Source organism: Bradyrhizobium sp. 521_C7_N1_3 (genome assembly GCF_052075975.1).
In the GTDB taxonomy this organism is placed as follows: Bacteria; Pseudomonadota; Alphaproteobacteria; order Rhizobiales; family Xanthobacteraceae; genus Bradyrhizobium; species Bradyrhizobium japonicum.
The window spans coordinates 5,244,809-5,466,404 of record NZ_CP197232.1 but is presented as its reverse complement, the minus strand read 5'-3'; the positions used below and the strand labels follow the sequence as shown (position 1 = coordinate 5,466,404).

Sequence of the window (221,596 nt, the reverse complement as noted above, 5' to 3'; positions counted from 1 at the left end):
TTTGGGAACGCGCCGTCGCCCTCCCCGTTAGTCATTCCGGAGCGAGGGACCGTGACCAGGAAATTCTACGCCGTCGAAGTGGTTCGTCAGATCGAGGAGACCGTGGAGATCATGGTCGAGGCCCCCGACGAGACCACGGCGCACGATGCGGCGCTTGCGCACCTCAAGGCGCGCGGCTCCGAATATCAGTGGCTCAATCCCAAATGCGAATTCATCGTCTGGCGCGAGCGCCAGATCGATCCGCCGGCGATCATCGATGTGTCGGTGCCGCCGAAGTAGCGGCCGGAACGAATGTCCCCGCCCCGCGTTGTCGGGCCGAATTCAGTGGTGCTGGTGGCTGTGCGACGCGGCTGTCCAGCTTTGAGAAGCCCCGGCCCCCAACGCCGGGTTTTTTCTTTGCGGCGCCGTCGGACAACACGGCAGCGAACAACAAAGCAGCCACACGGGCGTTACACCGGGTGGCTGCTTTGACGACTGTCAGCTTCGCGCAAGATTCCGTCGCCGTCATCTCAACCGCCGGACGCCGGACAAGTTTCCGGCGCGCGGCAAATTTCCGTACGGCCTTTGTTGACCGTCAGACCGGCAGATTGTCGTTCAGCCCCGGCGGGACTTCGCCTTGCGCGGCCCGCTCGGCGAGGAGCATCCTCTCGGCCTCATACCAGAAAGTGTCCATCCTCCCCGCGGGCTCGCCGGCTTCCCGCCAGAGATGATAGGCACGTTCCCGGATCTGTTCCTCGCTCAGACTGGCCATGTGACGTCTCCCTTTGGGAAGCAAAGCCTGATGACGCCCGAGAGTTCCTTGTCCGTGTCCTGCACACTAGCCGGCGATCGTTGCGGCGGGAAGCCGCCGCGACGACGTCGCGAGCCCCTTAGACGGAGTCCTTGGCCACCTTCAGCGGCGAGGCCTTCACCGACTTGCTCGCCGGCTTCGCCGCGAACTGCATCGGCTCCTTGGTGAAGGGATTGACGCCCATGCGGGCTTCGGTCGCCGGCTTGTTCACGACCGACATCTTGACGAAGCCGGGAATGACGAACTCGCCGGACTCGTTGAGCTCCTTGTAGCCGACCGTCGCCATGTACTCGATGACCGACTTCACGTCGTTCTTCGACAGCTGCGTGCCCTCGGCAATTGCATCAATCAATTGGGTTTTCGTCATCTTCGCCATGTCTGAATTTCCTTTTGTGCGGGTGAGCAGATCCTGCTCAGGACGCGGCTGAACCACGCGAGTGTGATGCTGATTCACGCCGGAGGTCATGAAGTCACGGGGCTTAGAACCCATTGAGGCCCAAAACACAAGCATGCCTTGTGCGGGGGTTCCACCCCTTACCGTGAAAGTGTCGCGGCATGCTGCCGCGTTGGCTTTGAACCATTCTGCCGCTGGCGCGTCTAACTAATTGAAGTCCCCAAGCTTCACCCCCATCAGCGAGCCCCGCTTCCCCCAGGCGGGGCTTTCGCTTTTGGTTTCCTGGTGAAGCGCGCCGGCTGGTATATGGTCGGATGTTTCTCGTGAGGGGCTGATGAAGATTGCCATTGTTATCGCCGGCCTGATCGTCGTTGCGGTCGCCGCCCTGGTCGCCATCCAGCCGGAGTTTCTGAAGCCTGCGTCTCTGGCACAGGTCAAGAAGTCCGACATCTTCGGCTTTTCGCCCGGGATGACATTCGAGGAGGCCAACAAGCTCGTCACGCAACGTCACTACCGCTGCCGACAGGGTCGAGGTTCGTACATCCTCGAATGCGAAATCAACGGCGCCAAGGTCACGGTCTATAATGACGACGTCGACGCCGGCCACCCCATCCGGCGCGTCGATGCCGAGTTGAACAATCCGGGGCCGCAGGACGCGGCCGTCAAATCGATCTCCGACCAGTTCAACGCCCAGCCGACCAGGGACGCCCGCGAGGGATGGACGTGGATCGTCGGCCGCGGGCTCAAGCTGAGCTACGACGGCAGCGCCTTGAAGCTCGTGGACGAGGCCTGGGATAACAGGCTTCGCAACGACGAAGCCAAGCGCTAGGCGCGCTGCGCCGAAATGAGCGGACCGTCACCGCAACCCGGTTATCCCCAGCCATCGCGTCACCTCGTCGTGAAAGCTGCGGCCCGGCACACCTTGTTGAGACTTCGGTAACCTAACCCATCCACTCTCCCCGCCAGTATCGTTGCGTTGGAGTAAACCCACAGTGCTGAATTTTGACGAGCTGCGTGAACTCGCGGCTGATGTTCGCGTGTTTGTTGACATCGCCGAGGACAAAGCCGAAGCGCTCAAGGCCGTCATCGCGGCTTACGACGTGGTGCTGGCGATCTTCCCCTCGCAGGAGGGCATGGGCCTCCACGTCATCAAGGGCAAAGAGATCCTGGACAGAATCGCCAATTCGCGGACCCATGCGATCTACAGCCACACGGCGATCGCGGTTCCCGACCTCGAACATGCGCAGATGCTCAAATATCTGACGGCGCCTGTCGAACGACGGATCGCTGCCTAGCTGCAGGCGAGCGTCCAGCAGCGTTTTCTTCATACGCGATAGCTCTCGGCAATACCGGGGCGGTTCAGCTCGTGCGATCCGGTGACAGGGCACTAAAATCGTTCGCCCGGTAGATCCGGCCTGCCAAAGCCCGCTATTGCGGCATAGAGAAGGGCTGCCAAAAGGCATCGGGAGAAAGCGATGGCTCAGTTCCAGCCTATCGAGCCATACGAGACTGGCTTGCTGGATGTGGGGGACGGCCACCAGATTTATTGGGAATGTTGCGGCAATCCCACGGGCAAGCCGGCGCTTTTCCTGCATGGCGGCCCGGGCACGGGCTGCTCTGTTGGTCAAAGACGATTTTTCGATCCGAACGTCTATAGGGCTGTGCTGTTCGATCAGCGTGGCTCTGGTCGCAGCCTTCCACTCGCAAGTCAGTTGAGTTCGAACCTGGCAAGCAATACCACCTCTCACCTTGTCGCAGACATCGAGAGGCTGCGCGAACTGCTCGGTGTCGAAAGCTGGATCATCCTGGGCTTGTCCTGGGGAACCACGCTTGGCCTGGCCTACGCACAAGCTCATCCGGGACGCGTGAAAGCGATGGCGCTCGGATTCGTGACGACGACATCGCGTACCGAGGTGCAATGGATCACCAGGGATGTCGGGCGCATCTTTCCAAGGGAATGGGAGCACCTTTCCGAGACTGTCCCCCGGCATCTCCGCGGCATGCCGCTCGTCGATGCCTACGCAATCATGCTTGCCGATGCCGACGAGACCGTTCGTGACAGAGCCGCCCGGGCATGGTGCGAGTGGGAGGATGCGCACGTCTCGCTCACCCCGGGACATCGGCCAAATCCCCGATTTAACGACGCGGAGTTTCGACTACGATTTGCGCGTCTGGTCACTCACTATTGGCGCCACGCCGCATTTCTCGAGGAGGATCAATTGATCCGCGACGCATCGAGATTGAACGGCATTCCCGGCGCCCTGATCCATGGCCGTTTCGACGTCAGCGGTCCGTTGTCCACGGCGTGGCAACTGCACAAGCGATGGACGACTTCCAGGCTGCATATTCTCGAAGACGCCGGCCACGGCGGCGGCAATGAGTTCATGCCTTTGGTCATCAGAACTCTGGATGAGTTCGGGAAGCTGTAGAAATTACGGTGACAGTCTACTCAATTAGCCGACCTCATTCGTCTGGCGCAGATGGCTTGTGGCGCAGATGTCTTGGGCCCGCGCTTGGCTGGTTTGAGGATGCGCTCGGTCTGGCGTTCGATACGGGCCAGAAAGCGGTCGTCGCCGAGCGGGCGGCCGATGCTTTCCGCAAAGCGGAGCGCCGTAGGCGCGAATGCAAAGCGAGAACTGGCCACTCGCGGGCAGCCAGTTGCTCTCTTGTGTGCGCTCGGTGATTTTGGCACCAGCGCACAGCGTCAACGAACCGTCCCGACATTGAACATTCGCTTCGCAGGGAACGTTGGCGGCATCTTGCCGCTCCCTTCGAGCAAGTCGGTGTAGAGGTCGAAGAAGGCGGCGCCGGACAGGCAGGACGTTGCGCCCACCCATACGCGCTTTTTGTGTTACCTGGCCCCTCAGCGCCAGGTTGCCGGTTCGCAGGGAGGCTTATTGAACGGACCTCCGGCATAACTGCCAACGTCTGGAGCCCGGACACAGTGAACGACGTTGGAGGCAGGGACGACTGCACCGGTTTTGTCGTGCCACGCCGCCCTACGCCAGGTTGCCGGTTCGCAGGGAGGCTTATTGAACGGAGCTCCGGCAAAACTGCCAACGTCTGGAGCCCGGATGCAGTGAACGACGTTGGAGGCACGGACGGCTGCACCGTTTTGGTCATACCACGCGGCCATGGCCGGATTAGCGAACATGGCCGCGGCGATCAGTCCTACCGAAGCAAGCTTCCTCATTTGCGCGTCTCCTTATGTGTCCATGATTGAACGACTGACTATCCTTTTGCGGCTCATTCCTACCGAAGAGACTGCAAGCAACATTTTCCGGTATCGACTATGCACATCATCAAGGTTGATCTATTTCAACTTCGCCCGATTACTGGCGCTCAATGCGTGCTAGAAAGTGGTCGTCGCCGAGCGGGCGGCCGACGCTTTCCGCAGAGTGGAGCGCCGAACAGAACGGCCTCCCGGGTGGCGTCAATTTGGTGCACTGTCACCGTAATTGATCTACAGCCACACGGCGATTGCGGTTCCCAACCTCGAGCATGCGCAGATGCTCAAATATCTGACGGCGCCTGTCGAACGACGGATTGCTGCGTAGTTGCCGACGGCAAGCGCATTCTCACAATGACCGGCGGATAGGAACGGTCGGCTCTCCCGCACATTGACCCATCTCCAGATGAGGAGATTCCAATGAGCGTTGAAGGTAAAGCCAAGGAAGCCGCCGGTTACATCAAGGAAGAGCTGAACGAGCACGGCAAGTCGCCCGAGAGCCAAAAGAAGGCTCAGGAGGGTCGTGACCTCCGCAACGAAGGCCGCGTCGAAGACGGCAAGCCGCCGAAGACGACGAAGCCCGGCACTGGTCACTAAGACCGGCTTTCAGAAAACCGCCCCTGGCCATGTCAGGGGCGGCTTTTCATGTGCGCTCCTGCCCCGGACGCAGCGCCCCCGGCGATGCGAAGCATCGTCCAGCAGCGACGGACACGCTGCGGCTACGTCCCATCTCGCATGTCCCTGGTCGCGAAGTGACATCCGAACGCCACCAGGACCAGAGCAAACGGCGAGCCGAGCAGAATTCGCAGAGTCGCCCCCATCTCTTGGCTCACATACCGGACATCGTGCCGGTGCGCGTAGCGTTCAGGATGCGCGGCATCGGGCACCTGGGGAGAACTCGTCAGAAGCACAAGCCACACGACGGTCCCGCAAAGCGCCGCAACCCTCGCAATCTTTCCGATGCTTTGGAGCCAGCGCTTCATGAAGCCCTCATGGCGTGGATCTCCACCGCGCCTTTGCTGGGCTTGGCTTTCGTGAGCTCCAAAGGGTAGCCGCGCTTTTCAAGTCTTTGGCCCGGCCAGCAGCCTGAGAGCGCTGAGAACACAGAGAATGGCGAAAGCACAAAGACCGTAGGTGAGTGCATTCACGAGCCAGGATATGGCAATCCCTGCGAAGCTGGAGCCTCCGACCGCGCCCCAGAAAAAATACGCAGCGGTGATGCCGGGCCACTCCAGCGAAAGATAAGCGAAGTCGGTCAGCGGCTCGATGGCGAGGAGCACCGCCGAGATGAGCGCCCCGAGGGCCAGCGCGATGATGAGGTTCGCCTTCAGGGAGAGCATCAAAAACCCAGCAGACCGGCGACGACAGGAACGAGGAAGTAGGCGGCGAGCCCGAGAAGGCCGCCCACGACAAGGCGTGCAGCGCGGCCGTGAATCTTCGTATCGAGCCACGCACAAACCGCCACCGCAGCCTGCCTCAGCCAGTTGCCAACGAGGCTTCCGATGAGATCAAACAGGAGTTCTGCAACGAATGCGGCCATGGCGTTTAGTCGCCCCACCTCTGGCGGGGTTCAACTGCCGAGGGTTTGACCGTTGAGGTCGGCGAGCTTCAACATACGCGCAACAGCGGGAGTTTGGCGACCCGGCTGCCGGACGGCTTCCGAAGGCGAAGTGAGCGGCGCCACGTCCACACGCCGGTGACGGGGTGGCATGCCCATAGGTCGAAAGTCCCGCAGGCCACTTCGCCGCTTGCGACCAGAAGATGTGGTCGTTAAGCTATTCGTGTTCCGTAGGGCGCGGCGTTGGGCTGGGGTGGAGATGGTGTTCCGTACAGGAGCCCGGATCGATGGCGACCCCCAAGGACGATTCTCAGGTTGCGCCTGAGAAAACGCCGGTCCGGAATCGGCAACTGCTCGACACGCTCGAGCAAATCTCGCGCATATCGGTCCCGCTCCTGATCCCGATCGTGGTGGCGCTCATCGGATATTTCGGCAACGAGATCCTCAATAGTCGGCAGGGCGAGATCGAGAAAAAGAAGATCGACCTGGAGTATGTCAAGATCGCGAAGGACGTCGCGTCCAATGTAACACCGGATGCCAACACTCTTATTACAAACTGGGCCTACCGGGTGCTGTTCAAGCTCTCGCCGGTCTCCGTTCCCGACGAAGATGTCGAAATTCTCTCCAAGCAGCGTGTGCCGCTGCCATCGTCCGTTTCACCGGCTATACTCGGGGGAACCGGCACGTCCGTTGCGGAATGGCCTTGGCTGGTGTCCGTCTTTGAGGACGGCACTTTCATTTGCAACGGGACCGTGATTGCTCCGAAGGCGGTGCTGTCGGCGGCCAACTGCATGTCCGGTGAACGGCGCGGCAAGTTCGAGGTGGCCACCGCGACCGACAATGGACCAAACGTCAGAATTGGCCGGCGGATTCCGGTCACCAAGTTCGTCGTTCATCCCACGTATTCGGAGGACACCGCGCGGGATGACATCGCCATTCTTGAAATCGGCACGGCATTGCCGCCGCCCTTCATCACGATCGCAACCCAGAAATCGGCTGATCCGAGAATTGGCGAACTGACGCTGGTCGCAGGGTTCGACTTCAAATCGCAACCGGCAAGCCTTTTGCAGAGTCCGGTCCCGATCGCCAACGCCGCAATGTGTGCCGCAATGTATCCAGGCAAGGTCATGCCCGAGGGAACCTTTTGCGCTGGCTTCGAACACGGTGGCGCCGTTGCATGTGCGCACCGGGGTGCCGGAGGACCGGCAGTGCTGCTGAACAGCGCGGGCCGGAAATATCAGGTCGGGATCGTCAGTCTGGGCGAGGATTGCAACAGCCCCAAGGCGGGCCTCGGTGTCTACACCCGCGTGTCGTCCTATGCAGACTGGATCCGAAAAGGCGTGCCTAACCTGCCGGGCGAACAGGTGACCGGAGACAAGCGATAGGCGGAATTACGGTGACAGTGCATCAAATTCATTCGCCATCGCCACCCTGTTGGTTGCGGCTTCGGACCGCGCTTGGCGGACACGCGTCTTGGTAGGGACGAGTAGTACATGTCCGACGTTGTTGACGCCAAAGGCGGTTCAGTCGGTAATCCCTACGACCAAGCGAACATTGACTTCAACCAGGGGCTGTTTTTTACTGCGCCGGTCAAAGTGAGAACGTCCCTATGACGATTTTTGCATTTGAAAGAGCAAGGTCGGTTGGACGGCTTTTGCCGGTCTGCATTGCCCTCCTGACTATGACCGCAACAGGCCACGCGACTGATTGCAGTTGCCGAGATGCCATTCCGGCAGATTCATCGGCAAGCGGCACTTGTACCAAGACGCAGAACGACAGCCAGTCGTGCAAGATGGATTGGAACGCGGGCGGCGGCGGGAATCGCGATCAGAACGCTCGACTTTTGAACGAGCTGCAGCGGCAAGGGGTTATCTTGCCTGATGTCGGGGGACCCGGAGACGACCCATTTGATCGCGCCGCGTTTGCACTACTTAGTCCCGCGCGGCAAGATACTGTTCCGGCAATGGCAACGTTGATTGCCGGCGCTCTCGGACGCAATGCTCCGGATAGGCTTCCGCTATACCGTGCCTTCCTTTCACAATACTCAGATGCACGCCGTTCGCTGTTCGGGCCAGAATCGGAAGGAAGGGTTTCGACAGATCATCTTTCTGTGGAAGGCAGAAATTACAACGTAACCATCACCTTCGGCTGTGTGCAGTTTCGCGACGGTCAGTTTCTGCTCATGCTGAAAACTCAGTTCGCCCGGACGCGGAGGGACTGCGATGAGAGATAAGCGGCTTAACTTCTTGATGTTGGGTGTGGTCTGCCTGCTGGCGAGTTCATTTTGTCTAACCTTGACCGCGGCCGCCCAACAGCCGGATGTATTTGTTAAGAGAAGGGGTGCGGATAAGATAATTGTTTTTGCCCACGGAATACTCGGAGATGCGCGAGGAACGTTCACAAATGACACGACACACGCCTATTGGCCGCAGCTTCTTGCCGAAGATACCGATATGGACTCGTTTGATATTCTCGCGATCAACTACGACGCGGGTGTCACATCAAGGATGAGTATTGAGCAAATTGCCACAGTAGTGCGAACAACGCTGGCGGATCACAGGGTCTTCGACGATTACAACGAAATCTATTTTGTTTGCCACAGCATGGGCGGCTTGGTTGTGAAGCGAATAATGATTGATCTTTGGCAAGCACGAAGCCCCACCGTCGGACAACAAATAAGCGGGATTATTTTTATTTCCACTCCTGCAAAAGGGGCAAACGCCGCTAATTACCTCGAAATACTGGCTCGTATGGGCGGCGGAGCACGCCCGCTCGTGGATTTGCGAACGTATGATGTAAATACCTTTCTTCAGACTGTTGAAAATCAATGGAAGGACTACTTTGATCAGGGGCGCAGAGATCAAGTCCCACGAGTATTCGTCGCGTATGAAATGCAAGCCACGTATGGCTACTTGGTGGTCCCTGAACTTTATGCGGAAACGCCACATGATGGTCGCGCTTATCCTGTCACGGCCGATCATTTCTCGATCGTAAAACCCGCGGATCGAATTTCGCTAATGTACGATTGGGTCAAACACCGTATTCAAGAGGCTTCGGAGGCGCACGCTAGTGTACCGTACAAGGAGTGGGGTACGGGACAAGCCGATTGGACGAAGCTCGACAATATCATCCGTCAATTCTCGCTTCCCACTGCCAAACGGGACGGATTCAACCTGAGAATCTCGGGTGATGCTTCCGCTATTAGGGAGGTCGGCCAACTATCGGTGCAGGGCACCTACAGGGCAGCGACCTGGGCAGACTTATTCGATCGTATCGCGGCTAGTAATCCGTGCATACATTTTAACGTAAGCCGTAGTCGGCGCGAGCTAACGTTTTCATCTCCGGATACACCTAAGCAGTGCCCCACGGGACGAGCAATTTGTTCCGGTATCGCGTGCTAGTACCGGAATGAGGGTATCCCGCCGCAAAGTGCGACCTCATCCTGTCTCGAAGGATGGATCGCAGGCGAGCTTCCCACCCCGCTTTTCGGGGATGGCCACACGGGCAAGCCATGCTGCAGCATAACTGGAATTACGGTGACAGTGCACTTAATTGGCTGACCTCATTCGTCGTCTGGCGCGGATGGCTTGGGACCGCGCTTGGCTGGCTTGTTGAGGATGCACCCGGTCTGGCGTTCGATACAGGCCAGAAAGCGGTCGTCGCCGAGTGGGCGGCCGATGCTTTCCGCCGAGCGGAGCTCGCCGAATAGATCGGCCTCCGGCTCGATTGCCAGTAGATCAGCGAACTCGGGCAAACGGTCGCGGATCGGCGCCAGCGCGGTCAGGCCGTTATCCCGCCCGCGCAGATGGGCACGCGTGCTTGCCCACCGCCAATCCTGCGCCCGCTGTGCCAGCCGCGCCCGCACGGGGTTGAGCGACACGTAACGCAGCGCCGCCACAAGATGACGCTCGTCCATGGCGACGGCGCCGAACCGACCTTGCCCGAAGTGACTTGTACGCTTGCGTCGCGTCTGGATGGTGCCGGCGTAGCTTCGATGCACACGGGCCAGCGCGCGGCGCAGCCCGTCAGGATCGGACGGCACCAGGATGAGATGTACGTGGTTTGGCATCAGGCACCAGGCCCACACCTCAACTCCGGCGTCGCCGCAATTTGCGGCGAGCAGGTCACGATAGAGCGCGTAATCGCCATCGTCGAAGAACGTGCGCGACCGGCCATTGCCGAGCTGGGTGACATGGTGCGGATGACCGGGAATGACGACACGGGCAAGACGGGCCATACCGCATCTTGATCGCGAAATCGGGTGGCATCTATTTAGTGCACTGTCACCGTAATTCCGTTCCGGCCGCAGAAGGGTAAATAAAACCGCCCCGGAGGGCGCCTTCACTAACTCTTGGACTTTGGATATCGCCAGTAGTTCACTTTATTCTCGTCTTAGTTGTGTACTATCACCTCAGTCCCGCCTTCGGGCGCCCACTCCCTCTGTCCCTCAATAAGCGATCAGGCAATCAACGCAAAACGGTGGCTTGAATGAAAACTGCGCTTCTCTTCGGCGCGACCGGCTTCATCGGCTCGCATTTGCTGCGCGACCTGTTGAACGGTCCCGACTATTCGCAGGTCATCGCCGTGGCCCGCAAGCCGCTGGCGATCAGCCATCCGAAGCTCACGGTGCTGATCGGCGATCTCGCTTCGCTCCCTGCGCTGAAGCCGCAATTGGTCGCGGACGAGGTCTTCATCGCGCTGGGAACGGCGCGCAAGCACACGCCCGACGAGGCTGAGTATTACAAGATCGATCACGATTATCCGCTGCTGGCGGCCGAGATCGGCAAGGCGAACGGCGCGCGGTCCGTGTTCCTGGTCACGGCTGTCGGCGCCAACGCCGGCTCCGGCATGTTCTATGTCCGGACCAAGGGTGAGGTGGAGCGGGACATTCTCGCGCTCGATTTCGACCACACGCATATTTTCCGCCCGTCGATGATCCTGGGCGAGCGCGACGAGGACCGCCCGCGTGAACGTCTTATTATCTCGATTTGGCGCGTGCTCAATCCGCTACTGGTTGGCTCAGCCAACCGGTATCGCGGGCTTACCGGCAACGAGATCGCGCACGCCATCGCCAAGGCCGCACGGCATCAAACGGAGAAGGTCCGAATCTATCATTGGAAAGAGATGGCCGCACTGCTTCAGACGTGACGCAGTGAGCCGAACGGACAGTCCTCACGCACATTTGCCCCCGCCCCCTGCCCCTTATCCCCTTTTCCTGCTATCTCCTGTCTCCGCCATCCCGGCCCAAAGCAAAACCCCATCCGTTCAAGGGAGCAACAACCATGCGTTATCTCCACACCATGCTGCGCGTGCGCAATCTCGATGTCGCGCTGAAGTTCTACCAGGATGCTCTGGGCTTGAAGGAGGTGCGGCGGATCGAGAATGACAAGGGGCGCTTCACGCTCGTCTTCCTGTGCTCGGCGGACGATCTCGAGGCGCTGAAGAAGCAGCCGCAGACGCGCGGCGCGCCGCTGGTCGAGCTCACCTACAATTGGGACGAGGAGAAATACGGCGAGGACCGCTTCTTCGGCCATCTCGCCTATGAGGTCGACGACATCTACGCCACCTGCGCGCAGCTGATGAAGGCCGGCGTCACCATCAACCGGCCGCCGCGCGACGGCAACATGGCCTTCGTCCGCTCGCCGGATCTGCACTCGATCGAGCTGCTGCAGAAGGGCGAGCCGAAGGCGCCGGCCGAGCCCTGGTCGTCGATGCCGAATACCGGCCATTGGTAGGCTCGCGCCGCAGGAACCAGCCCTCGCGACCCGTGTTGTCCCTCCGACATAACGATTGGAGGAGGACGCAATGGGACGAGGACTGTTGCTGTGGATGCTTGGCGTGCCGATCCCGGTGATCATTCTGTTGTGGCTGTTCTTCGGCCACTGATCATCGGGCTCGATCTGCCAGGTTCGATTCGTTAAGTTCGATTTGCCATGCTCAACTAGCCAAGTTCAACTTGCCGAGTTGACTTGCAATGAAAGCTCCGCCGACGGCGGAGCTTTTTGCATGAGGGGCGCGCCGCAATCGCCGTCGCTCCGCCTGAGGAATTCCGCTATCACGCGCGCCAAAGCGAAACGCGGGAGGACTTCATGCCGGATACCAAGCGGACGATCTGGGGCCGCGCCAACTCGGTCAACGTGCAGAAGGTGCTGTGGTGCCTCGCCGAGCTCGACCTGCCCTATGAGCGCATCGATGCCGGCATGGCGTTTGGCAAGACCCGCGAGGCCGACTATCTCGCGATGAATCCCAATGCGCGGATCCCGACGCTGGTCGAGGGCGACTTCGTGCTGTGGGAATCGAACTCCATCATGCGCTATCTCTGCCTCGCGCATGGCCGCGGCACGCCGATCTATCCGGAGGCCATCAAGCACCGCACCTCGGTCGACCGCTGGCTCGACTGGACGCTGTCGATGGTGCAGCCGGTCGACCGCCCGGTGTTCTGGGGCATCGTGCGCACGCCGCCCGCCGAGCGCGACATGATCAAGGTGCAGCAGGACGCCGATGCCGCCGCCGAGGTCTGGGCCATCGCCGACCGCCTGCTCTCGTCGCGCCGCTTCATCGATGGCGACCAGTTCACGCTGGCCGACATCGCGATCGGCGCCTATGCGCGGCGCTGGCTTGGGGTCGAGGGCATCACCCGTCCGGCGCAGCCGCATCTGACCCGCTGGCTCGCCGAGCTCGGCGAACGGGGCGGATTTGCCCAGTTCGTCGCACCGCCGATGTCGTGAGCCGGCGGCGCGGCCCAAGCTGCGCTGAGCGCGCGATGAATCGTCGTCATGGCGCACGCATCAAGCGTCGCGCCGGGACTTGACGGCTACTGTGCATGGGGTTGTTTTCGCAGTTTTTGTTTGGGGTGGTGCCTAGCGCCAGCCGCGCTCGACCAGCAGCACGCAGATGATCAGCACCAGCGTCACGGCGGCGGTGGCGAGCTTGGCCGTCCAGCTCAGGCCGCGGCCGACCCACAACAAGAGCGCGCAATACATCACGAAGGGGACGATGATGTCGGGCCGCATGAGATCCGGCGGCATCGGCTTCAGCGCCTGACCGTGGTCTCGACGCTGATCGAGCCGCCGATCTTCACACAGGTCCCGGTGCCCTCGACCATGACGAAGCGCGGGCCGTAGGAGGCGCAGGAGCCGGCCTTCGCCGTGCCGCCTGTCCCCTTCAACGGCAGAGCCTTGCCGGCCTGCGGCCGCTCGGCGGGCGGAAGGCGCAGGGCCTCGGCCGCGGCCGCGGAGGTGGCCAGCAAGGAGATGAGGATGAGGAGCGGCGCGCGCATGCAGCCGTTCTAGCCCGGACCGGCGCCGCGCGCCATCCGGGTCGCCTCGTCCGGGATCAGATGAACTTGACGCCGGCCGAGTTGCCGCGGCGCCAGACCACCTGGCAGCTCCGCCCGGTGCGGGCATCGCGCGCGAACGCCATCCGGATCACGCCCGGGAGCTGGCTCGCGTCCTCGTCCAGCGTGATCTTCGCGCCGGTATCGGAGATGTCCTGGACCAGGCAATGCCGCGCCGCGAATCCGCCGTCGAGCGTGATCCAGGCGTGCCGCGACAGCGATTTGCGGGCCGCGCGCTTCTTGGGCTGGGGCATGGACAAAATTTCTCCGGTTCCAGCGCTAGCTCAGGGCCCCTAAGAAACCGTTGAAATCACCCGCGAATGTAACGGGGACCGACGCTATCCACCGGTGCCAAAAGACCGGTCCCGAACGGCTTGCCCACGGCGCCAAAGGCCACTATACGTTCGCCCGCCGCAGCCGCCGGGCACGACTCGAGTGGCCGGCGGCCGTGTCGCGAAAAGCGGCGCGGCCTTGTGTTTGCTCCCTTCGTCTATCGGTTAGGACGCCACCCTTTCACGGTGGAGAGAGCGGTTCGATTCCGCTAGGGAGCGCCAACGCGCCAAGCGCGCAAAAATCCATCTACAAAATCAGACTCTTACGGAACGGTCTAAATGGCTGTTACACACCCTATTGCACAGTTCTCGACAATATTTGTTCTTTCTACGTTCGCGTGCATAGTCCTACCATGACCGCCCTCACCCGCCGCCGCGCCGACAATCCTCACGAGGAGGCTTGGCACATTTATTTCGACGACATCCGCATCGGCGCGATCGGCACCCGCGGCGTGCCCGTGCACGCCGATCAATGTGGATGGTCTGTCGGCTTCTATCCCGGCATGGGCCAGGCACCGGGCGAAGGGGCATAGCCGCCATCTTCGAAGCCGCGCGCGAGGCTTTCGAGACCGCATGGTCGGAACTGGAGCCGAGCATTCTTCGCCGAATGGCGCCGCGATCGCGGCCGGCGGACCGCGGTAGCGGCCAAGCCGGCGCGGGGCGAGAAGCTCGACAGCGAGTTCCGGAGCACGCTGATGCGCTGCGTCTGCGGGATCACATTCGACAGCTGGAAACCGGCGGAGAGTTACCAGCACCGCGCGCATATCACCGCCGCGCGGGCGGTCAATGGGACACGCCGATGAAGCACGCCGAAGAACGTCCCTATGCGGACCCGGAGGCGGCCGCACGCAAGCTCGTCGAGCTCGCAGCGAGCGTCGAGGATGTCCAAGGCGGGCGCATCTACATCGAGCGCATCAACGCGTCATTCATGTTCAAGCTGAAGGGTGGCGGCAGCGAGTTCGGCGTCGGGCTCAAATACGCGATCGAGCGCGGCTGGCTGTCAAAACACGAAAGCGGCACCTACGTGGGGCTGATGCCGCCCGGTGAAGATCTGCTGGCTCGCAAATAGGAAGGTCCTGGCCGACATAGGCCGCCAACTGAGGCTGCCTTACCTCTGCTCGTTCCTCGCGAGGGAAGCCAGTCTATCCAGTTGGCCAGCCAAACGTACGAAACTTCGGCCGATGTTTTTCAAGGCGGCTGCGCGATCCCTGGAAATGCTGCCTTCGCCAGAAAGTCTCTTATAGTGTTCAGCATGTTCTCGGCACTCAGCAATGCTGATCAATGGCTCAGGCTTCCTGTTGCCCGCGCCGGACGTGGAAGAGCATTCCCCAACTGGCTTGCCTTCTACCATGTTAGGATCGATCCCTTAAATCAGCTTCGGACACTGATTAGATACGGACAGCGCCGGCTTGAGTTTTGAAAAGGAACCACAGCGGCGGACGAATATCTGAGTCGTCGCTGGCTCGCCGCCAGCTGGCGGAGCAGCCCCGGCCTACGCCCTGGAGCCCGGGCCGTCTCCCGCCTTGTCATATCGGAGTAGCGTACGCGTTCCTCGCCCTCGATCGTGCCCGCCGACCACCTCGACCGCGACATCTATCTAGTGCTTGAAGACTTCGGTGCGCGCGCTGGCTGCGCTTGGCGTGAATCTGATCAGGCTGACACCGACCTCGAGACGGTCCTGCAAAATCTCCTGTCCGGCCAGTACGCTTATCCGGTCCGAATTGTATCCTTCAATCCCGTCGAGGGGGCGTCGCGAGATGCGACTTCCGAGGTCGCCGACGCACTGGCCCAGCGCGCAGCCGATACCGATGCTGAGGTCTCGTCCGCACTGCAAGATTTCATTGCCGCTAACGCCACAAGGCGCTTCGACATGCAGCTCGCGCTGCCCTTGCCCGCGGTTGCCTGATGCCCAGCGAGAAGAGCCGCTGGCCGCTGCTGGGGCCACAACGTGCACGAACTGTGATGATCTCGGCTAGGTTTGCGAGAACCACCCGGACCGTCCTTGGGATGGCCCACGAGGCTGCACCTGTGGCGGCGCTGGCGCACCCTGCCCGGCCTGCAACGCTGCTGGCGAAGGTGAAGTGCCGTGCATCCCGGAAGGCGTTCGGGGGAGATCGACAAGGACGGCTGGCGACATTGAACGGCCGCCCAATCTACATCTGCCAGACGGTCGCCTCCTCGTGTGTCCATGCTGCGTAGAGAGCGCGGATCGCCTTCAGGCGGTCGTGGTAGCCGGGCGGTTGACCAGCCTTGACGTACCGGGCCTGAATACGGAGAGACCAGCGGGCCATGGAGGCGCCCAGCCGCTGCGCCACCACCCACGCAACCCCGGCGACGACAGCAATGACGATGCTGTAGGCAATTATCTTGGGCAACATTCCAAGCCTTTCAATCAAAAGGCTGCAACTAATGAGTGTGGGGCATCGCTGTCTATCGGTATTTGTACGGACTGCTAGGGAGCGCCATCATCCGGCCCGATCGGGTGATACGGCGAAATCCGCCGCCCCTCCATGAACCTCCCCGCCCCTGACCGACGACCAATGTCCCGTTGGAACCGGTACAGGCCATGGTGCAGCATAAATCCCCCTCGGACCGCCAGACCGGCGCTGCCTCGCCGGCACCGCCGTCCTGGATGCACCGTACTGCGCCCTACGCACCGGAGCGGCGCGCCAGAATGCTGGAGCACATGGCACGCGCCCGATCGCTTCCGCAGCCCCAGGCCGTGACCGCGACCGCGCCGCCGCGCACGAGCGGCGCGGACATTCTCGGCGATGCCTTCGGCTATTTGGTTTTGTTCGGCATCATCGCCCTGCTCTTCCACTCGCGCGTTCCGCTCTATCTCGGCGCCTTCCTCTTCCTCACCGACGGCGAGCGCATCGAACACGCGCTTGTAACGGTCGGCATCCGGTTCGAGCCGGATACGGTCGGTCCCGACATCATCAAGGGCTTCGCATCCCTGTTCGGATGGTTCGCACTGCTTGCATCGTTGAAAGCTTCCCTCCCGGCCTGGCTCGCGGCATGGATGCCCACGGACACATCCTGGTCCACGATTGCCTGCATCGCCGTCGTGTTCGCGACCGTCGAAGCGTCTGCGGGGCTGGCGATGCGGCACGCATTGCCGTGGTTCGGATTCCAGATCAGGCCGGACAGCCTGACCGCGACGGCGATCAGGCTCCTCATGGCCCTTGGCCTGCTCGCCTTGCTGGTGCTGCTCGGATCTATCTGAGCGGCACACAATGACGATGTCGTGAGACGGCCGGGCCGTTTACCGGAAATTTACCCCTGCTATTTGATCGGCGTATCGTTTGCTTAGACGTTGCCCGCTACCGTGATTTTACGGAAACAATCCGAAACACGATTGGCGTTCATGTCCGTCTCAGAGTTCCTCAGGCAGCGCGCAGTGGAGGTCAGCGTGAGCGGCAGCTACTCGCTGCCGCGCTGGTACGATTGCGAGGGCCAGCTGCGCACCTTCGCCTGCCGCACCAAGCGTGTCTCCCCGTTCCGCATGATCGTCGACGTGCCTGTCGTCGGCAAGGTCGGCGAGCGCGTGACCTCCTATTTCCAGGACTTTGGCGAATTCCAGTGCACCATCAGCGCGACGCTGAAGGCGGGATTCCTGATGGAGCTCGACATGACGCGGGAGCGGCGCGCCTGGATGTCGGAAAAGCTGACCTGGCTGGAGAAGAAGCAGAAGGACGCCAGCATTCAGGACCTGCGCAATGACGCGCGCTTCGTTCCCCAAGTCTCGCACACCTTTCTGACGCTCGCCGACGGCAGCACCCATGCCTGCTTCATCATCGACGTCTCCACGGCCGGCGTCGCGATATCCTGCGAATACGACCCGCAGATCGGGACCCCGCTTGCGGTCGGCGCATGCGTCGGGCGCGTCATTCGCAAATTCGACAACGGCTTTGCGGTCAAGTTCGCCGAGAAGCAGCAGCAGGACGACCTCGTCCGCCTGGTCGTCCGTACGCCCATGCTGCAATCGGCCTGAACCGGCCCGATCGATTTTAACTCAACTTTAACTAAATACTGGAGGTGTCGATCCCCGCGCGCTAGGGTGTGACCCAGCACGTCCGCAATCACTGCGGGCCCCGAGTTATTGGAAGTCCCGGAATGTCCATTGCTGAGTTCGCCCCGGCAGAGACCGCCCAAAACGCGCCTGCCGCCGCAAAGCCGCAGCTCCCGCCCGGCGTCATCACTGAAGGCCCGCTCGTCCAGGCGAAGTTGCGCGAAAGCTATCTTCTCCTCGGTATTCTCTACGTCGGCGCTGTCGCGGGTATCATCTGGGCCATTACCCAAGGCGTCGGCAAGGTGGAGCTGTTTACCTTCGCCTGGATGTTCGCGCTGACGACGTTCGGCATCGGTGCCGGCATGCACCGCCTGTTCGTCCATCGCAGCTTCCGCACCGGCCCGATCATGCGCGTCTTCTTCTGCGCCATCGCCCAGATGGCGGTGCAGGGCTCGATCGCGAAATGGGTCGCCAACCACCGCCGCCACCACCTCTATGCCGATGACGTCGGCGATCCCCACAGCCCGCAATTCGACGGCTTCGGCAATCGCTATGTCAGCGCGCTCAAGGGCTTTTTGCACGCCCAGGGCAGCTGGGTGTTCGACCAGGCGACCACCGACAACGAATACTATGCCAAGGACATTCTCGCCGATCCCATCGCGATGTTCTTCGTGCGCACGCGCTGGGTCTGGTACGGGATGTCCGGCGTCTTCATTCCCGCCGTAATCGGCTACACCTTCGGCGGCGTGCACACCATGATCGGCTGCGTGCTGTTCTCCGGCCTGCTCCGCTGTTACCTGCTGATCCTCACCAGCCAGCTCACCGGCTCGGTCTGCCACGCCTACGGCTATCGCCGCTTCGAGGTCGAGGACGCCTCGACCAACGAGTTCGTGACCACGATCCTCACCTTCGGCGAGGGCCTGCACAACAACCATCACCGCTTCCCGCGGGACGCCTATATCTCGCACGCCTGGTGGGAGATCGATCTCAACGGCCTGATCATTCTGGGCATGGAGAAGATCGGCCTCGTCCACGACGTCTTCCACGCCTCGCACCGTCAGCTCGAGCTGGCGTCCGAAGCGGAGGCGCAGGCAGCCACGACGGCGCGCTAAAGGCGGCAGGCGGCGGCCATTCCTCCGGCCGCCTTTGCCTCCGCTCCGCTGCCCTATCGCGGCCCCATTGCGGGATCAGCTTTTGAGGGTCTGTGCCTCGTGCCGGACCTCATTTGCAGACTTGCGATCGGGGGACCGAATGGCAGTCAACAAGATTACGGTCAATAAGATCACTTGGGACAGGGTTGGCCGGGTCACCGAGCCCGGACGCTACATGTACACGTTCGGCTGGCTGACGATCACAGCCGGCGACCTCGATATCTGGAAGCAATATCCGCAAGCCGCCTTCACGCTGCTCGCGGACCACGCCGAACCGGACATGGCCGTCGGCCAGGAATTCCATCTCGGCGCCTTCGACATCGCGCCGGACGCACCTCCGCCGTTCACCACGCATTGAAGCGCGGGAAACGCCGGCCCAAATCGCGTGCGCGCAGCGCGCGGCGCAGGCGACTGAGGGAACGCATGGCATGCACGTTGCTTAATCAACGTCATGATGCACATCCCCGCCGTCGACCAGGCCTTCCTGCTGCTGCTGATCGTCTTCTGCCTTGGCACGTGCCTCGTACGCGCCTTCTGGGAGCTGGAGCAGGTGCGGGCACGCCGGGTCGCTGCGCCGCCCCGCGGGCGCACAACGAAGCGTGACTAGGCCGGTTGGTCTGGCCTAGCGTTGTCCAGGCGGCAGCCACGCCGCCTCTGGACTCGCCGCTCAGTCACGTGCATCGTGAATCGAAGAAACCTGCACAGTGCCTTGATCTAACTTGCCAATCGCGGTCCGGTGACGAGCGCGGACCGCTGCCATCGATGACGAATTGCTTCTGTCATGTAGTTGATTGTGCTCGTCTTCTACACGTTCGGTGCCGATCCCGATGAACGCCGGCTGTCGCGCCTGTTAAGTGACGCGACAGCAAATGCATGACACATGGTCGCATCGGTAGACGTAGATAAGCAGATCAAGGGAACCTATTTTCGGCGCCGATGTACCTGATTGAAGCTTTGCCCACTGTCATCGGAACTGCCGCCATCGCCCCGGCGCTGCTGATGCTGTGGCTCGTCATTGCCGCCGAGGAGCGTCCGGGACCGCCGGCCCAGGTCTGGACTGCGTTCCTGCTCGGCGCGGCCAGCATTTCGCTGCTGGGCCTTGCCCGCGCGCCCTTCGCCAAGATGGTTGCAGCCCCTGACAATCCCTGGGCCGCGCTCGCCATGCATTCCGTCTTCGGGGTCGCACTGCCCGAGGAAGCGGTCAAGGTGATCGCCATCGTGCTGGTCTCCTCGACCAAGCGGCGGACCTTCGCTAATCCGATGGACACCGTGGTCTATGGCGCCGCGGTCGGCCTCGGCTTCGCCGCCTACGAGAATCTCGCCTACCTCGTCCAGCACGCCGAGATGTGGCGCTCGCTGGCCGCCCTGCGCAGCGTGCTGACCGTGCCGTTCCACGGTGCGCTCGGCATCATCGCCGGCGCCTACCTGACCATCGCGCGCGCCGGCACGGCGCTGGGTGCCAACCGCCACCATCGCGACTGGGCCCGCCTCTCCAGCCGCCTGCTGATCTTCGCAGGCCCGGTCGCGCTGCATTCGGCCTTCGACTTCCCGCTGCTGACCTTGCAGCGGATGCCCGATCTCGATCCGACGCTGCGGATGTGGCTCGGCGGAGCGAGCCTGCTGATCGGCTTCAGCTCGATTGCCTTCGCCATCCGCCTGGTGCGGCGGGTCGCGCGCCATCACGCGCCGAGGACCGATATCGCGCGGGAGCGGCTCAGCCAGCTGCGCCGGATGTGGGCGCTGCTGCTCGCCGGCGGCGGCGTCGGCTTTCTCGGCCTCGCCTTCGTGCTGACCTCGATCCATCACTGGCTGATCAATCCCGAGCGCAATCTGACGCTGGCCCTGATCCCGATCGGCTTCGTCTCGATTCTGCTCGGCCTCGCGCTCCTGATCGTCACGATCGCGATCTACATTCTCGGCCGCAACCGCGTTCGCACCAGCGGCGAAGGTTTTTCGTCAGCGCACGGCGGCGGTTGAGCCACGGGATGGCAAGCGCGGTGTGTGCATATTAGATTGAGCACACATCTTTCGATCTGGAGCCTGCCGATGACATCGCCTGAGGATTTTTCCCGGCTGCAATCCGCCATGAGCCAGACGGTCAAGGCGCATTGGAAGGCCTTCCTGTTCGAAGGCATCCTGCTTGCCGTACTCGGTGTCGCCGCGCTGATCCTGCCGCCGCTCGCGAGCCTTGCGATCACGATCTTTCTCGGCTGGATGTTCCTGGTCAGCGGCATCGGCGGACTGATCGTGACCTATTGGGCGCGCAGTTCGCCGGGGTTCTGGTGGTCGCTGATCTCGGCCGCGCTGGCCGTGCTCGCCGGCATGCTCCTGCTGGCCCGACCGATGCAGGCCGTGCTGACGCTGACCATCGTGCTCGGCGCCTACTTCCTCGCCGAGGGCGTCGCCACCATCATGTATGCGCTGGAGCACCGCCGCGATTTGAGCAGCCGGTGGACGTGGCTCCTGATCTCGGGCCTCGTCGACATCGCGATCGCGTTCATGGTGATCACGGGGCTGCCGAGCTCGGCGGAATGGGCGATCGGCATCCTCGTCGGTATCAATTTGCTGTTCGGCGGCGCCAGCCTGATCGGCATGGCGCTGGCGGCACGCAACAGCAACAGTTGAGGCGCCTCGCGGCCCCTCGCGCCGATTGGGGGGTGACAACCCGGCAATCGCACGCTATATGGGCGGCCATGATCACCCTCGTCACCAGCTATTTTTGGTATTTTAGCTACGACAGCTCGCTGGCGGCAGGAGGATCGCGCTCAATCTGAATATTGAAGCAAACGTCCGAACAAGCCGCCAGACCTGGCGGCTTTTTTATTGCCGGCAGGTTCAAACAAACAGGAGCCCGCCGTGCTGAGCACGACCGACGATCTTCGTATCCGCGAACTGAAAGAGCTGAGCACACCGGAAGAGGTGATGCGGGAAGTCCCGCGCACGCTCACCGCAACGCGTGTGGTGATGGCGGCGCGCAACGCCATCCATGCCATCCTCAACGGCCAGGACGACCGCCTGCTGGTCGTGGTCGGCCCCTGCTCGGTGCACGATCCCAAGGCCGCGCTCGAATATGCCGAGCGCCTCGCGAGCCTGCGCGAAGACCTTGCCGACCAGCTCGAGATCGTGATGCGGGTCTATTTCGAGAAGCCGCGCACCACCGTCGGCTGGAAGGGCCTGATCAACGATCCTGACCTGGACGGCAGCTTCGACATCAACAAGGGCCTGCGCCTGGCGCGCAACGTGCTGTCCGCGGTGAACAATCTCGGCCTGCCGGCCGGCACCGAATTCCTCGACATGACGACGCCCCAATACATTGCAGACCTCGTGTCCTGGGCCGCGATCGGCGCGCGCACGACCGAGAGCCAGATCCATCGCGAGCTGGCCTCGGGGCTGTCCTGCCCGGTCGGCTTCAAGAACGGCACCGACGGCAATGTGCGCATCGCGGCGGACGCGGTAAAGTCGGCCTCGCATCCGCATCATTTCATGGCGGTGACCAAGCTCGGCCGCTCGGCGATCGCCTCGACCGCGGGCAACGAGGATTGCCACATCATCCTGCGCGGCGGCAGCAAGCCGAACTACGATGCGGCAAGCGTCGCGGCGGCCTGCAACGACCTGGCCAAATCCGGCGTCGCGCCGTTGGTGATGGTGGATGCGAGCCACGCCAATTCGAGCAAGAAGCCGGAAAACCAGCCGCTGGTCATGGCCGACATCGCCGGCCAGATCTCGGGCGGCGAGAACCGCATCATGGGCGTGATGATCGAGAGCAATCTCGTCGCCGGCCGCCAGGACGTGGTGCCGGGCAAGCCGCTGACCTACGGCCAGAGCATCACGGACGGATGCATCGACTGGGCGACCACGGCAACCGCGCTCGAGCAGCTCGCTGACGCGGTCGAAATCCGGCGCAACACGCAGCGCGCGGGGCTGCACGAGCGTTCGGCGTAAGGCCAAAGGCAACGCGGGCGGGGCGAGCTGTCGCGCCCTGCCCGCCCCCAGCGGCTCATTGTTTGAGCTCCGCGCAAACGCGTCCCGCGTTTGTCGCGAGGGAAAACCGCTTCATGCTTTTCCGGATCATGCTCTAGCAGCCGCGGCAGATGCTCTTGATCTTCTTGTCGAGCGCTGCGTCTTCCTTGTTCACGGGATTGTTCGGATCGCTCAGATTCTTCTCGTTCGGCACATCGCTGGCGCGCGGCTGACGATGGCCGATGGGTGCCTGCGGCACCGATCCCGACGTGGCGCCGCCGGATGTCGACCCCTTGGAGTTGCCGGGCTGTGCAACCGCCGCGCCGCCCAGCAAGACCACGAGCGACGCTGCCACCACCATGATCTTCTTCATGTCCGTTCCTCCATTCTCAAACCCGCGTTCTCTGCATCGCCGCTCATGCCTCGGGCGGATAGAGATGAACGTCGCCGCAATAATCTACGATACGATAGCGCGTTTCCGTCTCCGCTTCACGTGCGTCGGCTGCGGTATTTTGCACCGCCAACACATAATTCGGCCCGACCGGCGATTTGCCGGCGCCGCCAGGAATGTCGATGACGTAGTCGGGCTGACACAGTCCTGACACCCGTCCGCGCAACTGCCGCATCAAATCCTGTCCCTCGGCCAGCGTCGTTCGCAAATGCACGGTGCCCGGCGCGAGATCGCCGTGATGCAGATAGTAGGGCTTGATCCGGCATTCGACGAAAGCTCGCATCAAATCCGACAAAGCGGCAATGCTGTCGTTAACGCCGCGCAAAAGCACGGACTGGCTCACCATGGGAATCCCGGCATCGGCGAGCCGCGCAAAGGCCGCGCGCGCAGGCCCCGTCAACTCGCGCGCATGGTTGGCATGCACCGCGACCCAGGTGGTCGCGCCCTCGACCTTGAGCGCCGCGACCATTTCGTCGCTGATGCGCGCGGGATCTGCCACCGGCACGCGGGTGTGAAGGCGGATGATCTTGACGTGATCGATTCCCGCGAGATCGGCCATGATCTCGCCCATCCGGCGCGGCGACAGCATCAAGGGGTCGCCGCCGGTCAGGATCACCTCCCAGATCTCGCCGTGCGAACGGATGTAGTCGATCGCCGCGCCATAGGCCCCGTCCGAGAGCGCGTTCTCCTTGCCGGGCCCGACCATTTCGCGGCGGAAGCAGAAGCGGCAATAAACCGCACAGACGTGAACGAGCTTGAACAGCACGCGATCGGGATAGCGATGCACGATGCCCTGCACCGGCGAGTGTGGGTGATCGCCGATCGGATCCGCGCTCTCGCCTGGCTGCATCTCCAATTCCGCGACCGTCGGAACGAATTGCCGCGCGATCGGATCGTCGGGATCGGACGTGTCGATCAGCTCGACCAGCGCCGGCGTGATCGCCACCGCATAGCGCGCGGCGACACGTTCGAGCGCGGGCAGCGCTTCGGCCGGTGCAAGCTGCGCGGCCACAAGTTCGGCCGGCTCACGCAGGGTGCGTGCAAGGTTGGTCTTCGTCATGTCTCACTTAACGTTTCATTTGCAGGCGGTGTCCACACCACCTGATCGATCCGCGCTGCGCCGCTCGCCAGCATCACCAGCCGGTCGAAGCCGAGCGCGACACCGCTTGCTTCCGGCATTTCGGCGACGGCGGCCAGGAAATCCTCGTCCAGCGGATAGGCCTCGCCATAGCGGCGCTGCTTCTCCGCCATCGACTCCGTGAAGCGCTTGCGCTGTTCCTCGGCGTCGGTCAACTCGCCAAAGCCGTTGGCGAGCTCGACGCCGCAGGCATAGACCTCGAACCGCTCGGCGACCCGCGGGTCATCGGCCTTCACGCGCGCCAACGCCGCCTCTGGAGATGGGTATTCGAACAGAATGGTCAAACGCCCCTGCCCCAGATGCGGCTCGACATGCTCGACCAGGACCTTGCTGAAGATGTCGGACCAGGTGTCATCCTCCGCCACGCGGACCTTGCCGCCAGCCGCCTGCGCGAGTGCCGCACGGTTACCCTCGCCGCACGAGATTGTCGACAGCAGGTCGATCCCAGCGAACCGCTCGAAGGCGCCGGCGACGGTCAGGAGCTCCGGTTCCGCGAAGGGATCGGCGGTCCGGCCGCGGAAGGAGAACGTCCCGATTCCCGTCGCCTGCGCGGCGCGGGCGATGACCACGACGGTGTCCGCCATGATGGCATCATAGGGGGCGCGAGCCCGATACCATTCCAGCATGGTAAATTCCGGCAGATGCAGGTCGCCGCGCTCGCGATCACGGAACACCCGTGCGAATTCGAAAATCCGCTCCTCGCCCGCCGCCAGCAGCTTCTTGCAGGCGAATTCCGGCGAGGTCCGCAAGTACCGGCTGGCACGGCTGCCATCCGGCCGCATGATCTCGGTCCGGGGGGCGTGCAGATGGGTTTCGTTCCCCGGGGAGACCTGAAGGACCGAGGTTTCGACCTCGAGGAACCCCTGCTCGGCGAAAAAGCCCCTGAGAGACCCGGTAATGGCCCCCCTGGCCTGAAGGAACGGCCGCCGGTCAAGGTGCCGCCCGGGCGACCAGAACGGCGAAATCGGCTTGTCCCCAACCATCAACCGACCGCTCCCCGGCCCAGCAAAGTGCTGGCATCCAACGGCAAAATCAGTATGTTGCGCCCCGAAACGGGCGCCGCGGTCCGATTTGAGACCCCGAGTCCCCCCGAGATTTGACCACGTCCTGGCCCGAGCCGGGCCAAGCAAGCAGGAAATATAGCTTTGAGAGTCATCGCCAGTTCTATTCGCAAGGGCAACGTGATCGAGCAAGACGGCAAGCTTTATGTCGTCGTGAGCGCCGAGAACATCCATCCCGGCAAGGGCACCCCGGTCAGCCAGATCGAAATGCGCCGAATCTCGGACGGGGTAAAGATCTCCGAGCGCTACAAGACCACCGACCAGGTCGAAAAGGCCACGATCGAAGAGCGCAACTACACCTTCCTGTATGAAGATGGCGACGGCTACCACTTCATGAACCCGGAGACCTACGACCAGGTCCAGGTCTCCAAGGACGTGGTCGGCGACGCGGCCTCCTATCTTCAGCCAGACATGACCGTCAAGCTGTCGACCCACGACGTCAACGTGGTCTCGCTCGCGCTGCCGCAGCGCGTGACGCTGGAAGTGGTCGAGACCGAGCCGGTGACCAAGGGCCAGACCGCTTCGTCGTCCTACAAGCCGGCGGTGCTCTCCAACGGCGTCCGCACCACCGTTCCCCCGCACATCGCGGTCGGCACCCGCATCGTGGTGATGACCGAAGACGGCTCCTACTCCGAGCGCGCCAAGGACTAACGGAGAGCGGGACGATCGGAACAGGCGCCGCCGGGGGCGAGACAGTGGTTGGGAGGAGTTTCCGCTTCGTCTCGCTTCTTCTGGCGACGCTTTCGCCGCTCATTGCCACGCCGCTCGCTGCGGATGAGATCCGCAGCCCTTCGCTCACGGCCCTGCGCGTCGATTGGCGCGCAGCGCTCGACCAGCTCCGCGCCGAGGTCACCAGCCGTCCCCAGATCGCGGGCGACTTCATCTTCGCACCCCGCCGTTCGGTGCCACGCTACGATCCGCGCGCGATGCCCGCGCTGGTGCAGCTCAACGCGGTCTCATCGCAATTCTTCACCGGTATCGCTCGCAGCTCCGTACCTGTGCTGGTGCCGTTCGATGCTGCCGCATATCTCGAGGCGCAGCGCAACCGCGCACCGGGGACACTCGCGCTTTCGCGCTACCAGGCCGATTTCAATCCCGTCGACATGTTCGATGCCGGCCCCTCGGGCTACAGCGCCAGCTTCTCGCTCGAACCCGGCGCCGGCGACGGCATGCCGAGCCGCGTCTACGCAAGGCCGGTCGAGGTGCAGATCACGGGCTCGGCACTCGTTTACGACGTCGCCGATCCCACCGGCGGCAAGGGTGAGCAGGTCAAGCCGCTTGCAACAACCTATCCGGACCTGCGCAGGTTCATCCGAGAGGGCTATGTCCGCTACGCCTTCACCCGCTTCGGCGTTGCCTATGTCGTCTCCATCCAGTGCCTGGACAGCATCGCAAAGCCGCGGAGGCTCGCCTGCAAGGAAGCCTATCCGGTTGCCGAGCGCTTCCTGAAAGGGCTCCGCGTCGCCGGCGGCCAGCGCATGCGGCCGCTCACGGACATGGCCTCCAGCATCATCGATCGTCCTTCCGCGCGTTCGCCGGATTTCACCTACCGACCGAGCGGCGACATCATCCCGAACACCGGTTATCGCAACAAGGCCGGCCATCCGGATGTGATGGCCTATGCGCAGATCCGTTTTCCGCTCGAAAAGGCGCCCGCCTTCGTGCGTTCGCAATCCTACGGCAAGCGCGACAAGAGCGACGGCCCGACGGCCTATCCCTGGCGCGACAATTTCTGCGAGTCCCGCAGTTTCGAGGTCTGGCAATGCGGCGGCGGTTATGGCCACCAGGGCGAGGACATCCGCGCCGCCGAGTGCCCACCGCCCGGCGAAGGCCGCGAACCCTGCGATCCCAAGCAGCGCGGCGTCGTCGCGGTGCGCGACGCCATCGTGATCCGCGGCGTCAAGGATCAGGCCGCGACGCTCGAGGTCAACAGCCGGACCGAGCATATCCGCTTCCGCTATATGCACATGAACCCGCAGGCGCTGACCGCCGACGGCATGCTCAACGGCCGCATCGTCACCGAAGGCGAGAAGATCGGCGTCGTCTCCAACTATCTCGACCATCCCGCCGGCACATCGATGCATTTGCATTTCGACGTGCAGGTCTTTACCCGCGACGGCTGGATCTGGGTCAGCCCTTACCTCACGCTGGTCTCGGCCTACGAACGCCTGATCCACGCCCGCGGCCGCGAAGTCGGCCCGGAGATCGCCGGCACGCCGCAGCCGGTGGCGCATGCGTTGCCGGAGGACGTGATCAAGCCGGACCTGCGGGAGGGATCGAGCGGTGAGGAGAATTGAGCGGCGAACTCGCTCATGCGGCCGCTACGGACTACTCCAACAGCGTCGTCAGCTGCGCGCCCTCGTCCGCCACGAACACCGCGATCAATTCCGCCGGCTCGGTCGCGCTGGCATTGGCCGAGACCAGATGCGTCGATCCCGGCGGCTCGAAGAAGGACTGGCCGACACCAAATGTCTCGACAGGACCGCCGCCAAGCTGGGAACGGATTTCACCCTTGGTGATGTAGGCGGTCACCGAACCCGCGTGACGATGCGGCCGCGAGAATCCGCCGGGACCGTAGAACACACGCACGATGGTGACGCGCTTGCCCGGGACGTTCGGCAGCGCGTAGGAGCCGATCGGCTCGACCTTGTCGAGCGGCGAACTCTCCGGCGCGGTCGCGCAGAGCGGCGCCAACGCGCCGGACACCGCGTCCATCGTCACCGGCAACGCCTTGCCGATCGCAAGCGCGCAGGCGAGCCCGCCGACGACGGCCAGCGCCATCGAGCGCGATGGCACCGGACGCTGCGCATGGATCAAACTCATTGCAGTCATGATAACCTCCCCTTGTTTTCTCGTTGTTGCAATCAAGATGTCGCAGCGCTCGCTGCGACCGGCCGCTTCGGCGGCGTCCAGCGATACGCGGCACCAAAGCGGTTCCAGGCGTTGATCGAGGCGACCGCCGAGGTCAGGTACATCAGCTCGGTCTCGGAGAATTCGCCGGAAGCCTCCGCATAGACTTCTTCACTGACGCCATCGGGCAGGAAGGTCAGCGCCTCCGCCCAGGCCAGCGCGGCCCGCTCGCGCGCGGAAAAGACCGGCGCCTCGCGCCAGACCGCGACCAGATTGAGCTTGTCCACGGGCACGCCGATCCGCTCCGACAACAGGATATGGTGCTGCACGCAGAAGGCGCAGCCGTTGATCTGCGAGGCGCGCAGCTTGACCAGCTCGAGCAGCTGCTTGTCGAGCCCAGCCTTGGCGGCCACCTGGCCGAGCGCCAGCACAAGCTCATACGCATCGGGCGCGATCTTCTTGAAATCCTCGTACTCGCTGCGGGCGTGTGACATTGGCGTTCACCCTCGTGTATTATAAGACTGCTTACATATTATAAGAGCTCTTATATGTCACGCAAGACCGCTGCCATCACGAAATCGAAGGCCTCGCGGAAGCCGGCCGCGCCTGCCGAAATCGCCGCCGTTCGCGTGCCCGCGCCCGGCGAAGGCAAGCGCGGCGAGCAAGGTTATCTCGGCTATCTGCTGCGACAGGCCCATGCCGCGGTCCGCTTGACGATGGAACGGACGCTCGCCGACCTCGGCGTGACGTCGCCGCAATTTGCCGTGCTGACCATGCTGAACGCCTATCCGGGCCTCTCCGGCGCCGACGTCGCCCGGCTCACCTTCCTGACCCCGCAGACGGTCGGCGTGATCATTCGCAACCTCGATCGCGACGGTGCGATCGTGATGACGCCTCATCCGGTCCATGGCCGGATCCAGCAATGGACGCTGACGCAGCGGGGAACGACGCTGTTGAAGGCATGCAGGGAGCGCGTGATCGCGCTGGAGAAGCGTCTTGCGGCAAATCTGGACGCCAAGACAGAGGCCGCGATCCGGCGCTGGCTCGCCGGCATCGCCGCCGATTTGCAGGAGGACTAACCGGCTTTAGCCGCCACCGCCTCCGTCACCACCGCAGCCGCCGTCGCCGCCACCGGCATCCGAGAAATCGCTGACGGCGCCGTCGCCCTGAATGCCGCGGCCAAAGTTCTCGGCGATGATCATCAGGATCACGACAAACAGCCCGGCACCGAACGGCCAAGGATTGCTACGGATGATGTCGAACAGCTCCCGCATGAGCGCATTCTGGGCAGACGGAAGCAAACCGACCGTAAAGCGACAGGCTCAAAATTGGGGATATCGGGGCAAGCCTAAGGACGCTCAGCCGCCCTTCAACGCTTTCTTTACCTCGCCGTCGGGCCAGGCATCGCCCGCCGCGCTCACGCGCACGCGGCTCTGATCGGCGGCATTCACCAGCACATGCGAACTCGTCCGATCGCCGCTCGGCTCGAGACGCAGATCGGTTTCGGGCTTCCAGCTCAACGTGGTCGCGAGATCGCCGGGATAGATCCGCCATTGCGATCCGTCGTCGAGTTCGACGACATGGCTTTCCGCATGTGCCCGTATCTTCATTCCACCTCGAATTCTCGATGAGCAGACTGCGTGCAGAAGGCGGGCCCCGGCGTTCGGCCGGGGCCCTGCTCCGTCAGTCGTTGTCGTGATGAATCACGGTCTTGCTGCGATTGCCGAATTCATCTTCCTTCTTGATCACCGTGGTACGGTCGGCGGGCTCGCGCTCCCTGATGACCGTGGTGCGGTCGCGATCGCGGTCCCGCTCACGATATTCGTGGGACTGTCCGACCGTCACGCCGGCACCGACCGGGCCGACGTGAACGCCGACGTCGTCGGCGAATGCAGGGGCGGCGATGGCCGTGACCATGGCGGCGGCAAACAGATATCTCTTCATATTCATCCTCCAGTGTATGCGGGGGGAATGCGTGACTGCGACACTTTGTTCCGGCGGAACGCGGCGCGATGGCCTGTTCCCGGTGTTCCAGGAACCGGCCCACAGCAGCCGTGATTCCCGCTAGAATGGGTCCATGAAACAAGCTGATTCCTCTGCCAATCACAGCCGCCGCGCCCTGCTTCGATCCACGCTCGGCGCAGCCGCACTCATCACATTTCCCACGCGGCTTCTCGCCGCGCCTCCCGGCTTCGACGAATGGCGCGAGGGTTTTCGTGCACGCGCCATGGCGAAGGGCATTTCGGCCGCGACCTGGCAGCGCGCGATGGCGCGGGTCGAGCCCGACATGAGCGTGTTCAAGCAGATGCGCAACCAGCCCGAATTCCACGAGCAGATCTGGCAATACATCAACCGCCGCGTCTCGGACTGGCGCATCATCAACGGCAAGATCGCGCTGAAAAACAACGAGGCGCTGCTCGCGCGGATCGAGCGCGATTTCGGCGTGGAGCGCGGCACGCTGCTGGCGCTGTGGGGCGTGGAGTCGGCCTATGGCGATCCGCTGGTGCAGCAGAACCACATGACGCCGGTATTCCCCTCGCTCGCCGCGCTCGCCTGGAACGAGCCGCGCCGCAAAGCCTATTGGGAGACCGAGCTGATCAACGCGCTGCGCATCGTCGACAAGGGCTGGAGCACGCCGGAGCAGATGCAGGGCTCCTGGGCCGGCGCGATGGGGCATTCGCAATGGATGCCGGAGGTCTGGCTCAATGTCGGCATCGACTATGACGGCGACGGCAAGGTGTCGCCGTTCGGCAAGCCCGACGACGCGCTGGGTTCAACGGCAAAGTACCTGGTCAATCGCGGCAAGTGGCGCCGCGGCGAGCACTGGGGCTACGAGGTCCGCGCGCCCGGCGATATGAGCGGCAACCGGACCTACGCGGCGTGGGCATCGGCCGGCGTCACCCGCGCCGACGGCCAGCCGTTTCCGCAACCGAATGCATCCGCGCAAATGTGGACGCCGGTTGCGGGCGGGCCGACGTTCCTGCTCGGACCGAATTTCTATTCGGTGAAGAGCTACAATCCCTCGATGAACTATGCGCTCGCGATCTGCCATCTCGGCGACCGCTGCCTCGGCGCGCCGCCCTTCATCCAGCCCTTCCCCGGCTCAGAGCGCGCGCTGACGCTCGCCGAGGTGCAGGAGATGCAGACGCGCCTGACGAAGGCCGGGTTCGACACCGGCGGCACCGACGGCCGTGTCGGCAACGACACCATGAAGGCGATCAAGGATTTTCAGCAGCGCGCGGGGATCACGCCCGCCGATGGCTATGGCGGGCTGAAGGTGCTGGCGAAGCTGCGGCAGGGGTCGTAACTCGCCTCAGTGCCGGTACTGCGGCTCTTCCGCGTCGAGCTGCCGGCGGATCGCGGCGAGATGCAATCGCGCGGATTCGGAATCGCCTTCGCGCATCTGCCTGTAGGTTTCCGCCGCGATCGCGGGATCGACCGGCAGCACCTTTCGTCCCGTCGACATCGCCAGCACCTGCACCTCGGCGGCGCGCTCGAGATAATAGAGATCGTCCCAGGCCTCCGCGATGGTCGGTGCCAGCACCATCACGCCGTGATGCTTCATGAAGACGATGTCGGCATCGCCCACCGCGGAAGCGATGCGCGCGCCTTCGCGGTTGTCGAGCGCGAGGCCGTTGTAATCGCGGTCCACTGCGGTGCGGCCGTAGAATTTCAGCGCGGTCTGGCCGGCCCAGATCAGGGGATCACCCTCGGTCATCGACAACGCGGTGGCGTAGGGCATGTGGGTGTGGAAGGCGACCTTGGCGCGCGGCAGGCGCTTGTGCATCTCGGCGTGGATGTAGAACGCGGTCGCTTCGGGTACGCCCTCACCGTCGAGCACGTTGCCGTGGAAATCGCAGATCAGCAGCTTTGACGCCGTCAGCTCGCGGAAGGCGTAGCCGTATGGATTGACCAGGAAGAGATCGTCGTGGCCCGGCACCACGGCCGAGAAATGGTTGCAGATGCCTTCTTCAAAACCTTTGCGCGCGGCCATGCGGAAGCAGGCCGCGAGGTCCTCGCGCGCGGTGCGGATCGCGTCGGTGGCGAGATCAGGCCGGTTCGAGCGGAACGGCGCAGGTGCGGATGAGGAGGATTGAAGGCTGTGCGCCATGGCGAAGGGAACCTCTATCGGTCGGAAGAGGCCCGCGTTGTACAGGGCCGACGCCCCTGCGTCTGCCCCCGCGGGCGCCACCCTGCCCTTCGCGTCTTGCGCGGCGGCCTATTGCCGCCGCGGCACGCCGCCGGCATTCATGCCGCCGTCGATGACGAGCTCGCTGCCGGTGACGTAGCGCGAGGCATCGGAGGCCAGATAGAGCACGCCGGAGGCGATCTCCACGGCCTGCCCGGCACGGCCGAGCGGCGTTGCGACCTTGGCCCGCTCCTCGGGGTCGATCGGCGCGTTCTGGCCGGCACCAGCTGCACCGGTCGGGATCTTGCCCCAGATCGGCGTATCGATGATGCCGGGGTGAACGGAGTTGACGCGGATGCCGTCGCCGGCGGCCGCGCACTCCATCGCGATCGATTTGGCAAACAGCCGCACGCCGCCTTTGGTCAGCGAGTAGGCCGACAGGCCCGGCGAGCCGCGCAGGCCTGCAAGCGACGACATCATGACGATCGAGCCGCCGCCGGTCTTGCGCATCAGGGGCAGGCAATGCCTCACGGAGAGAAACACGCCGTCGAGGTTGATGGCGTTCTGCTTGTGCCAGTCAGCGAGCGTCATATCGACGATCGAGGGTACGGCAATGCCGATGCCGGCATTGGAGACCATGATGTCGAGCCGGCCGTAGCGCTTGGCGATCTCGGCGACGATCTCAATCCAGCGCTCCTCGCTGGTGACGTCCTGCTCCAGGAAAATCGCCTTGCCGCCGGCTTTTGTGACACGCTTGGCGAGCTCGGGGCCGCGCAGCTCGTCGATGTCGGTGATGACGACGGTAGCGCCTTCGCGGGCGAACAGCTCGACGATGGCTTCGCCGATGCCCGAGGCGCCGCCCGTCACCAGCGCGACCTTGCCCTCAACCTGCCCTGCCATGTTCACTCCCTTTTTTGTTGTTTGAGCGGCATATTTTTTTCCGCATGATCTCCGCAAACGCGTACCGCGTTTGTCGCGAGGGATCTTGCGTTATCTAATCACGGACGGCCCCTGGTCCGGTAGCGCGACGTCGACGACGCGGAATTGCACGCGCTCGGCGCCCTGGTACCGGTCGACCGACAATGATCCCGCGACATGCAATTGCTGGCCGCGATTGGCGAGAAGTGCATTGCCGAGCTTCTGGCCGACCGAACGGAACGCAATACCGTTGACGATCGAGCCGTCGCCAGACTTGAAGCGTAGCCTCAAATGCGCCTGTCCGACCTCGTCGGCATGGACGAGCTGATGCGATGGCAGCGCCAGCACGACTTCCGGATTGCCGCTGCCGAAGGGACCGGCGCGGTTGAGCGTGGTCGCAAGCTCCGTCGTGACGGCGCGCGCGGACACCGCGCCGTCGACATAGAGCTCGTTGACATGGCGCGCCTCGGCAACGTCCCGCGCCAGCGCATTTTCGAGATAGGCGCGGAATTCGGCGAGCTTCTCCTTCCGCAACGTCACGCCCGCGGCCATCGCGTGGCCGCCGCCCTTCAGCAAGATGCCGTCGGTCACCGCCTGCCGCACCGCCTTGCCGAGATCGACGCCGGCGATGGAGCGGCCCGAGCCGGTACCGATGCCGCCGGGCTCCAGCGCAATCGCAAAGGCCGGCCGCGAAAACTTCTCCTTCAGACGGGACGCGACGAGGCCGACCACGCCGGGGTGCCACCCCTCGGAGGCCGTGACGATGACGCCAATCTTGTCCTCGAGCCCGATCGAGGCCAGCGCCTCGGCTTCCGCCTGCGCTTCGGCCGCCTGCTCGATGACGCGGCGCTCGCTGTTGAGGCGATCGAGCTCGGCCGCAATCCGCGCAGCCTCCACGCTGTCGCCTTCGAGCAAGAGCCGCACGCCGAGATCGGCGCGGCCGATGCGGCCGCCGGCATTGACGCGCGGCCCCAGCATGAATCCGAGATGCCAGGCCTCCGGCGGGCCGTTGAGCCGCGCCACGTCCATCAGCGCGGTGTGGCCGACATGGTCGCGCCGCCGCATCGCGATCAGGCCTTTTGCGACGAAAGCGCGATTGAGCCCGATCAGCGGTGCGACATCCGCAACCGTGCCGAGCGCGACGTGATGCAGCATGCCGAGCAGATCGGGCTCGGGCATCTCGCTCGTCCAGAAGCCGCGCTGGCGCAGTTCGCGGTTGACGGCGACCAGCGTCACCAGCACGAGACCGACGGCGGCGAGATGGCCGAGGCCCGAGAGATCGTCGAGCCGGTTCGGATTGACCAGCGCATCGACCTCCGGCAGCTCCGTGCCGGCCTGGTGATGATCGATCACGACCACGGACATGCCGAGGCGCTTGGCTTCCGCGAGCGGCTCGATGCTGGTGGTGCCGCAATCGACCGTGACGAGCAGTGTGGCGCCCTTGGCAGCCAGCGCGCGGATCGCCTCGGTGTTCGGGCCGTAGCCTTCGAAAATCCGGTCGGGAATATGGATCAGCGGATCGAGCCCGCAATGGCGCAGATGCCAGGCCAGCAGCGCCGCCGAGGTCGCGCCGTCGACGTCGTAGTCGCCGAAGATCGCGACCTTCTCGCCGCGCATCGCCGCATCGGCGATCCGCTTCGCGGCGGCCTCCATTTCCGTCACAGTGTACGGGTCCGGCAACAGCTTGCGAATGGTCGGATCCAGGAAGTCGCTGACGCCATCGGTGTCGATGCCGCGGCCCGCCAGCACCCGCGCCAACAGCTCCGGCAGCTGGTGCCGCTGCACGATGGCGAGCGCCAGGGCCGCCCCGCGCGCATCCAGCCGGTCGAGCCAGAGCTTGTCGGTGAGCGAGCGCGCGACGCCCAGAAACGCCTGGGGCACTTCGACGGGCAAGGCGGTTGCGGGCGGCGTCATGAGTCGAGACTGGCTTGAGGAACCCGGGAATCGGACTGGGCGTTGCGGCGATCGGCCGGCAATGACGATTGACCTGGAATCCTCTGGGATTTGCAATGTCCGCGCCGCACAAAGCGGTGGATTGCCGCTTTGCTGCGCGGACTGACTATCATTTGGGCATTCCGTGGAACAGCAAATTAAGCGGGCGTTAGGCGGAATCTTCGAAAAAGACTCGTATTCGATCTGTAATTCGTTGTTCCGGGTTCGTTGCAGATCAGGCCTCATTGCCAAGGGAAGCTCCCCGATGTCTGCTGCGCTGGGTCTGAAAGCCAAGCCAATCGCCACTGAACCCGCTGATGACGATTCCGATATCTCCGCGCTGATCAATCGCCTGACCGCGGAGGTCAACCAGATCGCGGTCGACAAGACCAAGGCGATCCAGCAGATCACCAACCAGATGAAGATGCTGGCGCTGAACGCGCTGATCGAGAGCTCACGCGCCGGCGCGCAAGGCGCCGGCTTCGCGGTGGTGGCGCAGGAGGTGCGCGGTGTCGGCCAGCAGGTCGAAACCATCGCGCGCGAGCTCGAAACCCAGCTGACGAAGCGCACCGGCGATCTCGTCGCCTCGATCGACCGCATGAGCCAGCGCTCGCGCGGCGAGCGCATGGTCGACCTGTCGCTCAACGCCATCGAGCTGATCGATCGCAACCTCTATGAACGCACCTGCGACGTGCGCTGGTGGGCGACCGACTCCGCCGTGGTCGATTGCGCGGCCTCGCCGAGCGCCGCAGCCGTCTCCCATGCCTCGCAGCGACTCGGCGTGATCCTCGGCGCCTACACCGTCTATCTCGACCTCTGGCTCTGCGACCTCGACGGCAACGTCATCGCCAACGGCCGCGCCGACCGCTTTCGCGTCGTCGGCCAGAACGTCGCCCACACAAAGTGGTTTCGCGAGGCGCGAACCTTGCGCTCCGGCGACGACTATGTCGCCGGTGACGTCGAGAACCAGCCGCTGCTCGGCAATGCGCAAGTCGCGACCTATTGTGCCAGCGTCCGCGCCGGCGGACAGGCCAACGGCGCGCCGATCGGCGTGCTCGCGATCCATTTCGACTGGGAGGCGCAGGCCCGCGCCATCGTGCAGGGCGTGCGCGTCGGCGACAGCGACAAGGCGCGCGTGCTGCTGGTCGATTCCAATCTGCGTGTCATCGCAGCTTCCGACGGCCAGGGTATTTTGAGCGAGCGCATCTCGATCTCGCTGAACGGCCAGCGCTCCGGATTCTATCATGACCGCACGGGCGCGCTGGTCGCGTTCCATGCGACGCCAGGCTACGAGACTTATCGCGGCCTCGGCTGGTACGGCGTGATCGTCTGCGGAGCGTGACGACATCATCACGAGACCTGTGAGCGGGGGCAGCGTGACCGTCGGACGATGGTCGCGCCGTGATGCGGCGCGACTTGCAGCCTATCCGAGATAACCAGACACTCCGTCCCACAACAGCTTCAACGCCGTCACGGCCAGCAAGCCATGGCACGCCCGGTAAATCTGCCGCTGGTCCAGCCTTCCGTGCAGCCGCCAGCCGAGCCAAACACCGCTGGGAATGGCAAAGAGGCACGCCGCCATCACGATCCAGACGTTGCCCGCCGGCCGCACCAGCAACAGCCAAGGTACCGCCTTGATCGCGTTGCCGACGGTGAAGAACAGGCTGGTCGTTCCCGCGTAGACCTCCTTGCTGAGGCCAAGCGGCAGGAGGTACATCGCCAGCGGCGGTCCGCCGGAATGCGCGACCATGGTCGTGACACCCGAGGCAAGACCGGCAGCAACCGCCTTCGGCGAAGAGCGCGGACGAATGACCACCTTCGGATCACGCACGAGCCACATGCCCACGAAGCTCAACGTCACGACCGCCATCACGATCGCGACGGCGCGATGGTCCAATACACGGAACAAGAGATAGCCGAGGGCAATGCCGATCACGAGCCCGGGCAACAGCAGCACCAGGTCCGGCTTCGACCATGTCGAGGGCTTCCAGTAGCGCAGCGCGAACAGGTCCATAGCGATGAAGAGCGGCGCGAGCAGGCCGCCCGCCGTGACCGGATCCATCACGCACGACAGCAACGGAATGCCGACGATCGAGAAGCCGCCCCCGAATGCGCCTTTCATGAAGCAGATCAGGAAGACGCCGGAAAAGGCCATGATCACCGTGGCGACAGTCAAATCCATCTGCGCATCTCCATGACCGGCACGCTCGCGCTTCGAGGCGCGTCACGCCGAAACATCGCGGACGAGACTCGGCTCAGGTCGCGGTGAGGTCGTCATCGGTTGCTGTTGGGCCGGCGTCGGTCGACGTCGCTTGCGAGATTCGAGGCGGCTCGGCCTTCGGCTGGAAAAAGAGACCGGGCAGCACTGAAGGCAGGCCAAAGGTCATTCCGAGGAATGCCAGAAACACATCAAGATAACTCACGCTCATTCTGTTGCTCGGCTTTGTCGGAAGCGACCACCTCTCGGTGCATTTGAGGGGCGATGCGCTGTAATATGAACCGGTACAAGCCTCAGTACAATAAGAACATTGATCTCAGTGCAATTTTGCCGCCTTCGCACGAGCAGAGCAGATGCAGCAAACTTCTTGCGTTGGGCTTCGATCCGACCACGGCGGGCGCGGCGCCCAGCCCGTCGCAATGAGTCTTCTGAGCATTTTCCGGCAAGGCAGGCCGGTTACAGGCAAGAGCTTGCCGCATTGCTCGGCTACGCTGTGCTTCGCATCACGTTGGGCGGACGTGACGTGATCGGCCCACGGACCTGGATCACTCACGCTCGTCACATGCCGAGGAGATATGCCATGAAGATCGTCGTGATCGGCGGGACCGGATTGATCGGATCCAAGCTCGTGACGAAGTTGAAACAACACGGCCACGAGGCCGTTGCAGCCTCGCCGAAATCAGGCGTGAACGCCGTGACCGGGGAAGGCCTCGCAGCAGCGCTGGCTGGCGCGGATGTCGTCGTCGACGTTGCCAACGCGCCGTCCTGGGAGCCCGCCGCCGTGCTCGATTTCTTCCAGCGCTCGAGCACAAACCTCGTCGCGGCAGAGGCGGCCGCGGGCGTGAAGCATCACGTGGCGCTGTCGATCGTGGGGACCGAACGGTCGCCCGACAATTCCTATTTTCGGGCCAAGCTCGCCCAGGAGACCATCATCAAATCCTCGTCGGTCCCCTACTCCATCGTCCGTGCCACCCAGTTCTTCGAATTCCTCGGCGCCATTGCCGAAACGGCTGTGGTCGAAGGAAAGATCGTCGTCCCGTCCGCACTGTTTCAGCCGATCGCCGCCGAAGACGTCGCTGATCGCCTCGCGGAGGTCGCCATGGGCCGGCCGCTCAACGGCACCATCGATATCGCAGGACCCGAGAAGGCCCCCTTCAATGAATTCATTGCGCGGCGCCTGAAGGCGTCCGGCGACGCCCGACCGGTGGTGGGAGACCCGAAGGCACCGTACTACGGCGCCCCCATCGACGATACGTCACTGAACCCGCTCGGCGAGGCGCGGCTTGGAAAAACGCCGCTCGCAACGTGGCTCGCAAGGCTCTGAGGATCCACCAGACCTTCCATCACGATAACCACTGCAATGAAGGAAATCCCATGCGCAGATTGCTGATCGCAACGGCGGTTTATGCCGCATCAATCCTGACGGGGCATGCGGCCGAACCGGCACCTCTGGCCAAAGTGACGGTCGTGTTCGACCAGGCGCTGCCGAACGTCCCAGGCAAGAGCATGAAGGGCGTGCTGGTCGAGTATGGTCCCGGAGGCTCCTCGCCGGCCCACATGCATCCGCGCTCCGCATTCATCTATGCGACCATCCTGGAAGGAGCGATCCGCAGTCAGGTCAATGACGAGCCCGCCAAGGTCTATCGCAAAGGAGAGAATTTCTTCGAAAAGCCCGGCGACCGTCACGCCATAAGCGCGAATGCCAGCGATACCGAACCTGCGAAGCTGCTGGCCGTCTTCGTCGTGGATTCGGCGGACAAGGAGCTGGTCACGCCGATCACGAAGTAGCGCCGCCTCGTCACGCAGCGCGGCGCGCGGCCATCTCCGTGGCGAGCAGCAACGCGGCGCGGCTGGCGTCGGCCTCTCGCACATCCTGCGTGCGCATATGCGGCACAAGCGCGAAGAGGTCTTGCAGGCGGGCTTTGCCGAGACGGAAGGAAACGACCTCGCACTGCGGATCGCGTGAGGCGGCCTTGCCGGGCGAGCATTCGTTTGACCCATTCCGCGTGTGGCCTTCGCGCCGCTTCGCTGCGATAACCGAAGATCGGTCAAAAGATCAGGCGACGCCGCAATGAACAAACCGCTGCCCTCAGACCCCGTCGCGCGTGCGACCTCCGCCAGCAAGGGAAGCGCGCCGCAAGGCGGCTTTGCCGATCTCGTTCCCGAACTCGGCGTCTCCAGCATTCAAGCCAGCCTGCCGTTCTGGCGCGACTTGCTCGGCTTCGAGCTCGCCTATGATCGCCCCGATGCGCGATTTGCGTATCTCGTCAGGGGGCGTTTGCAGGTCATGCTCTGCGAACCGAATGGACGCTGGGAGACGGCCGAGATGCAGCGGCCATTCGGACGCGGCGTCAATTTCCAGATGGTCGTCGATCGCATTGATCCCATGCTGAGCGCTCTCGGTGATGCCAATTGGCCGCTCTACGAGCCGCCGAACGAAGCCTGGTATCGAGTCGGCGATCAGGAATTCGGCCAGCGTGAATTCCTCGTCCAGGATCCGGATGGTTACCTCGTGCGGTTCATCGAACGCCTCGGCATGCGCGCGCCATCCTGACGCAAAAAGATTCGTCCGGTCCTGCCGCATCGCGCGATCAGGAGACACAATCGCGACACAATCATTGATTGCATTGCGATGGCGCGCGAACAGTTGCGCAAAACAAAAGACCAAAACAAGAGATAAAGGCGGAGGAAACGCATGACTATCGATGTCTCACGTCGATCCCTGTTCGCATTGGGGGCTGGCCTCGGCGCCAGCGCAATGCTCGGCGGCAGCGCGCTTGCCCGCGCTCCCAAACTCGGCACCCAGACTCCCTACTGGCACCGCTTCGTTCTCGGCGATGCCGAAGTCACCGTCGTGTCCGACGGACCGCTGCCACTGGGCGATCCCTCCGGGACCTTCACCGGCGTTCCCAAGGAAGAGGTGAAGAAGATGCTGGCGGACAATTTCCTGTCGCCGGACAACGTCGTGCTCGAGCAGAACTCCCCGATCGTCAATACCGGCGACAAGCTCATCCTGTTCGATACCGGCATGGGCAGCTCCAAGATGTTCGGCGCGACCACCGGCCGGCAGCAGAAGAGCATGACAGAGGCCGGCATCAAGCCGGCCGACATCGATGCCGTGGTCTGCTCGCATGCCCATATCGACCACATTGGGGGGATCGTGGACGATGGCGGCAAGCCGCTGTTTCCGAACGCGCAGATCTACATCTCCCAGACCGATTTCGACTTCTGGACCGACGAAGGCAAGCTCGGCAGCGCAGCCAAGGACTTCGTGGTTCACGCCCGCAAGAACCTGCTGCCGGTCCGCGACCGCATCGTGTTCTTCAAGGATGGCCAGGAATTTTTGCCGGGCGTGCAGGCGATCGCCGCGCCCGGTCATACCGTCGGCCACACCATCTTCCTGGTCTCGTCGGCCGGCAAGTCCTTCGCCTTCCTCGGCGACCTCTCGCACCATTCCGTGCTGCTGCTGGAACGGCCGCGGATGGAGTTCTCCTACGATACCGACCCGAAGCAGGCGGCCGAGTCGCGCGTCAAGCTGCTCACGATGCTGGCGGCCAACAAGACGCCGGTGATGTCCTATCACTTCGCCTGGCCGGGCTACGGCCATGTCGCCAAGGCCGGTGACGGCTTCCATTACTATCCCGAACCGATGCAGATGACGTTGTAATCTTCAAGAACCGGTCCGGGCGGTGCACGCTGCCCGGACCATTGAACTGATGCGCGCTCTCTGTCGTGTGGGGCATAGGCTGCATTCGGCTCACGAGCCGAACGTGCTCGATTTCGCATTCGCCCGATTATCCTTGCGACCCTCTGTCAGCTGACGTGATCGCGCGTTAGACGTGAAGCCCCGCCGCTTCGCGCTCCGCGAGCACCTCGGCTCGCCGTTGCGCATCCAACGGAGACCATCTCATGACCAAACCAAGCATCGTTTTCGCGCATGGCCTCTGGGCTGACGGATCGTGCTTCGGCAAGCTGATCCCGACGCTGCAAGCCGAAGGCCACGAGGTCCTGGCGAGCCAGCACGGACTCGATTCACTCGCAACCGACGTCGCCTGCGTGACGGCGTGTTTTGGCCGTGTTCCCGGACCCGTAGTCCTCGTCGGCCACTCGTATGGCGGCACACTGATCACGCATGCCGGAACCGATCCGCGGGTCGCCGCGCTGGTCTACATCGCGGCGCTCGCGCCCGCTGCCGACGAAACTTCGCAGAGCCAGATTGCAAAATTTCCGACGACGCAGGTGTTCGGCCACATCGACGCGCCGGCGGGCCGTGTCTGGCTCAAGCCAAGCGGCCTGGCGCACTTTGCCGGCGACCTGCCCGAAGCCGAGCAAAAGCTGGTCTACGCAACGCAAGGCGCGCCGGTTGCGGATCTCCTGACCCAAAAGGTCGATGGCACAGCGTGGACCTCGAAACCGAGCTGGTACATCCTCGCGAGCAAGGACCAGACGGTTCACCCCGATCTGCAACACTTCGTCTCGAAGCGCATGAACGCCACCGTGACCGAAGTGCCTTCGTCCCACGTCCCCATGCTGTCGAAGCCGGATGTGGTGCTGGATGTGATCCGAAAGGCTGCGAATGCGGTCGCAGCGAAGTAGCATCGGCTGACATACCATACCGAACCAATGCAGATGATGTTGTCATGCTTCGGATCAGGTCCGGGCGGCGCGAGACTGCCCGGACCCTTTGGCCATCGCGACAACGCCAAGCCGATTTCTGCTTTTTCTAATATCGACTAATCAGATTATAACAGCGCATATTATTCGTTTGTCAAAATCATCCTTCTGCGTAGCCTGATCACGCGCCATCGCCGGGCTGCCCGTAAAGGCCGCCCCCGAGAACAGCGAGGCACCGGAGGATGGGGATGACGACGACGCTCGACGCATCGGGAATGCCTGCACGCTCACTCCTGCCGTTCCTCGATCGGGAGCACACGATCGCAAGGCCGGGCTACAGCCGATGGATGGTGCCGCCCGCGGCGCTTTGCGTGCATTTGTGCATCGGGCAGGCCTACGCCTTCAGCGTCTTCAACCTGCCGATGACCAAGCTGATCGGCATCACCCAATCGGCACCCGGCGACTGGAAGCTCACCGAGCTCGGCTGGATTTTCTCCATCGCGATGGTGTTCCTCGGACTGTCGGCCGCAGTGTTCGGACGCTGGGTCGAGGAAGGCGGCCCGCGCAAGGCGATGTTCACCGCCGGCGTTGCCTGGGCAGGCGCGTTCCTGATCTCGGCCCTCGGCGTCTATCTCCATAATCTCTGGATCATCTATCTCGGCTACGGCGTGATCGGCGGCTGCGCGCTCGGCATCGGCTACATCTCCCCGGTTTCGACGCTCATGAAGTGGTTTCCCGACCGGCCGGGCATGGCCACCGGCATGGCGATCATGGGCTTTGGCGGCGGCGCGCTGATCGCCTCCCCCCTCTCCGTCTGGTTGATGAGCAAGTTTGCGACCACGAGCGACGTCGGCGTGCTCGGCGCCTTCATCACGCTCGGCTGTGTCTACTTCGTCTTCATGATGGTCGGCTCCGCCATCGTGCGCGTGCCGGCGCAGGGCTGGAAGCCGGAGGGTTATGTGCCGCCTGCGGCCGCCACCAAACTGATGACCAGGAACGACGTGTTCGTCTACCAGGCGATCAAGACGCCGCAATTCTGGCTGATCTGGATCGTGCTGTTCTGCAACACCACCGCCGGCATCGGCGTGCTCGGCCAGGCCTCGGCGATGAGCCAGGAGATGTTCCCCGGCCACATCACCGCGGTGGCGGCCGCAGGTCTCGTCGGCCTGATGAGCCTGTTCAACATGGGCGGACGTTTCAGCTGGGCCTCGCTATCCGACTTCATCGGACGCAAGAACACCTATTTCGTCTACATGGTGCTCGGAATCGCCCTCTACGTGACCGTGCCCTATGCCGGCGCGAGCGGCAATGTCGTGCTGTTCGTGCTGTGCTTCCTGATCATCGTCAGCATGTATGGCGGCGGCTTTTCCACCGTTCCGGCCTATCTGCGCGACATGTTCGGCACGCGCTATGTCGGCGCCATCCACGGCATCCTGCTGACGGCCTGGTCGATGGCCGGCATCGCCGGGCCTGTGCTGATCAACTACATCCGCGAATACAACGTCACGCACGGCGTGCCGAAGGCGCAGGCCTACAACACGACCATGTACATCATGGCCGGACTGCTCGTGATCGGCTTCCTCGCCAATCTCTGCGTCCGTGCCGTCGACAAGCGTCATCACATGAAGGACGAGGACAGTTCGGGTCTCGAGGCGGCGCGTGCTGCCTGACGTTCGGACGAAGACAAGGAGGTGACCATGACCACGACATCACGGAGCGAAGCGTCATTCTCCCAATTGCTGCTGAGCTGGATCGCCTGGCGGGCGTCCCGGACGATGGCGGCGATGCGGCCGGTGCATCGTGCCACCGAGATCGCGGCCGCAGCCGCGGCGAGCAACAATCCCTCGGGGGCCTGACATGCAGACCGCTCAGACGGCAAAGACCACCCCGCTGCAATTGGCGCTGGCCTGGAGCTTTGCGGGCATCCCCCTGCTCGCGGGCGTGATCCAGACCCTGCTCAACGCCATGAAGCTGTTTCAGTAGGCGGCGAATGCGTCCCACGAACAAGCGTGCAACGCTTCCCGGCGGCGCGCGACGGTTGGTAACCGACGAAGGCTTCGCCATCACCGTGCTGGCCGCGGTGATCGCCGCTGCAGTTCTCGCCATCGGCTTCGACGCGACTGCGGACATCGTCGTCGCGACGCTCGCACTTGGCGCGGTGACGGCGCTGGCCGAGACCCGCCTGCACCGGCGCGGATAGATCCAGTCAAGCGAGCCGTCAGCGGCGCTTGCGCGCGCCACGCGCCGGCGTTTCCGTCACGCGCCCAGTCTGCTCGGCGGCGAGGTCGCGCATGATCGCTATCGCGCTCTGCACGTGGTCGTCGGGCTGGTCGACCGAATAGACGACATAGGCCGGCATCGAGAATTTCGGCGCTCCCACCACCAGGTGCAGCCGCCGCGCCTTCAGCAGCGGCTCGACGATCCGGCGCGCAAAATAGCCGGAGCCGCCGTTGGCGAGCACGTGCTGCAGCCCGAGCCAGCCGATGTTGGCGGTCAGCGCAGGCCCCGCGAAATTGGGAAAGACCGCGCTGTGGCGGGCGTAGAATTCGGGCCCCCAGTCGACATAGACGTAGCCGTCCTGCGGCTCCGGATCGCTCCTGGGATTGGTTGACACCAGCACGAGCTGCTCCTCGATCAGCAACTCGACCTTGAGGCCGGGGCGGCTTTGCGGGGTGTACATCACGCCGATGTCGATGCGTCCCTCGACCAGCCCCTGCATCAATTCGGGCTCAAGGGCGCTCTCGGCCCGGATGGAGATCTGAGGATTGGCCTCCTGCATGCGCGGTATCCAAAGCAGCAGGAACTCCTCCCATAGGCCGATGCGGCCGCCGACCACCAGCGCCCCGCTAAAGCCCTTGGGGAGGCCGACGTCGTGGCGGGCCTGCTCGACGGTGCGAACAAGCGTCGAGGCATGGCGCTGAAATTGCCGCCCAGCCACCGTAAGCGTCGCGCCTGCCTTGTTGCGCACGAACAGCGTGCAGCCGAGCAGCTCCTCGAGCGAGTGGATCCGCGTGCTGACGGTGGACTGGCTGACGTGAAGCCGGTCGGCGGCGGTGATGAAATTGCCGGTCGCGACCACGGTCAGGAATGTACGCGCGAGCTCGGTATCCAGGGGCGCACCTCACACATCGACATTGTCGATATGAAAGGCGCTGTCTTGAAGGATGTCAAACAGAAGCAGTGCCGCTCAGCAGCCGAGCTTGTCGGCGACCCCGCCAAAATCCTTGGCAACGATGTCCCAATTGCCGGTCGCCTCGAAATCGACCTTCTGAAGCGGGCCGTATTCGGTCGGCCGCGCCACGAACGCGGTCTTCAGTCCGTTCTTCTGGGCGGCGGCGAGATCGCCGTTGTGGGCGGCGACCATCATCACCTGCTCCGGCTTGAGGCCGAGCAGGCGCGCGGCGCCGAGATAGGTCTCGGGATCGGGCTTATAGTGCTCGAACAGCTCGGCCGACATGATGAGATCCCAGGGCAGGCCTGCGAACTTCGCCATGTTGGTGAGCAGCGCGACGTTGCCGTTCGACAGCGGCGAGATCACGAATTTGGTCTTGAGGCGGGTCAGGCCGGCGACGCTGTCGGGCCAAGGGTTGAGGCGATGCCAGCCCTTGGTGAGATAGTCGAGATCGGCTTCAGTGAGGCCCTTGATCGAGAACTGCGCGACCAGCTTTTCCAGCGAGCGGCGGTGCAGATCGTCGAGCATGACATAGCCGCGCTCGGGATGTTTGCGCACGTCGTCCATCGAGGCCATGTACATGCCGCGCCAGCCGTCGACCAAAGCGGTCCAGTCGGCGGTGATGCCGCGCTGCCTGCTCCACCACATGAAGTCGGTGATGAGGCTGGTGCGCCAGTCGACGACCGTGCCGAACACGTCGAAGACGAGGGCTTTGACGGTGGAGAGATTGGACATGTGCGCTTCCTCATTTTGCTTTTGTCGTTGTCATTCCGGGGCGCGCGGAGCGCGAACCCGGAATCCAGAGGTTGTCGGCGCGAGATTCCGAGTTCTCCGGGCCGCGCTTCGCGCGGTCCCGTTCACCCCGGAATGACGGAGAACATCAGTCCAAATGGAACTTCGCGAGCTCGCGGTGCTCAGCCTTGATGTAACGCACGGTGCCGGTGACGGAGCGCATCACGACCGTCTCGGTCTCGATCACGCCGTCCTTGCGGAACTTGACGCCCGACAGCAGCGAGCCGGTGGTGACGCCGGTGGCGGCGAACAGGCAGTCGCCGCGCGCCATGTCCTCGATGCCGTAGATCATCTTGGGATCGTTGACGCCCATCTTGGCGGCGCGCTCGCGCTTCTCGTCGGAATCCAGGATCAGGCGGCACTGCATCTGGCCACCGATGCAGCGCAGCGCCACGGCCGCGAGCACGCCTTCCGGCGCGCCGCCGGTGCCGAGATACATGTCGACGCCGGTGTTATCGGGGTCGGCGCAGTGGATCACGCCGGCCACGTCGCCGTCGGTGATGAGGCGGACAGCGGCGCCGGTCGAGCGCACGCTCTCGATGATGCCGGCATGGCGCGGGCGGTCGAGCACGAGAACGGTGATGCCTTCCGGCTGGACGCCCTTGGCTTTGGCGAGGCGGCGGACGTTGTCAGCCGGCGTCGCATCGAGGTCGACGACACCCTTGTCGTAGCCCGGCCCGATCGCAAGCTTCTGCATGTAGACGTCGGGCGCGTGCAGCAGCGTGCCGCCGTCGGCCATCGCCATGGTGGCAATCGAGCCAGGCATGTTCTTGGCGCACAGCGTGGTGCCTTCGAGCGGGTCGACCGCGATGTCGACCTGCGGGCCGGCGTTCATGCCAACCTTCTCGCCGATGAACAGCATCGGCGCCTCGTCGCGCTCGCCCTCGCCGATCACGATGGTGCCTTCGATCGGCAGCTTGTTGAGCTCGCGCCGCATGGCGTCCACCGCGGCCTGGTCGGCCGCCTTCTCGTTGCCGTGCCCGCGCAGCCGCGCGGACGACACCGCCGCCCGCTCCGTCACGCGCACGATCTCCAGCGTGAGGATGCGCTCGAGCAACGCGTGCGGCGGGACTGAAATATGGGTCGACATCGGCTAACTCCTTCGGAACGGTTTTGGACGGAAATCTCCGTCCGCATCAACTCGTAACACCCACAGTTCGTTCGAACCGTGTCCTATTGTTTGAACATGACCTTTCCGGAAAACCGCTTCACACTTTTCCGGGTCATGCTCAGTTCTTCTCGATCCGGATCACCTGCGGCCGTCCGCTGATCACCTTGTCCTTCTGCACGGCGGCGAGCGCGCGACGCACGGCGTCCTCGTGCGTCGCATAGGTGATCAGGATGACGGGCACGGGGACCGCCTTGCCGTTCGCCGGCGCAGCGCCGCCATTGGGATGACGCTGCACGATCGACTCGATCGAAATCTTCTGCTCCGCGAGCCGGGTCGCGATCGCGGCCGCAGTGCCGGGGAAATCGCGCGCCAGCAGGCGGATATAGTAGCCGCCCTCGTGCCGCTCCATCGGCGCCTTCTTGGTGTCGCGCAGATGCGAGATCGGCCGACCGAAGGGATTGGCGCGGATGCCGCGCGCAACGTCGGCAATGTCGGCGACGACGGCGGATGCGGTCGCAGCACCGCCGGCGCCGGGGCCGACCAGCGTGATCGGAGGGATGCCCTCGCCATCGATCGTGACCGCGTTGGTGACACCCATCACCTGCGCGATCGAGGAGGATTTTGGAACCATGGTCGGATGCACGCGCTGCTCGATGCCCTTGGCGGTACGAACGGCAACACCGAGCAGCTTGAGCCGGTAACCGAGATCGTCGGCCGCGCGAAGATCTTCCGGCGCGATGGATGAGATACCTTCGACATACACCGCGCTTTGAGCAACTTTCGTGCCGAATGCGAGGCTGGCCAGAATGGCAAGTTTTTGCGCGGTGTCGTGGCCGTCGACGTCGAAGGACGGATTGGCCTCGGCGTAGCCGAGCCGCTGCGCATCCTTGAGGCATTCGGCGAAGGACAGGCCCTCCTGCTCCATCCGCGTCAGGATGTAATTGCAGGTGCCGTTGAGGATGCCGTAGACGCGGGTGACGCCGGTTCCGGCAAGCCCTTCGCGTAACGTTTTGATGACAGGGATCGCAGCGCCGACCGCTGCCTCGAAATTCAGCGCGCCGCCGTGCTTTTCGGCGGCCTTGGCAAGCTTCAGGCCGTGCTTGGCGAGCAGCGCCTTGTTGGCGGTGACGACCGACTTGCCCGCATTCAGCGCCGCTTCGACCGCAGAGAGAGCGGGATCACCGGCGCCGCCCATCAGCTCGACGAAGCAGTCGATGCCGGGATGCGTGGCGAGCGCCATCGGATCCTTGGCCCATTCGACGCCGCGCAGATCGACGCCACGCTTCTTCGCCTTCGAGCGCGCGGTGACGGCGACGACGCGAATGCCGCGGCCGCTGCGGCCCGAGAGCACGCGGGCCTGGGTTTCGATCAAACGGACAACTTCGGCGCCCACGGTGCCGAGCCCCGCTATGCCCACTTTCAGGGGTGCAACCATGATGCTTTAGAAAACCTGCCGAAGAGAAACTTAACGCCGATTGGCGAGCGGAACGACGTTGTGCAACGTTTCGATGCCGCTTTCAAGGAAGCGGCGCACGCCGCGCGCGGCCTGCCTGATCCGTTGCTCGTTTTCCACCATGGCGATGCGGACATATCCTTCACCGTGCTCGCCGAAGCCGACGCCGGGCGAGACCGCGACGCCGGATTTCTCCACCATCAGGGTTGCGAACTGCATGCTGCCGACGCTGCGGAAGGCCTCCGGCAGCGGCACCCATGCGAACATCGAGGCTTCCGGCGGCGGGATCTCCCAGCCGGCGCGGCCGAATGACTCCACCAGCGCGTCGCGGCGCTTGCGGTAGGTGTCGCGCATCTCCTTGATGCAATCGTCGGGGCCGTTCAGTGCGGCGGTCGCGGCGACCTGCACCGGCGTGAAGGCACCGTAGTCGAGGTAGGATTTGACGCGGGCGAGCGCTGCGATCACGCGGTCGTTGCCGACCGCAAAGCCCATGCGCCAGCCGGCCATCGAATAGGTCTTCGACATCGAGGTGAACTCGACGGTGACGTCGATCGCACCGGGCACCTGGAGCACCGAGGGCGGCGGGTTGTTCTCGTCGAAATAGACTTCGGCATAGGCGAGATCGGACAGGATCAGGATCTCGTGCTTCTTCGCGAACGCGACGAGGTCCTTGTAGAAGTCGAGGCTCGCGACATAGGCGGTCGGGTTCGAGGGGTAGCAGACGACGAGCGCGAGCGGCTTCGGGATCGAATGCACGATCGCCCGTTCCACCGCTTCGAAGAATTGCGGCGTCGGCTCCGAGGGCACCGAGCGGATCACGCCGCCCGCCATCAGGAAGCCGAAGGCGTGAATCGGGTAGCTCGGGTTCGGGCAGAGGATGACGTCACCGGGCGCGGTGATCGCCTGCGCCACATTGGCAAAGCCCTCCTTCGAACCGAGTGTCGCCACGACCTGGGTGTCGGGGTTGAGCTTCACGCCGAAGCGGCGGGCGTAGTAAGCGGCCTGGGCGCGGCGCAGCCCGGGGATGCCGCGGGAGGCCGAGTAGCGGTCGGTGCGCGGCTTGCCCAGCGTCTCCTTCAGCTTCTCCAGCACATGCGCAGGCGCCGGCAGGTCCGGATTGCCCATGCCGAGGTCGATGATGTCGGCGCCGGCATTCCGCGCGGCCGCCTTGGCCCGGTTGACCTGCTCGAACACGTAAGGCGGAAGGCGGCGGATGCGGTAAAACTCTTCCATGGCTCTCTGGGCTCCGGGCAACCGGTCAGGACAGAATCGACCGGCCATGACAGCCGCTCGGGAAAGCTCTCGCCGCCTCGCGAAAATCACTCAAAATCAAACGCTTAGAGCAATTTTCGGCGGCAGGAGCTGAAGTCGTTCGCCCTGACTCTCGGCTGAACTGAGGTCTTTTAGCACGGCATGGCGGGGGCGCCAGCGATTACGCCGCGTTACTTGGCGTCTTTTGCGGCAACCGATTGGCGGTCGCGCGCAGCGGCCAGCTCCGCTTCGATCTTGGCGCGCTGGTCCGGCGGGATGATCGCCTGATCACGATCCGGTGGCAGATCGTGCACCGGAAGGTAGGAGCCGGGCTCCCTTGGATGGGCCTGCGCGTCGGTGGGCGTATAGTCAGCCAGCTGACTCGAGCAGCCGCCCAAGGCAAGCGCCGCCATCAGCAGCGCGCCACAGAGCGGCAGCGACTTTTGCAGGTCCCTCAACGCCAACACTTGGGAAATCCCCTACTCATCCCAACGCACGGCTGCCGGAGCTTAACCCGACAACCTGCCCAAGCTCAAACCATTGCTGCCCACAAATGGTACGAGCGAGAATACTTCCAAGGCCCACTGCGGAAGAGGTGCACGCTGATTGTGACAAAACCAAGGGGCTTTGTCGCAGTGCAGCACATGTTGGAGCTTGTTTAACGCCAAACATGCGAGCTTCGCGGTGACGAATACGGAATGAATCGTTACTGTTCTGCTCATGAGTAGCGCCACGACCGACACACCCAGATCCGAAACGAAGTTCGATGCGGAAGCCTTCGCGATGAATGTCGCGCAGGCAATGGAGAGCGGCGGCAAGGCGCTCGCCGCGTATCTGAAGCCACGCGAGAGCGGCGAGGTGCAGGATCGCCCGCCGGCCGAGCTGACGGAAGTGGTCAAGACCTTCACGTCGGTCGCCGAATACTGGCTGTCGGATACGTCCCGCGCGTCCGATCTGCAGACCAAGCTCGCCAAGGATTATCTCGACCTCTGGGGCTCGGCCGCGCGCCGCATGGCTGGCCAGGACGCTTCACCGGCGATCGCGCCCTCGCCGCGCGACAAGCGCTTTGCCGATCCGGAATGGAAGTCGAACCAGTTCTTCGATTTCGTGATGCAGCTCTATCTGCTCACAGCCAAATGGGCGCAAGAGCTGGTGCACGACGCCGAGCTCGATCCACAGACCCGCCGCAAGGCGGAGTTCTACGTCCAGCAGGTCACCAATGCGATCTCGCCGTCGAACTTCGTGCTGACCAATCCGGAAGTGCTGCGCGAGACGGTGGCGAGCAGCGGCGGGAATCTGGCGCGCGGCCTGAAGATGCTGGCCGAGGACATCGCGGCCGGCAAGGGCATGCTGAAGATCCGCCAGTCCAATCCGGACAATCTCGTCGTCGGCGTCAACATGGCGACGACGCCGGGCAAGGTGATCTACCAGAACGAGATGATGCAGCTGATCCAGTATTCGCCGACCACGGAGAACGTGCTGCGCACGCCGCTCCTGATCGTGCCGCCCTGGATCAACAAGTTCTACATCCTCGATCTCAAGCCGGAGAAATCCTACATCAAGTGGTGCGTCGACCAGGGCATCACCGTGTTCGTGATCTCATGGGTCAATCCCGACAAGCGGCTCGGCAACAAGAGCTGGGAAGACTACATGAAGGAAGGCCCGCTCACGGCGATGGACGTGATCGAGAAGGTCACCGGCGAGTTGAAGGTGCACACCGCCGGCTATTGCGTCGGCGGCACCATGCTCGCGACCACGCTGGCCTGGCTCGCCGAGAAGCGCCGCCAGCGCGTGGCGTCGGCGACGTTCTTCGCGGCGCAGGTCGACTTCACCCATGCCGGCGATCTCCTGGTGTTCGTCGACGAGGACCAGATCGCGGCCCTCGAGCAGGACATGAAGGCGGCTGGCGTGCTCGAAGGCTCGAAGATGGCGATGGCCTTCAACATGCTGCGCTCCAACGATCTGATCTGGTCCTATGTCGTCAGCAACTATCTGAAGGGCCAGCAGCCGAGCGCGTTCGACCTCTTGCACTGGAATTCGGATGCGACGCGCATGACCGCGTCGAACCATTCCTATTACCTGCGCAATTGCTACCTGGAGAACCGGCTCTCCACCGGCACGATGGTGCTCGACAACACGCTGCTCGACCTCTCCAAGGTCAAGGTGCCGGTCTACAACCTCGCCACCCGCGAGGACCACATCGCGCCGGCGGAATCGGTGCTGTACGGCTCGCAGTTCTTCGGCGGCCCGGTGAAATACGTCCTGTCCGGCTCGGGCCACATCGCCGGCGTGGTCAACCCGCCCGCCTCGAACAAGTACCAGTACTGGACCAACGACAACGTCAAGGACGTCAACGTCGCCGAGTGGATGAAGGGCGCGGTGGAGCACAAGGGCTCGTGGTGGCCGGACTGGCGCGAATGGTTGGGCGGGCTCGATCCCGAGGAAGTCCCGGCGCGCGTGGTCGGCAGCGAGGCCCTGCCCCCGATCGAGGACGCGCCCGGCAGCTATGTCAGGGTTCGCGCCTAGCGGGATTTCGTTGCGCATGGCGCAATCCTGCGCGCTTGTATAATCTCGCGTTCGACACAGCGACGACAGAGGGGACCGGGTTATGACGCGCGAATTGTTCTGGCTGACACTGACGGTAATCCTGACCGGAATCCTCTGGATTCCCTACACCATCAACCGCTGCCAGGTTCGAGGTCTCAGTGGCGCGATGGCCAATCCCTCGCGCGCCGACAAGCCGCAGGCGGAGTGGGCGAACCGCCTGATGTTCGCGCATGACAACGCGGTCGAGAACCTCGTGCTGTTCGCGCCGCTGGTGCTCATCCTGAACGCGATCGACTATTCCTCGAAATGGACCGTCCTCGCCTGCGCGGTGTATTTCTGGTCGCGCGTCGCGCATCTGATCGTCTACGCGCTCGGCATCCCGGTGTTCCGCACGCTGGCCTTCACCGTCGGCTTCCTCGCCCAGGCCGTGCTGGCGCTGGCGATCTTCAAGGTGTTTTGAAGTCGCAGCGTCCAGGGTCGCTGGACGCTGCCTGCGATCCAAAGATACCCTCGCACGGTAACAACCGAAGCGGGGGAAACCGGATGCGGATTCTTTTTCCAGTCCTCGCGGTGCTCGCGCTCGCCGGATCATGTCGCGAGGCCGGCGCGCAGGCGCCATGTCCTGAACTGCCACGCCTGCGTAGCGACGCTGTCGAGGCCTCAAAACCGACGGCACGCGCCTTGATGTCGGACCGCTGCGACGTCTACATCCGGGCCTCGCGCGCCTGGAGCGACGTGGTCGATTATGCGAACGACCATCGGGACGTCTGCGAAATCTCCGACCGCTTGCTCGGCGACCTCGAGACATATCGCCGCGAAGCCGTGGCGGCCCGCAAGAATGTTTGCGCCGGTCGCCCTGCTCGACCGTTTCCAGCCGACATTATTTCGCAGTGAGTGCAGTGAGTGACGGCGCGTTGCGCCAGGCCCCGGCCTGCAGCGCATCGCTCTGAAGGAGCGTTGCGCTGCGCCCGGGGCACGAGGCTGCCCTACTCCTCCGGCAGCCCCAGCATCAGCCGCATGTTCTGCACGGCCGCACCCGAGGCGCCCTTGCCGAGATTGTCGAGCCGGGCGACCAGCACCGCCTGGTGATATTTATCGCTGGCGAACACGTGGAGCTCGAGAGTGTTGGTCTCGTTGAGTGCCTCCGGCTCGAGCTTGCCGCCCTTGGTCGCCTCGTTCTGGAGCGGCATCACCGAGACATATTTCGAGCCGGTGTAACGCTTGGCCAGCGCGGCCTGAAGGTCCGCACCGCTGGGCTTGCCCGGCAGCGCGTCGAGTTGGAGGGGCACCGAGACCAGCATGCCCTGCCGGTAGTTGGCGACCGAGGGAATGAAGATCGGCCGCCGCGTCAGTTTCGAATAGAGCTGCATCTCCGGCAGATGCTTGTGCTCGAAGCCGAGGCCGTAGAGCTCGAAGGACGGCGCGCTGCCGTCTTCGAAGCTCGCGATCATCGACTTGCCGCCGCCGGAATAGCCGCTCACCGCGTTGACGGTGACGGGATAATCGGGCGGCAACAGACCTGCATCGACGATCGGCCGCAGCAGCGCGATCGCACCGGTCGGATAGCAGCCGGGATTGGAGACCTTCTTCGCGGCCTTGATCTTGGCGGCCTGGTCCGGCGTCAGTTCCGGAAAGCCGTAGGCCCAGTCGGGCGCGACCCGGTAGGCGGTGGAAGCGTCCAGCACCTTCGGAGCTGACGCGCCCATGGTGTCGACCAGCGCCACGGTTTCCTTCGCGGCATCGTCAGGCAGGCAGAGGATCACGAGATCGACCTCCTCCATCAGCGCCTTCTTGGTCGCGGGATCCTTGCGCTTGTCGTCGGCGATCGTCCTCACCGTGACGTCGCTCTGGAGCTTCAGCCGCTCGTTGATGCCGAGCCCGGTGGTGCCGGAGCCGCCGTCGACGAAGACGGTGGCGGGCTTCTTGGCCGCGCCGGTGGTCGGGGCTTTGGTGGTTTCGGTGAGGCTCATGGCGCGCTCCTTTCGAGCATGTTGGTTTCGTTCGCGAAGGCCTCCGGCCTCACATCCTGCATCAATTGTGCAATCTCTCTGGCGTCGGCTGCGGGTTGCGCACCGAGCGCGTTGGCGATCGCGGTATAGTCGGCATCCGATTTGTGCTGGTTGAGCTTGAAGCTGCCTTCGACATCTTCAACCATCATGACCAGGCCCACGATTCCCTTCTTCAACGCTTCCAGCCGGCCTGCCGTCATCTTCGCCGATGTCCACGGCGTTTTCGGCAACAGCCAGCTCTCGAACTTGTCGCTCAGCGTGGCGATCTGCACCGCCAGCTGATCGTCCGACAAGAGACGCACCGGCCCGCTCAGATGCACCGACTGGTAGAGCCAGGTCGGCACCTGGTCCGGCGAGACGTACCAGTCGGGCGATACATAGGCATCGGGGCCGTTGACCGCGAGCAACCAGGAGGTCGCGCCATCCGCAAGCTTTAGCAGCGGATTGTGACGGGCGACATGAAAGGCGGCCTGCGGCGTGCCGTCAGCGGCGTAGGTCAGATAGAACGGCAGCGGCGAGGCGACCGGCTTGTGGCCGTCGAAGGCGCACATCGTTCCGAAGCCGCGCTCCTCGGCGAATTTCAGGCTCGCGGCGCGGTCCTGCTTGAAAAAGGGTGGCGTGTACATCGTGGTCTCCTGCTGGGCCTCCTTGGGGGGCCGCCGGATCAGATCGCGCTGACAGGAGAGAGAATGCCGCGGATCGGATCCAGCGGCAAAGACGATGATCTCAAACGCGATCGACCGCCCAAACCGCTAAAGAGCGGCGGCGGCGACGGGCGAACAGGATGGTCGCGGCGTTGATCATGGCGCGCGGCTATAAGGCCGGCGGGTTCCAGGGTCAAGTCCAAATCGATAGGGTGTGACGGCAGGATGCCGCACGGGTGTCATCGGGTCGCAGCGGAATTTCCCTTAAGTATGGGGGTTCCCGAGAAAGGACCGGCGCGCCACAACCCCGCCGGTTCGTGCCTTTCGTTCGCAACCCAGCCCCAGGACATCGCCATGACCGAGATCACTCGTCGCGCAACGCTAGCCGGCGCCGCCGCCTCGGCGCTCCTGCCCTTCGTGAAGACCTCGCCCGCGAGCGCCGCCGCGCCCCCGGCCGCGACCCAGAATGCGAGCTTCTACCGCTACAATGTCGGCACCCACCAGATCACCGTCGTCTGCGACGGCGTCGCGACCGTCAACCTGACGGACAATTACGCGGCCGGCGCCAGCAAGGACGACATCAACAAGATATTCGCCGAGAACCATCTGCCGACCGACAAGGTCACCCACACCTTCAATCCGGTCGTCGTCAACACCGGGCCGAAGCTCGTCGTGATCGATACCGGTCTCGGGCCCGACCAGTTCACGCAGACCAAGGGCAAGGTCGGCCAGTTCCACAACAACCTCGCGGCGGCCAGCATCGACCGCGCGGCAGTCGACACTGTCATCATCTCGCACTTCCACGGCGACCACATCAACGGCCTGCTCGCGGCCGAGAACAAGCCGGCCTTCCCCAACGCCGAGATCATGGTTCCGGCAGTGGAATGGAAGTTCTGGATGGATGACGGCGAGATGAGCAAGGGGACCGGCAATCCGATCCTTGAGAGCAATTTCAAGAATATCCGCCGCGTATTCGATGCGCTCGGCCGCAAGGTCACGCAATACGAGTCCGGCAAGGAAGTCGCGCCCGGCATCACCTCGGTGGCGAGCCCGGGCCACACGCCGGGACACAACTCCTTCATCGTCGCGTCTGGCGCAGAAAAGGTACTTGTGCAGGTCGACATCACCGCGGGCGCAGCGTTCCTGTTCGTGAAGCACCCCGAATGGAACATCGCCTCCGACGTCGACAAGCCGCTGGCGCAAGAGACGCGGCGGAAACTCTACGACATGGCGATTGCCGAGAAGATGCCGATCCAGGCCTTTCATGCCGCCTTCCCCGGTCTCGTCCGCGTCGAGAAGGAGAAGGATGGTTCGGGCTATCGCTGGATTCCGTCGATCTGGAACGCCTCGCTATAGGGTCTGCCATTTGCGCTGACCGGGCGGCCGAGCTGCCCGGTCAGATCACGCGCCAGATCCATTCCATGATCGTCGCGATCACGTCGCCGAACAGCAGCAGCGCCGCGGACCAGACCAGCGCCGAGATGAAATTGGCGGCCTGAAAACTCCAATAGGGCATCTCGAAAATGCCGGCTGCGAGCGGCACCGAGGCGCGCAAGGGGCCGAAGAAGCGGCCGATGAAGATGCTGGGCACGCCCCAGCTCCGCACGAAGGCTTCGCCCCTGGGCAGCAGTTCCGGGTAGCGCGAGAGCGGCCACATCTGGGCGACCTGCTCCTTGTAGCGATAGCCGAACCAGTAGGAGACCCAGTCGCCGAGCGCAGCACCGATGCCGCCGGCGATCCAGACCGGATAGAAGCTGATGCCGCTTGCCCCGATCAGCGCGCCGATCGCAACCAGCGCCCCCCAGGCCGGGATCAGCAGCGAGATGAAGGCCAGCGACTCCCCGAAGGCGAGCAGGAACACGATCGGGGCCGCCCAAGCCTGGTGAGCGCGCACGAAATCGGCCAGTGCGTGCGCGTACTGCTCCATTCCAGATTGCCTTCCCGCCCCGTCACGGTCCTGTCAGATAAAAGGACTGGTAAGCCAAGGACTTGTGTGACATCAAGTCACAAAGCCGGGCCTTAGCCGGGACCAGGCGTCAAATTGCCGGGAATTGGTGGGCCTGCGGCGTAAAATCGCCGGGATTAGCTCCCACCCACACTCGCCCGGTGGACCTGCGGTGACCTCTGCAGGCCAGCCGTGGCATAGTCGGCTGAACCGATTCGCCGCCATCGCGGCCATCAAAGTGCATCAAAATATATGTCCAAGCAGTTGAAGCCAAAAGCAAAAGACGAATTTTTCGGCGGCGATGAGCCGAAGTCGCGTGCGCCCGCCAAGGCGGCCTCGCGCGGGACCGGCGGCGAAGCCGACTACACCGCGGCCGATATCGAGGTGCTCGAAGGCCTGGAACCGGTGCGCCGCCGGCCCGGCATGTATATCGGCGGCACCGATGAAAAGGCGCTGCATCACCTCTTCGCCGAAGTCATCGACAACTCGATGGACGAGGCGCTGGCCGGGCATGCGACCTTCATTGGAGTCGAGCTGAGCGCCGATGGGTTCCTGACCGTCACCGACAACGGCCGCGGCATCCCGATCGATCCGCATCCGAAGTTTCCGAAGAAGTCGGCGCTCGAAGTCATCATGTGCACGCTGCATTCGGGCGGCAAGTTCGACTCCAAGGTTTACGAGACTTCCGGCGGTCTGCACGGTGTCGGCATCTCCGTGGTGAACGCCCTCTCCTCGCTGCTCGAGGTCGAGGTCGCGCGCAGCCAGAAACTCTACCGCATGACGTTCGAGCGCGGGCACCCGAAGGGCAAGCTCGAGGATCTCGGCAAGGTCAACAACCGCCGCGGCACGCGCGTGCGCTTCAAGCCCGACACCGACATCTTCGGCGCCAAGGCCGCGTTCAAGCCGCAGCGCCTGTTCAAGATGACGCGCTCGAAGGCCTATCTGTTCGGCGGCGTCGAGATCCGCTGGAATTGCGCACCCGAGCTCTTGAAGGGCGTCGAGGATGTGCCGGCGGAAGCGACCTTCCACTTCCCCGGCGGCCTCAAGGATTACCTGGCCGCTGCGATCCACGCCGACACGCTGGTGCATCCCGACATCTTCTCGGGCAAATCGGGCCGCAACGGCGCGCATGGCGCCTGCGAATGGGCTGTCGCCTGGACCGCGGATGCTGACGGCTTCCTGTCCTCCTACACCAACACCGTGCCGACGCCCGATGGCGGCACGCACGAATCCGGCCTGCGCAGCGCGCTGCTGCGCGGCCTGAAGGATCACGCCGAGCGCGTCGGTCAGGGCAAGCGCGCGTCATCCATTACGTCGGAAGACGTCATGGTGGGCGCGGCCGTGATGCTGTCGGTGTTCGTGCGCGAGCCCGAATTCCAGGGCCAGACCAAGGATCGTCTCGCCACCGCCGAAGCGCAGCGCATCGTCGAACAGGCGATGAAGGATCCGTTCGACCACTGGCTGTCGGGCAATCCGAACATGGCCAACCGGCTGCTCGACTTCGTGATCGACCGCGCCGAGGAGCGGCTGCGCCGTCGCCAGGAAAAGGAAACGGCACGCAAGACCGCCGGCAAGAAGCTGCGCCTGCCCGGCAAGCTCGCGGACTGCACCGACGCCGGCACCGAGGGCTCCGAGCTCTTCATCGTCGAGGGTGACTCGGCAGGCGGCAGCGCCAAGCAGGCCCGTGATCGCAAGACGCAAGCGGTGCTGCCGCTGCGCGGCAAGATCCTCAACGTCGCCTCGGCCGGCAAGGACAAGCTGACGGCGAACGCGCAGCTCTCCGACCTCGTGCAGGCGATCGGCTGCGGCCAGCTTTTGCAATATCGCGAAGAGGATCTGCGCTATCAGCGCATCATCATCATGACCGACGCCGACGTCGACGGCGCACACATCGCCTCGCTCCTGATCACCTTCTTCTACCGGCAGATGCCGCGGCTGATCGACGAGGGCCACCTCTTCCTCGCGGTGCCGCCGCTCTACAAGCTGACCCATGGCACCAAGTCGATCTACGCCCGCGACGACGCGCACAAGGAGGCGCTGATCAAGAGCGAGTTCAACGCCAACGCCAAGGTCGAGGTGAACCGCTTCAAAGGCCTCGGCGAGATGATGCCGGCGCAGCTCAAGGAAACCACCATGGATCCGCGCAAGCGGACGCTGCTCAAGGTGGTGCTGCTCGCCGACGATCGCGACACCACGGCGGATTCGGTGGAGCGCCTGATGGGCACCAAGGCCGAGGCGCGCTTCGCGTTCATCTCGGACAAGGCGGAGTTCGCGAGCGAGGAACTGCTGGACGTCTGAGGCAGTCTTCTGACGCCACGCAAAAAGCCCCGGCCACGGCCGGGGCTTTTTCGTTTGCGGCCCTTCGCGGAGGCGGCCGACCAGGCCGCGTCCGTTGCCCGACTCATCTTGAGGCGGAACCACTCGGCCAACGACTCACCGGTGCCAAGGCTGAGGCAGGATTGCTACCATTTCGGACAGAGCCGGATTTGCTAACGAGAAGTTACCTGAATTCGATCTTCCAAAAATGACGCAACACATTGGGATATTAGAGTTATTTTGGATTCCGGCGATCAAGCCCGGAATCCCCGCCGAGCGGCGTTTCCCGGCGACTGTGCCTGTCCGGCAACAGCATTTGGGCGGAAAGCGGATATAGTCCGGGCATCAGATCAATCGGACTTCAGTGCGCTCGCGCCTGCCGGACAGACCAAAGCTTGGGGATTTTGAAATGAAGAAGATTTTGCTCGCACTGACCGCGGTTGCCGCGATGACCGGTTCGGCGTCGGCGGCCGACCTGGCCGCCCGTCCCTACGTGAAGGCTCCGATGCCGGCGCCCGTCGCCAATTGGACCGGCTTCTACATCTTCGGCGGTGGCGGTGGCGGCCTCTCGAATGCCGATCAATCGATTGTCGACACTGTCAGCGGCACCCCGCTGACGATCACCCAGCGCCAGGGTGGCTCGGGCTGGTTCGGCACCGTAGGCGCCGGTTACGACTGGCAGTTCAACGGCACCTGGGTCGCCGGTGTGTTCGCTGACGGTCAGTTCGGCAGCATCCGCGCCACCATCCAGGATCCGGGCAACAATATCACGGGCAACCAGAAGCTGGAAACCTCTTGGGCCGCTGGTGTGCGCCTCGGCTGGCTGGCCGCTCCGAACGTTCTCACCTACGTCAACGGCGGTTACTCGGGCGCTCACTTCGGCCAGACCAACTTCACTGACCTCGCTGGCGTCCCGGTCGGTGCCCACCTCAACAGCTACAACCGCAACGGCTGGTTCATCGGTGGCGGCGTCGAGAACAGCCTGAACTTCTTCGGCATCAGCTCGCCGGGCTGGTTCATGAAGACCGAGTATCGTTCGGCCTTCTACAACGCCAAGACCCAGGACGAGCTGTTCGACGTCAGCAATCTCCCGGTCGGCCAGAGCATCCGCGCCAACAGCTGGAACCAGACGATCTCGACCTCGCTGGTCTACCGCTTCAACTGGACCGGTCCGGTCGTCGCGAAGTACTGATCTGATCTGAACCACACTTCAGACGTCAAAGCCCCGGCATCGCCCGGGGCTTTTTCGTTGCCGAATTGTCAGCGGCCGCCGCTCGCGTTCAGAGACCGGTACGCCTCTCCAAGCCGGTTCTCGATCCCCACCCAGTCGATCTCGGTGATCGCCTCGCCCCGCGGATCGCGAAGCGCCATGGCGTCCGCCCACGCGATGCCGAACTGCCTGATGCCGGAATCGTCCGCGCTCTTGCCGTAGGTCAGCGCCATCACGCGTGCGATGGTGAGGCCACGGTCGCGCGGATCCACCACCTCGCGCCGCACCTGCCACCACGGACATGGATCCTCCCCGCGGCCCTGCATCCGCAGCCATTGTATCCAAACCGAAGCTACGGCTAGTCTGGCGGGAAGTTTTCGTGACAAGCGGCGATCGTTGACGCCGTGGGCCACGACAGAAGCAAACCAACGGGGAGGAATGCATGCGCAGATTTCTGCTGATCGCAGGCCTGTTTGCACTCGCCGTCGGGCTGCTCTGGATCGGACAGGGAACGGGCACCGTCGCCTGGCCGCGGTCGAGCTTCATGGTCAACCAGTTGCAATGGGCCGGCTATGGCGCAGCCATGGCCGGCTTCGGACTGGTCCTGATCTGGCAGAGCAACCAATAGAAGAAACCAGGGAATACAAATATGACATCCAACCGGTTCGATCTCCGCGGCAAAGTCGCGATCGTCACAGGGGGCAATGGCGGTATTGGTCTTGGCCTCGCCCACGGGCTCGCCGATGCCGGCGCCGATATCGCCGTCGTCGGACGCAACGAAACCAAGTCGGCCGCGGCCGTCGCCGATCTCAGACAGCGCGGCGTGAAGGCGATTGCGGTCACCACCGACGTCACGGACAAGGCGGCGGTCGCGGCCATGATCGACCGCGTCGTCAAGGAGCTCGGCCGGATCGACATCCTCATCAACAATGCCGGCATGAGCATCCGCAAGCCGCCGCACGAGCTCGAGCTCGACGAGTGGAACAAGGTGATCGACACCAACCTCACCAGCGCCTTTGTGTGTTCGAAGCTGGCCTATCCGGCGCTGAAGGCGTCGGGCAACGGCAAGGTGATCAATATCGGCTCGATGATGTCGATCTTCGGCGCGAGCTTCGCCAGCGCCTATGCGGCGAGCAAGGGCGGCATCGTGCAGTACACGCGCGCGTGCGCCAATGCGTGGGCGCCCGACAACATCCAGGTCAACGCCATCCTGCCGGGCTGGATCGACACCGACCTCACCCGTGGCGCGCGGCAGCAGGTGTCTGGCTTGCATGAGCGCGTGCTGGCGCGCACGCCCGCGGGACGCTGGGGCGATATCGACGACTTCGCCGGCATCGCCGTGTTCCTCGCCTCGCCCGCCTCGAACTTCGTCACGGGCACTGCGATCCCCGTCGACGGTGGATTCTCCGTGATGGCCTGAAGCCGTCTTGTACCCCAAGAAACTTGCACGCAAAAAAGAAGCCCCGGCGATGCCGGGGCTTTTGAATTTGGCAGTGATCGTCTTTTTTTGCTGATTGGTCGTTCGTTGCTCAGTAGCGCGCGATGACCGGTGCGTCGAACTTGTAGCTCGCGCGCACGACGGCCCACTGGATGTCGCGCGGCTTGGCATCGAAGGTGTAGTTACCCGAGGTGCCGCCGAGCTGATAGGTCTGACTGCCGAAGGCCGCGTAATTGTACTCGAGGCCGACGATCCAGTTGCGGGTGATGCCGTATTCCCAGCCGGCGCCGACGGTCCAGCCGTTGGCCCAGTGGGTCTGACCGCCCGAGCCCGTCGCCGGCGCAACGGTGTCGCTGACGTTGAGACGGTTGTTCACGCCGGCATAGCCGCCTTTGATGTAGAACAAATTGTTCTGCACGGCGAAGCCGGCGCGGCCGACGACGGTCGCGAGCACGTTGGTGCGCCAGGTGAAGATGTCGTCCGCAGCACCGAAGACGGTGTTGACGACCGTACCCTTGTTGTCGAGGCCGGAGATCGTGCCTTCCATGCCGAACACGTAGTTGTTGGCCTGCCAGTTATAGCCGATCTGGGCGCCGCCCATGATGCCGGCGCCGCGCTGGCGATAGCCCTGGCCCGGAACGAGATCGCCGAACGGCGCGCCGGTCCCGTTGTTGATGAACTGCTCGTTGGTCCATGCGCCACCGATGTGACCGCCGACATAGAAACCGGTCCAGTTGAACAGCGGCTCCGCGTAGGCAGGCGCCTTCATGTAGCGCGCACCGAGATCGGCGGCTGAAGCAGCGCCGGTCGAAACCAGAGCGGTCGTGCAGGCGAAGGCGGCAATCAATTTGTTACGCATGGTACACCCCGTGTCCTTTGATGGGTGCACGGTCACACGCAGGTCTTACTCAAATTTGAATCAAGAAAGTTAAGACGCCGGATTGGCAAGCGGCGCGATGTGAATCCGTTTGTGCTGTTGCACGCACGCAACGCGCGGCGCGCGATTTAACGCCGCGTTATCCCTACCGCCCCCTGCACTACGATGCCGGTGCAGCGTTCGACTGCACGTGCTCGGGCCGCACGCCGAGCGCAATCAGGCGCGCCGGAATACCCTGGAGCCATGGCAGCGCAGTGATCAGGCGCACGACCAGCGGCACCTTCAGCGGCCGATCACCGCCCTGCAGGGCGCCGCTGATGATGTTGTTCTGCACGATCACCTGCATGCGCTGCGTCATCCTCACCGGGAATTCGCGGCGTCGGCGCACGGCGTCGAGTTCATTCTCTGTTGGGCAGCCCTGCCGAAGCTTGTCGGCCAGCAAATTGGCGGTCGCGACCGCGTCCTGCACGGCGAGATTGACGCCGACGCCGCCGACCGGCGACATCGCATGCGCCGCATCGCCGATGAGAAGCAGGCCTGGCCGCGTCCAGCGCGCCAGGCGGTTGATCGCGACGGTGAGCAGCTTGACGTCTTCAAAGCTCTTCACATCGGCAATGCCGGATCGAAGGATCGGTGCCATGCGCACGACGTCGTCGAGCAGCGCCTGCAATCCCCTCGCCTTCACCGCCTCGTATTGTCCTTTCGCAATGACATAGGCGCACTGCCAATAGTCGCCGCGGTCGAACGTGACCATCATCTTTCCGGGTTCGACGCGCGCGAACAGGTTTTCGGTCTCGTCCGCCTTGCGGCCGACGCGGAACCACAGCACGTCCATCGGCGCGCCGATCTCCTCGACGCGGAGCCCTGCACGCTCGCGCACCGTCGAATGCCGCCCATCGCAGGCAATGGTGAGATCGGCTTCGATGTCGATCGGCCCATCCGGTGTCATCGCGCGCACGCCGGCGACGGTCTCGCCGCGACGGATCAGATCGACGGCTTCCGTATTCATCATCACCTTGAGCGAGGCGAATCGCTGGCCGGCCTCGCGCAGGAAATTCAGGAAGTCCCATTGCGGCATGAACGCAATGAACGGGTACTTGGTGCGCAGCCGGCGGAGATCGGCGATCCGCACGGGCGTGCCGCCAAACAGGCCGTCCATCATCTGCAGGCGCTGGTGCGGAAGCTTCAGGAACCCATCGATCAGGCCGAGCTCGTCCATGACCTGGAGCGTCGAGGGATGCACGGTGTCGCCGCGAAAGTCCCGGAAGAAATCCGCGTGCTTCTCCAGCACCACGACGTCGATGCCGGCGCGTCCCAGGAGATAGCCGAGCATCATGCCGGCCGGCCCGCCGCCAACGATGCAACACCGGGCTCTCACGGAGTGACCCACGGTGCGCTCTGGCGTATCGGATTCCGTCATCAAGTGCTCTCTTACAACTTTAGTACTCTGTGCGGTGCAACAAGCCGGAATTGGTTTGCCGCAATGCCGAATGGCCGGTAGCGTTGCTGATGATTTCGATTGATTTCAGGATGATCCCGCGTTGCGCACCATACTGATAGTGCTTGGCATCTGGCTGCTGATCAACGTGCTTTTCGTCGTGATCATGCTGCCACCGCGCAAGCCGCGGAAGCCGGGTCCTCAGGACGCGGGCACGCTCGCGCCGGCACGGATCGACCAGAACGGCTACCCGTTCGAGGAACAGGAGAAGGTCCTGCTTCGCCATGTCGTCATCTCGATCGCCATGGGGACGTTCTTCTCGCTTGCGCCGCCCTTGATGGAAGCGATCGACTCCATCAAGCGCTACATCGCAAAGCGTCGCGGTTAATTCCCCACGCCAACTGCGCTCGCCGCCCAACAGTGGACCCGCAGACCGCTCAGTTGTTGCTGCGGTTCGCGGCCCGAAAACTCTTGATTTCCGACACGCTGCCGTCGCGGTAGGTCAGTTCCACCGAGACGAACTGCGTAGCCGGGGCAAGCTTCATGTAGAGCGGCATCCCGGCGCTGATCGCGCTGGGATCTCGCATGTCGCAGCCCGGCATCTTCAACACCTGGTTCGGAACGGCGGTGTCGATGCCGATGCGCACCTCGCGGATGGCGCAGCGATAGGACACGAGGTGCGTGTAGTAGACAAGCAGCCCGTTGAACTCGCGGAACGACAGCCAGCTCGTCGCGGTCATGTCGAGGATCTTGCGCTGGTCGCGGATCAGCGCGGCCTCGGGATCGAACCGGATCGGGAATGGCCCCTGCATGTCGCCGGACTGATCGACATAGCGGACCTCGATGGTGCCGGCCTGCGCATCCGGCGGCAATTCGATTGACGGGTTCGGCATCCGCTTCCGCGTGCGCGGATCAAGCGTGTCGATGAAGCCGGTCTCGCGGAAATCGCCATGGCCGGCCATGCGCCAGGAAATGCCGAGCGTCGGGTCGGCGAAGGAGAACACCACGCTCCAGCCGCCATTGTGCCGCGAGAAGCTGGCGATCGGCGCGTTGGTGGTTTCTTCCTTCGGCACGCGCGGTACTGACACCGGCGGGAGAGCCGCGAGCTTCTGCGGCGCCGGATCGGCCGGGCGCGCAGCGGCGATGGCGTCCTTGGCAACGCCGCTGAGGAAGACGTCGTCGACCATCTGGTCGAAATAGACCGGCACCTGCCTGTGCTTGACGGTGTCCGCCATCTCGCTGACGAGACGGCGGGTGCGCTGCGCCACCTGCACCAGGTTCTCACCGGGCTGGAGAAGCTCCTTGGCGAAGGTGCGCGTGAACACCGAATTGGGATTGGCGTCGTCGTCGGAGAGACGATCGAGTGCGGTCTGGCGGGGACCTGCGGAGAACACCGAGAACACGCCTTCGGGCAGCTGCACCATCGGCGCGAGGCCGCCGCCGCCGGCGACCGCGCGGGTGCCTTTGCGCTCGAACGGGTTGTTGCGGCAGGCGTCGAACACCAGGATCGACGTGCGCGCCTTCTTGTTCTGAAGGCGCTCGACGATGCGGTCGGCCAGGATGGAAGCGTCGCGCACCAGCTCTTCCTGCCCTTCGGTTGCCGCCGGTACGTCGGTCGGCAACAGGTAGTTCTGGCCCGCGATCTCGAAGCCGTGGCCGGCGTAGAAGAAGAATGCGGTGTCGCCGGGCTCGATCGCCCTGTCGAACGCGAGCAGCGTCTCGGAGAATTGCTGCCGGCTCTGGTTCTCGGCGACCATCACCGAGAAGCCGAGCTGCTTCAGCGTATCGCCCATGGTGCGGGCGTCGTTGACCGCCTTGAGGAGCTTGGGGACGTTCCTGTAGTCGTTGTTGCCGACGACGAGCGCAACGCGCTTCTCGGCGTGTGCGGGCAGCGCGAAGCCGCTCAGGCTCACCGCAAGGCCAAGGGCCGCCAGAAGTCTGAAAAGCCGACGCGTCATCGTAAAAATCCCGTTGCAGAACGGCGCTCCGCCGGCCCCCTCGAACAGCGATTCATGGGACCCCTGCGCCGTTGACGATAGTCGGTCCAGCCATGTCCACGGTTCAACGCCGAGAGCCCTCGGGTTCCGTCATCAGGACTATGGCAGATTCCTCCGGAATCTGCTTTTTCTAGGCAGCTGCGCTGCAAGCGGGGGCTGCCGTGTATCGATGGTGTACTGACGAGGTCGAGCCGCATGACCGGTTCGACTATTGGCGCGAGGTCCGGTCCAAGGGCCTGTTCGGCGTCACCGCTGAACTCGAGCGCGAACGCCGCGCGGACTTCTACGGCGAATTCTCGCTGCGCCAGCTCGGTGGCGGTGGCCTCGTCGAGCTGAAGGCCTCGCACTACACGGTCGAGCGCAGCAACTCCGACATCGCCTACGCGCCCGGCAACAGCATCTGCGTCTACCAGCAACTCGGCAGCGGCGGCTGGTTCGGCGGCATGCGCACCGGCGACTTTGCGATCGCCAACGGCAGCTTCGCCACCAGCCATACTGACCAGCCCTATCGCACCGCGCCGCTCGGCGCAGGCGGCTTCCACCTGCGCATCCTGAAGATCCCCGTGAGCAGCCTCTCCACGCAGGACAGGCGCATGCGCGAGCTTGCGCCCCGGACCTTCAACGATCCCGGCCTGGCGCCCCTGCTCGGCGCCTGCTTCGCCGACCTCGATGAGGCCACCGCAGGCGATAACGGCGCCACTGATGCGACCTCAGTCACCCAGACCTCCTTGGATCAGGCCTCCTTGGATCAAGCCTCGCTCGTCCAGGCCTTGGCCCATCTGGCCCTGATCGAGCGCGGTATCGTGCGGCCCGGCAGCCGCCGTGGGCAGGCCGCGCTACGGACCGCCCGGCTCTCGCAGGCGCGTCGCCTGATCGCGCGCCATCTGCAAGACCCCGGTCTGGCGCCGACGATGGTGGCCGACCAGCTCGGCGTGTCCGTGCGTCACCTGCACATGCTGTTCGAAACCGCGGCGAAGAGCTTTTCGCAGACCGTGACGGACGAACGCCTGAAACAGAGCCGCCGCCTGATGCGTGAGGCGCCAGACCGGCTGATCGCCGATATCGCGACCTCCTGCGGCTTCGAGAGCCTGGCGACCTATTACCGGGTCTTCAACGCCGCCTACGGAATGCCCCCCGGCGATTTCCGGGCCCGGGGGTCCTGAGGGCGTTAGTCGTCCCCTCCCGCAGCTATCGCCCGGTTAACGGTGGAGGCGGAAAAGCCCAGCCGGGCCCGCTATTTGGGCAAAAACCTCAGGTTTTTTAGGGTCTTCCCGCGCCCGCTCCATTGACTTTGGCCGATTCCTGCCTATGTTCCGGGGCGACGCGGCTCAGATCGAAGAGCGATTCCTGAGCCTTGCGCTTTGTTCGCGTGAGTCAGCACCCCCAGCTTCTTTGAGAGCGCGCCGTTTCGGGGTGGAACGCGACAGCCTTAATTACCCTCGATTCGGTTTCGACCAGAGGCTCAATGTCCTTTTCAAATCTCGGACTGTCCGAAAAAGTCCTCGCCGCAGTGGCGGCCACCGGTTACACCAACCCCACCCCCATTCAGGAACAGGCGATCCCCCACGTCCTCGCGCGCAAGGACGTGCTCGGCATCGCCCAGACCGGCACCGGCAAGACCGCGGCCTTCGTGCTGCCGATGCTCACCATCCTCGAAAAGGGTCGCGCCCGCGCGCGCATGCCGCGCACGCTGATCCTGGAGCCGACCCGCGAGCTCGCGGCGCAGGTGAAGGAAAACTTCGACCGCTACGGCGCCGGCCAGAAGCTCAACGTCGCCCTGCTGATCGGCGGCGTTTCCTTCGGCGACCAGGATGCCAAGCTGACACGCGGCGTCGACGTGCTGATCGCCACCCCCGGCCGCCTGCTCGACCACACCGAGCGCGGCGGCCTCCTGCTCACCGGCGTCGAGCTCCTCGTCATCGACGAAGCCGACCGCATGCTCGACATGGGCTTCATTCCCGACATCGAGCGCGTCTGCAAGCTCGTCCCGTTCACGCGGCAGACCCTGTTCTTCACCGCGACCATGCCGCCGGAAATCCGGCGCATCACCGAGACCTTCCTGCACAATCCGCAGAAGGTCGAGGTCTCCAAGCCCGCCACCACCGCCGTGACCGTCACGCAATCACAGGTGCCTGCGGGGCGCGAGGCGCATGAGAAGCGCGAATTGCTTCGCCGCCTGCTGCGCGAGGCCAAGGATCTCAAGAACGCGATCATCTTCTGTAATCGCAAGCGCGAGGTCGCGATCGTTCACAAATCGCTCCAGAAGCACGGCTTCAGCGTTGGCGCCTTGCACGGCGACATGGACCAGCCGGCCCGCATGGCGGCGCTGGAACAATTCCGCAAGGGTGAGCTGCCGCTGCTGGTCGCCTCCGACGTCGCCGCCCGCGGCCTCGATATTCCCGAGGTCAGCCACGTCTTCAATTTCGACGTCCCCCATCATCCAGACGACTACGTCCATCGCGTCGGCCGCACCGGCCGTGCTGGCCGCACCGGTACCGCGATCTCGATCGTGACGCCGCTGGACCAGAAGTCGATGGCGGCGATCGAGAAGCTGATCGGCCAGAACATTCCCCGCGCCGAGGGCGATTACGAGATCCACGCTGAAGCCGGCGATGCGGCCGAGCGCCCGCGCGAGCAGCGCGGCCGCGAGCGTTCGCGCGGCGGGCGCAGCAAGCCGCAGCGCGGCGGTCGCGACCGTGAGCGCAGCCACGAGCCGCGCGAACCGCGTGGCGAGGCAAGACACGCTTCCGAAACAAGGCCTTCAGCCGAAGCACGGCCCGCACGCGAGGCAAGGCCTCCGCGTGAAGCGAGGCCATCATCCGAGCCGCGTCATGGCTCGCGCCAGCAGGCCAATGCGTCGCATGTGCCGTCGATCGGCCGCCCCGAGCCGCGCCGCCAGCGTGAGGCCGACACCGAGCCCGGCGATCACTCGCACCTTCCGGCGTTTCTGCTCCGGCCAGTGCGTTCTCCCGCCGGCGCCTGACGCGCCGGCGCGGATTCAGCTTCGGTTGAAAAGAGCCGCCCCACACTTTTTCCGATGCATTCGCGAACGTCTGTTTACAGAGCATTCACGATCGTCCGTTAGCCTGCGAACATAATTTAAGCATTGCTGCGGTCGATGGCGCACCGACCGCTGTGGGGTATGTTCAGTGGTCAAGGTGCTCGACGAACACGAACGCACGATGGCGTTCGCCGAAGTTGCTCTCGGTCAGATCCGTTCGCTTCGACAGACCGCAATTCCCCGCAATTACGAGATCTGGTACGTCTACGCCACCGGCTATAACGCACCGCTCAACAAGATCATCAACGAGACGCTGGCGCGCCACGGCAAGCTGACCGAAGGCGATCTCGAGCAGATCTACGAGACCTATCTTTCCCACATCAAGACCACCGACCGCATCGACAAGGTCGGCGCACGCGTCATCGGCGAGATCGACGACGTGATGACGGTGCTGAGCGAAGCACTCGGGATGACCGGCTCCTACGATGCCAGCCTGTCGGGCGCCACCGAGCAACTGTCGTCGGCCAAGAACCGCGACCAGATCAAGTCGATCGTCGAGACTCTGCTGCGTTCGACCAGCGAGATGCGCGAGACCAACAAGGCGCTGGAAGACCGGCTGACCCTGTCCAAGAACGAGATCAGCAATCTCCAGCAGAGCTTGGAGGCGATCCGCGCCGAGAGCCTGACCGATCCGCTGACGGGATTGGGCAATCGCAAATATTTCGATCGCATGATCGGCATGGCCGTGCAGAGCGCGCTCGCCTCGGGCGAGCCGCTGTCGCTGCTGCTGTTCGACATCGATCATTTCAAATCGTTCAACGATTCCTACGGCCATCTCACCGGCGACCAGGTGTTGCGGCTGGTCGGCCTGTCCATGAAGCAGACCATCAAGGGACAGGACATCACCGCGCGCTATGGCGGCGAGGAATTCGCGGTCCTGCTGCCCAACACGGCGCTGCGCCAGGCCCTCACCGTTGCAGATCACATCCGCCGCGCCGTGATGGCGAAGGAATTGAAGAAGAAATCGACCGGCGAGATTCTCGGCCGCGTCACCATCTCCGTCGGCGTCTCCATGCTCAAGCAAGGCGACGACACCGACGCGCTGATCGAGCGTGCGGACGCCTGCCTCTACGCCGCCAAGCGCAACGGCCGCAACCGCGTGATCTGCGAGGCCGATCCGGAGTTCGCGATCGAGTCGCACAGCCGCGTGGCCTGACGCCGAAGCGGCGCGCCGAAGAGATCGCCGGCGCTTGACATTCCAACCCGCCGAACGACATCGTCCCCGCCGCCCGACTGCGAGCGTCGAGAGGATTTGTCGTCTTGCCCAATCCCCATGACTTTCACACACCGCAACCGTCCTACACCAGGGACGAACTGCTGAGATCGAGCGACGGCGGCTATTTCGGCCCGGGCAACGCGCAATTGCCGGCCCCTCCGATGCTCATGATGGATCGCATCACCGAGATCAGCCTGGACGGCGGCGAGTTCGGCAAGGGCCACATCGTCGGCGAGCTCGATATTGTGCCCGGCCACTGGTTCTTCGATTGCCACTATCGCGGTGACGCGATGATGCCGGGAAGCCTCGGCCTGGATGCGATGTGGCAGATGATCGGCTACTGGCTCGGCTGGTCAGGTTCGCCGGGCAAGGGCCGCGCCATCGGCGTCGGCGAGGTCGAAGCTACGGGATTGGTCACACCGGAGACGCGACGCGTGCGCTACGAGGTCGCCATGCGCATGGTCCGGCGCGGCAAGCTGGTGCTTGGGATCGCCGACGGTCGCGTGCTGGCCGACGGCGTTGGCGTCTTCATCGCCAAGGACATGAGGGTCGGACTGACCAAGGCGGTGGACTGAGCTCCTGTAGGGTGGGCAAAGGCGCGCAAGCGCCGTGCCCACCATGTTTCTGCGCCACGACCTTAGCGGTGGGCACGCTTCCGCCTTCGCTCTACGAGCTACGGCGGACGAGTCGCTTTGCCCACCCTACGAACCGCCTTCTTGGCTGCTTGTTTCTTCGCCGGCGGCTTCTGCACGACCTTCTTCGCCAGCGCCTTCTTCCCCTTCGGCCGCTTCTTCACCTTGGCGCGCTGGGCGGCGGCGAGCGCGGCCCTCGCCCATTGCGCAAGCTCCTCGGAATCGTCGAACAGGCGCGCCGGCAGTTCCCAATAGGAATTCACCAGCACGGTTTTGGCGCGGGTCGAATACTGGAACGGCTTCGAGCCTTCCGCTTCAAAGCCCGGGATGGTGACCTCGTCGGCGCGGAAGAACAGGCCCGCGCGCAAGGCGAGCGCGAAGTTGATACCGTCGGCGGAGATGCCGTAGCCGGAGAACATTTTTCGGATGGTGACGGAGCCGAAATCGGCGAACAGGTCGATCAGGAATTCGCGGTCCATGGCCCACCCCCCCCCCCCCCGTCCCCGCCAAAGCGGGGACCCATAACCACAGGGAGGACTTTAGCGAAGACTATTAGTCCTGCCAGCGTGGTACTGATACCGAGCGTCATCGCCAGATCATGCAGTGTGGGTCCCGGCTTTCGCCGGGACGACAGCGGCACAATTGGCGAGTGCGGCTTACCCGTCGATCTTCGCGGGCCGCAGCTCGACCGACTCGCCGCAGCCGCAGGCGGAGACCTGGTTGGGGTTGTTGAAGACGAACTGGGCCTGCATCTTGTCGGCCTTGTAGTCCATCTCGGTGCCGAGCAGGAACAGCACGGCCTTGGGATCGACCAGGATCTTGACGCCCTTATCCTCGACGACCTCGTCGGTCGGGCGGACATCATGGGCGTACTCGACCGTATAGGACTGGCCGGCACAGCCTCCGTTCTTCACGCCGACGCGCAGGCCGACGATCTCGGAATCGGCGCGTTGGGTCAGCTCGCTGATGCGCTGGGCCGCGGCATCCGTCAGCCGCATCACCTGCGGGCGCGGCCGCCGGGGCTTTGGTGTCGAAGCTGGTGTTGCCTGGGTCATGTTATCTATGTGGTCCGTTGCGGAGCGAATTCAATGCGAGCTGAGACCGTCACCACATGTTGAGCACGAGGCGGGCCTCGTCGCTCATGCGTTCCGGCGACCACGGCGGCTCCCAGACGACCTTGACGTCGACCACGCCGACGCCGGGGACGCTGGCGACCGCATTCTCGACCATGGTCGGCAGCTCGCCGGCAGCCGGGCAGTTCGGCGTCGTCAGCGTCATCTGGACGTCGACCGAGCGGTCGTCCTTGATCTCGACCTTGTAGATCAGGCCGAGCTCGTAGATGTCGGCCGGGATCTCCGGATCGAACACGGTCTTGAGGCCCGCGATGATCTCGGTGGTGAGACGCTCGGTCTCCTCAGGCGGCAGCGCCGACTGGGTCTCCATCGGATTGGCTTTGACTTCGGCCGTGTCACTCATGCGAACAAATCCCGCGCCTTCAACAGCGCCTGTGCCAGATGATCGACTTCTTCCCGCGTATTATACATGCCGAACGACGCCCGGCAGGTGGCAGTCACGTTGAACCGCTCTAAAAGCGGCATCACGCAATGGGTGCCGGCGCGCACCGCGATGCCCTGGCGGTCGATCACGGTGGCGACGTCGTGGGCGTGAGCGCCCTTGAGCTCGAAGGAGATCACCGGGCCCTTGCCCCGGGCGGTGCCGATCAGCCGCAGCGAGTTGATCTCGCGTAAGCGCTCCTGGGCATAGGTCGTGAGATCGTGCTCGTGGGCGGCGATGCGCTCCTTGCCGATCGAATTGACGTAGTCGATGGCCGCGCCAAGGCCCACGGCCTCGACGATCGCAGGCGTGCCTGCCTCGAACTTGTGCGGGGGATCGCCATAGGTGACGACGTCGCGCGAGACCTCGCGGATCATCTCGCCGCCGCCGTTATAGGGACGCATCGCGACGAGGTGGTCGTACTTGGCCCAGAGGATGCCGATGCCGGTCGGCCCGTAGACCTTGTGGCCGGTAAAGACGTAGAAATCGCAGCCGAGATCCTGGACGTCGACAGGCAGATGCACCGCACCCTGGCTGCCGTCGACCAGCACGGGAATGCCGCGCGCATGCGCGATCTTCACAACGTCCTTGATCGGGACAATTGTGCCGAGCGCGTTCGACATCTGCGTGATCGCGACCAGCTTGGTCTTCGCGGTCAGCAGCTTCTCGAACTCGTCGATGAGGAAGTTACCCTCGTCGTCGACCGGCGCCCACTTGATCACGGCGCCATGGCGTTCCCTGAGGAAATGCCACGGCACGATGTTGGAGTGGTGCTCCATGATCGAGATGACGATCTCGTCGCCTTCCTTGACGTTCGGCTCGCCCCAGGACGACGCGACGAGGTTGATCGCCTCCGTCGCGTTGCGGGTGAAGATGACCTCTTCGGTCCGCGGCGCGTTGATGAACTGCGCAACCTTGCTGCGACCGCCCTCATAGGCCTCGGTGGCGGCATTGGCGAGGTAATGCAGGCCGCGATGTACGTTGGCGTATTCGGACGTATAGGCCTGCGTCATGCGGTCGAGCACGGCGCTCGGCTTCTGCGCCGAGGCGGCGTTGTCGAGATAGACCAGCGGCTTGCCGTAGACCTGCATGGCCAGCGCCGGAAAATCCTGCCGCACGCGTGCGACGTCGTAGGCACCGTTCTTGACTGCGGGATGCGTGCTCATTGGCGCCGCTCCAGCCAGCGCTCGGCGATGCCGATCACGTGCTCGCGCAAGCCGTCATCGGCGATCTGCTCGATCGCCTCACCCACGAATGCCTGAATCAGCAGCGCCTGGGCCTGCTTCTCCGGGAGGCCGCGCGCCTTCAGATAAAACAGCAGGCTGTCGTCGAGCGCGCCGGCAGTGGCGCCGTGGCCGCAGGAGACGTCATCGGCGAAGATCTCGAGCTCCGGCTTGTTGTCGGCCTCGGCTTCGTCCGAAAGCAGCAGCGCCCGGGTCATCATCTTGCCGTCGGTCTTCTGGGCGTCGGGACGGACGATGATGCGGCCCTGGAACACCGAATGGGCGCGATCGTCGATCACCGCGCGGAAGACCTCGCGGCTGATGCAGTTCGGCACGGCGTGATCGACCACCAGCGTGGTGTCGCCGTGCTCGGTCTTCTGGAGCAGGTTCACGCCGTTGACGGAGAGATCGCTGCCCTCGCCTGCCAGCGTGATGAAGCCCTGCAGGCGGCTGACGGCAGCGCCAGTGGTCATGTTGAAGAAATTGAGCTTCGTGTTCGCGCCGACCGTAACGAACTGCGAGGTCACGTTCACCGCGTCGGGCGCATCGTCCAACAAACGGATATGCGCGACGTCGGCATTGTCGCCGACCGAGAGGATGACGGCGTCGTTGACCTGGTAGGCCTTGGCACCGGCCGCCACAAAGCTCTCGATGACGGTGGCGCGAGCGCCGTTCCCGACCGCGATCTGCGAACGGCTGAAAGCCGACGCGGACGAAGCGGTCGCGATGTGGATGATCTGGATCGGCGCCGACAGCTGCGCGCCGTCGGCGATCGACAACACGACACCGTCGGTTGCCAGCGCCGCATTCAGCGCGATCACGGCGTCGGTGGCCGCGGTCTTCAGGAGACCTGCGTCCTTCTCCAGCGCTTCCCGCAGCGTCTTGAGGCCCGCCTCAGAGGCAAGCGCCTTGACGTCGGAGAGATCGGCCGCGAACACGCCGTCGACCAGCACCAGCTTGCGGGCACCTTCGATCGCGTGCGCCTTGACCGCGTCCGCGGCGCGCTTCAACGCGGCCGCATCGGGGCTGGCCGCCAGCGGCAGCACCTCGCCCACCAGCGCGCGCAGGTCGGTGTATTTCCATTCCTCGATCCGGCGATGCGGCAGGCCGAGACGCTCATAGGTCTCGAACGCCTCGCGGCGTACCGCGATCACAGAAGGCGAACCCGGCAGGCGGCCTTCGGCGCTGGCGAAGAGATCGCTCACCGCGCGGCCGTTTCCGGTCTTTGCCACAGCAACGTTCATCCCAAAATTCCTTACGCCGCATCCTCGAACTGGGCGTAGCCGGACGCTTCCAGCTCCAGCGCCAAGTCCTTGCCGCCGCTCTTCACGACACGGCCCTTCGACATCACGTGCACGACGTCGGGCACGATGTAGTTCAGCAGCCGCTGATAATGGGTGATGACGACCATCGCGCGCTTGGGCGAGCGCAGCGCGTTGACGCCGTCGGCCGCAATGCGCAGCGCGTCGATGTCGAGGCCCGAATCCATCTCGTCGAGGATGCACAGGCTCGGCTCGAACAGCGCCATCTGCAGCACCTCGTTGCGCTTCTTCTCGCCGCCGGAGAAGCCGACGTTGACGCCGCGCTTGAGCATGTCCTGCGGGATGTTCAGCGACTTCGAGACCTCGCGGACCTTCCTCAGAAAGTCCGGGGTCGAATATTCGCTCTCGCCGCGCGCCTTGCGCTGCGCGTTCAGTGCGGTGCGCAGGAAGGTCATGGTGGCGACGCCGGGAATCTCGACCGGATACTGGAACGCCAGGAACACGCCCTTCGCGGCGCGCTCGTTGGGGTCCATCTCCAGCAGGTCCTCGCCCTTGAACAGGATCTGGCCGTCGGTGACCTCGTAGCCGGGCTTACCGGCGATGACGTGGGAGAGCGTCGATTTGCCGGAGCCGTTCGGCCCCATGATCGCGTGAACCTCGCCCTCGTTCACGGTCAGCGTCAGCCCGTGGAGGATCTCACGCTCCTCGACACGAACCTTCAAATCCTTCACTTCAAGCAAAGCCATCTTGGTGTCCAGTCCATTCAAAATGATGCATGGAGCGCCGTAGCGCACCGCGAGGGTCGGCGATTAGCCGACCGACCCTTCAAGCGAGATCGAGATCAGCTTCTGCGCTTCCACCGCGAATTCCATCGGAAGTTGCTGCAGCACGTCCTTGACGAAACCGTTGACGACAAGGCCGACGGCTTCTTCCTGGCTGAGGCCGCGCTGGATGCAGTAGAACAGCACGTCCTCGGAGATTTTCGAGGTCGTGGCCTCGTGCTCGAACGTCGCCGAGGAGTTCTTGGCCTCGATGTACGGCACGGTGTGCGCGCCGCATTTATCGCCGATCAGCAGGGAATCGCAGGCAGTGAAGTTGCGCGCGCCGGTCGCTTTCCGGTGCGCGGTGACCAGACCGCGATAAGTGTTCTGCGACTTGCCGGCGGCGATGCCCTTGGAGATGATCCGGCTCGACGTGTTCTTGCCGAGGTGGATCATCTTGGTGCCCGAATCGACCTGCTGGAAGCCGTTCGAGATCGCGATCGAGTAGAATTCACCGCGCGAATTGTCGCCGCGCAGGATGCAGCTCGGATACTTCCAGGTGATCGCCGAACCCGTTTCGACCTGGGTCCAGGAGATCTTGGAATTGTTGCCGCGGCAGTCGCCACGCTTGGTGACGAAATTGTAGATGCCGCCCTTGCCTTCCGAATTGCCGGGATACCAGTTCTGCACCGTCGAATATTTGATCTCGGCATCGTCATGCGCGACGAGCTCGACCACGGCCGCATGCAACTGGTTCTCGTCGCGCTGCGGCGCGGTGCAGCCTTCGAGATACGAGACGTAGGAGCCCTTGTCGGCGATGATCAGCGTCCGCTCGAACTGGCCGGTGTTGCGTTCGTTGATGCGGAAATAGGTCGACAGCTCCATCGGGCAGCGCACGCCCGGCGGCACGTAGACGAACGAGCCGTCGGAGAACACCGCGGAGTTCAGCGTCGCGTAGAAATTGTCCGAGGTCGGAACCACGGAGCCGAGATATTTCTGCACCAGCTCGGGATGCTCGCGGATCGCCTCGGAGATCGGCATGAAGATCACGCCGGCCTTCTTCAGCTCGGCCTTGAATGTGGTCGCAACCGAGACCGAATCGAAGACAGCATCGACCGCGATCTTGCGCCGGGCCGGATCTTCCTCGCCGGGCTTCGGCTCGACGCCTTCGAGCATGGCGACTTCCCGCAAGGGAATGCCGAGCTTCTCGTAGGTCTTGAGAATCTCCGGATCGATCTCGTCGAGCGAGGTCACCGTCTTCTTCGGCTTCGGCGCTGCGTAATAATAGAGGTCCTGGAAGTCGATCTTGGGATAGTCGACGCGCGCCCAGGTCGGCTCGGTCATGGTCAGCCAGCGCCGATAAGCCTCGAGCCGCCACTGGAGCATCCAGGCGGGTTCGTTCTTCTTCTCGGAGATGAACTTGACGGTCTCTTCCGACAGCCCCTTGGGGGCCTTGTCGGACTCGATCAGGGTCTCAAACCCATAACGATACTGATCGACGTCGATGCGCTTCACGCGCTCGACCGTCTCTTGCACGGCTGGCATTCTATCCTCCGCTCGCGGTTTCAAGGACCGCGGTGGATCACAAACTTGGACGAGTATTACGATGTTTTTCCGCAGAAAGCACGCGCTTAGAACCGTTCAAGCCGTGTTTCGTCGCTAACGCTCTAAGTAGGGTATTACCAAGCTTTCGCCAAGCCTCTAACGCCCTGTTGATGTCATCTGGTTCCGTGGACCAGCCCAGACTGAGACGCACCGCTCCCTGGGCAGCGGTGGCATCATACCCCATCGCCGCCAGCACGTGAGACGGCTGCACTTTGCCCGATGAACAGGCCGAGCCCGAGGACACAGCCACGCCTTCGAGATCGAAGCCGATCACGGCGGTTTCGGCCTTCAGGCCGGGAGCAGTGAAAAGGGTGGTATTTGGCAACCGCTCGACGTCATCCGCGAAAACCATCGCGCCGGCGATCCCGCGGATACCATTTTCCAAGGAACTTCTGAGGGTTGCCATCCGCTCCGCATCCTCCGGCAGAGTCTGAAGCCCAGCTCTCACAGCTGCCCCGAAGCCGGCGATACCGGCGACGTTTTCGGTTCCCGCGCGGCGGCTCAGCTCTTGTCCGCCACCCCGCAGCACGGGTTCCAGCCCAGTGATCCCCTCCGCCAGGACCAGCGCGCCGACGCCCTTGGGGCCGCCGATCTTGTGCGCGGAAAAGGTCGCAAGGTCTGCGTCCACAGTCTTGATATCGAACGGAATTTTCCCCAGCGCCTGGATCGCATCGACGTGCAGGAGCCCCCCCGCCCCGTGGACGATCCCTGCGGCCTCTGCGATCGGCTGAATTGCGCCGGTCTCGTTGTTCGCAGCCATGATGGAGACCAGCGCCGGCGGACCGTCGCCGAGCAACGCCTTCAGACGATCGAGGTCGATGACGCCGGCGCGCGTGACCGGGATCTGACTGACCTTGTCGGCTGGGAACCGGCCGCCTGACAGCACCGAGGCATGCTCGACGGCCGAGACCAACAGGCGCTCGACAGGACCGCCGGACGCCCCCCGCAGACCGGGCGACAGCGCCAGCGCATTGGCCTCGGTCCCTGCGGATGTAAAGACGACGTTCCGCGACAATGCGCCTACGGCCGCCGCGAGCGTGGCACGAGCTTCCTCGACCAGCCGGCGCGCCTCGCGCCCCTCGGCATGAACCGAGGACGGATTGCCGATCAGCTCCCAGGCGGCGAGCATCGCGGTCCGCGCTTCGGCGCGCAGCGGCGTGGTCGCATTCCAGTCGAGATAGACACGGCTCGGCATGAGGTATTATATTACTCCATCGATCGGGCCAGTGTGTCCGTCCCGGAGCCCGACATGGGCCCCCGTGGAGCGCTTGGCAACTCGATTCCGAATCTCCACCGTTCAATGACGCCGCCGTGACGCGCTAACATCTTGAGCCCATTGCGGGATGTTCAAGATGCTTGCTTTTTGACCCTCGCCTCATGTTAGAACGCCCGCGTCAGTTCACCGCGCGCCGCTCGCGCACCATCCGAGGGCGCCGCTCCACTCTTCCGCGGTTTGATCGGCACAGCAGTCGATGAAGTCCGCACAATCGGTTGATTGCTGAAGAGCGTCTTCAAGGGATCAATCAAGAGATCATCATGCCTGAAGTCATTTTCACCGGCCCTGCTGGCCGTCTCGAAGGCCGCTATCACCCGGCCAAGCAGAAGAACGCGCCGATCGCGATGATCCTGCATCCCCATCCGCAGTTCCACGGCACGATGAACCATCAGATCGTGTACCAGTGCTACTACGCCTTCGCCCATCGCGGCTTCTCGGTGTTGCGCTTCAACTTCCGCGGCGTCGGCCGCAGCCAGGGCTCGTTCGATCACGGCACCGGAGAATTGTCGGATGCGGCCGCAGCCCTCGACTGGGCGCAGACCATCAATCCCGAAGCACGCGCCTGCTGGGTCGCCGGCTTCTCCTTCGGCGCCTGGATCGGCATGCAGCTGTTGATGCGCCGTCCCGAGGTCGAGGGCTTCATCTCGATCGCGCCGCCCGCCAACCTCTACGACTTCTCGTTCCTCGCGCCTTGCCCCTCGTCGGGGCTGATCGTGCACGGCGAGAAGGATGCGGTGGTGCCGCCCAAGGACGTCAACACGCTGGTCGAGAAGCTGAAGACGCAGAAGGGCATCGTGATCGACCAGCAGGTCATCCCCGGCGCCAACCACTTCTTCGACGCCAAGCTCGAGCCGCTGATGGAAACCATCACGGCCTATCTCGACATGCGCCTCGCCAACGTACGCTAAGACCTTGTAGCGCCAAGATCTTGTAGCCCGGATGGCTTCCGGGCTACGGAACCGACACGCCCGCTCAAGCCAGCTTGAGGGCGGCGATCCCCATCAGCACGAGCGCGATGCCGGCGAGTTTCATCGCGCTCAAGGTCTCGCCGAACAGCACGACGCCCAGCAGGAAGGTGCCGGCCGCGCGGATGCCGGTCCACACCGAATAGGCGACGCCGACCTCCAGCACCTGCAAAGCGCGTCCGAGCAGGAAGACGAAGGCGGCGAGCAGCACGAGCGAGGCGATGCTCCAGCCTGCCCGCGTGTAGCCTTCCGCATATTTCATCGAGATCGCCCAGCCGACATCGAGCGCACCGGCGATCACCAGCATCAGCCAGGCCATGGATTGCGACATTGGCGTGCGCTCAGGCCGCGAGCTTCAGCAGATGCGCGTCGTGGCGCACCAGGAAGGCACGCAGCAATTGCGGATAGTCCGCGCCGACCGCGGTGCGCACGCTCGGACGTTTCGCAAGCTCCGCGCGCCACGCGCGGACCTTCGGCAGATCGCTGAAGATGCCGTGCTCGGTCAATTCGTCGAACAGGTCGAAATAGCGGAAGATCGGGGCGAAGACCGCATCCACGAGGCTGAATGCATCGCCTGCGAAGTAAGGCCCTGCACCGAGCGCTGCCTCCACGCGCGCGAATTTCGCCGCAACCGCCAGGCGCTTGCTTTCGAATGTCGCCGGATCGGTCGTGGTCTCCAGACCCCAGAGGTCACCCAGGATCGCCGAGCCGAACTCCATCCAGGCGCGATGCTCGGCGCGCTTCAACGCATCCGTCGGATGCAGCTTGAGGCCTGCCTGCGTCTCCTCGATGTATTCGCAGATCACGTTGCTCTCGAACAGCGCGACCTCGCCCTTCTCCGTCGTCACCACCAAAACCGGCACCTTGCCGAGCGGCGAGAGTTTCAGAAACCAGTCGGGCTTGTTGGCGAGATCGATGTCAATCCGTTCGAACGGCACGCCCTTCTCGTTGAGCGCGATCACGGCACGCTGCACATAGGGGCAGAGCTTGTGGCTGATGAGTTTCAGTGAAGCGGTCATGGCAATCATCCCGACGGTTTGATGCAACTGCATCCAATATAGATGCAATTGCATTCACCCGTCAAGATCGATGCATTTGCATCAACCATCTTTGGATCTTGAGGCCGGTACCTCAGGGCCGCGCCATCACTCCGCCCGTCATCGGCATCGGCACCCCCGTCGTGGCCGGGTAGGACAGCGGCAGCCCCTTGAGGCCGCGGGCGGCAAGGAAGCCGAAGGCCTGCGCCTCGATGGCATCGGAGGCCCAGCCGAGCGTCTCGGCGGCCTCGACGGTGGCCGACCCTACCCGCTCCCGCAGCATCCGCAGCATGGTGAGGTTACGGGCGCCGCCGCCGCAGACGATCCAGCTCCGCGGCCGGCGCGGCAGGAGCGAGATGATCCGGGCGATCGCCGCCGCGGTGAAGGCGGTCAGGGTCGCGGCGCCGTCGGCCGGCGGGACATCGCCGAGCTTCAGCGCCGCAAAGTCGTTGCGGTCGAGCGATTTCGGCGGCGGAGCCGCAAAGAACGGCAGGTCCAGTGCCCGCGCGATCCAGGCTTCGTCCGCCTTGCCGAGCGCTGCGAACTTTCCCTCCGCATCGAAGGCCTGGTTCATGGTGCGGTACATGAAATCGTCAAGCAGCGCGTTGCCCGGTCCGGTGTCGCAGGCGATCAGCGTGTCGTTGCCGTCGATATAGGTGATGTTGGAGACACCGCCGATATTGACGACGACGATCGGCCCTTCGCGCTCCAGCGAGTGGACGAGCGCCCGGTGATAGACCGGCACGAACGGCGCGCCTTGCCCGCCGGCCTCGACGTCGGCGGCACGGAAGTCGTGCATCACGGGGATATGGATCGCCCTGGCCAGCGCCGGCGCATCACCGATCTGGACCGTCAGCCGCTTCTCGGGGCGATGCAGCACCGTCTGGCCGTGGAAGCCGACGATGTCGATGTCCTCCGGCTTCATCCGGTTCTGGGCGATGAAGGCAGCCACAGCCTCGGCATGGGCCAGCGTCACCGCGCGCTCGGCCTCGGCCAGAACGCCCGGGCGGGCGTCGCGTCGCGGCAGGTGCACGGCCTCATTCAGCGCCTGGCGCAGCAGATTGCGCTCCGCCGGACTGTAGGCCCGGTAGCCGGACGGCCCGAACGCCTTCACTTGCTTTCCGTCGGTTTCGATCAGCGCGACATCCACCCCGTCCAGCGAGGTGCCGCTCATCAAACCGAGTGCCGTCAACATCATGGATCAGCGTCCTCAAGAGACCCCCTCCGGCATGCCGATCTTGTGCCAGAGGGACACATCTTATAATGCCACAGGCAAAGTGGCGGGTGGCAATCGAGTTCCCACGGGAGACCCTTAAATTGCACCCGAAACAGTAAACCAAGAATTGTCAGGCTCGCCGACAGATGACTGCATTTAAATCGGATTTCCTCAACACCCTGCAGGAACGTGGTTTCATCCATCAGTGCTCCGATTTCGAGGGGCTGGACGCGCTCGCCGCCAAGGGCGAAGCGACCACCTATGTCGGCTACGATTGCACCGCCCCCTCGCTGCACATCGGCAACTACCTGACCATGATGATGCTGCACTGGCTGCAGCAGTCCGGCAACAAGCCGATCACGCTGATGGGCGGCGGCACCACCATGGTCGGCGATCCCTCCGGCAAGGACGAGACCCGCGCGATGCGCACCGTCGCCGAAATCGAGGCCAACAAGGAATCGATCCGCGGCGTGTTCGCAAAGGTGCTGCGCTACGGCGACGGCAAGAGCGACGCCGTCATGCTCGACAATGCGGAGTGGCTGACCAAGCTCAACTGGATCGAGATGCTGCGTGACGTCGGCCGGCATTTCTCGGTCAACCGCATGCTGACCATGGACTCCGTGCGGCTGCGCCTCGAGCGCGAGCAGGAGATGAGCTTCATCGAGTTCAACTACATGGTCTGCCAGGCCTACGACTTCGTCGAGCTCGCCAAGCGCACCGGTTGCAAATTGCAGATGGGCGGCTCGGACCAATGGGGCAACATCATCATGGGCGTCGATCTCGGCCGCCGTATGGGCACCCACCAGCTGTTCGCGCTGACGACGCCGCTGCTGACGACCGCTTCCGGCGCCAAGATGGGCAAGACCGCGCAAGGCGCGGTGTGGCTGAACGCCGACCAGTTCTCGCCCTATGACTTCTGGCAATACTGGCGCAACACCGAGGACGCCGACGTCGGCAAATTCCTGAAGCTGTTCACGACGCTGCCGATGGGCGAGATCAGGAAGCTCGAGGCGCTCGGCGGCTCGGAGATCAACGAGGCCAAGAAGGTGCTTGCGACCGAAGCGACCGCGCTCTTGCACGGACGCGACGCAGCAAACCAGGCGGCTGAAACCGCGCGGCGCACCTTCGAGGAAGGCGCGCTGGCCGAAAGCCTGCCGACGGTGGAAATTCCGCGCGGCGAGCTGGACGCCGGCCTCGGCGTGCTCAACGCCTTCGTCAAGGCAGGCTTGGTTGCCTCCAATGGCGAGGCACGGCGCCAGATCAAGGGCGGCGGCCTGCGCGTCAACGACGAGTCCGTCAGCGACGAGAAGATGGCGCTGTCTGCGGCCAATCTGACGCCCGAGGGCGTGATCAAGCTGTCCTTCGGCAAGAAGAAGCACGTCCTCATCCGGCCTGCATAGGCGTATGAGCTTTTGATGCTTGTCAGGGCGCGCCGAAGCGCGCTCCCTGACCGGCAATGGATCAGAGCACGCCCAGGGAAGCCTCGAGGGAACAAGCCGGAGGCACGCAGCGAGATGCGGTGCGCACCGCACTCGTCGTGCTCGGGCTGTGCTTCACGCTCGCTGTCCTCGGCCGCGGCCTCAGCGAGAGCTTCACAGTCTTCCTAAAGCCGATCTCCGAAAACTTTGGCTGGGACCGTGCGCAGGTCGTCTCGATCTACTCACTGACCTGGCTGATCAGCGGACTGACCGCGCCACTGGTCGGGCGCCTGTTCGACCATTCCGGACCGCGCATCGTCTACGCACTCGGGCTTTTCCTGCTCGGCTCGGCCTTCCTGATCGCGGCGCACGCGCAGGCGCTCTGGCAATTTCAGCTCTCGATCGGCCTCTGCGTCGGCATCGGCGTCGCCTTCATCGGCATTGTGCCGAACTCGATCCTGCTCGGCCGCTGGTTCGGGCCACGGCTGCCGACCGCGATGGCGGTGGTCTATTCGGCGATGGGTGGCGGCGTGCTGGCGCTGCTCCCGACCTCGCAGCTCTTGATCGATCATCTCGGCTGGCGTGAAGCCTATCAGGTCTACGGCTTCGCGGCGCTCGGCCTGCTCGTGCCGCTGCTGCTTCTGCCCTGGCGCATGTTCGCGGTCGGCTCACCGCATGTCAGCAAGAAGACCGATCCTGATTTCGTTGACAACGGCTGGACGCTCGTGAGCGCGATGCGCCACCACGCTTTCTGGGCGCTGTTCTCGACCTTCTTCTTCACCGCGGTCGGCATGTATTCGATCGCCGCGCAGATCGTGGCCTATCTCATCGACGCCGGCTTTCCGCCGCTCCAGGCCGCGACCGCCTGGGGTTTTTCGGGCGTGGTGCTGGTGTTCGGCATGCTCGGCGTATCCGCGCTCGACGGGCTGATCGGGCGCCGGCCCTCGGTGCTGCTCAGCTACGCGATCTCGATCGTCGGCATCGTCCTGCTCTGGCTCTTGCAGTATTATCCGAACATCATCCTGCTCACAGGCTTCGTCGTCTGCTTCGGCAGCATGATGGGTTCGCGCGGCCCGCTGATCACCGCGACCGCCATGAAGATCTTTCGCGGCAAGCGCGTCGGCACGATCTTCGGCACCATCTCGATCGGCAGCGGATTGGGTTCGGCGTTCGGCTCATGGAGCGGCGGCCTCATCCACGACTTCACGCACGGCTACAATCTCCTGCTCGTCTTCGCACTTGCGAGCGTGATCCTCGGAATGATTCCATTTCTGATTGTCCCTGCCTTGCGGGAGTAGGTCTCCCCGACGTAACCTGCATCCCTCTACGTCACCGGGAAATTACGGGCGACACACGCTGCACCGCGTGCGAAACCGTCGGGCGCAACCGGAGTTAAGGGACGAACTGCGATATTTTGTCCACATGACAAAAATGTCAGCGCCGAATTGACCCCGGGTGGCTTGCGAGGCCGAACTGAATACGGTCCAAGTCGCCCATTGGATGGAGGGCACAAACCAATGAACTTTCCCTATCTCACTCGCTTTGAACCGGTTCTCCTGAGCCTGTTCCGCTTCATCACCGGCCTGCTGCTGTTTCAATTCGGCGTAGCGAAGCTTTTCAAGTTTCCGCCTTTGCCGATGTTCGCGAAAGTCGAACTGATGTCGCTGTACGGCGCGGCCGGGACGCTTGAACTGGTGCTTGGCGCGCTGTTGATCCTCGGCCTGTTCACCCGCCTCGCCGCTTTCATCCTCTCCGGTGAAATGGCCTTCGCCTACTTCATGGGACATATGCTCAAGGGCGAGACGCCGGTGTTCCTGCCGCTGCTCAACAACGGCACGCTTGCCATCCTGTTCTGCTTCGCCTGCCTCTATCTCTCGGCGGCCGGCGGCGGCCCGATCAGCGTCGATGCGGCGATGGGCAACGAACGCGCTTCGACCGGCGGCGCATTTGCGCGACGCTGACGCACGCAACTAGCGCTCAAGTCACGGATGGCACCGGCAGCTTTGCCGGTGTCATCTACCGCGAGCCCAGCACGTTCCAGATGAGGACGAGGGCCGCGACGAGCAGCGCGGACATGATGAAGCGGTGAACGAATCGGTTCATTGCCGCTCCCGCCAGGCTCGATGACCACCAAGGTCTAGGATCGATCTTCTCCAGCAACCGCGCTGACGTGCGCCGACGCATGTCGCTTTGCCTGCACGGTTACGCACCAGGTTGCGAACGGTCACGCGCGCCGCCGGCGGCCGCATGCCTATGTTCATGATTGGTAAGAACTTCATGCTACCGATGCGAGCAATAACAACCATTTCGTAGAGGCTGCGATGAAGCTGCTGAGCCATCTGAAGATCCGCACCAAGCTTACCAGCATGGTCTGCCTTGCGGCTCTCACAGTCACAGCCATCATCGCGGTATCGGCCTTCCTCAGCAAGAGCCGCATGATGGAGGACCGGGTCCAGCAGATGAAGACCGCGGTCGACATGCTCTACAATTTCGCCCAGTCGGTCCAGGACGACGTCACCGCCGGCAAGCTGACGCAGGCCGAGGCCAAGGCCCAGTTCCACATGCGCGGACGGCGCATGACCTTCAACGGCAATCAGGGCTATCCGGTCGTCTACAACGCCGACACGTCCCTCCTCGTCAACGGCGCCAACCAGCAGCTCGAAGGCAAGATCACCGGCGCGATCGACGCCAACGGCGTCCTCATTGCCGACGCTATCCTCAAGGCCGGCGAACAGAATGGCGGCGGCGTAGCCTCCTATCTCTATCCCCGCCCCGGCCAGACCGAAGCGGTGCGCAAGACCGTGTTCGCGCGCAAGTTCGCCCCTTGGAACGCGACGATCAGCTATGGCCTCTATGTCGACGACATCGATGCTGATGTGCGCGCGCTGACGCTCGAGCTTGCCGCGGTCGGACTCGGCCTGATGCTGCTGATGGCGACGTTGTCGTGGCTGATCGCCCGCGACGTGCTCGGCGCGCTTGATCGCCAGAAGACCCGCATGCAGGAGATTGCCGACGGTGCCATCGACAAGCCAGTCGAGGAGACCGGCCGCGGTGATGAGATCGGCCGCATGGCCGAGACCCTCGAAGTGCTCAGGCAGACTGCTTTGACGGCGCGCACGCTGGAGTCCGAGCAGGTCGCCGCCAAGACACGCAGCGAGCAGGAGAAGCGTGACGCGCTGATCTCGCTCGCCGACCGCTTCGATGCCTCGGTCGGCCAGCTCGTCGGCCTGATGGCCTCGGGCTCCGGCGAGCTCGAGACCACCGCCAAGTCGATGTCGTCCACGGCCGAAGGCACCAATCGCCGCGCCGCCGTGGTCGGCTCGGCCGCCACCGAAGCCAGCCAGCGCGTCCAGACGGTCGCGGCTGCCGCCGAGGAGCTCTCCTCCTCCATCACCGAGATCAGCCGCCAGGTCGCGCAATCCGCCGAAGTCACCGGCCGCGCCGTGGACAGCGCACGCCGCACCGACACCATCGTCCGCGCGCTCTCGGACGGCGCCCAGCAGATCGAGCACGTCGCCGAGCTGATCTCCAGCATCGCGGCGCAGACCAATCTGCTCGCGCTCAACGCCACCATCGAGGCCGCGCGCGCCGGTGAAGCCGGCCGGGGCTTTGCGGTCGTCGCCTCCGAGGTGAAGTCGCTCGCCAGCCAGACCGCGGAAGCCACCCGCGAGATCGGCGACAAGATCGCGCAGATCCAGGGCGCGACCAAGGAGGCCGTGGACGCCATCGGCGGCATCACCGCCACCATCGAGGAAGTCAGCCGCATCGCCACCTCGATCGGCGCGGCCATCGAGGAGCAAGGCGCCGCCACCGCCGAGATCGCCCGCAGCGTTTCGCAGACCGCGGAGGCGACCAAGGAGGTTACCACCAATATCAGCGGCGTCAGCACCGCAGCGAACGAAACCGGCAACGCCGCCGGCATGGTGCTCGCGGCGGCCAGCAACCTCTCCAAGCAGGCCGAGCAGCTCTCCGGCGAGGTCGGCACGTTCCTCGCGGGTGTTCGCGCAGCGTAAGCGGCGCGACGTCATTTTAATCTCTACAAGAGGTCGTCATGGCCGGGCTTGTCCCGGGCATCCACGTTCTTGGTGCCGTGTGGTGAGGCGTGGGTGGTCGGGACAAGCCCGGCCATGACGACGGGGACAGCTTCTACCGCCGCGCGAGGGTGCAGCCGCTCGAGAGCTGGCGCGTCGATCCGGTGGAGCCGTCGTTCGACTGCGAGGGGAATTCGTCGAACGGCGAGTTCTGCTTGCCGGTGTTGAACTCGAAGATCTTGCGGAACAGGCCCGGCGCCATCGCCGAGATCGGGTTGACGCGCATTACCGGCGCCGCCGGCGTGCCGACGACCTCATAGGTCACGCCGATCAATCCTTCATTGTTTCCGCCGCCGAGGAAGATGCCGAACAGCGGGATCTGGCCGAAGATGTTGTTGACGCCATACATCGGCACGAAGGTCCCGCTCATGCACACCTGGTTGCCGGGATAATCGATCGAGCCCTCGATGGTGGCGCCGATCATCGGGCCCTTGACGACGCCATCGCGGATCGTCAGGGCGCCGTTCTGACGCGTGAATTCGGCGCGCAGCGCGCTGAAGGAGACGCCGTTCCCGGTGCCGTTGGGCGCGCCGGCGGCAACGCGCTCGAGCTGCGCCTCGCCCTTCACCGTGAAGTCGCGGACGTTGACGAGGCCCTCGCGCGTGGTGTTCGGCTCCGAGGTCGGCGGCTCCATCGCCACCACCATCTGGCCGCCGATCGCCTTGGTGTAGGTGTCGGTGAAGCGCAGCAACGCGCCGGCATCGTTGGTCTGGAGGTAGATCACCTCGCGATTGCCCTGGGCGCGGCCGCCGCGCAAATCGGCGGCCACCGGCGTGTCGCGGCCGATCTTGCCGTTCAGCGTGAAGGCTTTGACGGCGCCATTGCGCCGCGACATCTTGCCATCGACGCTGCGCATCGCCTCGCCGTTGAAGCCCGCGACGGCACCGAGCTTCACGTCGATGTCGAAATCGACGTTCTTCATCTTGTTCTTGGCGTCGTCCTTGGAATTGCCTGAGATCGCCGACTTCAGGAAACCGCGGCCGTCGAACACGTCCCCGCGCATCGTGCCCCGCACCACCCCATCCTGGCCACGCTCCACCTTCAACGAGGCCTTGTCGCCGTCGGTCGGGGCGTAGGTCGGGAAGTTCGCGTTCATGAGGTCGCCGTTCGGATCGACTTCTAGCGAGCCCTTGATCGAGGCGCCGCCGCCTTCGACGACGATGTCCTCCAGCCGCGTTGATTGCGGCGTCGGCACCACCTTGAAGCTGGCCTTGGCCGATTTGCCCGGCAGCTTGACCCAGCCGGGCAGGATGTTGTCGAGCTTTAGCGAGGTCAGGTCGGCCTCGACACCGAGCTTCGTCGTCGCGTCGGGACCGCTGGCGATCTTGCCCGACAGCTTGATCGGCAGCGATCCGCTGACGGCGGGGCTCAGATCGAATCCGAGGCGCGCGCGGCTGGCATCATCCAGCGTGGTCTGCAATTTGACGTCCGCATCGCCCTCGGCCGGCTTGCGGTAGTCCAGCGAAGCCGCCTGCCCGTTGATCTTGACGTCGCCCTTGACCTGATAGCCCTGGTTGCTCGCTGATATCTTGAGGTTGTTGGCCTCGAGCTTCTGGTTCATCACCAGCTTGTCGGCGGCAAAGCCGTTGAGATCGGCGGTGACGGCGTAGGTGGTGTCGGCCTTGGTCAGCTCGCCCTTGACCGGCAGGCCGAGCTGGATGTTGGCCGTGAACGTCCCCTTGCTGGTGTTGGGATCGACGACGGTCGACGACAGATCGCTCAGGCGATCATTGGCGAGCATTTCGGCGGCCGCAGGCACCGGGCCATCGACGCGGAACTTGGTCCGCGACGGCGACGGTTTGGGCGCCATATCCGGCACCTCGAAGACAAAGTCGGAGATCGTGACCTTGCGGCCCGCCGGCGTATCGGCAATGCCCTGCCCGATATTCACGGTCGCGGTGCGCCCGGTCACACGCGCCTTCAAATCGGCGTCGTGCACCACCGGCATGCCATCCACGGGGCGGACCGCGACGCCGCTCGCGACGATGTTGACCGACAGGCCGTCGTCGGGAATGGGCGGGCCCTTGCGCGGGAGGTTCTTCGTCGGCGAATTGACGCCGATCTCGATGCGCTGGAGCGTGCCGCGCTCGATCCGCTCGATCACCCATTCGCGCAACTCGGGAACGACAAGCGTCGGCCACATCCGCTTGAGCGCGGAGGCCGACATCGGCGTTCCCGCGAAGCCCAGCGTCAGCCGTGGCTCGCCCGAATAGTCGATGGCACCGGTGCCGGCGACGCCGATCTCGCCATTGCTGATATCGGCTTGCGTCAGCAGCATGCGCTTGTGGTCGGTATCGAAGCGGAAGCCGATCGCGATACGGTTGAAGACCAGCGGGGGCTCGTTGTCGATGCCGCCCAGCAGGATCGAGCCGCCGCTGAAGCCGAGCTGCCAGTCGTTGGTGGTGCCGTTCGGCGGCTCGAGATGGGCCAGAAGCGTCAGGCGGTTCGCGCCCGAGAGGATCTTGAACGGAGCGACCAATACCCGCCGGTTCGAATCCCACTCGACGTTGATCTCGGCCGAGTCGATCGCCATCGGATAATCTGGCGTGTCGGTGTCGATGATGTTGCCCGCGCCGACCGCGATCTTGCCGCGGAAGAAGGTCGGCACGCCGTCGCGGCCGAGCTCACCCTTGAGCTCGCCGGTCAGCGGCAGGTCGGCGGTGTAGGTGAAGTCCTTCACCCGGAGCGCCAGCAGGATGTTGGCGGTGGAAACCTTATCGGCGCGGATGTCGACCGAACGCACACCGTTCTCGGCGGGGCCGATCGTGGCGCGCAGCGACCACGGGCGCGCGCCCTCCTCGCCGAGGCTGAGCGCGACGCCGCCACGGCTCGGCCGGCGCAGGCTGAGCGTGATGTTCTCAAAGCTCCATTTGCTGCCGCGCTGCTGATCGTCGACGATCAGATTGCCGTTCTTCAGACCGATCTCGTTGAGGTTCTGGCCGTCGAGCCCGGTCATGCTCAGACTGTCGAGCCAGTCGAGGCCCTGAAGAATGCCACTCGGGGCAGCGGCCTGGGGAGCGGCCTGGGATGCGTTCGGACTTGCAGGTCCGGTAGCGAATGGCGGCGGCGGAACACCGTTGCGCGGGAATGTCGGCGGGAGGCCCGCTTCCTTCTTGGAGGCGACGCCGGTCGCCAGCGGCTTGGCGGTGTCGCCGGCGGACACGGTGACGGTGCCGTCGGGCGCAATGCGGATCGCCAGCTCGGCGTCCACGAGATTGAGGCTCTCGGCGCGCAGGTGCCCCATCAGGAGACCCGCCCCCGACAGCTTCACTTCGGCCTTCGGTGCGGTGGCGACGATGGCGTGATCGTGGTCGCGGACGACGATGTCGCGGATGCGCACGGCGATGCGGATCCGCCCGGCCCGCTCGATCTGGGTGCCGCCGACCTCCACAGTGTTGCCGTGGCCGATATTGTCCTCGATGGCGGCAGCGAGCCAGGGCGTCGCGATGTCGAGGTTGATGGGACCGGCACCGAGCCGCCACCACAGCGCGCCGAAACAGCCGACGAAAATGACGGCGAGGGCTCCGGCCACGATGGCCAGCCGCTTCAGCCAGCGACCGGTGGCCAGCCAGCGGCGCAATGACGCGAATCCGTCACCGAAGCGATGGAAGCCCGAATTGGAACGCGACAACAGCCGGCGTGCCCGATAGCCCGCCGCTGCTTCCTGATCCGGATCCCAGTCGGCGTCGTCCCATTCCTGCGGCTGCTGTTGACCGCCGCGCCGATCGAAATCCCGATTGTGATCCTGGGGCGACGTATTCCTTGCCATTGCCTCTCGATACAGGCGCCCATCATAGGATTGAGCACCGCCGGGACCGCAGCCGTCCACGGGAAGCGAAGCTCCCTGTGCCGGCATTGCCGCCATACCTCGAATATTCCTGCTGTTCGTCATTTCGCCCCGGGAGCGCGTTCAACGAGCAGTGGGGTGGTGCGTGGAATTCCTTGTAACCATAACCCGGCGTCGCCAGACTTGCCCAGATGAGGGCGCGATTCCGGCACACCGGACGAGAGCTGCAATACCGCTTTGGTTGACCCGCCGAAAGCGTCGAAAGGAAGGCGTATGTCCAAGAAATCCCGAAAGAAATCGTCCAAAACGCCCTCCGGCAGTGCAACGGCTAAAAAGAAGACCCCGACCAAGCGGGCAACGACTCAAACAAAGTCCGCGAAAACACAGCGGACGCCGGCGAGCAAATCAACCAGGACCGTAGCAAAAGCAGGATCACATAAGGCCGCATCGAAACAGTTAAATTCCTCCAAATCGGCCTCCCAGCCCGCGAAGGCGAAGCCAGCCCTGGCCGAGGGCCAGAAGGCGCCCGCCTTCCGCCTGCTCCGCGACGGCGGCGATGTGGTCTCGCTCGCCGACTATGCCGGTCGGAAGCTCGTCCTGTTCTTCTACCCCCGCGCCGACACGCCCGGCTGCACCCGGGAGGCGATCGATTTCACGCGGCTGGCGGACGCATTCAGCGCTGCCGGCACGGCCCTGCTCGGCATCTCCGCCGATCCGTTAAGGGCCCAGGAGAAGTTCCGCGACAAGCACAGCCTCGGCATGCCCCTCATCTCGGATGAGAAACACGAGATGCTGGAGGCGTACGGCGCCTGGGGCGAAAAGTCCATGTATGGCAAGAGCTTCCTCGGCGTTCTTCGCACCACGATACTGCTTGGTGCCGACGGCAAGGTAGCCAGGGTCTGGCGCAATGTCCGCGTCGACGGCCACGCCGACGAGGTGCTGGAAGTGGCAAGAAGCCTTTAACCAGTCCGTTAAATTCGCGCGGTTCCGTTTCCGGAAAATTAACCATGACCGGCCCAGATTGCTGCGGCAATTAGGCCGTACGGACTCATCCGACCGGCGCGGGAGTGCCGATGTCGAAAAGTTCTGCCCAATATTCGCAGTACCCCCAACATCACGCGCACGACCACGGACGGGCCTTCCATCGCCGTCCTGCCGCCGCGGTAGCAGCGACCGCTAGCCCCCTTCCCTCGACCGACGACGCCTACACCATCGTGCACCACGGCAAGCAGGTCCGCCTCGGACCTGTGGTGTTCTGGATCGTGGTCGGCACCGTCGTGCTGCTCGGACTCTGGTCGGCCGCGACCGCGACCTATTTCGCCTTCCGCGACGACGTCCTGACCCGGCTGATCGCGCGCCAGGCCGAGATGCAGTACGCCTACGAGGACCGCATCGCCGAGCTCCGCGCCAAGGTCGACCGCACCACCAGCCGGCAGCTGCTCGACCAGGAGCAGTTCGACCAGAAGCTCGACCAGATTATGAAGCGCCAGACGGCGCTGGAGTCCCGCGCCACGGCGCTCGGGGCCATGCCCGACGTCACGGGATCAATCCCCCGCACGGCCCCGCAGCGCGGCGATTCGAGCCAGGGCACAACGCAGGGTACGCCGAAGCCGTCGCCGATCAGCGACACCGTGATCTTCGTGGCACCGCCCGATCGTGAGGCGCGGCTTGAGTCGCGCGCGCCGACCGTCGCGGCACAGCCGACCAGCCAATTCGCTAAGAACCAGGGGTTCGACAACGTCCTGGTCCGGCTCACGACCTCGCTTGACCAGGTCGAGCGTCGCCAGATGGCAGCGCTCAGCGCCGTCGAGGAAGGCATGGATTCACGCATGCGCCGGATGCGCGGCGTCGTCAGCGACCTCGGCCTCAATCTCGCCAGCCTCGAAGCGGCTGTGCCGCGCTCCGCGATGGGCGGTCCTTTCGTGCCCGTCAAGCTGACGGCCAATGCCGGGCCGTTCGAGAAGCAGCTCTCACGCATCAACACCACCCGCGCCGAGATGGATCGGCTCAATCGCACGCTTGCGCTGGTGCCCTACCGCAAACCCGTCATCGGCGAGGTCGAATTCACCTCCGGCTTCGGCGTGCGCAGCGATCCCTTCCTCGGCCGGCCCGCGATGCATACCGGACTCGACTTCCGTGCCGCGACCGGCGATCCCGCACGCGTCACAGCCAACGGCAAGGTCGTTTCAGCCGGCTGGTCCGGTGGTTACGGCCGCATGGTCGAAGTCGATCACGGCAACGGGCTCTCGACCCGCTACGGGCATCTCTCCGAGATCAACGTCAAGGTCGGTGAGATCGTGAAGCTCGGCCAGGTCATCGGCCTCGTCGGTTCGACCGGCCGGTCCACCGGCCCGCACCTCCATTACGAAACCCGCATCGACGGCGAAGCGGTCGATCCGCAGAAATTCTTGCGCGCCGGCGTGCGGCTCAGCGCGGGCTAATAAGCCTACCGTCGGCCGCCGCCCATCCCGCCTCCGGGACCTCCGAAGCCGCCACCACCCATTCCACCGCCGGGTCCCATCGGCCCGCCGCCGGGCGAACCAAATCCGCCGGGGCCTGACGGCCCGCTCGGGCCCGTCGGCGCGGAGCCGGGATTCGCACTTGGGCCAGGTCCCGAGCCAGGTCCTGGGCCAGATCCCGGCGCAGGTCCACCACCGCCGCTCGGCGTTGCGGCGCCGCGGTTCGGATGCAGGATCGAGCCGCCGGGCGACCGATTGGGATTGCCGCCACCGGATGGAGGTGCTCCCGGCCCCTGGCCGATGGCCTGAGCCGATTCCACCTGCAAGCCGCGCGAGCGATCGAACACGCCGTTGATCACCATGCGGGCCTCGCCGGCAGCCGGGCCGAAGCGTGAACCGTCACGCGCCACGAAGCCGGAGCCGAGCTGAAGGTTCGATCCCACACGCTGCACATAGGCCTCGATCGAGAGGCGGCTTGCGCCGACGAGATCCGAGAAGTCGTCGATGCGCGTGCGCGCGGCCTGCATCGTGCCCTGGCTCGAACGGCCCTCGATCTGGGCGCGCTGGCCAACCAGCAGCGGATCGACCCCGCTCAGCCTCAGCCCGCCAATACGCAAGTCGTCAGGGCCGCGCTCGACGAGACCGGTGACACGCTCGGTCGCTTCGCGCCGCGGCTCGATCAGGCTTGCGACGATCACGCCGTCGGTCCGGCGCAGGCCGTAGACGGCCACCTGCGTGCCCGCACGAAGCTTGCTCTCCTTGTCGCTTGCGACGATCTTCTGGCCGAGCACCGTCAGCTCGTTGCCCTTCACGGATTCGATCGGACCTGCGACCTCGCTCGCGATCGTGATGTTGCGCGTCACCAGCGTGCCGTCGGCCTGACGGGTGGCGACCACACGCGCAAGCTGGCCGATACGCAGTGCCCTCGGGCTCGCGGCCTCGCCGTCGATCCGGACCGGCACGTCGCTCGCATAAGTGACGCGCTCGCCGTTGACGTAGATGCTGCCAAAACGCTGGATCACGCCGACGATGCCGGTGCCGCCGATGCCGTGGTCGTCACCGCGCCTGATTCCAGTGCCGCCGATGCCCTGATCAGTGCCACGCTTGACCTGCGCGTGGGCCATCGCCGTACCGGCGAGCCAAAATCCTGTCAGCAGCAGACGGCGGGAGATCAACGGCGGCCGGCTCATGAAGAACCACCCTCCTTGCCGCTTTCTTTGCCGCCTTCTTTGGCCTCTCCTTCGCCATCTGCGTCTTCGCTGTAGATGTAGATGCCGAAATTCCAGCGGGCATCACCGCCCTTGTCCTTGGCGAGCGCGCGATTGGCCTCGCGGTTGGCGGTCTTCAGCGCGTCCATCGCGAGCTCGCGCGAGCGTGCCTCGAGGCGCTTGGCAAGCTTCGGCGAGATGTTGTTGTAGTGCACCGCGCGCTCAAGGAAGCGCGGCGCCGCGCCTGAGACGTTCTGCGCGGCGGCCGCGATATGGTCGTGCAGATTGCGGCCGAGATAGTGCCATTTGCTATCGTCCTCGCCGCTCGGGACGAAGGCCGCCTCGACCAGCTCGATCTCGTCGGAATCGTTGATGGTGACGAGCTTGCGGTCGACCCATTCGTCGAGCACCGCGCGCGGCCGCACGTCCTTGGTGACGGAGGCGACCAGCTGCTCGAACGACGGCGCATCGCCCTCGGCCGTGCGCGGCAACGCCAGCGGCTCGCCCTTCGCATCGGTGAATTCGGGCGCGGCAAGCCAGCGCGCGATCACGGCGCTCGTCAGCGACACCGCGGCGGGCGCCTCGTGCACCGGCGCGCCGGCACCGCGCAGCCGCGCCACCTCCTTGCGATGGATCCCGGTGAGCAGGCTGACGCGGCTGTCGGTCTGCTCCTTCCCCTCCAGCGCAAAATCGTGCTCGGCGACGTTGACGAACAGCTCGCGAAGCAATTGCGCCAATGCCGGAAAGGTCATGCCGCTGCGAATGCAGAGCCGCACGAGCGGGCGCAGCAGCCGCGCCAGCGGCGCGTGCAGCTTCGCGGCGGCATTCGGCTGCGGAGCCGCTGCTTTGGACCCGGACTTGGCATTCATGCCTAAACTGTACCCGCACCCCACGTGGGACACAATCCCACTTTTTTCTCCCTTCCGATTTACGTGGTAAATTTTCCCACATATACGAGACGCCACTGAGGGCGCGACGTAAAGGGACTCACACCCATGGTTGACCGCTTGGTCCGCAATTCCAACTCACTGCGTGCTGTGCCGGCTCCCGACTGGGGGCATGGCGCAATCGAGCCGATGCTGCCGGCGCTGTTGCGCGGCGTGATCTTCATCTCGGTGCTGGCCGCACCGTTCGTTGCGGCCCTGCTCGCAGGCTGACACCATCATGCATCACACCAGCGAAAATCCGCGCCGCCCGTCGGTGCTGCACATCTTCAAGATCTATTATCCCGACCTGTTCGGCGGCACGCTGACCGTGATCCGCGACATCTGCGCCAGCTTGAAGGACAGCTTCGCCTCCGCCGTGCTGGTCTGCTCGCAATCGGCCGAGCGGCGCGAGATCGTCGTCAATGACGTGCCGGTCGAGCGCGTCCGCTCCTTCGGCAATGTCCTGTCGCTTCCCGCCGCTCCTACCTATCCCTGGCGGCTCTGGCGCAAGATCGCCGAGCACGATTTGCTCGCGCTCCATGCCCCCTTCCCGCTCGCCGACCTCGTTTTCGCCTTCGGCTTCGGCGCCAATCGGCCGCTGGTGGTGCACTGGCATGCCGACATCGTCACCCATGCCGGCCTGCGCTGGTTCATCGAACCGTTGATGCGGCGGACACTATGCCGGGCGAAAGCAATCATCGTCTCGGACCACGCGCTGATCGAGAACACGCCGTTGCTGCGGGAATTCGTCGACAAATGCCAGGTCGTGCCGTTCGGCATCGACACCGCGGGTTACGACTGGCCGAAGATCGAGCCGCACCACGTGAACGATCGCGGCCGGCTCGTGCTCGCCTGCGGCCGGCTCGTGCCCTACAAGGGCTTCGACGTCCTGATCCGCGCCGCCGTCAACCGCAAGTTCGAGATCTGGATCATCGGCGAAGGCACCGAGCGGCCGCGGCTCGAGCAGCTGATCCGCGAGCTCGGCCTCGGCGACCGCGTCCGCCTGCTCGGTTCGGTGAACGACAGCGAGCGCATCAAGCTGATGTGCCTGTCCGACGTCTTCGTCATGCCGTCGGTCACCAATGCCGAGACCTTTGGCTTGGTCCAGCTCGAGGCCATGGCCGCCGGCCGCCCTGTCGTGAACACGGCGCTCGACACCGCGGTGCCGCGCGTCGCCCGCCACGGCATGGAGGCGATCACGGTGCCGCCGGGCGATGCCGAAAAGCTCGGCGATGCCATCGACACGCTGATCAGCGATCCCGAGCGCCGCCGCCGCATGGGACTGTCAGCCCGGACGCGCGCCCTCACCCGCTATTCCGCCCCAGCCTTCAGGGAGGGCATGCAGGCCGTCTACCGCGACGCCGTCACCGTATCGTCCAAGGAAACCGTCACCGCCGCCGAGCCGCCGCAGGCGACCGGCTGGCTGGACACAGTCCGGATCGCGGCCGCACTGGCCTGGTCGGACATGCGCCACCGCTATGTTCGTTCGCTGCTCGGCCCGTTCTGGATGTCGCTTCAGATGGCGATCGTGGTCGCAGTGTTGGGCTCGGTGATCGGCCAGATGTCGAACGCCGACATGCTGGCGCGCCTGCCGATGCTGGCGCTGTCGATGACGGCCTGGACCTTCCTCAACAGCGTCGTGCTCGATGCGACCACGGCGCTTCAGAATTCCGCGAGCCTGATCCGCGACCGGGCGCTGCCGCCGGTGATCTTCCTGTTGCAATGCACCTTCCGCCAGGCGCTGTTCGCGTTGCATAACGCCTGCGTGCCGCTGGTGCTGTGGCTGATCCTCTCGCCCCACGACCTCTCTCATGCGCTGGCGGCGCTGCCCGGCCTGCTGCTGTTCATAGCCTGTACCTTCGCCTTGAGCCTCGTCCTCGGCGCGACGGCAACGCGCTATCGCGACCTCAAGCCGATCATCGAATCCACGCTGATGCTCGCCTTCCTCGCCTCGCCCGTGGTCTGGTCCGCCGAGATGATCAATCACCGCTCGACGGTGATGCGGCTCAATCCGCTGACGCATCTGTTCGCGGTGTGGCGCGAGCCACTTGCAGGCGGCCATATCGCTCCCACCAGCATCGTCTACGTCCTGATCACGCTGGCGCTGCTGATGTTCGCGAGCGTGCTGACGCTGGTCCAACTGCGCAAAGCCGCCTTCTGGATCTGACGCATGGTCTCGATCAGCCTGCACAACGTCTGTCTCGATTATCCGCTCTACGGCGCCTACGACTTCTCGCTGAAGCGGCGGCTGCTCGGCCACCTCATCCGCGAGCCGGGCGAGATGAGGATCATCCGCGCCGTCGACAATTTCACGATCGAGGCCGAAGCCGGCGCCCGTATCGGGCTTGCCGGACCCAACGGCTCAGGCAAGTCGACGCTACTGCGCCTGATCGCCGGCGTCTATCCGCCGAGCAGTGGCCGTGTCACGGTCCGGGGCAACGTCGTGCCCCTGCTCGGCCTGAACGCCGGGGTCAATCTCGACTTCGTGGCGGAGGACAATATCGCGCTGCTGCTGCGGATCAGCGGTCGCAAGCCGACACGCAGCGTCATCGACGAGATCTGGGCCTTCACCGAGCTCGAGACGCGGATGCAGCGGCTGCCGCTGCGGATGTTCTCCTCGGGCATGCTGATGCGGGTGTTGTTTGCGACCGCCACCGCTTTCCCGGCCGACATCCTGCTGCTCGACGAATGGCTCAGCGTCGTCGACGAGCATTTTGCAGAGAAGGCCGAGCGGCGGCTGCAAAACCTGGTCTCGCAGGCGGCGATCGTGATCATCGCCTCGCACGACCAGCCGCTGCTGCGCCGCACCTGCTCCAGCATCATCAATCTCGATCACGGCCGCATCGCCTCGACCATCGCGGTCGAGCCGCCGGTCACGCCCCCCTTCGAGCTCCGCGAGAAACGCGCATGAAGCAGAATATCCTCGTCGTCTCCGAAGCGCTTGGCGAGCCCAACCACAAGCGCGGCATCTTCCATTTCACGCGCGAGTTGATGCGCTCGCTCGCGGCCGAGGGCCACGAGCTGACCTTGCTGGTCGAGACCACCAAGCGCTATCGCAAGCTGCGCCGGCGCGAGCGGCGCACCAAGCTGTTTCCGTCAGAGGCGCGCAACATCGAGCTGCTCGCCCTCTACCGCTTCCTCGACGAGATCAACATGGGCGAGCCGCTGGCGCGCAATGGCTTGCGGCGCACGCTCGACTGGCTCCGACACAAGGCCACCATGTCGGTGTCGTGGGACTATATCCTCTGCCTGCTGCGCGCCGTCGGGCTGCGCGGGCTGAACGCCCGGCTGATCGAGAACAGGACCGCCGCGCTCGAATACGTCCCGCCGGATCTGCGCCATCTCGAATTATTCCGCGCCTTCCAGCTCGAGCCCGGATTCTACAGCTATCAGGATTCCTCGGCCTTCTTCCTGCTGCCACCGCCGCAGGTCGACGCACGGGACTACGACGTCATCGTCGTGGACACCCCCACACGGGTGGCGATCAGGCGCAAGCCGGATGCCAAGGTGATCTGCGTGGTGCACGACCTCTTGCCGCTCACCGACCTCAAGCTCAGCGACGTCGCAACGCGGCTGTTCCTGTCGCGGCTTCTCACCAGCCTGCTTCAAGCCAACGAGCTCGCCTTCGTTTCAAACTACAGCATGATGCGGTTCAAGGAACTGTTACCGCAATTTGCGCACCTGCCGGCGCGGGTCGTGTATCCCCGCACCAGGTTCGACGCCCCGGATGTCCTGCACCTCCCAGCCCCGTCGGGGCGTCCGGGGCGGCCGAGCTTCGTCGTCATCGTCTCGAACGAGCCGCGCAAGAACGTCGCCACAGTCATCCGCGCCTTCCGCGGCGTGCCCCAGGCTGATCTCGTCGTGATCGGCTATGCCGGCGAGACAAGCCGGATGCGCAACCTGCCGCCAAACGTCCGCTTCGCCGGTTATGTCGACGAACACGAGAAGGCGGCCTTGATCGCGGAAGCGCACGGGCTGATCATGCCGAGCTTCGCCGAAGGCTTTGGTGTGCCGATCATCGAGGCGTTGGCTGCGAACACGCCGGTGCTGTGCTCCGACATCGCGGTGTTCCGTGAGGTGGCGCGCGAGCTCGCCGACTACTTTGACCCGTTCTCGACCGACTCGATCACAGCTTCTGTCACCCGCGTGCTGACGCGTCAGGAGGAGTACCGCGGCAGAATCCGGGCACGGCGACACGAACTCGCCGAGCGTTTTGGCTACGAGACACAGTCCCGCGATTTCCTCGGGCTTGAGATGCCCCGGGCAAACCTGGCCGCCGCGCGATAAGCGTCGTTGCATATGACTGCTGAACCCGCGGTATCCTCCGGCCCGGCCGGCCCGCAAGCCTTGCGCGCCCGATGGCAAGCCGTGGGCAGACCGCCCGCGCTGATCGGGGCCGCCGATGTGCTCGCCGTCCTGATCGCGGCGTCGCTGCCCTGGTCGACCACGGCGCCTTCGATCTTCGTCGGGCTCTGGCTGCTGGTGGTGACGCCGACCATCGACTGGCGCGACTATGGACGCCAGCTCGCACGGCCTGCGTTCGCCCTGCCGTTTGCCTTCCTGCTGCTCGCGCTTCTCGGCACGCTCTGGTCGGACGGCGCGTTGGCGGACCGGCTGCATGCGATCAAGCCGGTCGCAAAGCTCGTGCTGATCCCGGCGCTGCTCTATCACTTCAGCCGATCCGAACGCGGTTTCTGGGTTTTCCTTGGCTTTCTCGCGTCCTGCGCGCTGCTTGCAGTCTACTCCTGGATCGTGCTGGGCGATCCCGCCTGGAAACTCACCGCGACCGCGTCGGCCGGCGTTCCCGTCAAGAACTACATCGACCAGAGCCAGGAATTCACGCTGTGCGCCTTTGCGCTCGCGCTGCCGGCGTTGACTTTCTGGCGCCGCGGAAACGTGGTCGCGACAGCCGTCTGTCTGGCATTGATCGTGCTGTTCGCCACCAACATGGTGTTCGTCGCCTCCGCGCGCACCGCGCTGCTGTGCATCGCGGTGCTGCTTGGACTGCTCGCCTGGAGGCATCTGAGCCGGCGCGCGACGTTAGCCCTGCTCGCAGGCACGATAGCTGCGAGCGCGCTGGCCTGGACGACCTCGCCCTATCTGCGCCACCGCATTGCAGACATCGCGGTGGAATACCGCCACGGCCATGAGGACATCAGCCGAGCCTCGACCGCCCAACGCCTGACCTATTGGCGCAAGGCGCTTCACGCCATTGCCGAGGCGCCCCTGACCGGTCACGGCACCGGGTCGATCAAACGCCAGTTCGAGCGCGCCGCTACTGGTGGAAGCAGCCTCGATGCGGAGATCGTCAGCAATCCCCACAACCAGACCCTCAATGTCGCGATGCAATGGGGCGTACTCGGCGTCGTCCTGCTCTACGCCATGTGGATCGCCCACCTTCGCCTGTTCCTGGGTGAAGGGCTTACCGCCTGGATCGGGCTCGTCGCCGTGGTGCAGAACATCGCGAGCTCACTGCTGAACTCGCATTTGTCCGATTTCCACGAAGGCTGGATGTATGTGCTCGGCGTCGGCGTCGCCGGTGGCATGGTGCTGAAAGCGAAAGCCGGACCGCATTTGCTTTATGAGACCCGCATCGAGGGTGAAGCGGTCGATCCGCAAAACTTTCTGCGCGCCGGCGTGCGGCTCAGCGCCGACTAGGCCTTTTACTCCGCCGCCAGACAAGCGGCCTGGGGGGGAGCCAGCGCAAAGACGCCGAAAACGGGCACCACCATTTCGAGTTCGCGGCGATAACTTTCGTAGCTGAGCGCTCCCGGTCGAATGAAGCCGAGTTGAAGCGTGTGATCGACCACACGCCTGAGAACGATCGGGGCGCTCGCCGGCGTAAACTGGGCGCCACCGGGATTGGACAGCGTCGTGATCAGACCGCGCGCGGCCTCGTTTCTCTTATCGGGACGTGACACCATGATCAGACGTATCGCTCCCTTTTCGAGGGTGACGAAGTTCAGGAACGGGCGTCCATCCGGGATGTAGACACGGCCCCTCTGCGTGTGCCCGGCATCAACACGTTCGCGTTCCTCGAACATGAGACAGGACTCGGTTTCGTCCCAATGAATGCCGATGATGTAGGCACTGATGATCTCGGGGTTGGAGAACGCGGGCCTGAAGCAGACGTAGTCCCCCTCGAAGGCTTCCACTCCCGCGCGATCGCGGTAGCCAAGATCATCGGCGACGTCGAACCTGGACGTCACTGGCGGAGGTTCGAGTCCGCCGGCAATCGACGGCGCATCATGCGATGGAAACTCCTTGTGCGGACTGGTGGCTATCCGCTCGGCAGCGACGTTGCGTATGCGCTCGGACTCATTGAAGACTGCGAGGACCATGCCGCCGACGATGAAGCCGGTTAAGCCAGTGCTTAGCGCCACCAGTTGGATCGCATCCTGCGGATGTACATAGAATTGAGCCAGTACTTGCTGGCCGATCATATGCGCGACCAGCCACCCCGCACAGGCCAGCGCGGCGCCGTTCGCGAGAGCCCCGAGGGCCGCCACGCGGTACCAGCTCATCCGCGAACATCCCATGTAGGAGCAAATGAGCCCGAGGGAAATCGTACAGATGAAAGGCGTGATGACGCCGTATAGCCGCTCGATGAACTGCCTAAGAACGTCCTGATATCCTCCTCCCCGCATCAGGGCGGACACCAGTGGAATGCCGATCCGGAGCGCAATCGACAGCCCCACGACGACGAGACCGGCGACAACCAACTCGGCGATAGGCGGATATCCAGGCGTGTTGCCTTCCTTGCGTCCGATGAAGCGTTGCGCCACGACGATTGCGCCCAGGACTGCGAAGCCGATCGAAGCGCCGAACGTGACCGCAATCGTCAACACCTTGCCGACGTCGATCGGAAGTGTCCCCGGCATGAACACCATCATGCCAATGCTCCAGGCCGTGACGAGGAAGATCGTTGTCGCCCATTGATCCAGCCCGAAGGTCGGCCCCGGACTGTAGGCGAAACCCATCCTTGCTAGCCGCTGTAATCGGCCGCTATGGGTCCTTTCGCAAAACAGGACGTAGCGAGACACGAGGCCGCAAGTAAGGTTGGTGACCTCAGCAATGTTTCGGTTCAAAGCGTCCTTCAATTCCGGGGTTGGAAGCGACGACGTGAAAAAGGCAAGACCGGCGTGCATCATCTCTTCGTAACGGGCATCCGCACGAGCCGCCACCGCATCGCCCATTTGCATGATCATGGCGTAGGCGGATCGGCCATATCCATTTCCGGTGAAGTCGAGGGCCGCGGCATTCTGCCGGGGTCCGACGAACAGGTTGTACAGGCCGATGGCTCTTGTGAAGCGGTCGGGAAGAGTACCGTCCCTGCTGAAACTCAGCGCTTGCGGACCGATATTCTCCGAAACGATTTTGGTCACCTTGCTTCGAAGGTCGTCGCGCGGGACGAAACCCGTGGTTTGCGCGAGTTCAAATGCTAGTCGGTCGGCTTCACGCGGAATGGCGGCCAATCTGACGCAAAATGCGCGCGCGGCCCGGTCGATCCGTGCCACCTGCCGGAATTGCGAAGCGACGACGATGATGAGCACGGCCACGATCGGAGCATATTGATCCAGTTGCGCCTGCGCCTTTGGATCTACCGCCTTCACCTGGCCGACGATGAAGTCGAACCCGATGCTGCCCTGGACGAGTCCGATCATTACGACCAGCCAGAGCGGTATCATCAAGGCGTAGTAGAATATCACCCCCCAGAAGAACAGCGCGAAGGTCGTGCCGGACCGATTGGTGGGCGGAGAGTTGAAGCGCGCCCAGGCCACGACAAAGAGTGCCAAGATCGCAATAATCCATTGGCTCTTCGTAACGATCGCGTGGATGATGTCCATGTTACGCGCTCCCACATAGCAGGCGACGCTTGCATGATTGGCTCTGCCCTCGCCGAGGCAGGGCACAATTCAGATCAGGGGCCTCGTGGAGGCGCAGCGCGCGTCGACACAGGTGCCCGAACAATAGGGAAGACTACGCTGGCCGACCCGGCTGCAATGTGAAGTAGAACACACCCGGGAGCACATTTCTTTGGCGGAGTTGGACACCGCGACCACTGTCGGTCACATACAACCGAACTACGGACTCCGCTCGTGCCCGACCTCGCCGGTGATGACGTCGCCGAACAGCTCCCAGGCCTGTCCGTTGAAGCGCATCAGCTGCATCTGCTCGATCGGGAAGTAGTCGTCGGCGGAGGTGTTGACCATGATCCCGGGCAGCATCAGATCGGTATGAAAATCCTTCAGGCTCGTGGCCTGCTTCATCGCGTTCTCACGCGTGAGATTGTCGCCGCACTGCTTCAGCACCTGCGCCATCGCCTCGGCCTGCACATAGCCATAGAGGTTGTTGGCATTGGCCTTGTCGCCATCAGGGTAATATTTGTCCATGAAGGCGCGCCATTTGATGACGGCCGGATCCTTGTCCCAAGTCGGATCGGTGGGGTCCTTCAGATAGGCTGTCGAGATGATGTCCTTGGAATAGTCGAGCCCGGCCGGCTTCAGCACCGAGGCGATAGAAGTCGCCGTATTGGCGAGGAAGAATTTTGGTTTCCAGCCGAGCTCTCCGACCTTGCGGATCGCCTGCGCCGATCCCTTCGGGGCGGCCCATGAGAAGAAGATGTCGGCTCCCGAGTCATGCAGCGCCACGATCTGCGAGTCGATCGAGGGATCGCTGACCTCATAGGACTTGTCGGCGATGATCATATTGGCCTTGTCGCCGAGCCCGTCCTTCAAGCCCTTGAACTGGTCCTTGCCGGCGTCGTCGTTCTGCCAGAATACGGCGATCTTGCTGTTGGGGAAATGATCGCGGATGTATTTTGCGTAGATCCGCCCCTCGCTCTGGTAGTTCGGCTGGAAACCCATGGTCCACGGGAAATTCTTGGGGTCCCCGAACTTGGTGCCGCCGGAGGCGACGAACAGCTGCGGCACCTTCTTGGCGTTCATGTATTTCATGATCGCGGAGTTCGAGGGCGTGCCGAGCGGCTGGAAGATCAGCAGCACCTCGTCGCTTTCGACCAGCTTGCGCGCCTGCTCGATCGCCTTCGGCGGCGAATAGGCGTCGTCATAGCTGATGAAGTTGATCTTGCGGCCGTTGATTCCGCCCTGGTCGTTGATCATCCTGAAATAGGCGGCCTCGGTCTTGCCGATCACCCCGTAGGACGACGCCGGCCCGCTATAGGGCATGATGTTGCCGACCTTGATCTCGGTGTCGCTGGCGCCGGGGTCGTACTTTTTCTGCGCGAGGGCCGGTGCCGTGACCAGCATTCCGGCAGCGAGCATGGCGAGGGCAGCACGGTTGTTGCGACGACCCGGCATCGTTCTCTCCCCTGTATTTTGTAGTCTTGTTTTGTGGAGAGTGTCGCAAGGCGGCGTGCGGCTGGCAAGCACCACGATTTTCCGCGTCGTGAAACGCCAATCAGGAACTTACGATTTGCGCCGCAGCAGAGTCAGGATGCGTCCATCGATCACGAGCAACGCGCTGCCGATCACGATAGCGCCCACGATCTCGCGCAACGAGATCGGCTCGCCCAGCACCAGCCATCCCAGCAGGATGGCGGTGACAGGGATGAGCAGCGTCACCAGCATGACATTGCCCGCGCCGGAGCGCCGGATGATCTGAAAGAAGACGATGTAAGCAAGCGCCGTCGACAAAGCGGCAAGGCCGAGCACCGCGAGCCACGTCGTGAGACCCGGCATCGGAAGATGCCACGGCTGCTCCACCACGCCGGCGACGACCGCCATCATCACCGTCGATGCCGTCAGCTGAAACGCCGCAGTTCCCAGCGGCGCCGAATCCTTCAATAGCCGCCGCGCCGCCAGCGCCGCAAAGCCATAGCTGAGCGCCCCGCCCAGGCAGAGCAGAATGCCGAGCCCCTGCCCCGGCCGCGTCTCCATGCCCCATCCGCGCAGAATGACGACGCCGGCAACGCCCAGCGCCACGCCGGCAAGGCGTTGCATCTGCAAGGCCTGCTCGCGTGCCGCCGCCATCACGATCACCGTGAACAGCGGCGTGGTGGCATTCAGGATCGAGGCCAGCCCGCTCGGGACGAACGTCTGGCCGATGACGATCAACGAGAACGGGATGACATTATTGAGCAGCCCGATCACGACGAACGGCGTCCAGCCCGCGACGCCCCGGGGAAGACCGATACCCTGCATCCGCAGCAAGGGCAGCAGCATCGCGGTCCCCAGCGCGACGCGCAGCAGCACAAGCGTCAACGGCGGCAATTCCCGCAACGCCGCGCCGTTGAAGAAGAACGAACCGCCCCAGAGGACCGACAGCACAGCGAGCAGCAACCAGTCTCGCGTGTCGATCCGGTTGTCGTTCGGGGGCATGGGTTTCGTCTCGACGGCCAAGCCTGCCGCCTACAACGTGGCGGCAAGTAACGCCACCCGATTTCCGACCGGATCTGTAGCGCGCAATTTCAAATGTCACCTCGCGCAACATCAAATGTCACCCCCCGACGTCTGCTTTTGACCCGAAGCGGACTGGCGCGCGCCATGTACAGGATGATCAATAGTCCTTCATCAGCTCGACCGTTGCGGCCTGGAGCAGTTGAGCGGGCCTGGCGTCAGGATTGACGATGCCTTGCCATTTCTCCAACTCCCAGGCGCCGATCTGAGCCGAGGTTTCGAAGACGTATTTGACGCGGTTGAAGCGGCGGGCCATGAACTCGGCGGTCAACGCGTCCAAAGGCGCATCTCGGCCGAGCAGCTCCCCCAGCAGCACCGCGTCCTCGATCGCCATGGCCGCCCCCTGAGCCAGATGTGTCGTGGATGCGTGGGCGGCATCGCCGATCAGCATGATGCGACCCTTGCCCCACGGTACGGGCAGCCAGATCTCTTCCATCGGCTTGTAGTTGACGCAGGACGGATCCGTGATCAACTCGCGCTGCTGGGCGATCAAACCGTTATAGGAGCTGAGGCGCAGGCGCATCAGATCCGCCAAGCGATCGCTCTCCATCCAGGGATTGCCCGGCTCGTGAGTGATGAGGAACATATACATGACAGCTGGCGAGATCGGCACGAGCCCTACTTTGCTGTTCGGGCCGAAATGGAGTTCACCCCACGTAACGCTCTCGGGCCGGGACAGTTTGTAGCGCCAGACGGCCTGACCGGTGAAGCTAGGCTGATAGCCGCTGCCGAAGAGGAACTGTCGAACCGAGGAATATATTCCGTCCGCACCGACGACGAAGTCGTAGCTTCGACGCTCCCCGCTCCAAAAAGTTACATTGACCTTGTCGCCGCTGTTTTCCAGTGTTTCGACTGTCGTGCCCAGGCGTATCTCCGCACCTGCCGTGGTCGCGGCATCGAGGAGGATCTCGTGCAGCAATGGTCGGCTGATTCCGTTGGTCGGTGGACAGTTTGGGGCCGCCGCATTGGTCGACGGTGCGTCCAAAAGGTGGCGGCCATTACTGTCGTAAATGCGCCAACCGGGATAGGCCGCGCCATGCTCGATGCAGGGACCTGCAAGACCGATGCGGTCGAGTGCACGCAGCGCATTATTCGGCTGGCTGATGCCGACGCCTTGGATATTCCAGCGAGCACTCAGCTCGACGAGATCGATGGCGACGCCTCGGCGGCGTAGCGCCACGGCCGCCGTCAAGCCGCCAATGCCGCCGCCAACGACCAGTACATTTCGAATCATTGCTACTGTCCCACGCTAACGTCGGGTAGGGCCTTGGCCATGCGTAGCCGTCACGTTGTTACCGTTTGATGTCGCGTCCGAAAAACGTGTTGCGACTGCAATTCGGGGGCGTGTCGCGTGGCGAGCTGGTGCAGCGCTCAAAAGTCCTGGCGATCGGCGTTGGCCGGATCGGCCGGGATGAAGGCGCCGTCCTCGATGCGGATGACGATACCGGTGTCGGTCAATCTGTACATCAAAGGATCGCAGACGACACGCATCAGCCGGCCCGCAGTCTATGGATCAGCGCATTGTCCGGGGCCGGTTCGAATATCCAGCTGTCGGCGATGCACTCAAACGTCTCATCCCGAAAATAGAACAGGACGTGACGCAGTGCAGTCGAAGCTCCACCCGCGATCTTCCAATCTGCGGGGTCCATCGCATCCGGATCAGGCCCCGCAATCTCGTAGAATTCTCCCCATTCCGGCGCCAGCCTGCTGTAGCGGCATTGCCCACGATACCACCCCTCGTCATTGGTGGCTCCGAGGCGGTACCGGATGCAGTTCTGGAAACGAAGGATGCCTTCGTCTTCCTCCGCGAAGGATGTGAAGCGAAACGGGTTGAGCAGGAAGCGGAGCAAGACGTCGTGACCAAATACGGCCACGCGAGGCCACGGGGCATTCGGCTGCGCATTCCAACCGTCGTTCAGCTTCCGAAATGACAACTGCCCGACATGCCGTCCAACCCGTCAATGCGTTAGGCGCTCTCGCGCTTTCGTGTCGCTCCGGCAATATCGGCCACCACCGCCCCGATTACCAGCGCTCCCCCGATGAGCGCGTGCATCGCGGGTAACTCGCGAAAAGCGACCCAGATCCAGAACGGCATCAGCGGCGTTTCCAGCGTTGCGATCAGGGAGGCCTGGCCCGAGGGCAGCAGGCGCGAGCCGAGCATGTAGAAGGTCAGGCCGAGCGCGACCTGGAGGCAGCCGAACATCGCGAGGATCGCAAGGCTGCTACCGCCGACATGAGCGACGTCGTGGGCGAACGGCAGGCTGACGAGGCTGCCCAGAAAATTCGACAGCGCGGCCGCCGCCACCATCGACGTCTCGCGATGGCGCCGGACCACGACCGTCATGGCGGAGATGGCGAGCACCATCAGGCAGCTCAGCGCCACGCCGCCGAGATCGGCGCCGGCTTGCACACCACCGACCGTGATCACCACGCCGGCAAAGGCAATCAGGCTCGCGGTGAGCGTACGCCACGTCGCGGCCTCTCCGAGCCACAGCCATGCCAGCGCAGCCGCGACGAAGGGCTGGGTGGCGATCAGCACCGCCACGTTCATGACCTTGGTCATCTGAAGCGCGGGAATGAACGAGACCATGCCGACCGCGGACAAGGACGCGACGAGCAGGCCGCCCCTCCCCGGCACGACCAATTGCCACAGCGCAGCGCGGCCCTGCATCACGACGAGAAACACGCTGATCAGGCTGCCCGCGAACAGGCCGCGCCAGAACAGGATGGTCCAAGGATCGAACGGCAACAGGCGCGTGAAGAAGGGCGCCGTGCTCCAGGCAATTGCGGCAGCGATGACGAGGGCAATGCCGAGACCGCGTTCCGAACGAGGCTGCCCCATATGGATGTACCGGCTAGGACGGCTTCTTCGGCCGCGACACCAGCTCGATCATCTTGCCTTCATCGTCGTCGGGCATCGCGGCCTTGGCCTGCGCGTAGGACTCGACCGCAGCGCGCGAGACCAGCGGCTTGTCCGCCAGCAGGCTTTCCGCGAGCTTCACGGCGTAGGCGGCATCCTTGTGCCGCAGCGCCGCCGTAAACGTCGCGCCGCTGAAATCGCGGGCGACCATGCGCTTGGAGTGACGCTGCACCTGCGGGCTTGCGGCCACGCCCGCCTGGATCGACTCCAGCACGAGGTTCATGTCGAGCCCGGCCTGCTCGGCGATGGCGAGGCCTTCGGCAAGGCCCGCGATCTGGATCGCCCCCATCAGGTTGTTGATGAGCTTGTAGACGGTGCCGGAGCCGACCGCGCCGAAATGGCGGATGGTCGAGCCGATCGGATCGAGATAAGGCCGGGCGCGTTCGAGGTCGGCCGCATCGGCGCCGGCGAGCAGCGTCAGCCTTCCGGCAGCTGCCGCATCCGGCAATCCCGTCACGGGGCAGTCGATGTAGATCAGCCCGCGCGCGTTCAGTTCGCGGCCCATCTCGCGGGCGTGGTCATAGGAGACGGTGGAGCATTCGATCGCGATGGTGCCGGCCTTTGCCGTCTTGGCCGCGCCCTCGGGCCCCAGCCAGACCGCGCGCGAGGCTTCGTCATCGGCAACCATGGTCACGACCGCATCGGCATCGATCGCGGCATCCTCAGGCGAGGTCGCCCAATGCGCACCGCGCGCGATCAGGTCGTCCGCTTTTGCCTTGCTGCGATTCCACAGCGTCACCGTGAAGCCGGCATCGAGATAGCGGCCGGCCATGCCGTGGCCCATCCGCCCCAATCCGATGAAGGCGACGCGGGACATCAGTCGACGTCCTCGATGTCGGCGCCGGCGGTGCCGAAGGCGCGCTGCGCCAGGGTTGCGGCCATGAAGTCGTCGAGCTCGCCGTTGAGCACGCCTGACGTGTCGGAGGTCTGCACACCGGTGCGCAGATCCTTCACCATCTGGTAGGGCTGCAGCACATAGGAGCGGATCTGATGACCCCAGCCGATATCGGTCTTGGCGGCCTGGTCGGCGGCGGCCTTCTCCTCGCGCTTCTTCAGCTCGATCTCGTAAAGCCGCGCGCGCAGCATGTCCCAGGCCTGCGCCCGGTTCTTGTGCTGGGAGCGGCCGGCCTGGCAGACCACGGCAACGCCGGTCGGAATGTGCGTCAGGCGCACCGCGGATTCGGTCTTGTTGACGTGCTGGCCGCCGGCACCGCCCGAGCGCATGGTGTCGACGCGGACGTCGGATTCCTTGATGTCGATCTTGATGCTGTCATCGATGACGGGGAAGACCTGCACGCTCGAGAACGAAGTGTGCCGCCGCGCATTGGAATCGAACGGCGAGATGCGGACGAGGCGGTGCACGCCCGCCTCCGTCTTCAGCCAGCCATAGGCATTGTGGCCCGAGACCTGGATCGTCGCGGACTTGATGCCGGCCTCTTCGCCCTCGGACTCTTCGAGGAATTCGACCTTGAAGCCGTGCGTCTCGGCCCAGCGCGTGTACATGCGCAAGAGCATCTGCGCCCAGTCCTGGCTCTCGGTGCCGCCGGCGCCGGCATGGACTTCGAGATAGGAATCGAAGCGATCCGCCTCGCCCGACAGCAGCGCTTCGAGCTCGCGCCTTGCGACTTCCTTCTTCAGGTTCTTCAGCGCGGCTTCGGCTTCGGCCACAACACCCGCATCGCCCTCGGCCTCGCCGAGCTCGATCATGCCGATGTCGTCTTCGAGCTCCTGCTCGACCTTGCCGATGCCGGACAGCGAATCCTCGAGCGAGGTCCGCTCCTGCATCAGCTTCTGGGCTTTCTGGGGATCGTTCCAGAGATTGGGATCTTCTGCGAGCTTGTTCAGCTCAGCAAGGCGCGCCGTCGATTTCTCGACGTCAAAGATGCCTCCTCAGCAGCCCGACTGACTGCTTGATCTCTTCTATCAACCGTTCGATTTCGGCGCGCATGTCGTTCTCTGATCTCGCGGAATCCCGCGTGCATTGGAGCTGGGATGTAGCGGCGGCGGCTGCAAAGCGCAACCGCCGGAACCGCGATCGTCTGTCTTATCCGCTAGTACAGCCCGCCGGTGCCCGGCCGCATGAAGAAGCCGGAATCCGGCTGCTGCTGCTGCGACGCCGGCACGCCGCCGCGCCCGTCGGCATCGGCAACGCCGATCACCGAATAATTGTCCGGCGGCGCCGTGCCCGGCTTGAAGGCTTCGAGGATGGTTCCGCCGGTCTCGCCGGGGCCGGCGCGCATGCCGGTCTTGGAGACGACGCGCACGAGCTTGATGCCGGCCGGCACCTTGAACGGAACCGCGGGCTTGTCGGCGAGCGCGAGCTTGAGGAAGTCGCGCGCGATCGGCGCGGCCAGATGACCGCCGGTCGCGGCGTTGCCCCTACCGAGCGCGCGCGGCTTGTCGTAGCCCATATAGATCGCGACGGCGACGTCGGGCGAGAAGCCGACGAACCAGGCGTCCTTGGCCTCGTTGGTGGTGCCGGTCTTGCCGGCGATCGGCTTGCCGACCTCCTTGACCACGGTTGCGGTACCGGCCTGGACCACGCCTTCCATCAGCTCGGTGATCTGATAGGCGGTCATGGAATCCAGCACCTGCTCGCGGCGGTCGATCAGCTGCGGCTCGGCCTGGTTCTTCCAGCCGCCCGGCGCGTCGCAGCCGCGGCATTCGCGCTGGTCGTGCTTGAAGATGGTACGGCCGTAACGGTCCTGGATGCGGTCGATCAAGGTCGGCTTCACCCGGCGACCGCCATTGGCGAGCATCGAATAGGCCGTGACCATGCGCATCGCCGTGGTCTCGCCGGCGCCGAGCGCGTAGGACAGATAGTTCGGCAATTCGTCATAGACGCCGAAGCGGCGCGCATATTCGCCGATCAGGGGCATGCCGATGTCCTGTGCGAGGCGCACGGTCACGGTGTTGAGCGACTGCCGCAGCGCGTTGCGCAGCGTCACCGGTCCCTGGAATTTGCCGGACGAAAAGTTTTCGGGCCGCCATACGCCGGCGCCCTGGCCCTGGTCGATTTCAATGGGCGCGTCGAGCACCACGGTCGAGGGCGTATAGCCGTTGTCGAGCGCGGCCGAATAGACGATCGGCTTGAACGACGAACCCGGCTGCCGGTAGGCCTGCGTGGCGCGGTTGAACTGGCTCTGGTCGAACGAGAAGCCACCGACCATCGCGAGCACGCGGCCCGTCCACGGATCCATCGCCACCATCGCGCCGGACACTTCGGGGATCTGGCGCAGGCGGTACTGGCCTTCGACCGGCTGTCCCTCCTTGGTGTAGAGCGGATCGGCATAGATCACGTCGCCGGGCTGCAACACCTGCGCCACCGACGTCGGGGTCTTGCCCTTGGCATTGCCTTGGGCCGCCCTCGCCCAGCGCACGCCGTCAACCGTGACGATGCCGGTCTCGCGCTGCTTGCTGATGGCGCCGCCGAGCTCGCGGTTCGGCTGGAAGCCGATACGCGCGGACTGGTCGCTGGTCTCCAGCACCACCGCCATGCGCCATGGCGAGATGTCGGAGAGCGACTTGATCTCGGCGAGCTTCACGCCCCAATCGCCCGAAATATCGAGCTTGCTCATGGCGCCGCGATAGCCCTGTTGCTCGTCATAGTTCACGAGGCCGGCGACCATGGCCTTGCGCGCCATGACCTGGATCTTCGGATCGAGCGTGGTGCGGACGGACAGACCGCCTTCGTAGAGCTTCTTCTCGCCGTAGCGCTCGAAGATGTCGCGGCGGACTTCCTCGGCGAAATATTCGCCGGCGAAGGTGTGGGCACCGTTGGAACGGTTGGTGACGGCCAGCGGCTCCTTGCGCGCCTTGTCGGCGTCGGCCTGCTTGATCCAGCCGTTCTCCAGCAGACGATCGATCACGTAGTTGCGGCGCTCGATGGCGCGATCGCGGTTGCGGACCGGATGCAGCGTCGCGGGCATCTTCGGCAGCGCGGCCAGATAGGACGCTTCCGCGACCGTCAGCTCGTTCACCGACTTGTCGAAATACACCAGCGAAGCGGCCGCGATGCCGTAGGCGCCGAGGCCGAGATAGATCTCGTTCAGATACAGCTCGAGGATCTTGTCCTTCGAGTAGGTCTTCTCGATGCGCATCGCCAGCAAGGCTTCCTTGATCTTGCGGGCGAAGGAGACCTCGTTGGTCAGAAGAAAGTTCTTGGCGACCTGCTGGGTGATCGTGGAGGCGCCCTGCGGACGCCGGTTCGACCCGTAGTTCTGGATGAAGAGCACGCCGGCACGCGCCATGCCGGTGTAGTCGATGCCGCCATGCTCGTAGAAATTCTTGTCCTCGGCCGCGAGGAAGGCGTTGATCACGAGCTTCGGCACCGCCTGGATCGGCAGGTACAGCCGCCGCTCCTTGGCGTATTCGCCGAGCAGCGAGCCGTCGACCGCGTGCACGCGGGTCATCACCGGCGGCTCGTAATCCTGAAGCTGAGAGTAGTCCGGCAAGTCCTTGGAGAAATGCCAGATCAGGCCTGCCACGGCCCCGACACCGACAAGGAACACCACCGTTCCCGCGGCGAACAGGAAGCCCATGAACCGCACCAGCAAGCGCATTATATGTTTATCCGTTCAAACTCTGGATCAGCTCAAGGCACCCAAAACAGGCGCCAACTCCACGTCGCGAATTCACCGGCCTACTCAATTACATCAGTGCCGGACCAAGACGCTTGCCGAACGGGATTCTCGCCGATTCCGGAACCCCCTGCGGCATTTTTATAAAGCGCCCGCTGTGGCCAAACTAGGGCTTTTGCAACGGGACGGAAAATCCCTCTCAATTCGACGAACCCCCGCTCGTCAATTCGACGATCCCCCGGTCGTCAATTTGGCGATCCCCCGGTCGTCAGTTTGACGATCCGGCCGTGGCCATGCGCTTGGTCAGGAACCCGTCGATCGCCTGCGCCATCGAGGCCACGGCCTTGGACCGCCAGCCCTCGGAAACGAGGTGTTCGAGGTCGCCCTTGTTGGAGACATAGCCAATTTCGACCAGCACCGACGGCACGTCAGGCGCCTTGAGGACCCGGAAGCCGGCCGACTTCAGGGGATGCTTGTGCATCCGCACGGTCGACTTCATTTCGCTCATCAACAGGCGGGCAAAACGGCTTGAAAAGGTGCGAGTTTCCCGCTGCGTAAGGTCGATCAGGATGTCGGCGACATCGGTCGGCTCTTCCGCGAGGTTGAAACCGGCGATCGCATCCGCCCGGTTTTCCGCGTCCGCCAGCCGCTGCGCCTCGGCGTCGGAGGCCTTGTCGGACAGCGTGTAGATGGTCGCGCCCTGCGCATCACCCTCGGCCTTCGGCAGCGCGTCGGCGTGGATCGAGACGAACAAGGCGGCCTTGAGCCCGCGGGCGACTTTGACCCGATCGTTGAGCGGAATGAAGGTGTCGTCGTCCCGTGTCATCACCACGCGGAATTTGCCGGTCTTGTCCAGCCGATCTCGCAGCGCCAGGCCAAAGGCCAGCACCAGGGTCTTCTCGCTCTCGCCGCTCGACTGCGTGCCGTTGTCGATGCCGCCATGGCCGGGATCGATCACGACGATCGGGCGCCCGTCGGCCTTTTGCTGCCCGGCTTCCGGCGCTGCGGCGGCCGGAACCGTTGCCGGCGGCGCGTCGGCGATGGTGGGCCGCAGTTCGGGGCGTTTCTCGGGGACGAGCGACTGCACGAAGGCGGCACGGTCGACCTCCTCCAGCTCGAGCACGAGCCGGGCCGGCTGGCCATTGGCAGCCTCCAGCACGTAGGAATTGGCGATCTTGGCCGGGCCTGTCAGGTCGAACACGATTCGCGAGCCGCCCGGCATGACCAGCCCGTAGCGGAAGGCCTTGACCAGTCCCCGTCCCCCGACCCCGGTGCCAGCGGGCAGTTGAAAATTGACTTGAGGGACATCGACCACCACCCGGTACGGATCGGCGAGCGTCACGGCGCGGAAGGTGACGACCTGATCGATGTCGAGGATGAAACGGGTCTGCTTGCCATCGCCGGCCAGCCGGGCGGCGGAGGCGGTCGGAAAATTCGCTACCGCAGCAGAGGGTTGCGGCTGGCTTTCCGCAGCGCTCAGGCGCCAGGAATCAGCACACACCAATGCTGCAGCGCACAGAAGCGCGCATCCCAGCAAAACCCTTTGATTTGTGCGGCTCGTCACCGTTTCAGTGCCTCCGAGCGGCCCTTCTAACGCAATAGAACCACAGGGTTAATCGCCGCTTAATCACAGATATACGAAACTCGCCAACTGTGACCGCCGTGCGACGCTCCTTGCACGGTTGGTCCATTCCACGTATGTACGGAGTGCTGACGGCCGATATTTCCGGTTGTGTCGCGTTCAGCCTCCCGGTGCAGCGCCGGAACTCTCAAGGTTTGGGAATTCCAGCGTTTTTCCGTTCCCCTCAAAGACCAGCGCGGTGCGCGGCAGCGAGGCGGAGCGGGTCAAGCCCCGGTGGCGGACGGTCCCTGGTTACCACCGCGTTTCCGGGACGGTTTTGACAGCGACGTGACTCGTTACCCGGTCCCTTAATCCCAAGGGAGCGGTTCGTAATCCCCAAGGCGAGCGCGCTCGCGCCATGCCTGGCCAGCAGCAACTGATTGAGGGGCGGCCCCGCCGCCCAATGTTTCATACGGGCCGACGCTTGATGCGCCAGACTGTGCCGACGAATTCTGAAGGACCGTTCGCGACGCTGCGGAGTGACAATCCCGCGCGCCGCTTCGGCCCTCCAGCTTCCGTTTCGGCAAGGCGCGAGAGACGGCGTTTCGGCCTTCCCCTCACCCCCGAATCAGGTGGACCGTCGCGTCACCCGGCAGCGCAGATCGCGCCCTCGGTGAATCGCGCCCGCCGCCGCCAAGAGTTAAGACATGCCCAACAAGATGTTGATCGATGCCACCCACCCGGAGGAGACCCGGGTCGTCGTGGTCCGCGGCAATCGCGTCGAAGAGTTTGATTTCGAGACCGCGCAACGCAAGCAACTGCGCGGGAATATCTACCTCGCCAAGGTCACCCGGGTGGAGCCCTCGCTCCAGGCCGCCTTTGTCGAATATGGCGGCAACCGCCACGGCTTCCTCGCCTTCAGCGAAATCCATCCCGACTACTACCAGATCCCGGTCGCCGACCGGCAGGCACTGATCGAGGCCGAGGAACAGGCCCATCGCGAGGCCGAGGAAGAGAGCGAGAACCGCTCCCACGGCCGCCGCCGCTCGCGCCACCGCAACGCCCGCCGCCGCGGTCAGGGCGAGCGCGTCCGCAGCGAGATCGTCGAGGGTCTCGAGGCCGGCGCCGATCCCGCAGCCCAGCCGGTCGAGGGCGAAGCTCCGCACACCGAGGGCGCGCCGCACGAGGGCGAGCATCTGCACGCCGATGCCGAGCATCACGGCGAGCACGACGGCCAAGAGCATCAAGACCACGAACATCAAGACCACGCTCATGGCGATCATGATCACCACGATCATGACCACGAAGGCCATGATCATCACGATCATGGGCACGACGACCATCATCACGATCATGACCATGGTCATGACGGCCAGCACGATCACCATGACCATGATCATGCCGACGACACGCCCGCGCCTGTCGCGGCCGTCGGCGCCGAGCCCGTGGTCGCGACCGAGACCGCTGCCGAACCGCAGGAGGCTGTCGCCTCCGAGGCCCATGCCGAGGCTCTCGCCGAAGCCGTGACCGCTTCCACCGAACCGGCCGACGCCGTCTACGCTGCCGGCGAAAGCACTGATGCCCGTCATCAGGAGTCCGATGAGGAAGACGACGAGGACGAGGACGGCGAGGAAGCCGAAGAGGAACACGTCGAATCCGTCGGCGGCGACGACGTGATGGAGGAAGTGCCGGAGCGCACCTTCCGCCCGCGCCGCCAGTACAAGATCCAGGAAGTCATCAAGCGCCGCCAGGTGATGCTGGTGCAGGTCGTCAAGGAAGAGCGCGGCAACAAGGGCGCGGCGCTGACGACCTATCTCTCGCTCGCCGGCCGCTACGCCGTGTTGATGCCGAACACCGCGCGCGGCGGCGGCATCAGCCGCAAGATCACCAGCGCCCAGGATCGTTCCCGCCTGAAGGAAGTGGTGCAGGATCTCGACGTGCCCGAGGGCATGGGCATCATCCTGCGCACCGCCGGCGCCGCCCGCACCAAGCCCGAGATCAAACGCGACTTCGAATACCTGATCCGGATGTGGGAGACGGTGCGCGACCTGACGCTGAAGTCGCAGGCCCCGACCCTGGTCTACGAGGAAGGCTCGCTGATCAAGCGCTCGCTGCGTGACCTCTACAACAAGGAGATCGACGAGATCTCGGTCGCCGGTGAGTCCGGCTACCGCGAGGCGCGCGACTTCATGAAGATGCTGATGCCCGCCAATGTCAGCGCGGTGAGGCAGTATCGGGACGGCCAGCCGCTGTTCTCACGCATGGGCGTCGAGAGCCAGCTGGACGCGATGTTCTCTCCGACCGTGCAGCTGCGCTCCGGCGGCTACATCGTGATCAACCAGACCGAGGCGCTGGTCTCGATCGACGTCAACTCCGGACGGTCGACCCGCGAGCACCATATCGAGGACACTGCGCTCAAGACCAATCTGGAAGCGGCCGAAGAGGTCGCCCGCCAGCTCCGCCTGCGCGACCTCGCCGGCCTGATCGTCATCGACTTCATCGACATGGACGAGAAGCGCAACAACCGTGCGGTCGAGCGCAAGCTGTCCGATTGCCTGCGGCAGGACCGCGCCCGCATCCAGGTCGGCCGCATCTCGCATTTCGGCCTGCTCGAGATGTCGCGCCAGCGCATCCGCGCCAGCGTGCTGGAATCCTCGACCGATCCCTGCCCGCATTGCGGCGGCACTGGCCATGTCCGTTCGGTTTCCTCGGTTGCGCTTCAGCTGCTGCGCGGCCTCGAAGAGATCCTGATGAAGGGCGCGACCCACAATCTCGTGGTCCGCACCCGCACCGACGTCGCGCTCTATGTGCTGAACCACAAGCGCGGCCATCTGCGCGACCTCGAGAACGGCTTCAAGGTCACGCTGGCCGTCATCGCCGACCCCAGCGTCAGCGGACCGCAGGCCTATCTCATCGACCGCGGCGAGCAGGTGCATACGCTGGAAGCCGCAAAGGCGCTGCTGGCTGCACAGGCCGCCGCAAGCCCGCCGCCCGTGGCCGAAGAAGCCTATGACGACGAGGAATTCGATCCGGAGCTGGAATCCGAGGTCGAGAGCGAAGAAACCGAAGGCCTCGCCGAGGAGCAGGCTGGCGGCGAAGCGGCCTCCGACCAGGACGGCCAGCGCCGCAAGCGCCGCCGGCGTCGGCGCGGCCGCGGTGGCCCGCGCGACGGCGAGTTGCGCGAGGATGGCGCTCCGGCGTCGTCCGAAGCGGCCGTGGCGGCCAGCGAAGGTGAAGAGGATACCGAGTCCGAACAGGACGGCGAGGAAGGTGAGGACCAGGCGGCCCGCAGCGAGCAGCAGGGCAACGGCGATCGCCGTCGCCGGCGTGGTCGTCGCGGTGGACGCCGCCGTCGCGGCGGCAACGAGGAAGGTCTCGCCGGCTCCATCGGCGACGAGCTCGCAGCCAATGCGCCGTCGGAAGCGACCGACGCCGTCGCCGATTTCGACAGCTTCGGCGGCGAGGCTGCGCCCTCGATCGCGCAGGCCGAACACACCGCCGCCGAGCCTCAGGTCAGCCAGCCCGAGCCGCGCGCCGAGGTGCAGATTGAGGCGCCGGCCCAGCCTGAGCCCGCTCCCGCTCCAGCCGCCGCGGACGAAGAGCCGGCCGACGACAAGGCTGCGCGTCGCCGCTCCACGGTCCGGGAAAAGGTGAGCTTCCTGTCGAGCAGCCAGAGCGAGCCGGCAACACCGGTTGTGGCAGCGCCAGAGCCGGTTGCTCCGCCCGCACCAACCACTGAACCCGCGCCGGAAGCGGCAACCGAAACTCCGGCCGCCCCGCGTCGCGCCGGCTGGTGGTCTCGCCGGTTCGGCGGCGGCGAGTAGAGCGAACAAAGCAGTTGAAACCGCCCGGCCAAACCGGGCGGTTTTGATTTAGCGAGGTCAGTTTCGATGCAAAGCGCAATTGTTCTCGGCGGCGGCATGATCGGCGTGAGCGCGGCGCTGCACCTCCGGCAGCGCGGCTGGTCGGTCACGCTCGTCGACCGCAGGGAGCCGGGCCGCGAGACCAGCTACGGCAATGCCGGGATGATCCAGGCCGAAGCCGTGCGTCCCTATCCGATGCCGCGCGACCTCGCGTCGCTTCTGAAGATCGCGACCGGCCGCACCAACGACGTGCGCTACAGCCTGTCGTCGCTCCATCTCCATATCGAGCCCCTGCTGCGCTACTGGTGGCATTCGGCGCCGAAGCGGCATCGCGAGGCGATCGACGCCTGGGCGCGGCTGATCGCCTACGCGACGGCGGAGCACGACATCCTCATTCGCGAAGCCCATGCCGACAATCTGATCCGCCGCGCGGGCTACCGGCACCTGCATCGCGACGCAGCGTCCTTCGATCTCGCCGTCAAGGCGGCGGAACAAGACCAGCGCGAATTCGGCGTCAGGTTTCGCGCGCTCTCGGGGGTCGAGCTCGCCAAGGCCGAACCGATCCTGCGCGACGACCTGCCCGGTGCGATCCATTGGCTCGACACCTGGACCGTGTCCGATCCCGGCGCACTGGTCACGGCCTATGCCGAGCTGTTCGAGCGCCTCGGCGGCACCATCGTGCTTGGCGATGCCCAGACCCTGCGGCAGACCGCGACCGGCTGGTCGGTCGACACGGACCAGGGAGCCATCGACGCCGCGGCCGCCGTCGTGACGCTCGGGCCCTGGTCGCCCAATCTCCTGCACAAATTCGGCTATCGCATTCCGCTGGTGCGCAAGCGCGGCTACCACATGCATTACAGCGGCGGCGCATCACTCGATCTGCCGCTGGTCGACAAGGCCGGCGGCTACGCCATGGGTCCGATGGCCAAGGGCATCCGCATCACCACGGGCGCGGAATTGACCGGCATGGACGCGCTCGCCACGCCGGTGCAGCTCGCCAGTGCCGAAGCTTCGGCGCGAGAGCTGATCGACCTCGGCAAGCGGGTCGAGCCCGACCCGTGGTTCGGCACCCGCCCCTGCACACCCGACATGCTGCCGGTGCTCGGGCAAGCGCCGCGTCACCCGGGCCTCTGGATGAATTTCGGCCACGGCCACCAGGGCTTTACGCTTGGACCCGCAACCGGCCGCCTGCTCGCCGAGGTGATGAGCGGCGAGACGCCGGCGATCGATCCGACGCCATACCGACCCGAGCGGTTCTAGCAGTCGGCGCGCTCGGCCAGCAGCTTCCTGATCCGGTCGGCATATTCGGGCGTCGCCGGATTGTAGACGATCATGCTGAGATCGGAGCGGCCCTCGACATTGAAGCTCGAATATTCGAACGACATCGTGCCGTGAACGGGATGCCGCAGCCGCTTGGTGCCGTCGCCATGATGGCGCACGTCATTGTCGCGCCAGAGTGCCGCGAATTCCGGACTGGTCCGGCAGAGCTCGTCGACGAAGTCGGCGACATGCGAGACGGCACCTGCCCGCGCCGCGTCCGCCCTGAATGCGGCCACCACGAAGCGTGCCACACTGTCCCAGTCATATTGCGCGGCGCGCACGCGCGGATCGCAGAAGATGAAGCGCAGGATGTTGCGCTGTCCCGGCGGGATCGCGCCGTAGTCGGTCAGCACGACGCTTGCGGCGCGATTCCAGGCGACGACGTCCCAGGTCGCGGTGCGCACCAGCGCCGGGCTGAATGAGAGCGCATCGAGCACGCGTTGCAGCCGCGGCGAGACGCCTTCGCTCGCCTGGTAGCGCACCTCGGGCGGGCGCCCGAGGCCGATCAGGAACAGGTGCTCGCGCTCGACATCGGTCAGCATCAACGCGCGCGCGATCCGGTCGAGCACGTCGGCCGACGGCGCCCCGCCGCGGCCCTGCTCCAGCCAGGTGTACCAGGTCGAGCTGATATTGGCGCGCTGGGCCACTTCCTCCCGGCGCAGACCCGGCGTGCGCCTGCGGCTGCCGGAGAAGCCGAACGCGGCTGCATCGAGCCGGGTGCGACGGTCCTTCAGATAGGCCCCAAGCAAGTTCTCGGCGGCAGCGCTCTCGCTCATCCTGTTAGCTATTATACCCTGATAACGTCACTACTTTACCCGGATAACTCTAACGCAGATGGTTCTCTCCACCAACACTAGGAGATTTCGCATGCGTGTTTTCGTTACCGGTGCCACCGGCTTCGTCGGCTCCGCCGTCGTTCGAGACCTGATGGCCGCCGGCCATGGCGTGCTCGGCCTCGCCCGCTCCGATGCCGGCGCCGCAGCGCTCACCGCGATGGGCGCCGAGGTCCATCGTGGGTCGCTGGAGGATCATGCGTCCTTACGCGGCGGCGCCGCCGCTGCGGACGGTGTGCTGCATCTCGGCTTCAACCACGACTTCTCGAAATTCGCCGACAATTGCGAGCTGGACCGCCGTGCGATCCTCGCGCTCGGTGAGGAGCTGAAAGGCTCCGACCGCCCTCTCATCGTCACCTCCGGTGTGGCGCTGCTGGCGCCCGGACGGCTCGCGACCGAAGACGATGCGGCGGCCCGCCACTTTCCGCGCGTCTCGGAAGCCACCGCCGAGGATCTCGCAGAGCAAGGTGTCCGCACCGGCATCGTGCGGCTGCCGCCCACGACCCATGGCGAGGGCGACCACGGCTTCGTGCCGCGCCTGATCGCGATCGCGCGCGAGAAAGGCGCCGCCGCCTATATCGGCGAAGGCCAAAACCGCTGGCCGGCCGCGCACCGCCTCGACGCCGCGCGCGTCTACCGGCTCGCGCTGGAGCAAGGCGCATCCGCTCGCCGCTATCACGCGATCGCCGAGGAAGGCGTGCCGTTCAAAACGATTGCGGAAGTGATCGGCAAAAGGCTCGGCGTGCCCGTGGTCTCGAAATCCGCCGATGACGCCGAGGCGCATTTCGGCTGGTTCGCGCGATTTGCGGCCGTCGACGTTCCGACCTCGAGTGCGAAAACGCGCGCCCTGCTCGGCTGGGAGCCGAAAGAAAAAGGGCTGATCGAGGATCTCGACCAGCCCTATTATTTCTGACGACGCTCTGCGCCGCCGGACGCAACTTGCAGATCAGTCCGTCGTGAGGGCCGTTTCCAAGTCGGTCGGATCGATCTGCCTGGCGAGGTTGGCGTTTAGCTTGTCGCGGTCGAGTTCACCTTCCCACCAGGCGACGATCACGCAGGCCACGCCGTTGCCACAGAGGTTGGTCAGCGCGCGGCACTCGCTCATGAACTTGTCGATGCCGAGCACGATCGCCATGCCCGGCACGAGGCGCGGATCGACCACGGCGAGCGTCGCGGCCAGCGTGATGAAGCCCGCGCCGGTGATGCCGGAGGCACCCTTCGAGGTCAGCATCGCCACCACCAGGATGGTGAGCTGCTGGCCGAAGGTGAGATCGAAGCCGAGCGCCTGCGCGATAAACAGCGTCGCCAGCGTCATGTAGATGTTGGTACCGTCGAGATTGAACGAATAGCCCGTGGGCACCACGAGGCCGACCACCGACTTCGAGCAGCCGAGGCGCTCGAGTTTCTCCATCAAGGACGGCAGCGCGCTTTCCGAGGACGAGGTGCCGAGCACGATCAGCAGCTCGTCCTTGATGTAGGCGAGGAACTTGAAGATGGAGAAACCGGCCAAGCGCGCGATGATTCCGAGCACGACGAACACGAACAGCGCCGCGGTGACGTAGAACGTCGCGATCAGGCCGACCAGGTTGAGGATCGCCCCGGTGCCGAACTTGCCGATGGTGTAGGCCATCGCGCCGAAGGCGCCGACCGGCGCCGCGCGCATCACGATGGAGATGACGCCGAACACCGCATGCGCGGCATCGTCGATGAAGCTGCGGATGGTGTGGCCGCGCTCGCCGAGGCCCATGATGGCGAAGCCGAACAGCACCGAGAACAGCAACACCTGCAGGATCTCGCCTTGCGCGAAGGCGCCAACCACGGTGTCGGGGATGATGTGCAGGATGAAGTCGACCGACCTCTGGCCCTCGGCCTGCTTGGCGTAGTTGGCGACGGCCTGCGCGTTGGCGGCGGCGCTGCCGAAGCCTGCACCCGGCTTCACCAGGTTGCCGATGATGAGTCCGATCACCAGCGCGAAGGTCGAGACGACCTCGAAATAGACCAGCGCCTTGACGCCGATGCGGCCGACCTTCTTGGCGTCCTGGATATGCGCGATGCCGGAGACCACGGTGCAGAAGATGATCGGCGCGATCACCATCTTGATCAGCTTGATGAAGCCGTCGCCCATCGCCTTGATCCACTCGTTGGTGGCGAGCGACGGCCACAGCCAGCCGACCAAGGCGCCGAGCACGATCGCAATCAGCACCTGGACGTAGAGAACCTTGTACCACGGCTTGGCGGCGGCCGGCGCGACCGGCGCCCCCGCCATCGTTGTCGTCGTCATTGTTTCACTCCCCCTCAAACTCAGAGCCAGCCAAGATCAACTTGGCCGGCTCTGTCAATCGGAACTGCTCGGAATGGTGCGCTTTACCCGCGTCGATCGACGATCCGGCGGGCCGCCGGCATCAGCGCGGCGCCCAGCGCGTTCTTGACCACCGATGCTGCAATGAACGGCGCGACGCCGACCGCCCAGGCCTTGGTTGCGCCAAGGCCGATGACGTAGGCCAGCCAGCTGAAGCCGGCGATGAAAATAACGACATGGGCGAGCGCCATTGCGCCAAACAGCAGCACGACGTTGCGATCCCAGCCGCGCTCGGCCAGCCAGCCGGTGATGAAGGCAGCCAGCACGAAGCCATACAGATAGCCGGCAGTCGGGCCGACAAGCGGTGCAATTCCACCGACCGGACCGGCGAACACCGGCAGCCCCATCGCGCCTTCGGCGAGGTAGGCGATCATGGTTGCGCTGCCAAGGCGCCAGCCATAGGCGGCGCCGATCATCAGCACGACCAGCGTCTGCAGGGTCATGGGCACGTAAGGCAGCGGCAGATTCACCTTGGCTGATAGCGCCATCAGGGCGGTGCCGAGCGCAATCAGCACGACGGCGCGAAGTGCGCCGACGGTTTCGCCCGGACGGGTCGGCCACATCAATGCGGCGAGAGGAGAATGCGTGGCGGCGGTCGGGATGGAACGGTCAGACAAGGGGCACTCCAGAAGGCTGTCGAAAACTCGCGGCTATTTAAGCCAGTGAGCGATGCGGTCAACTGCCTCCCGCATCTCCGCTGCCGAACGCGCATAGGAGAGCCGTATGAACGAACGACCATGGATGGGATCGAAATCGAGACCCGGCGTGGCCGCAACGTGCGCCTGCTCCAGCATCTGCTTGGCGAACTCGAAACTGTCCGAGGTGAAGTCCGAGACATCGGCGTAGAGATAGAAGGCGCCATCGGCAGGCAGGAACTTGCTGAGGCCCGCCTTGGGCAATCCCTCGATCAGGATGCGCCGGTTTTCCTGATAGCCGTGCTTGATCTCCTCCATCTCGGCCGCGCCGTCGAAGGCGGCCTCGGCCGCGATTTGCGACAGTGAAGGCACCGAGATCGAGAGGTTCTGCTGCAGCCGTTCGATCGGCCGCACGAGGATCTCGGGCACGACCATCCAGCCGACGCGCCAGCCCGTCATGCAAAAATATTTCGAGAACGAGTTGATCACGAGTGCGTGCTCCGACAGCGCCGCCGCCGTCGCCGCCGGAAACGCGTAGTCGAGCCCGTGATAGATCTCGTCGGAGATGAAGCGGATGCCGGCGTCTTCCGCCGCAGCGATCAGGCCCGCGAGCGCCTCGCGGGACATCATCGTCCCCGTCGGATTGGCCGGGCTGCCGACCAGCACGCCTTTCAGCGGCGCCTTGCGGTGCGCCGCCAGCAGCGCCTCGCCGGTCAGCGCGTGGCGCGTGTCATTGCTGGTCTCGATCAGCACGGGCTCGCAACCGAGCGCGGTGAGGATGTGACGGTAGGGCGGATAACCCGGCACCGTCACGGCGACGCGGTCGCCGGGCGCGAACATCGACAGGAAGGCCAGGATGAACCCGCCGGAGGAGCCTGTCGTCACCACGACCCGCTCGGGGCTGACATCGCAGCCATAGGCATCCCGATAGTGGCGCGCGATGCGTTCGCGCAATGAGGGGATGCCGAGCGCGGAGGTGTAATCGATCCGCCCCGCCTCGAGCGCCGCATGGGCGGCCGCGATCGCGGTCTTTGGGGCGCCGGTTGCGGGCTGGCCGACCTCCATGTGGATGACATGGCCGCCTGCCGCCTCGATTCGGGCCGCGGCGGCCATCACGTCCATCACCATGAACGGGGGAACATCGCTGCGGCGGGAGGGCTCGAGCCACTGCCCCAACCGGTTCCTCAATGTCGCATCGTGCATCGAATTCTGCTATTTCGCTGGCGAACCGGTCGGTTCGGTCCCGTAAACGGGGCGCTTGCGCCCCAGACTGGCCGCATTGTACGGCTCATAAGGGCATATCTCGTATCCGGTCCGCCGCCAATCGCCAAAAACCAATCACGAAACTGCTTGATCAAGACCGTTTGACCCAGACCGCCTGATGTTGCTCCAGATCGCATTGCGCAAGAAGGCCTCCGCCCTCACCGCCCTCGTCACTGCCGCGGCGATCGCGCTGTTGCCGATGCCGGCCGCGCATGCGCAGGCCAAGGGACCGCCGATCCTGCGCGACACCGAGACCGAGCAGCTGCTGCGCGAATACACGCGCCCGATCCTGCGCGCCGCCGGTCTGGAAAAGCAGAACATCCAGATGGTGATCATCAACGACGGCTCGTTCAACGCGTTCGTCGCCGACGGCCGCCGCATCTTCGTCAATTACGGCGCGATCATGCAGTCGGAGACGCCGAACCAGATCATCGGCGTGCTCGCGCACGAGACCGGACATCTGGCCGGTGGCCATCTGTCCAAGCTGCGCGAACAGCTCGCCAACGCCCAGACCCAGATGATCATCGCCATGCTGCTCGGGGCCGGCGCGATTGCCGTGGGCAGCACCCGCGGCAGCAACAACGCCGGCAACAACGGGCTCGCCAATGCCGGTGCTGCCGCCATCGCCGGACCGCAGGAGATGATCCGCCGCACGCTGCTGTCCTATCAGCGCCAGCAGGAGGAGAACGCCGACCGCGCCGGCGTGAAATTCCTGACCGCGACCCAGCAGTCGCCGAAGGGCATGTACGAGACCTTCAAGCGCTTCACCAGCGAGAGCCTGTTCGCCTCCCGCGGCGCCGATCCCTATCTCCAGTCGCATCCGATGCCCGCCGAGCGCGTCGCATCGCTTCAGGAATTCGCCAGTTCCAGCCCCTATTGGGACAAGAAGGACGATCCCGCGCTCCAGCTCCGCCACGACATGGCGCGCGCCAAGATTTCCGCGTTCATGGAGCGGCCGGAGACGGTCTACCGCCGTTACCCCCAGACGAACGACAGCATGCCGGCACGCTATGCCCGCGCCATCAGCACCTATCTGCACGGCGATTTGCGCAGCGCCCTCGCCCAGATCGACGCGCTGATCCAGGTCCAGCCGAACAACCCGTATTTCTACGAGGTGCGCGGCCAGGCCCTGCTGGAGGGCGGCAGGCCGGCCGAGGCGATCCCTGCCCTGCGCAAGGCGGTGCAGCTGTCCAACAACGCCCCCCTCATCGAGATGTTACTTGGGCAGGCTCTGGTTGGATCGGATAATAAGGCCTACACCGATGATGCCGTTCGGATTCTCCGGGCCGCCGTGGCACGGGAACCGGAGGCTGCGCTCGGCTATATGCAGCTCGCGATGGCCTATGGCCGGAAGGGCGACTATGCCGAGGCGGATCTGGCGTCGGCGCAGGCCGCTTATCTGCGCGGCGACAACAAGACCGCCCGCGAGCTCGCCACGCGCGCGAAAACCCGTTTCGCCGTCGGCACGCCCGGATGGGTCAAGGCCGACGACATCGTGGCGGCCAAGCCGCCGCGCAACTAACGCGACCAAGACGACGCCTGACACCACGACGTCACGACACCGAGCTTAAGTCTGCCGGGACGTTTTCCGAAACCAGCTTTCGATAAGAGGATTTGCCTATGCCTTCGCTGCGCCTGCTTGCTCCCGCGCTGTTCGCGCTCGCCATGTTCGGCGCAGCCGCGCCCGCGTCGGCCGACAGCTTCTCCGATGCCCAGCGCACCGACATCGAGGCGATCATCAAGAACTATCTCGTCACCCATCCCGAGGTGCTCGAGGAAGCGATGACCGAGCTCACCAAGCGCCAGGCCGCGGCCGAAACGCAGAAGCACGAAGCCAGCATCGCGCAGAACTCCGATGCGATCTTCAACTCGCCGCGCCAGGTCGTGCTCGGCAACAAGGATGGCGACGTCACCTTCGTCGAGTTCTTCGATTACAATTGCGGCTACTGCAAGCGCGCGATGGGCGACATGCTCGACCTCATGAAGGCCGATCCGAAGCTGAAGGTCGTGCTGAAGGAGTTTCCGGTGCTGAGCCAGGGCTCGGTCGAAGCGGCGCAGGTCGCGGTCGCCGTGCGCATGCAGGATCCCACCGGCAAGAAGTATCTCGACTTCCACCAGAAGCTGCTCGGCGGCCGCGGCGCCGCCGACAAGGCGCGCGCGCTGCAGGCGGCCAAGGAAGCCGGCCTCGACACCGCGAAGATCGAGAAGGACATCGGCAGCCCCGAGGTGCGCGCCACCATCGAGGAGAATTTCAAGCTCGCCGAAGCGATGGGCATGAACGGCACGCCGAGCTACGTGATCGGCAAGCAGATCGTGATCGGCGCCGTCGGCCTCGAAAGCCTGAAGGAAAAGATCGGCGTTGCCCGCTGCGGCAAGGCGACCTGCTGATCGCGCGTTTCAGAATTCACGCATGCAAGGAGGCCGGCTGAAAAGCCGGCCTTTTTCGTTGACTGCAACGCTGCGCGAATTCGGGCGCGAATCCGGCGCGCGCATTCATCTCGCGTTTAGGAAACAAATACCCCGGAACCGCCGATGTTCCGGAACAACTCAAATCTCCTTTCGTTGGTGGCGCGGGCAATGACGCAAAGAAACACGTGAGGAGAAATTCGATGTCTAACCGCTTTATGATCTCGGTTGCCGCACTCGCGCTCGTGGCGGGCACCGGTCTGGCGAACGCACAAGGCACCATAAACCGCGACAGCGGTGGTGGCGCCGGTGCGCAGGCGACGCAACATTCGCAGCCGTCCGGCGGTGCCGCCGAGCGTGGCGGCGCGATGGGCAAGGAATCCGCAGCTCCGGAGAAGGGCACCGTGGGCCAGGCTGGCGGCGCCATGAAGCCCGGCGGAGCAGCCGAGGAGAAGTCGTCCGGCGCGACCGAGAAATCCGGCGCGATGGAAAAGTCAGGCGGGATGGAAAAGTCCGGCACGATGAACAAGAACGCGGCTGACGAGAAGGCCGGCGCGGTGAAGGGCGAGCACGCCCAGGGCGCACAGGACAAGGCCACACAGGACAAGTCGAAGAGCACGATGGATAAGTCCCAGATGGACAAGTCCAAGAGCACCGAGACCGACACCAAGAGCGGCAACATGAACGCCCAGACCAAGGGCGCGGACAGCAAGGCCGCCGACTCCAAGTCTCAGACCACGACCGGCACCGCGCCTGCGACCGCTGCTGCACCGCCTGCCGAGAAGCGGACCGAGATCTCAACGGCGATCAAGTCGACCAAGATCGAAGAGACCACCAACGTCAACTTCAACATCTCGGTCGGCGCCGCGATCCCGGCGTCCGTTCGCTTCCATCCGCTGCCGCCCCGGATCGTGGAAATCTATCCGGAGTGGCGCGGCTATGACGTGATTTACGTCCGCGGACAGTACATCATCGTCCGTCCGCAGACGCGCGAGATCGTGTACATCATCGAAGGCTAAAGCCGCCTGGCTGACGGCCCAATGAGCCCTTGCCGAGAGATCGGCAGGGGCTTTTGGCCGATTGGGCGTCCTCCCCTGCCTGTCTCGCCCGGCAGCCACGATTAGAACTGGTTAACAAGCAATTTCCGTAACTTCCGCACAGGTTTTTGCACCCCGGATGAGCTGTTTGAAGCCCCCTGGGAGGTCCTTCAAGGCTTCCCCTAGGGCGCTTTGTTACCTATAACCCCCGCCACGCCGAAGCACCTCTTGCGGGATTGGAATGGCCGAACCAGCAACCGACACGATCCTCGTTCTCAACGGGCCGAACCTCAACATGTTGGGGACGCGCGAGCCCGAGAAGTATGGCCATGCGACACTGGCCGACGTCGAAACGCTGTGCCGCGAAGCGGCGGCGGCGTACGGCCTCAAGGCCGACTGCCGGCAGTCCAACCGCGAAGGCGAGTTGATCGACTTCGTCCACGAGGCGCACGCCCGCAAGATGAAGGGCATCATCATCAATGCCGGCGGCTATTCGCACACCTCGATCGCGCTGCACGACGCGCTGCTCGCGGTGCAGATTCCGACCGTCGAAGTGCACGTGACCAACATCCACGCCCGCGAGAGCTTCCGTCACCATTCCTACACCGCGCGTGCGGCCTTCGCCTCGCTCTGCGGTTTCGGCATCGAAGGCTACCGCCTCGCGATCCAGGGCCTTGCAGCCAAGCTCGGCATCAAGCCCAAAGCCTGACGCTCCCTCTTCACACAGAACATTCGGATCAGAACATGGCGCGCCAGCCAGACGACAAAGCAGCCGTAAAGTTTTCCAGCGAGGATTCCGCGCTCGTCCGCGAGCTCGCACTTCTGCTCGATGAGACCAGCCTCACCGAGATCGAGATCGAACGGGCCGGCCTTCGCCTGCGCGTCGCCCGCAACATCAGCGTCGCCGCGACCATGCCGATGCAGATGGCAGCCGGTCCCGCCGTCCTGCCGGCGGCCGCAGTTGCCGCCGCGCCGGCGGCGGCCGCGGCAGACCTGTCGAAACATCCGGGTGCGGTGACCTCGCCGATGGTCGGCACCGCCTATTGGGCGCCGGAGCCCGGCGCCAAGCCGTTCATCGAGGTCGGCAACAAGGTCTCGGTCGGCCAGACGCTGCTGATCATCGAAGCCATGAAGACCATGAACCAGATCCCCTCGCCGCGCGCCGGCACGGTGACGCAGATCCTGGTCGAAGACGGCCAGCCGGTCGAGTACGGCGAGCCGCTCGTCATCATTGAATAAGCGAGTGGCGAATGGCGAACAGCGAGTGGTGCCGGTCCTGCCATTCGCCATTCGCTACTCCCTATTCGCCCGCTGAGGCACCATGTTCGACAAGATCCTCATAGCCAATCGCGGCGAGATCGCCCTTCGCATCCTGCGCGCCTGCAAGGAGCTCGGCATCGCGACCGTGGCCGTGCACTCCACCGCCGATGCCGACGCCATGCATGTGCGCCTGTCGGACGAGAGCGTCTGCATCGGGCCACCGCCGTCCAAGGACAGCTATCTCAACGTGCCGGCGCTGCTCGCGGCCTGCGAGATCACAGGCGCGGACGCCGTGCATCCCGGCTACGGCTTCCTCTCCGAGAACGCGCGCTTCGCCGAAATCCTTGCCGAGCACAATCTGCATTTCATCGGCCCCAAGGCCGAGCACATCCGCCTGATGGGCGACAAGATCGAGGCCAAGAAGACGGCCAGGAAGCTCGGCATTCCCGTGGTGCCCGGCTCGGACGGTGCGGTCGGCCCCGAGGACGACGCGATGGCGATCGCCAGGAAGATCGGCTTCCCCGTGCTGGTCAAGGCAGCCGCCGGCGGCGGCGGCCGCGGCATGAAGGTCGCGCAGAGCGAGGCCGACCTGCAGGTGGCGCTGTCGACGGCAGCCAACGAGGCCAAGTCCGCCTTCGGTGACGCATCCGTCTATCTCGAAAAATACCTCCAGAAGCCGCGTCACATCGAGATCCAGATCCTCGGTGATGGCCGCGGCGGGGCGATCCATCTTGGCGAGCGCGATTGCTCGCTGCAGCGCCGCCACCAGAAGGTCTGGGAGGAAGGTCCCTCGCCCGTCCTTGCCGCCGCTGCACGCGCCAAGATCGGCGAAACCTGCGCCAAGGCGATGCGCGAGATGAAATATCTCGGCGTCGGCACCATCGAATTCCTGTTCGAGGACGGCGAGTTCTACTTCATCGAGATGAACACCCGCATCCAGGTCGAGCATCCCGTCACCGAGAGCATCACCGACATCGACCTTGTGCTGGAGCAGATCCGCATCGCTGCCGGCGGCGATCTGCCGGCCAAGCAAAGCGAGATTCAGATCATCGGCCACGCGATCGAGTGCCGCATCAACGCCGAGAACCCGCAGAGCTTCCGTCCCTCGCCGGGCCGCATCACGCAATATCACCCGCCCGGCGGGCTCGGCGTGCGCATCGATTCCGCCGTCTATCAGGGCTACACCATCCCGCCCTATTACGACTCCCTCGTCGGCAAGCTCATCGTCCACGGCAAGACCCGCGCCGAATGCCTGATGCGGCTGCGCCGGGCACTGGACGAGATGGTGGTCGAGGGCATCGAGACGACGCTGCCGCTGTTCCGCGACCTGGTGCGCCAGGACGACATCATCAACGGCGACTATCACATCCACTGGCTAGAACAGTACCTCGCGGGTAAGGAACCGGCTGCGGGGTGACCCTCTCTCCCCGTGGAACCCTTTGGCCCGCATCGCGTTCTGGACGGGGACAGTTCCAAGGGGGCCTTTTGAGTTCCGTTGACGTGACGAAGCGAGACCGTCGTGACGACTGAAGCGCAACGACGGCGCTCCATGTGGCAGATCCTGCTGTTCTCGGCGGGCCTTCTGGTGTTGACCGTGATCAGCGCCGGCTCCGTCTACCTGGTCAACAAGGCCAGGGACGATAGCAAATGGGTGGTTCACACCATCGAGGCGGAGAACCAGATCAACGCCCTGCTGCTGGAAATCCGGCGTGCCGAGAGCGCCGCCCGCGGCTATCTCCTGACGCAAGAGGCGGATTTCAAGGCCGCCCATGAGAAAGCCGTGGCAGCGATCATACCTGCCCTCGACAAGCTCACGCGTCTGACCGGCGATAATCCGGAGCAACGCGACAACATCGAGAAGCTGAGCGCGGCGATCGAAATCCGGCTGGGGCAATTCAAGCAGGAGCTGGACTTCATCGGCCAGAATCGGCCAGACAAGGCCATAGCGCTGGTCCGCGAGGGCGCCTCCACCGACACCACGGCCGAGATCAGCAAAGTCGCCGTCACCATGATCCAGGAGGAGGAGCGCCTGTTTCGGCTCCGATCGGTCAATTCCGACCGCAGCCAGACGCTGGCGGCCTCGATGACCGGCATCGGTTCGGGCCTCGTGGTGCTGCTGGCTATGATCTCGATCTGGCTGGTGCGGCGCTCAGTGCGGGCTCGCGACGAGGCCGAGACGCGCCTGCGCGACGCCTACGCCAATCTCGAGACCGTCGTCGACGAACGCACGGCGGACCTGCGCGAGGCCAACAACGAGATCCAGCGCTTTGCCTATATCGTCAGCCACGATCTCCGCTCGCCACTCGTCAACATCATGGGCTTCACCAGCGAACTCGAAGAGCTTGGCGGCGACATTTTCCGCCGTATCGGCGGCCTCACCCATGTCCCGGCCGATGGCCCGCCGCTGGCGGACGGCGAGGTCACGCTCGAAGGCCCCGACAAACAGCTTTCAGCGGATTTTTCCGAAGCGCTCGGCTTCATCAAGTCGTCGATCGCCAAGATGGACCGCCTGATCTCGGCGATCCTCAACCTCACCCGCGAGGGACGGCGCGAATTCGTGCCCGAGAAGATCGACACCCGCGAGCTGATCGAGGCCATCGTCTCGACGCTGGCGCATCAGTCCGCCGAAGCGCAGGCCGAGATCCATGTCGCACCGCTGCCGGATCTCGTCAGCGACCGCCTTGCGCTGGAGCAGATCTTCTCCAATCTGATCGACAACGCCATCAAATATCTCAAGGCCGGCGCCCCCGGCGAGATCAGAATCCGCGGGCGCACCAAGCTTGGCTACGCTATCTTCGAGATCAGCGACAACGGCCGCGGGATCGATCCGAAAGATCACCAGCGGATTTTCGACCTGTTTCGCCGGGCGGGAACCCAGGACAAGCCTGGTCAGGGAATCGGTCTTGCGCATGTGCGTGCACTTGTGCGCCGCCTCGGCGGTACCATGTCGGTATCATCGGAACTGAATACGGGCAGCACCTTCACCATCACGCTGCCCATCACCTGGAACGCAAGCAACCGGAACGCCGACCAATGACTCAACCCGTCACCATCATCATGATCGAGGACGACGAGGGCCACGCCCGGCTGATCGAGCGCAACATCCGCCGATCCGGCGTCAACAACGAGATCATCCCCTTCGCCAACGGCACGGACGCGATGAAGCACCTGTTCGGCGCCGACGGCACCGGGCTCGTGCAGAAGGGCAATGCGCTCCTGATCCTGCTCGATCTCAACCTCCCCGACATGACCGGGATCGACATCCTGAAGCAGATTAAGGAGAACAAGTACCTGAAGGCCTCGCCCGTGGTGGTGCTGACCACCACTGACGATTCCCAGGAAATCAAGCGCTGCTACGAGCTCGGCTGCAACGTCTACATCACCAAGCCCGTGAATTACGAGAATTTCGCCAATGCCATCCGGCAGCTCGGCCTGTTCTTCTCGGTCATCCAGGTCCCGCCCGCCGCCTCATGAACCAGCACCCGCCTACACTGCTCTACATCGACGACGACGCGGCGCTGGCCCGCCTGGTCGAGCGCGGCCTGACGCGGCGCGGCTACAAGGTCATTCATGCCGCGAGCGGCGAGGAAGGTCTGGAGCGTATCCGCCGCGCGGAAACCGAGGGCTGCATCGACGTCGTGGCGCTCGACCAGTACATGCCCGGCCTCGACGGGCTGGAGACGCTCGAGCAGATCATGGCGATAACAGGCGCGCCGCCGGTGGTGTTCGTCACCGCGTCGCAGGATTCCAGCATCGCGGTCACCGCGCTGAAGGCGGGCGCGGCCGATTATCTCGTCAAGGACGTCAAGGGCGATTTCATCCCCCTGCTCCACGTCGCCGCCGACGGCGCGCTGCGCCAGGCCGAATTGCAGAAGGCGCGCGAGGAAGCCGAAGCCGAGATCCATGCTTCGCGCGACCGCTACGCCGCGCTCGCCGCCGAACGCGAGCTGCTGCTGCGCGAGGTCAATCACCGCGTCGGCAACTCGCTGCAGATCATCGCCTCGCTGCTGCATCTCCAGGCGAGCTCGGCGGGCCAGGAAGAGGTCAAGGCGGCGCTGACCAACGCGATGGGCCGCGTCGCCGCAGTCGCGCAGGTGCACCGCCGGCTCTACACCTCGCAGGACCTCAAGAGCGTGGTGCTGAACCAGTACCTGGATTCGCTGCTCGAGGATCTCAGGCGCTCGGCCGAAGGCAACCGGATGTCGCGCCTGACGGTGAAGGCCGAGCCGATCGAGATCGATCCGGACCGCGCCGTCGCCGTCGGCATCATCGTCAACGAGCTGGTGATGAACGCGGTGAAATACGCCTATCCCGACGGCGCCGGCCCCATCCATGTCGAGCTGACCTCGCAGGGCGAGGATCTATTGCTGGCGATCACCGACGACGGCGTCGGCGAGAAGGTCAAGGCGGATCCGCGCTCGACCGGCATGGGCCAGCGTATCGTCGCGGCGATGGCCACCAAGCTCGACGCCACCGTCGAGCGCGACCCCGCCCATTCCGGAACTCGCGTCATGCTGAGGTTCCGCCGCACGCCCGCGGCCCCCGACACGACCAACAACGCCGCCGCAGGCTGACCCCCGCCCCCTTCGCAACACCTCCACGATCCTGCTATTGTCGCGCCATGACTTCGCGCGACTCCGCTTCGTCTGAAATCACGCCGGCCGTGCTGTTGCGCGCCTATGCCTGCGGCATCTTTCCGATGGCCGAGAGCGCCGACGATCCGACCCTGTTCTGGGTCGAGCCGGAATTGCGCGGCGTCATCCCGCTCGAGGGATTTCGCGTGGCCTCACGGCTCGCGCGCACCGTCCGTTCGGACGCCTTTCGCGTCACCGTCAACACCGCGTTCAAGGCAACGATCGCCGGCTGCGCCGCGCCGCAAGCCGGGCGCGAGGACACCTGGATCAACAAGCGGATCCGCGACCTCTATGGCGGCCTCTACGACCTCGGCCATTGCCACAGCGTCGAGGCCTGGCAGGGCGACGACCTCGTCGGCGGGCTCTACGGCGTGAGCCTCGGACGCGCCTTCTTCGGCGAGAGCATGTTTCACACCGCGCGCGATGCCTCGAAGGTCGCGCTGGTGCACCTGGTCGCGCGGCTGATCCATGGCGGCTTCGAGCTGCTCGACACGCAATACGTCACCGAGCATTTGAAGAGTTTTGGCGCGGTCGAGATTTCGCGGCGGCGCTACACCGCGCTGCTCGACAAGGCGCTCGCCGGCGACCCCGGTGATTTTCTGAGGCTGTCAGCCGGTGACGCGATCCAGGGCGCACGCGCGCTCGACATCATCGCGTCGCGGCCATAATCGGGGCCTAGCGCCCGAACCCGGGGATACCGAACAGGCCCGGCCGCTGCTCCGGCGGCGGCGGGGGTGGCGGCGTCGGCTGCTGCTGCTGGATCGGCGGCAAGGGCTGCGGCGGGCGCTGCTGCACGGTCTGCTTGGGTGGCGCCGCCTTCTTCTGCGCGGGCGGCGGAGCCGGCGGCTTTGCCGCGGTCGGATCGGGCGCGGCGGTCGCAATGGTCTGCTGCGGCTCTTTGCAGTCGGTGAGCCAGATGTCGTAGATCGGATGCTCGACGCCGTGCAGGCCGGGGCTCGCCGCATACATCCAGCCCGAGAAGATGCGCTTCACCTCGCCCTGCAAGGTGATCTCGTCGACCTCGACGAAGGCGTCGGTATTGGTGGCTTCGGTCGCCGGCCGCGTATAGCAGGCGTCGGTCTTGACCCGCAGCGCGCCGAACTGGACGGTCTCGCCGATCTCCTCGTCGAAATTGATGATGCGCCCGGTGATCTTGTCGAGGCCGGAGAAGGTCGCCTTCTTGTTCACGATCTTCTGGGCCGGCGGCTCGGTGACGACCTCGTCGCCCGGCTGGAGGCTCGCCGGGGTCTGCGGGACAGTGCCGCCCGGCCCGCCCTTCTGCTGGGGCTGGCGCTGACCGGGCGCACCCGGGGCGGCTTGCGGATTGGGCGGAGCAACCGCCACGGACGGCGGCTGGTTCGGCGGAGCGACGGTTGAGCCCGGCGGCGGCGCCAGGGGCTGGGATTCGACCGGCCCCGGCATCACGTTACCTTGCCGCCCCGGCGGCGGCGCCATCGGGCGCGACGGCAGCACGCGGCCCTGCGGCGGCAGCTCGGGGACCTCTTCATCGTCATCGGGAATCTGAGGCTGCGGCTGACCACGCGGAATCGCACCCGGCGGCCGCGGCGGCGGGTCGGAGAAGATCGTGCCGATCTGCGCCTGCGCGGGCGTCGCAACCGTCAATGCGGTGGCGGCCAGAAGCGCCGCAAGACCTGGCAGGGCAAGTCTTGTAAGGGTAAAGGTTCGAACCATCTTCTCGCGCGGCTTCAACAGCGAATCGGGCTTGCTGGACATTCTACAGGGGATACCGCCGCTCGCAGGCCATCCGGTTAACACGGCGAATACGGCGGGGGAAGGGCGGCATCCCTGCCCTGCCCGCCGCCCGCTGGCCAGACCGGCGGCCTGATGGGATAGTTGAACGGCCCCTCCCCGGGGCCGAGGCGGGCAGCGCCCCCGGAAACGACGTCCAACGACAACAGAAAGCCCAAGGTCGCCCCCATGCCCGTCGTGCTCGATCCCGATGCCGCCGCCGTCTACAAGGCCTTCCAGGAGGCCGGCCGCCCTGCCTACGAGACGCTGACGGCACCGGAGGCCCGCGCCTATTACGGGCAGGCGCGCTTTGCCACCAACCCCGAGCCGCCGGAACTGGCGCGCGTCGCGGCGCTGGCGATCCCGGCGCCGCACGGCGAAATCCCCGCCCGCATCTACGTCCCGAAGCAGCCACGCCTTCAGAACGGCCTGTCGCCGGCGCTGGTGTTCTTCCATGGCGGCGGCTGGGTGATCGGCGATCTCGACTCCCACGACGTCGTCTGCCGCCAGCTCGCCGTCGAGGGCGCGCTGATCGTGATCTCGGTCGATTACCGCCTCGCGCCCGAGCACAAGTTTCCCGCCGCCGCCGATGACGCGATCGCCGCCACGAAATGGATCGCCGCGAATGCGCGCGAGCTCGGCATCGATGCCTCGCGCCTTTCGATCGGCGGCGACAGCGCCGGCGGCAATCTCGCCGCCGTGGTCGCGCTCACCGCACGCGACGCCAATGGTCCGAGGATCGCCGGCCAGCTCCTGATCTACCCCGCAACCGATTTCGCCATGACGCACGGCTCGCACCGCGAGCCCGAGACCAGCGTGCTGCTGACGCATTCGGTGATCCGCTGGTTCCGCGATCACTATCTCAACGGCACCGCCGACATCCACGACTGGCGAGCCTCGCCGGCGCGCGCGAAAAGCCTCGCCGGGCTCCCGCCGGCCTATGTGCTCACGGCCGGCGCCGATCCGCTGCGCGACGAAGGCGACGACTATGCCGAGCGCCTCAGGCAGGCCGGCGTGCCCGTCACGTACAAGCACTATCCCGGCCAATTCCACGGCTTCTTCACGATGGGCAAATTGCTCCAGCAGGCCAACCTCGCCGTCAGCGAGATCGGCGCGTGGCTGAAAGGATTGGGCTGACGCTGCCGTCCCGGATGCCACCCCTTCTCCAGACCGTCTTCGTCCTCCCCCTGCGCGCGCTGACATGGCTCGGCAGCCAGGGCACCCGTGCGGTGGCAGCCGTCGTGTTCATTGCGGCCGCGGTCCCGCCGCTCGGGATGCTGCTGCGGCCCTACGTTACCGAGGCGATCTTCGGACTTCTCTGCATCTCCTTCATGCGGGTCGATCTGGCCGCGCTCTACAGCCATCTGCGCCGGCCGGCGCTGGTCGCGACCGCCACCGCCTGGACCACGATCGGCGTGCCGCTGATCGTCGGGCTGGTCGCCCATGCAACGGGACTCACGGCTCGCTCGCCCGGCCTTGCGCTGGCGCTGATGCTCCAGAGCATGGCCTCGCCGATGATGGCGTCTCCGGCGCTTGCCGCGCTGATGGGCCTCGATGCCACGCTCGTGCTGGTCACGCTGGTGACCTCGACCGCGCTGGTTCCGTTCACGGCCTCGCTGTTCGCGGGCCTCTTCCTCGGCGACATGCTCACCATCTCGCCGCCGACGCTCGGCCTGAAGCTGCTCGGCATCCTCGCGGCATCGCTGCTCGCCGCAACCTTGATCCGATGGGTCTTCGGCGCGGCTGCGATCCAGCGTCACAAGCGGCCGATCGACGGCTTCAACATCATCATTCTCTTGGTTTTCGCAGCCGCGATCATGGGCGATGTCGTGAGCGACCTCGTGGCCCAGCCGCTGTTCACGATCGGCCTGGCGGGTCTGTCCTTCGCGATCTATTTCACGCTGCTCGCCGTCACCACGCTGCTGTTCCGCCGCATCGGCTATGAGCGCGCGCTGGCGCTCGGGCTGATGGTGTCACAGCGCAATCTCGGCCTGATGCTGGCCGCGACCGCCGGCGCGCTGCCGCCCACCACCTGGCTGTATTTCGCGATGACGCAGTTTCCGATCCATCTTGCGCCCTACATGCTGACGCCGATCGCGCGGCGCTTCACGGCGCGCGCGGACGCGGCGGCTGCAAGCAGCACGACCCAGGGCGTGCGCCCGTAAATAAAGCGGGCCCTCTCTGGTTGATCACCACCCGCGGCCTCCATCGGCAGCGCCGCCAGCGCGCTCCGAGCATATCCACGGCCGCTTTTGCCGAACGATTCCAGCGCCTCACCAGATCCAAATGATCCGCTCGGGCACGAAGCTGATCCGCGGGGGCATTCACTGCCCGGGCCGCCAGGATTACCCGTTCGTGAACGTAGCCACGACGGTGCAAGCGCGCCGTGCCGAACGGAGGAAAGGCCATGACCATGTCAGCCAATCATCAGTCCATGCTCTCACGTCGCGGTTTCTGCCTCTGCTGCGCGGCCGCCGCCGGCTTCGCTGCAACGGGCGGTTGGTTCAGCCCCGCGACAGCCTACGCCAAGGCACGCAGCATCGTGGACCTGATCCGTGACGAGGCTGCCAAGACAAAGATCAAGGTCCACAAGCTTCGCGGCAATGTCAGCATCCTCGAGGGCTCCGGCGGCAATATCGCGGTGCTGACCGGACGAGACGGCAAGGTGTTCGTCGATGCCGGCATCACGGCCTCTCGGCTGCGCATATTGGAAGCGGCGAACAGTCTCAGCCGCGATCCGATCACACACCTGATCAACACGCATTGGCACTTCGACCATGCGGACGGCAATGCATGGCTAAACGCAGAGGGAGCCGAGATCACGGCGCACGAAAACACCCACAAGCATCTCATGTCCACACAGAGGGTCGAGGATTGGGATTTCAATTTTACGCCCTCAGCCCTTGCCGCCGTTCCGACCGACATTTTCGACACGGACAAGACCCTGAAGCTGAACGGATCGACCCTTCAGCTCAAGCATTACGGACCGGCGCACACCGACAGCGACATATCAGTCAATTTCGGCGAGGCGGACATTCTCCATGTCGGTGACACCTACTGGAATGGCATTTATCCCTTCATCGACTATTCGACCGGCGGAAGCATCGGAGGCATGATCAAGGCCACGGAAGCGAACCTGGCGGCCGCAACGAAGCGGACCATCGTCATTCCCGGCCACGGCGCGCCGGTGAGCAACCGGGAAGAGCTGTCGGCCTATCGCGATATGCTGGTTGCCATCCACGACAACGTGGCGAAACTCAAGAGCCAAGGACGCTCACTCGAAGAAGCGATCTCGGCGAGGCCAACCGCCGCCTTCGATGCCAAATGGGGCCAGTTCGTCATCACGCCGGAGTTCTTCGTGCGGCTGGTTTACCAGGGCGTCTGAGGTCAATCGCCGCAAGCCAGGCGAGCGCGAGGTCGATGCCCGCGGTGATGCCCGCCGATGTCCGCACATTGCCGTCATGCGTGAAAATCTGGTCCGGCTCGAACTTCACCTAGGGAGAACGCAGTCACAGCGGCGGCGCAGCCGGCTTTGAGGCCCTGAAGAGATAGCGGTTGGTGCTGAAGAAATATTGTCCCGCTCCGCCCAGACGCCCGAACTCGCTGTGCCATGCTTCGAGATCATCGGCTGAAACGTCGTTCCTGCGGGCGACGAAGTCCCGAATGCCCTCGGCCAGCCCCTTGCTGTAGCTATCGTCATCGTACTGCAAATTCAGAATTGGAAAGACCGACGCTCCGTCCAGGTGAAGTCGTGCATCCACCAGTCTGCGGGCCATCGACCTCGGGAGACGCGGGTGAGCGCAGTGCGCTTCCCATGATTTCATCACCGCGGCCATACGTTCCGGGCTTGCGGAATGCCACACCACCGCGTCCCAGTCCGTTGCGACAAAAATCGTGCGGCCCCCTGGCTTGAGCACGCGAAATGTCTCTGCGAGGACGCGGTCAACATCAGGCACGTACTCGGCAACTTGCGTGCACACGACGACATCGAACGACGCATCCGATTGACGCAATTCCGTGGCGTTGCCGATCGCATATGAAATCCAGGCGGAAGCCTTCTGCCGGTTGCAGACCGCGATCAGGTCAGTCGACACATCGATACCGACGACAGCACCATCAGGCCCGACGATCTGCGCCATGCTTTCGCAGAGATAGCCGGGGCCACATCCGATATCGAGAACGCTCTCGCCGGCAGACAGATTGAGCTGCCGAATGGTCTCCGCGCGCTGGGCGGTCACGTCCCCCGTGAGATAGATTCTCTGGAGCCGTTTCGCGTTCTCGTTGCTGTACTCCATCCCGCCCATCTTTGCCTCCACGCTCGAGTGCCGGGTGAGATTTTCTAACCCGCCCGCGCCGCACGCCGCAGCGCCTGGGGCGGCTGGCCGAAGGCGCGGATGAAGGCGCGCCGCATGCGCTCGGGGTCGCCAAATCCGGTTGTCTCCGCGACGAGCTCGATCGCCTCGCGCGAGGACTGCACGCGCTCGCGCGCGACCTCGATCCGTAAGCGCTCGATCGCCTTGGAGGGTGTCGTGCCGGTCTCGGCGGCAAAGGCGCGGGCAAAATGCCGCGCGCTCATGCCGGCACGATCGGCGAGATCCTCGACCGTCAGCCGGGCGTCGAGGTTCTCGCGCGCCCAGGACAGCAGCGCGCCGAACCGGCCGTTCGGCGTCTTCAATTCCAAGAGCGATGAGAACTGCGACTGGCCGCCGCTGCGGCGATGATACAGCACGAGCTGGCGCGCGGCCTGTTGCGCGATCTCCTCGCCATGGTCCTCGGTGACCATCGCGAGCGCGAGATCGATACCCGCGGTGATGCCCGCCGACGTCCACACATTGCCGTCATGCGTGAAGATCTGATCCGGCTCGAACTTCACCTTGGGATAGCGCGCGACGAAATCCCGCGTGCGACCCCAATGCGTGGTGGCGCGGCGCCCATCGAGCAGGCCCGCCTCGGCCAGCACATAGGCGCCCGAGCAGACGCTCGCGACCCGCACGCCGCGCCGCGCCAGCCGCTGCACGAAGGCGCGCGTGACCTCGCAGCGTGCGGCGTCCGTCACGCCTGCGCCACCCGCGATGACCAGGGTCGTGATCGCATTCGCCGACTTGAAGTCGCGCGCCATCATTTCCACGCCGGACGAGCTGCGCACGGGCCCCGCGTTCAGCGCCAGCACGCGGATTCCGGTGGTCGTCTTCCCCGTGCAGCGCGCCGCGATCTCGAACACCGAGATCGGGCCGGCCGCATCGAGCAACTGGAAATCCGGGAAGATCAGGATGCCGATCATGGTTATGTCCGAAAGTGAGGGAAATACGCCATTTTGGACGGAATGGCATCATGAGAGGCTGCGTCCGTCAAGCTCATCTTTGGAGGACCTGCCCATGTCGTCACCGCTCCAGATCGGTCTTTTGGTGTTTCCGCGCGTCACCCAGCTCGATTTCACTGGTCCCCTGCAGGTGTTTGCCAACGTGCCCGGCGCGAAACTGCATCTGATCTGGAAGCGCATCGAGCCGGTGCCGAGCGACTCCGTGCTGACGCTGACGCCGACCACGACATTCGCCGACTGTCCGCAACTCGACGTGATCTGCGTGCCCGGCGGCGGCGGCACCAACGACCTCCTCAATGACGAGGAGGTACTGGATTTCCTGCGCAGGCAGGCCGAGGGCGCCAAATACGTCACCTCGGTCTGCACGGGATCACTGGCGCTCGGCGCCGCCGGCCTGCTCAAGGGCTACCGCGCGGCCACCCATTGGAGTGCGATGGAGATGCTCGGCCAGTTCGGCGCAACGCCGACCAAGACGCGCGTCTGCGTCGACCGTAACCGCATCACCGGCGGCGGCGTCACCGCCGGGATCGATTTCGCGCTGACGCTGGTGTCGATCCTGGTCGACCGCACCACGGCGGAAGCGATCCAGCTCCAGATCGAATACAACCCGGCACCACCGTTCAACTCAGGCTCCCCTGATACGGCGCCCGCCGAAGTGCTGGCCTTGCTCAGGGAGCGCGGCGCGGCAAACCAGGCCCGCCGCCTCGAGGCGGTCAAGCGCGCGGCTGAGCGGGTGATGTAGCCCCTGCTGTCATGTCCCGGACGCGGTGCAGCGTGCAACGCTGCGCCGCAGAGCCGGGACCCGGAAAGCCACACGGTACGCCGCTGCATGGGCCCCGGCTCTGCAGCGCATCACCATAGCGCGTCGAAGACGCGCGTGAACGCGCTTATGGTGCTGCGCAGCGTCCGGGGCACGAGACACCAACACAAGTCGTCCCCAACAGAAAAAAGCTTCCGGCTTCGCGAGCGGCCTTTGCTGTCTCGCGGAGTGCGCCGCTTCTTCAGCACCGCACCGCTGACATGACGCTGTCAGGAGCCTGTCGCGACAATCTCGATCGCGGCCAACACCCAAGGACGCTTCCCGGTCGCGTGCGCACAGGAGGGTCTCACCATGGCGCGATACCGACTCCACTGCATCGGGGCTTCCGGCAATTCGTTCAAGGTCGCGCTATTCCTCAACTGCGCCGGGCTCGACTGGGAGCCGGTCGGCCTCGACTTCGCCGGTGGCGAGACCCGCACGCCTGACTGGCGGGCCGCCACCAATGTCATGGGCGAGGTCCCCGTCCTCGAGGTCGATGGCCGGCATATGAGCCAGTCGGGTGCGATCCTGCTGTGGCTCGCCGAGACTCACGGCGTGTTCGGTCCGACACGCGAGGAGACATTCGAGGCGACGCGCTGGCTGCTGTTCGACAATCACAAGTTCACCTCGAGCTTTGCCCAGCACCGGTTTCAGCGCTGCTTCATGCCGGAGCCCGCCCACCCCGCTGTGCTCGCTTACTTGCGCGCGCGGACCGAGAGCGCCTTCTCGATCGTCGACAGACACCTGTCCGACCGCAGCTTCATGCTGGACGAGCGGCCGACGATCGTCGATTTCTCAATGTTGGGCTATCTGTACTATCCGACCGAGGAGACGGGTTTCGATCTCGCCGCGGCTTTCCCGGCCATCGACGCCTGGCGCCGGCGTGTCGCTGGACTGCCGGGCTGGAAGCCGCCCTATGAGATGATGCCGGTCGGCAACTCGCCGCCGCTCCGTCTCCATCTCTGAGAAGCGAGCAGGGCAACAGATAAAAGAAAAAGGCCGCTCGGTTTCCCAAGCGGCCTTTCCTGTCTTACGGTGGCTGCACATTCCATCGGGCGATTTCGAACTTCCAGACCGGGGGCCTATCTCCCGATCGAGTCCTGGTCGGCGGCCGCTGCATCTCGGGACAGTCGCGAACTGTTGCCCGAACCGAACGCGATGGTCTCCCATCTCCGTAAGATGGGATCATTGAGCCGCATCGCTCGCGTGGCTGCAACGCCCGCGTAGGCGCTGTCCCCGCTGTTCCCGTTGTCCACAGCAAGGTGAGGCGGATGCTGGTGCATCCACCCCTACGGCAAGGATTCGGACGAAGATCGGAAAGCTAGCCGGGCGTCCAGGGCTGGTAGTCGCCGGTCGCCTTGGGACGCTTGCCGCTGGCAAGCGTCGAGCCGGAGGGCCGATAGGCGTTCGGCGTGCCGGTGGGGTTCGGCTGGTGCGGCTTTTGCCATTCGCGCGGCTGGTAGTTCTCTTCAGTCGGCGGCACATCGACGACGTGATGGATCCAGCCGTGCCAACCCGTCGGAATGCGGCTCGCCTCGGCGTAGCCGTTATAGATGACCCAGCGCCGCTCGAAGCCGAGTGTCGGATCGATCGCGCCGCCGCGGGTCCGATAATAGCGGTTTCCCTGCTCGTCCTGACCGACCAGCTCGCCATACCGCTTGGTCCAGAGTTGGGTGCCAAAGGTCTGGCCACTCCACCAGGTGAAGAACTTGAGGAAGAACTGTTTCATACGGCTAGGGCCCTGCTTCGTGAGGCCCTGATGCCATCCGGGCGGCGAAATGTCCAGTTCCGCGGGGACTGCCGTGCCCCCGCAAAATGTGGTGCCCCGGCGTAGGCACTGCCGCAAATCGGACGCGATCCGTTCATGCCGGGTACAGCGGCCGCATGGAAACCTGCGCCACACACGCACACCGGCGTGAACCCTGGAACCGCGGGCCTTTCAAGAGGTTTGCTTCCGGGAAAAGGAGTTTGAACATGAGCAGTCTGAGAATTTTGAGCGCCGTGGCAGCGGTCGCGTTGGTTCTTCCGTTGGCGACACCGAGCTTCGCCCAGGGCCGTGGCGGCCACGGCGGTGGCGGCGGCGCCCATTTTGGCGGCGGTGGCGGGGGTGCTCATTTCGGTGGCGGCGGCGCCCGCATGGGCGGCGGCAGCTTTGCCGGTGCGCGGGTCGGTGGCGGCGGCGGGAATTTCGCCGGCCTCGCCATGCGTCCGAGCGCAGGAGCCACGTTTAGTGGTGGCGGTGGCCGTCCCCTCGCAGTCGCGGGTAACAACTGGCGTGGCGGCGGTGGCAACTGGCACGGCGGCGGCTGGCATCGTCGCGGCGGCTTCTGGCCCGGCTTCGCGGCGGGCGCGGCCATCGGCGGGCTCGGCTCCTACGCCTATTACGGCGGCGGGTACTACAACGATCCCTATTACTATGGCGACGACAGCTACTATGACGAGCCGTCGGTCGCGGTGGTGCCGGACAGCGGTGGTGACTCGTCGGCTTATTGCGCGCAGCGCTTCAAGTCCTACGATCCGGCCTCGGGCACGTATCTCGGCTATGACGGCCAGCGTCATCCCTGCCCGTAAGCAGATCGACAACGTGTGAAGGAAGAGGCGTCGCATCGGTGCGGCGCCTCTTTCGTTTGTCGCGCGCTCATCACCTGTTTCGCGCGCAGCCCGCGCATCACCGCGTGGGAGGATCTATACACGCGAGCGCGAGGGACCTTTATTCACCGCACCGTGCATATCTACAATGATCCAATCCCAAATTGACCCGTCCCGCGATTCGCCTATATCACCGATGAATGTTGGGACTTCGATCTACTGGGAAATGTCATGCCGCGTATCCTCGTGGTAGATGACGATCCGATGGTCGGCGCGACCATCGAGGTCCTGCTCCAGCGTCAGGGCTTCGATGTCACGATGGCTGACGGCGGCGAAACGGGGCTGGCTGCGCTCGAAGCGCGGACGTTTGACGTGATGCTGGTCGACATCTTCATGCCGCACATGCGCGGCTTCGAATCCATCCGCATCTTCCACGAGCGCGCGCCGGCGATCCCTCTGATCGCGATGTCCGGCTACGCCTTCGCCTCGTCTGCCTCGCCCTCCCCCGATTTCCTCCGCATGGCACTGGAACTCGGCGCGACACGCTGCCTGCGCAAGCCGTTCACGCCGGACGCGCTCCTGACCACGATCCGGGAATGCCTTGGCGAGGCCGCGCAGCCGAAGGACAAGAAAGAAGTCCCTTGATCCCAACGCAGCGCGTCATTCTCGGTGCTGGACTTGCAATCCTCCTGATCATCACCGCCGCCTCGATCGGACTCGACGTCAAGTCGCGGTACGATGCCGCCTGGGTCAATCACACCATCGAGACGCAGAAGAAGATCTCCGATCTGCGCGTGCTGATGCGACGCGCCGAGAGCGCCGCGCGCGGCTACGAAATCTATCGCAACCCGAGCTTCAGCGACGAGTTTCAGGCTGTGCACGCCCAGATCGCGCCGGCACTCGCCGACCTCAAGCGCAACCTGCGTGACAACCCCGATCAGGTCGCGCTCATCGAGGACACCGAGCCGCTGGCGCTGCGCCGGGTCGAGATCGCCGCAGAGGTGATGCGCCTGCGCGCCGATAACGACCAGGCCGGCGTTGCCGCGCTTCAGGGCAAGGCCGAGGGCCGCGGCCTGATGGACACGGTGATGGGCAATCTCGATCAGCTGAGCGCGGAGGAAGAGCGATTGCTCGCCGCACGCGCCCAGAGTTCTCGCCGCACCGGCATCGTCCTGCTCGGCATCGACGTGATCGGCGCGCTGGTGATCCTGCTGCTGGTCGCAATGCTGATGCGCGAGAGCCAGCGCACCACAGTCGCGCTGAAGAGCACGCTGCTGGAGACCACGGCGGCGAAGGAGCAACTCGAGGCGGCCGTCGCCGAGCGTACCGAGCATCTCGTCAACGCGCATGACGAGCTGCGGCTGTCGGTCAACGTGCTCCAGAGCACGTTCCACAGCATGGCCGAGGCTGTGCTGGTGATCGACGCCGAGGGCACTGTGCTTCTGTCCAATCCGGCCGCGGAGCGCATCTTGCTGCATCGCGCCGGCATGAGCCTGCGCAATCTGCGCGCCCTGTCCGACGTATTTCACGGCGACGGCGTCACGCCGCTCAGGGCGGACGAGCTGCCGTCGACGCGCGTGCTGCGCGGCGAGCACTTCGAGAACCTGGAGATGATCGTCCGCCCGCACAGCGGCAACGATGCCCGCCATCTGATGATCAGCGGCCGGCCGATGCGCGACGGACAAGGCAACGTCTCCGGGGCCGTGCTGGTCTATCACGACGCGACCACTTCGCGCGAAACCGAGCGGCAGCTGCACCAGTCGCAGAAGCTGGATGCGATCGGCAAGCTGACCGGCGGCGTCGCGCACGACTTCAACAACATGCTCACCGTGATCTCCGGCAATACCGAGACGCTGGTGGCGAGCCTGAAGCAGCAGCCCGAGCTCCAGCGCGTGGCGCGCCTGATCGACGATGCCGCTGAGCGCTGCGCCGAGCTGATTCAGCATCTGCTCGCCTTTGCACGACGGCAGCCGCTCCAGCCGCGCAATGTCGAAATCAACGGCGCGATCGCCGATATCGCCAAGCTGCTGCGCCCCACCCTCGGCGAGCAGATCCAGATCGAGACCGTGCTGGAACAGGGACCGATGACCGCGCACATCGATCCGTCCCGCCTCACCAATGCCGTGCTGAACATGGCGATCAACGCCCGCGACGCCATGCCGAACGGCGGCAAGCTGCTGCTCGAGACCCACCACGTCGTGCTCGACGAGGCCTATGCGCAGGCCCACGCGGAGGTGCAGCCCGGCCCCTACGTGATGCTCGCGGTCAGCGACACCGGCACCGGCATGACGGCGGACATCCAGCAGAAGGCCTTCGAGCCGTTCTTCACCACCAAGGAGGTCGGCAAGGGCTCGGGCCTCGGCCTCTCCATGGTCTACGGCTTCGTCAAGCAGTCCGGCGGCCACATCAAGATCTACAGCGAGGAAGGCCACGGCACCACGATCAAGCTCTATCTGCCGCCGGGCGACGGCATGACGGACGCGGCGGCCCCAGTGGCGCCGCAGGCCGAAGGCGGCGCCGAGACCATTTTCGTGGTCGAGGACGACACGCTGGTGCGCAACTTCGTCACCGCGCAGCTGCAGAGCCTCGGCTACGACACGGTCGCCGCGCCCGACAGCCGGGCCGCGCTGGACATGATCGATGGCGGCCAGGACTTCGACCTCCTGTTCACCGACGTCGTCATCCCCGGCGGCATGAGCGGTCGCGAGCTCGCCGAAGAGGTGGCCAAGCGACGGCCGGGCGTGAGGGTGCTCTACACCTCCGGCTACACCGACAACGCCATCGTCCACCACGGCAAGCTCGACGACGGCGTGCTGCTGCTGACGAAACCCTACCGCCGCAACCAGCTCGCCGAGATGATCAGGAAGGCGCTGAACGGCGGCGGGATGACGGCGGGTTAGTTCAAGGATTGTTCTGCGGCGGCTTCCGCCGCTTCGTTTCGAACACCTTCGCAACATCCGGAGGCATCGCCCCGGGCGCACGCGATCGCGCGCCTTCTATCGCCCATGCCTTTTCGAAATCGGCGCTCGCAGCGGCAGCATCGTGCTTCTTCTCATAAGCCGCGCTGCGTGCGCGATAGGCTTGTTCATTGTCCGGATCGAGCTCGATCTGCTTTGTGAAGTCGGCAATAGCCCGGTCCTGATCGTCCTTGAGCGCGTAGGCCCGGCCGCGAAGCCCGTAGACGTATCCGACCTTGGGGGCGGCTGCGATGCTGGCGTCGAAGTCGGCGATGGCTGCGTCGAGATCGCGCGTGTGCAGATAGGCCGAGCCTCGGACGCGGAGCGGATACGAACGCTTCGGATTCAGCTCGAGCGCCTTGCTGGCATCGGCAATCGCGTGCTCGAAGTCGTCCTGGCGTAAACGAGCATCGGCACGACTCTCGTAAGCCGCCGCACTGGCCGGATTCATGCTGATCCAGTGATCGATGTCGGCGATGGCGTGGTCGTAGTCTTTCTTTCGCCCGAACGCCACGGCCCGGTATCGGTATCCGTCGAAACCGCCGTCCGGTTCGATGCCTAGGGCGCTGGCAAGATCGGATGACGCGCCGGCGCGGTCGCCGATGCGATTGCGGCTGTCTTGCCGGGCGAGATAGGCCGCGATCCATCTCGGGTTGATCTCGATCGCCCTGGATTCATCCGCGATGGCACCGTGCGGATCGCCCTTCTTCGCGCGGGCAATGCCCCGGTTGGTGTAGGCGCGAAAATTCTGCGGATCGATCTCGATGGCTTTCGTCGAGTCGGCGATCGACTGATCGACATCGCCGTCCTCGAAATTGGCCGCACCGCGCCTCATATAGGCGTCGGCAAAAGCCGGATTGAGGGTGATGGCCTCGCTCTCGTCGGCGATGGCCGCCTTGTATTCGCCGCTGCGCCAGCGGGCGTTGCCCCGATCATGAAAGAAGCCCGCACGTTCATCCTGGCTCGGCGTGTCGGCCTCGATCAGGCGCGTGCAGGCCGAAATGACGGCCGCCTCCGGGGCGTCATTGGATGCAACGCAGGACACCCGGTCCTGATGGGCTTGAGCCAATCCAAGGGACGGGATCAGGCCGAGCATGACGGCCAGCGCGATGACTCTCATGCGTTGCCCCTGGAGCGAGGTGAATTGCAGGGAACTATCTAGAGGTGCAGCGCGGCTTCGCGCAAGAGACCGCGGTCTAGCGCGTCGCCAGCACCACGGCTGCGAGCGTGAAGATCAGCGCGGCGATCTGGCCCGGGCCCAACGGCTCATGCAGCGCCAGTGCCGACGCGACGACACCGATCACCGGCACGGCCATCGTCCCGATCGCGGCGACCGAGGCCGGCAGGCGCGCCAGTGCTGCGAACCAGCTGACATAGGCGATGCAGAACTGCACCACGGTGGAATAGACCAGCAGCCACCAGCCGACCGGCGTCACCAGCGAAAGATGCGTGGTCTCGATCAAGAGGCCGATGATCGAGATCGGCAGGCAGCCGATCCCGATCTGCCAGGCCGCAGCCGTGATCGGCGGCAGGTGGATCGGGTACTTCTTCGAGAACACCGTGCCGATGGCGAAGCCGAGCGCGCCGGCCAGCGCCATGATGATGCCCGGCAATTTCTCCACGCTCGCGGCAAAGCCGTTGCCGCCCATGATCGAGGCCAGGCCGACGAAGGCCATCACCAGCCCCAGCGTGCGCAGCACGGTCGGCCGCTCGCCCAGCACCGGCCAGGCGATGATCGAGGCCCAGACCGGCATGGTGTAGGCGATCAGCGCCGCCTCGCTGGCCGGCAGCCAGAGCAGCGCCAGGCCCATCAGCACCATCCAGCCGGTGACGTTGAGGACGGCGGCGGTCAGCAGGCGCGGCCAGATCCCCGGCCCCACCTTGAGGCTCTGCCGGCGGATCAGCGCGAGGGCGGCGAGCAGGACCGCGCCCAGCACGCCGGTCACCCCGCGCAGCGTCAGCGGCGGCAGCTCGGACAGCAGGAACTTCGTCACCGGCCAGTTGAAGCCCCAGCCGATCGAGGTGATGGCGAGGAACATCAGGCCGGCCGGGGCGATGCGCGGTCGCGCATCCCGGCGAGTCGAATCAAGCATGTGGGGTACCCGGCAAAATCGCGGTCAGCTTGGCGCGGATTCGCACGCGCCACCACCACCCCGGCGGGCATGCCTGCCCTCACCTTCCGTAGCCCTACGTGAGTCCCGCTGAGGCAACCCCGGTCCCGAAAAATATACCTGCCCTGTGAACAGCGGGGTGAAGGGTCCATATCGTCACGGGATGCAAATTTTTTTGGTTGGGAATCCCTGAGGACTCACTGATACTTGGCTCAACAACAGGCGCGGGCTTGCCCCCTGTTATCCCCCGCAATCCACCATATTTAGTATTTGATTCAGGAACTCGCACTAGTTCTTGACTGGCGCAACGGAGAGTCCTAGCTTTCGGTCCGTTCGGCGCGAGTGAGTTTGCGTCCCGCCGGCACTCCCCCAAAGGGTCTCGCAAATCGCCACTCCGCCAAGCCAGCCAAAGGCCGCGGATGAGGGCTTGTCTGCCCTCGAAATGCAGACCTTCGGGCGCCAGAACGGGCCGGCAACAGGCTCGGATGGCATTGGTTGAAGTGGCGTGTGGGGCGTTGAACGCATGTCGCGCACATCCCCTTGGGGGCGGATGGGTGTGGACATGCCGGCGGATGAGAACCATCGCGCCGGGAGAAACTGGGCCGGATCCACCGGCTGAACTGCGAAGCCTTAAGGCCACAAGCGGCCCGGGAGGAATCGCGAACCGAAATAGCGACCCGGGCGCCTTGCGGAGGCAGTCCGGCAGATAAAAGGACGGGGCAAGACCATGCGGATTGAGCGGCGCCACACCACTTCGGGACAGTCACCTTACGCCGGGATCGATTTCCGGCTGACCACGTCGGAGATCCGGAATCCCGACGGCTCGGTCGTGTTCAAGCTCGAGAACGTCGAGGTGCCGACCGAGTGGTCGCAGGTCGCATCCGACGTGCTCGCCCAGAAGTATTTCCGCAAGGCCGGCGTCGCCGCGCGCCTGAAGAAGGTCGAGGAGGAGTCCGTTCCCTCCTTCCTGTGGCGCTCCGTGCCCGATACCGAGGCGCTCACCGCTCTCCCCGAGAAAGAGCGCTATGTCAGCGAGCTTTCGGCCAAGCAGGTGTTCGATCGCCTCGCCGGCTGCTGGACCTATTGGGGCTGGAAGGGCAACTATTTCTCTTCCGACGAGGACGCCCAGACCTTCTATGACGAGATCCGCTACATGCTCGCCATGCAGATGGTCGCACCGAACTCGCCGCAATGGTTCAACACCGGTCTGCACTGGGCCTATGGCATCGACGGCCCCGGCCAGGGCCACTATTACGTCGACCCCTTCACCGGCAAGCTGACCAAGTCCAAATCGGCCTACGAGCACCCGCAGCCGCACGCCTGCTTCATCCAGGGCGTCGGTGACGACCTCGTCAACGAGGGCGGCATCATGGACCTCTGGGTCCGCGAAGCCCGCCTGTTCAAGTATGGCTCCGGCACCGGCTCCAACTTCTCGCGCCTGCGCGGCGAAGGCGAGAAGCTGTCCGGCGGCGGCCGCTCGTCCGGCCTGATGAGCTTCCTCAAGATCGGCGACCGCGCGGCGGGCGCGATCAAGTCGGGCGGCACCACGCGCCGCGCCGCCAAGATGGTCGTGGTCGACGTCGATCACCCCGATATCGAGACCTATATCGACTGGAAGGTGAAGGAGGAGCAGAAAGTCGCCGCCCTCGTCACCGGCTCCAAGATCAACCAGAAGCACCTCAAGGCGGTGCTGAAGGCCTGCGTGAACTGCGAAGGCTCGGGCGACGATTGCTTCGACCCCGAGAAGAACCCGGCGCTCCGCCGCGAGATCAAGCTCGCGCGCCGCAGCCTCGTGCCTGACAATTACATCAAGCGCGTGATGCAGTTTGCCAAGCAGGGCTACAAGGACATCCAGTTCGACGTCTATGACACCGACTGGGATTCGGAAGCCTACCTCACGGTCTCCGGCCAGAACTCCAACAACTCGGTCTCGCTGAAGGACGACTTCCTCCGCGCCGTGGAAACGGATGGCGACTGGAACCTGAACGCCCGCACCTCCAAGAAGGTGACCAAGACGCTGAAGGCGCGCGACCTCTGGGAAAAGATTGGCTACGCCGCCTGGGCGTCGGCCGACCCCGGCCTGCACTTCAACACCACCATGAACGACTGGCACACGTGTAAAGCGTCCGGCGACATCCGCGCCTCCAATCCGTGCTCGGAATACATGTTCCTGGACGACACGGCGTGCAACCTGGCGTCTGCGAACCTGCTGACGTTCTATAACACGACGACGAAGCAGTTCGACGTCGCCGGCTACGAGCACCTCTGCCAGCTCTGGACCATCGTGCTCGAAATCTCCGTGATGATGGCGCAGTTCCCGTCGCGCGCGATCGCCGAGCTCTCCTACGAGTTCCGCACGCTCGGCCTCGGCTACGCCAACATCGGCGGCCTCCTGATGACCATGGGTCTGTCTTATGACTCCAAGGAAGGCCGTGCGCTCTGCGGCGCGCTGACCGCTGTGATGACCGGCATCACCTATAAGACCTCCGCGGAAATGGCTGCTGAACTGGGCACATTCCCCGGTTACAAGAAGAACGCCGCGCACATGCTGCGCGTCATCCGCAACCACCGCCGCGCCGCCCACGGCCAGACCAGCGGCTACGAGGCGCTCTCGGTGAACCCGGTGCCGATGGACCTCACCTCCTGCCCGCAGGCTGACCTCGTCAGCCACGCGCAGGCCGCCTGGGATGCGGCGCTCGAGCTCGGCGAGAAGCACGGCTATCGCAACGCCCAGACCACAGTGATCGCGCCCACCGGCACGATCGGCCTCGTGATGGATTGCGACACCACCGGCATCGAGCCCGACTTCGCGCTGGTGAAATTCAAGAAGCTCGCCGGCGGCGGCTACTTCAAGATCATCAACCGCGCGGTCCCCGCGGCGCTGCGCGCGCTCGGCTATCGCGAGAGCGAGATCGCGGAGATCGAGGCCTATGCCGTCGGCCACGGCTCGCTGTCCAATGCGCCGGGCATCAATGCCTCGACGCTGAAGGCCAAGGGCTTCACCGACGAAGCCATCACCAAGGTCGAGAAGGCCCTGCCGACCGCCTTCGACATCAAGTTCGCCTTCAACAAGTGGACCTTTGGCGAGGAATTCATTCGCGACCAGTTGGGCATTGGTGCTGAAGCCATTGCCGCGCCGGGCTTCGACCTCCTCCAGGCGGTCGGGTTTACAAAACGCGAGATCGAGGCGGCCAACGTCCACATCTGCGGCGCGATGACCGTGGAAGGTGCCCCGCACCTGAAGGCCGAGCACTATTCGGTGTTCGACTGCGCCAACCCCTGCGGCAAGATCGGCAAGCGCTATCTGTCGGTCGAGAGCCACATCCGCATGATGGCGGCGGCCCAGCCCTTCATCTCGGGCGCGATCTCCAAGACCATCAACATGCCGAACGACGCCACGGTGGAGGACTGCAAGTCCGCCTACATGCTGTCGTGGAAGCTCGCCTTGAAGGCCAACGCACTCTATCGCGACGGCTCCAAGCTCTCTCAGCCGCTCAACTCGCAGCTCATCGCCGACGATGAGGACGAGGAGGATGCGGTCGAGAGCCTCTACGAGAAGCCGATGGCGGCGCGTGCCACCCAGGTCTCGGAAAAGATCGTCGAGAAGCTGGTCGAGCGCATCATCGTGATGCGCGAGCGCGAGAAGATGCCGGATCGCCGCAAGGGCTACACCCAGAAGGCGGTCGTCGGCGGCCACAAGGTCTATCTCCGGACCGGCGAGTATGATGACGGCCGTCTCGGCGAGATCTTCATCGACATGCATAAGGAAGGCGCCGCACTCCGCTCCTTCATCAACAACTTCGCCATCGCGGTGTCGCTGGGCCTCCAGTACGGCGTGCCGCTCGACGAATATGTCGACGCCTTCACCTTCACCCGCTTCGAGCCGGCGGGCCCCGTGCAGGGCAACGACAGCATCAAGTACGCGACCTCGATCCTCGACTACGTCTTCCGCGAGCTCGCGGTGAGCTACATGTCGCGCTTCGATCTCGCCCATGTCGACCCGACCGAGTCGAATTTCGACGCGCTCGGCAAGGGCGTCGAGGAAGGCAAGGAGCCGGACGAGACCCACCACGCCACCAAGCTAGTGTCGCGCGGCCTCACCCGCTCCCGCACCGACAACCTCGTCGTGATGCGCGGCGGCTCCGCCGCGGTCACCCAGGGCAACGACAGCGCCCCGACCGGCGGCAGCAAGGTCACGGCACTGGCCTCGCACGCCGCGAGCGCGCGGGTCGGCGATGTCCTGGATGGCGCGGTCGCGCTGAAGCAGGAAGTGGCCCACGACCTCTCGCCGACGGAGAAGCTGGAAGCCCTCCAGTGGAGCAAGGCCGGCAGCGCCCAGACGGTCGCGGCCCCCTCGAAGGCCGAACGCCGCGCGGAAGCCAAGGCCAAGGGCTACGAAGGCGAGATGTGCTCAGAGTGCGGCAACTTCACGCTGGTGCGGAATGGCACCTGCATGAAGTGCGATACTTGCGGCAGCACGACGGGGTGTTCGTGAGCACCGCGTTATAGTCCCAGCCTTGGCGAGACCCGCTGATCGAATCAGCGGGTCTTTTGCTATTGGTCCCCAGCGAATATTCAGTTGCAAACGCACCCGTAGCGGGCACCTTGCTTCGGCAATCGGTATTTCCGTCGATACGACCGCTGAGCGCAATTGAGCGAAAATGGCCCTTTCGCGATGAAGCGCCAGTTTCTGCGGGTGGCGGCGGATATGGGCAATTCGTAGCTCGGATGAGCCAACGGGTCGGCGCGAAGCGCCGCCCGATGACAAGCTCCGCGATATCCGGGAAGGGTGTGGGATGGGTTTCGCTTCCGCCTTCGCTCTTCGAGCTACGGCGGACAAGTCGCTCCACCCATCCTACGAGACCTCACGGCTCATCATTCGCCGGCGCGTTGCGGCGTGCTTGTCTTGCGGCTTGTCTTGCGTCTTTTCTGGCGACCCAGTGCGCGCGAAATCGCTTCGCGGCATGAAACGCCCGCGGCGCCACGACCTGAAACGCCATGGAAGCAACGCCGGCGACAAATCCCTTCACCACGTCAAAAGCGAAATCGGGTCCAAAATACTCCCACATGACCCTGCATCCTTCTTCGCGAAGGCACCGCCGGGCAGTCGTGGGCTGACATCAAAAATGGAAAGGCCCCGTCCGTCACCGGCGGGGCCTCAAGAAAACTCCCTGCACGCGCCGTTGCGCGCACGCGAAATCTCTCGGTTCACCCGCTCATGGTGGACACGATGAAAGAGCTGCAAAGCATGGCCGTGCGATTGAAAGCGCCCATAACGATCACCCCGAAATTGCCGAATGCCGACCCACACGGTGCGCATCTTGGAGCAGCGCACGAGGGTCTGGTGTCGGCGCCATGGAAGCAGACTCGAAGTCTGCCGTCTGTGTGCCATTTCACAACTGCCGGAAGACTTTTATAAGGCATGATGAGCAAGCGTAGCCCGCAGGAAGGACCGCCATGAACGGCAATCGCTACTACGGGGTTCGGGTCGAGGGCGCCAAATACGGCGTCGGTTTCGGCTCCGCACTCGCCATCGCAATCTCCTACACCAACAATCATTCGATCCTGTGGGCGATCATCCACGGCATCCTGGGCTGGCTCTACGTGGTCTATGTCGCCCTGTTCCGGTGACGACGAGCGCGCGAGGATCGATCTCGCCAACGACGGGAGCGATGACGCGGATCGGGCGAGCACGGTCCCGCGCGCAGGACGGTCAAGACCCGGCAGGATGGCCTTGCCGATGCCCGGCAAAATCTCACCACATGGCCGCCACGCAAGCGACAACCCGCAATCGCGATTTCAGCGCAAACCCGACGGAGGCTTGCGGTTTCATCGATATTCAGGAGTCATTTGCAATGTTGGGGACGATCGAAAATAAGCCAACGGGAAAATCCGGCCGGCGCGGCGCGAAGAAGAAGGCCGGGCAACGGACCAGGGCCGGTGAGCAACACGCGACTGCAGCCCATCAATTGCCGGATGCCACAGCGGAGATCAGCCAAGAGACTAGGCAAGAGACCAAGCAAGAGAACAGGCAAGAGACCGAGCAAGAGGTAGGGCAAGAGACGAGCCCAGAGGTCGGTGCGCAGCTACCCTCGGCCGCAGCCTTGCCGGGCGAGGCTTCCGGGATGGAGATCGCTGCAAGCGCGCCTGTCGCACCGGTGGAACCCTCCCAGGCCAGCACGCAGGCGATTGCCGATGCCTATAGCGACTACACGAGGACGTCGCTTGAGCACGCCTGGACCTTCCTGGGAAAGCTCGCGACGGCGCGCTCACCCGTCGAGGCCTTTGAGCTTCAGATGGAGTACGCGAAACAGGTGTGCGGATCGTTGATCGCCGAATCCCAGAAGATCGCCGAGTTGCATGGACAATTGACCAGACAAAGGGTCATGCATTTTGAGGGGTTCGTGGCCAGGCTCACCCAGACGACGCTCGAAATCCGCGCGACACGTCACTGACAGCAGCTGCGCATTCCAACGCGGGGGGAGCGAGCGTAGCCCGGATGCAGCGAAGCGAAATCCGGGACCAGTGTGCCTTGTGGCATCATCCCGGATTGCGCGGAGCCTGTCATCGGGCGGCGCTTTGCGCCGACCCGTTGGCTCCATCCGGGCTACTTGCTCCTTGCTGCGGTCTCGGCATCGGCTAGCCGGTTGTCTTGGCCCGCTGCACTTCGTGCGGGTGGCGACGATCGCCACGCCGATTTGACTTGCGAACGTAGGTGACGAGTGCCTCGGGGTTCTCGAGCTTGATCTTTAGCGCCGCGACCAATGCGTCCTCGGCTTCGATCGTGAGCACCTTGGCACGCACCCCGAGCTTCAACCCGACAGTGTATGACGTCATGGCAGACTCCACGGGTCCGAGCTTCCACCGTACCTCAATCGGCATCTTTTCGGAACAGCCCTGCTCGACACATCCCCTTTCGCCGCCGAACAAACCGGATCACGACCGCTCTATCAGGATCGGTGAACCGAGCTCTTCGAAATGAAACAGCTGAAAGACCCGCTGGCCGTTGAAGTCGAGCACTCTCAAATCATCGGTCTCGTGCAGATTGCTTTCGACCGCGTGAAAGTGCCCGCCGTAGCGCTCTCTGGCGAGCGACAAGGGAACCTCGAACGCGACGAACTTGCCGATACCTTTTTGCCTGAGCACCCCCAGGAGCTTCTGGTCGTCCAGGGACTGGTGCGAGGTGAGAATGAGCAGCGGACCGCTCGCCGTGAGCAGCAGAAGCGATTTCATTGGATCCTCCTTTACGCCCCTCCCTACCTGATCTTCGCCAGGACTCCTTCAGGCGCTCTGGCTCCGCACGAACCTGCGCCTCCATAGCGTGTTGCAATGCGAGTATGCTCCCGCTGGACAATTCTGCGGAGGCCTTTCTGTCCAGATTCTGCTCCCAATCCCGGATGGTTTGCTTGGTGGCGTTTTGGGCCTCCGACGTCGTCTTAACGTACTCCTTCATGCAGGCGTCGGCCATTGAGCATGTCTGGCACTCCTGGGCCGCGGCCGGACCTGAAAGAAGCAAGACGAGTGTCGCGGTGAGACCCTCATGGCGCTTCCTCCCACGATAGCAGCGCACGTCGCGGGGATGCCCCGGGGAGCAGCGCCCGGCTGCTTCAGCAACCGTAGCCCGCCATAATTTCTCCTTCGCGCGCGCGTTGTGTTGGACAACGGTGAGGCCTATCCTTCCGACAATCGGACTGCCGCACTCCCATTAACGCCCGACTGGATGGAGCGCGCATCGGTGCCTGAAGCGAACGACCCCAAGCCTGACGAACCCAAGCCTGGCGAACCCAAGCCTGACGAGCCCAAGCCTGAGGCCCACAAGCCTGAGGCCGCCAAGCCTGATGCTGCCAAGCCTGATGCCGCCAAGCCGGACGATGTGCGCGCCGATGGCGGGCTGGCGCGGGCCTATGACCAGATCAAGAGCGCAGAGCAGGACCTTGCGCGGCTGGACCGGCTCGTTTCCGGAATGGAACGCGGCAACGAAGGCCCGCGGGCCCCGCAAGCCAGCGCCGCCGCGAAGGCAGCCGAAACTCCCAGGGACAAGGCGCCGGCACCGGAAAGCAAGGTTGGCAATCAAGGCCTGAAGGGAGATCGGACCATGCTGCGTGCCTTGGTTGGCCTCGTGCTGGCGATCGGCCTTCTCGGTGCCGCCTTTGCTTCGCAATATCGCGATGAAGCCAGCTTGATGACCAGGTCGATCATGGCGCGGTGGGCTCCGCCGGCCGCGAGCAAGCCCTCGCGAGCGCCCGCGGTCGAAAGTCCGGCGCAGCCGCCGGCCGTGCAACTGGCTGCTGCGGATGAGCCTGGTCCGTTGCCCGCGCCGCCGCTCAGCAAGGAAACGGAAAGCGCTGCAAGAGCTGAGGCTCCAAAACCTGACGCTGCAAGACCTGACGCGCCAAGAACCGGCGCCACGGCGCCTGACCCCTCATCGTCCGATCTCGCACAATCGCTCAAGACCATCACCAGCGAGCTTGCGAACATCAATGGAAAGCTCGAGCAATTGAAAAGCCGCAACGAGCAGGCGCTGCGCGAACAGGCCGACACCATCCAACAGCTCAAGGCGGCGCAGGAGAAGGATACGGCGGACAATGCGCGCCTCGCCGCGCAGGTCCAGGCGCTGCAAACGCAACTGACGACGTCATCCACACCCGCACCCGCGAAACCCGCCGTGCGGAGCGTGACGAGCAACGAGACGGCTGCGCCTGCACGGCCGCACGTGCAAGCGGCCCCACCCCGGCGGCCCAGGCCGCCACCGCGAGGACCCTGGATGCCCCCGCCCTACTATATGGGCGACCCCTACGGCGATCCGGATTGGTGAGCCGTCAGCGTTCTCGGCCAAGAGCCTTAGTACCAAGAGCCTTGGTACCAAGCGCCTTGGTACCATGCTGCGCGGCGATCGGCCGGCAGGCCCTCGGCCACATCCGTGCGACGTCACGACGGGCCTCGGCATGTCCGGCCAGGTCGCGTCCGCGTCCGCCTTGCGGCGGTTCAGATTACGTCTGGGACTCTCGCAAACCGGCTTGTTTCCCGTTCGTACGCGATCGGCTTTGAAGCCCAGCCCGCAGGATGGGGACGCACGAGCGCTCGCCCATCCTGCGAACTACGCTCTACGCCCGCCTCACCGTACCTCGTACACCGACACCTTCGCGATCTCGGTCGGTTCGGGCTCTTCCGTCGCAGGCTCTTCGTTGCCGGACTCGCCGACCGAGACGTCCTTCATCCTGCGCTTGACCTCCTCGCAGGTCTTGCGGACGTCTTCCGTAAAGAGCGCGCATTCCTCGATGCGCTTGAAGATCTTCCGCCCCTCCTCGCGATACCCCGCTGCCGTCTCGCGCATGAAGGCAATCGCATCATGGACCTGAACTGTCAGCGCCTCACATTTTCGCGCGGCATCGATCAGCTCGGCGCCCATGGCCTCGATCTCTTTTGCGGCGGACTCATAGTCACGAATGACCGCCTCTGCACTGAGCGCGCCCACGCGCGTGACCCCCTCGGTGTGCTCGACGTAATCGGGCAGCGCAATTGAAGCAATCGAGCTTCCCGTGCGCACCGATGCAATGTCAGCCTCGAGCTGGACCAAGTTTACTCCTTCACGTCTGCGCAATTGTTCAACACTTGCCATGATCGACCCTCCCAATACGCACCCCGAACCCTAAACAGGACAAAGTGTATTACGTGGATAAGCGACCTTCTAATCAGATATGTCGTTGACAGCCGCAGCTTTGCCATTTTTGCGCGGTTGTCGCCGCGGCACGCAGCGATGATGGATGTCATCAACGCTCAACCTCTCATAGTCGCGGTTCGAATTGCGGTGACGGTGCACCTAACTCCCGGAGGATCGGGACGAATCGTTGCAGGGATACCCCACACGATCCATAGGATGAGTGGAGCGAGTCGATCCCCATCGGCCCCGCCAGGCGATGGATTTCGCAAAGCCTCAACTCATCCACGCGCTTCCACCAGACCCATGCCGCGAAAAAGCAAACGCCTCCTCCCTCGCCTTCGCAACGTCCGGCGGGGCGCTCGGTGGGTGCGAAAGCGGTTCGCCCGAGCACCGCGGATGGTTCGGATCGCGGGCAGCATGGCGATCCTGCTCGCGATCGCGGCGCTTGTGAACATCGTCTATCACGTGGTCCGCAAGCCCACCGAGCTGTTCGTCCTTGTCGGCAATGCGCTGGACAAGGAGCCGGCCGAGAACTGGCGGCAATACGGGCCGCTGTTCCGCACCTATTCCACCGCGACGATCACGCCCGAATTGCTGGCCGCGCTGGCGCAGGTCGAGAGCTCGGGCAATCCGGTGGCGCGCACCTACTGGCGCTGGCGATTGAGCCTCAATCCGCTCGCGATCTACCGGCCCGCCTCCAGCGCCGTCGGCCTCTACCAGATGACCGATCCAGCCTTCGCCGACGCCGCACGGTTCTGTGTCCGCGGCAACGCGGTCACGGAAACCGGTTGCGGGTTCACGGGCCTCTACACCCGCGCAATCCCGAGCCACGCCATCGAGCTGGCCTCGGTGTATCTGGACCGCAACGTGGCTGACGTTCTCGCCCGCGCGGGCGATGTGAAGGCAAGCCGCGAGCAGAAGCAGGACCTGGCTGCCTTCATCCATCTCTGCGGTGCGGGCCCCGCCACGGCCTATGCGCGCCGCAAGTTTCAGATGATCGCCGACGAGCGCTGCGGCGATCACTCGGTTGCAAGCTATGTCGCCAGGGTTAACGCGATGAAGCGGCAGTTCCTGCGACTATCGGCGGATGACCCGTAGGGTGGGTTTGCATGCGGCTGCGCGAGGCGCAGTGCACCAGCCTAGACATTCATTGTCGCGAGGGCGCGTGCTTCGGCGGGCTGGCCGGCGTTTTGAGGCGCGTTGATATCCTTCCAACACTCATCACTTTGATGGACTGCGAGAATGTTGATGTCGAGACCCATAAACCGGTAGCCGTTGTCCTTGAGCCAATCCTCGAGTTGCCGGTTATCCGTCTTGATTTTTTCGATCAGGAGGATCGGGCGGTACTTCTTGATTGTCTCCCGAGCACCCGCAAGGGCCTCCATCTCCATGCCCTCGATATCGATCTTGATGAAGTCGACTCGCGGCAAGTTGAGCTCGTCCAGCGTCATTTTTCGGATCATGACGGTGTTGTTGGTGTAGTCGATCGGCTGGCCGATGAATTCGTTGCTCGGGCGCTGCCGCAATTCCAGGCTGCCGAAGCTGGAAGGCGCAAAATAGTTTGGATGTGGAATTTGCATCGTGCCGGATTCGGAGGAAACGGCAGCATGCATCGCGAACGCATTGAAGCAGTTGTTGATGGCAATGTTGCCCGCCAGCGCATAGTAGATCCGTTCCTGGGCTTCGATCGCAACCACCGAACCCCAGCCCGTCATCGACGAGGCCCATTCGATCGTGTGCACGCCGATATTCGCGCCACAGTCAATGGCGACCACCCCGTCACCGTGGTACCGCCGTCGCAATGCCAGCAGTTCGAGAGCGATATTGACCTCGACTCGATCGAAAGCAGCCGTTTCGAGGATCTGAAACCCCACGCCGTAGCCGCGGTCGGGACCGACCATGCGATAGTCGAAGCGATTGACGATCATCGTCCCATGGTTGGACGAGGCCATGACAAAGGCCAGCTTTTGCCCTGCGATCGGCATTGCGGAATCTCCTCTAACTCGGAGATGCCACTATCCCAACGCGCGCTTATGCGAAGCTTGTCCCGACAACGGCGCAACCAGTGTCTTGCCGGCCGCGCTTGCGCCCTACCTGATCTTCGCCAGGCATTCCTTCAGCCGCTCCAGCTCCGAGCGAACCTGCGCCTCCATCGCGTCCTGCAATGCGAGTATGCCCCTGCTGGACAATTCGGCGGAGGCCTTTCGGTCCAGATTCTGCTTCCAATCCCGGACTGCCTGCTTCGTGGCCCTTTGGGCCTCCGACGTCGCCTTGAGGTACTCCTTCATGCAGGCGTCGGCCATTGAGCATGTCTGGCACTCCTGGCCGGCGGCCGGGCTTGAAAGAAGCAGGGCGAGTATCGCGGTAACGACTCTCATGCCGATTCCTCCCGCCCAGGAGCATAGCACGTCTCGGGGATGCCGAGAGGAGCAGCGCATAGGATGGCTGGAGCGCTTGCGAAACCGATCGTGCCGCGACAGCTATCGATGGGTTCCGCTTCCCGTCTATTCCGCTCCACGTCCGTCGATGGCCTTCACCACCAGCCCGTGAGATGGGTTTCGCTTCCGCCTTCGCTCTTCGAGCTACGGCGGATAAGTCGCTCTACCCATCCTACGCATCTCGTCCTCTACCACCAGTACGGCCACCGCCATCCCTCATAGCGGACCCATGACGACACATAGGGCGGGCCGTTCGGATCGACCCGGTCGTCCTCAGGGCGATAACGATATCGTGGAACAATGTAGTAATCCCACGGCGTCGGCCTGAGCACGGGCGCCGTGACGATGAGCCTCTGCTGTGGTTCGCGAACCACCTGGGCCTTCCGCGTCCGGGCTTCAGCGCCTGATATCCCGAGGTTGCACAGCACCAGGGCCGTTCCGAGCGCACACGCGGCAGTCATGATCTTCATGCGTTGGTCTCCTTCGCTGGAAGAGTGCAAAAGGACGCAAGGCAAGGCAAGCTAAATTCGCTCGCGCTACGTGCGCGCGCGGCGCAGAGCCTCCTCCAGCTTTTTCCTTTGCTTGTCCCACCGGCCCTGCTCGGCCTCGGCGCGTTCGTCAAGCGCGGCACGCTCAGCTTCGATCGCCTCCGCCTTCGCGTCGTGCTCCCGCTTCGCTGCGTCCAGCGTCGCCTGGGCCGTGGCGACCGCCTCGTCGCGGCGCGCGCGCTCCTTCGCGCGCTCCTTGGCGATGGCGGCCTCTTCCTTGCGGCGCGCGGCGTCCCGCCGCCGCTCTTCCTTCTCGAACGCCGCAGCGGCTTTGCACGCGTCTTGATCGTCAATCTTGCGTGACTGTTTTGTCGCGCCCTCGGCCGGACGCTGCTTCGGTTTGGATTTGGACTCGGGCTTGGAGTTGGGTCTGGGTTTTCGCTTGGGCTCACCGTCGGCGAGATCGGTCGGCAGCTGGGCGCTCTCGGTGAACGGGCCGTCGGAGCCGACCGGACGCCGGAGCACGACGCCCGGGCTTGCCATGGTCGCCGCGACGATGTCGGGGTCGTCGGTCTCCTTCGCGGCGCCCTGATGAAAGAGGTTGGAGCTGGCGCCCCAGGCCTCCAGCGCCGCCTTCATCGAGGGTGCGGCGACCGCCTGGTCGTAGAAGCCGAGCGAGGTCTGGTAGGTCTTCAGTTTTCTTTGCGGTTTTCTAGTCGCTTCGCTTTTCGGTTTTTTCGGCATGTCGCCCCGCGGCCCCGGCGACGCACCTCTCCGTCGCACCGGCGTCACCATGCCATAGTATCCCTGTTTTGCCCGACGAGTCAAATTTTATTCGGAATCACCGAAATCGATACGAGGCAAGCGACGCCCTTGCCAACGGAGCCGCACAATATTCGGTCCCGCAGCCCCCTGAAATCATGCGTGTTTTCTACGGTGCATGGGGTTGTTTTCGACATTTTTGTTGGCAGACAGCTCCGCGAGGTGTCTCCCTACGCCGCGTCGACGTCCTCAGGCGCCGGACCTGCCACGAGCCCGTCGAGGCCGACCATCAGCAAATCGGCAATGTGCATCAGCTGGTAGAGCGGAATATCGGCCTCGCCGTTCTCGGCCAGCGCCAGGAAGGCGGGCGTGACGCCGATGCGCTCGGCGACCTGGACGTCGGTGTAGCCGCGGGTCTCGCGCGCCGCCTTAACACGCGCGCCGATCCCGAGCCGGTGCCGGGACTGCTCGTCCGCCGTCATCATGACGGCCTGTTCGTCCGGGCTCGCATAACCGTCGGCGAACGCGCTGCCGATCAGTCTGCCCTTGCGCCAGGCGACGCGGCAGTCCTTGCGCAATCCGCTGCTGAAGACCAGCGTGAACTGCTCGGCGACCCAAAGCGACGAGTTGAGCTGCAGGCGGGCGCCGCTGCCGGAGACATCGCGGATCGTGCAGGGCACGCTGATGAGGCTGCCGGTGCCGTTGTCGAACTCGACAATCCCGGTTCGCAACGTCTGATGTCTGGCAGCGGCACGATGCTCGCTCATGACCTGGACTCCCAAAGCTTGCGGCAGCGTCGAACGGCGTAGCCGACGCATCCGTATGATCGGGACATGGATACCGCGGAATTTTTCCCGAACCCCTAAGGCTCCGGCACTTCAACCGGGACCGGACGCCATGGTAAAGAATTTGCTCCCAATCCATCTTTTTCGGCGGAATGCGTGCGGCGCGCCCGTGAAAGCGTTCTCGAGCGAAATGGATACCGGTGCGCGTCAAGAAAGCGCGCCAAAACCAAAAACCTGGAGCCTTTCCCGTTCCGATTCCATCGGAACGGGAAAGGCTTTGGGGATGACGAGGCAAGCAATGACCGAACCGATGAAATGCCCGAACTGCCAGTCGGAGCACGCCTATCAGGACCGCGATCTCTGGGTCTGTCCGGAATGCGCCCATGAATGGAGCGCTGGGGGCGATGTGGCCGCGCAGGCTCCGCAGGAGGCCGGGGTGCGCGATGCGCATGGCAATGCGCTCACCGATGGCGACAGCGTCATCGTGATGAAGGACCTCAAGGTCAAGGGGTCATCGTCGGTCGTCAAGGGCGGCACCAAGGTCAGGAACATCCGCCTCCAGGAGGCCACCGACGGCCACAACATTGCCTGCAAGATCGACGGCATCGGCGCGATGAATTTGAAATCGGAGTTCGTGAAGAAGGCCTAGGCCGCCCGCGTCCGCTCCAGCTACTCCTCCAGCAGCGCGTCATACCCCTTCGCGCTGAATGCCAGCAGACAAAACCCATGCCCGAACGGATCGGCCATCATCGCGATCCGCCCATAGGGCGCATCGCACGCGGGCGCCTCGAGGGTCGCACCGGCGGCAAGTGCGCGCGCGACGGCCGCATCGACATCGTCGACGACGACGTCGATGTGCAGCGGCGTCCAGTGCCGCTCATAGCGGCGGCGGTCGCTGCCCGCGCTCGGTGTGCCGGCCTGCTTGGTCAGAAGATACAGCGGCGCGGGCCAGCCCAGCAGCTCGACGAAGTCGGTGCCGAAGCGGCGGCCGACCGTGAGGCCGAAGGCGGCGGTGTAGAAGGTGGTCGCTTGCGCTGCGTCGGGAACGTCGATGTTGAGCAGGATGGTCATGACGGGCAGCGTAGCCCGGACGGCGCGGACGCATAATCCGGAATGTTGCCGCACCTTTCGGTCGCGGATTTCGGTTCCGCTCCAGGCTAGTCGATCACCGCTGCCGCTGCGCCAGATAGAATCCGCACAGCACCGTGACCAGCCCCGCCACCTGCAACATCGTCGGCGGCTCGCCGAGCAGCAGCCAGCCGACCAGGAGCGTCAGCGCCGGCACGCAGGCCGGGATCACGGCGGCGCGGGCGACGCCGAGGCGCTGGACCGAGACGGCGAACAGATAAAGCGCGGCGGGGCCGGCGAGCACGCCCTGCGCCAGCGCCTGAATGGCATTCTCGGTCACGCCTATCGCGGCGACATGGGCGAGACCGACGGTGGCGAGATAGATCGGCAGCAGCAGCAGCGACAGCACGTTGATGACGAGCGCGGCCGACACGGCGGAGACGCGCCAGCGGCGCAGCAGCGCGCCAAAACCGGCGAACATGAATCCGGTGAGCACGAAGATCAGATCGCCGAACACGCCGTCGGACCCGATATGGCCGATCGATTCCGCGCCGATCACGCAGAGGCCGCCGACGATGACCAGGGCGCCGGCAAGGCGCGATGCAGAGATGTGCTCCTTCAGCACGACCGCCGCGAGCAGGAGGCCGCCGAGCGTCGCGCAGGAGGGCTGGATCACGCTGCCGTGGCCGAGCGGCACGAACAGGAATCCGGTGTAGGAGATCAGCGACATCACGGGACCGCCGAGCACCATCAGCACAAGGCCCCTGCCCCAGCCGATGCCGCAGAGATCACCGATGCCGGCGCGCGCGACCAGCGGCAGGAACGCGATACCCGACCAGACATAGCGATGCACGAGCAGGTCGACCGGGGTGAAACCGACCTTGAGGCCGTGCCGCGTGCCGGCAAAGCCCAGCGCCCAGAACAGCGCAGCCGACAGGCCGCAGACGACGCCGAGTAACGCCGGCGCCGCATCGTTCTTCTGAATGAGAGCGTCAGCGCCGCTCGTTCGCTGATCCATGGGCAAGCCTTATGTCAGCGCGTGAGCCGCCTCAACCCACGCCGTTGCAGGTCTGGCACGCGGCATAGCCCAACCATCATGCCTCCTCGCCGAACACCATCCGCCATCCCTTGCGTGTGTCCATGTATTCCCGCACCTCGCGAATGCGGTCCCCGGCGACCCTGAACACGAAGCAATAGTCGTTCTCGTAGGGCTTGCCGCCCGCAAGCGTGGCACGCATCCTCTCTTCCACGATCACGACATCGCCGTCGGCGTAGACCCCGCGAAAGGCGATATCGACCTCGGAGAACATCCTGTGCATCTCCTGCGCGATGAAGCGCGCGATCGCTTGCGCGCCCACCATGTGATCGGTGTGATCGAGCGCGACGGCGGTGGCGTTGCCCTTCGGCGCGATCCATTCGGCATCGTCGGTGAAGAGCGCGGCGATGCGGTCGGCATCGCGCGACGAAAAGGTCTTCCAGGCGTTGAGAACGATGTCTTTCGGGCTGGTCACGGCGCGCTCCAGAACTGGCATTGAGGGGGCTTCCATCAACGGCAGCCTTCTAGGCCGCCATGCGCGTTGCCGCTCGCCACAATCGGACTCGGTCATCCCGCGGCCCTTCCGCCCGCGCGGGCATGCGCTATCATCCGGCCATGCTGAGTTTTGACGATTGCAACGCCGCGCGCCTGCGCAGGGATCCCCGCTATGACGGCCGCTTCTTCACGGCGGTGAAGACCACGGGCATCTATTGCCGCCCGGTCTGTCCGGCCAAGCAGCCGCTGACGCGCAACGTCGTCTATTACCCGACGGCGGCCGCGGCCGAAGCGTCTGGCTTCCGGCCCTGCCTGCGCTGCCGTCCCGAAACCGCGCCGTTCTGCCCGGCCTGGAACGGCACGCGCTCGACGGTCGCGCGCGCGGTGAAGCTGATCAACGAGGGCGCGCTCGATGAAGATTCGGTGGTGACGCTCGCGATGCGGCTCGGCATCTCCTCGCGTCACCTGGCGCGCTTGTTCGAGCGCCATGTCGGCGCGACGCCGCAGCAGCTTGCCAAGACGCTGCGCGTCCAGCGAGCAAAACGCCTGCTCGATGCCGGCGAACACACCATGACCGACATCGCGTTCCAGGCCGGCTTCGGCAGCCTGCGAAGATTCAATGCCGCGTTCGCCGAGCTCTACGGAAGATCGCCGTCCAGCCTGCGCTCATCGAGGGGTGCGTAGCCCGAATCGAGCTACGCAAGTTCGCTCAGAAAAATCCAGGGCTGAGATCGAGCCCATAGGTCAGGCTCAGCACGAACACGAACAGCGCGGCGGCTGCGAACAATGCAAGATGCCTGAGAATGAACGCGCGCGGCGAGGTGGTGGCAATAACGGCTTTCTGCGCAACGGGCATGACGCCCTCCGTTATGAAAACGCTTCTTGGCCGCCAATGAGCGGCGCCCGCATCAGGCGCCGCGATCTGCAAAGCAACTATTAAAGAGATCACACTCGTCTTGAACGGCCGTCCACAATCGGCGCGCGACGGCGATCTTTCTTGCCGCAACTTTCTCAACCCGCGCACGGCGCGCCAGATCACGGCTCGCCTCTCAAAAAAAGACCGCGCTCCCGAAAGAGAACGCGGTCCATGCAGACTCGGGAGGAGACGAGTCAGCTTCGTGTTGTCTTCAGACGATTGAGATCAGCGGGCCGTGCCCGTCGTGACGTCCGCGGTCTTGACCTTGCGCGGCGTCAGCACGCGGGCCTGGTGGACCGAAGCGACGGTGGTCGGCACGGTTGCCTGCTGCTTGACATGCGCGGCACCGAGCACGCGCACCTGCAGGGGGGAGACCGGAAAACCGTTGGCCTCATAGGTCGGCAGCTCGGCGGCGAAAGCCGCGGTGCTGCCCGCGATCGTCAGGATGGCGGCGGCGATCGACAAAGTCTTCTTGTTCATTGGTGATGCTCCTGGATGGAAGATTCGGAGCACATTTAAGCGCGTTTTGCTGCATTGCGATATGCACTGCTGCATTGCAACAACGCATCCGTTGCATGGCAATATGTTTAATACGCACAAGCGCTTGGTCGAAGCCCTGCCAACGCGACATGACACTTTTATGGGCGGCGGTCAGGCACCGAGCACATGCCCCCCGCGTGCACGCGGCTTATTTCAACGCCGTCGCCAGCGATTGCAGCTTGGCGACGAGATTGGTGCCGAGCGCATAGATGACCTCGATGATCGCCAGCGCGATACCGGCTGCAATCAGGCCGTATTCGATCGCGGTGGCGCCGGATTCATCGGCTGCAAATTCGGTCAACAGGCATTTCAATTTCACAACTCGCATCCTTTCAACTCTACCGCACGTTGCCGGCGCGAGAGCGATACCAAACCACAATCCAAGATTGAGTAAATTCAATCCCTTCAATTTGATGACAATGAATGGCTGCCGCTTTTCAGCCACTTGCCGCCCCTGAAACCGCGGGGAATTCGCGTTGCACCTCGGCAACACCCGCCCGAAAAGCCCCATTTCGTCTATTTGCGCCATTGCGCCGCCACACCATCCTCCGAACAATTGACGCGTCGCGTGCCTGGCTGTGCAAGGTTGGTTCGAACAGAACCGTTTGGAGGCAGGGATCATGAATGATCGGCGATCTCTTCTGGTGGCGGTCTCATGCCCCTCGGCCGTTCTCGCCGGCTGGCTGGTGCTCTCCCTGTCCGCCTACGCTCCGGCCCTCATCGAGAAGAGCAGCGCCAATGCTTCCGCCGTGTCGCGCGCGAAGGATCTTGGCCGGCTCGAGCTCGCCGACGTCCCGCATGCTGCGGCCATCGAGGATGGCATCGCCCTGACCGCCGATATCGCGGCCGCTGTCGCTGCGACACCGAATCCGGATCCGGCCCCCGAGGCCGCAACAGCCGAGATGCCCGCCGCCGCCATCAAGCTCGCCTCAGCCGATCCGGCGCTGATCTTGCCGGCGGAAGCACCGCCGGCGCCACAGATTTCACCTGAACCCGCGCCCGTCCTCAGCGAGGCTGCACTGGCAGAAGCCGCACCCGCGCCGGAGCCCGTGGTCAAGCTCGCATCCGCCGATCCCACCGAGATCGTGACGACAGATGCGTTGTCGCCCGCGGCGATCGCGACCGGCCCAGCGCCTGCCGCGAGCATGCCATCGCCGCCGGCCGACACCGTCGCCGTGCTCGATGAGTGCTTTGTCATGGACGCCTGCATCGACCGCTATCTGTGGACGCTCTATCAGCGCACCGCGAAGGAGGATTCGATCAAGGTCGAGGACCGCCGCCCCGTCACCATCAAGCGCAGGGGCAAGATGGTCACGGTGATGCGCAGCTTCACAAAGCTGGTCGATCAGGATTTCGGCTGGAAGGATCCGAAAGCGGCCGAGCGCGCCAGCATGCCGATGATGGACTACGTCATCGGCGGCATGGACAAGAGCTTCAAGCGAAAGCTGTTTCGCATGCTGCTCGCAGCCGAGGCCGCCGGCCTGTCGCCGGGCATCACCAGCGCGTTCCGCGACGACTACCGCCAGTCGATCGCGAGCGGCCTGAAGGCTGCCTCCGACCGCTCTTATCATGGCGGCAGCACGCGCGGTGGCTACGGCCATGGCATGGCGGCCGACATCGTCAGCACCCAGGGCAACAACCGCGCGCAGCGCTGGGTCTCGACCGAAATCCTGTGGAAGTGGGCCGACGCCAACGGCAAGGCATTCGGCATCGGCCGGCCCTATCTCGGCCGCGATCCGCCGCATGTCGGCCCGGTCGACGGCCAGGAATACATCTCGAAGCGTGGCACGGGAGACCACAAGGAAGCGGCCAACGTGAGGTCCAAGAAGGTGATGCGGGCCGCGGCCCACGCAAAGCTGCGAAAGACACACGCCGCACGCGAGCAGAAGGGTTTGGCCAAGCCGCAGAAGTCGGCGCAATCGGCCGGCAAGCGCGCGACCTGACCCTACTACGGCTTCCGCCCGGGGATCGGCAGCGGTACCAGGCGCATCTCGGCGGTGCCTGCGTCTTGCGTGCGCACCAGCACCGCAAAGATGGTTTCGACCGCAAGCCGCACGGCCGCCTGCATCGCCTTGCCCTTGGCCAGATGCGCCGCAATCAGGCCGGCAAGGAGATCGCCGGTGCCTGAGGGGCGGATCGGCAAACGCGGCGTCGCAAAGCGCGACAGCTGGCCGTCGGCGCACAGGATCGTCTCCACCTGCCCTTCTGCCGTGTCAGCGAGCGTGCAACCGGTAGCAACGACATCGATGCGACGTTGCCCCGCCAGCGCCGCGCAGGCCCTGCGCAGGCCCTGCGTGTCCGCGATCGTGACGCCCGACAGCAGCTCGAGCTCGAACTGGTTCGGCGTGGCCAGGTTGGCGGCCGGCAGCAGCCGGTGCTGCACCACGTCCAGAATGCCGTCAGCGACATAGACTCGGCCGTCATCGCCAATCACGGGATCGCAGAGATAGACCAGCTTCGAATTCCGCGTCAGCGCCCGCTCGACAAAGTCGGCGATCACCGCCGCATTGCCGGGAGAGCCGAGATAGCCGGTGACCAGCACCGCAGCCTCGTCGACGAGGTCGCGCTCCTCGACGCCTTTCAGGAGATCGGCGACGAGCTCGGTCTCCAGCACCCGCCCACGCAACGTCGGATAACGCGGATGGTTCGACAGCAGCGTCGTCGGCACCGCCGCGACGTTCACGCCCTCCGCCTGCATGGCATAGGCGGCCGCGCTGTTGCCGACATGGCCGTGGACCACCTGGCTTTGAATGGAGATGACGAGCATGCGGAGGTCCGTAGGGTCAAATGCTGAGCGAAGCAAGCGTAGCACGAACGGCTCGCGTAGCCCGGATGGAGCAAAGCGTAATCCGGGGTTCTCAGATCGCGGCATGAATCCCGGATTATGCTGCGCTCCATCCGGGCTACAAGTTTAGAGCATCTCATACCCCAGCCCCGGCCGCAGGGCCCGCATCTTCCGCGCCAGCCGCCGGTGCCCCGTCTCCTCCGACCGCGCCAGCCGGTCGGCGACCGCGACATGGTCCGCATCGCTCTTGTGCTGATTGAGCTTGGCCTGTCCCTCGACCGTGTCGACCACGAGATCGACGACTCGGATCGCAGCCAGCATGCTCTCGCGCTTGCCCGGCTCCATTTGCGCGAGGTCCCAGGGCTGCTTCGACAACCGCGCCTCGGACACGGCAAGCAGCGCATCGCCGTGCCCGCGGTTCTCGTCCAGTTCGCGCAGATGCGCCACGCCCGACAGGTGCACAGCCTCGTAGAGCCAGGTCGAGACATTGTCGCGCGAAGAGTACCAGTCGTTGGAGATATAGGCGTCGTCGCCGGCAACGATCAGCAGGAAGCGCCGCGTGCCGTCTGCGAGCAACACGAGCGGATTCCTGGCGGTGAAATGGATCTGCACGACCACCTGCCCGTCGCGCTCCTCCAGCACGAACGGCACGTGCGAGGCACGCGGACCGTGCTCGTCCGCCGCGACGATCATGCCGAAGCCACGTTGCCCGGCAAATTCCAGCGCGCGCTGCTCCTCGATGCGAAACTGGGGACGAAGCACATGCATGGCGCGGCGCTCGATGGCTCGAACAGGGGACGGCGAGCGAAGGCTAACCCATGACCCGGCAAAATCTGAAGAACAATCGGCCCGCAAACGCCGATGCCAGCAATGCCTCAGCGCCGCGCCAGCGTCGCAAGATAGGCGCAGAACATGTCGGCCATGGCATCGGCATAGACTGCGATCTCCGTCTCGCTCCGCGTCTCTTCCGAAAAACTCTTGCCGACGTCGCTCAGCGTCGCCGCGATCAGCTCGCCGGCCAGGATACGCGTCGCATCCGAGGCTTTCGGAAGCGCCTCCCGCATGAACGCGGCGACGATCCCCTCGCCGGCTGCCCGGGCGTCCTGCGCCTCGGGCGCGTCGCGATACAGCGGCGCGGCGTCACTGAGCGCGACGCGGATCGCGGCCTCCTCGCACTCGGAACGAATGAAGGCGTGGACCAGCGCACGCAACCGCGTCGGCGGCGGCTTCGCCGCATCCGCGAGGATCCCGCGCAACAGCTCGCTCGTGCGCCGCCACTCGTCGCTCTGGAGGCGGAACAGGATCGCCGCCTTGTTCGGAAAATATTGGTAGAGCGATCCGACGCTCACACCCGCCCGCTCCGCCACCCGCGCCGTGGTGAAACGCTGCGCTCCCTCCTTGGCCAGGACCTGAACAGCGGCATCCAGAATCGCGGCCACCAGCCCGCTCGATCGGGCCTGTTGCGGCTGTTTTCGTGAGGAAATTGAACGGCTTCGGCGATCGGCCATGGCGTGCCCGGGCAATGCGAATAGGAAATGCGACGAATTAGTCGTATTTTAGCCTCTGCGCAAGCACGCGCTTCTTCGCGAACCCCGGAGACATCTAATGACCACCCCGACCATCACAACGCTTGCGCCGCTGCTGGATCGCCTGTTTCACGAGGCCGAAGCAGCCTGGAGCGCAACACGCGCCGCCGTCGCCGATTTGTCCGCTACAGACCGGGCGCGGATGATGCGGAGCAAGACCGATTACCGCGACCTCTACGGACGCTTGAAGGACGTACCGCTCGCGGTCTCGCGCGAGACGGGTCACCTGCTCTACATGCTGGCGCGCAGTTCGCGCGCGAAGGTGATCGTCGAGTTCGGAACCTCGTTCGGCATCTCGACCCTGCACCTTGCGGCAGGCTTGCGCGACAATGGCGGCGGGCGCCTCATCACCAGCGAGTTCGAGCCGTCCAAGGCGGCGCGGGCGCGGGACAATCTCTCGGCCGGCGGACTGATCGATCTCGTCGAAATCCGCGAGGGCGATGCGCTGAAGACGCTCAGCGCCGATCTGCCCGACACGGTCGACCTCGTGCTGCTCGACGGCGCCAAGGCGCTCTACCCGGAGATCCTGGATCTGGTCGAGGACCATCTCAAGCCGGGCGCGATCATCGTCGCCGACAATGCCGACGACAGCCCCGACTATCTCGCGCGCGTACGCGCGCCCGCAAGCGGCTACATGTCCACGCCCTTCGCCGAAGACGTCGAGCTCTCCATGCGGATCAGCTGACGCTGCACAAAATCGACACTCTGAGCCGTCGTGCGATCTATCGCGCGGCGGCTTCGCCTTCTCGGCGAAACAGCCAAAACTCCGGCAAACCGCTGCCGACATGCTCCGCCCTGTCGCAGGCTCGTCACTCACACGTGATAACTTCACCCGCCAAAAGCCATGTTCCGCGTGCTAAACATACCTACCGCGCGGTATCTTTTGCGCGCCGCATCTGAGCTCGTCATGACCTCCGCCTTCAATGCCTACGCAGCGCTTGCCCTCGCCATCGTCTTCGAGGTGACCGCGTCCGCCTTCCTGCAGCAGTCCGCGCAGTTCACGCGGCCATGGCCGACGCTGGCCATGGTGCTGTTCTACGTCGCCTCGTTCTACGCGCTGTCGGTGGCGATCCGGGTCATTCCGCTCAGCATCGCCTATGCGATCTGGGGCGGCGTCGGCATCATCCTGACAGCCACCGTCTCCTTCGTGCTGTTCCGCCAGATGCTGGACGCCGCGGCCTTCGTCGGCATCGGGTTAATCGTGTCAGGGGTCGTGGTCATCAACTTGTTCTCGCAGACGACGGCGCACTGATGCCGGCCAGCGCCTACACCCGCGCCAAGCAGCCCGAGCAGGTCCGGCGCGCCCTGCTCGACCATGCCGCGGCGATCGCCATGGATCACGGCGTATCGGGGATCACGGTGCAGGCGGTGGCAGCGGCGGCCGGCGTCACCAAGGGCGGGCTGTTTCATCATTTCGGCAGCAAGCAGGTGCTGATCGAGGGCCTGTTCGCCGATCTCCTCGCCCGCGTCGATGCCGAGATCGACGCCGCAATCGAAGCGGACCCGAAGACGCGCGGCAGCTTTACGCGGGCCTATGTCAATGCGGTCTTCACCGGCAAGGCCTTCGGCTTTGCGACGCCCTGGGCGGCGCTGAGCATGGTCGTGGTCACCGATCCCTCCCTGCGCCGGCTCTGGAACGACTGGATGAAGGCGCGCCTGAAGCGTCACCGTACGACCGACGCAGCGCCCGAACTCCACGTCGTGCGTCTCGCCGCCGACGGCGCCTGGCTGTCTTACATCACGACGGGACAGACGCGCATGGGCGCAGACTTGCGTGCCGTGCACGACCGCCTGATCGCACAGACCTATCGGCGCGGATAGCCGGAACGACGGCTATTGGCTCTGCACTGCCTTGGGCGGACGCGGCGCGGATTTGGCCGATTTTGCTCCGGACTTGGCCGCCGCGCGCGGCGGCGGTTCGTCGACGGACACCAGATAGGCGGCGAGCGCCTTGGCGGAGTCGGAGCTGGTTACGTAATGGTCCTTCAGGAACCAGGCGAGCGTCAGGCTGAAGCGCCCTTTCGCCAATCCCCGCGGGCTGCGATGGCAGCTCGCACAGCCGTCCGCGAAGAGCTTTGCGGCCGGCTTGCCGGCATCGAGATTTTGCGCGGACGCGACCGTCACCGTCAGCGCCGCGGCTGCGAGAGTCACCAGGGGCGCGATCGCGTCGCGCCCCGGTCGAAATAGCGAAATCAATGTCGTCCCCTAGAGCGCTTTCGAGCGAAGTGGATTCAGGTTCGCGTAACGAAAACGCGTCAAAAGAAGCAGCGGCCCCGTCGCGCGGTCACGCCGCCAATAGCTGATCGAATTCGGGCGGAGTGTAGGCCTTGCCATCCGGGTCGGTGATGACGACCCGCCATCCCTCGCTCGCCCATACTTTTGCCTTCGCCACGATGAGCAACCGGCTCTCGCGGGCAAAACTGCACTTCTCATTGTCGCGTTCTGCGACCATTTTATAGGCCAATGCGCATCCCCTTGCGTCGTCGTGCACCCGCTCCCCTCGTGGCAGCGGGCTTTGGCGGCAATTCGCCGGGAGCGTGGCAATTTGGTGCCATCGACGGCAGCATTGTGCCCTGGTTCCAACTGAACGACGGAGATTGATCGTGCGCCGCATCAGAAATGCGATTCTGCTTGTCGCGGGCTTGCCTGGCATGGCGCTGCTTACCACCGCACCTGCGCGGGCGCAGACCTACGATCCGCGCTATCCCGTCTGTATCGAGATCTACACCATCGACGGCAGCAGCATCGATTGCAGTTTCACATCGATCGCACAGTGCGCCGCGACCGCTTCCGGGCAGTCCGCCCAGTGCTACGCCAACCCTTATGCCCTGCGGAGCCGGCCACCGGGTCCGGGTCCATCGCCGCCGCGACGGAACCGTTAGGGTATCGCGATCCGCTCAGTGGACGCGGATGATATGGGGACGGCCGAGATCGATCAGCCCCTGCACCGCCGAGAGGCGGTCGTCCAGCGCTGCGATGGTCAGCAGCAGGTTGTTGCGGCGCTCGTCGAGCATGCCCATCTCGGCACCGGTGAGCTTCGTGCTCGTCCGCTCCTTGTGAATCCCGTCGAGGGATTTGCGCAGCCCGGCGATCAGGCTGGACAGCTGTTTGGCCTCCTTGGTCATCGACCGCTTCGCGACATTTTGGCGGCGCGTCTCCGCCTGGCTCTGTCTCATCGTCATCCTCCCGTTGCCCCGCTGCCCCGAGTGGATGCTTACAGCTTTGAGTACACATATTACGATCGATGAAATCTGCCCGCGAAGAACTTTCTTAAATTGGACAGGCCGGGAACTCTAGGGCGTCCCTGACAGAAAGCCCGGCACGAGGGCCGGGCCTTCTTGGGCGATGTCAGTGCTTCTGGTGACCGCCACCGGGCCCGCCGGCCGGCGACCCGCCGCCGCGCGGAGCGGCATTCATATGCGGAGCGCCACCGCCGCCGTGCGGCATCGCAGGTGTTGCCGCGCGCGGCGCCGGCATCTGTGCGCGCGCATTCATCGGCGAACCGTGGCTCACATTCGGCTGAGCCATGTGCGGCGCTACAGGACGTGCGGCAGGCGCGGCCGAGACACGCGGGGCGTCATGTGCGCGCGCCATCGGCTGCGCACGCGCCGCCGCGCGGCTTTGCGTCTGCTCGTGCACCATACGCGCCTGTGCATCGTGCGGATTGCGGGTCTGCACATTGGCGCGTTCATGCGCGATGCGCTCGCTCCGTCCGGCGTGGGTCCGGTCGGCCGTGATCGCAGCGTCGCGCTTCGCGATCGCGGCGTCGCGCTTGGTCATCGCGGCGTCATGCCGTGCGGTCGCAGCGTCACGGCCGGAGATCGCGGCGGCGCTCCCGTTACCCCTGTCGCCCTTGCCGCGCACACCCTCGCGGCCCAGCGCGATTGCAGCGTCATGCGTCGCCGCACGGCCGATGCGGGCCGCGCGCGGATCGATCGTCATCCGCGCAGCAACGTGCTGATGCGAGGTCCAGTAATTATTCCAGTAGGCGTGGCGTCGATAAAAGGGACGCCCTTCGTAATAGTTCGACCAGTACGAGGTCAGCACGAACGGAACGATCGGCACGTCGATCTGGTCGACGTAGTCAGGCAGATAGACGTAGTGATTGCGGTAGAGATATTCGAGATATTGCGACGATACCCAGCCGCGATCATCGGAGAAGCTCACGTCGCACCAGGCATTGCCGCGCAGGCAACCATGGATGTTGACGCGGGCGCCCTCGGGGACGCGATCGACCAGGGGAAAGCCCGGCCCTGGCCCGGCGCGCAAGCCGGTCGAGACGGTGACGATTCCCGGCCCAGCCAGCGCAGCCGTCGGGGCGAGCAACAATGCGGCAACTAAAGCAGTTCTGAGTCTCATGGCGAATTCCTCCTCGTTCGAGTCGGAACGCGCTGGCGCAATGAGCGTTCCGCGCACGGTGGTCACATCCATCGAAAGATTGAGATGCACGCCGCGCGCAGTTCAATATTCACTCGCCGTTCATCGGGGCGGCCCGCTGAGAGCGAGGTAGCCCGTCAATTCGCTTGCAACATGAACGCGTCGAAGTACGACGCAAGCGCAGCAAAATCATCGAGCGGCAGCACGGTCGCGACGTACTGGTCCGGTCGTACCACGACCATGCAACCGGCCCTCCGATCGATGCCGCGCATGGCGAACACGTCTTGGCCGCTCTTGAGGTCTGGACAGAACATCTTCTCGTAATCGTACAAGCCGTAACGGCCTTTGCTCGGGAGCAACATCGGCGGCATCGCCTCGATCGCGAGTTCGCGATGATCCTGCTGAAACACCGCGCGCAGATCGATCACGCTGTCGATATCGGTGCTTCCGGGCGTATATCGCCGGATCGGAGATTCCCGGGACTCAGCGAGGAAATTGCACAAGGCACGGATGGCCGAGCTCGACGCTGCGGGATTCTCGGCGGGAGAAAACGCGTAAATGCGGAAGCGGCCATCGGCCTGCGATGCGTGGCCGAGGTGGACCGGCTTGGCGTCGCCAAGCCGAATGACCGGCGCGGAATGGAAGCGCTTGCCGATCACGAGGCCTTCGGCGAGATGCTGGTGAGTCGTTGCGCCGGTGAGGAGTGACGGCCTGTAATGCGTCGCCGTGCCCGCGGTGTAACGGCCGTGCCTGACAAAGTAGTCCTGCGTCTTGGCCGCATCGGCGCCGCCAGCCTTGGCGGCGGAGGCGAGAATGCCTGCCCATTCGCGGTCGAAATCGATCAACTCCTTCGCCACCGCCTGGCGCTCGTGCGAATAGGAATGCAAGAGGCTCGGTGCACACTGCCCCCGGAGGACGGCGGCCAGCTTCCAGCCGAGGTTGAAAGCGTCCTGCATCGAGACGTTCATGCCCTGCCCCGCCTTCGGGCTGTGGGTATGGCAGGCATCGCCGGCGATGAAGATGCGCGGCAGGCGGCTCGCGATCTCGGCCTCCGGAACGTCGTCAAACTTGTCGGTCAGGCGCTGGCCGATCTCGTAGACCGACCACCAGGCGATCTCCTTCACGTCAAGCGTGTGCGGCTTCAGAATCCGCTGCGCTTTCGCAATCACGTCCTCAGCCGTGATGTTGCGATTGGCGACGCGCTCGCCGACGTCAAGCTTTGCGAGCTCGACATAGAGGCGGACCATGTAGCCGCCTTCGCGCGGAATGATCAGCAGGCTGCCGTCCTTCGCCGACTGGATCAGGGCCTTGAAGCGGATGTCGGGAAAGTCGGTCACCGCCAGCACGTCCATCACGCCCCAGGCGTGGTTGGCGGAATCGCCATGCAGTTCGCGGCCGATCGATTTGCGCACCGTGCTGCGCGCGCCGTCGCAGCCGACGACATAGCGCGCCTTGATCGTTTCGATCTTGCCCTCGTTTGCGCCATCGCCGCGCTCGAGACGCACCGTCACGGCATAGTCGGCAGGACCCGCGGCCGGATCGACCTCGAGGTCGAGCAGGCGCCGGTTGTAATGCGGTTCGAGCTTGGCAGGCGATTTGCGCATGACATCGAGAAAGCCGTCATGGATGCGCGCCTGGTTGAGGATGACATGCGGGAATTCAGACAGTCCGTCCTCGACATCCTGCACACGTCCGCTGCGGACGATCGTCTCGGGCTTCCGTTCGTCCGGCTTCCAGAACGTGGTCTCGTTAACCCAATAGGCTTCCTTCAGCACGCGCTCGCTGAACCCATAGGCGTGGAACATCTCCATGGTGCGGCAGGCGATGCCGTCGGCCTGCCCGACCAGCAGCCGGCCCGGCTTCTGCTCGACGATGCAGGTCTTGATGTCGCCGAATTGCGCAAGCTGGGCTGCGAGCGTCAGGCCCGCAGGGCCGCAGCCGACGATGAGGACATCGGCCTCTTCGGGCACGGCCCCGGCTGCGCCCGAAGCCAGAATGCGTTCGGCGGGATCGGCGATTTCGGGATCGCCCGGCTGAAATCCATTGAGATGGAATTGCATGAGCACCTCTCCCGTCAACGCCTTCTTGATATTGATCAGTATGCTGACTATCAGTATACTTGTCAATGATCCGCGACTTCCCTGCGACCGAGGAGAATTCGGTGAAAGACAACAACGACATGCCCGGGCATCTGGCGCGCCGGTTCCAGCAGATCGCGGTAGCTGTGTTTCTGGCCGAGGTCGGCGAAGCCGGCTTCGACCTCACGCCGGTGCAATACGCAGCCCTTGCGACCATCAAGGCCAATCCGGGGCTCGACCAGGTGACGCTGGCAGGATTGATCGCCTACGACCGTACCACCATCACCGGCGTTATCGACCGCCTCGTCCAGAAAGGCCTTGCCGAGCGCCGCGCCTCCAGCCGCGACCGCCGCGCCCGCGAGCTCGAGATCACCGACGAAGGCCGGCGCACGCTGCGCAAGATCACCCCGGCCGTGGAGTCCGCCCAGCGAGTCATGCTGCGCGGCCTCAGCGCGAAGGAAGGCGAGGAGCTGATGCGGCTACTGCGCAAGGTCATTGCCGCCGGCAACGAGCTCAGCCGCGCCCCGCTGCGCGAGCTGGAGGCATGACCCCCGTATTTCTGTCCGTAATTGTCGCAGTGCCGCGAAACCTGGAACTAACCTTCGGCTGCTACGGTCGGCAACATTCTGCGTTTAACGCGCGATTAACTTTGCCGCTCGGGAGTTTCGGATGTTCAGGTTCCTCATTGCGGCGACAGCCATCGCGCTCTCGGCCGGTCCCGCGCTCGCCAACGGCCATGGCGGCGGCGACCCTGCTCCGCCGAAGCCCGAGGCCACGACCGCACCGGCGAAGGTGATCCTGACCAAGCAGGGACCCGCGCTCGTCGACCTCAAGGGCATGACGCTCTACACTTACGAGCGCGACACGACCGGCAAGACGTCGAACTGCAACGGCAAGTGCGCCGAGAGCTGGGTCCCGCTGTCCGCAACGGTCGACGCGAAGGCCATCGGCGACTTCACCGTGATCAGCCGCAACGACGGCAGCAAGATGTGGGCGTACCGCTATCGTCCGCTCTACACCTCGCCGGCCGACAAGGCGCCAGGCGATGCCAACGGCAATGCCACGACGTTGCAGTGGCGCGTCGCCCGGCCTGAGAACTAGGTCTCAGCCGGTAGCCCTGCCCACGAGGAAAGTCTCGTGAGCCGTGGAATGACCGATCGCACCGCGCTTATCCGCGCCAGCTAGACCCCGCGTCGACCCGCGCGTTCTGCCCGGGCGGCAGCACCACCACCGTCGCATTCAGCTTCACCCGGTCGAACAGATCGATCACGTCCTCGTTGCGCATCCGGATGCAGCCGGACGAGATCGCCTGCCCGATATACTCCGGCTGGTTGGTGCCGTGGATACGGTAGAGCGTGTCCTTGTTGCCGAGGTAGAGATAGATGCCGCGCGCGCCCAGCGGATTGGCGGGGCCACCGGCGACGCGCGCCGGATAGGGTCCGAGTCGCGCCTGGATCTCCGCTGTCGGAACCCAGTCGGGCCATTCCGCCAGACGGCCGACGCGCGCGACGCCGGAGAAGGCCATGGCTTCCTCGCCGACCGCGACGCCGTAGCGGATCGCCTTGCCTTCGGGCAGCACGAAATAGAGGTAGCGCGCGTCGGTATCGACCAGGATCGTGCCCGGTTGCTCCTTGCGCGGATAGTCGACGATATGACGGAGATATTGCTCAGGCACGTTCGCCTGCGCGTAGGGCGTGTGCGCAAGCAACTGCCGGTCGCGCGGCGTCATGCTCGCATCCGTCGATGGAGAAAGCGTCGTCTGCATGCAGCCGGCGAGCGGAAGCATGGCCATGACGAACAATACGATTCGAGATTTTGGCACCACCGGCCCCCCGATAGCGGATAGCAGCGCCCCCAGCCCCGCCAGATGCTGCCCAAATCGTGCTGAAAAGAAGGCAAAGCGGAACACGTGCACGTGTTCGGCCAGCCTGGTTCCATCACCACAAACGGCGGAGAAGCGTCGCACAGTCTCCATCCCCTCGCCTTGCTTTGGTCAAACCCGGCTGGACTCGTGGGTCATCGTGCGGACTCATCGGATTTGGGATGGGGTCACCTCGACAGATCGGCTCGCGCCAATGCGGACGCCCATACATTAAACACTCGCATTTCAAAGGAGCTGCGATGCTCGCGACGCTGAACTCTAGGCAAATCGTCGATGAGATCGTGAAGGACACGGTCAAGGACAACGATCCGCACGACGCCATTCAGATTTCACCCGACATGGTGCTGGCTTCGCGCCCCATCAGTGGTGCGCCCGCGTTGGCCCCTGAGATCGCAACCCGTCCAGAGCCGAAAATAGATCCGAAATTCGCGCCGGAGCGCACCATCAATCCGGAGCCGAAATTCAGTCCCGTCCTGGAGCCGCAGACGGCAGCGCCCTCGGTTGACACCGCCGTGCGCGTCGCCGCCAGCGATGGTCACAACCGGCAGAAGCGATCCTCCGCCGGCAAATGGCTGCGCGGCGCGTTCGTCATGATCTTGTTTGCGGGCGGAAGCGCGGCCGCCACTGTCGCCTGGGAGAAACATGGCGACACGGCCAGGCAGATGCTTGCCGAATGGACACCTGCATTGACCGCGTTGACCTCGCTGCTGCCTTCGACATCGCGAACGGCGGCACCGGTGACCGCCGCGCCGGTCACGACCGCGCAGGCCGCGCCGCCCGCGGAGCCAGCCGCAACGGATCAAGCGGCAGATCAATCTGCTCAACCTGCGACGCCGCCTGCGGTTCAGGTTGCAACAGCCGCGCCGGTTGCAGCAGCCGCGCCCGTCGCAACGCAGCCCGATCCCGCGGTCCAATCGATGACGCGCGATCTCGCAGCGATGGCGCAGCAGATCGAAGCGCTCAAGGCCAACATCGCCGAGCTGAAGGCCGGGCAGGAGCAGATGGCGCGCGAGATGGCGAAACCGCCCGCGCCAAAGCCGGTGGCTGAGGCCAAGCCGGTCGATCCGCGCGCGCGTGTGTCCACGCTCCCGCCGCGATCTCCGGCGCCTCCGGTTCGCAAGCCGAAGCCGGTCGTGTCGCAAACCTACATGCCGGCCTATTCGCCCGCGCCGCCTGCACCTTCGCAGGCTGCCGCGGCCGCACCGACAGCAGCACCGGTCGCCACGACGCAAGCCGTTGCCGATGACGACGGACCTGTCGTGCGTCCGCCGATGCCGCTGCGCTAGACCAGGCGCGGGCGCAGCGTCGCCGTCGCGACGTCGCCCAAGCTGTCCGAGTCGATACGACGCGTTGAGTCCGGGTAATTACGGAGACCGATATTTCGATCGTCTTCCGTCAAGAGAAAAGGCCGTCGGGATTTATGCCGCCGGCCTTCTCTTGCAGCTGCCGGTTCCCGGAGCCCGGTTCTGCTGCAATTCCATGCCTTATGATCACGTCGACATATTTAATAAAATCTTAACGCGAGCGAATGCTGCACATGATTTCTGCGCCATAAGCACAGAGATTACGCGGCCCGTTCATTCGATAGATATCGACTCAGTGATATCATCCGACATGTGATGAGACTTCCGCCGAAGCTCACGTCGTCATACCGGAGAATTCGAATGCCTTACTATTCCTTCGATCTCGTGGTTGGTGAAGAGTTCAAGAACCAGGGTGGAATCATCCTCGAAGACATCGAGGTCGCTTCCGATCGCGCCGTTCAATTGGCTACCGAGCTGTCGCAGGTGAAGCCGGAGCTGCAACGGAAGGGTTGCGCGGTGCGGGTCACCGATCGCGATCACAACGAGGTCTATCGCACGCCGCTCGATCCCGTACCGGCCTGGCGACGCTAGGCCACGGCGTTTCGAGCGATTTGGAAACCGGTTCGCGTAAAGCGCGTCGAACCGCGACTCAAAAGCACTGTTCCGAGTCGTCGGAACGGGGCCTTAGTCGTCCAGCACCGGCGGCTCGAACCAGTTCGTCAGTGACAATCCGCCGTCGACGACGAAGGCTGCGCCGGTGACGTAACCCGAGAGCTTGTTCGACAGCACAGCAAGCGCCATCGGCGCGAGGTCCTTGGCCTCGCCGAGACGCCCGAGTGGAATGTGCTTCGCCAGCGAGGCATCGGCAACGAACCCGCCCGCCGCGATCGCGCCGGGCACCAGCGCGTTGACGCGGATGTCGTGGCGCCCGAGCGTCTTCGCGAGCTCCTTCACCAGCATCGCCATCCCGGCCTTCGCCGTCGAATAATGCGGCAGGTTGCGCGGCGTGCCCGCGTGCAGCGAGGTGAGAAATAGGAACGAGCCGGGCCGTTTCGCCGCGATCAGCCGTTTTGCCAGCCCGCGCGCCAGATGGAATCCGGCATCGAGATTGACGGCATGCATCTCCTGCCAGGTCTTGCGGTCGACCGCGAGCGCATGATCGGCCTCACGCCGCGGCGGCGATGCGCTGTGCACGAAATGCGAGACCTCGCCGAGTGCCTCCGCGGCGGCCAGCAGGGCATCGCAAGCATCTGACCTGGCGAGATCGCCGACCCACGGCACCGCCAGTTCAGGCCTGCCGCTCGCGCTGATCGCCGCGCTCACCCGTTCCAGGCTGACATCGGCGAACACGGTCCGAACGCCCTCGCCGACCAGCGCCTGCGCAATTGCGCGGCCGATGCCGTTGCCTGCGCCGGTGACGAGGGCCGTGTCGCGTGCGGGGTCGAACGGCGTGCTCAACAGGCTCATGTCGCTCTCCGTGGCCAGGACGGGGTGACGATAGCGCACCGCACCGGGGAGCGACAAATACGTCCCGACACCATTGCGGAGTGGCTTGCCGGACGCTAGCCTCCCCAAAAAACGGAGGAGATACCAAGAATGCGCACCGGTTTCCTGATCGCAGGTCTGTTACTGCTCGCCGCGCCGGCCCAGGCCGCGGACCATCCGCGCTCGACCTATGTGACGATGGTCTTGCAGGCCTTCGCGGCCAGGGTCGAATGCCCGAACACCGATCTTGTCTATCAGGACCTCGTGCAGAAGGCGCAGCAGATGCAGCTGCCGGACGGCACCACCGAGAAGGTGCGCAAGGCTATCGCCTGGATGCACACCGGCGGCAAGATGGGCGAGAAGCAGGACGACGATTTGATGGCCGAGGTCGCGGTCGCGACGCAGGCGACCGACATGGACCAGCGCCGCCTCGGCATGCCCGGCTGGTGCGAGGCCCAGAAGACCAACCTCGCCGGCCTGATCCGCAGCAAGGGCGGCTAGGCGCTCTCTTGCGGCGTTAAGCACGCGGCGGCGGAACCGTCGCGGCGGCTAACTATCGTCATAATCCTCGACACCATGCGGCGTCTTCGAATTCGAACAGGAGAGCCCACATGCGGAGTATCCATTTCGTTTTCGCCAGCGCATTTGCGGCCGCCACGGTGCTGACCGCGCCCGCTTTGGCGAAGAATTCCGATGCCCAGAAAGGCGAGGAAAAATCCACCTCGTCATCCTGTAGTGCCTACCAGCAGGCGCCCGACGGTTCGTGGGAACCGCTGCCGTGCAAAGAGACAGGCGAGCGTCCCCAGCCGCAGACACAAAATCGCACTCCGCAGCCGGACGCCGACCGCGGGGAGCGCTGAGCGCGCTGGCCGCGGATCAGCTCTGGTGCGGGCCGCGGATGATCTTCATGGCGTCCTCGATGTGACGCCACTCCTTGGCCTCATCGGCCTCGCCGCGGCCCTCACAGGCCTGTGCCTGCTCGGCGGCCTTCGCAATCGCAGCGAAACCATGTTTTTCCAGCATCTGACGCGCGATGGTGTGGACCTGGATCTCGGATATCATTGGCGCTCTCCTGTGCAGGAAACCGCGGCGCCTGGCTTGGCGCGCCGCGGCCTCTGACAACGATTTCGCCGCAGGTCCCGTTCCGCCCGCGATCGATCACATCGGCAGGCCTGGAATTTGACGTGACGAGCAAGCAAGACAAAGGCGGTCCGCTATGCCCAGCGGACCGCCTTCTCACCCACCCCAAATTTGCGGTGTACCGGCCGGATCCCCTACCCGACCGCCGCGCGCTTGCGCTCGATATCGTTCGGCACCTCGATATCGACCTCCAGGGTCGATACCTCGTCGCCGCGCTCGAGCCGGACGATGACCTTGGTCGGGTCCAGCGTGACGTGCCTGGACACGACAGCAAGAATTTCCTCACGCAGCACGCCGAGCAGATCGGGCTGGCCGCGCAATCCGCGTTCATGGGCAAGCAGGATCTGCAGCCGTTCGCGAGCGACCGGGGCAGTGGCCTTCTTGCCGCGGAGAAGCCGAAGCAGACCCATGCTCATGCAGCCCTCCGTCGCAGCAGACGATCCATGAAGCGCCTGCGCTCGGCCGGAACCTGCATCGGCACGGTGTCGCCGAACAGCCGCCGCGCCGCGTCCATATAGGCCCGCGCCGGCGCTCCATCCGCGTTCGACAGCGTCACCGGCGTGCCGACATTGGAGGCCTTCAACACATCCTGGCTTTCGGGGATGATGCCGAGCAAGGGCGTGGCAAGGATCTCGAGGATGTCGTCGATGGTCAGCATCTCGCCGCGCGCGGCGCGCGAGGCATCGTAGCGGGTGATGAGAATGTGCTTCTGGACGTGCTCGCCTTTCTCGGCCCGCACCGTCTTCGAATCGAGCATGCCGATGATGCGGTCGGAATCGCGCACCGAGGAGACTTCCGGATTGGTGACGATCACAGCCTCGTCGGCAAAGCGCATTGCCATCGAGGCGCCGCGCTCGATGCCGGCCGGGCTGTCGCAGATCACCCAGTCGAAGCGGTCGCGCAAATCGTCGATGACCTTGCCGACGCCCTCTTCCGTCAGTGCGTCCTTGTCGCGGGTTTGCGAGGCCGGCAGCAGCCAGAGATTCTCCAGCCGCTTGTCGCGGATCAGCGCCTGAGGCAGCTTTGCGACGCCCTGCACTACGTTGATGAGATCGAACACCACGCGGCGTTCGGCGCCCATGACGAGGTCGAGGTTGCGCAGGCCGACGTCGAAGTCGACGACGACGACCTTGTCCCCGCGCTGCGCCAGCGCAGCCCCCAGCGCAGCGGTCGTCGTGGTCTTGCCGACCCCGCCCTTGCCTGATGTCACGACCAGTACCTTACTCATCTGAAATGTCTCCTTTGCTGGTCAGTTCAGTGCTGTAATTCGCATGGTATTCCCCTGCAGCCAGGCCTGCGCCGGCTTGCCGCGCAAGGCGGCGTCAATGTCGTCCGCAGTCTGGTAAAACCCATCAATTGCAAGCAGTTCAGCCTCGATCTTCTGACAATAGATGCGGGCGCTCGTGTGCCCGTTGACCCCCGCCATGGCACGGCCGCGGAGCGCGCCGTAGATGTGGATGGAACCGCCGGCGACGACTTCGGCGCCGGAGCCGACCGAGCCCAGAATGGTGACGTCGCCCTCCGGGAAGATCACGGTCTGGCCCGAGCGCACCGGGCTGTCGAGCAGGAGCGAGGTCGGCTTGGTTACGGCCTTCGCCTCGGCCTTCTTCGGCGCGCTCGGCTCGACCACGCAGCTGCGCCCGCCTGAGAGCAGCGGCGGCATGGTCGGCGTCAGCCGGCCCTCCTCCACCCCCTCGATCCCGAGCACTCGGATGCCCCGGTCGTGAAGGCTGCTGAGCAGATGGCCGATGCCGGACTGGCTGAGATCGACCGAGGACAGATCGATCACCACAGGCCGACCGGCGAAGAAGCCCGGCGAGCGCGCGATCGTGGCGTCGATCTCCTGCAGCCAGTCCTGGATCGGAACCGTCGGCACGAACACGAAGGCCACGTAGGAGCGCCCGCGCAGGCGAACCATTTGGCGTTGGACTTTTGCTGCAGCCTCCATAGCGGCCGACTCGTTCCCCGTTATTGAATGGTTAACGATGCGGCGGATTTGGTTAACGGCCAGTTAATTTCTTCGTGGGCTACGCGAGGTGGTAGACCAGTCCGTCGCCAATATGGCCCTCGCCCCAACTCGGCGGTCATCCGCGGGCGCAAGCCATGGAGCGCAACGTACCTCAGGGAAGGCCTCGAAAGGTGCGCAGGAAAGGCCTGCTACTTCATCGATACCGTCGTGGCGACTTCTCGCGGAGATATCGAACAAGGAGCTCACTGCAATCGACAGACATGAGTGGCGTGGCTGAAACGCGACACTATTCGGCTCCTGGTGGAGCATCGGCAAAGCCGGCAGATCGGAGTGGCGCTTCGGCCTGCTTCTGCTTGACGAGCCGGGCGGCGCGCTCGGTCAGTATTAAGCCGAGTAACGAGGAGGCGATCACCAGGACCACGGTGGCGTTCAGCATGGCTTGATCGATTAGCCGTTGGCCGGACGCGTTCACCGTCGCGTACGCCACGAGCGCGACCGCGAGCGTGGCGGCCACCTGGGGGATAGTCAACGCGAACATCAGTTCCCGCTCTGAGTGACCATACCCGAGCCACCGGCCTGCGGCCTCGGCAGCAAGCCATTTCCCACCGAACAGGGCAACGAGCACGCCAAGCACGAGCAAGGAATGGTGGCTCAACGTGTTAAAAAAGACCTTGAAGTCGACCAGGAAGCCGGCGGCAATGAAGAAGACCGGAATGAACAAGGCCTGGCTCATGACTTCGAGCGATTCGTCGTGATCCAACTCCCCGAATGCTCGCTTCAAGCTCACGCCTGCGAGAAAAGCGCCGATGATGCCCTCCATGCCGATCCATTCCGCGACCTGCGCGGAGACCGCCATCGTCACAAGCATAATCAACGCGCCGGAAACGCGGCTTGTCCCGAAGGTATTCAGCAGGCGCTCGACGAGCCAGCTTAGTCCGAAAAGGACCGCGGGTACGTAGATCACAAGCCACGCAATCGTCTTCATAACGCCGACGGGTTCAAAGCCCTGGACGTGGATCGGCACGCAGATCGCAAGCACCAGGATCGACAACATGTCGGTGAAGAGCGTCGCTCCCACCGTCACGACGGTCGCCTCAAGACCCATCAACCCCTTATCCTTGACGATCGGCAGCCCAAGCAGCGTGTGGGAGGCGAGAATAGCGCCAACGACCGCGCATGCATTGGCGGAGTAGCCGACCGCTGCCGCGATACCGATCGCGAAAATGAAGGGACAGGCGAAAGTGAGGAAGCCGAAGGTCGCAGCCTTGTTTCGGGCTCGTTGAAACTGCGTGAAATTCACCTCGAAGCCGGCGAAGAACATCAGCAGGAGCTTGCCGAGCTCTGCGAAGAAGCTGACGACCTTTCCGTCTGGATTAAGGACCGAAAGCACGTTCGGGCCGAGAAGGACACCCGCGAGGATATATCCGACCGGACGCGGAAGATGCAGGCGTTCCATAAGATTGGGAAGCACCAGCGTGAGAATCAACGTCAGCGCGAAAGACGTCAAAATCGGCAAATGGGAAAAGAATTCCAACCCACCCCCCCTCGGCGTCAGATCCTCTTTCTGCGCTGATGGTAGAGGCATTTCCGATGGGATGGAACCGGCCAATTTCGCCTTGCGATCTCTGATCCGCGCAAAAAGATTGCCGAGGGCAGAATGAGGGCTGGGTCGTCGCGTCTTCGTTGGTCTCGGCCGTTAACCCGCCCGGCCGCGATGGGCCAAGCAGGCATTACCAATTGACCCTCACCCCCACCTTCCCGTCGTAGGCGAAGCCGCCACCGTCAAACCGGCTCTGATATGACGCATTGGCATATACCGTCGTTGTCGACGTCACCTGCCCGCTGATCCCGACGTTGACCTCTCCCCACAAGCCGCCGAGATCGGCGTGAAACGGAACGAAGCCGGCCTCCGACGAGAACAAGGTTGTCGGATTGCCGCGAAATTCGTTCCAGAGGTTCGGGCGTATCCAGGCCGTGATCGTGCGCACGCTGTCGTCGAGGGCCCAGGTCCGGCCAAACCGGGCACCGATCCGGGCCGCGAGCGAATCCACATTCGAAAAGCGTATCTGCGCCGCGATATCGCTGGAGTCGTTGACGTGGATGTTCTGATAGACCAGCTGTGCTTGCGGCTCGATGAAATATCCGCCCGCGAACTTGAATGGATATCCACCCTCGATCGAGGCCGCCGCGCCCTGGGCGCCGGTCTTGAACGCGGGGATGCCGCGATCTGCCGAGCTCCTCATGTCGTAGAATGTGCCCTGCAGGACCGCGTCGATGTACCAACCGGTCGGTCCGAAATGCGTCCAGTATCCGCCGAGCGTATAGGCAGCAAAATCGCTGTCACCGATCTGGCCATCGAAATGCGCAACCCGTCCCTTCGCCCCACCGATCGCGAAGTAAGCGCCCGCCTGATCCCGCGAGCCATCCGGAGCATCGTGCCGGTAGACATCCATGCCCGCCTGCAACGCAGCGAAACTGTAGGCAATGCGTGGACCGGCAGAACCACCGAGCACACCGAGACCGTCGCCCTGCTGCACGCCGTTGACGCCGATGATGCGGCCCCATCCGACTTTCGCGTTCTCCGGATTGGAGCGGAAGCGTGAATCCTCTTCTTCGCCCACGCGTTCATGCAAGGAGTCGATGAGATTGCGACCATACAGAAGCGCCATCGACGGCAGCGCTGCGTAGAGCGATGTCTCCTCCCGATAGTCGGGAATGTCGTCGCCGCCGCCGCCCCCACCTCCGCCTCCGCCTCCGCCGCCTCCACCTCCGCCGCCTCCGCCTCCGCATCTGGGCAGATTGGGATGAGCGACGCAGTCGAGTGTCGAGCGCAGATACCAAGCCTGAGGATTGCTGGCATCCACGCTGGACCGGAACAGGGTGTATTCAAAGGGCCCCGCCACAACCGGCCGCGACAAGCTGAAAGCGCTCGCCGTCGTGGTCGCGCCGTTGATGGCGTCCACCACGAGAATGCCGTTGCCCGTGGTGAGCGCACCGGCGCCGGTGGTGTTGGCAATTCTCAGAAAGGTGTTGCCGCTCGCGGTGCCGCCATCGATCACGAGCCTGTCTGAGGGTGAGCCGTCGGTCCCAAGGAACGCGTTCATCGCGATCGTGCTGCTTTGACCGAAATAATTCACCGCCGTGAGTGTCTTGTAGCTCGACAGCAATGTCGGATCGCCGGAAGGCGGCGTGAACTGGATCTCGCTCGAGACATGGATCAGATTGGTGACATTCGAATTACCTGTCATGGTCCAGAGCGAACCATCACGGAGCGTCACGTTGGAGGTGCTACCGGCATCCGTGAGCGCGACGCCCCGCAGGATCGACGCCACCGCAGCCAGGTTGAGCGTGGCACCGCCGCTGACGTTCAGCCATTGCCCATTGTTCACGATAGCTTCAGAGCCGGTCAGGCTGACATTGCTCGTGCCGCCGGGGGCAGCGATCGAGGCACCGTTTGGACTTGTCATAATCGCACCCACGGTCGCATCTCCACCGCTGACGTTGAGAGCGTTCGCGCCGGCGCCATTCGCTGTCAGATTGCCGGTGACGGACAATGTACCGCCGCCCGTCACCGCCGCAGCATGAGCGGCCGAACCCGTCGTGGTGACATCGACGCCTAAGGCGTTGATCGATGAGCCGGCTCCTGTGGCCAGCAGGCCAATCGCCGACGCACCGGTGGTTTTGACAGTCAGGTTTCGGAGCCCGACGCTGCCGGCGCTGTCCGCCTGTACGCCGTTGGCATTGCCGCCGCTGGTGCTGATGGCGGTCTCCTCGGCCGAAATCGAGCTGCCGGCGCCGGTTGCCTGGAGCGCAATGGCTGAGCTGGCGCCCGTGCTGACGCTACCGCGCAGCAGCGTGATCGTTCCGGCGGATGCGGCCTGGGCGCCTGTCCCATTGCCGCTGCCGGGGACGGTGACGGTCACATCGGTCACGCTGATCGCGCTGCCGCCGCCGCTCGCCTGCAAGCCGATCTCGCCGCCGCTCGTGCCCGTCGCTGCGACGCTGCCGCCACTCAACGTGACGGTCGCGCCGCCCAACGCCTTTGCGCCGACATCTCCGCCGGCGCCGGAGACCGTGACGGCGACGTTGGTTGCCGTGATCGTGCTTCCCGCGGATTGCGCAAACAGGCCGGTCTCGCCGCCACCATTGCCCTGCACGGTGACCGCGCCCCCGCTCAGCGCGACCGTGCCGGCGCCATCTGCCTTTGCACCGACATCATTGCCTCCGCCGCCCGGCATAGAGATCGTAGTGCCCGTCGATGTGACCTGGCTGCCGACGCCGGTGGCCCAAAGAGCCGTGTTGCCGCCACCACCGGCCGCGTAGCTGATTGTGTCATTCGATAGGATGATCCGGCCCGTGTTGGTCGCCCGCGCGGCGACGTTGTTTCCGGAGCCGTTGAGATTGACGGTCATTCCGGTCGCCTGGATATCCGAACCTGCGCCATCCGCCAGCAGCGCTATCCCACCGCCACCAAATGCCGGCTTGATGGCGGCGCCAGCCTGAAAGATAACATGGCCACCACTTAGCGCCTCAGCCGCGATACTCCAGTTGCCATTGATGCTGGATCCGGTGCTGAAGATTATCGTGCCGTTGGTATCGGCCAGCGCGCCGATGCTGCCCCCGTTGTTGGGATTGATGGTGACGTTGTTGGTGGTGATCCCGGCGCTCGTGCTGGCGTGAACGGCGGGCGAACCGGTCAGCGTGGCGCCCGGATTGATGGTGCAGGTTCCGGTGGCGAGCGTCACGGTGGAATTCGGCGCAACCGCGCATGATTGCGCCGAGGCGGCGTCAATCGCGATCCCGAACCCGACCAACAACAGCGCGGCGAGAAGGCAGCTGTTGTGAGCGATGCTGTTACGGCGCGGATAACGACGGGTCTGGGCAAAGCCTAAGTCCAGAAATGCGGGAATCCGATTGCACACGCCGTCCATCGCGCTGCTCCCTTCAGGAATGCCAGTCTTCAATGCTGACAAATCGAAAGACGAGGCCGCGCCGTTCTGGCGTGCGCTTAAAGATCGCTACAATTAGGATCGTGAATCATCATCGCGACTATTGTGATGGAGAGCGCCACGATTGTGGCGATGGCAAACAGGGTTGCAGTTCGCTGCGCGCTGCTGCACGCAAGACACACGAATGTTCCCGAATATGCAGATTGTGCCAATCACAGCTTTGGCTGCCGGCGGAGCAGCCGCTGCTTCATCGTCGTCCTTGCGAGCGCAGTAAAGCAATCCAGCCCGCCTCCACGGAAGGACTCTGGATTGCTTCGCTACACTCGCAATGACGCCGTAGAGGCGGCGTGCGCCCCCTGCCCCTCACCTCACGCCGCCCATTTTGATCGCGGGACCGATCATCCGGATTGACACGGTGGTGACATCTGGTTTCGATCTGCCTCCCCCGTGAACGGAGCCGATCATGTCAATTCAGTCTTCCATCAGGCGCAAGACCGCGCCGGACATCCGTGCACGCAAGCGGGGCGAGCCGATCGTGATGCTGACGTCCTATCACGCGCATACGGCCGCACTGGTGGATCGGCATTGCGACGTCATCCTGGTCGGCGATTCCCTTGGCAACGTCATGCACGGCTTCGAGACGACGGTGCCGGTTACGCTCGACATGATGATCCTCCAGGGCGCCGCGGTGATGCGCGGCTCGAAGCAGGCGCTGGTCGTGGTCGACATGCCGTTCGGCTCGTATGAAGCCTCCAGGGAGCAGGCGTTCAACTCCGCGGTGCGGATCATGAAGGAGACGCAATGCGGCGCGGTGAAGCTCGAAGGCGGCGTTCGCATGGCGGAGACGATTGCATTCCTGTCTGGGCGCGGCATCCCGGTGATGGGTCATGTCGGCCTCACGCCGCAATCCATCAACACGCTCGGTTCGTTTCGTGCCCAGGGGCGCAACGAGATGGACTGGGGCCCGATCGAGGACGATGCGAAGGCCGTCGCCGATGCCGGTGCATTCTCGGTCGTCGTCGAAGCCGTGGCCGAACCGTTGGCGCGCAGGATTACCGAGACGATTGCGATCCCCACCATCGGCATCGGTGCGAGTGCTGCCTGCGACGGCCAGGTGCTCGTGCTCGAGGACATGCTCGGGCTGTCGCCACGAACCCCGAAATTCGTCCGGCGCTACGGCAATCTTGGTCCGGCCATCGAAGCGGCGATCGAAGGCTATGCCACCGACGTGCGGTCACGCGCCTTTCCCGGACCCGAGCACGTCTACGAGATGAAGAAAAGCTGACGATCCGCGGCAAGCGGTCGAGGGCGGCTCGCGACACGCCACTTGAAATCGCAGCGCAACGACCTCACGCGTTCTGGCACAAACTGCATAGCCGGCCTCGCGGTATCGTTGTACTCTCACTGCAAGCTCTTACCGCTGCGCGCGTGATGCCCGCGTGACGCAGAACAGTCGGCTGTTGCGGAGAGAAAACGATGCCGAAGATGCCCGCGACCTCCATCGTGGCCTCAACCCTCCTCACCATCATCACATCGACAAGTCCCGGCTACGGCCAGGACTCCAAAGCGCCTCCCCTCGTCAATCAGATCAACAACGGCAACTGGCTCTCGCAAAGCGAAGCCGAGGCGATGCGCGACGAGCTGTATTATCAGCGCGCCGTGCAGGTTTACATGAGCATGCTGCCCGCTCTCAACACGATCGGCATGCGCGATGGATCGGAGGCGATGTTCGGCAAGGGCTACAATGTGCTGCCGATCTGGAAACAGCGGATGGATGCGCGGACCTGGGTGCCAACACCTAATGCCGACGTCATCTATTCCATGAGCTATCTCGATCTCAAGGAGACCGGCCCGCTGGTCGTCGCCGCGCCGCCCAACGTCATCGGCATGTTCACCGATTTCTTCCAGCGCACTCTCACCGACGTCGGCGCGGTTGGCCCCGATCGCGCGCGGGGCGGCCTCTATCTCTTGCTGCCGCCGGATTATGAAGGCGAAATTCCGCAGGGCTACTTCGCATTCAAGTCGAAGACCAACAACGTGTTCCTGTTCTTCCGCACCCTTATGGCGAAGGGCGACAACGGGCCGGATCCGAAACCCGCAGTAGCGCTTGCCGAACAGACGCGCGTCTACCCGCTGTGGACCCCGGAAAAGAACGTCAAGCCGATGCAATTTCCCGACGCCAGCGGCAAGCGCATCAACATGATGTATCCGGTCGACAATACGTACTGGACCAAGCTCAAGGCGTTCGTGGATTATGAGCCGGCCTCGGCGATCGATCCGGAGTCGCGCGGCACGCTGGCTGCGATCGGCATCATCAAGGGGCAGCCGTTCAATCCGACCGCGAAGGAGCAGGAGCTGCTGCAAAGGGCCGTCACGACGGCGCCGAAGATGATCATGGCGCAGCGCCAGCTTGGCCGGCCGGACAAACGCGATCTCTACTACAACGACCGGCAATATCTGAACACCTGGGCAGGCGGCACCGCCGAATGGCTCCAGGACGGCTATCTCGATGTGGCGCAGCGAGCGAGCTACTTCCAGATCGCCTATTCGACAGCCTCGGCGATGGTGATGCGGACGATCAACAGCGGCTCCAAATACCCGTTCGCGGTCAGGGACGCGAATGGCGAATTCCTGAACGGGTCGAACACCTATAAACTGCATCTGCCGCCGAACCCGCCGGCCGCATTGTTCTGGGCCGTGACCGCCTACAACATCACCGACGGCACCATGGTCGAGGCGCCACAGCTGATGCCGTCGATCAACGGCTACAACAAGGTGGCGACCAACAGCGATGGCTCGATCGACCTGTGGTTCGCGACGGAAAAGCCCGCTGACGCGCCGGCGTCGAACTTCATCCAGACCGTCAGCGCTCGAAATTTCCTCGTTGCGTTACGGCTCTACGGCACCGGGGTCGAGTTCTACGACCAGACCTGGAAGCCCGACGACGTCGTCAAGGTGAAGTGAGATCGCGCGACGTCACGGCGCGCGCTGGGTCGCAACCTCGGCCACCGAGGTTTTCGCAACAGCAAAAAAGGGAGTGCGCTATGACGACGTCGAGCAACGATCTTGCCACCACCCGTCGCGATGCGCTGAAGAGCGGCGTCGGTGCCGCATCGCTTGCCGCGCTGGCCACCAGGGCGGCTGCCCCGCTCGCGATCTCGACCGCGACGGTCGCCGTCTCGACGACGGCCCAAGCTCGGCAGGCTCCGGCCCCAACCAACGCCGTGACGGAGCCCGCAACCGGAATCGTGATGTTCCCCGACTATGCGAAGGCGATCGCGCAGATGGCGTACATCTGGGGCTGGCCGATGATCAACATGATCAACCGCAGGGCCGCGATTACGCAGGCCCGGCATCCCGGCCATCTCAACGGCATGCTGCCGGCCGCGCCGCGGGGCCAGATCGCCATGCTCGACGACTACATCGAGCCGTCGCAGACCTTCGTCACTTGCCCCAACCAGGACGTGGTCTACGGGCTCGGCTTCTTCTCGCTCGACGAAGAACCGGTGGTCGTCCAGGTGCCGGATTTCGGCGAGCGCTTCTGGGTCTACGCCCTCTACGATGCACGCACCGATCAGTTCGGCGAACTCGGCAAGCCCTACGGGTCGAGGCCGGGATTTTATCTGCTCGCCGGTCCGAACTGGAAAGGGCTCAAGCCGTCAGGCATCACGGAAATCATCCGTTGCTCGACGTCGCTGGCGAACGCCATTCCGCGCATTTTTCAGGACGACACGCCTGAGGACAAGAAGGCCATCCAGCAGGTCATCAATCAGGTCGTCGTCTATCCGCTCAAGGACTTCACCGGCAAGATGAAGACCATCGACTGGGCCAAGGTGCCGGACATTCAGGGGCCGAAATCGGACGGTGAAGAAACGAAATGGGTGATCCCCGAGAAGTTCTTCGACCAGTTCGGAGAGGCAATCGATATCGTCGACCCATTGCCGGGCGAGGAGGCCCTGTACGGGCAGTTCCGCTTGTTGCTCGATGCCGCCGCCAGGGACCCCGAGCTGAAGAAGGTGCTGGTCGCGACGGCCGTCGACACCGAAGAGAAGGTCATCAAGCAATTCTTCCAGTGGAAGCACAATGGCCGTCCAGCCGGCAATGGCTGGAATCGCTCGACCAACAACGCGCAGTTCGGGCTCGACTATTTCAACCGGACCGGCACGGCGAAGTCGAACATGTTCGACAACAGGCCGACCGAGACGCAGTACTTCTACACCGACAACGACGGCGCGGGCGCGGAGCTCAACGGCGGCAAGAGCTATGAGATCACGTTTGCCAAGGGCGAGGAGCCGCCGGTCAACGGCTTCTGGTCGCTGACCCTCTACAACGACAAGCATTTGTTCCACGCCAATGATCTCAAGCGCTACTCGCTCGGCACCAAGAACAAAAACTTGAAGCGCAACGCCGACGGTTCGCTCACGCTGTACGCGGGCGCGAAGTCCCCCGGAGGCGACAAGCAGACGAACTGGCTGCCGGCGCCGGATGGGCATTTCTCGCTCTACATTCGCGCCTATTGGGGCAAGGAAGGCATTCTCAATAGTTCGTGGACGCCGCCGGCCATCAAGAAGGTAGCGTGAAACCTTAGCCCGGATGGGGCGAAGCGCAATCCGGGAGCCCTGTCGGATGCACCGTTCCGGATTTCGCGGCGCCCGTCACCGGGCGGCGCTTCGCGCCGACCCGTGGGCTCCATCCGGGCTACGGGTCCTACTTCTTGACCTTGCTCGCATCCATCTTGACGGCGGGATCCAGCATCTTGGTCGTGAACGCCGTGGTCACGTCGAACGGCTTCTCCATGCCGAGATAGGTCTGGACCAGCTCATAGTCCTTCTTCATCCGCTCGCCGTCGATCCAGCCGAGCCCCTTGGTGGTCGTGAACTCGTCGGTCATCAGATACTTGATGCGCTCCCACTGGCGTTCCTGGTTCTCCTTGTCGAGACCGGAGACCTGGTCGAGCAGCGCCTTCAGGCATGGCGTGACGTCGGCGACGCAGGCCGCAAAGGCCTTTTGCGAGATGCGGACGAACTCCTCGACCAGCTTCGGGTTCTTCTGGAGATAGGCACCGTTGACGATCAGCGAGTTGCCGTAGGGGTTGAGCCCGATGTCCTTCCAGTTGACGAAGCCGAGGTCGGGCCCGAACTCGATCACCTTGAGATCGTGCTCGTTGTAGAAGTCACTGATGATGTCGACGGTATGGCTCTTCAGCGCCGCGATCTTCGCGGTCGGCCCGATATTGACGAAGCTGACGGCATCAGGCGCGATGCCTGCGGCCTTGGCAAAGGCCGGCCACATCACGCGCGAGGCGTCGCCGGGCGGGTTGCCGATCTTGTGGCTTGGAAAATCCTTGACGCCATTCACGCCGTAGCTCTTCAGCCAATAAAACGTCTGGCCGGTGTTGGCGTAGATGCTCATCAGCGCGACGTCGTCGGCGCCCTTGCCCTTGGCGACCAGCATGGTGGCGAGATCGGCGATGCCGAACGGCGAGCCGCCGGAGCCGACCTTGGCGGCGGAGACACCGGAGCCCTTGCCGACCTCGATGGTCAGGTCGATGCCCGCTTTCTCGAACCAGCCCTGCGCCTTGGCGTAATAGAACGGCGAATGGTCGGCCGTCGGCGTCCAGTTCAGGATCAGGTTGACCGCCTCGCCCGCGCTCGCCGGCACCGCCGGTACACCGAGCGCCAGGGCCAAAACCAAAGCCGAGCCCGCAGCCTGCAAACGCTTCATCGCATCCCTCCTCATTGCCGCGACCCGGCTTGTCGCTCTCCCCGTGTGAGGATACCAATGCAACAAGCCCGCCCTCGACTTGTCAACTGTCTGGTTGGAAATGCCCGCAAAACGCTCAGGCGACACCGTGCCGCAGCGGCGCGACCCCGTCGCCACCCGCAAGAAGCTGCTCACCGCGGCCCGTCTGGAATTCGCCAGGCACGGCTTTGCCGGCGCCCGTGTCGACGAGATCGCCGAGCGCGCGGGGGTCAACAAGCAGCTCGTCTACCACTACTTCGGCGACAAGGACGCGCTCTATCTGGCTGTGCTCGAATGGGTCTACGCCGATATCCGCGAGCAGGAGCGCCAGCTCAACCTGGAAGGCCTGCCGCCGGAAAAGGCGATCCGGAAGCTGATCGAGGCATCATTCGATTACCTCGCGACGAACCCCGATTTCATCGTGCTCCTGAACGACGAGAACCGCGGCGGCGCCCGCCACGTCCGCGGCTCGACCCGGCTGGAGGCAATGCATTCGCCGCTGGTGAAGAGCGTGTCCCACATCCTCCACGAGGGCGTTCGCACCGGCGTGTTCCGCAATGGGATCGATCCGATCCAGCTCTATATATCGATCGCGGGCCTCAGTTATTTCTATCTCTCCAACACGCCGACGCTGTCGGCGATCTTCGGCAAGGACCTGTCGAGCCGGGCGGCAAGGCGCGCCCGCCGCAGGCACGTCGCCGATCTCGTGCTGCATTCGCTCCGGCCCTAATCAACCAACTGGTTGAAACTTCCTGCAAGGCCGGTTAGGCTGACGAACAGCGGCAAGGTGGCCGCTGGCAACAGGGAGCAACCGGTGACCGGAGACGGCGCACGCACCTCGCGCAGCCTTGCGATCATCCTGATCGTGCATCTCGCCGTGCTCGTGCTCTGGCAGGTCGCGGTCGATGCCTTCCACGTGCCGAAATTCATCCTGCCCTCCCCGCTCGCGACGGTGCAGACGCTGGGCACCGCGAGCTATGCCTGGGGCGCCAACACGCTGGTCACGGCGATCGAGATCCTCGGCGGCTTCGCGCTCGGCGCGTTGGTCGGTGTCGCGCTGGCCGTGATCTTCAGCTGGGCGCCGCTGCTGAGCCTCGTGCTGCTGCCGCTGTTCGTGACGATGAACATGATCCCGAAGGTCGCGCTCGGCCCGCTCTTCATCGTCTGGTTTTCCTACGGCATCGTGCCGAACATCCTGATCGCCTTCAGCATCTGCTTCTTCCCGATCCTGCTGACCACCGCGCGCGGCCTGCGCGAGGTCGAGCCCGACCTGCTCGACCTCGTAAAATCGCTGCGCGGCTCGCGCTGGACGCTGTTCCGCAAGATCCAGTTGCCGGGATCGCTGCCTTACGTGTTCTCCGGCATGAAGGTCGGCGCGATCCTCGCGGTGGCCGGCGCCATTGTCGGCGAGTTCATCGCCTCCGAGCGCGGGCTCGGCTATCTCATGATCCAGGTGCAGTCGTCGCTCGACACGCCCGCGATGGTGATGGCCGTCGTGCTGCTGACCCTGCTCGGCGTCGCTCTCTACGGCCTGGTCCTCGCCCTCGAACGCATGTTCGTGGTCGGCGACGCCAGGCAAGCTTGAAACGGCAGAACTAACGACAAGGACCGATCCATGCTGCTCACCCGCCAGACGCTGCCGAAGACGATCCCGGATATCGCAGCCCTCGACGATCTCCTGTGCCGGCCGACCCAGGCGCTGATCGACGACCTCGACAAGGTCGAGGGCGACATCATGATCCTCGGCGTCGCCGGCAAGATGGGACCGACGCTGGCGGGGCTCGCGAAAGCCGCCGCGCCCGATCGCCGCGTCATCGGCGTCGCCCGCTTCAGCGACGCTAGCGTCAAGGACTGGCTGCACGCGCGCGGCGTCGAGACGATCAGTTGCGACCTGATGGACGAGAGCGCGATTCAAGCCCTGCCGAAGGCACCCAACATCGTCTTCATGGCCGGCCGCAAGTTCGGCGCCGAAGGCGACCTGTCGCTGACCTGGGCGATGAATGCGCATGTGCCGGCCCTCGTCGCGCAGGCCTTCCCGTCGTCACGGATCGTGGCGTTCTCGACCGGCTGCATCTATCCCTTTGTCCCGGTCGACGGCAAAGGCGCGACCGAGGACATGGCGCCGAACCCGCCCGGCGAATACGCCCAGTCCTGCGTCGGCCGCGAGCGCATGTTCGAGTACTTTTCGCGCAAATTTTCGACGCCGGGCCGGCTGTTCCGGCTCAATTACGCGATCGACATGCGCTATGGCGTGCTGCACGACATCGCGACAAAGGTGCTCACGGGCACCCCGATCGATGTCAGTCTCGGCCACGTCAATTTCATCTGGCAGGGCGATGCGTCCGCACAGGCGCTGCGCTGCCTTGCGCATTGCACCGCGCCGACCTCACCGATCAATGTCAGCGGCCACGAGATTCTGGCGGTGCGGGATCTCGCAGCAAAATTCGGCGCGCGCTTCGGCCGCGCGCCGGTGCTGACAGGCAAGGAAGAGCCGACAGCCTGGCTGACTGACACGTCGAAAGCTGTCGAGCTGTTCGGCCTGCCTGTGGTCGACACCGAGCAATTGATAGCCTGGACCGCGGACTGGGTGTCGCGCGCCATGCCAAGCCTCGGCAAGCCCACCAAATACGAGGTGCGCGATGGACGCTACTGACGGTCCGCCCATCCTCAAGCTCGGCGTCGACGACGCAATCGCAGGGCTCGTGCTGTCGACGGAAGCGCACTGGAACCAGACCGAGGAGGACTGGCGCGTTTTCCTGCGCGATGGCGTGGTGTTCGGCATTCGCGACGGCATGCGGCTGGTCGCGACCGCAGCGCTGCTGCCCTATTCCGGCAACAACGCCTGGATCAGCATGGTGCTGGTATCAGGCACGCATCGCCGCCGCGGCCTCGCCACCCGTCTCGTCGATGCCTGCCTTGAAACCGCGCGCAAGAACGGGCTGACGAGCTGGCTCGACGCGACGCCCGACGGCGCCGCCGTCTACGGGCCGCTCGGATTCACGCCGACGCTGCAATTGCGCCGGCTGAAGCTGGTGAAATCCGGGCGAGCCGAAGCCCCGCCGCCTTCATCGGCGACCATCGATGCGCTGCGGGCGCGAGACCGGCGCGCCACCGGTATCGACCGCACCGCGCTCCTCTCCGCCATCGCCCTGCGCTCCGGCTCGCGCATCGTCGCGGCGCATGGCGCCATCGCGCTGGTTCGCGACGGCCGAACCGCGCGCCATATCGGGCCGTTGTTTGCCAACAATGCCGCGCCAGCGCTGGCTCTGGTTCATGCGATCGCGCGCTCCGAGACCGGCCCGATTCTGATCGATGCCGTCGCATCGCAAGCCGCATTCCTGGACGGATTGACCGCCTCGGGCTGGACCATAGAGCGGCCGTTCCAGCGCATGCGGTTCGGCCTGGCCACCACCGCTGCCAAGGAAACGCCATTCGCCGTCGCCGGCCCTGAATTCGGATAGGACATCATGCACCACAGCCAGATCAACAGCAACGTCCGCAAGCTGATCGCCGACGGCACCGTGCTGCCGGCGCACCCCCTTGCGCTCACGGCGGAGCGCCAGCTCGACAAGAAGCATCAGCGGGCGCTGACGCGCTACTACATCGACGCCGGCTCGGGCGGCCTTGCGGTCGGCGTCCACACCACGCAATTCGCGATCCGCGACGTCGGGCTCTATCGCCCGGTGCTCGAGCTCGCCGCCGAGACCGCGGCGAACTGGACCAGGCGACCGCTGGCGATGGTCGCAGGGCTCGCCGGTCCAACAAGCCAGGCAACGGCTGAGGCCCGCACCGCGCGCGATATCGGCTATCACGCAGGGCTCCTCAGCCTCGCCGCGATGAAGAGCACCTCCGAGGATGAGATCATCGCGCATTGCACGGCGGTCGCGGCCGAGATCCCGCTGGTCGGCTTCTATCTCCAGCCGGCCGTCGGCGGGGTCATCCTGTCGAGCCGGTTCTGGCAGCGCTTCGCCGCGATCGACAATGTGATCGCGATCAAGATCGCGCCGTTCAACCGCTATCGCACGCTCGACGTGCTGCGCGGCGTCGCGGCGGCCGGTGCGCTCGACCGCGTCGCGCTCTACACCGGCAACGACGACCACATCCTGCTCGACCTGATGCTGCCGTTCGACCTGCGCGACAACGGCATCACCACGCGCACCTATTTCAAGGGCGGCCTGCTCGGCCATTGGTCGGTGTGGACCGCCAGCGCCATCAAACAGTTCGAGCGCTGCAAGGCGGCGCGGCACAAGGAGGCCGTGCCGGCCGATCTGCTCGCCCTCGATGCCCGCGTCACCGACTGCAACAGCGCCTTCTTCGACGTCGCCAACAATTTTCACGGCTGCATCGCCGGTTGCCACGAAGTGCTGCGGCGTCAGGGCCTGATGCAGGGGCTGTGGTGCCTCGACCCGAACGAGGGCCTCAGCCCCGGCCAGAAAGAGGAGATCGACCGCGTCTATCGCGAGCACGCCGACCTCGGCGACGATGCGTTCGTCGGCTCCAATCTGAGCAAATGGCTGGCATGAGCGCCGAGCCCTTCATCAGCCTGAGCGGCGTCCGAAAGGTCTATCGCAGCGGCGGCGCCGAGTTCCTGGCGGTGTCCGACGTCACGATGGACGTGCAGGAAGGTGAGCTCGTCTCGCTGGTCGGCCCCTCCGGCTGCGGCAAGACCACGGTGATGAAGATCTTGGCCGGCCTGCACGGCGCCGACGGCGGCACCGTCAGAATTGGCAATGCCAAAAGCCCGTTCGATCCGACCCGCGACATCGGCATGGTGTTCCAGCAGGCGCTGCTGCTGAAGTGGCGCACCATCCTGGACAACGTTCTATTGCCGGCCGAGATCGTTGGCCTGCCGATCAAGGCCGCGCGCGAGCGGGCGCGCGATCTGCTCAACCTGGTCGGGCTTGCCGGTTACGAGCAGAAATATCCGCGAGAGCTCTCGGGCGGCATGCAGCAGCGCACCGCGATCGCGCGGGCCTTCATTCACGATCCCAAACTGATCCTGATGGACGAGCCGTTCGGGGCGCTGGACGCCCTGACGCGCGAGCAGATGAATCTGGAGATGCTGCGGATCTGGCGCGAGAGCGGCAAGACCATCATCTTCGTCACGCACTCGATCCAGGAAGCCGTGTTCCTGTCCTCGCACTGCGCGGTGCTGACGGCGGGACCGGCGAAGATGGCCGACTACTTCCCGATCGACCTGCCCTTCCCGCGCGACCTGCCGCTCAAGACCACCGACGCGTTCGGCGCCTATGCGCGGCGGATCTATGCCAAGCTTGGGTTGGGCGCGGCTTGAGCCCGTAGCCCGGATGGAGCGAAGCGTAATCCGGGATCTCGCGCCTCAACGGCACCGCCCCGGATTACGCTTCGCTCCATCCGGGCTACGCGCTCAGAACTCGTAGGGTGGGCAAAGCGAAGCGTGCCCACCATTCAAGTAGATGGTGGGCACGGCGCAAGTGCGCCTTTGCCCACCCTACAAGCACTCAGGTCTTGTTGCGCATCTTGCTGAGCAGATAGTTGTCGTAGAAGTTTTCCGCGATCTGCGTGTAGAACAGCAGCTCCTTCATGTAGGCGTCGTGGCTTTCCTTGGTGCGCTTGAACAGGTCGCTCTTGGCGGCGAGCTCGTTCAGATGCTCCTGGGTCGCGTTGTAGCAGGCTTCCATCACCGGCTGCGGGAACGCCTTCAGCTCCGCGCCGTTGGCGATCAGCCGCTTCAGCGCCGCCGGATTCACGCTGTCGTATTTCTCCAGCATCCAGGCACCGGCCGCCGAGGCAGCCTGATTGACGATCGCCTGGTACTGCTTCGGCAAGCTCGCCCACTTCTCGTCATTGACGATCATGTGCAGCATCGCGCCGCCCTCCCACCAGCCGGGGAAGTAATAGTACTTGGCGACCTTCTGGAAACCGAGTTTCTCGTCGTCATAGGGGCCGACGAATTCAGCGGCGTCGATCGAGCCCTTCTCCAGCGCCGCATAGACGTCGCCGCCGGCGAGCTGCTGCGGCACGATGCCGAGCCTGGCCAGCACATGGCCGCCCATGCCGGCGATGCGGAATTTGAGGCCCTTGAGATCGTCGACGGTCTTGATCTCCTTGCGGAACCAGCCGCCCATCTGGGTGCCGGAATTGCCGCAGAGGATGGCGTGCGTCTTGAAAGGTTTCAGCGCCTCGTTGGTGAGATCGGCGCCGCCGCCGAAATACCACCAGGATTCCTGGTGGCGGTGGTTCATGCCGAACGGCGCGCCGGTGGCGTAGGCCAGCGCCGGCTCCTTGCCGATGTAGAAATACAGCGGCGTCTGCGCCATCTCGACGGATGCGACGCTGACGGCATCGAGCGCCTGGAGGCCGGGGACGAGCTCGCCGGCCGCGAAGGTCTGGATCTGGAATTTGTTGTCGGTGGCTTCCGCAACGTATTTCGCAAAGGTCTGCGCCGTGCCGTAGATGGTGTCGAGCGACTTCGGGAAGCTCGAGGTCAGGCGCCATTTGATCTCCGGCGCACCTTGCGCAATCGCAGGTGCAGCAACCAGCGTCGTCGCGCCGGCGACTGCGCCGCCCTTGAGGAATGTACGGCGTTTCATGTTGGGGTCTCTCCCTGGAAGTAAGTTTCAAACATATCGGCGTCCGGCCACGGTCTTCGCGGACCGTTTGCCCGTTCCTATAGCGGAGTTCAAGCTGGGAGCGGAAGGCCTGCCGGCGTCCCTAGCCCGGATGGAGCGCAGCGCAATCCGGGCGACGAGAGCGCGTTGAAAGGCCGCTCAGAGCAGCTTCGCGCTCACGAACAGCGCGCGCACGGCGTTGGTCGCCTGCACCGCGAGCATGGCGTTGTCGGCGGCGCCTTCGAGCGCCGCGACCGCCTCTTCATGGAGAGAGCGGAATTCCATCCACTCGACCGATTTGAAGTTGGTGAGGAATTGATAGGCCTGGCCGACGGTCGCAATCGCCAGCGTGTCGCCATTCAGCTTGATCTTGAACGTCGTACGCAGCGGGGTCTCGGAACTCTGGGGATCACTCATGGGCTGCTTCTGGACGATCACGGCTTAAGGAAGGGAAAACGGCAGCCCCGCCGTTCGGCAAATATCAGGAGTCGGTGCTGGCGCGTTGCGCGGCTATCGCCGATCCACTCAGGCTCGGCACCACGACCAGGCGGTTGAACTCGCCATTGTCCCAGGCCTTGAGGAAACGATCATAGTCCTTGATCGAGACGCAGCCGTTGGAGTCGCCGCGTGGTCCGAGCATGTAGCTGTGGGTGAGAAGCCCGACGCGGCCAAGCGCGCTGGTGCCCTCCGTCGGCGTCAGGCGCAGCGCGCGGATGCCGTGGAACAGCTTTTCACGCGGCTTCAGATCGTAGGTCGCCGGCGGGGTCGCGCCGACCATGCGCTGGTCGACATGATCGGGGTCGTCCATCAGCGCGCCCATGCCCGAATGCGCTTCCAGGGCGACGCCGCTCGGCAGGTAAAGCGCCTTGGCCCTGATGTCATAGACCGCCGTGCGCGAATCGTAGCCGAGGGCGGCGAGGTCCGGCGCCTTGGCGAACAGGCCGCTGTCGGGCGTCAGGGACGCCAGCTTGATCTTGGCTGTAAACTTCTCGAAGAAACTGCGGTTGTCGACCCGGGGATTGGTCTCGGCATAGGCTTGGCTCGAGGCAATCTGGGACGCGAGGTCCGCCTGGGCCGGGCGCGAGCGCGGCACCGGGATGACGTCGGCGCGCTGCGACGGCCTGGTCTCGTCAACCACGTGCCGGTCGTCATCGGTCAGGGTCGAGCGCCATTCGTCGCCCTGGAGTTTTTGGGCCAGCATCGCCTTGGCGTCGCGCAGCTTGAGCTGGACCGCGCTCACCGCGGAGCGCTCCAGCGTCAGCAGGCCGAAGTCACGGGCGGGCGGGCTGCTGGATACCGAAGCGAAACGGTCGTCAAACGAAGGGCCATTGGCCGGAGGCAGTGAGGCGGCCGGAGGCAGTGAGGCGGCCGGAGGCAGTGAGGTGGCCGGAGGCAGTGAGGCGGTGACCAGCGGCGTCGAATCGCCCACGTCCGCGACCCAGGCGGCAGCTCCCAGTGCCAGCGCGACGGCTGCCAAAGACAGCAGTATCGTCTCGGCTCGCCCAATACGGCGGCGCGACAACAGCCTTTCGGCGCTTGCGCGGTCGGAAACCATCAGATCCCCAAATCGACCCCCGGAGGGCCCAACCCCCGTCCGGAGACTCTATACCAGCTATCGCATTGGGAGCCAAAAGTTAGGCATAATCGCGGCCGGCAAGCCCCCCTTGAGGTATCAAATGACCGATCCTTTCGATCTAGAGCGCTTTGTCAGGGCCCAGGACCCGGTTTTTCGCGACGTCCAGGGGGAGCTGGCCCGGGGCCGGAAACAGACTCACTGGATGTGGTTCGTCTTCCCGCAGATCGCCGGCCTCGGCTTCAGCGCCATGTCGCAGCGCTACGCCATCGGCTCGCGCGCGGAGGCCAGAGCCTACCTTGCCCACCCCGTGCTCGGTGCGCGACTCATTGAATGCACCACGCTCGTGCTTGCCGTCGAGGGACGAACCATCAACGCGATCCTCGGCGCGCCCGATGATTCTAAATTCCGCTCGTCGATGACGTTGTTCGGCGCAGTCTCCGACGAAACCGTCTTCGACCAGGCGCTCGCCCGATATTTCGCAGGCGAGCGCGATGGCGCGACGCTGGAAATCCTCGCCAGGCTCGATCGGCCGGCGCGCTAGCACGACCTACGCCTAGACGAATGGATGCATGCAGACCGAGCATGGCGGCCGGCAGCGTAAACTCCGGATTAAGACCGGCTGCCTATCGTTTGCGCAGAATAATTTTCTTCCCCGCGCCAATTGCCGGACAGATCATGAAAATCGGTACGCTCCTGACCACCGCCATCGTCTCGCTCTCGACCGTCGGCGGCGGCCTCGCCGTCTACGTCGCCGTGACGAAGTACCAGACGATGGACAGGATCGCCGAAGCGCAGGGACGGCTCGCGATCGTCCGCGCCGCCAGCGACATCCCGCGCTACCTCAACCCCGAGCGCGGCTTTGCCACCAACATCCTTTACGGGCCAGCGACCTTCGACCCGGCGCAGCTCGCCGAGCATGACAAGCTGCGCAAGCAGACCGACGGCGCCCGCGACAGGATGAACGCGCTGCGCAAGGAGCTGCCCGGCCCGTTCGACGACGGCAATACCCTCGGCGGCAACATCGACGGCATCAATTCGAAATTCACGGCGCTGCGCGAGGCCATCGACAAGGCGATGGCGGGACCGGCGGATGCCCGCAAGGACGCGGCCAAGAAGATCGTCGGCGACAACGCCGTACTCAACGCCAGTGTGACCGCCCTGCTCAACGAGCAGGTCCGCCGCATGGCGATCCTCAACGGGGACGCCTACCGCCAGGCCAGCTACGCCAACGTCGCGATGACGCTGCGTGACGTCGGCGGCTTCAACTCCAGCCTGCACAAGAATCTCGTCGGGGGCAAGAAACCGGCGACCGACGCGGAGAAGGCCGACATCAGCCGCTCGCAGGGCCGCAACGACCAGATCGTGATGACGCTGCAGGAGCTGCGCGGCAATCCGGCAACGCCGGCGAACGTTGCCGCGGCGCTCGAGAAGTTCAACTCGATCTACATCGAGGAGTTCGGCCGCGAGCTCAAGCTCGTGAAGGACGGTGCGGTCAGCGGCAAGTACGAACACGACGTCGACACCTATTACGCCGCCACGCAGCGCGGCCTCAGCACCATCATCGACGTCCGCGACGCCTTCTACGACAACGCCGAGCAGATTCTCGCCGGCGCCTCCTCCGCCGCACGCACCAGCTTCACCATCGCCCTTGTCGGCCTCCTCGCCGTGCTGATCGCCAGCGCCGGTCTCATCGTGATGGTCCGCCGCCGCGTCTGCGCCCCGATCGTCAGCCTGACGACGCGGATGTCGCGCCTTGCCGACGGCGACGTTGCGGACGAGATCCCCGGCGCCGAGCGCTCCGACGAGATCGGGGCGATGGCCGCCGCCGTCCAGGTGTTCAAGGACAACATGATCCGCGCTGACCGGCTCGCGGCGGAGAAGCAGGCCGAGAACGACAGCAAGATGCGCCGTGCCCAGGCGCTCGACGGCCTCACCCGCGCATTCGAGGCCAAGGTCACCGAGCTCGTCGGCGGCCTCTCCCGCGCCTCCTCCACGATGGAAAGCACCGCGCAGTCGATGACCTCGACGGCGGCCCAGACCAACAGCCAGGCCGCGGTCGTCGCCGCCGCCTCGCAGCAGACCTCGACCAACGTGCAGACGGTCGCGAGCGCGACCGAAGAGCTGACCTCCTCGATCTCCGAGATCGGCCGTCAGGTGGCCCAAAGCACCGAGATCGCGGCCCGCGCCGTCGACAACGCCCGCCGCACCGGCGACACCGCGCGCGCGCTCGCCGAGGGCGCCCAGAAGATCGGCGACGTCGTCACGCTGATCCAGAGCATTGCCGAGCAGACCAATCTGCTGGCGCTCAACGCGACCATCGAAGCCGCCCGCGCCGGCGACGCCGGCCGCGGCTTTGCGGTCGTCGCATCCGAAGTGAAATCGCTGGCGGGCCAGACCGCCAAGGCCACCACCGAAATCTCCGAGCAGATCACCGCGATCCAGTCCGCAAGCGACGAGACCGTGAACGCGATCCGCAACGTCGCCGACGTCATCGCCGAGATCGACCAGATCGGCACCGCGATTGCGGCAGCGATCGAAGAACAGGGCTCGGCAACCAGGGAGATCTCCCGCAGCGTGCAGGAGGCCGCGCGTGGCACCCAGGAGGTCAACAGCAACATATCGGGCGTGCAGCGCGCCGCCGACGACACCGGTGCGGCCGCGAGGGAAGTGCTGGGCGCGGCCGAGCAGCTCTCGACCCAGTCGCGCGATCTCGCCGGCCAGTTCGACCGCTTCCTCGGCGAGGTCAGGGCGGCGTAACTACAGTCGGATTCGTAGCCCGGATGGAGCGAAGCGTAATCCGGGATTCGCGCGCCGCGGATGAAGCGGCCCCGGATTTCGCTGCGCTCCATCCGGACTACGGGACGTCAATAAGGCGGCGCCTTGCGCGTCCGCTGCGCCTTGGCGGCCTCGATCCACCACAGCAGGTCATCGGCAAAGCGCGGGAACAAGCGCTCCAGTGCCTTGCCGCCCTCGCCGATCGGCTCGTTCTCGGCCGACAGCGTCTGCGCGATCGGTCCGACGCCGATGGTGCTCGACACCACGACCATGCCCATCTCCGACAGCGTGCCATGCCAGGCGGTCGAGGCGCGTGCTCCGGACAGTCGGCCGGCCGAATAGCTCACGATCGCGGCCGGGCGCCAGAACCACTCTTCCAGGAAGTGATCGGTGAGGTTCTTCAGGCCGGGCTGGATGCCCCAATTGTATTCGCCGGTGACGAAGACAAACCCGTCGGCACCGCGGATCTGCCCCGCCAGCTTCTCGAGCGCCTCGGGTGCCGTCCCCTTGGGATATTCCTTGTACATGCGATCGAGCATCGGCAGGCCGATCGCCTTGGCGTCGATGAACTCGACCTCCTCGCCGCGCTGGCGCAGGCGGTCGATGACGAAATTCGCGAGGCGGACGCCCATGCGGTCGGAACGGTAGGAGCCGTAGAGGACGAGGATGCGATTGCTCATGGCCGGCACGCTAGCACGAAACAGCGGTACGGCCTCAACCGATTTGCCGCGCTACCGTTGCCGTCCGAGCTCGAGCGTTTGCGACGGCGTCTCGCCGAACTGGTCGCGATAGCTTCTGGAGAAGTCGCTGAGATGCCAGAAGCCGAACGCCAGTGCGACGGCCTTGACGCTGTCGGCACCGGCGAGCAGGCGCTGGCGCACCAGCCACAAACGGCGCAGGCGCAAATAGCGATGCAGGCTCATGCCGCGATAGCGGCGGACGACGTCGTGCAGGGTGCGAACGGACAGGTTGAGCTTGCGCGCGATCTCCTCGCTGTAGATCGGTTGCGAGAGGTCGTCGGACAGAAGCGCGCGGATCTCCCGGAAGATCCTGAAGTTGCGTTCGTCATTGGGACGCAGGGTCCATCGCGCGGGAACGACGCTTTCGAACGCGTCGTCGACGGCGCCCAGCAGGGACTCCTTCATGGCTGCAGCCTTCAGCGGCACGTCCGCGGCACCGATCGGCTCCGACGCGGCAGCCAGCACCTCCCGGACCAGGCTGCGCAGTCGGTTCAGGCTCGCGGCCGTCGTCTCAAATATCTTGAAGCTGGATGTCGCGTGCGGCCAGCCACGATCCGTCACCTCCGGCCTGAACACCACCGAGGCAATTTGCCTCTCCACCTCCTCGATGGTGGTGTAGGCGGCGCCGCCGCTGCCGATGACGATGACGGGTCGTGCCCGCTGTGAGCCGTTGAAGCGGATGGGCACGTTGAGCTCATCCATCGTGAATCCGATGGCGGTGCAATTCTCGACGAGCTGTGCGTCGACGACGCGGGGAAACGCCCGCGTGAAATTCACGTCGCAACCGGGCAGCGACAGAATGGTCTGCTCGGCCGAAATCCTCCGTACGAAGGGCGTGAACTCGAAATTCAGGCCTCGTATGGCATTTCGAAATTCATCGACGTCGGAGAAGCGAAATACCTTGGGCGCAATATCGTTCATGGCAATGTGAAACGTCGCGTTGTAACCAACGCGCGTCCGGCGGCGATGCCGGTCCGAGTTTCCCCCTTTCGGTTGTCCCGTTCGACCGAAAGAATCATCCTAGCTCGTCTCGTTCAGTTGGCGAGGGTCCCGTTCAAAGGACAAGTCGCCGCATCGGGTCTCGCCGAATTTCGATAGCGTTTCCAGCACTGCCAGCGGTGCACAGATACCCCTTTGATCAAGCTCTAAATTTCAAATTAACGCCTGTCAGGCGCAATGAAGATCATTGGATAGTCGCGATTTTTTGAGTCAGGCCCCTGCCATGATGGCAAATTTGCCTGCTGATATTCTGGTCGAGCTGGAACAGGCGGTCGCTGCGTGCCCGCCGGACCGCTGTGCACGCATCCTCTCGGGCATTGTGCAGTTGCTAACAGGTCACCGCGACCGGCCTCAGGAATTGCTCGCCCGTGTGGTTGACGGCGTTCTGCTACGCTTGACGGAACGCGTCGAGGCCAGTGCGCTCGTCCAACTCAGCACCGCGCTTGCCGAGCTCAAGGTGGCCCCGCCCGAGACATTGCAGCGCCTTGCCTCGCACGACGACCCAGACGTGGCCTGTCCTGTCCTCCTCAAATCGCAGGTGGTCTCCGCCACCGATCTCGCGACGATCGCGGGCTCGTGCGGCGAGCGGCATCAGCGCGCGATCGCCGCCCGCAACTCGATCGAGCCTGAAGTCACCGAGGCGCTGATCAAACGCGGTGGCCCGATCTGCCTCGCGCTGATCAAGAACCCTGGAACCCAATTCTCCGAGGCAGCTTACGCCGCGCTGATCGCCAGGGCCGATCCGGACGGCGAGATTGCCAAGGCGCTGGTGCTGCGGCCCGGCACGCCCGACTTGGTCGTCCGGAAGCTGCTCTCCCCGAAGGCGCCGGCCAAGGCCAACGCATCCACCGTTCCGCCCGCACAACACGCCGCGCCGGTTCCGCCCAAGCTGCCCTGCCCGGCCGACTATGCGAGCGCGAGGCCGGAGATCGTCGCCCTCAGCCGCGTCGGCAAGCTCAACGATTCCACCGTCAACCGCTTCACGATCCGCGGCGAGACGGCCAATCTGTTCACGGCGCTGTCGGTGCTCTCGGGCGCTCCGATCGAGATCGTGGAGCACGTCATGACCGATGACGATTGCGAGGGCCTCGTCATGGCCTGCCGCGCGGCGCGGCTGAACTGGGCCACCACGCTCGCAATCCTGAGCAACCGCAGCGGCGCACGGCTGTCCTTCGTCGAACGCGAACGGGCGCAGCAGATTTTCGAAACGCTTCTCTTGTCGACCAGCCAATGGACAGTGCGCTGGGGGGAAATTGCAGCGAGTGCCAACCCAAGCGATCCGGGACATCGCGGCACAAAAATGGGGGTTAACCGATGAGGTTCGACGGTCGAAAGGCGCTTCGCGTACGGATGGATCACAAGCAGGCTGTCAATCTGATGGGCTCCGACGGCACCTGGCGACGCAGTTGCTTCCTGCTCGACGTGTCGCAAAGTGGCGCCAAGATCGAGGTCGAAGGGACGCTCGATGTGCTCCAGGCCAAGGAATTCTTCATGCTGCTGTCATCGACGGGTCTTGCCTACCGGCGGTGCGAACTGGTGTGGATCGACGGCACCATGGCCGGCGTGCACTTCATCACCGCAGACGGCAAGAAGAAGCCGGCGAGCGCAAAGGCGGCTGCCGCGCCAAACTCCACGCCGAGCAAATAGGCTCCAGAATTCATCGAGCTCATTCAATTCCATCATAGTCCCGGTCCGCCGTGCAGAGTGCCCGAACCATATCCAGCCCCGCCAAAAACGACGGCGGCATCCGAACGACGGAAGCGGTTCGCCCGTTTGTGCATGTGCTGGCCGATTCGTCCGACAAGCTGGCGGGCGTCTGCTCGGCCCTCGAACGGCAATTTACCGTCGCCGGCGAACGACTTGATGCGGAAGCCAGGCTGTCACAAGTGCCATTCGCGGTCGTGGTTCGCGCGGAGCTGCGTGACGTCGGCACCATCGCGGCCATCAAGAAGCGCGCCGGCAAGCTGGCGAAAGCCACGAAGCGCATCTTCCTCGTCGAGCACTCGTCTCACGTCGGCATCTCGCAGGCCTACGCACTCGGCGCCACCCTCGTTCTTCCCGGGGCTCTCAACAAGAGCAAGCTGCTGGCAGCGCTGGCTGATCCGGCCGAGCCGACCTCTGCCGCCTCGGGTGACGCACCGCAACCGGACGACGCCGTCGAAACCGCGGCGACCGCCATCGCTTCGATGTTCACGGCCGTCACGCTCGGCGAGCCCCTCGACGTCGACGGCACGAAGGAAGCGGGCCGCAGGATCGCCGACCGCATCACCGAGCACGGCCTGTCCGAATGGCTTGCCACGGTGCGGCGTCACCATGAGGGAACCTACCAGCACTGCCTGCTCGTGACGGGCGTGGCGATCGACTTCGGACTGAGCCTCGGCGTCGGGCGAACCGATCTCGAGCGGCTGTATTCCGCAGCCATGTTCCACGACATCGGCAAGGCGCAGATTCCGCTTGCGATCCTCGACAAGCCCGGCCGCCTCGACTCCGACGAACGCGCCATGATCGAGAAGCATCCGGCGGCGGGTTACGAGTTCCTGAAGGATCACGAGAAAATCTCGCCCGAGATTCTCGACGCCGTGCGGCATCATCACGAATATCTCGACGGAAGCGGTTATCCCGACGCGCTGTGCGGCGAGAGCATCAACGACATCGTCCGCATTCTGACGATCTCGGACATCTTCGCAGCGCTGATCGAACACCGGCACTACAAGCCGACGATGCCGCGCACCGAGGCCTACAACATTCTTTGCGGGATGACCGGAAAGCTGGAGAAGGCCCTCGTAACCTCGTTCAAGGAGGTTGCGCTCACGCGATGACCGCGTGGGCGGAGCGATCCCGCAGCGAGGACCTCGTCATGAACCGCGCTTAGTGCGTGGCCCGGTATTTGGCGCGGTGCGGAATCGACCGGGAGGCCAGTCCATCCGCAAGCAGCTTCATGTCCTCGCGTCTGCCACTCCGGATCAGCTTGCCGAGCTCATCGGGTGTGAAGGGAAGATTTGGATCATCATCGATCGGATACCGCGGTCGCGGACCGAAGAACCGTCGAACCAGGCTAGCGAGCCGCCGCATGTCGATTCCCTCGCGCCAGCAACAAACCTTTCACTGCGCGTATTGTTCCTCCCGCGCGATCGAGATTGCAAGAGGCCACCAACGGCTCGGCACCAAAAATTTCTACGAGAGAATAATCTCCTTTCCGCCGCCTCAGCCAGCTCTCCGCGTTCGCAACATCAGCCGGCTGTGCGCATCAGCGACTTCGCGCGCTAGTCGGCAAAGCCGACATAACGCACGAAATCGTCGTTGCCCTCGCGATCGGAACGAACGGCGTTGGCGGCGAAGCTGTCGTCGGGATACCCCATCGCGACACAGGTCATGATGACCTCGTCTTCCGGAATCTTCGCGACCTCGCGCACGATGTCGGAGCGCATGATGCCCTGCCCGTTGATCACTGAACCGAGACCGCGGTCCCAGGCCGCGAGCACGATGCCGTAACAGAGCGCGCCGAGATCGAAATGGCAGACCGCGCCGGGATCCAGCACGCGGTCATAGGTCAGCACCAGCGAGACCGGCGCGTCGAACTGGCGGAAGCCGCGCAGCACCCAGTCCTGCCGCATCGGCTTGTCGTCGCGCGCGATCCCCATCGCGCCGAACAGCTTCTTGGCGATGTCGACCTGCCGGGTGCGATGAATGCCCTGGTATTCGCTGTGGCTGATGATGTCGCGCTTGACCTTGGCGCCGCCGACCATCTCCTCCATGTTGCGGCGGCGCACCTCTTCCAGAGGGTCGCCTGTGAGCACGTGGACATGCCAGGGCTGGGTGTTCATCGACGACGGCGCGCGCTTGGCGCTCTCGATGATCGCCTCGATCACCGCGCGCGGCACCGGCTGCTGCTTGAAACCGCGCACGCTGCGGCGCGACTGGACCAGCGTTTCGAATTCCAACTCTTGACCTCCCCGACCATTCATTCCGCGGCATTGCAATTGTAACGCGTAACCGGTTGCCGATGCGGTACGCCAAATCTATGCTACCCCGCAAGCAAGACCAAGAACCCAGCGAGGACTCAGCAAATGCCCGCACCGCTCGATCCCGTCATCGCCCAGATCATTCCGCTGCTGCCGCTGCGCGATCCCACCACGATGACGCCACAGAGCGCGCGCGACGCCTTGCGCGCACTGGCTGCCTCGCGCGCAGAGGTGCCGCCGCCACCCGTCGACACTGTGCAGGATATCAAGGTGAAAGGCGGCGCCGGGCCGCTCGATGCACGTGTCTATCGCGTCGGGCCCAATCCTGCGCCAACCGTGGTCTTCTTCCACGGCGGCGGCTGGGTCGCGGGCGATCTCGAAACCCACGACCGGCAGGCGCGCAATCTCGCGATCGAAACCGGCGCGGTCGTCGTCTCCGTCGATTATCGGCGCCCGCCGGAAACGCGCTTTCCCGGCGCCTTCGAGGACGCGTTCGCCGCCACAAGTGACATCTTCAACCGCGTCGCGGAATTTGGTGGCGATGCAAAGCGTCTCGGCGTTGCCGGCGACAGCGCCGGCGGCAATCTCGCAGCCGCCACCGCGATCGCCTGCCGCGACGCCGGTGTCACGCTCGCGGCGCAACTGCTGGTCTATCCCGTGACCGACGTCGTCGGCCACTACGCCGACGCGCGGGAGAACGCGCGCTTTGCGTCGCGTGCCGAGAATGCCGAGGGCTACTTCCTCTCCCGCGCCGTGATGGAATGGTTTTGCGGCCACTACCTGGCCGATCCCGCTCACGCCACCGACTGGCGAGCCTCGCCGCTGCGCGCGGAGCTCGCCGGCCTCGCGCCGGCCATCGTGGCCACCGCCTGGTTCGATCCGTTACGCGACGAGGGCGCGGCCTATGTACGGGCGCTGGAGGCCGCCGGCGTCCGCGTCAAGCACCATGAGGGCCCCGGCCTGATCCACGGCTATTTCGGCCTTGGCGATGCTTCCGCGGCCGCGAAGGCCGAGGCGCAGCGCGCACGGGCCGATTTCAAGACACTGCTCGCGCGCGGAATCTGAACCGCAGATGAATGGAAAAATCCGCGACATCGGTCGTGGCGCGCATTGATCCTGCTTGATTGCGCCACGATTCGCGGCTCCAATCCGCTCGGTAATTTTGTCCTAGGGAGACACCCATGATGAAGCGGATTTTTCTCGCAGCGATCGTCGCCACCTTTGCGGCAGGCTCGGCCTTCGCGGAGGACACATGCGAGAGCAAGGCGGTCGGCAAGGACGGCAAGGCGCTCGCCGGCGCCGCCAAGACCTCGTTCATGAAGAAGTGCAAGGCCGACGCCTGCGCGCCCAAGGCCGTCAGCGCCGACGGCAAGCCGCTCGCCGGTGCCGCCAAGAACAGCTTCATGAAGAAGTGCGAAGTCGGCGCCTGATCGCTGCTGGTTCGTCATTGCTGCACGGACACTCTGCAACTCCGTCGTGCCCGGGCCTGTCCCGGGCATCCACATATGTGTGTCCGTGCGGCACAGATCTGATGGCCGGGCCAAGTCGAAAGCGCGAACGTCCTCTGGTAGCGTCGTCGTCGAGCCGTTCGAATTAACCACCAATTCGATCCAATTTTAATAAGACAACAGCGCTGCTTGTTAGCGCAAGCCGCACAGATCAACGTGCGGGAATTGCCGTTTTCCGGATATCGGCGGGACCGGGAAAGTGACTTCGTCGAGTGCGATCGTCCTTCATTGGGAGCATCTCGCCATGATCGAACGTCGTGCAATGAAGCGCATAACGATCAACCGGGCCGCGCGGCTATCGTTTGGTGAAATTCACGGGACTCATCCGTGCCTGGTGCGCGATATCAACGCCTTGGGTGCCCGCATTTCTACGCCGTACTACATATTTGCCGACGAGTTTGTGTTGTCGTTCGACGGCCATTCCGGAATTTTCTACTGCCGCGTCGTATGGAAAAAGGGCACGCTCTGCGGCGTCTCCTTTCTCCTGCGTCGTCGCTCGCCAAAACCAGCGAACGATTCCGGCGCGCCCGCAGATGTGGTGCGACTTGATCGCCGGCTCGTGTGCCGCGGCGCGGTCTTTAGCTCGGACGTGTCGGCCTGACTGCTCGCGCGCGCCACGATGCTATCGAATAGGTCCGGTCGCCTCCGGTACCGGCTCCATGCGCCGGTCGGTGTCCGCTGCATCGCCGCTGTCGTCGGGCGCATCAGTACGGGGTTGATGAACGTATGCGGCCGGCTGATCGCCTCGGCTGCGGTCCCTGCCAATAGGGGTTCTCCACGCACATCGCGGCAAGTCCGATCGTCGTCGCTCGGCACTGATCCCATGACGTATAAGCGCATTCGAAATAGGTGCTGCCACCCCACTCCCATCTCTGAAGGCAGACGGGGTGGCTCGGATCGTAAGTTTGGGCTGTAGCCGAGGTGATCGCCAGCATCGCCGCACTGCCCAGGAATAGCCAACGGAGCATCCACATCGCCGCCTCCTCCAAATGGATCATCCAAGCTCTCCGGTTCGACCGCCGCTCATGTGGAGACAGGAGACGCTTTGCGACGCTTCATGGCTCCTGCGTCGTCGCTCGACGAAAGCGGCGAACGAGTCCGTCGCGGCCACATCGGCACCTCTGCGCTCGCCCTCGGGCCGGCGGACATGACTCATCCGATAAGTGGACCTGAGCCTTGCTCGGAAAGACCCTGCAGCCGCCATCCTGCAATATCACTGGTCTTTCCGCATTGCTCGCAATTCAGGTGAGAGCATCCCCAAGCTCGTCCCCGCTGAACGTTCTCGCGGGAGGCTTCACATCCGCAGCGCGGGCAAGCCAGTGCCGCGCACCCGCATCCAGGGCTTGCGAGCAAGAAGCTGGCGAAGTTCGATACGCGGTCGACGATCCTTCTGATCAATTTGGATTATCCAAAACGACGGCCCCGGATTTGGGTTGAGTGTGAGGTTCCGGGACCGTCATCGAGGCGCGGACCGCAGCCCACCCGCGCACTGCCAGTAACGTAGATGTCCGCGCGACGGACAATTGTCTTCTGGTACAATCCCGCTGCGCGTCATCATGCCCGCTAGCAGGCATTGCGGTGCTCGGAGCCGATAGCCAATCTTGGCCTGTCAGCGAAACATCGATGCCTCTCAACCAGGTCCGCTTGATGGGCCGCAGCGCACTGGATCTCTCGCGCCGGACCCTTCGCATTTGCCCTGCACCGGAGACCCTTGATCTGGATCAAAGAGTCGGACGGCCAATGCAATCTCAACTTGGGCGATAGGCGACGTTCGGAACCATCGACGTCTGTCACATCAAATTTGGGGATAGGGGGCGATCAACACACCTGCAACGTAGTGGAGAGACCGCCATGGCCGTCAATCTCATTTCAGCTGCACAACAGCTCCTGACCCCTGAAGTCATTGCGCAGATCGCCTCCTTTCTTGGCATGGACCGAGGCGCGGCGCAGAAGGCCGCAACAGCGGCCATCCCAACAATATTGGCCAGCCTGTCGGATCTGGTCGGAACCCCGGCCGGCGCCAATCAACTGTCAAAACTGCTGTCCCAACAGCAAGGCAGCAATCCCATGGATATGCTGCGCGACGCCGGCGCCCCAGACCTGGCTCAGTTGGGTTCGAGCATGTTGTCCGGGCTGCTTGGAGGCCGAACCACGGACACCATGGCCCAGGCGATCGGCAAATTCGCGGGAACGGGCGATGGCGGCGGCAAGTCGTTACTCGCCCTGGTCGGCCCCTTGGTCCTGGGTATGCTCAGCAAGCAGCAGCGTGACGCCGGCATGGATGCAAACGGACTGGCATCGCTTCTGCGCTCGCAGAAAGATCAGATCATGGCGGCGATTCCATCGGGCCTCAGTGATCAACTCGGCGCCGCGGGCCTGATCGACAAGGCGCGCAGTGGAATGGCCACGGCCGCCGCCACAGGGAGCCGGATCGCCGGCGCTTCCGGCGCCACTGGCGCGCGCCAGGCCGCCATGGCCGCCGGCCGGGCGCAATGGCCATATTGGCTCGCCGCGCTCGTTATCGCTGCCGGACTTTCAATATATGCGCTTCAGCGTCCGACCGAGCAGACGGTCGCTCAGAGTACAAACGTTACGCGGCCCTCAGCCGGAACCGTGGGCATGGCGCCCGCGGATTTGACCGTTGACGGGGTGAATCTGGCGAACCAGGTCAATTCGTCCCTTGGTACGCTGAAGGCCCAACTGCCAACCATCACCGATCAAGCCAGCGCGCAGGCGGCCCTGCCGAAGATCAACGACGCCATCTCACAGCTGGATGGCATCACGGCGCGGGCGGCCAAGCTTTCTCCGGAAGGACGACGCGCGCTTGCCAAGCTGATCGTCGCGGCGGCGCCGGCCATCAATGAGATGTGCGACAAGATCTCCGCAACGCCGGCCGGCACGATCGCAAAGCCCGTGATCGACAATCTTCGTGCCAAGCTCGACGAGTTGGCGAAAGTCTGAGACGTCCCACGCAATGAACTCGCCACACTGCAGCGACGGGAGGTGTTTCGCAGCCTCCCGTCCTGCAAGATGAAAGGAAAAGACTCCATGGCCGACAAGACCAATTTCACCAAGGATGAATGGGCGCTCCTCCTGAGAAGCCCGATGAATGCGGGAATGGCCATTACGGCTGCAGAACCGAGCGGATTGTTTGGTCTTCTGAAGGAATCGTTTGCCGGCGGCACCGCGCTCGCCCAGGTGGCCACCGACCCCAATGCCAACCCCTTGGTAAAGGCTGTGGTCGCCGACTTCCAGACGAGCGACGGCCGGGCCGCGGCTCATGACGGGTTGAAAGCAGAACTCGGCAAGAGCACGCCGACCGAGATCAAGAGCAAGACGATCGCATCGTTGCGCGAGGTCACGTCGCTGCTTGCAGCAAAAGCTCCGGATGATGCCGCGGCTTTCAAGGGCTGGCTGCGTCAGATTAGTCAAAAGACGGCTGAAGCTGCATCAGAAGGCGGAGGGTGGTTCGGTGGGGGGGTTCAGGTCAGTGACGCCGAGAAAGCCACCCTCGGTGAAATCTCCAGCGCGCTTGGCGTCTGATCTCGGTGGGCCGCATGGCCCACCTCTACGCGCCCTGCCCCTATAATGCCCTACCAGAGCCGCTGGCTTCCGAAAGCCCAGCGGCTTTTCCTTGCTGCGATGTGCGGGCAGTTGGGCAAATTCTCGTTGCGCGTCGGCTGGGCGCTGACCGAAGTGGCAACACCGCTGCCTTCCACAGCAACGTTGACATATGTCAAAGCCGGCAATTCCTGGAACCGAACTACTCCAACCAGCTGAGGCGCTGGGAGGCCATCATGAAGCGATGGAGCGGTCAACCTGCACTGCTCGCTGCTACCGCGATTGTAGCGTCATGCATCGCACTCGATGGTGGAATTGAATCTGCGCATGCGAAATTCAGTCGAATAACGAAGTCCGCGACTATCCCTGGCGCGACGCCGCCGGAAGTGCATGACCATACCCGCGACGCAAATGGTTCGCCAACCGCCAACGACCTCCCCTCGATCGCGACAAAATCTCCCCGACAGCGTCAGCGCGCAACAGGGCAAGACCCGAAAGCTCACGGTGACATTCGGCGGGCAACGCATCGGAAGAGCAAGCCTCAGCATACATTTCATAAAAGGCACCATCGAAGGCACACGCCACTGTCCGGGCTTGCGAGCTTCTACTCGGAAGATCAGATGACCGCGAGCGGCGAGAGGTTCACCAAGCATGCGCTGCATGCGGCGCATCCGTCCTTGCCTTTCGGGACACGCCTACGCGTAACCAATGTCTTGAACGGAAAGTCCGTGATCGTGAGAGTCAATGACCGTGGTCCATTTGTTCATGGACGCATCATTGATGTCACATCGGGTGCGGCCCAAGCCCTCGGAATGATCAAGATCGGCGTGGTCAATGTCACGCTCGAAATCGTTCGATAGTGACCGCCGGCCTAGTCTCGCCTGAACCGATAGTCGAACGCGTCGCCGAGCGGCTTGATCAGCCCGACCGTCGGTGCCGGAAAATGGATCGGCAGGATCAGCGTGTCGGTGTCCGCAACGGAGGCGAAGAACTTTCGCCGCGACACCGCCGACTGCTTGGCATCCCAATCCGGCTTCGCCGACCAGTCCGGCTCGCGGCACTGGATCTGGTGATGCATGAGATCGCCCGCGACCACCGCGCGGCGTCCCTTCGAAAAGATGTTCACGCAGCAATGACAGGGTGAGTGCCCCGGCGTCGGCGTCAGCGTGACGGTGTCATCGAGCGCGTAGTCGTCGTCCACCAGAAGCGCCTGCCCGGCCTCGACGATCGGCAGGCAATTGTCGCGGAAGACGGTGCCCGGCGGGTTGTTGCCTTTGGCATTCTCCGCCTCCCAGGCCGCGTACTCGCCTTTGTGAAAGACGTACTTTGCGTTCGGAAACGTCGGCACCCAGCGCCCGTCGCGCAAGGTCGTATTCCAGCCGGTGTGGTCGATGTGCAGATGCGTGCAGAAGACGTAGTCGATCTGCTCGAAGGAGATTCCGAGCGCGAACAATTCGTTGCGCCAGCGCTCCTTGCCGGGAAAGTCGAACGGCGGCGGATGGCCCTTGTCCTCGCCGGTACAGGTGTCGACGAGGATGGTGTAGCGCGGCGTGCGCACCACAAATGTCTGGTAGGTGATGACCATCATGCCGCGCGCGGCATCGAACACCTCCGGCTCCATCGTCGGCAGATGACGGGCGAACACGCCCTCGTCATAGGCCGGGAAGAAATCCTGCGGCCGCCGCCACGGCCCTTCCCGCTCGATCACCGCATCGATGGTGATGTCGCCGATCCGGAGTTGCCTCATGGTTGTTCGCTCCCTTTTTGGGAGGGAACGTAGCGGGCAAGACCACCACGTTCAAGACGCGCCGGCCG

Annotated in this window: 229 protein-coding genes and 1 tRNA gene; 121 read left to right on the top strand and 109 right to left on the bottom strand. The window is 64.4% G+C overall.

The genetic code is table 11. The features are described 5' to 3' along the window. Window positions 1-51 precede the first annotated feature (51 nt). Window positions 52-279 (top strand): hypothetical protein, encoded by a 228-nt coding sequence (locus AB7008_RS25405; protein WP_028161317.1) that lies wholly within the window; start codon window positions 52-54, stop codon window positions 277-279. Window positions 280-574: 295 nt separating this feature from the next. Here AB7008_RS25405 and AB7008_RS25400 read toward each other — a convergent pair whose 3' ends face one another. Together AB7008_RS25400 and AB7008_RS25395 are read right to left on the bottom strand one after the other, a co-directional pair. Then, window positions 575-751 (bottom strand): DUF2934 domain-containing protein, encoded by a 177-nt coding sequence (locus AB7008_RS25400; RefSeq protein ID WP_014495465.1) that lies wholly within the window; start codon window positions 749-751, stop codon window positions 575-577. 118 nt (window positions 752-869) lie between these two features. Then, window positions 870-1,166: an HU family DNA-binding protein gene (locus AB7008_RS25395; protein ID WP_007591377.1), complete on the bottom strand. Its 297-nt coding sequence runs from the start codon at window positions 1,164-1,166 to the stop codon at window positions 870-872. Window positions 1,167-1,518: 352 nt separating this feature from the next. Between AB7008_RS25395 and AB7008_RS25390 the strand changes: the two genes are divergently transcribed. From AB7008_RS25390 to pip, 3 genes are all read left to right on the top strand, one after another. Beyond that, entirely contained in the window at window positions 1,519-2,013 is a 495-nt protein-coding gene (locus AB7008_RS25390) for a hypothetical protein (protein ID WP_304489676.1), read from the top strand. A gap of 163 nt (window positions 2,014-2,176) precedes the next feature. Beyond that, complete coding sequence (locus AB7008_RS25385; RefSeq protein ID WP_028150997.1) at window positions 2,177-2,479, top strand: hypothetical protein; 303 nt, start codon at window positions 2,177-2,179, stop codon at window positions 2,477-2,479. Between the two features lie 180 nt (window positions 2,480-2,659). Then, window positions 2,660-3,613, top strand: coding sequence for a prolyl aminopeptidase (pip, locus tag AB7008_RS25380; RefSeq protein WP_441259711.1), 954 nt, complete (start codon window positions 2,660-2,662; stop codon window positions 3,611-3,613). Between the two features lie 24 nt (window positions 3,614-3,637). Here pip and AB7008_RS25375 read toward each other — a convergent pair whose 3' ends face one another. Continuing rightward, a complete protein-coding gene (locus AB7008_RS25375; RefSeq protein ID WP_441259710.1) occupies window positions 3,638-4,021 on the bottom strand; it encodes a DUF1214 domain-containing protein in 384 nt (127 codons plus the stop codon). Between the two features lie 812 nt (window positions 4,022-4,833). On the opposite strand from AB7008_RS25375, the gene AB7008_RS25370 reads away from it, so the two are divergent. Continuing rightward, the gene (locus AB7008_RS25370; protein WP_254119220.1) at window positions 4,834-5,010 is read left to right on the top strand and encodes a hypothetical protein; all 177 of its coding nucleotides are present in this window, start codon (window positions 4,834-4,836) and stop codon (window positions 5,008-5,010) included. A 464-nt stretch (window positions 5,011-5,474) separates the two neighbouring features. Here the strand turns inward: AB7008_RS25370 and AB7008_RS25365 are convergent, their stop codons facing one another. Next, window positions 5,475-5,753 (bottom strand): hypothetical protein, encoded by a 279-nt coding sequence (locus AB7008_RS25365; protein ID WP_441259709.1) that lies wholly within the window; start codon window positions 5,751-5,753, stop codon window positions 5,475-5,477. Then, the gene (locus tag AB7008_RS25360) at window positions 5,753-5,953 is read right to left on the bottom strand and encodes a hypothetical protein (protein ID WP_441259708.1); all 201 of its coding nucleotides are present in this window, start codon (window positions 5,951-5,953) and stop codon (window positions 5,753-5,755) included. The genes AB7008_RS25365 and AB7008_RS25360 overlap by 1 nt, the downstream gene beginning before the upstream one ends. 305 nt (window positions 5,954-6,258) lie before the next feature. Between AB7008_RS25360 and AB7008_RS25355 the strand changes: the two genes are divergently transcribed. The 3 genes from AB7008_RS25355 (at window position 6,259) to AB7008_RS25345 (ending at window position 9,372) form a co-directional block, all read left to right on the top strand. After that, window positions 6,259-7,356: a S1 family peptidase gene (locus AB7008_RS25355; RefSeq protein WP_441259707.1), complete on the top strand. Its 1,098-nt coding sequence runs from the start codon at window positions 6,259-6,261 to the stop codon at window positions 7,354-7,356. Between the two features lie 224 nt (window positions 7,357-7,580). Beyond that, the gene (locus AB7008_RS25350) at window positions 7,581-8,204 is read left to right on the top strand and encodes a hypothetical protein (RefSeq protein ID WP_441259706.1); all 624 of its coding nucleotides are present in this window, start codon (window positions 7,581-7,583) and stop codon (window positions 8,202-8,204) included. Continuing rightward, window positions 8,194-9,372: an esterase/lipase family protein gene (locus tag AB7008_RS25345; protein WP_441259705.1), complete on the top strand. Its 1,179-nt coding sequence runs from the start codon at window positions 8,194-8,196 to the stop codon at window positions 9,370-9,372. The genes AB7008_RS25350 and AB7008_RS25345 overlap by 11 nt, the downstream gene beginning before the upstream one ends. Window positions 9,373-9,533: 161 nt before the next feature. Here the strand turns inward: AB7008_RS25345 and AB7008_RS25340 are convergent, their stop codons facing one another. Beyond that, window positions 9,534-10,208, bottom strand: a complete 675-nt coding sequence (locus tag AB7008_RS25340; RefSeq protein WP_441259704.1) for a transposase — start codon at window positions 10,206-10,208, stop codon at window positions 9,534-9,536. A gap of 251 nt (window positions 10,209-10,459) precedes the next feature. Between AB7008_RS25340 and AB7008_RS25335 the strand changes: the two genes are divergently transcribed. The 3 genes from AB7008_RS25335 to AB7008_RS25325 all read left to right on the top strand — a co-directional run bounded on the left by AB7008_RS25335 (window position 10,460) and on the right by AB7008_RS25325 (window position 12,699). Next, entirely contained in the window at window positions 10,460-11,119 is a 660-nt protein-coding gene (locus AB7008_RS25335; RefSeq protein ID WP_441259703.1) for an NAD(P)H-binding protein, read from the top strand. A gap of 134 nt (window positions 11,120-11,253) precedes the next feature. Continuing rightward, entirely contained in the window at window positions 11,254-11,706 is a 453-nt protein-coding gene (locus AB7008_RS25330; protein ID WP_014495478.1) for a VOC family protein, read from the top strand. A 354-nt stretch (window positions 11,707-12,060) separates the two neighbouring features. Then, window positions 12,061-12,699, top strand: a complete 639-nt coding sequence (locus tag AB7008_RS25325; protein ID WP_441259702.1) for a glutathione S-transferase family protein — start codon at window positions 12,061-12,063, stop codon at window positions 12,697-12,699. A gap of 132 nt (window positions 12,700-12,831) precedes the next feature. On the opposite strand, the gene AB7008_RS25320 is transcribed toward AB7008_RS25325, so the two are convergent. The 3 genes from AB7008_RS25320 to AB7008_RS25310 are packed head-to-tail and all read right to left on the bottom strand — an operon-like array spanning window position 12,832 to window position 13,561. Further along, entirely contained in the window at window positions 12,832-12,999 is a 168-nt protein-coding gene (locus AB7008_RS25320) for a hypothetical protein (protein WP_014495480.1), read from the bottom strand. Window positions 13,000-13,004: 5 nt separating this feature from the next. Then, window positions 13,005-13,250 (bottom strand): hypothetical protein, encoded by a 246-nt coding sequence (locus AB7008_RS25315; RefSeq protein WP_248883234.1) that lies wholly within the window; start codon window positions 13,248-13,250, stop codon window positions 13,005-13,007. A gap of 56 nt (window positions 13,251-13,306) precedes the next feature. Beyond that, window positions 13,307-13,561 (bottom strand): PilZ domain-containing protein, encoded by a 255-nt coding sequence (locus AB7008_RS25310; protein ID WP_028161307.1) that lies wholly within the window; start codon window positions 13,559-13,561, stop codon window positions 13,307-13,309. Between the two features lie 225 nt (window positions 13,562-13,786). Between AB7008_RS25310 and AB7008_RS25305 the strand changes: the two genes are divergently transcribed. The 4 genes from AB7008_RS25305 to AB7008_RS25290 all read left to right on the top strand — a co-directional run bounded on the left by AB7008_RS25305 (window position 13,787) and on the right by AB7008_RS25290 (window position 15,545). Further along, window positions 13,787-13,861: transfer RNA gene (locus AB7008_RS25305), tRNA-Glu, on the top strand. 131 nt (window positions 13,862-13,992) lie between these two features. Then, entirely contained in the window at window positions 13,993-14,172 is a 180-nt protein-coding gene (locus AB7008_RS25300) for a hypothetical protein (RefSeq protein WP_441259701.1), read from the top strand. Window positions 14,173-14,438: 266 nt separating this feature from the next. Further along, window positions 14,439-14,708, top strand: a complete 270-nt coding sequence (locus AB7008_RS25295) for a hypothetical protein (protein WP_248883232.1) — start codon at window positions 14,439-14,441, stop codon at window positions 14,706-14,708. 495 nt (window positions 14,709-15,203) lie between these two features. Continuing rightward, window positions 15,204-15,545 carry a hypothetical protein gene (locus AB7008_RS25290; protein WP_441259700.1) on the top strand — a complete coding sequence of 114 codons (342 nt, stop codon included), beginning with the start codon at window positions 15,204-15,206 and terminating at the stop codon, window positions 15,543-15,545. A gap of 247 nt (window positions 15,546-15,792) precedes the next feature. On the opposite strand, the gene AB7008_RS25285 is transcribed toward AB7008_RS25290, so the two are convergent. Then, complete coding sequence (locus tag AB7008_RS25285) at window positions 15,793-16,017, bottom strand: hypothetical protein (RefSeq protein WP_041958236.1); 225 nt, start codon at window positions 16,015-16,017, stop codon at window positions 15,793-15,795. Window positions 16,018-16,205: 188 nt separating this feature from the next. Between AB7008_RS25285 and AB7008_RS25280 the strand changes: the two genes are divergently transcribed. The 8 genes from AB7008_RS25280 to AB7008_RS25245 all read left to right on the top strand — a co-directional run bounded on the left by AB7008_RS25280 (window position 16,206) and on the right by AB7008_RS25245 (window position 22,744). Beyond that, the gene (locus tag AB7008_RS25280) at window positions 16,206-16,865 is read left to right on the top strand and encodes a hypothetical protein (RefSeq protein ID WP_441259699.1); all 660 of its coding nucleotides are present in this window, start codon (window positions 16,206-16,208) and stop codon (window positions 16,863-16,865) included. Window positions 16,866-17,006: 141 nt separating this feature from the next. Beyond that, on the top strand, window positions 17,007-17,633 hold the full coding sequence (locus tag AB7008_RS25275) for a PilZ domain-containing protein (protein ID WP_028161305.1): 627 nt from the start codon (window positions 17,007-17,009) through the stop codon (window positions 17,631-17,633). Window positions 17,634-17,755: 122 nt separating this feature from the next. Then, window positions 17,756-18,763, top strand: a complete 1,008-nt coding sequence (locus AB7008_RS25270) for an acyl-CoA desaturase (RefSeq protein ID WP_014495488.1) — start codon at window positions 17,756-17,758, stop codon at window positions 18,761-18,763. Between the two features lie 139 nt (window positions 18,764-18,902). Continuing rightward, a complete protein-coding gene (locus tag AB7008_RS25265; RefSeq protein ID WP_441259698.1) occupies window positions 18,903-19,160 on the top strand; it encodes a hypothetical protein in 258 nt (85 codons plus the stop codon). Window positions 19,161-19,253: 93 nt separating this feature from the next. Beyond that, a complete protein-coding gene (locus AB7008_RS25260) occupies window positions 19,254-19,409 on the top strand; it encodes a hypothetical protein (RefSeq protein ID WP_187387714.1) in 156 nt (51 codons plus the stop codon). A 329-nt stretch (window positions 19,410-19,738) separates the two neighbouring features. After that, the gene (locus AB7008_RS25255; protein ID WP_014495490.1) at window positions 19,739-20,779 is read left to right on the top strand and encodes a PrsW family glutamic-type intramembrane protease; all 1,041 of its coding nucleotides are present in this window, start codon (window positions 19,739-19,741) and stop codon (window positions 20,777-20,779) included. Between the two features lie 69 nt (window positions 20,780-20,848). Beyond that, the gene (locus tag AB7008_RS25250) at window positions 20,849-21,427 is read left to right on the top strand and encodes an HdeD family acid-resistance protein (RefSeq protein WP_041958244.1); all 579 of its coding nucleotides are present in this window, start codon (window positions 20,849-20,851) and stop codon (window positions 21,425-21,427) included. Window positions 21,428-21,658: 231 nt separating this feature from the next. Then, window positions 21,659-22,744, top strand: coding sequence for a 3-deoxy-7-phosphoheptulonate synthase (locus AB7008_RS25245; protein ID WP_441259697.1), 1,086 nt, complete (start codon window positions 21,659-21,661; stop codon window positions 22,742-22,744). 133 nt (window positions 22,745-22,877) lie between these two features. Here AB7008_RS25245 and AB7008_RS25240 read toward each other — a convergent pair whose 3' ends face one another. Genes AB7008_RS25240 through epmA form a run of 3 tightly spaced genes read right to left on the bottom strand, consistent with a single transcriptional unit; the run spans window position 22,878 to window position 25,334 of the window. After that, the gene (locus AB7008_RS25240) at window positions 22,878-23,135 is read right to left on the bottom strand and encodes a hypothetical protein (protein ID WP_028161301.1); all 258 of its coding nucleotides are present in this window, start codon (window positions 23,133-23,135) and stop codon (window positions 22,878-22,880) included. Window positions 23,136-23,178: 43 nt separating this feature from the next. Next, window positions 23,179-24,273 (bottom strand): lysine-2,3-aminomutase-like protein, encoded by a 1,095-nt coding sequence (locus AB7008_RS25235; RefSeq protein ID WP_441259696.1) that lies wholly within the window; start codon window positions 24,271-24,273, stop codon window positions 23,179-23,181. Then, entirely contained in the window at window positions 24,270-25,334 is a 1,065-nt protein-coding gene (gene epmA / locus AB7008_RS25230; RefSeq protein ID WP_441259695.1) for an EF-P lysine aminoacylase EpmA, read from the bottom strand. The genes AB7008_RS25235 and epmA overlap by 4 nt, the downstream gene beginning before the upstream one ends. Before the next feature lie 162 nt (window positions 25,335-25,496). On the opposite strand from epmA, the gene efp reads away from it, so the two are divergent. Next, on the top strand, window positions 25,497-26,063 hold the full coding sequence (gene efp, locus AB7008_RS25225; protein ID WP_028161298.1) for an elongation factor P: 567 nt from the start codon (window positions 25,497-25,499) through the stop codon (window positions 26,061-26,063). Between the two features lie 44 nt (window positions 26,064-26,107). Next, on the top strand, window positions 26,108-27,709 hold the full coding sequence (locus AB7008_RS25220; RefSeq protein WP_441259694.1) for a M23 family peptidase: 1,602 nt from the start codon (window positions 26,108-26,110) through the stop codon (window positions 27,707-27,709). A gap of 31 nt (window positions 27,710-27,740) precedes the next feature. Here AB7008_RS25220 and AB7008_RS25215 read toward each other — a convergent pair whose 3' ends face one another. Beyond that, the gene (locus AB7008_RS25215) at window positions 27,741-28,244 is read right to left on the bottom strand and encodes a cupin domain-containing protein (RefSeq protein WP_248883224.1); all 504 of its coding nucleotides are present in this window, start codon (window positions 28,242-28,244) and stop codon (window positions 27,741-27,743) included. Window positions 28,245-28,276: 32 nt separating this feature from the next. Next, window positions 28,277-28,756, bottom strand: a complete 480-nt coding sequence (locus AB7008_RS25210; RefSeq protein ID WP_441259693.1) for a carboxymuconolactone decarboxylase family protein — start codon at window positions 28,754-28,756, stop codon at window positions 28,277-28,279. 54 nt (window positions 28,757-28,810) lie between these two features. On the opposite strand from AB7008_RS25210, the gene AB7008_RS25205 reads away from it, so the two are divergent. Beyond that, a complete protein-coding gene (locus AB7008_RS25205; RefSeq protein ID WP_441259692.1) occupies window positions 28,811-29,341 on the top strand; it encodes a MarR family winged helix-turn-helix transcriptional regulator in 531 nt (176 codons plus the stop codon). Between the two features lie 6 nt (window positions 29,342-29,347). Here the strand turns inward: AB7008_RS25205 and AB7008_RS25200 are convergent, their stop codons facing one another. From AB7008_RS25200 to AB7008_RS25190, 3 genes are all read right to left on the bottom strand, one after another. Beyond that, window positions 29,348-29,536: a hypothetical protein gene (locus AB7008_RS25200; protein WP_304489658.1), complete on the bottom strand. Its 189-nt coding sequence runs from the start codon at window positions 29,534-29,536 to the stop codon at window positions 29,348-29,350. Between the two features lie 84 nt (window positions 29,537-29,620). Next, window positions 29,621-29,872: a hypothetical protein gene (locus AB7008_RS25195; RefSeq protein WP_028161293.1), complete on the bottom strand. Its 252-nt coding sequence runs from the start codon at window positions 29,870-29,872 to the stop codon at window positions 29,621-29,623. 73 nt (window positions 29,873-29,945) lie between these two features. Next, the gene (locus AB7008_RS25190) at window positions 29,946-30,206 is read right to left on the bottom strand and encodes a hypothetical protein (protein WP_304489657.1); all 261 of its coding nucleotides are present in this window, start codon (window positions 30,204-30,206) and stop codon (window positions 29,946-29,948) included. 133 nt (window positions 30,207-30,339) lie between these two features. Here AB7008_RS25190 and AB7008_RS25185 point away from each other — a divergent pair, with 133 nt between their 5' ends. Next, window positions 30,340-31,569 carry a lytic murein transglycosylase gene (locus AB7008_RS25185; protein ID WP_304489656.1) on the top strand — a complete coding sequence of 410 codons (1,230 nt, stop codon included), beginning with the start codon at window positions 30,340-30,342 and terminating at the stop codon, window positions 31,567-31,569. Window positions 31,570-31,575: 6 nt separating this feature from the next. Here AB7008_RS25185 and AB7008_RS25180 read toward each other — a convergent pair whose 3' ends face one another. The 3 genes from AB7008_RS25180 to recJ all read right to left on the bottom strand — a co-directional run bounded on the left by AB7008_RS25180 (window position 31,576) and on the right by recJ (window position 35,223). Beyond that, window positions 31,576-32,373: an aldolase gene (locus AB7008_RS25180; RefSeq protein ID WP_248883220.1), complete on the bottom strand. Its 798-nt coding sequence runs from the start codon at window positions 32,371-32,373 to the stop codon at window positions 31,576-31,578. 108 nt (window positions 32,374-32,481) lie between these two features. Continuing rightward, complete coding sequence (locus tag AB7008_RS25175; protein WP_304489655.1) at window positions 32,482-33,291, bottom strand: SDR family NAD(P)-dependent oxidoreductase; 810 nt, start codon at window positions 33,289-33,291, stop codon at window positions 32,482-32,484. A 90-nt stretch (window positions 33,292-33,381) separates the two neighbouring features. Further along, window positions 33,382-35,223: a single-stranded-DNA-specific exonuclease RecJ gene (gene recJ / locus AB7008_RS25170; RefSeq protein ID WP_028161288.1), complete on the bottom strand. Its 1,842-nt coding sequence runs from the start codon at window positions 35,221-35,223 to the stop codon at window positions 33,382-33,384. Window positions 35,224-35,506: 283 nt separating this feature from the next. Here recJ and AB7008_RS25165 point away from each other — a divergent pair, with 283 nt between their 5' ends. Then, complete coding sequence (locus tag AB7008_RS25165) at window positions 35,507-36,583, top strand: methyl-accepting chemotaxis protein (RefSeq protein WP_038959475.1); 1,077 nt, start codon at window positions 35,507-35,509, stop codon at window positions 36,581-36,583. A gap of 81 nt (window positions 36,584-36,664) precedes the next feature. Here AB7008_RS25165 and AB7008_RS25160 read toward each other — a convergent pair whose 3' ends face one another. Together AB7008_RS25160 and AB7008_RS25155 are read right to left on the bottom strand one after the other, a co-directional pair. Then, window positions 36,665-37,423, bottom strand: coding sequence for a sulfite exporter TauE/SafE family protein (locus tag AB7008_RS25160; protein WP_304489654.1), 759 nt, complete (start codon window positions 37,421-37,423; stop codon window positions 36,665-36,667). Window positions 37,424-37,496: 73 nt separating this feature from the next. Beyond that, window positions 37,497-37,670 carry a hypothetical protein gene (locus tag AB7008_RS25155; protein ID WP_304489653.1) on the bottom strand — a complete coding sequence of 58 codons (174 nt, stop codon included), beginning with the start codon at window positions 37,668-37,670 and terminating at the stop codon, window positions 37,497-37,499. A 369-nt stretch (window positions 37,671-38,039) separates the two neighbouring features. On the opposite strand from AB7008_RS25155, the gene AB7008_RS25150 reads away from it, so the two are divergent. The 9 genes from AB7008_RS25150 to AB7008_RS25110 all read left to right on the top strand — a co-directional run bounded on the left by AB7008_RS25150 (window position 38,040) and on the right by AB7008_RS25110 (window position 44,273). Beyond that, complete coding sequence (locus AB7008_RS25150) at window positions 38,040-38,783, top strand: SDR family oxidoreductase (RefSeq protein ID WP_028161286.1); 744 nt, start codon at window positions 38,040-38,042, stop codon at window positions 38,781-38,783. A 50-nt stretch (window positions 38,784-38,833) separates the two neighbouring features. Further along, window positions 38,834-39,247: a cupin domain-containing protein gene (locus AB7008_RS25145; RefSeq protein WP_014495512.1), complete on the top strand. Its 414-nt coding sequence runs from the start codon at window positions 38,834-38,836 to the stop codon at window positions 39,245-39,247. 283 nt (window positions 39,248-39,530) lie between these two features. Then, window positions 39,531-40,013, top strand: a complete 483-nt coding sequence (locus AB7008_RS25140) for a bleomycin resistance protein (RefSeq protein ID WP_441259691.1) — start codon at window positions 39,531-39,533, stop codon at window positions 40,011-40,013. 141 nt (window positions 40,014-40,154) lie between these two features. Next, a complete protein-coding gene (locus tag AB7008_RS25135) occupies window positions 40,155-41,126 on the top strand; it encodes an MBL fold metallo-hydrolase (RefSeq protein WP_028153595.1) in 972 nt (323 codons plus the stop codon). A 242-nt stretch (window positions 41,127-41,368) separates the two neighbouring features. Beyond that, a complete protein-coding gene (locus AB7008_RS25130) occupies window positions 41,369-42,055 on the top strand; it encodes an alpha/beta fold hydrolase (RefSeq protein WP_248883215.1) in 687 nt (228 codons plus the stop codon). Window positions 42,056-42,321: 266 nt separating this feature from the next. Beyond that, entirely contained in the window at window positions 42,322-43,743 is a 1,422-nt protein-coding gene (locus AB7008_RS25125) for an L-lactate MFS transporter (RefSeq protein WP_441259690.1), read from the top strand. Between the two features lie 27 nt (window positions 43,744-43,770). Continuing rightward, complete coding sequence (locus tag AB7008_RS25120) at window positions 43,771-43,929, top strand: hypothetical protein (RefSeq protein WP_441259689.1); 159 nt, start codon at window positions 43,771-43,773, stop codon at window positions 43,927-43,929. A gap of 1 nt (window position 43,930) precedes the next feature. Continuing rightward, window positions 43,931-44,056, top strand: a complete 126-nt coding sequence (locus AB7008_RS25115) for an MFS transporter small subunit (protein WP_014495518.1) — start codon at window positions 43,931-43,933, stop codon at window positions 44,054-44,056. Between the two features lie 7 nt (window positions 44,057-44,063). Beyond that, the gene (locus tag AB7008_RS25110) at window positions 44,064-44,273 is read left to right on the top strand and encodes a hypothetical protein (RefSeq protein ID WP_304489649.1); all 210 of its coding nucleotides are present in this window, start codon (window positions 44,064-44,066) and stop codon (window positions 44,271-44,273) included. 18 nt (window positions 44,274-44,291) lie between these two features. On the opposite strand, the gene AB7008_RS25105 is transcribed toward AB7008_RS25110, so the two are convergent. The 6 genes from AB7008_RS25105 to AB7008_RS25080 all read right to left on the bottom strand — a co-directional run bounded on the left by AB7008_RS25105 (window position 44,292) and on the right by AB7008_RS25080 (window position 50,319). Beyond that, window positions 44,292-45,185 carry a LysR family transcriptional regulator gene (locus tag AB7008_RS25105; protein WP_441261247.1) on the bottom strand — a complete coding sequence of 298 codons (894 nt, stop codon included), beginning with the start codon at window positions 45,183-45,185 and terminating at the stop codon, window positions 44,292-44,294. A 75-nt stretch (window positions 45,186-45,260) separates the two neighbouring features. Next, window positions 45,261-45,980, bottom strand: a complete 720-nt coding sequence (locus AB7008_RS25100; protein WP_441259688.1) for a haloacid dehalogenase type II — start codon at window positions 45,978-45,980, stop codon at window positions 45,261-45,263. Between the two features lie 145 nt (window positions 45,981-46,125). After that, window positions 46,126-47,127 carry a class II fructose-bisphosphatase gene (gene glpX / locus AB7008_RS25095; protein WP_028161280.1) on the bottom strand — a complete coding sequence of 334 codons (1,002 nt, stop codon included), beginning with the start codon at window positions 47,125-47,127 and terminating at the stop codon, window positions 46,126-46,128. Between the two features lie 139 nt (window positions 47,128-47,266). After that, window positions 47,267-48,583 carry a homoserine dehydrogenase gene (locus tag AB7008_RS25090; RefSeq protein ID WP_028161279.1) on the bottom strand — a complete coding sequence of 439 codons (1,317 nt, stop codon included), beginning with the start codon at window positions 48,581-48,583 and terminating at the stop codon, window positions 47,267-47,269. A 30-nt stretch (window positions 48,584-48,613) separates the two neighbouring features. After that, window positions 48,614-49,834 (bottom strand): LL-diaminopimelate aminotransferase, encoded by a 1,221-nt coding sequence (locus AB7008_RS25085; protein ID WP_014495524.1) that lies wholly within the window; start codon window positions 49,832-49,834, stop codon window positions 48,614-48,616. 209 nt (window positions 49,835-50,043) lie between these two features. Beyond that, window positions 50,044-50,319 (bottom strand): hypothetical protein, encoded by a 276-nt coding sequence (locus tag AB7008_RS25080; RefSeq protein WP_028161277.1) that lies wholly within the window; start codon window positions 50,317-50,319, stop codon window positions 50,044-50,046. Window positions 50,320-50,572: 253 nt separating this feature from the next. Between AB7008_RS25080 and AB7008_RS25075 the strand changes: the two genes are divergently transcribed. The 3 genes from AB7008_RS25075 (at window position 50,573) to AB7008_RS25065 (ending at window position 53,293) form a co-directional block, all read left to right on the top strand. Further along, complete coding sequence (locus AB7008_RS25075) at window positions 50,573-52,378, top strand: PHA/PHB synthase family protein (protein WP_028161276.1); 1,806 nt, start codon at window positions 50,573-50,575, stop codon at window positions 52,376-52,378. Window positions 52,379-52,460: 82 nt separating this feature from the next. After that, entirely contained in the window at window positions 52,461-52,859 is a 399-nt protein-coding gene (locus tag AB7008_RS25070) for an MAPEG family protein (RefSeq protein ID WP_028161275.1), read from the top strand. 83 nt (window positions 52,860-52,942) lie between these two features. After that, window positions 52,943-53,293 (top strand): hypothetical protein, encoded by a 351-nt coding sequence (locus tag AB7008_RS25065; protein ID WP_248883209.1) that lies wholly within the window; start codon window positions 52,943-52,945, stop codon window positions 53,291-53,293. A gap of 92 nt (window positions 53,294-53,385) precedes the next feature. Here AB7008_RS25065 and argC read toward each other — a convergent pair whose 3' ends face one another. Both argC and AB7008_RS25055 read right to left on the bottom strand, forming a co-directional pair. Continuing rightward, the gene (argC, locus tag AB7008_RS25060) at window positions 53,386-54,369 is read right to left on the bottom strand and encodes an N-acetyl-gamma-glutamyl-phosphate reductase (protein ID WP_441259687.1); all 984 of its coding nucleotides are present in this window, start codon (window positions 54,367-54,369) and stop codon (window positions 53,386-53,388) included. After that, window positions 54,366-55,034 (bottom strand): FMN-binding negative transcriptional regulator, encoded by a 669-nt coding sequence (locus tag AB7008_RS25055; protein WP_441259686.1) that lies wholly within the window; start codon window positions 55,032-55,034, stop codon window positions 54,366-54,368. Before AB7008_RS25055 ends, argC begins: the two co-directional genes overlap by 4 nt. Window positions 55,035-55,406: 372 nt before the next feature. Between AB7008_RS25055 and AB7008_RS25050 the strand changes: the two genes are divergently transcribed. Further along, entirely contained in the window at window positions 55,407-56,408 is a 1,002-nt protein-coding gene (locus AB7008_RS25050) for an MBL fold metallo-hydrolase (protein ID WP_028153053.1), read from the top strand. Between the two features lie 40 nt (window positions 56,409-56,448). On the opposite strand, the gene AB7008_RS25045 is transcribed toward AB7008_RS25050, so the two are convergent. Beyond that, a complete protein-coding gene (locus AB7008_RS25045) occupies window positions 56,449-56,979 on the bottom strand; it encodes a DedA family protein (RefSeq protein ID WP_041958275.1) in 531 nt (176 codons plus the stop codon). A gap of 270 nt (window positions 56,980-57,249) precedes the next feature. Between AB7008_RS25045 and parE the strand changes: the two genes are divergently transcribed. Together parE and AB7008_RS25035 are read left to right on the top strand one after the other, a co-directional pair. Further along, on the top strand, window positions 57,250-59,295 hold the full coding sequence (parE, locus tag AB7008_RS25040) for a DNA topoisomerase IV subunit B (protein WP_304489643.1): 2,046 nt from the start codon (window positions 57,250-57,252) through the stop codon (window positions 59,293-59,295). A gap of 427 nt (window positions 59,296-59,722) precedes the next feature. Beyond that, entirely contained in the window at window positions 59,723-60,505 is a 783-nt protein-coding gene (locus AB7008_RS25035; RefSeq protein ID WP_304489642.1) for an outer membrane protein, read from the top strand. 68 nt (window positions 60,506-60,573) lie between these two features. Here AB7008_RS25035 and AB7008_RS25030 read toward each other — a convergent pair whose 3' ends face one another. Then, window positions 60,574-60,849, bottom strand: a complete 276-nt coding sequence (locus AB7008_RS25030) for a hypothetical protein (RefSeq protein WP_441259685.1) — start codon at window positions 60,847-60,849, stop codon at window positions 60,574-60,576. Between the two features lie 116 nt (window positions 60,850-60,965). Between AB7008_RS25030 and AB7008_RS25025 the strand changes: the two genes are divergently transcribed. Together AB7008_RS25025 and AB7008_RS25020 are read left to right on the top strand one after the other, a co-directional pair. After that, window positions 60,966-61,151 (top strand): hypothetical protein, encoded by a 186-nt coding sequence (locus AB7008_RS25025; protein WP_007609848.1) that lies wholly within the window; start codon window positions 60,966-60,968, stop codon window positions 61,149-61,151. 21 nt (window positions 61,152-61,172) lie between these two features. Next, on the top strand, window positions 61,173-61,943 hold the full coding sequence (locus tag AB7008_RS25020; protein ID WP_304489640.1) for an SDR family NAD(P)-dependent oxidoreductase: 771 nt from the start codon (window positions 61,173-61,175) through the stop codon (window positions 61,941-61,943). A 109-nt stretch (window positions 61,944-62,052) separates the two neighbouring features. On the opposite strand, the gene AB7008_RS25015 is transcribed toward AB7008_RS25020, so the two are convergent. Both AB7008_RS25015 and AB7008_RS25010 read right to left on the bottom strand, forming a co-directional pair. Then, entirely contained in the window at window positions 62,053-62,820 is a 768-nt protein-coding gene (locus AB7008_RS25015) for an outer membrane protein (protein WP_304489639.1), read from the bottom strand. A gap of 178 nt (window positions 62,821-62,998) precedes the next feature. Beyond that, entirely contained in the window at window positions 62,999-64,258 is a 1,260-nt protein-coding gene (locus AB7008_RS25010; RefSeq protein WP_304489638.1) for an FAD-dependent oxidoreductase, read from the bottom strand. Window positions 64,259-64,379: 121 nt separating this feature from the next. On the opposite strand from AB7008_RS25010, the gene AB7008_RS25005 reads away from it, so the two are divergent. Further along, window positions 64,380-64,664 carry a hypothetical protein gene (locus AB7008_RS25005; RefSeq protein ID WP_248883200.1) on the top strand — a complete coding sequence of 95 codons (285 nt, stop codon included), beginning with the start codon at window positions 64,380-64,382 and terminating at the stop codon, window positions 64,662-64,664. Window positions 64,665-64,713: 49 nt separating this feature from the next. Here AB7008_RS25005 and AB7008_RS25000 read toward each other — a convergent pair whose 3' ends face one another. Continuing rightward, window positions 64,714-66,234, bottom strand: coding sequence for a caspase family protein (locus AB7008_RS25000; protein ID WP_304489637.1), 1,521 nt, complete (start codon window positions 66,232-66,234; stop codon window positions 64,714-64,716). 200 nt (window positions 66,235-66,434) lie between these two features. On the opposite strand from AB7008_RS25000, the gene AB7008_RS24995 reads away from it, so the two are divergent. The 4 genes from AB7008_RS24995 to fabA all read left to right on the top strand — a co-directional run bounded on the left by AB7008_RS24995 (window position 66,435) and on the right by fabA (window position 71,125). Continuing rightward, window positions 66,435-67,436 (top strand): helix-turn-helix domain-containing protein, encoded by a 1,002-nt coding sequence (locus AB7008_RS24995; RefSeq protein ID WP_304489636.1) that lies wholly within the window; start codon window positions 66,435-66,437, stop codon window positions 67,434-67,436. 302 nt (window positions 67,437-67,738) lie between these two features. Next, a complete protein-coding gene (locus tag AB7008_RS24990) occupies window positions 67,739-69,256 on the top strand; it encodes a DEAD/DEAH box helicase (protein WP_441259684.1) in 1,518 nt (505 codons plus the stop codon). Between the two features lie 166 nt (window positions 69,257-69,422). Beyond that, a complete protein-coding gene (locus AB7008_RS24985; RefSeq protein ID WP_028161260.1) occupies window positions 69,423-70,490 on the top strand; it encodes a GGDEF domain-containing protein in 1,068 nt (355 codons plus the stop codon). A 104-nt stretch (window positions 70,491-70,594) separates the two neighbouring features. Beyond that, on the top strand, window positions 70,595-71,125 hold the full coding sequence (gene fabA, locus AB7008_RS24980) for a bifunctional 3-hydroxydecanoyl-ACP dehydratase/trans-2-decenoyl-ACP isomerase (RefSeq protein WP_028161259.1): 531 nt from the start codon (window positions 70,595-70,597) through the stop codon (window positions 71,123-71,125). A gap of 98 nt (window positions 71,126-71,223) precedes the next feature. Here fabA and AB7008_RS24975 read toward each other — a convergent pair whose 3' ends face one another. The 8 genes from AB7008_RS24975 to AB7008_RS24940 all read right to left on the bottom strand — a co-directional run bounded on the left by AB7008_RS24975 (window position 71,224) and on the right by AB7008_RS24940 (window position 78,782). Beyond that, on the bottom strand, window positions 71,224-71,661 hold the full coding sequence (locus tag AB7008_RS24975; protein ID WP_304489634.1) for a TfoX/Sxy family protein: 438 nt from the start codon (window positions 71,659-71,661) through the stop codon (window positions 71,224-71,226). Between the two features lie 177 nt (window positions 71,662-71,838). Further along, window positions 71,839-72,180 carry a HesB/IscA family protein gene (locus AB7008_RS24970; protein WP_014495548.1) on the bottom strand — a complete coding sequence of 114 codons (342 nt, stop codon included), beginning with the start codon at window positions 72,178-72,180 and terminating at the stop codon, window positions 71,839-71,841. A 106-nt stretch (window positions 72,181-72,286) separates the two neighbouring features. Beyond that, window positions 72,287-72,658 carry an SUF system Fe-S cluster assembly protein gene (locus AB7008_RS24965; RefSeq protein ID WP_014495549.1) on the bottom strand — a complete coding sequence of 124 codons (372 nt, stop codon included), beginning with the start codon at window positions 72,656-72,658 and terminating at the stop codon, window positions 72,287-72,289. Further along, a complete protein-coding gene (locus AB7008_RS24960; RefSeq protein ID WP_304489633.1) occupies window positions 72,655-73,902 on the bottom strand; it encodes a cysteine desulfurase in 1,248 nt (415 codons plus the stop codon). The genes AB7008_RS24965 and AB7008_RS24960 overlap by 4 nt, the downstream gene beginning before the upstream one ends. After that, on the bottom strand, window positions 73,899-75,203 hold the full coding sequence (gene sufD / locus AB7008_RS24955) for a Fe-S cluster assembly protein SufD (RefSeq protein ID WP_304489632.1): 1,305 nt from the start codon (window positions 75,201-75,203) through the stop codon (window positions 73,899-73,901). Before sufD ends, AB7008_RS24960 begins: the two co-directional genes overlap by 4 nt. 11 nt (window positions 75,204-75,214) lie before the next feature. Beyond that, the gene (gene sufC, locus AB7008_RS24950) at window positions 75,215-75,967 is read right to left on the bottom strand and encodes a Fe-S cluster assembly ATPase SufC (protein WP_028161255.1); all 753 of its coding nucleotides are present in this window, start codon (window positions 75,965-75,967) and stop codon (window positions 75,215-75,217) included. Window positions 75,968-76,030: 63 nt separating this feature from the next. Further along, window positions 76,031-77,527 (bottom strand): Fe-S cluster assembly protein SufB, encoded by a 1,497-nt coding sequence (sufB, locus tag AB7008_RS24945; protein ID WP_014495553.1) that lies wholly within the window; start codon window positions 77,525-77,527, stop codon window positions 76,031-76,033. A gap of 37 nt (window positions 77,528-77,564) precedes the next feature. Next, window positions 77,565-78,782, bottom strand: a complete 1,218-nt coding sequence (locus tag AB7008_RS24940) for a cysteine desulfurase family protein (protein WP_441259683.1) — start codon at window positions 78,780-78,782, stop codon at window positions 77,565-77,567. Between the two features lie 341 nt (window positions 78,783-79,123). On the opposite strand from AB7008_RS24940, the gene AB7008_RS24935 reads away from it, so the two are divergent. Next, complete coding sequence (locus AB7008_RS24935; RefSeq protein WP_014495555.1) at window positions 79,124-79,771, top strand: alpha/beta hydrolase; 648 nt, start codon at window positions 79,124-79,126, stop codon at window positions 79,769-79,771. 64 nt (window positions 79,772-79,835) lie between these two features. On the opposite strand, the gene AB7008_RS24930 is transcribed toward AB7008_RS24935, so the two are convergent. From AB7008_RS24930 to AB7008_RS24920, 3 genes are all read right to left on the bottom strand, one after another. Next, window positions 79,836-80,159, bottom strand: a complete 324-nt coding sequence (locus tag AB7008_RS24930; protein ID WP_441259682.1) for a DMT family transporter — start codon at window positions 80,157-80,159, stop codon at window positions 79,836-79,838. Between the two features lie 10 nt (window positions 80,160-80,169). Continuing rightward, complete coding sequence (locus AB7008_RS24925) at window positions 80,170-80,847, bottom strand: glutathione S-transferase family protein (RefSeq protein ID WP_304489630.1); 678 nt, start codon at window positions 80,845-80,847, stop codon at window positions 80,170-80,172. 112 nt (window positions 80,848-80,959) lie between these two features. Further along, window positions 80,960-82,063 (bottom strand): anhydro-N-acetylmuramic acid kinase, encoded by a 1,104-nt coding sequence (locus tag AB7008_RS24920; protein WP_304489629.1) that lies wholly within the window; start codon window positions 82,061-82,063, stop codon window positions 80,960-80,962. Between the two features lie 164 nt (window positions 82,064-82,227). Here AB7008_RS24920 and tyrS point away from each other — a divergent pair, with 164 nt between their 5' ends. The 4 genes from tyrS to AB7008_RS24900 all read left to right on the top strand — a co-directional run bounded on the left by tyrS (window position 82,228) and on the right by AB7008_RS24900 (window position 87,512). Continuing rightward, entirely contained in the window at window positions 82,228-83,481 is a 1,254-nt protein-coding gene (gene tyrS, locus AB7008_RS24915; RefSeq protein ID WP_248883190.1) for a tyrosine--tRNA ligase, read from the top strand. 56 nt (window positions 83,482-83,537) lie between these two features. Beyond that, window positions 83,538-84,797, top strand: coding sequence for an MFS transporter (locus tag AB7008_RS24910; protein ID WP_304489628.1), 1,260 nt, complete (start codon window positions 83,538-83,540; stop codon window positions 84,795-84,797). 219 nt (window positions 84,798-85,016) lie between these two features. Continuing rightward, the gene (locus AB7008_RS24905) at window positions 85,017-85,460 is read left to right on the top strand and encodes a DoxX family protein (RefSeq protein ID WP_014495561.1); all 444 of its coding nucleotides are present in this window, start codon (window positions 85,017-85,019) and stop codon (window positions 85,458-85,460) included. A 360-nt stretch (window positions 85,461-85,820) separates the two neighbouring features. Further along, complete coding sequence (locus AB7008_RS24900; protein ID WP_304489627.1) at window positions 85,821-87,512, top strand: methyl-accepting chemotaxis protein; 1,692 nt, start codon at window positions 85,821-85,823, stop codon at window positions 87,510-87,512. Between the two features lie 133 nt (window positions 87,513-87,645). Here the strand turns inward: AB7008_RS24900 and AB7008_RS24895 are convergent, their stop codons facing one another. Beyond that, the gene (locus AB7008_RS24895) at window positions 87,646-91,446 is read right to left on the bottom strand and encodes an AsmA-like C-terminal region-containing protein (RefSeq protein WP_248883414.1); all 3,801 of its coding nucleotides are present in this window, start codon (window positions 91,444-91,446) and stop codon (window positions 87,646-87,648) included. Between the two features lie 204 nt (window positions 91,447-91,650). Here AB7008_RS24895 and AB7008_RS24890 point away from each other — a divergent pair, with 204 nt between their 5' ends. Both AB7008_RS24890 and AB7008_RS24885 read left to right on the top strand, forming a co-directional pair. After that, the gene (locus tag AB7008_RS24890; RefSeq protein ID WP_304489626.1) at window positions 91,651-92,340 is read left to right on the top strand and encodes a redoxin domain-containing protein; all 690 of its coding nucleotides are present in this window, start codon (window positions 91,651-91,653) and stop codon (window positions 92,338-92,340) included. A 110-nt stretch (window positions 92,341-92,450) separates the two neighbouring features. Further along, window positions 92,451-93,818, top strand: coding sequence for a M23 family metallopeptidase (locus AB7008_RS24885; protein ID WP_304489625.1), 1,368 nt, complete (start codon window positions 92,451-92,453; stop codon window positions 93,816-93,818). A 5-nt stretch (window positions 93,819-93,823) separates the two neighbouring features. Here the strand turns inward: AB7008_RS24885 and AB7008_RS24880 are convergent, their stop codons facing one another. Together AB7008_RS24880 and AB7008_RS24875 are read right to left on the bottom strand one after the other, a co-directional pair. Further along, window positions 93,824-95,026, bottom strand: a complete 1,203-nt coding sequence (locus AB7008_RS24880) for a DUF5666 domain-containing protein (protein WP_441259681.1) — start codon at window positions 95,024-95,026, stop codon at window positions 93,824-93,826. Continuing rightward, a complete protein-coding gene (locus tag AB7008_RS24875) occupies window positions 95,023-95,913 on the bottom strand; it encodes a DUF6502 family protein (protein ID WP_253570975.1) in 891 nt (296 codons plus the stop codon). Before AB7008_RS24875 ends, AB7008_RS24880 begins: the two co-directional genes overlap by 4 nt. Window positions 95,914-96,039: 126 nt before the next feature. Here AB7008_RS24875 and AB7008_RS24870 point away from each other — a divergent pair, with 126 nt between their 5' ends. The 5 genes from AB7008_RS24870 to AB7008_RS24850 are packed head-to-tail and all read left to right on the top strand — an operon-like array spanning window position 96,040 to window position 101,628. Then, a complete protein-coding gene (locus AB7008_RS24870) occupies window positions 96,040-96,201 on the top strand; it encodes a hypothetical protein (RefSeq protein WP_193375969.1) in 162 nt (53 codons plus the stop codon). 7 nt (window positions 96,202-96,208) lie between these two features. After that, window positions 96,209-98,137: a glycosyltransferase gene (locus tag AB7008_RS24865; protein ID WP_441259680.1), complete on the top strand. Its 1,929-nt coding sequence runs from the start codon at window positions 96,209-96,211 to the stop codon at window positions 98,135-98,137. A gap of 3 nt (window positions 98,138-98,140) precedes the next feature. Further along, on the top strand, window positions 98,141-98,881 hold the full coding sequence (locus AB7008_RS24860) for an ABC transporter ATP-binding protein (protein WP_248883182.1): 741 nt from the start codon (window positions 98,141-98,143) through the stop codon (window positions 98,879-98,881). Next, entirely contained in the window at window positions 98,878-100,257 is a 1,380-nt protein-coding gene (locus AB7008_RS24855) for a glycosyltransferase family 4 protein (protein ID WP_441259679.1), read from the top strand. Before AB7008_RS24860 ends, AB7008_RS24855 begins: the two co-directional genes overlap by 4 nt. A gap of 12 nt (window positions 100,258-100,269) precedes the next feature. Continuing rightward, complete coding sequence (locus AB7008_RS24850; protein ID WP_441259678.1) at window positions 100,270-101,628, top strand: O-antigen ligase family protein; 1,359 nt, start codon at window positions 100,270-100,272, stop codon at window positions 101,626-101,628. A gap of 5 nt (window positions 101,629-101,633) precedes the next feature. Here the strand turns inward: AB7008_RS24850 and AB7008_RS24845 are convergent, their stop codons facing one another. The 10 genes from AB7008_RS24845 to AB7008_RS24800 form a co-directional block, all read right to left on the bottom strand. After that, window positions 101,634-103,817, bottom strand: a complete 2,184-nt coding sequence (locus AB7008_RS24845) for a hypothetical protein (protein ID WP_441259677.1) — start codon at window positions 103,815-103,817, stop codon at window positions 101,634-101,636. A 237-nt stretch (window positions 103,818-104,054) separates the two neighbouring features. After that, entirely contained in the window at window positions 104,055-105,290 is a 1,236-nt protein-coding gene (locus tag AB7008_RS24840; protein ID WP_441259676.1) for an ABC transporter substrate-binding protein, read from the bottom strand. A 108-nt stretch (window positions 105,291-105,398) separates the two neighbouring features. After that, a complete protein-coding gene (locus AB7008_RS24835; protein ID WP_304489617.1) occupies window positions 105,399-106,310 on the bottom strand; it encodes a DMT family transporter in 912 nt (303 codons plus the stop codon). Between the two features lie 178 nt (window positions 106,311-106,488). Further along, a complete protein-coding gene (locus AB7008_RS24830; protein WP_304489616.1) occupies window positions 106,489-107,622 on the bottom strand; it encodes an FAD-dependent monooxygenase in 1,134 nt (377 codons plus the stop codon). Between the two features lie 256 nt (window positions 107,623-107,878). Next, a complete protein-coding gene (locus AB7008_RS24825) occupies window positions 107,879-108,262 on the bottom strand; it encodes a hypothetical protein (protein WP_441259675.1) in 384 nt (127 codons plus the stop codon). Window positions 108,263-108,354: 92 nt separating this feature from the next. Beyond that, window positions 108,355-109,230, bottom strand: a complete 876-nt coding sequence (locus AB7008_RS24820; RefSeq protein WP_248883177.1) for a DMT family transporter — start codon at window positions 109,228-109,230, stop codon at window positions 108,355-108,357. Window positions 109,231-109,243: 13 nt separating this feature from the next. Further along, on the bottom strand, window positions 109,244-110,125 hold the full coding sequence (locus AB7008_RS24815) for an NAD(P)-dependent oxidoreductase (protein WP_304494129.1): 882 nt from the start codon (window positions 110,123-110,125) through the stop codon (window positions 109,244-109,246). Next, window positions 110,125-111,256 (bottom strand): peptide chain release factor 2 gene (gene prfB, locus AB7008_RS24810; protein ID WP_304494128.1). Its coding sequence is split into 2 segments (ribosomal slippage): window positions 110,125-111,186 and window positions 111,188-111,256, totalling 1,131 coding nucleotides; the frame shifts between segments, so codons are not numbered across the junction. Before prfB ends, AB7008_RS24815 begins: the two co-directional genes overlap by 1 nt. 103 nt (window positions 111,257-111,359) lie before the next feature. Next, a complete protein-coding gene (locus tag AB7008_RS24805) occupies window positions 111,360-113,870 on the bottom strand; it encodes a penicillin-binding protein 1A (RefSeq protein WP_014495579.1) in 2,511 nt (836 codons plus the stop codon). Between the two features lie 286 nt (window positions 113,871-114,156). Further along, a complete protein-coding gene (locus tag AB7008_RS24800; protein ID WP_304494127.1) occupies window positions 114,157-115,452 on the bottom strand; it encodes an N-acetylmuramoyl-L-alanine amidase in 1,296 nt (431 codons plus the stop codon). 704 nt (window positions 115,453-116,156) lie between these two features. Between AB7008_RS24800 and AB7008_RS24795 the strand changes: the two genes are divergently transcribed. Together AB7008_RS24795 and AB7008_RS24790 are read left to right on the top strand one after the other, a co-directional pair. Continuing rightward, complete coding sequence (locus tag AB7008_RS24795) at window positions 116,157-119,273, top strand: Rne/Rng family ribonuclease (protein ID WP_439711314.1); 3,117 nt, start codon at window positions 116,157-116,159, stop codon at window positions 119,271-119,273. Window positions 119,274-119,339: 66 nt separating this feature from the next. After that, window positions 119,340-120,572 carry an NAD(P)/FAD-dependent oxidoreductase gene (locus tag AB7008_RS24790; protein ID WP_304494124.1) on the top strand — a complete coding sequence of 411 codons (1,233 nt, stop codon included), beginning with the start codon at window positions 119,340-119,342 and terminating at the stop codon, window positions 120,570-120,572. On the opposite strand, the gene AB7008_RS24785 is transcribed toward AB7008_RS24790, so the two are convergent. Next, complete coding sequence (locus AB7008_RS24785; protein WP_304494123.1) at window positions 120,569-121,408, bottom strand: helix-turn-helix transcriptional regulator; 840 nt, start codon at window positions 121,406-121,408, stop codon at window positions 120,569-120,571. The two genes, AB7008_RS24790 and AB7008_RS24785, sit on opposite strands and share 4 nt — an antisense overlap. 91 nt (window positions 121,409-121,499) lie before the next feature. On the opposite strand from AB7008_RS24785, the gene AB7008_RS24780 reads away from it, so the two are divergent. Continuing rightward, window positions 121,500-122,378, top strand: a complete 879-nt coding sequence (locus tag AB7008_RS24780; protein ID WP_441259674.1) for an SDR family oxidoreductase — start codon at window positions 121,500-121,502, stop codon at window positions 122,376-122,378. A 33-nt stretch (window positions 122,379-122,411) separates the two neighbouring features. Here the strand turns inward: AB7008_RS24780 and AB7008_RS24775 are convergent, their stop codons facing one another. From AB7008_RS24775 to AB7008_RS24765, 3 genes are all read right to left on the bottom strand, one after another. Further along, on the bottom strand, window positions 122,412-123,746 hold the full coding sequence (locus tag AB7008_RS24775; RefSeq protein WP_441259673.1) for a dicarboxylate/amino acid:cation symporter: 1,335 nt from the start codon (window positions 123,744-123,746) through the stop codon (window positions 122,412-122,414). Window positions 123,747-123,829: 83 nt separating this feature from the next. Continuing rightward, window positions 123,830-124,387 (bottom strand): biotin transporter BioY, encoded by a 558-nt coding sequence (locus tag AB7008_RS24770; RefSeq protein WP_028169553.1) that lies wholly within the window; start codon window positions 124,385-124,387, stop codon window positions 123,830-123,832. A gap of 87 nt (window positions 124,388-124,474) precedes the next feature. Next, the gene (locus tag AB7008_RS24765) at window positions 124,475-125,662 is read right to left on the bottom strand and encodes a pyridoxal phosphate-dependent aminotransferase (protein ID WP_441259672.1); all 1,188 of its coding nucleotides are present in this window, start codon (window positions 125,660-125,662) and stop codon (window positions 124,475-124,477) included. A gap of 178 nt (window positions 125,663-125,840) precedes the next feature. Here AB7008_RS24765 and AB7008_RS24760 point away from each other — a divergent pair, with 178 nt between their 5' ends. From AB7008_RS24760 to aat, 10 genes are all read left to right on the top strand, one after another. Beyond that, entirely contained in the window at window positions 125,841-127,244 is a 1,404-nt protein-coding gene (locus AB7008_RS24760; protein WP_212451672.1) for a M48 family metalloprotease, read from the top strand. Window positions 127,245-127,342: 98 nt separating this feature from the next. Beyond that, the gene (locus AB7008_RS24755; protein ID WP_028161223.1) at window positions 127,343-128,110 is read left to right on the top strand and encodes a DsbA family protein; all 768 of its coding nucleotides are present in this window, start codon (window positions 127,343-127,345) and stop codon (window positions 128,108-128,110) included. A gap of 221 nt (window positions 128,111-128,331) precedes the next feature. Continuing rightward, a complete protein-coding gene (locus AB7008_RS24750) occupies window positions 128,332-129,147 on the top strand; it encodes a DUF1236 domain-containing protein (protein ID WP_441259671.1) in 816 nt (271 codons plus the stop codon). A 259-nt stretch (window positions 129,148-129,406) separates the two neighbouring features. Beyond that, a complete protein-coding gene (gene aroQ / locus AB7008_RS24745; protein ID WP_014495592.1) occupies window positions 129,407-129,874 on the top strand; it encodes a type II 3-dehydroquinate dehydratase in 468 nt (155 codons plus the stop codon). Between the two features lie 35 nt (window positions 129,875-129,909). Continuing rightward, the gene (gene accB, locus AB7008_RS24740) at window positions 129,910-130,404 is read left to right on the top strand and encodes an acetyl-CoA carboxylase biotin carboxyl carrier protein (RefSeq protein WP_028161221.1); all 495 of its coding nucleotides are present in this window, start codon (window positions 129,910-129,912) and stop codon (window positions 130,402-130,404) included. Window positions 130,405-130,486: 82 nt separating this feature from the next. Next, entirely contained in the window at window positions 130,487-131,842 is a 1,356-nt protein-coding gene (gene accC, locus AB7008_RS24735) for an acetyl-CoA carboxylase biotin carboxylase subunit (RefSeq protein WP_028161220.1), read from the top strand. A 102-nt stretch (window positions 131,843-131,944) separates the two neighbouring features. Then, window positions 131,945-133,462 carry a sensor histidine kinase gene (locus tag AB7008_RS24730; RefSeq protein WP_441259670.1) on the top strand — a complete coding sequence of 506 codons (1,518 nt, stop codon included), beginning with the start codon at window positions 131,945-131,947 and terminating at the stop codon, window positions 133,460-133,462. After that, complete coding sequence (locus AB7008_RS24725; RefSeq protein WP_014495596.1) at window positions 133,459-133,899, top strand: response regulator; 441 nt, start codon at window positions 133,459-133,461, stop codon at window positions 133,897-133,899. Before AB7008_RS24730 ends, AB7008_RS24725 begins: the two co-directional genes overlap by 4 nt. Continuing rightward, window positions 133,896-134,999 carry a sensor histidine kinase gene (locus AB7008_RS24720; RefSeq protein ID WP_028161218.1) on the top strand — a complete coding sequence of 368 codons (1,104 nt, stop codon included), beginning with the start codon at window positions 133,896-133,898 and terminating at the stop codon, window positions 134,997-134,999. Before AB7008_RS24725 ends, AB7008_RS24720 begins: the two co-directional genes overlap by 4 nt. Before the next feature lie 47 nt (window positions 135,000-135,046). Next, a complete protein-coding gene (gene aat, locus AB7008_RS24715) occupies window positions 135,047-135,727 on the top strand; it encodes a leucyl/phenylalanyl-tRNA--protein transferase (protein ID WP_441259669.1) in 681 nt (226 codons plus the stop codon). 7 nt (window positions 135,728-135,734) lie between these two features. On the opposite strand, the gene AB7008_RS24710 is transcribed toward aat, so the two are convergent. Next, window positions 135,735-136,793 carry a DUF2155 domain-containing protein gene (locus AB7008_RS24710; protein ID WP_441259668.1) on the bottom strand — a complete coding sequence of 353 codons (1,059 nt, stop codon included), beginning with the start codon at window positions 136,791-136,793 and terminating at the stop codon, window positions 135,735-135,737. Window positions 136,794-136,997: 204 nt separating this feature from the next. Between AB7008_RS24710 and AB7008_RS24705 the strand changes: the two genes are divergently transcribed. The 3 genes from AB7008_RS24705 (at window position 136,998) to AB7008_RS24695 (ending at window position 140,193) form a co-directional block, all read left to right on the top strand. Then, a complete protein-coding gene (locus AB7008_RS24705; protein ID WP_441259667.1) occupies window positions 136,998-137,945 on the top strand; it encodes an alpha/beta hydrolase in 948 nt (315 codons plus the stop codon). Window positions 137,946-137,959: 14 nt separating this feature from the next. Next, window positions 137,960-138,973 (top strand): Na+-dependent transporter, encoded by a 1,014-nt coding sequence (locus AB7008_RS24700; protein WP_441261246.1) that lies wholly within the window; start codon window positions 137,960-137,962, stop codon window positions 138,971-138,973. A gap of 248 nt (window positions 138,974-139,221) precedes the next feature. Continuing rightward, a complete protein-coding gene (locus tag AB7008_RS24695) occupies window positions 139,222-140,193 on the top strand; it encodes an MBL fold metallo-hydrolase (RefSeq protein WP_441261245.1) in 972 nt (323 codons plus the stop codon). A gap of 124 nt (window positions 140,194-140,317) precedes the next feature. On the opposite strand, the gene AB7008_RS24690 is transcribed toward AB7008_RS24695, so the two are convergent. Together AB7008_RS24690 and AB7008_RS24685 are read right to left on the bottom strand one after the other, a co-directional pair. After that, window positions 140,318-141,112 (bottom strand): methyltransferase domain-containing protein, encoded by a 795-nt coding sequence (locus AB7008_RS24690; protein ID WP_441259666.1) that lies wholly within the window; start codon window positions 141,110-141,112, stop codon window positions 140,318-140,320. A 35-nt stretch (window positions 141,113-141,147) separates the two neighbouring features. Continuing rightward, window positions 141,148-142,089: a GlxA family transcriptional regulator gene (locus tag AB7008_RS24685; RefSeq protein WP_028161211.1), complete on the bottom strand. Its 942-nt coding sequence runs from the start codon at window positions 142,087-142,089 to the stop codon at window positions 141,148-141,150. 94 nt (window positions 142,090-142,183) lie between these two features. Here AB7008_RS24685 and AB7008_RS24680 point away from each other — a divergent pair, with 94 nt between their 5' ends. Both AB7008_RS24680 and AB7008_RS24675 read left to right on the top strand, forming a co-directional pair. Continuing rightward, complete coding sequence (locus AB7008_RS24680; RefSeq protein WP_304494115.1) at window positions 142,184-142,870, top strand: DJ-1/PfpI family protein; 687 nt, start codon at window positions 142,184-142,186, stop codon at window positions 142,868-142,870. Window positions 142,871-143,239: 369 nt separating this feature from the next. Beyond that, window positions 143,240-143,893 (top strand): glutathione S-transferase family protein, encoded by a 654-nt coding sequence (locus tag AB7008_RS24675; RefSeq protein WP_441259665.1) that lies wholly within the window; start codon window positions 143,240-143,242, stop codon window positions 143,891-143,893. 355 nt (window positions 143,894-144,248) lie between these two features. On the opposite strand, the gene AB7008_RS24670 is transcribed toward AB7008_RS24675, so the two are convergent. Continuing rightward, complete coding sequence (locus AB7008_RS24670; protein WP_014495608.1) at window positions 144,249-144,656, bottom strand: NADH:ubiquinone oxidoreductase subunit NDUFA12; 408 nt, start codon at window positions 144,654-144,656, stop codon at window positions 144,249-144,251. Window positions 144,657-144,901: 245 nt separating this feature from the next. Between AB7008_RS24670 and AB7008_RS24665 the strand changes: the two genes are divergently transcribed. From AB7008_RS24665 to AB7008_RS24655, 3 genes are all read left to right on the top strand, one after another. Then, window positions 144,902-145,498 (top strand): BA14K family protein, encoded by a 597-nt coding sequence (locus AB7008_RS24665; RefSeq protein ID WP_264621072.1) that lies wholly within the window; start codon window positions 144,902-144,904, stop codon window positions 145,496-145,498. 249 nt (window positions 145,499-145,747) lie between these two features. Then, entirely contained in the window at window positions 145,748-146,161 is a 414-nt protein-coding gene (locus tag AB7008_RS24660; protein ID WP_441259664.1) for a response regulator, read from the top strand. Continuing rightward, entirely contained in the window at window positions 146,158-148,416 is a 2,259-nt protein-coding gene (locus AB7008_RS24655) for a CHASE3 domain-containing protein (RefSeq protein WP_441259663.1), read from the top strand. Before AB7008_RS24660 ends, AB7008_RS24655 begins: the two co-directional genes overlap by 4 nt. A gap of 1 nt (window position 148,417) precedes the next feature. Here AB7008_RS24655 and AB7008_RS24650 read toward each other — a convergent pair whose 3' ends face one another. Next, window positions 148,418-149,593, bottom strand: a complete 1,176-nt coding sequence (locus AB7008_RS24650) for a tetratricopeptide repeat protein (protein ID WP_304494112.1) — start codon at window positions 149,591-149,593, stop codon at window positions 148,418-148,420. A gap of 76 nt (window positions 149,594-149,669) precedes the next feature. Further along, window positions 149,670-150,566, bottom strand: a complete 897-nt coding sequence (locus tag AB7008_RS24645) for a DMT family transporter (RefSeq protein ID WP_304494111.1) — start codon at window positions 150,564-150,566, stop codon at window positions 149,670-149,672. 745 nt (window positions 150,567-151,311) lie between these two features. Between AB7008_RS24645 and AB7008_RS24640 the strand changes: the two genes are divergently transcribed. From AB7008_RS24640 to AB7008_RS24630, 3 genes are all read left to right on the top strand, one after another. Further along, entirely contained in the window at window positions 151,312-155,079 is a 3,768-nt protein-coding gene (locus tag AB7008_RS24640) for a vitamin B12-dependent ribonucleotide reductase (protein WP_304494110.1), read from the top strand. Between the two features lie 962 nt (window positions 155,080-156,041). After that, a complete protein-coding gene (locus AB7008_RS24635) occupies window positions 156,042-156,215 on the top strand; it encodes a hypothetical protein (protein ID WP_014495615.1) in 174 nt (57 codons plus the stop codon). Window positions 156,216-156,346: 131 nt separating this feature from the next. Next, a complete protein-coding gene (locus AB7008_RS24630) occupies window positions 156,347-157,039 on the top strand; it encodes a phasin family protein (protein ID WP_304494109.1) in 693 nt (230 codons plus the stop codon). A gap of 184 nt (window positions 157,040-157,223) precedes the next feature. On the opposite strand, the gene AB7008_RS24625 is transcribed toward AB7008_RS24630, so the two are convergent. Continuing rightward, window positions 157,224-157,421, bottom strand: coding sequence for a hypothetical protein (locus AB7008_RS24625; RefSeq protein WP_014495617.1), 198 nt, complete (start codon window positions 157,419-157,421; stop codon window positions 157,224-157,226). A gap of 99 nt (window positions 157,422-157,520) precedes the next feature. Next, a complete protein-coding gene (locus AB7008_RS24620) occupies window positions 157,521-157,817 on the bottom strand; it encodes a hypothetical protein (protein ID WP_014495618.1) in 297 nt (98 codons plus the stop codon). A 487-nt stretch (window positions 157,818-158,304) separates the two neighbouring features. Here AB7008_RS24620 and AB7008_RS24615 point away from each other — a divergent pair, with 487 nt between their 5' ends. Continuing rightward, a complete protein-coding gene (locus tag AB7008_RS24615) occupies window positions 158,305-159,399 on the top strand; it encodes a hypothetical protein (protein WP_441259662.1) in 1,095 nt (364 codons plus the stop codon). Between the two features lie 300 nt (window positions 159,400-159,699). Here AB7008_RS24615 and AB7008_RS24610 read toward each other — a convergent pair whose 3' ends face one another. Next, entirely contained in the window at window positions 159,700-160,161 is a 462-nt protein-coding gene (locus AB7008_RS24610) for a hypothetical protein (RefSeq protein ID WP_376707163.1), read from the bottom strand. A 387-nt stretch (window positions 160,162-160,548) separates the two neighbouring features. On the opposite strand from AB7008_RS24610, the gene AB7008_RS24605 reads away from it, so the two are divergent. Continuing rightward, the gene (locus AB7008_RS24605; RefSeq protein WP_304494107.1) at window positions 160,549-161,343 is read left to right on the top strand and encodes a transglycosylase SLT domain-containing protein; all 795 of its coding nucleotides are present in this window, start codon (window positions 160,549-160,551) and stop codon (window positions 161,341-161,343) included. Between the two features lie 41 nt (window positions 161,344-161,384). Here the strand turns inward: AB7008_RS24605 and AB7008_RS24600 are convergent, their stop codons facing one another. From AB7008_RS24600 to AB7008_RS24580, 5 genes are all read right to left on the bottom strand, one after another. Next, entirely contained in the window at window positions 161,385-162,230 is an 846-nt protein-coding gene (locus AB7008_RS24600; protein WP_028161196.1) for an FkbM family methyltransferase, read from the bottom strand. Window positions 162,231-162,335: 105 nt separating this feature from the next. Continuing rightward, the gene (locus AB7008_RS24595) at window positions 162,336-162,623 is read right to left on the bottom strand and encodes a hypothetical protein (RefSeq protein ID WP_028161195.1); all 288 of its coding nucleotides are present in this window, start codon (window positions 162,621-162,623) and stop codon (window positions 162,336-162,338) included. A gap of 248 nt (window positions 162,624-162,871) precedes the next feature. Continuing rightward, the gene (locus AB7008_RS24590; RefSeq protein ID WP_014495624.1) at window positions 162,872-163,153 is read right to left on the bottom strand and encodes a hypothetical protein; all 282 of its coding nucleotides are present in this window, start codon (window positions 163,151-163,153) and stop codon (window positions 162,872-162,874) included. 66 nt (window positions 163,154-163,219) lie between these two features. Then, entirely contained in the window at window positions 163,220-163,915 is a 696-nt protein-coding gene (locus AB7008_RS24585) for a cell envelope biogenesis protein TolA (protein ID WP_304494187.1), read from the bottom strand. A gap of 248 nt (window positions 163,916-164,163) precedes the next feature. Further along, window positions 164,164-164,700 carry a helix-turn-helix domain-containing protein gene (locus AB7008_RS24580; protein ID WP_304494106.1) on the bottom strand — a complete coding sequence of 179 codons (537 nt, stop codon included), beginning with the start codon at window positions 164,698-164,700 and terminating at the stop codon, window positions 164,164-164,166. A gap of 316 nt (window positions 164,701-165,016) precedes the next feature. Between AB7008_RS24580 and AB7008_RS24575 the strand changes: the two genes are divergently transcribed. Further along, window positions 165,017-165,367 carry a zinc ribbon domain-containing protein YjdM gene (locus tag AB7008_RS24575; protein WP_304494105.1) on the top strand — a complete coding sequence of 117 codons (351 nt, stop codon included), beginning with the start codon at window positions 165,017-165,019 and terminating at the stop codon, window positions 165,365-165,367. A 20-nt stretch (window positions 165,368-165,387) separates the two neighbouring features. Here the strand turns inward: AB7008_RS24575 and AB7008_RS24570 are convergent, their stop codons facing one another. From AB7008_RS24570 to AB7008_RS24560, 3 genes are all read right to left on the bottom strand, one after another. After that, window positions 165,388-165,789 (bottom strand): VOC family protein, encoded by a 402-nt coding sequence (locus AB7008_RS24570; protein WP_304494104.1) that lies wholly within the window; start codon window positions 165,787-165,789, stop codon window positions 165,388-165,390. 94 nt (window positions 165,790-165,883) lie between these two features. After that, window positions 165,884-166,804: a DMT family transporter gene (locus AB7008_RS24565; protein ID WP_028161190.1), complete on the bottom strand. Its 921-nt coding sequence runs from the start codon at window positions 166,802-166,804 to the stop codon at window positions 165,884-165,886. Between the two features lie 76 nt (window positions 166,805-166,880). Continuing rightward, the gene (locus AB7008_RS24560; RefSeq protein ID WP_304494103.1) at window positions 166,881-167,297 is read right to left on the bottom strand and encodes a nuclear transport factor 2 family protein; all 417 of its coding nucleotides are present in this window, start codon (window positions 167,295-167,297) and stop codon (window positions 166,881-166,883) included. A 122-nt stretch (window positions 167,298-167,419) separates the two neighbouring features. On the opposite strand from AB7008_RS24560, the gene AB7008_RS24555 reads away from it, so the two are divergent. Continuing rightward, window positions 167,420-168,001 carry a bifunctional transcriptional activator/DNA repair enzyme AdaA gene (locus AB7008_RS24555; protein WP_253570904.1) on the top strand — a complete coding sequence of 194 codons (582 nt, stop codon included), beginning with the start codon at window positions 167,420-167,422 and terminating at the stop codon, window positions 167,999-168,001. Between the two features lie 25 nt (window positions 168,002-168,026). On the opposite strand, the gene AB7008_RS24550 is transcribed toward AB7008_RS24555, so the two are convergent. The 3 genes from AB7008_RS24550 to AB7008_RS24540 form a co-directional block, all read right to left on the bottom strand. Further along, window positions 168,027-168,173: a hypothetical protein gene (locus AB7008_RS24550; protein WP_167541704.1), complete on the bottom strand. Its 147-nt coding sequence runs from the start codon at window positions 168,171-168,173 to the stop codon at window positions 168,027-168,029. Between the two features lie 285 nt (window positions 168,174-168,458). After that, window positions 168,459-168,713 (bottom strand): hypothetical protein, encoded by a 255-nt coding sequence (locus AB7008_RS24545; protein ID WP_304494102.1) that lies wholly within the window; start codon window positions 168,711-168,713, stop codon window positions 168,459-168,461. 208 nt (window positions 168,714-168,921) lie between these two features. Continuing rightward, complete coding sequence (locus AB7008_RS24540; RefSeq protein WP_028161187.1) at window positions 168,922-169,086, bottom strand: Flp family type IVb pilin; 165 nt, start codon at window positions 169,084-169,086, stop codon at window positions 168,922-168,924. Between the two features lie 307 nt (window positions 169,087-169,393). On the opposite strand from AB7008_RS24540, the gene AB7008_RS24535 reads away from it, so the two are divergent. Continuing rightward, window positions 169,394-170,716 (top strand): hypothetical protein, encoded by a 1,323-nt coding sequence (locus AB7008_RS24535; RefSeq protein ID WP_441259661.1) that lies wholly within the window; start codon window positions 169,394-169,396, stop codon window positions 170,714-170,716. Between the two features lie 5 nt (window positions 170,717-170,721). Here AB7008_RS24535 and pdxY read toward each other — a convergent pair whose 3' ends face one another. From pdxY to AB7008_RS24520, 3 genes are all read right to left on the bottom strand, one after another. Then, a complete protein-coding gene (gene pdxY / locus AB7008_RS24530; RefSeq protein WP_304494100.1) occupies window positions 170,722-171,540 on the bottom strand; it encodes a pyridoxal kinase in 819 nt (272 codons plus the stop codon). A gap of 144 nt (window positions 171,541-171,684) precedes the next feature. After that, on the bottom strand, window positions 171,685-172,326 hold the full coding sequence (locus AB7008_RS24525) for an FMN-binding negative transcriptional regulator (RefSeq protein WP_304494099.1): 642 nt from the start codon (window positions 172,324-172,326) through the stop codon (window positions 171,685-171,687). A 107-nt stretch (window positions 172,327-172,433) separates the two neighbouring features. Continuing rightward, window positions 172,434-173,066 carry a TetR family transcriptional regulator gene (locus AB7008_RS24520; RefSeq protein ID WP_304494098.1) on the bottom strand — a complete coding sequence of 211 codons (633 nt, stop codon included), beginning with the start codon at window positions 173,064-173,066 and terminating at the stop codon, window positions 172,434-172,436. Window positions 173,067-173,163: 97 nt separating this feature from the next. Between AB7008_RS24520 and AB7008_RS24515 the strand changes: the two genes are divergently transcribed. The 3 genes from AB7008_RS24515 (at window position 173,164) to AB7008_RS24505 (ending at window position 174,965) form a co-directional block, all read left to right on the top strand. Then, entirely contained in the window at window positions 173,164-173,829 is a 666-nt protein-coding gene (locus AB7008_RS24515; protein WP_041957923.1) for an O-methyltransferase, read from the top strand. 222 nt (window positions 173,830-174,051) lie between these two features. After that, window positions 174,052-174,396 (top strand): DMT family transporter, encoded by a 345-nt coding sequence (locus tag AB7008_RS24510; RefSeq protein ID WP_014495640.1) that lies wholly within the window; start codon window positions 174,052-174,054, stop codon window positions 174,394-174,396. Further along, on the top strand, window positions 174,396-174,965 hold the full coding sequence (locus tag AB7008_RS24505; RefSeq protein WP_304494097.1) for a TetR/AcrR family transcriptional regulator: 570 nt from the start codon (window positions 174,396-174,398) through the stop codon (window positions 174,963-174,965). The genes AB7008_RS24510 and AB7008_RS24505 overlap by 1 nt, the downstream gene beginning before the upstream one ends. Window positions 174,966-174,977: 12 nt before the next feature. On the opposite strand, the gene AB7008_RS24500 is transcribed toward AB7008_RS24505, so the two are convergent. Next, window positions 174,978-175,295: a hypothetical protein gene (locus AB7008_RS24500; RefSeq protein ID WP_304494096.1), complete on the bottom strand. Its 318-nt coding sequence runs from the start codon at window positions 175,293-175,295 to the stop codon at window positions 174,978-174,980. A gap of 133 nt (window positions 175,296-175,428) precedes the next feature. Next, complete coding sequence (locus AB7008_RS24495; RefSeq protein ID WP_304494095.1) at window positions 175,429-175,635, bottom strand: hypothetical protein; 207 nt, start codon at window positions 175,633-175,635, stop codon at window positions 175,429-175,431. Window positions 175,636-175,747: 112 nt separating this feature from the next. Here AB7008_RS24495 and AB7008_RS24490 point away from each other — a divergent pair, with 112 nt between their 5' ends. Next, window positions 175,748-176,026, top strand: a complete 279-nt coding sequence (locus AB7008_RS24490) for a DUF3551 domain-containing protein (RefSeq protein WP_304494094.1) — start codon at window positions 175,748-175,750, stop codon at window positions 176,024-176,026. A gap of 15 nt (window positions 176,027-176,041) precedes the next feature. Here AB7008_RS24490 and AB7008_RS24485 read toward each other — a convergent pair whose 3' ends face one another. From AB7008_RS24485 to AB7008_RS24475, 3 genes are all read right to left on the bottom strand, one after another. Beyond that, window positions 176,042-176,269, bottom strand: coding sequence for a hypothetical protein (locus AB7008_RS24485; protein ID WP_224580733.1), 228 nt, complete (start codon window positions 176,267-176,269; stop codon window positions 176,042-176,044). A gap of 223 nt (window positions 176,270-176,492) precedes the next feature. Beyond that, window positions 176,493-177,503: an SH3 domain-containing protein gene (locus AB7008_RS24480; protein ID WP_304494093.1), complete on the bottom strand. Its 1,011-nt coding sequence runs from the start codon at window positions 177,501-177,503 to the stop codon at window positions 176,493-176,495. Between the two features lie 155 nt (window positions 177,504-177,658). Continuing rightward, window positions 177,659-179,581, bottom strand: coding sequence for an FAD-binding monooxygenase (locus tag AB7008_RS24475; RefSeq protein WP_304494092.1), 1,923 nt, complete (start codon window positions 179,579-179,581; stop codon window positions 177,659-177,661). A gap of 101 nt (window positions 179,582-179,682) precedes the next feature. Between AB7008_RS24475 and AB7008_RS24470 the strand changes: the two genes are divergently transcribed. Both AB7008_RS24470 and AB7008_RS24465 read left to right on the top strand, forming a co-directional pair. Further along, window positions 179,683-180,147 carry a MarR family winged helix-turn-helix transcriptional regulator gene (locus AB7008_RS24470; RefSeq protein ID WP_248883141.1) on the top strand — a complete coding sequence of 155 codons (465 nt, stop codon included), beginning with the start codon at window positions 179,683-179,685 and terminating at the stop codon, window positions 180,145-180,147. A gap of 121 nt (window positions 180,148-180,268) precedes the next feature. Next, a complete protein-coding gene (locus AB7008_RS24465) occupies window positions 180,269-180,700 on the top strand; it encodes a COG4315 family predicted lipoprotein (protein WP_028161174.1) in 432 nt (143 codons plus the stop codon). Window positions 180,701-180,767: 67 nt separating this feature from the next. Here the strand turns inward: AB7008_RS24465 and AB7008_RS24460 are convergent, their stop codons facing one another. Then, on the bottom strand, window positions 180,768-181,385 hold the full coding sequence (locus AB7008_RS24460) for a L,D-transpeptidase (protein ID WP_166105773.1): 618 nt from the start codon (window positions 181,383-181,385) through the stop codon (window positions 180,768-180,770). Between the two features lie 335 nt (window positions 181,386-181,720). On the opposite strand from AB7008_RS24460, the gene AB7008_RS24455 reads away from it, so the two are divergent. Then, complete coding sequence (locus AB7008_RS24455; RefSeq protein ID WP_304494091.1) at window positions 181,721-182,767, top strand: hypothetical protein; 1,047 nt, start codon at window positions 181,721-181,723, stop codon at window positions 182,765-182,767. A gap of 378 nt (window positions 182,768-183,145) precedes the next feature. Beyond that, window positions 183,146-183,376 (top strand): DUF6894 family protein, encoded by a 231-nt coding sequence (locus AB7008_RS24450; protein WP_027530842.1) that lies wholly within the window; start codon window positions 183,146-183,148, stop codon window positions 183,374-183,376. A gap of 93 nt (window positions 183,377-183,469) precedes the next feature. Here the strand turns inward: AB7008_RS24450 and AB7008_RS24445 are convergent, their stop codons facing one another. Continuing rightward, window positions 183,470-184,252, bottom strand: coding sequence for an SDR family NAD(P)-dependent oxidoreductase (locus AB7008_RS24445; protein WP_283018710.1), 783 nt, complete (start codon window positions 184,250-184,252; stop codon window positions 183,470-183,472). A gap of 129 nt (window positions 184,253-184,381) precedes the next feature. On the opposite strand from AB7008_RS24445, the gene AB7008_RS24440 reads away from it, so the two are divergent. Beyond that, complete coding sequence (locus tag AB7008_RS24440; RefSeq protein ID WP_028151781.1) at window positions 184,382-184,771, top strand: hypothetical protein; 390 nt, start codon at window positions 184,382-184,384, stop codon at window positions 184,769-184,771. Window positions 184,772-184,881: 110 nt separating this feature from the next. Beyond that, window positions 184,882-185,130, top strand: coding sequence for a hypothetical protein (locus tag AB7008_RS24435; protein ID WP_304494090.1), 249 nt, complete (start codon window positions 184,882-184,884; stop codon window positions 185,128-185,130). Between the two features lie 16 nt (window positions 185,131-185,146). Here the strand turns inward: AB7008_RS24435 and AB7008_RS24430 are convergent, their stop codons facing one another. From AB7008_RS24430 to AB7008_RS24405, 6 genes are all read right to left on the bottom strand, one after another. Continuing rightward, a complete protein-coding gene (locus tag AB7008_RS24430) occupies window positions 185,147-185,332 on the bottom strand; it encodes a hypothetical protein (protein ID WP_028161169.1) in 186 nt (61 codons plus the stop codon). 212 nt (window positions 185,333-185,544) lie between these two features. Next, window positions 185,545-185,826, bottom strand: coding sequence for a cell division topological specificity factor MinE (gene minE / locus AB7008_RS24425; protein ID WP_014495657.1), 282 nt, complete (start codon window positions 185,824-185,826; stop codon window positions 185,545-185,547). Then, on the bottom strand, window positions 185,823-186,638 hold the full coding sequence (minD, locus tag AB7008_RS24420; protein WP_014495658.1) for a septum site-determining protein MinD: 816 nt from the start codon (window positions 186,636-186,638) through the stop codon (window positions 185,823-185,825). The genes minE and minD overlap by 4 nt, the downstream gene beginning before the upstream one ends. Window positions 186,639-186,659: 21 nt before the next feature. Then, a complete protein-coding gene (gene minC, locus AB7008_RS24415; RefSeq protein WP_028161168.1) occupies window positions 186,660-187,358 on the bottom strand; it encodes a septum site-determining protein MinC in 699 nt (232 codons plus the stop codon). 307 nt (window positions 187,359-187,665) lie between these two features. After that, the gene (locus AB7008_RS24410) at window positions 187,666-188,913 is read right to left on the bottom strand and encodes a cation:proton antiporter (RefSeq protein WP_304494089.1); all 1,248 of its coding nucleotides are present in this window, start codon (window positions 188,911-188,913) and stop codon (window positions 187,666-187,668) included. Window positions 188,914-189,109: 196 nt separating this feature from the next. Then, window positions 189,110-192,310 (bottom strand): autotransporter family protein, encoded by a 3,201-nt coding sequence (locus tag AB7008_RS24405; RefSeq protein ID WP_441259660.1) that lies wholly within the window; start codon window positions 192,308-192,310, stop codon window positions 189,110-189,112. A 481-nt stretch (window positions 192,311-192,791) separates the two neighbouring features. On the opposite strand from AB7008_RS24405, the gene panB reads away from it, so the two are divergent. The 3 genes from panB (at window position 192,792) to AB7008_RS24390 (ending at window position 196,908) form a co-directional block, all read left to right on the top strand. Then, complete coding sequence (gene panB / locus AB7008_RS24400; RefSeq protein ID WP_028161166.1) at window positions 192,792-193,613, top strand: 3-methyl-2-oxobutanoate hydroxymethyltransferase; 822 nt, start codon at window positions 192,792-192,794, stop codon at window positions 193,611-193,613. A gap of 191 nt (window positions 193,614-193,804) precedes the next feature. Beyond that, complete coding sequence (locus AB7008_RS24395) at window positions 193,805-195,292, top strand: DUF1254 domain-containing protein (protein ID WP_304494087.1); 1,488 nt, start codon at window positions 193,805-193,807, stop codon at window positions 195,290-195,292. Between the two features lie 80 nt (window positions 195,293-195,372). Further along, window positions 195,373-196,908, top strand: coding sequence for a DUF1254 domain-containing protein (locus AB7008_RS24390; RefSeq protein ID WP_304494086.1), 1,536 nt, complete (start codon window positions 195,373-195,375; stop codon window positions 196,906-196,908). A 127-nt stretch (window positions 196,909-197,035) separates the two neighbouring features. On the opposite strand, the gene AB7008_RS24385 is transcribed toward AB7008_RS24390, so the two are convergent. After that, a complete protein-coding gene (locus AB7008_RS24385; protein ID WP_304494085.1) occupies window positions 197,036-198,052 on the bottom strand; it encodes an ABC transporter substrate-binding protein in 1,017 nt (338 codons plus the stop codon). 100 nt (window positions 198,053-198,152) lie between these two features. On the opposite strand from AB7008_RS24385, the gene AB7008_RS24380 reads away from it, so the two are divergent. The 6 genes from AB7008_RS24380 (at window position 198,153) to AB7008_RS24355 (ending at window position 203,363) form a co-directional block, all read left to right on the top strand. After that, window positions 198,153-198,800 carry a TetR/AcrR family transcriptional regulator gene (locus AB7008_RS24380; RefSeq protein WP_304494084.1) on the top strand — a complete coding sequence of 216 codons (648 nt, stop codon included), beginning with the start codon at window positions 198,153-198,155 and terminating at the stop codon, window positions 198,798-198,800. 84 nt (window positions 198,801-198,884) lie between these two features. Continuing rightward, a complete protein-coding gene (locus AB7008_RS24375) occupies window positions 198,885-199,655 on the top strand; it encodes an ABC transporter permease (RefSeq protein WP_304494083.1) in 771 nt (256 codons plus the stop codon). 30 nt (window positions 199,656-199,685) lie between these two features. Then, window positions 199,686-200,723: an NAD-dependent epimerase/dehydratase family protein gene (locus AB7008_RS24370; protein ID WP_304494082.1), complete on the top strand. Its 1,038-nt coding sequence runs from the start codon at window positions 199,686-199,688 to the stop codon at window positions 200,721-200,723. Then, a complete protein-coding gene (locus AB7008_RS24365; RefSeq protein WP_304494081.1) occupies window positions 200,710-201,531 on the top strand; it encodes a GNAT family N-acetyltransferase in 822 nt (273 codons plus the stop codon). The genes AB7008_RS24370 and AB7008_RS24365 overlap by 14 nt, the downstream gene beginning before the upstream one ends. Window positions 201,532-201,537: 6 nt before the next feature. Next, window positions 201,538-202,593 (top strand): dihydrodipicolinate synthase family protein, encoded by a 1,056-nt coding sequence (locus AB7008_RS24360; protein WP_304494080.1) that lies wholly within the window; start codon window positions 201,538-201,540, stop codon window positions 202,591-202,593. Continuing rightward, entirely contained in the window at window positions 202,581-203,363 is a 783-nt protein-coding gene (locus AB7008_RS24355) for an ABC transporter ATP-binding protein (protein WP_028151793.1), read from the top strand. The genes AB7008_RS24360 and AB7008_RS24355 overlap by 13 nt, the downstream gene beginning before the upstream one ends. Window positions 203,364-203,550: 187 nt before the next feature. On the opposite strand, the gene AB7008_RS24350 is transcribed toward AB7008_RS24355, so the two are convergent. From AB7008_RS24350 to AB7008_RS24340, 3 genes are all read right to left on the bottom strand, one after another. Further along, a complete protein-coding gene (locus tag AB7008_RS24350; protein ID WP_014495670.1) occupies window positions 203,551-204,642 on the bottom strand; it encodes a TRAP transporter substrate-binding protein in 1,092 nt (363 codons plus the stop codon). Window positions 204,643-204,819: 177 nt separating this feature from the next. Continuing rightward, window positions 204,820-205,077: a hypothetical protein gene (locus tag AB7008_RS24345; RefSeq protein ID WP_014495671.1), complete on the bottom strand. Its 258-nt coding sequence runs from the start codon at window positions 205,075-205,077 to the stop codon at window positions 204,820-204,822. Between the two features lie 64 nt (window positions 205,078-205,141). Beyond that, on the bottom strand, window positions 205,142-206,146 hold the full coding sequence (locus tag AB7008_RS24340) for a DUF2778 domain-containing protein (RefSeq protein ID WP_441261244.1): 1,005 nt from the start codon (window positions 206,144-206,146) through the stop codon (window positions 205,142-205,144). A gap of 190 nt (window positions 206,147-206,336) precedes the next feature. Between AB7008_RS24340 and AB7008_RS24335 the strand changes: the two genes are divergently transcribed. Together AB7008_RS24335 and AB7008_RS24330 are read left to right on the top strand one after the other, a co-directional pair. Then, on the top strand, window positions 206,337-206,777 hold the full coding sequence (locus AB7008_RS24335) for a DUF1810 domain-containing protein (protein WP_304494078.1): 441 nt from the start codon (window positions 206,337-206,339) through the stop codon (window positions 206,775-206,777). Window positions 206,778-206,911: 134 nt separating this feature from the next. Further along, window positions 206,912-208,993: a methyl-accepting chemotaxis protein gene (locus tag AB7008_RS24330; protein ID WP_441259659.1), complete on the top strand. Its 2,082-nt coding sequence runs from the start codon at window positions 206,912-206,914 to the stop codon at window positions 208,991-208,993. Between the two features lie 107 nt (window positions 208,994-209,100). Here AB7008_RS24330 and AB7008_RS24325 read toward each other — a convergent pair whose 3' ends face one another. After that, window positions 209,101-209,691: an NADPH-dependent FMN reductase gene (locus AB7008_RS24325; RefSeq protein ID WP_441259658.1), complete on the bottom strand. Its 591-nt coding sequence runs from the start codon at window positions 209,689-209,691 to the stop codon at window positions 209,101-209,103. A 51-nt stretch (window positions 209,692-209,742) separates the two neighbouring features. Continuing rightward, the gene (locus AB7008_RS24320; RefSeq protein WP_028161152.1) at window positions 209,743-210,672 is read right to left on the bottom strand and encodes an AraC family transcriptional regulator; all 930 of its coding nucleotides are present in this window, start codon (window positions 210,670-210,672) and stop codon (window positions 209,743-209,745) included. A 301-nt stretch (window positions 210,673-210,973) separates the two neighbouring features. Here AB7008_RS24320 and AB7008_RS24315 point away from each other — a divergent pair, with 301 nt between their 5' ends. Genes AB7008_RS24315 through AB7008_RS24305 form a run of 3 tightly spaced genes read left to right on the top strand, consistent with a single transcriptional unit; the run spans window position 210,974 to window position 213,569 of the window. Further along, window positions 210,974-212,068: a DUF2336 domain-containing protein gene (locus tag AB7008_RS24315; RefSeq protein ID WP_304494186.1), complete on the top strand. Its 1,095-nt coding sequence runs from the start codon at window positions 210,974-210,976 to the stop codon at window positions 212,066-212,068. Continuing rightward, entirely contained in the window at window positions 212,065-212,397 is a 333-nt protein-coding gene (locus AB7008_RS24310) for a PilZ domain-containing protein (protein ID WP_028152715.1), read from the top strand. The genes AB7008_RS24315 and AB7008_RS24310 overlap by 4 nt, the downstream gene beginning before the upstream one ends. A 50-nt stretch (window positions 212,398-212,447) precedes the next feature. Next, entirely contained in the window at window positions 212,448-213,569 is a 1,122-nt protein-coding gene (locus AB7008_RS24305) for an HD-GYP domain-containing protein (protein WP_028161150.1), read from the top strand. Window positions 213,570-214,013: 444 nt separating this feature from the next. Here AB7008_RS24305 and AB7008_RS24300 read toward each other — a convergent pair whose 3' ends face one another. Further along, window positions 214,014-214,691 carry a nitroreductase gene (locus AB7008_RS24300; protein WP_441259657.1) on the bottom strand — a complete coding sequence of 226 codons (678 nt, stop codon included), beginning with the start codon at window positions 214,689-214,691 and terminating at the stop codon, window positions 214,014-214,016. Window positions 214,692-214,817: 126 nt separating this feature from the next. Between AB7008_RS24300 and AB7008_RS24295 the strand changes: the two genes are divergently transcribed. From AB7008_RS24295 to AB7008_RS24285, 3 genes are all read left to right on the top strand, one after another. After that, window positions 214,818-215,777, top strand: a complete 960-nt coding sequence (locus tag AB7008_RS24295) for an alpha/beta hydrolase (RefSeq protein WP_041957909.1) — start codon at window positions 214,818-214,820, stop codon at window positions 215,775-215,777. A 116-nt stretch (window positions 215,778-215,893) separates the two neighbouring features. Next, complete coding sequence (locus AB7008_RS24290) at window positions 215,894-216,142, top strand: hypothetical protein (protein ID WP_041957907.1); 249 nt, start codon at window positions 215,894-215,896, stop codon at window positions 216,140-216,142. A gap of 322 nt (window positions 216,143-216,464) precedes the next feature. Beyond that, the gene (locus AB7008_RS24285) at window positions 216,465-216,821 is read left to right on the top strand and encodes a PilZ domain-containing protein (RefSeq protein ID WP_441259656.1); all 357 of its coding nucleotides are present in this window, start codon (window positions 216,465-216,467) and stop codon (window positions 216,819-216,821) included. A gap of 103 nt (window positions 216,822-216,924) precedes the next feature. Here the strand turns inward: AB7008_RS24285 and AB7008_RS24280 are convergent, their stop codons facing one another. Continuing rightward, window positions 216,925-217,155 (bottom strand): DUF3551 domain-containing protein, encoded by a 231-nt coding sequence (locus AB7008_RS24280; protein WP_441261243.1) that lies wholly within the window; start codon window positions 217,153-217,155, stop codon window positions 216,925-216,927. Window positions 217,156-218,071: 916 nt separating this feature from the next. Here AB7008_RS24280 and AB7008_RS24275 point away from each other — a divergent pair. The 3 genes from AB7008_RS24275 (at window position 218,072) to AB7008_RS24265 (ending at window position 220,641) form a co-directional block, all read left to right on the top strand. Next, window positions 218,072-219,181: a DUF937 domain-containing protein gene (locus AB7008_RS24275; protein WP_248883123.1), complete on the top strand. Its 1,110-nt coding sequence runs from the start codon at window positions 218,072-218,074 to the stop codon at window positions 219,179-219,181. Window positions 219,182-219,268: 87 nt separating this feature from the next. Next, window positions 219,269-219,763: a hypothetical protein gene (locus tag AB7008_RS24270; RefSeq protein WP_248883122.1), complete on the top strand. Its 495-nt coding sequence runs from the start codon at window positions 219,269-219,271 to the stop codon at window positions 219,761-219,763. A gap of 254 nt (window positions 219,764-220,017) precedes the next feature. Continuing rightward, entirely contained in the window at window positions 220,018-220,641 is a 624-nt protein-coding gene (locus tag AB7008_RS24265; RefSeq protein WP_304494074.1) for a septal ring lytic transglycosylase RlpA family protein, read from the top strand. Window positions 220,642-220,652: 11 nt separating this feature from the next. Here the strand turns inward: AB7008_RS24265 and AB7008_RS24260 are convergent, their stop codons facing one another. Beyond that, window positions 220,653-221,528 (bottom strand): MBL fold metallo-hydrolase, encoded by an 876-nt coding sequence (locus AB7008_RS24260; RefSeq protein WP_212504643.1) that lies wholly within the window; start codon window positions 221,526-221,528, stop codon window positions 220,653-220,655. Between the last annotated feature and the right edge of the window lie 68 nt (window positions 221,529-221,596).

Excerpts from the sequence above, each read along its gene's own strand:
- AB7008_RS25400 (WP_014495465.1), bottom strand. The coding sequence starts at position 751 with ATGGCCAGTCTGAGCGAGGAACAGATCCGGGAACGTGCCTATCATCTC.
- AB7008_RS25395 (WP_007591377.1), bottom strand. The coding sequence starts at position 1,166 with ATGGCGAAGATGACGAAAACCCAATTGATTGATGCAATTGCCGAGGGC.
- AB7008_RS25390 (WP_304489676.1), top strand. The coding sequence starts at position 1,519 with ATGAAGATTGCCATTGTTATCGCCGGCCTGATCGTCGTTGCGGTCGCC.
- pip (WP_441259711.1), top strand. The coding sequence starts at position 2,660 with ATGGCTCAGTTCCAGCCTATCGAGCCATACGAGACTGGCTTGCTGGAT.
- AB7008_RS25375 (WP_441259710.1), bottom strand. The coding sequence starts at position 4,021 with ATGGGTGGGCGCAACGTCCTGCCTGTCCGGCGCCGCCTTCTTCGACCT.
- AB7008_RS25370 (WP_254119220.1), top strand. The coding sequence starts at position 4,834 with ATGAGCGTTGAAGGTAAAGCCAAGGAAGCCGCCGGTTACATCAAGGAA.
- AB7008_RS25365 (WP_441259709.1), bottom strand. The coding sequence starts at position 5,753 with ATGCTCTCCCTGAAGGCGAACCTCATCATCGCGCTGGCCCTCGGGGCG.
- AB7008_RS25360 (WP_441259708.1), bottom strand. The coding sequence starts at position 5,953 with ATGGCCGCATTCGTTGCAGAACTCCTGTTTGATCTCATCGGAAGCCTC.
- AB7008_RS25355 (WP_441259707.1), top strand. The coding sequence starts at position 6,259 with ATGGCGACCCCCAAGGACGATTCTCAGGTTGCGCCTGAGAAAACGCCG.
- AB7008_RS25350 (WP_441259706.1), top strand. The coding sequence starts at position 7,581 with ATGACGATTTTTGCATTTGAAAGAGCAAGGTCGGTTGGACGGCTTTTG.
- AB7008_RS25345 (WP_441259705.1), top strand. The coding sequence starts at position 8,194 with ATGAGAGATAAGCGGCTTAACTTCTTGATGTTGGGTGTGGTCTGCCTG.
- AB7008_RS25340 (WP_441259704.1), bottom strand. The coding sequence starts at position 10,208 with ATGGCCCGTCTTGCCCGTGTCGTCATTCCCGGTCATCCGCACCATGTC.
- AB7008_RS25335 (WP_441259703.1), top strand. The coding sequence starts at position 10,460 with ATGAAAACTGCGCTTCTCTTCGGCGCGACCGGCTTCATCGGCTCGCAT.
- AB7008_RS25330 (WP_014495478.1), top strand. The coding sequence starts at position 11,254 with ATGCGTTATCTCCACACCATGCTGCGCGTGCGCAATCTCGATGTCGCG.
- AB7008_RS25325 (WP_441259702.1), top strand. The coding sequence starts at position 12,061 with ATGCCGGATACCAAGCGGACGATCTGGGGCCGCGCCAACTCGGTCAAC.
- AB7008_RS25320 (WP_014495480.1), bottom strand. The coding sequence starts at position 12,999 with ATGCCGCCGGATCTCATGCGGCCCGACATCATCGTCCCCTTCGTGATG.
- AB7008_RS25315 (WP_248883234.1), bottom strand. The coding sequence starts at position 13,250 with ATGCGCGCGCCGCTCCTCATCCTCATCTCCTTGCTGGCCACCTCCGCG.
- AB7008_RS25310 (WP_028161307.1), bottom strand. The coding sequence starts at position 13,561 with ATGCCCCAGCCCAAGAAGCGCGCGGCCCGCAAATCGCTGTCGCGGCAC.
- AB7008_RS25300 (WP_441259701.1), top strand. The coding sequence starts at position 13,993 with ATGACCGCCCTCACCCGCCGCCGCGCCGACAATCCTCACGAGGAGGCT.
- AB7008_RS25295 (WP_248883232.1), top strand. The coding sequence starts at position 14,439 with ATGAAGCACGCCGAAGAACGTCCCTATGCGGACCCGGAGGCGGCCGCA.
- AB7008_RS25285 (WP_041958236.1), bottom strand. The coding sequence starts at position 16,017 with ATGTTGCCCAAGATAATTGCCTACAGCATCGTCATTGCTGTCGTCGCC.
- AB7008_RS25280 (WP_441259699.1), top strand. The coding sequence starts at position 16,206 with ATGGTGCAGCATAAATCCCCCTCGGACCGCCAGACCGGCGCTGCCTCG.
- AB7008_RS25275 (WP_028161305.1), top strand. The coding sequence starts at position 17,007 with ATGTCCGTCTCAGAGTTCCTCAGGCAGCGCGCAGTGGAGGTCAGCGTG.
- AB7008_RS25270 (WP_014495488.1), top strand. The coding sequence starts at position 17,756 with ATGTCCATTGCTGAGTTCGCCCCGGCAGAGACCGCCCAAAACGCGCCT.
- AB7008_RS25265 (WP_441259698.1), top strand. The coding sequence starts at position 18,903 with ATGGCAGTCAACAAGATTACGGTCAATAAGATCACTTGGGACAGGGTT.
- AB7008_RS25260 (WP_187387714.1), top strand. The coding sequence starts at position 19,254 with ATGATGCACATCCCCGCCGTCGACCAGGCCTTCCTGCTGCTGCTGATC.
- AB7008_RS25255 (WP_014495490.1), top strand. The coding sequence starts at position 19,739 with ATGTACCTGATTGAAGCTTTGCCCACTGTCATCGGAACTGCCGCCATC.
- AB7008_RS25250 (WP_041958244.1), top strand. The coding sequence starts at position 20,849 with ATGACATCGCCTGAGGATTTTTCCCGGCTGCAATCCGCCATGAGCCAG.
- AB7008_RS25240 (WP_028161301.1), bottom strand. The coding sequence starts at position 23,135 with ATGAAGAAGATCATGGTGGTGGCAGCGTCGCTCGTGGTCTTGCTGGGC.
- AB7008_RS25235 (WP_441259696.1), bottom strand. The coding sequence starts at position 24,273 with ATGACGAAGACCAACCTTGCACGCACCCTGCGTGAGCCGGCCGAACTT.
- epmA (WP_441259695.1), bottom strand. The coding sequence starts at position 25,334 with ATGGTTGGGGACAAGCCGATTTCGCCGTTCTGGTCGCCCGGGCGGCAC.
- AB7008_RS25215 (WP_248883224.1), bottom strand. The coding sequence starts at position 28,244 with ATGACTGCAATGAGTTTGATCCATGCGCAGCGTCCGGTGCCATCGCGC.
- AB7008_RS25210 (WP_441259693.1), bottom strand. The coding sequence starts at position 28,756 with ATGTCACACGCCCGCAGCGAGTACGAGGATTTCAAGAAGATCGCGCCC.
- AB7008_RS25205 (WP_441259692.1), top strand. The coding sequence starts at position 28,811 with ATGTCACGCAAGACCGCTGCCATCACGAAATCGAAGGCCTCGCGGAAG.
- AB7008_RS25200 (WP_304489658.1), bottom strand. The coding sequence starts at position 29,536 with ATGCGGGAGCTGTTCGACATCATCCGTAGCAATCCTTGGCCGTTCGGT.
- AB7008_RS25195 (WP_028161293.1), bottom strand. The coding sequence starts at position 29,872 with ATGAAGATACGGGCACATGCGGAAAGCCATGTCGTCGAACTCGACGAC.
- AB7008_RS25190 (WP_304489657.1), bottom strand. The coding sequence starts at position 30,206 with ATGAAGAGATATCTGTTTGCCGCCGCCATGGTCACGGCCATCGCCGCC.
- AB7008_RS25185 (WP_304489656.1), top strand. The coding sequence starts at position 30,340 with ATGAAACAAGCTGATTCCTCTGCCAATCACAGCCGCCGCGCCCTGCTT.
- AB7008_RS25180 (WP_248883220.1), bottom strand. The coding sequence starts at position 32,373 with ATGGCGCACAGCCTTCAATCCTCCTCATCCGCACCTGCGCCGTTCCGC.
- AB7008_RS25175 (WP_304489655.1), bottom strand. The coding sequence starts at position 33,291 with ATGGCAGGGCAGGTTGAGGGCAAGGTCGCGCTGGTGACGGGCGGCGCC.
- recJ (WP_028161288.1), bottom strand. The coding sequence starts at position 35,223 with ATGACGCCGCCCGCAACCGCCTTGCCCGTCGAAGTGCCCCAGGCGTTT.
- AB7008_RS25165 (WP_038959475.1), top strand. The coding sequence starts at position 35,507 with ATGTCTGCTGCGCTGGGTCTGAAAGCCAAGCCAATCGCCACTGAACCC.
- AB7008_RS25160 (WP_304489654.1), bottom strand. The coding sequence starts at position 37,423 with ATGGATTTGACTGTCGCCACGGTGATCATGGCCTTTTCCGGCGTCTTC.
- AB7008_RS25155 (WP_304489653.1), bottom strand. The coding sequence starts at position 37,670 with ATGAGCGTGAGTTATCTTGATGTGTTTCTGGCATTCCTCGGAATGACC.
- AB7008_RS25150 (WP_028161286.1), top strand. The coding sequence starts at position 38,040 with ATGAAGATCGTCGTGATCGGCGGGACCGGATTGATCGGATCCAAGCTC.
- AB7008_RS25145 (WP_014495512.1), top strand. The coding sequence starts at position 38,834 with ATGCGCAGATTGCTGATCGCAACGGCGGTTTATGCCGCATCAATCCTG.
- AB7008_RS25140 (WP_441259691.1), top strand. The coding sequence starts at position 39,531 with ATGAACAAACCGCTGCCCTCAGACCCCGTCGCGCGTGCGACCTCCGCC.
- AB7008_RS25135 (WP_028153595.1), top strand. The coding sequence starts at position 40,155 with ATGACTATCGATGTCTCACGTCGATCCCTGTTCGCATTGGGGGCTGGC.
- AB7008_RS25130 (WP_248883215.1), top strand. The coding sequence starts at position 41,369 with ATGACCAAACCAAGCATCGTTTTCGCGCATGGCCTCTGGGCTGACGGA.
- AB7008_RS25125 (WP_441259690.1), top strand. The coding sequence starts at position 42,322 with ATGACGACGACGCTCGACGCATCGGGAATGCCTGCACGCTCACTCCTG.
- AB7008_RS25120 (WP_441259689.1), top strand. The coding sequence starts at position 43,771 with ATGACCACGACATCACGGAGCGAAGCGTCATTCTCCCAATTGCTGCTG.
- AB7008_RS25115 (WP_014495518.1), top strand. The coding sequence starts at position 43,931 with ATGCAGACCGCTCAGACGGCAAAGACCACCCCGCTGCAATTGGCGCTG.
- AB7008_RS25110 (WP_304489649.1), top strand. The coding sequence starts at position 44,064 with ATGCGTCCCACGAACAAGCGTGCAACGCTTCCCGGCGGCGCGCGACGG.
- AB7008_RS25100 (WP_441259688.1), bottom strand. The coding sequence starts at position 45,980 with ATGTCCAATCTCTCCACCGTCAAAGCCCTCGTCTTCGACGTGTTCGGC.
- glpX (WP_028161280.1), bottom strand. The coding sequence starts at position 47,127 with ATGTCGACCCATATTTCAGTCCCGCCGCACGCGTTGCTCGAGCGCATC.
- AB7008_RS25090 (WP_028161279.1), bottom strand. The coding sequence starts at position 48,583 with ATGGTTGCACCCCTGAAAGTGGGCATAGCGGGGCTCGGCACCGTGGGC.
- AB7008_RS25085 (WP_014495524.1), bottom strand. The coding sequence starts at position 49,834 with ATGGAAGAGTTTTACCGCATCCGCCGCCTTCCGCCTTACGTGTTCGAG.
- AB7008_RS25075 (WP_028161276.1), top strand. The coding sequence starts at position 50,573 with ATGAGTAGCGCCACGACCGACACACCCAGATCCGAAACGAAGTTCGAT.
- AB7008_RS25070 (WP_028161275.1), top strand. The coding sequence starts at position 52,461 with ATGACGCGCGAATTGTTCTGGCTGACACTGACGGTAATCCTGACCGGA.
- AB7008_RS25065 (WP_248883209.1), top strand. The coding sequence starts at position 52,943 with ATGCGGATTCTTTTTCCAGTCCTCGCGGTGCTCGCGCTCGCCGGATCA.
- argC (WP_441259687.1), bottom strand. The coding sequence starts at position 54,369 with ATGAGCCTCACCGAAACCACCAAAGCCCCGACCACCGGCGCGGCCAAG.
- AB7008_RS25055 (WP_441259686.1), bottom strand. The coding sequence starts at position 55,034 with ATGTACACGCCACCCTTTTTCAAGCAGGACCGCGCCGCGAGCCTGAAA.
- AB7008_RS25050 (WP_028153053.1), top strand. The coding sequence starts at position 55,407 with ATGACCGAGATCACTCGTCGCGCAACGCTAGCCGGCGCCGCCGCCTCG.
- AB7008_RS25045 (WP_041958275.1), bottom strand. The coding sequence starts at position 56,979 with ATGGAGCAGTACGCGCACGCACTGGCCGATTTCGTGCGCGCTCACCAG.
- parE (WP_304489643.1), top strand. The coding sequence starts at position 57,250 with ATGTCCAAGCAGTTGAAGCCAAAAGCAAAAGACGAATTTTTCGGCGGC.
- AB7008_RS25035 (WP_304489642.1), top strand. The coding sequence starts at position 59,723 with ATGAAGAAGATTTTGCTCGCACTGACCGCGGTTGCCGCGATGACCGGT.
- AB7008_RS25030 (WP_441259685.1), bottom strand. The coding sequence starts at position 60,849 with ATGCAGGGCCGCGGGGAGGATCCATGTCCGTGGTGGCAGGTGCGGCGC.
- AB7008_RS25025 (WP_007609848.1), top strand. The coding sequence starts at position 60,966 with ATGCGCAGATTTCTGCTGATCGCAGGCCTGTTTGCACTCGCCGTCGGG.
- AB7008_RS25020 (WP_304489640.1), top strand. The coding sequence starts at position 61,173 with ATGACATCCAACCGGTTCGATCTCCGCGGCAAAGTCGCGATCGTCACA.
- AB7008_RS25015 (WP_304489639.1), bottom strand. The coding sequence starts at position 62,820 with ATGCGTAACAAATTGATTGCCGCCTTCGCCTGCACGACCGCTCTGGTT.
- AB7008_RS25010 (WP_304489638.1), bottom strand. The coding sequence starts at position 64,258 with ATGACGGAATCCGATACGCCAGAGCGCACCGTGGGTCACTCCGTGAGA.
- AB7008_RS25000 (WP_304489637.1), bottom strand. The coding sequence starts at position 66,234 with ATGACGCGTCGGCTTTTCAGACTTCTGGCGGCCCTTGGCCTTGCGGTG.
- AB7008_RS24990 (WP_441259684.1), top strand. The coding sequence starts at position 67,739 with ATGTCCTTTTCAAATCTCGGACTGTCCGAAAAAGTCCTCGCCGCAGTG.
- AB7008_RS24975 (WP_304489634.1), bottom strand. The coding sequence starts at position 71,661 with ATGGACCGCGAATTCCTGATCGACCTGTTCGCCGATTTCGGCTCCGTC.
- AB7008_RS24970 (WP_014495548.1), bottom strand. The coding sequence starts at position 72,180 with ATGCGGCTGACGGATGCCGCGGCCCAGCGCATCAGCGAGCTGACCCAA.
- AB7008_RS24965 (WP_014495549.1), bottom strand. The coding sequence starts at position 72,658 with ATGAGTGACACGGCCGAAGTCAAAGCCAATCCGATGGAGACCCAGTCG.
- AB7008_RS24960 (WP_304489633.1), bottom strand. The coding sequence starts at position 73,902 with ATGAGCACGCATCCCGCAGTCAAGAACGGTGCCTACGACGTCGCACGC.
- sufD (WP_304489632.1), bottom strand. The coding sequence starts at position 75,203 with ATGAACGTTGCTGTGGCAAAGACCGGAAACGGCCGCGCGGTGAGCGAT.
- sufC (WP_028161255.1), bottom strand. The coding sequence starts at position 75,967 with ATGGCTTTGCTTGAAGTGAAGGATTTGAAGGTTCGTGTCGAGGAGCGT.
- sufB (WP_014495553.1), bottom strand. The coding sequence starts at position 77,527 with ATGCCAGCCGTGCAAGAGACGGTCGAGCGCGTGAAGCGCATCGACGTC.
- AB7008_RS24940 (WP_441259683.1), bottom strand. The coding sequence starts at position 78,782 with ATGCCGAGCCGTGTCTATCTCGACTGGAATGCGACCACGCCGCTGCGC.
- AB7008_RS24935 (WP_014495555.1), top strand. The coding sequence starts at position 79,124 with ATGCCTGAAGTCATTTTCACCGGCCCTGCTGGCCGTCTCGAAGGCCGC.
- AB7008_RS24930 (WP_441259682.1), bottom strand. The coding sequence starts at position 80,159 with ATGTCGCAATCCATGGCCTGGCTGATGCTGGTGATCGCCGGTGCGCTC.
- AB7008_RS24925 (WP_304489630.1), bottom strand. The coding sequence starts at position 80,847 with ATGACCGCTTCACTGAAACTCATCAGCCACAAGCTCTGCCCCTATGTG.
- AB7008_RS24920 (WP_304489629.1), bottom strand. The coding sequence starts at position 82,063 with ATGATGTTGACGGCACTCGGTTTGATGAGCGGCACCTCGCTGGACGGG.
- tyrS (WP_248883190.1), top strand. The coding sequence starts at position 82,228 with ATGACTGCATTTAAATCGGATTTCCTCAACACCCTGCAGGAACGTGGT.
- AB7008_RS24910 (WP_304489628.1), top strand. The coding sequence starts at position 83,538 with ATGGATCAGAGCACGCCCAGGGAAGCCTCGAGGGAACAAGCCGGAGGC.
- AB7008_RS24905 (WP_014495561.1), top strand. The coding sequence starts at position 85,017 with ATGAACTTTCCCTATCTCACTCGCTTTGAACCGGTTCTCCTGAGCCTG.
- AB7008_RS24900 (WP_304489627.1), top strand. The coding sequence starts at position 85,821 with ATGAAGCTGCTGAGCCATCTGAAGATCCGCACCAAGCTTACCAGCATG.
- AB7008_RS24895 (WP_248883414.1), bottom strand. The coding sequence starts at position 91,446 with ATGCCGGCACAGGGAGCTTCGCTTCCCGTGGACGGCTGCGGTCCCGGC.
- AB7008_RS24890 (WP_304489626.1), top strand. The coding sequence starts at position 91,651 with ATGTCCAAGAAATCCCGAAAGAAATCGTCCAAAACGCCCTCCGGCAGT.
- AB7008_RS24885 (WP_304489625.1), top strand. The coding sequence starts at position 92,451 with ATGTCGAAAAGTTCTGCCCAATATTCGCAGTACCCCCAACATCACGCG.
- AB7008_RS24880 (WP_441259681.1), bottom strand. The coding sequence starts at position 95,026 with ATGAGCCGGCCGCCGTTGATCTCCCGCCGTCTGCTGCTGACAGGATTT.
- AB7008_RS24875 (WP_253570975.1), bottom strand. The coding sequence starts at position 95,913 with ATGAATGCCAAGTCCGGGTCCAAAGCAGCGGCTCCGCAGCCGAATGCC.
- AB7008_RS24870 (WP_193375969.1), top strand. The coding sequence starts at position 96,040 with ATGGTTGACCGCTTGGTCCGCAATTCCAACTCACTGCGTGCTGTGCCG.
- AB7008_RS24865 (WP_441259680.1), top strand. The coding sequence starts at position 96,209 with ATGCATCACACCAGCGAAAATCCGCGCCGCCCGTCGGTGCTGCACATC.
- AB7008_RS24860 (WP_248883182.1), top strand. The coding sequence starts at position 98,141 with ATGGTCTCGATCAGCCTGCACAACGTCTGTCTCGATTATCCGCTCTAC.
- AB7008_RS24855 (WP_441259679.1), top strand. The coding sequence starts at position 98,878 with ATGAAGCAGAATATCCTCGTCGTCTCCGAAGCGCTTGGCGAGCCCAAC.
- AB7008_RS24850 (WP_441259678.1), top strand. The coding sequence starts at position 100,270 with ATGACTGCTGAACCCGCGGTATCCTCCGGCCCGGCCGGCCCGCAAGCC.
- AB7008_RS24845 (WP_441259677.1), bottom strand. The coding sequence starts at position 103,817 with ATGGACATCATCCACGCGATCGTTACGAAGAGCCAATGGATTATTGCG.
- AB7008_RS24840 (WP_441259676.1), bottom strand. The coding sequence starts at position 105,290 with ATGCCGGGTCGTCGCAACAACCGTGCTGCCCTCGCCATGCTCGCTGCC.
- AB7008_RS24835 (WP_304489617.1), bottom strand. The coding sequence starts at position 106,310 with ATGCCCCCGAACGACAACCGGATCGACACGCGAGACTGGTTGCTGCTC.
- AB7008_RS24830 (WP_304489616.1), bottom strand. The coding sequence starts at position 107,622 with ATGATTCGAAATGTACTGGTCGTTGGCGGCGGCATTGGCGGCTTGACG.
- AB7008_RS24820 (WP_248883177.1), bottom strand. The coding sequence starts at position 109,230 with ATGGGGCAGCCTCGTTCGGAACGCGGTCTCGGCATTGCCCTCGTCATC.
- AB7008_RS24815 (WP_304494129.1), bottom strand. The coding sequence starts at position 110,125 with ATGTCCCGCGTCGCCTTCATCGGATTGGGGCGGATGGGCCACGGCATG.
- AB7008_RS24805 (WP_014495579.1), bottom strand. The coding sequence starts at position 113,870 with ATGCGCTTGCTGGTGCGGTTCATGGGCTTCCTGTTCGCCGCGGGAACG.
- AB7008_RS24795 (WP_439711314.1), top strand. The coding sequence starts at position 116,157 with ATGCCCAACAAGATGTTGATCGATGCCACCCACCCGGAGGAGACCCGG.
- AB7008_RS24790 (WP_304494124.1), top strand. The coding sequence starts at position 119,340 with ATGCAAAGCGCAATTGTTCTCGGCGGCGGCATGATCGGCGTGAGCGCG.
- AB7008_RS24785 (WP_304494123.1), bottom strand. The coding sequence starts at position 121,408 with ATGAGCGAGAGCGCTGCCGCCGAGAACTTGCTTGGGGCCTATCTGAAG.
- AB7008_RS24780 (WP_441259674.1), top strand. The coding sequence starts at position 121,500 with ATGCGTGTTTTCGTTACCGGTGCCACCGGCTTCGTCGGCTCCGCCGTC.
- AB7008_RS24775 (WP_441259673.1), bottom strand. The coding sequence starts at position 123,746 with ATGACGACGACAACGATGGCGGGGGCGCCGGTCGCGCCGGCCGCCGCC.
- AB7008_RS24770 (WP_028169553.1), bottom strand. The coding sequence starts at position 124,387 with ATGTGGCCGACCCGTCCGGGCGAAACCGTCGGCGCACTTCGCGCCGTC.
- AB7008_RS24765 (WP_441259672.1), bottom strand. The coding sequence starts at position 125,662 with ATGCACGATGCGACATTGAGGAACCGGTTGGGGCAGTGGCTCGAGCCC.
- AB7008_RS24760 (WP_212451672.1), top strand. The coding sequence starts at position 125,841 with ATGTTGCTCCAGATCGCATTGCGCAAGAAGGCCTCCGCCCTCACCGCC.
- AB7008_RS24755 (WP_028161223.1), top strand. The coding sequence starts at position 127,343 with ATGCCTTCGCTGCGCCTGCTTGCTCCCGCGCTGTTCGCGCTCGCCATG.
- AB7008_RS24750 (WP_441259671.1), top strand. The coding sequence starts at position 128,332 with ATGTCTAACCGCTTTATGATCTCGGTTGCCGCACTCGCGCTCGTGGCG.
- aroQ (WP_014495592.1), top strand. The coding sequence starts at position 129,407 with ATGGCCGAACCAGCAACCGACACGATCCTCGTTCTCAACGGGCCGAAC.
- accB (WP_028161221.1), top strand. The coding sequence starts at position 129,910 with ATGGCGCGCCAGCCAGACGACAAAGCAGCCGTAAAGTTTTCCAGCGAG.
- accC (WP_028161220.1), top strand. The coding sequence starts at position 130,487 with ATGTTCGACAAGATCCTCATAGCCAATCGCGGCGAGATCGCCCTTCGC.
- AB7008_RS24725 (WP_014495596.1), top strand. The coding sequence starts at position 133,459 with ATGACTCAACCCGTCACCATCATCATGATCGAGGACGACGAGGGCCAC.
- AB7008_RS24720 (WP_028161218.1), top strand. The coding sequence starts at position 133,896 with ATGAACCAGCACCCGCCTACACTGCTCTACATCGACGACGACGCGGCG.
- aat (WP_441259669.1), top strand. The coding sequence starts at position 135,047 with ATGACTTCGCGCGACTCCGCTTCGTCTGAAATCACGCCGGCCGTGCTG.
- AB7008_RS24710 (WP_441259668.1), bottom strand. The coding sequence starts at position 136,793 with ATGTCCAGCAAGCCCGATTCGCTGTTGAAGCCGCGCGAGAAGATGGTT.
- AB7008_RS24705 (WP_441259667.1), top strand. The coding sequence starts at position 136,998 with ATGCCCGTCGTGCTCGATCCCGATGCCGCCGCCGTCTACAAGGCCTTC.
- AB7008_RS24700 (WP_441261246.1), top strand. The coding sequence starts at position 137,960 with ATGCCACCCCTTCTCCAGACCGTCTTCGTCCTCCCCCTGCGCGCGCTG.
- AB7008_RS24695 (WP_441261245.1), top strand. The coding sequence starts at position 139,222 with ATGTCAGCCAATCATCAGTCCATGCTCTCACGTCGCGGTTTCTGCCTC.
- AB7008_RS24690 (WP_441259666.1), bottom strand. The coding sequence starts at position 141,112 with ATGGGCGGGATGGAGTACAGCAACGAGAACGCGAAACGGCTCCAGAGA.
- AB7008_RS24685 (WP_028161211.1), bottom strand. The coding sequence starts at position 142,089 with ATGATCGGCATCCTGATCTTCCCGGATTTCCAGTTGCTCGATGCGGCC.
- AB7008_RS24680 (WP_304494115.1), top strand. The coding sequence starts at position 142,184 with ATGTCGTCACCGCTCCAGATCGGTCTTTTGGTGTTTCCGCGCGTCACC.
- AB7008_RS24675 (WP_441259665.1), top strand. The coding sequence starts at position 143,240 with ATGGCGCGATACCGACTCCACTGCATCGGGGCTTCCGGCAATTCGTTC.
- AB7008_RS24670 (WP_014495608.1), bottom strand. The coding sequence starts at position 144,656 with ATGAAACAGTTCTTCCTCAAGTTCTTCACCTGGTGGAGTGGCCAGACC.
- AB7008_RS24665 (WP_264621072.1), top strand. The coding sequence starts at position 144,902 with ATGAGCAGTCTGAGAATTTTGAGCGCCGTGGCAGCGGTCGCGTTGGTT.
- AB7008_RS24660 (WP_441259664.1), top strand. The coding sequence starts at position 145,748 with ATGCCGCGTATCCTCGTGGTAGATGACGATCCGATGGTCGGCGCGACC.
- AB7008_RS24650 (WP_304494112.1), bottom strand. The coding sequence starts at position 149,593 with ATGAGAGTCATCGCGCTGGCCGTCATGCTCGGCCTGATCCCGTCCCTT.
- AB7008_RS24645 (WP_304494111.1), bottom strand. The coding sequence starts at position 150,566 with ATGCTTGATTCGACTCGCCGGGATGCGCGACCGCGCATCGCCCCGGCC.
- AB7008_RS24640 (WP_304494110.1), top strand. The coding sequence starts at position 151,312 with ATGCGGATTGAGCGGCGCCACACCACTTCGGGACAGTCACCTTACGCC.
- AB7008_RS24635 (WP_014495615.1), top strand. The coding sequence starts at position 156,042 with ATGAACGGCAATCGCTACTACGGGGTTCGGGTCGAGGGCGCCAAATAC.
- AB7008_RS24630 (WP_304494109.1), top strand. The coding sequence starts at position 156,347 with ATGGCCGCCACGCAAGCGACAACCCGCAATCGCGATTTCAGCGCAAAC.
- AB7008_RS24625 (WP_014495617.1), bottom strand. The coding sequence starts at position 157,421 with ATGACGTCATACACTGTCGGGTTGAAGCTCGGGGTGCGTGCCAAGGTG.
- AB7008_RS24620 (WP_014495618.1), bottom strand. The coding sequence starts at position 157,817 with ATGAAATCGCTTCTGCTGCTCACGGCGAGCGGTCCGCTGCTCATTCTC.
- AB7008_RS24615 (WP_441259662.1), top strand. The coding sequence starts at position 158,305 with ATGGAGCGCGCATCGGTGCCTGAAGCGAACGACCCCAAGCCTGACGAA.
- AB7008_RS24605 (WP_304494107.1), top strand. The coding sequence starts at position 160,549 with ATGCCGCGAAAAAGCAAACGCCTCCTCCCTCGCCTTCGCAACGTCCGG.
- AB7008_RS24600 (WP_028161196.1), bottom strand. The coding sequence starts at position 162,230 with ATGCCGATCGCAGGGCAAAAGCTGGCCTTTGTCATGGCCTCGTCCAAC.
- AB7008_RS24595 (WP_028161195.1), bottom strand. The coding sequence starts at position 162,623 with ATGAGAGTCGTTACCGCGATACTCGCCCTGCTTCTTTCAAGCCCGGCC.
- AB7008_RS24590 (WP_014495624.1), bottom strand. The coding sequence starts at position 163,153 with ATGAAGATCATGACTGCCGCGTGTGCGCTCGGAACGGCCCTGGTGCTG.
- AB7008_RS24585 (WP_304494187.1), bottom strand. The coding sequence starts at position 163,915 with ATGCCGAAAAAACCGAAAAGCGAAGCGACTAGAAAACCGCAAAGAAAA.
- AB7008_RS24580 (WP_304494106.1), bottom strand. The coding sequence starts at position 164,700 with ATGAGCGAGCATCGTGCCGCTGCCAGACATCAGACGTTGCGAACCGGG.
- AB7008_RS24575 (WP_304494105.1), top strand. The coding sequence starts at position 165,017 with ATGACCGAACCGATGAAATGCCCGAACTGCCAGTCGGAGCACGCCTAT.
- AB7008_RS24570 (WP_304494104.1), bottom strand. The coding sequence starts at position 165,789 with ATGACCATCCTGCTCAACATCGACGTTCCCGACGCAGCGCAAGCGACC.
- AB7008_RS24565 (WP_028161190.1), bottom strand. The coding sequence starts at position 166,804 with ATGGATCAGCGAACGAGCGGCGCTGACGCTCTCATTCAGAAGAACGAT.
- AB7008_RS24555 (WP_253570904.1), top strand. The coding sequence starts at position 167,420 with ATGCGCTATCATCCGGCCATGCTGAGTTTTGACGATTGCAACGCCGCG.
- AB7008_RS24550 (WP_167541704.1), bottom strand. The coding sequence starts at position 168,173 with ATGCCCGTTGCGCAGAAAGCCGTTATTGCCACCACCTCGCCGCGCGCG.
- AB7008_RS24545 (WP_304494102.1), bottom strand. The coding sequence starts at position 168,713 with ATGAACAAGAAGACTTTGTCGATCGCCGCCGCCATCCTGACGATCGCG.
- AB7008_RS24535 (WP_441259661.1), top strand. The coding sequence starts at position 169,394 with ATGAATGATCGGCGATCTCTTCTGGTGGCGGTCTCATGCCCCTCGGCC.
- pdxY (WP_304494100.1), bottom strand. The coding sequence starts at position 171,540 with ATGCTCGTCATCTCCATTCAAAGCCAGGTGGTCCACGGCCATGTCGGC.
- AB7008_RS24525 (WP_304494099.1), bottom strand. The coding sequence starts at position 172,326 with ATGCATGTGCTTCGTCCCCAGTTTCGCATCGAGGAGCAGCGCGCGCTG.
- AB7008_RS24520 (WP_304494098.1), bottom strand. The coding sequence starts at position 173,066 with ATGGCCGATCGCCGAAGCCGTTCAATTTCCTCACGAAAACAGCCGCAA.
- AB7008_RS24515 (WP_041957923.1), top strand. The coding sequence starts at position 173,164 with ATGACCACCCCGACCATCACAACGCTTGCGCCGCTGCTGGATCGCCTG.
- AB7008_RS24510 (WP_014495640.1), top strand. The coding sequence starts at position 174,052 with ATGACCTCCGCCTTCAATGCCTACGCAGCGCTTGCCCTCGCCATCGTC.
- AB7008_RS24505 (WP_304494097.1), top strand. The coding sequence starts at position 174,396 with ATGCCGGCCAGCGCCTACACCCGCGCCAAGCAGCCCGAGCAGGTCCGG.
- AB7008_RS24485 (WP_224580733.1), bottom strand. The coding sequence starts at position 176,269 with ATGACCAAGGAGGCCAAACAGCTGTCCAGCCTGATCGCCGGGCTGCGC.
- AB7008_RS24480 (WP_304494093.1), bottom strand. The coding sequence starts at position 177,503 with ATGAGACTCAGAACTGCTTTAGTTGCCGCATTGTTGCTCGCCCCGACG.
- AB7008_RS24475 (WP_304494092.1), bottom strand. The coding sequence starts at position 179,581 with ATGCAATTCCATCTCAATGGATTTCAGCCGGGCGATCCCGAAATCGCC.
- AB7008_RS24465 (WP_028161174.1), top strand. The coding sequence starts at position 180,269 with ATGTTCAGGTTCCTCATTGCGGCGACAGCCATCGCGCTCTCGGCCGGT.
- AB7008_RS24460 (WP_166105773.1), bottom strand. The coding sequence starts at position 181,385 with ATGCTTCCGCTCGCCGGCTGCATGCAGACGACGCTTTCTCCATCGACG.
- AB7008_RS24455 (WP_304494091.1), top strand. The coding sequence starts at position 181,721 with ATGCTCGCGACGCTGAACTCTAGGCAAATCGTCGATGAGATCGTGAAG.
- AB7008_RS24450 (WP_027530842.1), top strand. The coding sequence starts at position 183,146 with ATGCCTTACTATTCCTTCGATCTCGTGGTTGGTGAAGAGTTCAAGAAC.
- AB7008_RS24445 (WP_283018710.1), bottom strand. The coding sequence starts at position 184,252 with ATGAGCCTGTTGAGCACGCCGTTCGACCCCGCACGCGACACGGCCCTC.
- AB7008_RS24440 (WP_028151781.1), top strand. The coding sequence starts at position 184,382 with ATGCGCACCGGTTTCCTGATCGCAGGTCTGTTACTGCTCGCCGCGCCG.
- AB7008_RS24435 (WP_304494090.1), top strand. The coding sequence starts at position 184,882 with ATGCGGAGTATCCATTTCGTTTTCGCCAGCGCATTTGCGGCCGCCACG.
- AB7008_RS24430 (WP_028161169.1), bottom strand. The coding sequence starts at position 185,332 with ATGATATCCGAGATCCAGGTCCACACCATCGCGCGTCAGATGCTGGAA.
- minE (WP_014495657.1), bottom strand. The coding sequence starts at position 185,826 with ATGAGCATGGGTCTGCTTCGGCTTCTCCGCGGCAAGAAGGCCACTGCC.
- minD (WP_014495658.1), bottom strand. The coding sequence starts at position 186,638 with ATGAGTAAGGTACTGGTCGTGACATCAGGCAAGGGCGGGGTCGGCAAG.
- minC (WP_028161168.1), bottom strand. The coding sequence starts at position 187,358 with ATGGAGGCTGCAGCAAAAGTCCAACGCCAAATGGTTCGCCTGCGCGGG.
- AB7008_RS24405 (WP_441259660.1), bottom strand. The coding sequence starts at position 192,310 with ATGGACGGCGTGTGCAATCGGATTCCCGCATTTCTGGACTTAGGCTTT.
- panB (WP_028161166.1), top strand. The coding sequence starts at position 192,792 with ATGTCAATTCAGTCTTCCATCAGGCGCAAGACCGCGCCGGACATCCGT.
- AB7008_RS24395 (WP_304494087.1), top strand. The coding sequence starts at position 193,805 with ATGCCGAAGATGCCCGCGACCTCCATCGTGGCCTCAACCCTCCTCACC.
- AB7008_RS24390 (WP_304494086.1), top strand. The coding sequence starts at position 195,373 with ATGACGACGTCGAGCAACGATCTTGCCACCACCCGTCGCGATGCGCTG.
- AB7008_RS24385 (WP_304494085.1), bottom strand. The coding sequence starts at position 198,052 with ATGAAGCGTTTGCAGGCTGCGGGCTCGGCTTTGGTTTTGGCCCTGGCG.
- AB7008_RS24380 (WP_304494084.1), top strand. The coding sequence starts at position 198,153 with ATGCCCGCAAAACGCTCAGGCGACACCGTGCCGCAGCGGCGCGACCCC.
- AB7008_RS24370 (WP_304494082.1), top strand. The coding sequence starts at position 199,686 with ATGCTGCTCACCCGCCAGACGCTGCCGAAGACGATCCCGGATATCGCA.
- AB7008_RS24365 (WP_304494081.1), top strand. The coding sequence starts at position 200,710 with ATGGACGCTACTGACGGTCCGCCCATCCTCAAGCTCGGCGTCGACGAC.
- AB7008_RS24360 (WP_304494080.1), top strand. The coding sequence starts at position 201,538 with ATGCACCACAGCCAGATCAACAGCAACGTCCGCAAGCTGATCGCCGAC.
- AB7008_RS24355 (WP_028151793.1), top strand. The coding sequence starts at position 202,581 with ATGGCTGGCATGAGCGCCGAGCCCTTCATCAGCCTGAGCGGCGTCCGA.
- AB7008_RS24350 (WP_014495670.1), bottom strand. The coding sequence starts at position 204,642 with ATGAAACGCCGTACATTCCTCAAGGGCGGCGCAGTCGCCGGCGCGACG.
- AB7008_RS24345 (WP_014495671.1), bottom strand. The coding sequence starts at position 205,077 with ATGAGTGATCCCCAGAGTTCCGAGACCCCGCTGCGTACGACGTTCAAG.
- AB7008_RS24335 (WP_304494078.1), top strand. The coding sequence starts at position 206,337 with ATGACCGATCCTTTCGATCTAGAGCGCTTTGTCAGGGCCCAGGACCCG.
- AB7008_RS24330 (WP_441259659.1), top strand. The coding sequence starts at position 206,912 with ATGAAAATCGGTACGCTCCTGACCACCGCCATCGTCTCGCTCTCGACC.
- AB7008_RS24325 (WP_441259658.1), bottom strand. The coding sequence starts at position 209,691 with ATGAGCAATCGCATCCTCGTCCTCTACGGCTCCTACCGTTCCGACCGC.
- AB7008_RS24320 (WP_028161152.1), bottom strand. The coding sequence starts at position 210,672 with ATGAACGATATTGCGCCCAAGGTATTTCGCTTCTCCGACGTCGATGAA.
- AB7008_RS24315 (WP_304494186.1), top strand. The coding sequence starts at position 210,974 with ATGATGGCAAATTTGCCTGCTGATATTCTGGTCGAGCTGGAACAGGCG.
- AB7008_RS24310 (WP_028152715.1), top strand. The coding sequence starts at position 212,065 with ATGAGGTTCGACGGTCGAAAGGCGCTTCGCGTACGGATGGATCACAAG.
- AB7008_RS24295 (WP_041957909.1), top strand. The coding sequence starts at position 214,818 with ATGCCCGCACCGCTCGATCCCGTCATCGCCCAGATCATTCCGCTGCTG.
- AB7008_RS24290 (WP_041957907.1), top strand. The coding sequence starts at position 215,894 with ATGATGAAGCGGATTTTTCTCGCAGCGATCGTCGCCACCTTTGCGGCA.
- AB7008_RS24285 (WP_441259656.1), top strand. The coding sequence starts at position 216,465 with ATGATCGAACGTCGTGCAATGAAGCGCATAACGATCAACCGGGCCGCG.
- AB7008_RS24280 (WP_441261243.1), bottom strand. The coding sequence starts at position 217,155 with ATGCTGGCGATCACCTCGGCTACAGCCCAAACTTACGATCCGAGCCAC.
- AB7008_RS24275 (WP_248883123.1), top strand. The coding sequence starts at position 218,072 with ATGGCCGTCAATCTCATTTCAGCTGCACAACAGCTCCTGACCCCTGAA.
- AB7008_RS24270 (WP_248883122.1), top strand. The coding sequence starts at position 219,269 with ATGGCCGACAAGACCAATTTCACCAAGGATGAATGGGCGCTCCTCCTG.
- AB7008_RS24265 (WP_304494074.1), top strand. The coding sequence starts at position 220,018 with ATGAAGCGATGGAGCGGTCAACCTGCACTGCTCGCTGCTACCGCGATT.
- AB7008_RS24260 (WP_212504643.1), bottom strand. The coding sequence starts at position 221,528 with ATGAGGCAACTCCGGATCGGCGACATCACCATCGATGCGGTGATCGAG.